The sequence below is a fragment of the Ideonella lacteola genome (genome assembly GCF_038066555.1).
Taxonomy (GTDB): Bacteria; Pseudomonadota; Gammaproteobacteria; order Burkholderiales; family Burkholderiaceae_C; genus Ideonella; species Ideonella lacteola.
In genome coordinates this window covers 57,672-286,078 of record NZ_JBBUTG010000003.1, presented here as the reverse complement: position 1 = coordinate 286,078, position 228,407 = coordinate 57,672, and the positions used below count along the sequence as shown (strand labels likewise).

The following is a 228,407-nucleotide window of genomic DNA, read 5'->3' as shown; positions in this document are numbered from 1 at the left end:
AAGTGCCCTGGTCGAGGGCGAGGATGTAGGTCATGGTTGCACGCACTCCAGCTGCACGCCGGCCTCGGCCAGCAGGGCGGGAAAAGGCGGTGGAGGGGTCTGGTCGGTGAAGAGCAGGTCGAGCTGGTCGACGCGAGCCAGCTCCACCATCGCCGGGCGGTTGAATTTGCTGTGGTCGGCGGCCAGCCACACCTCGCGTGATTGCTCGATGATGGCCCGCGACACCTTGACCTCGCGGTAGTCGAAATCGCGCAGTGACCCATCGGCCTCGATGCCCGAGATGCCGATGAGGCCGATGTCGACGCGGAACTGGCGGATGAAGTCCACCGCGGCCTCGCCGACGATGCCGCGGTCGCGGTTGCGCACCACGCCGCCGGCCACGATCACTTCGCAGTCGACGTTGTCGGCCAGGATGGCGGCAACGTTGAGGTTGTTGGTGATGACGCGCAGGCCCTTGTGGCGCAGCAGCTCGCGCGCCACGGCCTCGGTCGTCGTGCCCAGGTTGATGAGGATGGAGCAGCCGTTCGGCACACGCGCGGCCACCGCCTTGGCGATGCGCTGTTTCGCATCGGCATTCAGCGACTCGCGCTGCCGATGGGCGATGTTTTCGGTGGTCGAGCTGGGCAGCCGCACACCGCCATGAAAACGGGCGAGCAGGCCGGCTTCGGCCAGCAGCTTCACGTCACGCCGCACGGTCTGCAGCGTCACGCCGAATCGTTCGGCCAGAGCCTCGACGGTGGCGACACCGTCGGCGCGCACGGCATCCAGCAGCTCGGACTGGCGCGGATTGGGGGTCATGCCGCACATTGTCCCGGTCACGTGGGGAGGGCCAATAAGAGCAAACCCGAAAGGAAAACGACTAAAACGAACTTGCAAACGAACATTGAGTGCGGTAAAACGAAAAAAGAGGAACACGGGCTGAGCGCGTTTCATGCGCCTGGCCCGCTGCCCCCAGACGACTTCAGGAGACAACCCTGTTCAACGACGCACCCCACGGCGTGAGCTCGCACGCCGCCAACGCCTCCGGCTCCGGGCCGCTGGCGTGCGACGTGCTCGTCGTGGGCGGCGGCATCAACGGCTGCGGCATCGCCCGCGATCTCGCGGGCCGAGGTTGGCGCGTGCTGCTGGCCGAAGCCGACGATTTCGCCTCGCACACCTCGTCGTCGTCGACCAAGCTCATCCACGGCGGGCTGCGCTACCTCGAGTACTACGAGTTTTCTCTGGTGCGCAAGGCCCTGCAAGAGCGCGAGGTGCTGCTCAAGAGCGCGCCCCACATCATGTGGCCGCTGCGCTTCGTGATGCCGCACGACCCGACGATGCGACCGGCCTGGCTGATCCGCCTGGGCATCTTCCTGTACGACCACCTGGCGCGCCGCGAAGTGCTGCCCGGCTCGCGCGGCATCGATCTCACCACCCACGCCACCGGCGCGCCGCTGAAGCCCGAGTTCACCCGCGGCTTCGTCTATTCCGACGGCTGGGTGGACGACGCGCGGCTGGTGGTGCTGAATGCGGTCGATGCCCGTGCCAAGGGCGCCACGCTGCTGACCCGCACCCGGGTGACCCGCGCCGAGCGCCACGACAGCCACTGGCTGGCCACGCTGCAGCGAGAAGACGGCCATGAGCAGCAGGTCACCGCCAAGGCCCTGGTGAATGCCGCCGGCCCCTGGGCCGAATCGTTTTTGCGCGGCACCGCCTTGCCGGCTCGGGGCGAGGCGCTGGCCACCAAGAGCCTGCGGCTGGTGAAGGGCTCGCACATCGTCGTGCCGCGCTGCTTCGCCCACGACCACGCCTACATCTTCCAGAACCCGGACAAGCGGATCATCTTCGCCATCCCTTACGAGCGCGACTTCACACTGATCGGCACCACCGATGTCGAACTGCACGGCGACCCGGCCGGCGCGCGCATCAGCGGTGACGAGACGGCCTATCTGTGCGAGCAGGCCAGCCGCTACTTCCGCCGCCCGGTGCGGCCCGCCGATGTGGTGTGGAGCTACGCCGGCGTGCGCCCGTTGCTGGAAGACGATTCGGGCGACCCTTCGGCGGTGACCCGCGACTACCTGCTGGAAGCCAACGCCGGGGGCGGCCTGGGCGCCCCGCTGCTGAGCGTCTGGGGCGGCAAGATCACCACCTTCCGCAAGCTCGCCGAAGATGCCGCCGACGAGGTGGGCCAGATGCTCGGCGAGCGCCGCCCAGCCTGGACGCGCAGCGCCTTCCTGCCCGGCGGAGACCTCTCGGCCTGGATCGGCAAGGCCCAGAAGCCGGACACCGATTTCGAGCGCCTGGTGCATGCGGTCGGCGCCCGACATCCGTGGCTGCCCACCGTGCTGGTGCGCCGCCTCTCACGCGCCTACGGCGGCCGCCTCGGCGAGCTGTTGGGCCAGGCGCAGAGCCTGGAAGACCTGGGCGCGGAAGTGGCCCCCGGCCTGTACGAAGCGGAACTCGAGTTCCTGCGGCGCACCGAGTGGGCGCTCACGGGCGACGACGTGCTGTGGCGGCGCAGCAAGCTCGGCCTGCACTACACGCCCGCCGAGCGCGCCCGCGTGGGTGCCTGGATGGACCGCGCCGCCACGCAGGCGACCGCGGCCGAAACGCTGGCCCCCTGAAACGAACCAACCCATGAAAGACAACGCATCATGCAGCTGACGCTGGAGGGCATCAGCAAGAAGGTCGGCGCCGAGACATGGCTGCACGACATGAGCATCGCGCCGCACCCGGGCGCGGTCACCGTGCTGCTGGGCGCCACCCAGGCCGGCAAGACGAGCCTGATGCGCATCATGGCCGGGCTGGACACGCCGACCGCGGGGCGCGTCAGCGTGGACGGGCGCGACGTGACCGGCATGCCTGTGCGCGAGCGCAACGTCGCGATGGTCTACCAGCAGTTCATCAACTACCCGTCGATGACGGTGGCCGACAACATCGCTTCGCCGCTGAAGCTGCGGGGCGAAAAGAACGTGGCCGGCCGCGTGCGGGAGCTGGCCGCCAAGCTTCACATCGAGATGTTCCTCGATCGGCTGCCGGCCGCGCTGTCGGGCGGGCAGCAGCAACGGGTGGCGCTGGCGCGCGCGCTGGCCAAGGCCGCCCCGCTGATGCTGCTGGACGAGCCGCTGGTCAACCTCGACTACAAGCTGCGCGAAGAGCTGCGCGAAGAGCTGACCCAGCTGTTCGCGACCGGCGACTCGACGGTCGTCTATGCCACCACCGAGCCGGCCGAAGCGCTGCTGCTGGGGGGCTACACCGCGGTGCTGGATGCCGGCGAGCTGCTGCAGTACGGGCCGACCGCCGAGGTCTTCCATACCCCGTCGTCCATCCGCGTCGCGCGCGCTTTCAGCGACCCGCCGATGAACCTGATCGCGGGCGAAGCCGCTTCGATCGGGGTGAAGATGAATGCAGGCCCGGACCTGCAGATCCCGCTGCCTTCGGCCGCATCGCGCGCCTTGACGATCGGCGTACGCGCCAGCGCACTGCGCGTGCAGGCGCGGCCGGGTGATGTCGCCCTCGCCGGCAAGGTCGAGCTCGCCGAGATTTCAGGCTCGGACACCTTCGTCCACGTGGCCACCGCCGTGGGCGAGCTGGTCGCGCAGCTGACCGGCGTGCACGACTTCGGCCTGGGCGCGCCGATCACGCTGCACCTGAACCCGTCGCAGGTTTACGTCTTTGACCAGGGCGGCCGTCTGCTGGTGGCGCCGCAGCGAGGGAAGAACTGACATGGCCCGCATCGACCTCGATCTCGCGCACTCGTACAAGCCGAATCCGAAGGAGGATGGCGACTACGCGCTGCTGCCGCTGAAGATGAGCTTCGTGGACGGCGGCGCCTACGCGCTGCTCGGCCCCTCGGGCTGCGGCAAGACGACCATGCTCAACATCATGTCGGGCCTGCTGGTGCCGTCGCACGGCACCGTCAAGTTCGACGGGCAGGACATGACACGCGCCACCCCGCAGGCGCGCAACATCGCCCAGGTGTTCCAGTTCCCGGTCATCTACGACACGATGACCGTGGCCGAGAACCTCGCCTTTCCGCTGAAGAACCGCAAGGTGCCCGAGAACGTCATCCAGCAGCGCGTCGGCCAGATCGCCGAGATGCTGGAGATGAGCCACCAGCTGAACATGCGCGCCGCCGGTCTCGCCGCCGACCAGAAGCAGAAGATCTCGCTCGGCCGGGGCCTGGTGCGGCCCGATGTGTCGGCGGTGCTGTTCGACGAGCCGTTGACGGTGATCGACCCGCACCTGAAGTGGCAGCTGCGGCGCAAGCTCAAGCAGATCCACCACGAACTCAAGCTCACGCTGATCTACGTGACGCACGACCAGGTCGAGGCGCTCACCTTCGCCGACCAGGTCGTCGTGATGACGCGCGGCAAGGCGGTGCAGGTCGGCTCGGCCGATGCGCTGTTCGAACGGCCGGCCCACACCTTCGTCGGCCATTTCATCGGCTCGCCCGGGATGAACTTCCTGCCGGTCCAGGCACGTGCCGGCCAGCTCGTCGTCAACGGCCAGCCCCTGGGTGATGCCGGCCGGGTGCTGCCCGACGGCGAGCTCCAGCTGGGCATCCGACCCGAGTACCTCGCGATCGCGACGAACAACGACGCGCGCGGCCTGCCGGCCACCGTCGTGCAGGTGCAGGACATCGGCACCTACGTGCTGGTGACCTGCCGCGCAGGCAAGCAGACGCTGAAGGCACGGCTCGCGCCGGATGCCGTCATCCCGGCGACGGGTGCGAGCGTGCGGTTGAAGGTGCTGGGCGCCCACACCTGTTTCTATGCGAATGAGGAGTTGGTCGAATGATCGTCGCCCGGCCGCTCCGCAGTCGATGGCTCCCCCTCGGGGGGACGACACCTCGTGTCAAGGGGGCTCCATGAGTGTTCAGACCAAACCCGTCAACCAGAAAGCCTGGTTCCTGATCCTGCCGGTGTTCCTGTGCGTCGCCTTCTCGGCCATCGTGCCGCTGATGACGGTGGTGAACTACTCGGTGCAGGACATCATCTCGCCCGAGCGGCGCGTGTTCGTCGGCACCGAGTGGTTCGCCTCGGTGATGCGTGACGAAGACCTGCACGCCGCCTTGTGGAACCAGCTCAAGTTCTCTCTCGCGGTGCTGGCGGTCGAGATTCCGCTGGGCATCGGGCTGGCACTGTCGATGCCCGCCCAGGGCTGGAAGGCCTCTGCCACGCTGGTGATCGTGGCACTGTCGTTGCTGATTCCGTGGAACGTGGTGGGCACCATCTGGCAGATCTTCGGCCGTGCCGACATCGGCCTGATGGGCGCGGCGCTGCAAAAGCTGGGCATCGAGTACAGCTACACCGGTGATGCCACCCAAGCGTGGCTCACGGTGCTGCTGATGGACGTTTGGCACTGGACGCCGCTGGTGGCGCTGCTGTGCTACGCGGGCCTTCGCTCCATCCCGGATGCCTATTACCAGGCGGCGCGCATCGATGGGGCTTCGAAGTTTGCGGTCTTTCGCTACATTCAGTTGCCGAAGATGCGCGGTGTGTTGATGATCGCGGTGCTGCTGCGCTTCATGGACTCTTTCATGATCTACACCGAGCCGTTCGTCTTGACGGGCGGGGGCCCCGGCAATGCGACGACTTTCCTGTCGCAGTACCTCACGCAGAAGGCGGTCGGCCAGTTCGACCTCGGCCCGGCGGCAGCGTTCTCGCTGATCTACTTCCTGATCATCCTGCTGTTCTGCTTCGTGCTCTACAACTGGATGCAGCGCGTGGGCACCGCCGACAAGGAAGGGGGCGCCGAATGATCCGCTGGTCGCCTCGCCACGCCCAACGCGCAGGGGGTCGTCATGACTGAAGGCAAGTTCCAGAAGCGCAGCGTTCTGCTGGCGCTCTACATCCTGTTTGCGTTGTTGCCCATCTACTGGATGGTCAACATGAGCTTCAAGACCAACGAGGAGATCCTCTCCAGCTTCTCGTTGTGGCCGCAGGCCTTCACCTGGGACAACTACAAGACCATCTTCACCGACGAAAGCTGGTACTCGGGCTACATCAACAGCCTGATCTACGTGGCGATCAACACGGTGATCTCGATCACCGTCGCGTTGCCGGCCGCGTATGCCTTCAGCCGCTACTCGTTCCTGGGCGACAAGCACATCTTCTTCTGGCTGCTCACCAACCGGATGACGCCGCCGGCGGTGTTCCTGCTGCCGTTCTTCCAGCTCTACACCACCATCGGCCTGATGGACACCCACGTCGCCGTGGCGCTGGCGCACCTGCTGTTCAACGTGCCGCTGGCGGTGTGGATTCTCGAAGGCTTCATGAGCGGCATCCCACGCGAAATCGACGAGACCGCCTACATCGACGGCTACTCGTTCCCGCGCTTCTTCTTGACGATCTTCCTGCCGCTGATCAAGGCCGGCGTGGGCGTGGCGGCCTTCTTCTGCTTCATGTTCTCGTGGGTCGAGCTGCTGCTGGCCCGCACGCTGACCAGCGTGAACGCCAAGCCGATCGTCGCCACGATGACCCGCACCGTCAGCGCCTCCGGCATGGACTGGGCCGTGCTGGCCGCCGCCGGCACGTTGACGATCGTGCCCGGTGCGATCGTGATCTGGTTCGTGCGCCACTACATCGCGAAGGGCTTCGCGATGGGACGGGTGTAGCCCTTCGATCAAGGAAGCAATCTATGCAACGCATCAACCGAACCAAGCAGACGCCGCGGAACTGGCTCTGCCAGGCCGCTGGCGGCGCCCCCTTGAGGGGGAGCGCCGAAGGCGCTCCGGGGGTGGGCCATGTTTGACTGGATGGTCTGGACCACCCCGGTGGCGGTGTTCTTCACCTGCATCGTGCTGATGCTGATTGGCATGACCGTGTGGGAAATCAAGAGCCCCACGACGATGCGCAAGGGCTGGCTGCCGATCGCCACCACGCGGGGCGACCGGCTCTTCATCGGCCTGCTGACGGCCGCCTACATCAACCTGGCGTTTGTCGGCCTGGCCGGCAAGATCGCCGAGAAGTTCTCGCTCGACAGCGAGCCCAGCGTGTGGATCAGCTTCGCCCTCTCGATGGCGGTGCTGGCCTTGATCATGCGCAAGGGCTGACGCCGCTCCGGTTTTCGAGGGATCCGGCCCGGTGCTTCCCCGGGGCCGTGGTAACCCCGCCGCACACGGGGAAGCAGCAGTGAATGAGGAGACAGCAGATGAAGGTGCGCTACACCGCACTCGCCCTGGCCGCCGCCTGCGCCCTGACGGGTCAGGCTTGGGCCGACGAGGCCGCCGCGAAGAAGTGGGTCGACAGCGAGTTCCAGCCATCGACACTGAGCAAAGACCAGCAGCTGGCCGAGATGAAGTGGTTCATCGATGCCGCCGCCAAGCTCAAGGCCAAGGGGGTCAAGGAAATCTCGGTCGTCTCTGAAACGATCACCACCCACGAGTACGAATCCAAGACGCTGGCCAAGGCCTTCGCCGAAATCACCGGCATCACCGTCAAGCACGACCTGATCCAGGAAGGCGACGTGGTCGAGAAACTGCAGACCTCCATGCAGTCGGGCAAGTCGATCTATGACGGCTGGATCAGCGACTCCGACCTGATCGGCACGCACTGGCGCTACGGCAAGATCATGAACCTCACCGACTACATGGCCGGTGCGGGCAAGGAGTTCACCAACCCCGGGCTGGACCTGAAGGACTTCATCGGCAGCAGCTTCACCACCGCCCCGGACGGCAAGCTCTACCAGTTGCCCGACCAGCAGTTCGCCAACCTGTACTGGTTCCGCGCCGATCTGTTCGCCCGCAAGGACCTGCAGCGGCAGTTCCGCACCAAGTACGGCTACGACCTGGGCGTGCCGCTGAACTGGTCGGCCTATGAAGACATCGCCGACTTCTTCACCAACGAGGTCAAGCAGATCGACGGCAAGCCGATCTACGGCCACATGGACTACGGCAAGAAGGATCCATCGCTCGGCTGGCGCTTCACCGACGCCTGGCTGTCGATGGCCGGCACGGCCGACAAGGGCATCCCGAACGGCGTGCCCGTCGACGAATGGGGCATCCGTGTCGACGACAAGAAGTGCGCGCCTGTCGGTGCCTCGGTCGAGCGTGGCGGTGCCACCAACTCGCCAGCCGCCGTCTACGCGCTGACCAAGTACGTCGACTGGATGAAGAAGTACGCGCCGAAGGAAGCCACCGGCATGACCTTCGGCGAAGCCGGCCCGGTGCCGGCCCAGGGCCAGATCGCGCAGCAGATCTTCTGGTACACGGCCTTCACCGCCGACATGACCAAGCCGGGCCTGCCGGTGGTCAACGCCGACGGCACGCCGAAGTGGCGCATGGCGCCCGGCCCCAACGGCCCGTACTGGAAGCAGGGCATGCAGAACGGCTACCAGGACGTCGGCTCGTGGACCTTCTTCTCCGGCCACGACGCCAACCGCACGGCCGCGGCCTGGCTGTACGCCCAGTTCATCACCGCGAAGACGACCTCGCTGAAGAAGAGCATCGTCGGCCTGACCTTCATCCGCGACTCCGACATCCGCAGCGACTACTTCACGCAGAACGCGGCCAAGTACGGCGGCCTGATCGAGTTCTACCGCAGCCCGGCGCGCGTCGCCTGGACGCCGACCGGCACCAACGTGCCCGACTACCCCAAGCTGGCGCAGCTGTGGTGGAAGAACGTGGCGCAGGCGGTGACCGGCGAGAAGACCCCGCAGGGCGCGATGGACAACCTGGCCAAGGAAATGGACGACGTGCTGGCGCGCCTGGAGCGGGCCGGCATGGCGACCTGCGCACCGAAGCTCAACCCGAAGAGCTCGCCGGACAAGTGGCTGTCCGACACCAGCGCGCCATGGAAGAAGCTGGCCAACGAGAAGCCGCAGGGCGAGACGATCGACTACGTCCGCCTGCTGCAAGCCTGGAAGGAAGGCCGGGTGCGTTGATCCCCGCCTGATCGACCAGCCTGCCGGCGCGTGCGGCGGGCCGGCAACCGGCCGCGCCGGGATGGAATCACCCCATCCTGGCGCGGCCTTTTTCATGCGCCATTGCAGCTGGGGGGCGGCTCGGCGGCCACAGTCGGCGTGACCGCCGTCACGGTGGGGCGGATCAACGCGGCGGCGGCCCCTCAGTTCGATGGACCGCGGTCGATATGGCTGGGGACAATCCTCCTGATCGTGCACGGTCCGTCCGCGCACGCACGCCCCTGGCTGTTTCATGCATCTCAACGCCTTCGCCGCCATCGTGCGCCGCCGTCTCCCCTTGGCCCAGGCCGTGGCCCTGGCCGTCGGCATGGCCTTCGCCAGCCTGGCCCACGCCGCCGCGGGCGCCGAAGAGCTGACCGAACTGCCACTGGAAAGCCTGCTCGAAACCGAAGTGATCAGCGCCGCCCGGTTCGCCCGGCAGATCACGGATGCGGCCTCGGCCGTGTCGGTCCTCACCTCCGAAGACATCCGCGCGCTGGGCCTGCGCACCTTCGGCGAGGTGTTGGACCAGATGCGGGGGATGCACATCACCCACTCGCTCGAATACACCTTCCTCGGCGCGCGCGGCATCGGCGGCCCGATGAGCTTTGCCGGCAAGGTGCTGCTGCTCATCGACGGCATCCCCGCGGTCGACAACCTGTATGACCAGCCCTATCTCGGCCCGGACGCCTTGATCGACGTGGCCTTGATCGATCGCATCGAATACGCCCCGGGCGGGGGCACCGCGATGTACGGCAACAACGCCTTTCTCGGTGTCATCAACGTCGTCACCAAGCGTGGCCGCGACATCGCCGGGCTGCAGGTCAGCGGCCTGCTGGGCGATTGGAACGACCGCTACGTCCGCCTGACCGGCGGCCAACGCCTGCCCAACGGCGCCGAGTGGCTGCTCTCGGCCACGGTGCACGCCGACTCCGGCATCCCGTCGCCCGAAGTCGGCGACATCTTCGACATCTCGACCGGGCACGACCACCATCTGTTCTTCAAGGGCAGCTACGAGGGGCTGAGCATCCAGGCCATGGGCGCCCAGCGCCGCGTCTACACCGATGCCCGCCCGTACTGGTACTACAGCTACCTGGACCGCAACGAGCTGCTCTCGCTCGGCTACGACCGGGAGACCGGCGAACACTGGCGCACCTCGATCCGGTTGAATGGCGGCCGCTACGCCTATCGGACCAGCGACGAAGACACCCAATACGGGTACGCCCGCAATGCCAACGATGGCACCTGGTGGTCGCTCGACGGCCAGTTCAGCTTCGACGGCCTTCAAGATCACCGCATCGTGCTGGGGGCGCGCGTGCGCCGTGACCCGCTGCTGCGCGCGGACTATCTCGACTACGACGGCCGCAGCTACATCTACGACGACCGGCGCCGCAGCGTGGGCTTTTCGGGCGAAGACGAAGTCACGCTGAGCCCGCAGTGGCGCATCACCGGTGGCTTGCGGGTCGACAAGCGCACCTACTCCGATGTCGCCTGGAGCCCGCGCGCGGCCGTGGTGTGGTTGCCGGCGCCCGAATGGCAGGTGAAGCTGTCGCACGGCCGGGCCACCCGCTTCGCCTCCACGTCAGAGCGGGTGTTCGGCTTGGACAACGAGGTTTCGGACGAGCGTGTCACCAACAACGAAGTGGTCGCCGAGTACCGGCAGGACGGCCTGCGTCTGCTGGGCACGGTGTACCGCTACCGCATCAGCCACCTGTTCAATCCGGCCGAGGGCGTGACGCATGTCGACGGCCATGGCGTGGAGCTCGAGGCCGAGTGGCAATGGCACGGTTTCCGCGTGCGCGCCAGCCAGGCCTGGCAGCATGCCGCCGCCAACATCGGGCCCGAGCTGCCGTATTCGCCGCGCACGGTCAGCAAGCTGCAGGCCTCCGCCCCGCTGGTGGGCGAGACGCTGCGCCTGAGCCTGGCCTACCGGCGGACAGGCGCGTTCGACAACATCGGCGACGCGCGGATGCCCCCGCACGAACTGGTCGACCTCACCCTCGTGTCGCAGAAGCTGGTCGACCATCTGGACCTTCGCATCGGCTGGCGCAACATCACGAACCAGCGCGAGGAATCGACAGACCGCTACTTCCGCGACCCGCTGACGGATCGGCGCCGCCGCTCCGCGTGGATCGAACTCACGGGCAGTTTCTGACGTGGGGCGTCGCATGAACCCTCCGCTGCGCGTCGCCTGCCGTCTGCGACGGGCGTTCCGAGAGACGTTCGCCGTCTTCATGGCGCTGCTGCTGGCCGTTCCGGTGACCCCGGCCACCGCCCAGATCGATGAGCGCGCACTGAAGGCCGCGTACCTGTTCAACTTCATCCAGTTCACCCAATGGCCGGTGCCGCCGGACGAACCCTTTCGCCTGTGCGTGCTCGGCACCACGCCGCTCGATGCAGAGCTGAAGAAGCTCGAAGGCAAGCCGGTGCTCGGCGGCCTGCATATCGGCGTGCGCCACATCGGTGTGAAAGACAGCCTCACCGGCTGTCATGCGCTGTATGTGGACGACTCCCAGCGCTCACAGGTCGATGAAGTGCTCGTTCGCCTGGCCGGGGCGCCCGTGCTGACGGTGACCGATGGCGACGGCCTGGCCGACAAGGGCGTGATGATCGAGATCCACAAGCGCGATGCACGCTTGGGCTTTGAAGTGAACCTGAAGGTGGCGCGCCGCGCCAACCTGAACTTCAGCGCCCGCATGCTCAAGCTGGCCAGCTACGTGGCCGGCGCGCTCTGAACGGCCGCCCGCACCACGCGACATGCGCAGGCCACGCTTTTCCCAGCTTCGTCGACGATCGATCCAGCGTCAGATCACGCTGGTGGGACTGGCCCTCACGGCCCTGGTGCTGACCGCTTTCGCCGTCGGCATGGTGCTGCACGAAGCGGCGAACCGCCGCCAGTCGCTCGAAGCGAGCATGACCACCGAGGCCGAGATCATCGGCCGCAACAGCGCGGCGGCGGTCACCTTCGGCAACGATGAAGAGGCCAACGAGATCCTCGCCTCATTGGCCGCTTCGCCCGATGTGCAGCAGGCGCGCATCTTCCTGCCCGACGGCCGCACGCTGGGCAGCTACACCACCGAGCACGCCCGCGGCGAATGCCATGTGCTGCAACCCACCGACCTGCGCACCTGGGATCTCCAATGGTGCGGTGCCGCGGTGTACCGCCCGATCCTGCTGCACGGCAAGGTGGTGGGCACCGTGGCCATGGAAGTCGGGCTCGCCTCGACCTACCAGGCGCTGGCCGGCACCATCGTCGTCAGCCTGGCGCTGGCCGGGCTCGCATTCGGCTTGTCCGTGCCGCTGTGGCGGCGGGTGGCCGCCCGGGTGGCCGAGCCGCTGAACCGATTGGTCGAGCTGACGGAACGGGTGAGCCGCGAGCAGGACTTCGGGCTGCGCGCCTCGGCCAGCGGCAGCCGCGAAGTGGATGCGCTGGCCAGCGGCTTCAACCAGATGATGAGCCAGCTGCAACAGCGTGACGAGCGGCTGAACCACGAGTTGCACCAGCGCCGCCAGGCCGAGGTGAGGCTGAACGACCTGGCCTACTTCGACCCCGTCACCGGCCTGCACAACCGGCACTACTTCCTCGAGCGCATCGACGCCGCCGTCGAGCGGGCCGACCGCGAGCAGGGCCGCTGCGCGCTGATCTACATCGATCTCGATGGCTTCAAGCAGATCAACGACACCCTCGGCCACGACCGCGGCGACGAGCTGCTGAAGGAAGTCGGGCGCCGGCTGACCGAGACCCTGCGCCGCAGCGATGGCGTGTGCCGACTGGGCGGCGACGAGTTCGCTGTCATCATCGACGATGACAGCCGTATCGAACAGGTCGAGGCGGTCTGCGCCAAGCTCGTGGAAGAGCTGGCCCGCAGCTACCGCCTGGCCGAGCACCGCGATGCGCAGGTCTCCGCCAGCATCGGCGCGTGCCTCTTCCCCGAGTCGGCCGACGACCGCGACAGCATGATGCGGCATGCCGACAGCGCGATGTACCACGCCAAGGAACGCGGCAAGAACCGCTACTGGCTGTACCACGCGGGGGGCAGCGAGCCCCAGAGCCGACGACAGACGCTGGAGCTGGCCATCGACGGAGCGCACCAGCGCGGCGAGATGATCCTCGTCTACCAGCCGCAGGTGCTGCTGCCCGCCCAACAGACCACTGGCGCCTCGGCTCCGGTGGTCTTCGGCTTCGAGGCCCTGCTGCGCTGGCGGCATCCGACCCTGGGCCTCATCAGCCCGGTGGAGTTCATCCCCCTGGCCGAGGCCAGCGGGGCGATCGAGCCGATCGGCGAGTGGGTGCTGCGAGAAGCATGTACGCAGCTGCAGCAATGGCGCCGTCTGCATCCGCAGTTGCAGATGAGCGTGAACCTGTCGGCACGGCAATTGGCGAGCGAAGACGCCATCGCCCGGCTGATTCAAGCGCTGGACGACAGCGGCCTGCCCGCCGGCGCCGTGGAGTTGGAGCTGACCGAGTCGCTGCTGGTCGACCGCAGCGACTTGATGCTGGGCCGCCTGGGCCGGCTGCGCAACGCCGGCTTCGGCCTCGCCATCGATGACTTCGGCACCGGCTACTCCTCGCTCGCCTACCTCGACAGCTTCCCCATCACCACGCTGAAGATCGATCGGGCCTTCGTGCGCAAGCTGGGTGGCGGCACGACGCACGGCGACGCGATCGCCCGTGCCATCGTGGCGATCGGCGCGGCCATCGGCGCCGACGTGATCGCAGAAGGCATCGAGACCCCGATGCAGGCGAATGCCCTGCGCCAGCTCGGCTGCCGCCGTGGGCAAGGCTATCTCTTCGCGGCTCCGCTGGGTGACGCCGCTGCCAGCGAACTGCTGCGCGCCCTGCCGGCAGACGCTGAAATCACCGCCTGACGGGCTGCGGGCCGCACGGGTGGCCGCTTCACGGCGCCCCACCACCTCACCGCCCGGGCACGATTCGCGTGCATCGACGCGCGCCAGCACCGACACTCTGGCCATCGCACACGATGCGCAACGGCTGCAACACGTCTGCGCGATGGCGACAGGTTCCAAGGGGCCACGTCGCCGCGCAGGCTGACGGGCTGCCCCGGATGGAGACACGATGCACCACACCCTGCTGCAACGCCTGGACGCACCAGGCCCGAAGAAGATCCTGGCCTGTGACGGGGGCGGCATCCTCGGCCTGATCAGCGTCGAGATCCTCGCGGCGATGGAAGCCGAGCTGCGTGACGAGACCGGCCGGCCCGATCTGGTGTTGGCCGACTGGTTCGACTTCTGCTGCGGCACCTCGACGGGCGCGATCATCGCGGCCTGCATCTCGGCGGGCATGAGCGTCGATCAGATCCGACGTTTCTATGTCGACAGCGGGCCGGACATGTTCCACAAGGCCAGCATCCTGAGCCGCCTGAAATACAGCTACGAAGACGAGCCGCTGGCCGCCAAGCTCAAGGCTGAATTGAACCGGGCCCTCGGCCGTGCGACCGACGAGCCGCCGGCCACGCTGGGTGACACCGGCCTGCGCACGCTGCTGATGATGGTGCTGCGCAACCACACCACCGATTCGCCCTGGCCGGTGAGCAACCACCCGCGCGCCAAATACAACCAGCCCGACCGGCCCGACTGCAACCTGCACCTGCCGCTGTGGCAACTGGTGCGCGCCAGCACCGCCGCTCCCACCTTCTTCCCGCCCGAAGTCGTCACCATCGGCGCCGGGAGCGAGAAGGAGCACCAGTTCGTTTTCGTCGACGGCGGCGTCACCACCTACAACAACCCGGCCTTCCTCGCCTTCAAGATGGTCACGGCCCGGCCCTACCAGGTGAACTGGGCGACCGGGGCCGACCGATTGCTGATCGTCTCGGTCGGCACCGGCGGCGCCCCGAAGGCGCGGCCTGGGCTGGATCCCGACGACCTCTGGCTGCTGGACCATGCCAAGAACATCCCCGGGGCCTTGATGAATGCGGCCAGCGCCGGCTGGGACATGGCCTGCCGGGTGGTGGGCGACTGCCGCCATGGCGGCCCGCTGGACCATGAGCTGGGCGATCTCGTGGGCCGCGACGCCGAGGCGGTCACATCGACCTGCGCCAAGCAGTTCAGCTACCTGCGCTACGACCCCGACACCAGCCGCGCGGGGCTGGACGCCCTGGGGCTGGCCGATGTCGACGCGAAGGCGGTGCAGGTGATGGATTCGGTGCAGCACATTCCGGCGATCCAGCGGGTGGGCACGGCCTATGCGGCTCAATCGGTGCAACGCCATCACTGGCGCGGGTTCGTCAGATGAGCTGAGGGGCTGAGAGTGGGTTGGGCCGAGGCCCCGCCCCCGGGGCCGCCCTCGGATGAAACCGGCCCTGACCCGGGTCAGAATCGGCGACCTATCGCGACGCCTCCCACGCGCTTGAAGAACGCCACCGACAAACCCTTGTGCTTCGTCGTCCAGGGCTTCGGCTCGAAGACCGACTACACCGACGGCCGGGTGCTCGACCTCGACGCCTCGTACGACGTGATCAAAGCCGCCGTCGAACGCGCCGGGCTGCGCTGCCAGCGGGCGGACGAGATCGTCCACGCCGGCACGATCGACATCCCGATGTACGAGCAGTTGCTCAATGCCGACCTGGTCATAGCCGATCTGTCGACCAACAACCTGAACGCGGCTTTCGAGCTGGGCGTGCGCTACGCCCTGCGGCCGCGCGCCACGATCGTCGTGGCCGAGTCGAAGTTCAAGAGCCCCTTCGATGTGAACCACATCGTCATCCGGCGCTATGAGCACCTCGGGCCCGATGTGGGGGCGAAAGAGGCGCGGCGCTTCGAGCGCGACCTGGCCGCCTGCATCAAGGTGGTGATGGCCGACACCCGCACCGACAGCCCCGTCTACACGATGCTGCCGCTGCTGCAACCGCCTCGCGGCGTGAGCGCGCCGGTGGCGCCGACGCCGGTCGAGGCACCGGGGAACCCCACGTCGGTAGGCAGTGGCACCCGCCCCGCCCGGGCCCCGAAACCACCGCCCACTGCGCGCGACTGGCTCGATCGCGCCCAGCGGGCCATGGCGGTCGAAGACTACGGCGCGGCGGTCAAGGCCTGGGACGAGGTGCGACGCTTCAGCCCCAGCGACACGCATGCCACCCAGCAACTGGCGCTGGCCACCTACCGACACCGCCGGCCCAGCGTGGCGAAGTCTCTGGAGGCCGCCCGCGACCTGCTGGCGACCCTGTCACCGGCCACCACCAACGACGCCGCCACGCTGACGCTGTGGGCCGCGATCCACCAACGGCGTTGGGATCGCGCCCATGATCCGGCCGATCTGGCCGAAGCGCTGTCGGCCTTCGAGCGCAGCCACGTGCTGAAGGTGGACCACTACAACGCCGCGCACCTCGCCTACCTGCTGCAGGTGCGCGCCACGCAGCACCTGAAGAGCAAGCGCCACGACGATGCGCTGGCCGACTGGGTGAACGCACAGCGGCTGTGGCGCGACGCGCAGACCCTGGCCGAGCCCGCCGCGGCCCGTGCCGACGCCAGCATCAGCGCCCGCTACTGGGCCGCGGCGACGATGTGGCAGGCCTCGATTGCGCTGGCCGACGGCGCAGCCGAGCGGCGCTGGCAGCGCCGCACCCAGGCGATGACCGAGGTCAGCCCGCGCAAGCAGGCCGCTGCGAGCTCACAAGCCACCCGCCTGCGCGAGCTGACGAACGAACTGGTGGCACGGCTCGGGCCGGTCCATCCGGCCGCCGACACCGCCTGACCGAGGAGGGGCCCATGAAGCCGCATGCCTTCATCGCGATGCCCTTCGGCGCCAAGCCGGGGCCCCACGGCGGCCTGATCGATTTCAACCGGGTGCTGGACGATCTTTTGCGCCCCGCGCTCGAAGACGCCGGCTGCGAGGTGTTCCGCGCCGATGAAGAGATGCGCGCGGGCGACATCCGCGTCGACATGTTCCAGGAGTTGTTGGTCGCCGACCTGGTGATCGCCGACCTGACGCTGCCCAACGCGAACGTCTGGTACGAGCTGGGCGTGCGCCATGCGCTGCGCGCCCGTGGCGTGGTGCTGGTGTATGGCGCCGACGCCGCCTGGGGCCGCGAGGCCGACAGTGCCAAGGCCTTCGACACCTACACCGAGCGCAAGCTGCGCTACCACCTGGCCGGCGGCCTGCCGGACGCCACGCAGCTGGCCGCCGATCGCGACCGGCTGGTCGCGATGGTGCGCGAGACGCTGGCCACCTCGACGCGGCGCAAGGTCAGCCCGGTCTACGCCCTGCTGCCCCACCTGCAGCAGCCACAGTGGCGCCGGCTGCTGCTGGCCGATGCCAACGAATTCAGCGACGCCTACCGCGAGTGGTCGCAACGCATGGAGGTGGCACGGCAGCGCAACCGACCGGGCGACATCATGACCCTGGCGCAGGAGACCCCGACGCGTGCGCTGGCGCTCGAGGCCAAGTGCGAAGCCGGCGACTCGCTGCTGACCCTGCATCAAGCCGCTCTGGCGCTCGAGCAGTTCGATGCCGCGCTCGAGATCGACCCCGAAGACCTGCGGGCACGCCAGAAGCAGGCCATCTGCCTCGGGCGGCTCGGCCGCTTCGAAGAAGCCCGCGAGTGCACGCAGGCCCTGACGGCCGACCATCCCGGCGACGCCGAGTGCTGGGCCCTGGCCGGCCGGGTCGAGAAAGACAGCTGGATTGCGCGCTGGCGGCCCGCCCCGCACGGCACCGTGGCGGCCGGCGCGCTGAGAGAGGCGGCCGCGGCAGAAGACGCCAGCCTCGGCGACGCGATCGCGCCCTACCTCAGGGCCTTTGTGGCGAACCCGTCGCACCACTACTCGGGCCTCAACGCGTACATGCTCACCGTGCTGCGTGCCCACCTGGGGGGTGACGTTTCGGCGGCCGATACCGACACGCTGCAAGGCGGCGTGCGCTGGGCCGTGCGCAGCGCCTTGGCGCGCTCGCCGCGCGACTACTGGGCCCGCGCCTCACAGGCGATGCTGAGCCTGCTGCGCGCCGACGCTGCCGCCGTGCCGCGCGACTACCGCTCGGCGGCGGCCGCCGCCGACCGTGACGGGTTCGCCCTCGACTCGACACTGCAGTCGCTCATCTTGCTGCGCGACCTCGGGTTCCAGCCCGCCGAGACCTCGCAGGCCATCGACATCATCGAGCGCGAGCTGCGGCGCCTGGCCCCGCCCTTTGTGCCGCGGCAGGTGCTGCTGTTCTCGGGCCACATGGTCGATGCCCCGGGCCGGCCGCAAGCGCGCTTTCCCGCGGCGCACGAAGGCGAAGCGGCGCGGCGGATCGGCGCCGCGCTGGATGAGCTGGGCGCCGATGCCCGCGACCTGGCGCTGTGCCAGTGCGCGGCCGGTGGCGACCTGCTGTTTCTGGAGGCAGCCCAGGCGCGTGGCGTGCGGTGCCAGGTGATGCTGCCGCAGGCCGAACCGGACTACATCCAGCGGTCCATCCTGCCCAGCACCGACGGGGCACGCTGGCGCGACCGTTGGTTTGCGGTGCGAGCGGCCCTGGCCGATCCACCCCGGGTGCTGCCCGACGAACTCGGCCCTGGCCCGCGCGGCCAGAGTGCCTATGTGCGCTGCAACGACTGGCTGATGAACACGGCGCTCGCCTGGGGCCCCGACAAGACCCGGTTCGTGTGCCTGTGGAACGGCAGCGGCGGCGACGGCCCTGGGGGCACCCAGCACCTGATGGACGAAGTCCAACGCCGCACCGGGCGTGTCCAGTGGATCGACACCCGCACGCTGGGCTGACCAGCCCCGGGCTCAGAAAAACTCGATGCCTTCGGGCTCGATCGACTCGGAAGCGGGGCGCGCGGGCGCTGGCGCCGCCGGTGCCGGCTCGGAGCTGTTGGCCGCCGCCGTCTCGGGTGCGCCGGGGGCGGGCACGCTGAGGCCCGCCGCGTCCGACACCTCTTCGGCATGCAGCGCGGCCACGCGACCGCACAGCTCCTGCGCGCTGCCGCGCAGGCGTTCGGAGGCGGCCACCGAATCCACCACCAACCGGGTGTTGGCTTCGGTCAGGCTCGACAGCTGGGTCAGGCCCTGGCTGATCAACCCGATGGCGCCGCTTTGGATGAGGTTGCTCTGGCTCACATCGCGCATCTGGCGCGACACGTCGCGGAAGCCGTCGCCGATGCGGGAGATCGAGCTGCGCACCGAGCCGATCTCCTGCACGCCGAGGCTCACCTCGCTGTTGGAACGCTCGATGATGGCCTTGATCTCGGCCGCCGATTGCGCGGTTCGCGCCGCCAGCGCCCGCACCTCGCCGGCCACCACCACGAAGCCGCGGCCTGCCGGGCCCGCCCGCGCCGCCTCGATGGCGGCGTTCAGCGCGAGGATGTTGGTCTGGAAGGTCAGCTGATCGATCACGCCGAGTGCGGCCGACATCTGAGTCGAGCTCTCCCGGATCCGCTCGATCGCATTGACCGCACCTTGCACGATCTCGCGGCTGTGCTCGGCCTGCTGCACCAGCGACTGCGCCGTGCGGTCGACGTCAGAGGCCATGTCCGAGGTGTGGCGCACCGCCTGCAGCACGTCGTCGATGGCGACGGTGGTCTGGCTGATCACCGCCGTCTGCTCTTCGGTGCGGATGGCCAGCGTCTGGGCCGACATCGACATGTCGTCGCCGGCCTGCACCACGTTGTTCGAGGCCTTGGCAAGCAGGCCGATCTGGCCCCGTACCGCGGCGGTCATCCGATCGAATGCCGCCGAAACGACCGGCGAGGCGGCCGCCGCCATGCGCACGTCGTATTCACCGCGCTCCATGGCGACCAGGGCGTCGACCAGGGCCTGTTGCGTGTGGCGTTCGTGGTGCAGGTGAGCGCGGTACAAGCCCCCCCACACAAGAGCCAACGGGAGTTGGGCCCACCAGGGCGCACCGACAGCACCCAGGCCCACCATGGCCAGGGGCAGCAACCACATCGCCGGGCGGTGCCAGCGCTCGAGCCGGCGCGTGGCCACATCAACGGCGGCGGACAGCCGGCCCCAACGAGAGTCGACTCGCGAAGCGTGGTTCATGGCGTGGACTCATTCAAGGGCGCTTCCGGTGGGCCGGCCAGCTTGCGAACCGCATCGACCAGCACATCGGAATGGAAGGGCTTGGACAGCCACGCCCGGACACCGGCCTCACGGCAACGGTTCATCTTCCCGAGGTTGGCTTCGGTGGAAAACATCACGATGGGCACGAAACGCTGCCGGGCGTGCGTTTTCACGGTTTCGACGAAGGTGACGCCGTCCATGTGCGGCATGTTCACGTCTGAAATGATGCAGCGCAGCGCCGGCCCTTCCAGGTGGCGCAGTGCCGCAGCACCGTCGTTCGCCTCGATGACTCGGTAGCCGGCTCGCTCCAGCGCCATGCGCGCCACGGTGCGAAAGCTGGTCGAGTCGTCGACGATGAGGATCGGTGCTTGCATGAGGGCTTGGAGCGGGCGCCGCCGTCGGCAGCGCTCCGTGGCCTTGGTTTTCGGCCCAACCGGGTGTGATCTGTAGCCCGGATCGCGTGAAACGTGCCCGTTGCAATCGACTTCAGAGGGCCGCCCGCCGGCCGATATCCCATCCATCACATCGTTCTCGATCACCATGGATCGCCTGCCGATTGACATGTTCGAGCCCCCGGAGCAGCACGCGTGAACCCTCGCGACATCGCCGACGCCACGGTCTACATCGCCCCCTCGCAGTTGTGCATCGGGCTGCATGTCCACCTCGATCTCACCTGGACGGAACACCCGTTCGCCTTCTCGAACTTCAAGATCCGCACCCTGGACCAGATCGCCACCATCCAGGGGTTGGGGCTGAACCGCGTGCGCTATTCGCCTTCGCGCAGCGACACCGAACCCTTGCCGGCGGGAACCCTCACCGGCGACCCCGCCATCCCTTCCTCACCGGCGTCGCCCGCCAGCCGCCCGGATCTCAGCGCCGCCTACGAAGCCAAGCGGGGCCGCCAGCAACGGCTCGAGGCCTACCGGGCGCGCATCGCCGCCTGCCAGGATCAGTTGGCCGCCTTTGGCCGCACCGCCCGCGAGATGGAGCAGAACCTGCGGTCGCGCCCCGCCCAGGCGCGCGACCAGGCCGCGCAGATCGTCGGCTCGATGGTCGACTCGATGCTGGTGGACGCTGACATCGCCGTGCACCTGATGGCCGACCAGCACGCGGGCCAACGGCTGTACCACCACGCCCTGAACGTCACGGTGCTCGCGTTGATGCTGGGCCGCGACCTGCGGCTGCCGGCCGCGGCGATGCGCGATATGGGCGTGGGCACGATGTTCCACGACATCGGGATGCAGGATCTGCCCAGCCGCATCCTGCAGGCGCGCGACAAGCTGACCGCGCCGGAGCGTGCGCTTTACCAGCAGCACGTCGCCAAGGCGGCAGATGCCATCGCGAAGCTGGGGCTGACGCCGGACGCCCGTCGCGTGATCGCCGAGCACCACGAGCATGCCGACGGCACCGGCTACCCGAGCCGACTCAAGGGCCCGCAGATCTCGCGTCTCGCGCAGGTGGCCGCGATCGCCGACCAGTTCGACGAGCTCTGCAACCCGCCCGACCCGGCCCAAGCCCTGACGCCCCACGAAGCCCTGTCGACCCTGTACGGGCAACGGCGTGAGCGATTCGATGCCGCTGCCCTGATGACTTTCGTGCGCTGCATGGGGATCTACCCGCCCGGCACGATCGTCGAGATGTCCAATGGCGCGCTCGGCATGGTGCTGTCGGTCAACAGCTCGCGGCCACTGAAACCCACGGTCGTCGTGTGCGACCTGCTGGTGCCCAAGTCGCAGGCCATCGTCGTCGACCTGGAGCAGGAGCCCGAGACCTCGATCCTGCGCACGCTGCGCCCGCAGCAGCTGACCGCCGAGCAGCACGACTACCTCTCGCCGCGGCGCCGCGTGGCCTACTACTTCACGGCAGAAGCCGCCGCGGCCTGATCTAGATCTCGGCGGCGATGTCCGCGCGCGGGCTTGCCGCCCGCGCAGACGCGTCGCACACTCGTTGCCACGGCAATGGGACCGTGCTTTCGTGTCGACCGCCATGAGACCTTCCGACATCGCGCCGCAGTGGCCTCGCCTTCACCCCGGGGCGGGGCTCGGGTGGCCATCCGCCGCTCTGGCCTTGCTGGTGATGGGTGGGCCCCTCCCGGCGCATGCCGAGACCGGCTTTCGCCTGCAACCCGGGCTGTGGGAACAGTCCATGACGATGAAGACGGCCAGCGGCCAGATGGAAGCGCGCATGGCCCAGGTGCAGCAGCAGATGGCCAACATGCCGCCGGCTCAGCGCAAGATGGTCGAAGACATGATGGCCAAGCAGGGCGTCGGCATGGGTGGCGGCAACAACACCGTGCGGGTGTGCGTGAGCGCCGAGCAGGCCCAGCGCAGTGACCTGCCGCAGATGCAGCAAGGCCGTTGCACGCAGGAGGTGGTCGAGCGCAGTGGCGGGCGGGTGCGCTACCGCTTCAACTGCCCGGGCGACAGGCCCACCAGCGGCGAGGGTGAGTACACGATGACCAGCCCCACCGAGTACACCGGCCGCTCGACGGTGCTGACCCAGGTGAAGGGCCAGCCGGAGAAGGTCGACATGACCCACGCCGGCCGATGGCTGGGGGCCGACTGCGGCAACTTGAAACCCTTGGGGCAGGCGCGCTGAGCCGGCGTGCCGCGGCTCGCATCGCTGCCGTCAGGCCATTGCCGCCGCGGCGGTGGGCACCGCATACCAGAGCGCGGCGAAGAAATGGCACACGCTGCCGCCCAGCACGAACAGGTGCCAGACGAAATGCGCATAGCGCACCCGATGGTCGAGCAGGAACACCACCGCGCCGAGCGTGTAGCTCAGGCCACCGGCCACCAGCCACGCGATGCCGGTGGCGGGCATGCGCTCGATCAAGGGGCCGGCCGCCACCAACGCCACCCAACCCATCGCGACATACAGCGCCGTCGACCACAGCGGGTGCTTGAGCCGATCGAGCAGTTTGATCGTCACACCAAACGCCGCCGCCGCCCACACGATGCCGAACAAGGTCCAGCCCCAGCCCCCCTTGAGCACGCCGAGCGCAAAGGGGGTGTAGCTGCCGGCGATGAAGAGATAGATCGCGGCGTGGTCCAACCGGCCCAGCCAATGCTTGGCAGTGCCCGGCGGAATGGCGTGGTACAGCGCTGACACGAGGTACAGCAGGATGGCGGTGCCGGCGAACACGCTGGCCGCCACCACGTTCACGGCCGTGCCCTGCTGGGCGGCGTAGAAAACCAGGATGGGCAGCGAGGCAATCGCCAACAGGCAGCCCAGGCCGTGGCTGATCGCGTTGGCAATCTCTTCGCCCAGGGTCTGCGGGCGATCGGGGGTGATCATTCGGCGCTCGGTCTTCATGGCGTTTTCATGGTAGCGGCGCGCACCAGCCCAGCCATCCCTCGGTTGGATGACCGGGGCCGCAGCCGGGTCGCAGCAAATCGCGTGCCTTGGCAGGTGCAGCCTGTGCCAACGCGCCGAAGGCGCCCACGGTGGACAGGCAGGGCCGGTCAGCGACCACCAGACACATCCAGCAATGCTCCCGTCACATACGCGGCGGCATCGGACAACAGCCAGACCACGGCATGCGCCACCTCGTCGGCGGTGCCCAGCCGCGCCATCGGGATCAGCGGGGTGGCGGCCGCCAGCCGGCCGGCGTGACCACTGGTGGCGTGGATGTCGGTATCGATGATGCCGGGGCGCACCGCGTTGACGCGAAGGCCATCGGCCGCCACCTCGCGGGCCAGACCGGTGGTGAAGTGGTCGATCGCCGCTTTGCTCATCGAATAGTCGAGGTACAGGCCCGGCGAGCCCACCCGCGCCGCGGCCGACGAGAGGTTGACGATCGCGCCGCCCGGCCCACCGTGCGAGCGCCCCATGCGCCGGATGGCTTCGCGCGCGCACAGCACCGAACCGCTGAGGTTGATGGCCCACATGCGCGACAGCCGCTCGGCCGTCATCTCTTCGACACGGGCCGCCACATCGACCACGCCGGCGTTGTTCACCAGCCCATGCAGGCGCCCGAGGCCGGCGTCGACCGCCGCGAACATGGCCACGATCTGCGATTCATCGGCCACATCCGCCTGCACCACGATCGCCCGCCGACCGAGCGCGCGCACCGCGGCGGCCACCCGCTCGGCCGAATCGCGCTCGTGCCGGCAATGCACGGCCACATCCCAGCCGGCTTCGGCGGCGCGCACCGCGACTGCGGCACCGATGCCCCGGCTGGCGCCGGTGACCAACAGATTCCGTTCGGCCATCGATCCTCCCGACGCCCACACCGACTGGCTTGAAAGCGACACAGGCCACGACGATACCGTCGTGGCCTGGCAATCATTGTGACGGTGGCGCCGGCAAGCGGGCCTGGCAGGAGGTTATTCCTGCGAGAAGACCAGCTTCAGCTCGAACGATTGGGCCTTGCCGGTGGCTTCGAACTTCCACTGGTTCAGCGCGGCGGTGGCCGCATCGCTGAAGATCTTGGCCTTGGGCGGCGTGGCCTCGACGATGGCGACTTCCGTCACCGCGCCGTTGCCATCGATCGACAGCTTGGCCTTGAGCACGCCGTCGGTGATGCCCTTGCGGGTGGCCTCGCCGGGGAACTCCGGCGGCACTTTCTTGACGACCTTCGGCGTGCCGTCGGCACGGGCGACGTTCGGCGCGACGGCCAGCGCAGCGGCCAGCACCAGGCTGGAAGCGGCCAGCAGATGGGCCCACGGGGTGGTCGAGGTGGCGAACTTGTTCATGGTGATCGGCTTTCAGCTCAGGCGGCGGCGGGAATGCGGAAGAACTCGACGCTGGCAACCAGGCGCGAGGCGTTGGATTTGAGGGACTCGGTGGTTGCCGCCAGTTCTTCGACCAGGGCGGCGTTTTGTTGAGTGGCCTGATCGAGGTCGGCCACACTGGTGTTCACGGAGCCGATGCCCGCTTCTTGCTGCGAGCTGGCGACGCTGACCTCTTCGATGAGCTGGCGCACACCCACCACCTCGTCGACGATGCCCTTGATGCGTTGGCCGACATCGGCCACCGTCTGGGTGCCCAAGGCCACCTTCTCGGCCGAGTCGTCGATCAGCCCCTTGATTTCCTTGGCGGCCGACGAGGCCCGGGCGGCCAGCGAGCGCACCTCACCCGCCACCACCGCAAAACCGCGCCCCTGCTCGCCAGCGCGCGCAGCCTCCACGGCAGCATTCAGCGCCAGGATGTTGGTCTGGAAGGCGATGCCGTCGATCACCGCGATGATGTCCTTGATGCGGTTGCTCGATTCGGCGATGCGGTTCATCGTGCCCACCAGGCTGTCGACCGACTCGCCACCTTCGATCACCGCCGCGCGGGCGCGGTTGGCCACGTCGGTCGCCTCGCGCGACTTGGCGCTCGAGCCGGCGACGGTGGCAGAGATCTCTTCCATCGCCGAGGCGGTCTGCTGCAGGTTGGTCGAGGCGCGCTCGGTGCGGGCCGACAAGTCAGCGTTGCCGTGGGCGATCTCGTCCGAACTGGTGGCCACGTCGCGCGCGGCACGGGTCACGTCCTCGATCACATGCGTGAGGTGGCCTTGCATGTCGCGCATGGCGCGCAGCAAGGTCGCGATTTCGTCTTGCCCATCGGCATGGATGGTGCTGCGCAGATCGCCGGCCTTGATCGCCTGGGCGGCCGACACCGCCTCGCCCAGAGGGCCGGTGATCGAGCGCGCGATCGCCAAAGCGGCCCCCACGGCGAGCACCACGCCCACCGCACCCAGCACCATGGCGCCCAGGCTGGTCGCCTGGGCGGTCTTCTGGCCACCGGCCGCACGGTCTTCGGCCTGGTTGGCGATCACCGCCGTCAGGGCATCCACCGCCTTTTCATAGGCAGCCTGCACCGGGCGCAGCTCGATCAGCAGCGCCGTGCGCGCATCGTCGGGGTTTCCGGCGTCCAGCGTCTCCAGGAACTTGGCCACCGCCTTGCTGTATTGGTCGCGCGCCTCGCGCACCGCCTTCATCGACTCGCCATCGTCGCCCAGCTCGGCCAGCTTGGCGAAGGTGGTGTCGGCGTCGGTCAGGCTCTTCTTGATCAGCTCGCGTTGCTTCTTGATCTGGCCGGCGCCATCGACCAGCAGCAGCTCGCGGCTGGCGCGGGCGATCAGGCCCGCCTGCTGCTCCAGCTGGTAGGCCAGCTGAACGCGGGTGAGATCGATCGTCGCCGTCGCCTCCAGGTCGCGCGCCAGCGCACCGGCGCTGACCGCGCTGTAGCCGCAGATCGCGAGCAACAGCACGATCAACGCGCCAAAAGCGAAGGCCAGCCTGGCGCCGATCTTCAGGTTCCGAAGAAATGTCACAACAAACCCTCCTGGGGGACCACAACGATGACTCGGCCACGAAGCGGGCCGTCGTTGCAGTATCGGCAGGGGGCAACGCCGCTGAAGGGCGCAACTCCAGGGTGATTCGGGCCCTATTACCGACTGGTGACGATCACAATGTGAACCTTCCCACGCGCCGAGGCGGCGCGTGCGGCGTCATCAGCCGGGCGACACCCAGTGGCCCGACTTCCCGCCTTGCTTCTCCAGCAGCCGCACGTCGGTCATCACCATGCCCCGGTCGGCGGCCTTGCACATGTCATAGATGGTCAGCAGGCCGATCTGCACGGCCGTCAGCGCTTCCATCTCGACGCCGGTCTTGCCGACGGTCTCGGCCTGGACGATACAGTGCACCGCACTCGCCGCCTCGTCCAGCGTGAAGTCGGCGCTCACCCGCGTCAAGGGCAGCGGGTGGCACAGCGGAATCAACTCGGCCGTGCGCTTGGCAGCCTGGATGGCCGCGATGCGGGCGATGCCGATCACATCGCCTTTGCCGGCCTGGCCGCTGGCGATCAGCGCCAGCGTGGCGGGCAGCATCCGGATGCTGCCGGTGGCCCGGGCGATGCGGTGCGTCTCGGCCTTGGCGGCCACGTCCACCATATGGGCCTGGCCCTGCTGGTCGAAGTGGGTCAGGGGCGAAGTCGAATCGGGCATGGCGGGCGGGCAGAGATCGTCGGGCGGCGAGCCGCGGGCAGGGCGGTGGTGTATCGGCCATGTAAACCGGCGAGACACACGAGGCACCGTGGGGCGGTGTCATCATAGCGAGGGGAGGCCGGAACCTTCGGCCCCCAGCCCGGTCCACCGGGCTTGCCCTTCGCTTGAGGCCTTGCCGCTTTGATTGACACCCTTTCGCCACGGCGCGCCGAGCGCCCCCGGCCCGGCGCCCTGCGCTGGATGCCCCTCGCGATGGCCGCCGCTCTGGCCTGCAGTTGGCCGGCCACCGCCCCGCAGGCCCAGGTGAAATTGCCCGCGCTGGGTGATTCGGTATCGGAGGATTTCGACATCCTGGCCGAGCGCCGCCTGGGCGACCGCATCATGCGCGAGGTGCGCCGAGACCCTGCGTATCTGGACGACCCCGAGCTGCTCGAGTATCTGCACTCGATCTTCGACCCCTTGCTGGCCGCGGCGCGCTCTCGCGGCGAGATCGACCCCGACCTGGACAAGGCCTTTGCCTGGGAGCCCTTCCTCGTCGGCGAGCGGCCGGTGAATGCATTTGCGCTGCCGGGCGGTTACGTCGGTGTCTACCTCGGCCTCATCGCGTTGACCACCACCAGCGACGAGCTGGCCTCGGTGCTGGCGCACGAGATGTCGCACGTGACGCAGCGTCACATCGCTCGCAGTGCGATCAGCTCGCAGCGCCAAGGCCTGGCCACGATGGCCGGGATGATCCTGGGCATCTTGGCGGCGAGCCGCTCGACCAGCCCGGACGCCGCGCAGGCCGTGATCATGGGCACCCAGGCGGCGATGGTGCAAGGGCAATTGAACTTCTCGCGCGAGATGGAACGCGAGGCCGATCGCATTGGCATCGAGGTGTTGGGCAGTGCCGGCTTCGCGCCCGCCGGCATGGTGGGCATGTTCGAGAAGATGGACGGCGCGATGCGCCTGAACGACAGCAACCAGTACCCCTATCTGCGCACCCACCCACTGACCATCGAGCGGATCAGCGATGCGCGCTTGCGGGTGCGTGAGGCCGGCCTGCCGGCACCGGTCAAGTCGGCCGTACCTCACACCCTGATGCAAGCGCGCGCCAAGGCGCTGATGGATCGCACCGATCAAGCCTTGCTGCGTCTGCAGGGCCTGGCCGCCACCCCGTCCACGGCAACCGACCTGCCCCGCCTGGCCACCTTGTATGCCGGGGCGCAGGCGTCGATCCAGCTGAGAGACTTTGCACAGGCCGAGCAATCCATCAGCGCCGGCGAGGCGCTGGCCCGAGGCCCGTTCGCCAACGAGCCTGAGGCACGGCGGCAGTTCGCGCTGCTGCGGGTCTCGATGCTCGTCGAGCGTGGGGGCGCGGCCGCCGAGTGGGGGCCCGCCCTGACGAACGCCCTGGCGCCGCTGGCCAATGACCGGTCGCGCCCGGTGATGATCCTGCGCGCCCAGGCGGCCCTGGCGCGCCAGCGCATGGGCGACCGCGCCGCACCCGAAGCGCTGCGCCAGGCCACCGAAGCGCTGCAGACCTGGGTGGCCGAGCACAAGCGCGATGCGCTGGCCTGGCAGACACTCGCCCAGTGCGCCGAGCCGCTGGGCCTGCGCCTGCGTTCGCTGCGCGCGGGCGCCGAAGCCGCCTACGCCAACGGCGACCTGCTGGGCGCGGTGGACCGGCTGCGTGTCGCCCGCCAGATCGCGCAGGAGACCCGCTCAGACGACTACGTCGAGGTGTCGGTGATCCAGTCGCGCCTGCGCGAGCTGGAAGGCGATCGACGCCGCCTGCTGGCCGAGATGCGCGGCGAGCGTAACCCGGAAGACGTGCAGTAAGACCGCGCCAGCGCGCCGCGGGGCTTTCCCCGATGGTCGGCGGGCGGTGGGCTGGCCACAGTGCGGGCGGGCCCCGTGCCTGTGACCACACCACCTGACGTGCGGCGGCATCCCCGCCCGCCCCCTGTGCATGCCGCCTGAGACTTCGCCCTTCACCCGCGTGCTGCTGCCGGCCGCCTTCGTCGCGGCCTGCCTGGCCATGGCCGCCGAACCCCTGGCACAGCCGGCGCTGCTGTTCATCTGCAAGCCCCTGACCACGCTGCTGCTGATCGCCTGGGCCTGGCCGCGCGGGCGGCCCAGCCCGCCGGAAGGCGCCCGGCGCCACTGGCTGCGCATCGGCCTGATGCTCTCTCTGGTGGGCGATGTGGCGCTGTTGTGGCCGGAGCGCGGCTTTCTGCCCGGGCTGGTGTCGTTCCTGCTGGCCCACCTGGCCTACATCGTGGCCTTCACCCGGGGCCACCGGTTGGCGGCCCGGCCGCTGCCGTTCGCGGCGTACGCGCTGATCGCGGCGGCCGTGCTCTCTCAGCTGTGGCCGAGTGTTCCGGCGCCCCTGCGGCTGCCCGTGCTGGTCTATGTCGCGGCACTGGCCTGCATGGCGGCCCAGGCGGCATCGGTGTGGCTGGAGCAGCGCGGCACCCCCTCGGCGTTGTGGGCCGGCCGCGCGGCCGTGGGGGGCGCGCTGTTCATGCTGTCCGACGCCACGCTGGCCACCAACAAGTTCGCTCAACCGCTGCCGATGGCCGGCGTGTGGATCTTGAGCACCTATTGGTTGGCGCAGGCCTTCATCGCCGCGTCCCTCCGCCGGGCAGAGCAGGCCCCACCGCAGCCAGAGGCGCTGGAAGGCCCCCGGGCGGCCCCGGGGCCGCGGGCGTGATTGCCAAATAACGCACGCCTGCGTCCCTCGATCCACCGAAAAGCGCTCATTTCACCGGCCAATTGGTCGAAACGCTGAAGACCCGGGGCACCCGCTCCGGGTCTTTTGCTTTGCCCTGCCGGAGCCTCTTCGATGCGAGTCAGACCCGCCGCCCGTCCCGCCCCACGAGCCACCTCCCGCGCCTTGACGGCCCATCCGGCGTGGCCGCTGGCCGCCGGAGCGGTGCTGATCGCGGGCGCCCTGCTGGTGGCGCCGCGTGCCGAGGCCGGCAGTGTCAGCGGCTGGCAGCGGGTGGTGGCCGAGCCGGACGAGCCTGACACCTCGACCTGGGCCCCCCGGCAGACGACCGTACAGGACCAGACCGATCGGCTGATCGTGCACTACCGGGGTGACAGCGGACGCCGCAACGTGCTGAGCGCGGCGCCACGCGCCACCACGCAGGCGCTGCAACGGCTGCAGATGGCCGGCCTGCAGGCGCACAAAGTCCATCGCAACGGATTGGGCGCTCAGGTGCTGCACCTGAACAAATCGGTTCCGGTGCGCGAGTTGCAGGCCGTGGCACGGCAGATCATGGCCGACGATGCGAACGTGCTCTACGCCGAGCCAGACTACCGCGCGCGGGCCTTCGCCACGCCGACCGACCCGCTCTACAGCAGCCAATGGCATTACTACGAGACCGCGGGCGGCCTGAACCTGCCCAGTGCCTGGGACGTATCCACCGGGTCGGACGTGGTGGTGGCGGTGATCGACACCGGCGTGCGCGCCCACGTCGACCTGGCCGACAACCTGCTGTCGGGCTACGACTTCATCAGCAACAGCAGCACCGGCAACGACGGTGACGGGCGGGACAGCGATGCCAACGACCCGGGCGACGGCTGCAACGGCGGACACTCCAGCTGGCACGGCACCCACGTGGCTGGCACGATCGCGGCCGTCACCAACAACGGCGAAGGCGGCGCAGGTGTGGCCTACAACGCCAAGATTCTCCCGGTGCGGGTGCTCGGTTGCGGCGGTGGCTACTTCTCGGACATCGCGGACGGCGTGTTGTGGGCCTCGGGCAGCGCGGTCGGCGGCGTCTCCGCCCCGAGCCAGCCGGCCAAGGTGCTGAACTTGTCGCTGGGGGGCAAGACCGCCTGCCCGACGACGATGCAAAACGCGATCAACCAGGCCCGCTCGAACGGCGCGGTGGTGATCGTCGCGGCCGGCAATTCGAACGAAGACGCCTCGAAACACTCGCCTGCGAACTGCGCGAATGTCGTGACCGTCGCGGCAGTGGGTCGCACCGGCGCGCGGGCCTCGTACTCGAACTACGGCGCCAAGATCGATGTGGCGGCCCCTGGCGGCGACCAGAGCACGGGCACGGCCAACGGCGTGCTGTCCACGCTCAACGATGGCTACAGCACCGCCGGCAACGACAGCTACGTCTACTACCAGGGCACCTCGATGGCGACGCCCCATGTGGCGGGCGTCGCCGCGCTGATGCTGTCGCGCAATCCGTCGTTGACGCCCGACGAGATCGAGGTGCTGTTGAAGACGACCGCGCGCGCGTTCCCCAAGGCCTGTGCGGTGGGCTGCGGCAAGGGCATCGTCGACGCGAACGCGGCGGTGCGCGCCGTCTTTGTCGGCGCGACGGCCGCCGACGACACCGCAGAGACCGAGCCCAACAACACCCGACAGCAACCGCAAACGCTGGCGAGCTTCCCCGTCAAGGTCGAGGGCACGATTGGCAGCGGTACCGACATGGATGTGTTCAAGGTGAGCGTCGGCGTGGGCAAGACCCTCACCGCCCGCCTGATCAGCAACGTCAGCTCCGACTACAACCTGGAGATGCTGAGCAACACCGGCGCGGTGACCAAGACCAGCACCCGCGGGCTCGGCTTGGCCGACTCGGTGACCTGGACCAACGGCGGGGGCAGCACCGCAGAGCGCTACCTCCGCGTCAAACGGGCCTCTGGCCTGATCGGCGAGAACGGCACCTACACGCTCGAAGTGTCGTTGCCCTGATCATCGCTCGGGGCGCCCGCGAAGCGAGGCGCCCAGGCATCCCCTTACATGCCCTTGAACAGGTGCGTGTAGCTGCGGCTGACTTCGAGCTTCTGCGAGTGGCCTTTCACGGCCACGATCTGGCGACCACGAAAATCGCGGGTGACCGCGGCGATCGCGTTCACCGCCACCAGCGTCGAGCGGTGGATCTGCCAGAAGCGCTCGGGGTCGAGCTCGTCGACCAGCTCCTTGATCGGCTTGCGGATCAGGGCTTCCACCTGTGGCGTCTGCACGCGGGTGTACTTCTCGTCGCTGATGAAGAACAGCACCTCCTCGACCGGAATCATCTGGATCGATTGGCCGACCGTCGCCTGGATCCACTTCAGGTAAGCCGGCTTGGTGCCGCCTGACGCCGCCAGCCGGTGCAGCAACTGCTGAATCGGCAGCCCGCTGGCCGAGGCTGCCGAAGGGTCTTGGCCGGGTTCGTCGGCGGCGTCTCGCTTGGCAGCCAACCGCTTGGCGATGCGCTCGACGGTGAGTTTCAGCCGGTCGCGCTCGGCCGGCTTCAGGATGTAGTCGGCGGCGCCTTGCTCGAACGCCTCGACGGCATACTGGTCGTAGGCCGTGATGAACACGATCTCCGGCAACACGTCGTCCTCACCGACCTCCATCTGCGCGATCTGCCGCGCGGCCTCGACCCCGGTCATGCCGGGCATCCGGATGTCGAGGAACACCACATCCGGGCGGTGCTGCTCCACCAGCTCGACGGCTTCGGCGCCGTTCTTCGCCTCCGCCACGATCACCAGCTCGGGCCAGGCTTCGGCCAGGCGTGCGCGCAGCTGGTCGCGCATCAGTCGCTCATCGTCGGCCAGCACCGCCCGCGGCGCGCCGGTGGGAATGTCGGGGGTTTGTGCAGTCATCGGCTCTTCCTCTTCCGGGTGATCCGCGCGCCGGCGGGCCCGGAGGTGGGCCCACAGATCACGCGAACGGAGTCGAATTGTCGGTGTGTTGGCCGATCACCGGCACGGGCGGGGGGGCCATCGGCGGCGCCGGGGGGGCGGGCACCTTCTTCGGCCGCACAGCCCACCACAGCAACAGGCCCAGCAAGATGACGGGCGAGCCCAGCACGGCCACCGCCACCGCGGCGCAGAGCAAGGCGGCCAACACGCCCAGCGCCGCCAGCAGCAGCGGAACGCCCACACCGAACAGCAGCGCCAACGGCACGACGATCACCACCACGACGATCACCATCACCACCGCACCGAAGACCATCCAGACATGCCCGGCTTCCAGGCCGCCCAGCTCGATGCGCTCGCCATCGACGGTGATCAGCAGGTCCGGTGGCAGGTGGCTGAACATCGCGGTGAGCGAAATCGCGGTCGTCAGCGCGATCAACAACGTACCGATCAACAGCGCCCAACCGATCCAGCGCCAGGGGGAAGGTCTTGCTTGCATCGTTCGTCTCCTCGTCAAGTCGAAGTCAGGCGTTGCGGCTGCCGTTCTGGCCCTCGCCGCCCGGTGCGTTCACGGTGCGGTAGGGCACGGTGATCGTCACGACCGTGCCGCTGGGCTGGTTGGCCGAGACGGTCAGCGTGGCCTTGTCGCCGTGCAGCAGTTGCAGGCGTTCGCGGATGTTGGCCAGGCCCACGCCCGTGCCGCTGGTGCCGCCCATGCCGAAGCCCACGCCGGTGTCGGCCACCGTCACCTGCAGCTTGCCGTGCACGATCTCGGCCTTCACGCTCAGGCTGCCGCCTTCGGCCTTGGGCTCGAGGCCATGGCGGATGGCGTTCTCGACCAGCGTCTGGATCATCATCGCGGGGAACTCGGCCGAGAGCAGGCCCTCGGGCACGTCGATCGTTGCCGCCAGCCGTTCTTCCATCCGCACCTTCAGGATCTCGACGTAGGGGCGAACCACCGCGATCTCGCGGCCCAGATCGCGCGGGCCACCATCGGCGGTGTCACGCATCGTGGGCATGCTGGCGCGCAGCAGCGCGATCAGGTTTTTCTGCATCTGGCTGGCACGGGCCGGGTCGGTTTCGATCAGGTGGTCGATCGAGGCCAGGGTGTTGAACAGGAAGTGCGGCTCGACCTGGGCCTGCATCGCGGCCATGCGGGCCTCGACCACCTGACGGCGCAGTTGCTCGGCCTCGGCCGTCTCGGTGGCCACGGCCGCCTTCTGCTCGGCCTGGATGCGCGCCTTGTAGGTGGCCTTCAGGATGGCCGACAGGAAGATCCACAGAAAGGCCAGCTGCGGCAGGCTCTCGCCGTACTCGACGGTGCGGTGCGACACACGCGGGCCGATGTTGAGGGCCTCTTCGATGTCGTCGCGGGCTTGCTCGGCATCGTCACGGGCCTGCTTGGCCTCTTCGATCGCGTCGATCACCGCCTGCTTGGCTTCTTCGATCGCTTCGCGCACCTCGGCCGAGTCGGCGCCGGGCGGCACGGCGATGCGCACATCATGGTCGTCGGCATTGATCTCGACCACCGGCTCGCCGTTGATCTTCACGCTGAAGCCCGGGCTCGCCTTGGGCGCCGACGCCGCAGCGGAGGCAGCCTGGCCCAACGCGGACGCTGCGCGGGCCGTCCCTTCCGCAGCTGCTTTGGCGGCGACCTCTGCCGCGACCTTGGCGCCAACTTCGGCAGCCACCTGCGCTGCCGATTGCGCGGCTGATTGGGCCGCCACCTGCGCCGCCGCTTCGGCCGACGCCTCGGCGTCTTTGGACGACGCACTGCGCGGGCTGATGCGCACACCACGGTGATCGATCGAGATGTCGACGCCATCGCCGGAACCGGACGCGGGCTTCTCGATGTGGACGCCCGGCAGCTTGTGGCGCTTGGGGGCCGCGGGCGCTTCCGGCGGCTCGGGCGGCTCCGCCGTCTTGGGCAGCTTCGGCAGCGGGATGGACAAACCGCCCGGATGATCGACCACCGTCTCGGTGTACGTCCAGGTGAAGGGCGGCAGGCTTTGCAGGATGTTGGTGAGGATCAGCAGCAGGACCGACAGCAACCCGAAGCGCCACCAGCTGATGCTGGCGAGCCACGATCCATAGGCATGAAACGCGCGGACGGCTCCGGCGCTGAAGCGCTGCCAGCGCTGCGCCCAGAGGCCGTTGGGGGTGCGGAAGGAACTGCTCATGTGGCGGGCCGGAAAGGTCGGTCGGTGTCGCAGGATGCGTCGATGGAACGCACTCTACGCACACCAGCGCCCGGCACCAGTGCCGCGCGACACACGCGAGGGCGGTGCGGACAGGCTGCACCAAAGCGCGACAAGCCGCAGCGACCGATCGCAGCAGCCGGTCGCCGCAGCCGGTTGCCGCCGCTACGGGCGGCCGCTCAGCGCCGTTCGACGATCAGGGGGACCAGCGCCAGGGCAGCCCGGATCTTTTCAGCCGCCTCTCGCGCCTGGTCGCGCGTGGCGTAGGGCCCGGCCTGCAGGCGAAACAGCCCGCCTTCGGAGAACACCGTCAGCAAAGGGCTCAGCCAATCCAGCTCCTGGGTCAGGCGCTCCTGGAAGGTGTAAGCCCCCTTGCCCTGACCGAACGCGCCCAGTTGCAGCCAGAAGCCGCTGGCCGCCGCGGTGTGGGCCCGCTCGGTCTTGGTGGCCTCGCGCACCGGCAGCAGGGCGGCCGACGCGGTGGGCGGGGTCGAGGTAGCCGACGCGACCAACTCGGCGGGAGCCACGGCATCGCCCGCGGGCGCTGGGCGCGGTGCCGTCGCCCCTACGACCGGGGGCGCCCCGGAAGCGGTCGGCAGCGAAGGCGTCGCGGCAGCAGCCGGGCTCAGCTCCACCGCGGCCATCGGAAGCGGCGAAAGTGGCGGCGAAGATGGGGCGCTGGGTAAAGACGGGGTTGGCGGCGTCGGCGGCGGCGATGCGGGTGGCGACCCCGAGGGCGTGGGGGCCGCCGCCGCGGCGACCGTCGGGCCGCGGCCGGTGAGGCCGGCCCGGATCTCTTCGTAGGTGATGCGCTCGACCTCGACCGGGGCCACGCCGTTCTGCACCCCCAGCCGCACGGCCGCGGCATAGGACAGGTCGATAACCCGGTCGCGCGAAAACGGCCCCCGATCATTGACCCGCACGATCACTTCCCGGCCATTCGCCGGGTTGCGCACCCGGGCGTAGCTGGGGATCGGCATCGTCTTGTGGGCGGCCGTCATCGCGTACATGTTGTAGGTCTCGCCACTGGCCGTGCGGCGGCCATGGAAGCGGCGGCCGTACCACGACGCCAGGCCCTTCTGCACGAGGGGCTCGTCGCTCGTCATCGGCGTGTAGCTCTGGCCCAGCACCTCATACGGCTTGTTGGGCCCACCGGATCGGATGGGCTCCAGCTTGGGCTCGGCATCGGGCACGTCCCGCACGTCCGGCGCACCACTGCCGGGCAGCGGAGGCCCATCGGCGCCCGAGGGCGCCCTGCTGCCGCGCGAACCGGACGAGGTGGTGGAGCAACCCGCCATCAACATCGAGGCGACCACGATGGCGGCCGCCGCCAGGCGCGTCAACGAGACGCCGGTCGCGCAGAGCGCGACGGATGACGGGGGGAGGGAGAGGGGGCGATGGCGCGCCCGGCTGGGATCGAACCAGCGGCCCCTGGCTTCGGAGGCCAGTACTCTATCCACTGAGCTACGGGCGCCATGCATGGAAGAAGACGCGATTCTAGCAGTCGACTTTCGGTGTCTCGCGCAACAAGCGGCCGGCATGGGGGTGCTGGCTATAATTCGGCGGTTGTGCCGAGCGCTGCGTCAGCCTCGCATCGAACAACGATCTGCCCCTGCCCGCCCACCCGCCCACCGGATTCGAGCGATACCCTCGCCCACCGGTAACCGCGACCCTAAGCGACCGAGGAATACATGAGCGACGCTCAACGCCACGCAGAAGAACACGTTCACGACGGCCCGCACGAAGGACCGATCAAGACGCCGAAGCAACTGGTCTGGGCCGTGGTGGCCTCGTTCGTGGTGCCGATCGTCGTGATCATCATGCTGACCCAGTTCGTCGCCACCGGCGAGAAGCCGGCGGCCGGCACGAGCGCCCTGGATGCCGAGGCCGTGGCCCGCCGCATTCACCCCGTCAGCTCCGTCGAGGTGAAGGATGTCAATGACACCGCCACCTTGAAGACCGGCGAACAGGTCTTCCAGGCCCAATGCTCGGCCTGCCACAACACCGGCGCCGCCGGCGCACCGAAGTTCGGTGACGAAGCGGCCTGGGCCCCCCGCATCAAGAACGGCTTCGAAGCGCTGCTGAACTCGGCGCTGAAGGGCAAGGGCAACATGGGCCCGCAGGGCGGTGGCGACTTCTCCGACCTGGAAATCGCCCGCGCCGTGGTCTACATGGCCAACAAGGGTGGTGCCAAGTTCGACGAGCCCAAGGCTCCGGCCGCCGCCGCGAGTGCCGCGCAGTAAGCCCGCGCCGGGCCGATGAAACCAGCCGCCTGTGGGCGGCTTTTTCGTGGCCGGACGGGCTCAGTGCTTCGGCTGACGGGCCGCGCCCGGGCTCAGCACATAGCCGAAGCGGGCCGGCATCTGCGCGAACTGCAGCTCTTCGAGGGCCCACTGCCCGGCCTCGATGGCCTCGGCCGCGATGGCGGTGTCGAGCGTGTGCACCAGCCCGAAGCCCAGGTCGCATGCCAGGAACAACCGGCCGTTCTCGTCGAGCCAGGCCTGGCGGAAGGCCGCCGGCCGGCCGGTGTGGCTGGTGACGGCAGGCGCCGTCCCCGGCGGCCCCTGAAGCCGCCAGACCCACGGAGCGGCCTCCAGCTCGACATACACACGCTGCGGCCCGTTCTGGAAAAACCAGCAGCCCGACTCGTCCGCCTCGTAGTTGCGGCCGATGAATTCCTGCAGCTTGTCGTGCAGCACCCGGCTGCCCTTGGGGTGGGGAAACGGCCCGGCCGCCTGGATGCGGTCGTCTCGCATGTACCAGTCACCCCGCGCATCCAGCGCCAGCCAGTGGTAACAGTGCGGCACGTTGGGCCACTTCGCCAACGCCGCCTTCACGATCTCATCCATTCCACCCCTTCCCAAATCACACCAGCGCCCCCCAAAGGCGCGCGCAGCGCCGCCGCCCTCGCAGGGCGTGCGCGGATCCGGCTCAGCCGGTCCGCCGCGCGAGCCCCCCCGGGGGGCAGCCCCCGGCAGGGGGCGTGGGGGCACACCTTAACCAGTCGACCACCGCCTGCGGCATGGCTCGGACGTGGCCAGGGGGAAGCCGCCCCGCCGGGAAGCCCACATGCCCGCCGTGCGGTGGCTGCCACAGGGTCACGAACGGGCCCACCTCCCGCGCACCCGGCAGGCTGGCCGCCGGTACGAAGGGATCGTTGCGGGCATTCAGCACCAGCGCGGGCACCCGGATGCGGGCCAGGTGGGGTTTGGCAGACGCGCGAGCCCAATAGTCGTCGGTATTGCGAAACCCATGCAGCGGCGCGGTGAAGAGGTTGTCGAACTCATACAGGTCGCGCACCGCCAGCAGCTTGTCGCGGTCGAACAGGCCCGGATGCTGCGCCCATTTGGCCAGCGCCTTCGGCTTCATCGACCGCAGGAACATGCGGGTGTAGACCTGCCGGTTGAAACCCCGGCCGATGGCATGGCCGCCAGCGGCCAGGTCGATCGGCGAACAAACGGCCGCCACCGCGCGAACGGTCGCCGTCGCGGTGTCGCCCGCCTCTTCGGCCCAGCGCAGCAGCGCATTGCCGCCCAGCGACACGCCCACCGCATGCAGCGGGCGGCCGGCCCGCTCACGCAGGCGCCCGAGCATCCAGCCGATCTCTTCGTGGTCACCCGAGTGATAGGCGCGCGGCGCGAGGTTCAGCTCGCCAGAGCATCCGCGGAAATGGGGAACCGCGTAGTTCCAGCCCAGCGCATGCGCCACGTCGGCAAAGGCCTCGGCGTAGTGGCTGCGCGACGAGCCTTCGAGCCCGTGGAACAGCACCAGCCAGGGGGCGTCTGCCCGACGGGCGAGGCGGAAGTCGACATCGATGAAATCGCCGTCCGGCGTGTTCCAGCGTTCACGCTGGTAAATCGGGTGCGGGCCGACGACGCGGCGGCCATACAAGGCCGGCCAGATGGTCTGCAAATGCCCGCCAGGCAACCAGCGCGGCGCACGAAACTCACCCAACATCCCGACAGTGCCCCTCAGCCGCCCCAACCCCGCATCGCTGGCCCGGGGTCAATGCAGGACCGACGGGCTGTCGACGAGCTCCGGTGGCTCTTGGGCCGTGCCCGGGCTGGCATGGTGCGCCACCATGCGCCAGCCGTGCGCCGTCTTGATGTAGACGTTGGAGGCCATCACCCAACCGGTGCGGGTGCCCTCGGGCGTCGCCAGCGCCACCCGCTCGACAACGCTGTGCATCGCCGCGCTCAGGGTGTGCACGCGACGGACCTTCTCGGCCTGCACATGCACCGGCCCATTGGCGAACACCGCCTCGAAGGCCGCTCGCACCGCCACCGGCCCCACCAGCCGGGGCCCGCCCGGGTGGACGCAGATGACTTCCTCGTCATCGGCCCAGACGGCCATCAGCTTGTCGAGGTCGGCTTCGCGCAACGCCTCGTAGAACTGGTTCTCGACGTCGTCGGGCGAGGCCAGCAATGCGGCTTTGGGTACGTGGGGCATCAGCGGAAGACCACCGTCTTGTGGCCGTTCATCAGCACACGACGCTCGACGTGCCAGCGCACGGCCCGCGCCAGCACCACGCATTCGACATCCCGCCCGACCGCCGTCAAGTCTTCGGCAGACAGCGAGTGGTCGACCCGGGCCACGTCCTGCTCGATGATCGGGCCCTCGTCGAGGTCGGCGGTCACATAGTGGGCCGTGGCACCGATCAGCTTCACGCCGCGGGCATGCGCCTGGTAGTACGGCTTGGCCCCCTTGAAGCTGGGCAGAAAGCTGTGGTGAATGTTGATCGCCCGCCCAGACAACCGCTCGCAGAAGGGTGCGCTCAGGATCTGCATGTAGCGCGCCAGCACCACCAGATCCACCCGCTCGGCGTCGATCAGGGCCTCGATTTGTTGTTCCTGCGCGCGCTTGGCCGCGGCATCCGAGCCGGTCGCCAGCGGCAGGTGGTGGAAGGGCAGTCCGTAGCTCTCGACCAGGGCCTGGTGGGTGCGGTGGTTAGACACCACCGCGGGGATGTCGATCGCCAGTTGGCCATTCTTCCAACGGAACAGCAGGTCGTTCAGGCAGTGGCCGTGCTGGCTCACCATCAGCAGAACGCGCGGCCGCTGGTCCACGGCGTGGAAGGTGGCCGTCATGCCGAACTGTTGGCGCACATGGCCAAACAGCTTGTCCAGCGTGGCCACCTCGGCCAGGTGATCGGGTGCCTCGAAGTGCACCCGCATGAAGAAGAAGCCGGTGGCGTCTTCACCCTGCAGATCACCGAACTGCTGGGAATCGATGATGTTGCAGCCGGCCTGGTACAGCAGGCCCGACACGTTGTGGACGATGCCTTTGGTGTCTCGGCAAGCCAGGGTGAGGACGAATTCTTGCGGGCGGGGCATGGTGGCCGCGGATTGTACGGACCGGGTTATCCCGTGGCCGGTGGATGAATCCAAAACCGCGGCACCGGCGTATGGGCAAGGTTGGGGCAACGCTCCGCCGCTTGGAAAACCGTTCGATGGCCACTTCAGCCTCTTCCTCCGCCCAGCGCGCCGAAGCACTCGGTGCACTGCTGGCCCGCGTGTCGCTGGGCGACCGTGCGGCATTTGCCACGCTTTATGAGCATACCGCCGCGCATCTGCTGGGCGTCATCCTCCGTATCAATACCGACCGGGCCCAAGCCGAGGACCTGTTGCAGGAGATATTTGTGAAGATCTGGAGCGCCGCCGGCAGCTTCGATGCCCAGCGCGCACAAGCGATGACCTGGCTGACCTCCATCGCGCGCAACCGCGCCATCGACAGCCTCAGGCGGCGCCAGACCGAGCCGCAGTGGGTGACCGTTCGGCCCGGCCTGGAAGAGGGTGAGGACGACGACGTGCTCGACGGCCTGGCCAGTGAAGACGCCGGGCCGATGGAGCTGCTGGGGCAGGCGGTGCAGGCGCGCGCGGTAGGCGTGTGCATGCGGGGCCTGACCGGCGAGCAGCAGCAGACGCTGGCCCTGGCCTTCTACCAGGGGCTGTCGCACTCCGAGGTGGCCGAACAGCTGCGGCAGCCGCTGGGCACGGTCAAGAGCTGGGTTCGCCGCGGGCTGATCGCGTTGCGGTCTTGCCTGGAGCGGGCCGGCGCCATCGATCCGCTGGGGGCCTGAGATGGACTACATTCGCGCCCCCCGCGCCGACCGACTGGCGGCCGAGTACGTGCTGGGCACCCTGCGGGGGCCGGCCCGCCGCCGTTTCGAGAACCTGCTGCCGGCGCACCCCGCCTTGCGCGCCGCCGTGGCGCGCTGGCAGGGCGCCTTGATGCCGCTGGCCACCAGCGTGCGGCCGGTGGCCCCCTCGCCACGGGTGTGGCAAGGCATCGAAGCCCGCCTGTTCGCCGAACGGCAGGCCAGCCGGGCCGCGCCGGCGAAATCCGGCTGGTGGCATTCCGTCATGCCCTGGCGCGCCGCCACCGGCCTGGCCTCGGCGGCCGCGTTGGTGCTCGGCGTGGCGCTGACGATCCCGCCCGCGGCCCAGCCGCCGGTGCTGGTGGTGCTGGCGCCGTCAGACGCCGCCGCCAGCGCGGCGCTGCAGAACGCCCGCTTCGTCGCCAGCGTCTCGGCCGACGGCCGGGGGCTCGTGCTGCGGCCGCTGGACGCAGTCGCACCTGGGCCCCAGCGGGCGCTCGAGCTGTGGGCAGTGCCGCGGCAGGGGGCCCCCCGTTCGCTGGGCCTGGTGGCCGGCCAGGGTGCCACCCAGGTGATCCGCACCGAATTGCTGCGCGACACCGCCGCCTTCGCAGTCAGCGTCGAGCCGGCGGGCGGCTCACCGACCGGCGCTCCCACCGGCCCGATCATTTCGGTGGGCAAGCTGGAGACATGACACCCCATTAAAAGGGGGCGGAAAGGGGAGCGGTGGCAGCCATGGTGCACAACTTGCATCCGCTGCCGCCGTGAGTGCGCGCGACCTCCGCCTGGCCGTCATCACCTTGTCGGCCCATGTGCCCGACCTGGCCGACCAGGACGGCTGGGCCGAGGCCTTGCGCCTGCGTGATCTCGTGCACGGCCTGCGCGACGGCGGCTACGCCATCGCCGGCGTTCTGGGCGCCGACGCCTTGCTGCCGGACAAGCTCGCGGCGCTCGCGCCGGACGTGCTGATCGTCGACGCGGAAAGCGGCGCGCGCGACGCGATCGAGCACGTGGTGTGGGCCACCCGCGATGCGCCGCGCCCGATCGTGCTGTTCACCGAAGAACACGACCCGGCGCACATGCGCGAGGCGGTGGCCGCCGGGGTGGTGGCCTACGTGGTGGCTGGACTCGCGCCCGAACGGGTGCGGCCGGTGATCGATGTGGCCATCGCGCGCTTCGAGCACGAGCAGGGCCTGCGCCGCGAGTTGGCCAAGGCCAAAGGGCAGTTGGCCGAGCGCGTCGTCGTGGACCGCGCCAAGGCACTGCTGATGCAACGCCACGGGCTGGCCGAGCCGCAGGCCTACGCGCGCTTGCGCAAGACCGCCATGAACCAGGGCCTGACGATCCACGAGATCGCGCGTCGCCTGCTGGACGTGGCCGACCTGCTGGGCTGAGAGATCGAGCGTCTTTCCAGGGCGGCGCGTGCCTGCGTTTGGTGCAGCGCACCGAGCTGGAATCCCGACGCCCCCGCGGTTGGTGCGTGAGGCACGCGCCGCCCTGCCATGCGAGGCAAAAAGCCTGGCACGGCCATTGCGTAGCTGGGAGCGTGGCTCAACGAAGAGCCGCACGATCTGGTTGCACTGACTTCCTAGGTTTCTTTGGACAAAGGCGTCCGCCGGCTGGGCCTCAAGCCCATGTCGACGGGCGCCTCTTTTTTTGCCGTTTCGCTTTGACGCAAGGACCGCCGATGCACGCCGCTGCCCTTTCCTCCCCCTGCACCACCGATCTGGGACGCCGCCGCGTGCTGCAGGCGGCCTCCGTCGTCGCCGCCGGCGCGGCCGGGCTGCCTGCCACCCAGGCCTGGGCGCAAGGCTCGGACAAGCCGGAGAAGGAAGAAGTGCGCATCGGCTTCATCCCGCTGACCGACTGCGCCTCGGTGGTGATGGCGGCGGTGCTGGGCTTCGACAAGAAGTACGGCATCAAGATCGTGCCGACGAAGGAAGCCTCGTGGGCTGGCGTGCGCGACAAGCTCGTCAATGGTGAGCTGGACATGGCCCATGTGCTGTACGGCCTCATCTACGGCGTGCACCTGGGCGTCAGCGGCCCGAAGAAGGACATGGCCGTGCTGATGACCCTGAACAACAACGGCCAGGCCATCACGCTGTCGAAGAAGCTCGCCGACCAGGGCGCCACCGACGGTGGTTCTCTGGCCAAGCTGATGGCCAAGGACAAGCGCGACTACACCTTCGCACAGACCTTCCCGACGGGCACCCACGCGATGTGGCTTTACTACTGGCTGGCCAGCGTGGGCGTGAACCCGCTCAAGGATGCGAAGGTGATCACCGTGCCGCCGCCGCAGATGGTGGCCAACATGCGCGTGGGCAACATGGACGGCTACTGCGTCGGCGAGCCCTGGGGCCACCGCGCCATCATGGACGGTATCGGCATCACCGCCGTGACCACGCAAGACATCTGGCCCGACCACCCCGAGAAGGTGCTGGGCACCACCGGCGAATTCGTCAAGAAGTACCCCAACACGGCTCGCGCGGTGGTGATGGCGGTGCTCGAGGCCAGCCGCTGGATCGACGCGAGCCTGTCGAACAAGATGAAGATGGCCGAGACCGTGGCCGACAAGGCCTACGTGAACACCGGCGTCGATGCGATCAACCAGCGCATCCTGGGTCGCTACCAGAACGGCCTGGGCAAGACGTGGGACGACCCCAACCACATGAAGTTCTTCAACGACGGCGCGGTGAACTTCCCCTACCTGTCAGACGGCATGTGGTTCCTCACGCAACACAAGCGCTGGGGCCTGATCAAAGACCACCCCGACTACCTCGGTGTGGCCAGGCAGATCAACCAGATCGACCTCTACAAGCAGGCGGCGTCCGCACTCAAGATCAGCGTGCCGAAAGAGCCGATGCGCAGCTCCAAGTTGATCGACGGCGTGGTGTGGGACGGCAAAGACCCCGCCCGCTACGCCGACGGCTTCAAAGTGCGCGCCTGACGCGCCACACGCCAGGAGATCACCATGGTCAGCGCTGTCTTCCATACGCCCGTGGGCCTGGCCGCCGAGCCGGCCAGCGGAACCCTCGCCGGCACGCCCGCGAGCACGTCGACGATCAACGCCTCAGCACCGGCACCAAAGCCAACGCCAACGCCAACGCCAGCGCCAACGCCAGCGCCAGCGGCTTCGAAGGCGCTTCGCCCATCGATCGACTGGCGGGGCGTCTGGATGCGCGTGCTGCCGCCGGTCTTCGGGCTTGCACTGCTCGTGGGCATCTGGGCGTTGCTCACCCAAAAGGGTGGCGCCTTTCCGACGCCCCGGGCCACCTTCGATGCGGCCGTGGTGCTGTTCGCCGACCCGTTCTACCGCAACGGGCCGAACGACCAGGGCATCGGCTGGAACATCCTGAATTCGCTGCAGCGCGTGGGCCTGGGCTTCGGGCTGGCTGCGGTGGTCGGCATCCCGCTGGGCTTCATCATCGGGCGCTTCGAGTTCGCCAACCGGATGGTGAGCCCGCTGATCAGCCTGCTCAAGCCGGTGTCGCCGCTGGCCTGGCTGCCGATCGGGCTGCTGGTGTTCAAAAGCGCGAATCCCGCCGCGATCTGGACGATCTTCATCTGCTCGATCTGGCCCATGGTGGTGAACACCGCCGTCGGCGTGCAGCGCGTGCCGCAGGACTACCTCAACGTCGCCAAAGTGCTGAACCTGTCGGAGTGGAAGGTCATCACCCGCATCCTGCTGCCCTCGGTGCTGCCCTACATGCTCACCGGCGTTCGGCTCTCGGTGGGCACCGCGTGGTTGGTGATCGTCGCCGCCGAGATGCTCACCGGCGGTGTCGGCATCGGCTTCTGGGTCTGGGACGAATGGAACAACCTGAACGTGCAGCACATCATCATCGCCATCTTCGTGATCGGCATCGTCGGCCTGCTGCTCGAACAGGCGTTGATGCTGCTGGCCCGGCGCTTCAGCTTCGAGTGAGGAGACCCGCACCATGAGCTCGTCCTTCATCGACATCCACGCCGCCGAGATCACCTTCCAGACCCGCAAAGGTCCATTCCAGGCCCTGCGCGACGTGCACCTGAAGGTGGGCCGCGGCGAGTTCGTCACGCTGATCGGCCACTCCGGCTGCGGCAAATCGACGCTGCTGAACCTCATCGCCGGGTTGCTTCGCCCCACCAGCGGCGCGCTGCTGTGCGACAACCGCGAGATCGCAGCACCCGGCCCCGAGCGGGCGGTGGTCTTCCAGAACCACTCGCTGCTGCCGTGGCTCTCGTGCTTCGACAACGTCCACCTCGCCGTCGAGCGTGTCTTCGGCCGTGGCGAGCACAAGGCTCGGCTCAAGCTGCGCACCGAAGCCGCGCTGGAGCTGGTGGGCATGTCGCATGCGATGCACAAGCGGCCGCATGAAGTGTCCGGCGGCATGAAACAGCGGGTGGGCATCGCCCGCGCCTTGGCGATGGAGCCCAAGGTGCTGCTGATGGACGAGCCCTTCGGCGCACTGGATGCGCTCACCCGCGCCAAACTGCAGGACGAGCTGCTGAAGATCGTGGCCCGCACCCACAGCACGGTGGTGATGGTGACGCACGATGTGGACGAGGCCGTGCTGCTGAGCGACCGCATCGTGATGATGACCAACGGCCCTTCGGCCACCATCGGCGAGATCCTGAAGGTCGACCTGCCCCGACCGCGCGACCGCGTCGCACTGGCCGAAGACCCGGGCTACGTCCACGCGCGAAAGGCGGTGATCGACTTCCTCTACACGCGCCACGCGCATGTGGAGACATTGGCCGCCTGAGGTCGACCTTTTGCCGCCCTGATCTCGTTGTCCGGAGGCTGGGGCCGCCCCACGGGCGCTCGGCGCCGCCACCCATCGCCTCGTACCCTCTGCCGGCGCGTGCACGCACCGCCATCACGAGAGCCTACTACCGCAGTTCAGTCGCAGCTCGGCCTCGAGCCTCCTCGGAACGCCATCCCGCGTTGACGCATTTGCCTAACGCCCGATCACGACATCCCCACATTGACGCTATTGTTCTCCTCTACGCGGCCGGATCGACTCCAATCGCACGTCCAGCCAGACGAACTGATCCGTGCCAGTTCTTCGACTTTTCCCGCGCTAAGCCACTCGCAAACGACTGCGAAACGTGGCGCCAAACACGGCGCCTACCGTCAAGGCCATTGGCAGTCTCTTTGACCAAATGTTGACGACCGCCAACCAATCCCAAGGGACCATGTCCGTGTTCATCCAGGACAACGCCGCAATTGCGAGGAGATACCAAATAGCCATGCTCACCCCGCAAATCATCGTGCCGCCGTCATGACGCTGCGTCAGAAGCAATGCCGCGAGCAAAGTGCTGGGCAACAGTGCGAAGAGCCAGATCACGTCAAGCAGCCGCATCAACGTCGCGCTCAAATTTGCTCCTCTTTGAAACTCAAGAAAGTAGGGGTACGACAAGGCAGCAGCTGTCACCGCCCAGGCCAAAGCTCCAGCCAAGCAAGCAGCTGCGACGGCTGCAGCGGCAGCTTTCAGTCGGGAAGGCATTCGGTTCAAGGCTGGGTCAATACAAAATTGCCGGGCTGGCGATAGGGGCCGATCGGAACACGGGCCATGATTGATTGCTGGTGAAGTCACCTCCATGGGCGCAAACACAGGCTTGTTACTCGGCACACCGAGTACTCCACTTGCGCGACTTGCCAATTCCCGCGCGAACCCTGCGCTCCGCTCAGCTTTTTGTCCTTTGCTGCACGCTCACAAGCGATCAGCAATGTCCGCAAGTTTGGATCGTACTTCGGCGATTGCCTCACCAGTCGGCGCTGAAGAAGGGCGGAAACCCGCATGAATGCTGGCTTTGTGGCCGATTGCCGATGGTGGGGTTTGCCGGAATCGGGTCCAATCGATATCGATTCCGCTCAGCGACGAGGACATGGTCGAACGCTGGTGCGAAAGCCCGTACTGCACTTCGGCTCGAGCGGTACTTCCGCCACGAACTGCCGTGTAAGCCATCGAGCCTGGTGCGTTGGCGCCAGCGCATTGGTGAAGAAGGCTGGGAGTGGCCGTTGGCGCACAGCATCCAAGCGGCCAGCCGCGCCGGCGTGATCAAGTGCGGCAGACTGGACGAAGTGGTGCTGAACACCACAGCGCAGCCTAAGGCGATTGCCTCTCCGACGGATGGCCGGCTGCTCAACCGGGCACGAGTACACCGGGTGGCCGGGGCGCTGGACGCTGGCATCACACTGCGCTAGAGCTACTCCGGCTTGAGCAAGGTGACCGAAGCTTGCCGTTGGCTGCCACCGCAGCTCCCATACGTGTAGCCCACGTTCAAGGTTTGCTGACCCGTCACTTGCTTCTTGCTCGGCACACGACCATAGGCGTCGTTGCCGTATTTGGTGCTACCCGACTCGTCAGTGATCTGCGTCAGCCGCGCATGACTGAACGCCGCCGGTGTCTGCTGCTCAGATCCGTCACAAAAGTACTGGCTCGCCACGTCCAGCGCATACGTGGCCTTGGTCAAGCTGCCCAGGCCATCGTACGTTGTCGTCTTGCCCCCCACATCGGTCGCACCTTCGACTCCGCCATCGTCGTAGTACGCGTAGGCGGCGTACTTTGGCGTTCACTCGCAGCGGTTCGTCAGCTTGCCGTACAAGGTGTTCAAGTCCAGCTGAGACGGAAACCCGGCGGGGGCGTGACCGCTGTAGAAGCCCGCGTCGCGCAGCTTGGTGAGGTACGGGTGGTTCGGATAAACCGTGCTGAAGGGCGCGGTGTTGCCGAAGTAGTGGGCGAATAGGTGCGCCGGGTCGAGCGCGAACTCGCCGCGGTAGCTCGCACCGTCGTTGCCGTCGTCCCAGCCCCAGGGCGCGTTGGCCGAGTTGGTGCTGCATGATTTCAGGCCCGAGCCGCAATCACCGCTGGTGTCGCCACGGAAGCTGCCCCAGCTCGCGTAGGTGAGCGCCTGGGCGGGCGGCTGCAGGGCGTCGTTGATCGCCAGGTCGAACATGCCTCCAGGGGCGTGGATGTCCACCAGCCGGTAGTACACCCGCCGGTCGTTGCCGGAGGCCGGAGAGGTCGGCGCTCCCAAGGTGGGGTAGTAGACGATCCCGTCCTGATTCGGTGAGCCGTTGAAATCCGAGGTGTAGGGCCACGCCTTCAGCCCGTGGCCCTTGGCCTCTTGCACCGTCTTCATGCGGCTGATGCCGTTGTCCATCTCGAACGAGACCTTGCCGTCGATGGTCTCGTGCCCCTTGGTGTAGGGGCTGCCCGGAGGCGTGAACGAATAGAAATCGGTGTGGAAGACGGTGATCATGCCTTCAAGCCGGCCGTGCGGTGAACCGTCTTTGCGCACGGCGACGATCGCCCCTTCGAGGTCGTTCTCGTGCTCCTGATCGAAGATCGTGTCCGACCAGTCACGCGGGTGGTAGAAGGCGTAGGTGATGAAGTGGTGGCTGCAACTCTCGACCACCGAGTAGTACACCGTGGCCGGCCACTGGCCATTGCCCCGGTTGTCCCAGTTGTTGGTGGTGATGGGATCGTGGTCGTAGTCGAACGCGGTGATGTAGTCGGACGGGTAGTCGCTCGAGTCACTGTCCTGGTAGTGCACCGGGGCATGGTGAAAGGCCAGTTCGGCGGGGGTCAGGGCCCAGGCCGGAGCGCACGACACCAAGATGCCCGCCACGATGCCGGCGATCGCAGTTTTCCGCATGGATCCTCCTCGTTCAAGCCGTTGGAATGCCGGGAGGCTAGGAGGGCGCGGTGTCGACGAGATGACAGGGAGCAACAGCCGGGAATCGGCACCGGAAACCAGCCTGCACGACCCGCGCAGATGTTAAGAGCGCGCGGGGCGGCGGCGCCCTCGGGGAAATGCCCGACTGAAGGCCATCAGATCCAGCGGACGAACTCGTCGACCGCGGGTCTCGGCCGGGGCGGCTTCTCGCGCAACGCAGTGCCCAGCGTGATGAAGCAGACGGCGTGCTCTCCCTCGGCCAGCGCCAGCGCGTCTCGCAGCGCGCGGCTGCGCATGGCGCGCCCGCTGGACAGCCCGCTCGCGTAGCCTCGCGCGGTGGCCGCCAGCAGCAGGTTCTGGATGCCCGCCCCCAGCGAGACCAGCCGCTCGAATTCGGGAACGTCGGGCTCTTCGGCGCGGAGATCGGCGATCGCGACGATCAGCACCGGCCCGCGAAAGGCCTTGGCCCGCGCGTCGGCCTGCTGCTCGGCGGTGGCGGCCGGATCGCGTTCGATGAGCGCATCGGCAAAGGCCTGGGCCAGGCGTTCACGCGCGGCGGGCCCCAGCACGAGGAAGCGCCAGGGCCGCAGGCGGCCGTGGTCCGGCGCGGCTGCCGCCGCGGCGAACAGCTCGCGCAGCGTAGCCTCGTCGGGGGCTGGGTCGCCCAGGTGCTTCGGGCCCACGTGCTGACGCCGGTGCAGCACCCCGTCGACCGCCCTGACGCACGAGGCCGACTCGTCGGGCGGGATGGGGGACGACGATGGCGCGGAAGACATGGGCAGGGCCGGTGCGACGGTGGAGACGTAGCGGAAGCGTCGGATCTTCCATCAAATTGACGGGGCGCATTTGCGCCAGCGCAATATGGATAAGAATGGTTCGCATTAACATGCCGTCCCATGCGCGCTCCTCATCCGCTCTCCACCTCGCTGGACGATCTGCGCCCGGGCGACCGGGCCCAGGTGCTTGAAGTCTGCGTGCCGCCGGCGCTGGCCGACTGGGGCGACTGGCTGACCACCCTGGGCTTCGAGCCCGGCGAACCGCTGCAGCTGCTGTCTCGCGCCATGCCCGGGGGTGACCCGCTGTGCGTGCGGGTCGGCGCGTCGACTTACGCGCTGCGCCGCGCGGAAGCGGCCTGCATCCGGGTGCAGTGGGAGGCTTCGGCCGATCGCCTACCCGCTGGCGCCTCGACACCCACCGTCGCCGACCGGGCCACGCCCATCGCCAACGGCACCGCGGCGCAGGAAGCGGCATGAACACGGCCGTCGTCCACGTTCACCGCGGCGGGCCTTTGGTCGCCCTGGTGGGCAACCCGAATTGCGGCAAGACCGCCCTGTTCAACCGGCTGACGGGCAGCCGCCAGAAGGTGGCGAACTATGCCGGCGTCACCGTCGAGCGCAAGGAGGGCCGTCACACCACGGCCCATGGCAAATCTCTGAGGGTGCTCGACCTGCCGGGCACCTACAGCCTGCACCCGCGCTCGCCGGATGAGCGCGTCACCACCGAGGTGCTGCAAGGCCAGGCGCGGGGCGAAAAGCGGCCGGACCTGGTGGTGTGCGTGGTCGATGCCACCAACCTGCGGCGCACGCTGCGGTTGGTGCTGGGCGTCAAGCGCCTGGGCCTGCGCTGCGTGGTGGCCCTGAACATGACCGACCAGGCCACGCAGCGCGGCCTGCGCATCGACGCCGATGCCCTGGCGCGGGCCCTGGGCGTGCCCGTGGTGCCCACGGTGGCGGTGGCACCGCAGGGAGACGCCGCCCTGCGTGAGTTGCTGGCTCACCCCGAGACGTGGACCGCGCCGCCTGCGGGCGCGCCGGCCCCCACCCCCGACCCGGCGCAGCACCCCGAGGGCGACCACGCCGCGGTGCGCGAGATCCTGCAGCAGTTGAACCTGGACACGCTGCTGCCGCACACCGCCACGGACCGCATCGATGCGGTGGTGCTGCATCCCGTGGCCGGGCCGCTGCTGCTGGCGCTGGTGCTGTTCGCGATGTTCCAGGCGGTGTTCCTCGGCTCGGAGGCGCCCACCGCGTGGATCGAAGCTGGCACGGCGTGGGTGGGCGAACAGGTCACCGCCTGGCTGCCCGAAGGCGCGTGGCGCAGCCTGCTGGTCGACGGCGTGATCGCGGGCGCCGGTGGGGTGCTGGCCTTCCTGCCGCAGATCCTGGTGCTGTTCTTCTTCATCCTGAGCCTGGAAGAGTCGGGCTACCTGCCGCGGGCCGCCTTCCTGCTGGATCGAATGATGGGCCGCGTCGGCTTGAGCGGAAGGTCGTTCATCCCGCTGCTGTCGAGCTTCGCCTGCGCCATCCCCGGCATCATGGCCACGCGCAGCATCACGGACCTGCGCGACCGCCGCGTCACGATGCTGCTGGCGCCGTTGATGACCTGCTCGGCGCGGCTGCCGGTCTACGCCCTGCTGATCGGCGCATTCGTCCCCGAGCGCACGCTGGCCGGCGGCATCGGCCTGCGCGGGCTGGTGCTGTTCGGCTTGTACGTGGCCGGCATCGTCGGCGCTGGCGTGATCGCCTGGCTGCTCAAGCGCTTCACCCGCGCAGGGCGGCAGGTGCGGCCGCTGATGATGGAGCTGCCGACCTACCACTGGCCCTCGCCGCGCAACCTGGCGCTCGGGCTTTGGCAGCGCGCCACCATCTTCATCAAGCGGGTGGGCGGCATCATCCTGGTGCTCAGCATCGCGCTGTGGTTCCTGGCCAGCTTCCCTGCGCCACCGGACGGCGCCACGGGGGCCGCCATCCACCACAGCCTGGCCGGCCGCCTCGGCCACGCGATGGCACCGCTGTTCGAGCCGATCGGCTTCAACTGGCAGATCTGCATCGCCCTGGTACCGGGTTTGGCGGCACGCGAGGTGGCGGTGAGTGCGCTCGGCACCGTCTACGCCTTGTCGGCCACCGGCGACGACACCGCCCAGGCCCTGGCGCCGCTGATCGCCAGCCAGTGGAGCCTAGCCACCGCGCTGTCGCTGCTGGCCTGGTATGTCTTCGCACCGCAGTGCATCGCCACCCTGGCCGCGCTGAAACGCGAAACCGGCGGGTGGCGACTGCCCGTCGCCGCCACCGCCGGCCTCTTCGTGCTCGCCTGGTGCGCGTCTTTCGCCGTCTACCGGCTCGCGCTGTTCCTCGGCTGGGGCTGATCCCCTCGGGCTCGGCGCGCACGGGGCCGGCGGGGTGTCAGCGCCGGAGTCTCAGCGCCCCGTGCGCAACGCTCACTCGACGAACAGCGCCGCCGGGTGCTCCAGCATCTCGCGCAGCGCCTGCACGAACTCGGCCGCCTGCACGCCGTCGACCACCCGGTGGTCGAACGATGACGACAGGTTCATCAGCAGGCGCGGCACGATCGCGCCCTGGCGGATGACTGGCCGCTCGACGATGCGGTTCACACCGACGATGGCCACTTCGGGCATGTTGATGACCGGCGTGGTCACGATGCCGCCGATCTTGCCCAGGCTGGTGATCGTGATCGTCGAGCCGCTCAGCTCGTCGCGCACGATGCGGCCCGAGCGCGCGGCATCGGCCAGGCGCTGCACTTCGGCGGCAAACGACCACAGATCGTGCGCCTGCGCATCGCGCAGCACCGGCACCATCAGCCCGGCATCGGTCTGCGTGGCGATGCCGATGTGCACCGCCGAGTGACGGGTGAGCGTGCCGGTCTCGTCGTCGAAGTTGGCGTTGAGGTCGGGAAAATCGCGCAGCGCATTGACCATCGCGCGGGCCAGGAAAGGCAACACGGTCAACTTGCCGCGCGACTTGCCATGGCGCCCATTGAGGCTCTCGCGCAGTGACTCCAGCTCGGTCATGTCGATCTCCTCGACATAGCTGAAGTGCGGGATGCGTCGCTTGGCCTCCTGCATGCGCTGGGCGATCTTGCGGCGCAGGCCGACGAACTTCACCTGCTCGACCACGTCCTCACCGGCGGCCACCGGCGGGCGCACGACCAACGGTGCCGCCATCGGTGCGGGCGGCGGCGGCGCCTGTTTGACCGGGCCAGGGGCACCATGGCGGGCCACGTGCTCTTCCAGGTCGCGCTGCATGACGCGACCGCCCGGCCCCGTGGCCGCGACCTGGGACAGATCGACCCCCAGCGACCAGGCACGCTCGCGCAACGCGGGCGATGCGATCACGCGGCCGTGGGCCATGCCATGAAGAAGACCGGTCGCCACGCCAGACCCGTTCGGGCCGCTCATGCCGTTGGAGTAGCCCACCGGCGCACGCGCCGTAGCGGCCCTTGGCGCGGCCATAGGGGGCGCGGAACGCGCCGGCGTCGCCATGGTGGCCATCGCAGGCTCTGCGGGCACTGCGGACTCTGCGGGCTCTGGGGTGGGGGCGCGTGCCGGGGCCGGCGCGGCAGCCACCACCGCGGTGGGCGCGCTGCCGTCGCGCTCGATGCGGATGAGGTCGGCCCCCACCGCGAGCGACTCACCCACCTCGCCGCCCAGCGAGACGACGCGGCCGGCCACCGACGACGGGATCTCCACCGTCGCCTTGTCGGTCATCACGTCGGCCAAGACCTGGTCTTCCTTGACCAGGTCGCCCGGCTTCACATGCCAGGCCACCAGTTCGCACTCGGCGATTCCTTCGCCCAGATCGGGCATCTTGATCACGTGCACCGTCACTCGGACCTCCGCGGGTGCTGCAGTTTTTCAGGGCTCATCGTCATGCCTCCATCGCACGCTTGAAGGCGGCGCTCACCCGGCTCGGGCCGGCGAAGTAGTGCCATTCCTGCGCGTGCGGGTAGGGGGTGTCCCAGCCCGTGACACGTTCGATCGGCGTCTCCAGGTGGTAGAAGCAGTGTTCCTGCACCAGGGCCGCGAGCTCGGCACCGAAGCCGCTGGTGCGGGTGGCCTCGTGCACCACCACGCACCGGCCGGTCTTCTTGACCGAGGCGACGATGGTGTCCAGGTCGAGCGGCCAGAGCGTGCGCAGGTCGATGATCTCGGCATCGACACCACTTTCCTTCGCCGCAGCCTCGCTCACGAAGACCATGGTGCCGTAGGTGAGCACGGTCAGTTCGCTGCCCTCACGCACCACCGCGGCCTTGTCCAGCGGCACGGTGTAGTGGCCGTCCGGCACCTCGCTGGCCGGGTGGGCCGACCACGGCACCACCGGTCGATCGGGGTAGCCGTCGAACGGGCCGTTGTACAGGCGCTTGGGTTCCAGGAAGATCACCGGGTCGTCGTTCTCGATCGAGGCGATCAGCAAGCCCTTGGCGTCGTACGGCGTGCTCGGCATCACCGTGCGCAGACCGCAGACGTGGGTGAACAGCGCCTCGGGGCTTTGGCTGTGGGTCTGGCCGCCGTAGATGCCGCCGCCACAGGGCATGCGGATGGTGATCGGCGCGGTGAAGTCGCCGGCCGATCGGTAGCGCAGCCGCGCCGCCTCGGAAACGATCTGGTCGTAGGCCGGGTACATGTAGTCGGCGAACTGCACCTCGACGACCGGCCGCAGGCCGTAGGCCGCCATGCCGACGGCCGAGCCGACGATGCCGCCTTCGTTGATGGGCGCGTCGAACACGCGGTGGCGGCCGTGCTTGGCCTGCAGGCCCTCGGTGCAGCGAAACACGCCGCCGAAGTAACCCACGTCTTGCCCGTAGATGACGACATCGTCGTCACGGCCCAGCATCACGTCCATCGCGGAACGCAGGGCCTGGATCATGGTCATGGAAGGCATCAGTCTCCCCTCTCGGCCTGGCGCAGCTGGGCTTCCAGGTGCGGCGGCATGTCTTTGTAGACGTCTTCGAACATCGTGCGCAGCGGTGCGATGTGGCCGTCGTGCAGCGTGCCGAACTTCTCGGCCTCCTTCAGCGCGGCCAGCACCTGCGCCTCCATCTCGGCCTGGGTGGCCTCGTGTTCGGCGTCGCTCCAGGCGCCAAGGTGGATCAGGTGCTGCTTCAGGCGCGCGATCGGGTCTCCCAAGGGGAAGCATTGCCAGTCCCCCGCGGGGCGATAGCGCGACGGGTCATCCGAGGTCGAGTGCGCACCCGCCCGGTAGGTGATCCACTCGATCATCGTCGGGCCGAGGTTGTTGCGTGCCCGCTCGGCCGCCCAGCGCGAAGCCGCCAGCACGGCCAGGAAGTCGTTGCCATCGACCCGCAGCGACGCGATGCCGCAGCCCACGCCACGCGCGGCAAAGGTGCTGGCCTCACCACCGGCGATCGCCTGGAAGGTGGAAATCGCCCACTGGTTGTTGACCACGTTCAGGATCACCGGCGCACGGTAGACGTGGGCGAAGGTCAGGGCGGTGTGGAAGTCGCTCTCGGCGGTGGAGCCATCACCGATCCAGCCCGACGCGATCTTGGTGTCGCCCTTGATCGCCGAGGCCATGGCCCAGCCCACCGCCTGGATGAACTGCGTGGCGAGGTTGCCCGAGATCGAGAAGAAGCCGGCCCGCTTGTACGAATACATCACCGGCAGTTGGCGGCCCTTGATCGGGTCTTTCTCGTTCGACATCAGCTGGCACATCAGCTCGACCATGTCGATGTCGTCGCGCGCGAGCAGCAAGCCCTGCTGGCGGTACGTGGGGAAGCACATGTCGCCTTCATGCAGGGCCAGCGAGTGGGCGATCGCGATCGCCTCTTCGCCCAGGCACTGCATGTAGAACGAGATCTTTTTTTGCCGCTGCGCGATCAGCATGCGGGCATCGAAGGCCCGTGTCTTGATCATCGCGCGCAGGCCTCGGCGCAAGGCCTCGACTTCCACCTGCGGCGCCCACGGGCCGACCGCATGCCCCTGTTCGTTCAGCACACGCACGAGGGCGCTGGTCAGGGGCGCCGTATCGGCCGGCGACACATCCAGCGGGGGGCGCGGCACCTCGCCCGCGCCCGACAGGCGCAGGTAGGAGAAATCGGTCTGCTGGCCGGGACGCCCAGTGGGCTCGGGCACATGCAGGCGCAGAGGGCCGGGCTCATAGCGCGGCGCACTGGCGGTGGCAGAAGCCGGCGTGGGGGCGGTAGCGGCAGCGACCGAGGGCCGCAAGGCCGTCAAGGCAGCTGATTTGGGAGCGGCAGCCGCGTCGACCACGGGGGGTTGGGGGACCGAGGATTCGACAGCGCGTCTAGACACGGTGCGTCCTCTCGATGGCGGCGATCAGGACGATCGTCGGGGTGGGCATGTCGCCCGACAGGGCGAGCAGCCTCGCGCAGCCCTCGGGGCGCGAAGGAATCGACATGACAGCCTCCTGGGTCAGGAAGATTGATGTGGCCCGGCATCAGCGGGAAGGCGCGGTAACGCCCGGCTGCCGGTGGCCACAGTGTGCCGTCGACGGATAACCCTTGTCATTGCGAAAGACCCTGAGGCGATCTCCCGCTTGGCTGGAGAATTATTCGGCCGCGATCGCCTCCACCTGGATACGCAACGTGACATCCATCTTGAAGCCGTACGACTTTCCGGCGTCGAGGCCGAAGGCATCGCGCTGAAAAGTCGCGTGAGCGTCAGCACCGCACAGTTCGCGCTTGAACAGCGGATGCGGCATGCACTTGAACTGCCGGATCTCCAGCGTCAGCGGCCGGGTCACGCCGTGCAGCGTCAACTCGCCCACCACTTTGCCGGGCGCCCCGTCGGTGAAATCCACCAGGTTGCCCTTGAAGCGGGCATGGGGGAACTTGTCGACCTCGAACAGCTGAGGTCCGCGGGCCACCGCGTTCATCTGGTCGTGCCCGAAGTCCACACTGTCCATCTCGACGATGAGGTCGACGCCGCCCGTGCCAGCAGCCTTGTCCATCACGATTTGGCCCGCCGTCTTGTTGAACTTGCCCCGCCACACCGACAGGCCGCCCAGGTGATCGGCCTCGAAGCTGGGGTAGGTGTGGCCCGGCTCGATCTCGTAGGTCACCGGGGCCGCATGGGCAGCCGCCGGGCTGATCGCCATCGCGGCCCACGCGGCCGTCGCGCCGGCCGTCATCACCGACCGCACGGCACGCCGCGCCATCGCACGAAGTTGCATCATCGTTGTCGCTCCTGTTGCTGAGGGTGGGAGTGTCACTCGGTCGCGCTCAGCTCGCGCCAGGCATCGCCGCCAATCCATCGCGCCGATCGTGCAGATCGGGCCGGCTGGGCGCGCAGGCGCTCGGCGCAGGCCAGTGCGTGCAGGCGCAGCACCGCGTTGCGCTTGCCGATCTGCCGCAGCGCCCAACTCACGGCCTTCTTGACGAAGTTGCGTTCATCGCCAGCGTGCTCTTCGATCAAGGGCAGCAGCGCGATGAAGCGTTCGTCGATCGCCGCCTTGTCGTGCACCGCCAGAGCCGCGATCAGCGCGAACCCCGCGCGGCGCTCGAACTCTGCCGTGCGCGCCGCCCACACGGGCACGCGGCCCCAGGCCAGCGGCGATCGGGAGAAAGCATTGATGCAGGCCTGGTCGCAGGTGTCCCATGCGGCCAGCGCGGCCACCCAGGTGTCCATCTCGGCCACGGTGAGCCGTGCCGGCTCGACGACGAGCGACGCCAGGATCTGCGCATCCGGGATGCCGCTGGCCGCCAGCGCGATCGCCAGTTCATGCTGGCGGCCGATCTGCCGGCCCAACTGCCGCAGCGCGGGCACCGACCAACCCAAGCGCGCCTGCGTGGCCATGCCGAAGGCCGCCATGCCCGCCAAGGCCTCGGGCCGCGCCTGAGCACGAAGCTGCGCCAGCATTTCGTCGAGCGCCAAGGGACGCGCGTGAGGTGTCGATGTGCGGGCCATGTCGACGATTCTGATGCGGACGCATGCACCCGGGTTCAGGCCCTCGCGACGTTATCGATCTCGCGCCCCCACGCCGCGCTGGCCAGATGCTGACGGGCCGGGCCCAACCGCTTGAACACGGTGCGCTCATCGCGCATGCCGCCGGCCCGCCCCGCTGATCCCACGCCTCGCACGCTACCTCGGTAGAACCCGCGCCCCACCTGTCTCCAAGGCGACATCGTGAGCAAAACCTGTGGTGGGCTAACGACGAATTGGTGGACATCCTCCATGATTGGCTACATGAGAAACATCCGGTTGCCATCGGCTCGGGTCAACTCGCGTGTGACGCCGCGCAACGCGCGGGTAACGTCCAGCGCGGGTCTCATCGGGCCCGCGAATTCGCAGTACCGATCCGTCACGAGCAGAGAAGCAGAGGCAGTATGAAAAGACGAGAAGCATTGGCATGGGGGGTCCGCGGCGCATGCGCCGCAGCGTTGCCGATGACCACCAGCATGGCCCACGCCGAACCCGGCGTCACCGCATCGCAGTTGTTGATCGGCAGCAGCCTGGCCATGTCGGGCCCGCTGGCCGGCGCGGGTGTGGCGCACACCGCAGGCTTGAACGCCGCCTTCAAGGCGATCAACAGCAGCGGCGGCATCAGCGGCCGCCAGCTCAAGCTGGTGAGCCTGGACGATGGCTACGTCCCCGCGCGCACGGTGGAAAACACCCGCAAGCTGCTCGAAGAGCAGCAGGTGTTCGCGCTGGTCTCATCGATGGGCACCGGCAACACCGCGGCGATCCTGCCGATGGTGGAGAAGGCCGAGGTGCCCTTGGTCGGGCCGGTGACAGGTGCCGCCTCGTTGCGCAAGCCGGGCCTGAAGAACGTGTTCCACGTCCGCGCGAGCTACCGCGACGAGATCGAGCGCCTGATGCAGCAGCTGCTGTCGTGGGGCCTGCACAGCCTCGCCTTCGTTTACCTGGACAACCCGTTCGGCCAGGAAGTGTTGGCCGACGCAGAAGCCGCCACTGTCGCCAAGGGCGCCGAGCTGGCCGGCAAGTTCGCGCTGGCGGTTGACGGCAGCAACGGCGAAGAACTCGCGCGCAAGGTGCAGGCCATCAAGCCGAGCGCGGTGGTGCTCGGCACCACCGGCACCGCCAACACGGCCTTCTTGCAGCCGCTGCGTACGCTGTCTCCGAACACACCGGTGGCTGGTTTGTCAGTGTCGGTGCTGGCCTCAGAGTTGCCCAAGCTGGGCCGCGCCGCCAAGGGCGTCGCGCTCACCCAGGTGCTGCCCGATGCAAGCAGCGGCCGCCTGGCCGCCGTGCGCAACTACCAGGCCGCCATGCGCGCGGCAGGTGCCGAAGCCATGATCGGCAGCACCAGCTTCGAAGGCTGGGTGAACGGCCAGGTGCTGATCGAAGGCCTGCGCCGCACGAACGGCGAGTTCCGGCGTGACCGCCTGCGCGCCGCCTTGGCCAGCATGCGCCGTCTGGACCTCGGCGAATTCGTGCTCGGCTACGGCCCGCAAGCGCCGTACGTGGCCTCGCAGTTCATCGACCTGGCCATCCTCGGGCCCGACGGCAAACGCTCCGCCTGAGTTCGCCGCCATCTCGGGCACGGCCGCGCATCGTCACGATGCCCTGCCGGCCCGAGCCAGGCGCCGGGACGCCCTCAACCCCAACCGGTGATCATGGGGCGACGACGCCGATCTCGATGTTGTCGTACAGCACATCGAAATCATGGTCGCTGCCGTACAGGTAGCCGGGCTGGTAGGTGGTGATCGCGATCTCGTCGACGCCGGCCAGCACATCGGCGAACGTGCGGTCGGGCGGCAGGTAGGGCCGGCCCTTTTTGTCTTCGGCACCGTAGCCGCCCCAGCCTTCGGGCAAGGTGAGGGAAGCGGGATCGGCGATCGTCACCGACCACGTACGCCAGCCGGGCAGGGCCTTCGCATCGAGGTAGCCCACGATCGTCCACACCGAGGCGTACGGATGATCGACAGGCGGGTTGTCGTAATCACGCAGCTCGACCACCAGCTCACGCCGAGTAGGCGCCCCCAGGTAGTTGACCAGGCGCGCCTTCGTGTCGAGCTGGATGCGCACGGGCTGCCCCGACTTCAAGGGCTGCAGCCAGCTGGCGCGGCGCTGGAACATCATCGAGCCGGTGGCGAAACCCTGCACGTGGTGAATGGCGGGCGCATCCTGGCCGAGGAACTTGTCGACCCACATCACGCCAGGCACTTGCCGTTGGTACAGCCAGCCGGCACTCAGGCCGTTGTCGAAGCCGGTCCGCTGGTGCAGGGGGTCCGGCTCGCCCGCCACAGCGGGTGAAGCGCTCGCCAAGGCGGACACGGCGGCCACGGCGGCCATGCAGCTGAGGGCAAAGGTGCGAAGCATGTGAATCACTTTCGAAACGAACGGCCAAGAATCGAACTCGCGCACCGCCGCACATCCGCACGACAGGGGTGTCTGGCACCCGGGGCCCACGAGTGCTGTACATCGTAGGCAGTCGCCCCGAGACAAGCTTGATCAAACCTTGACGGCAGCGCCAGCTACCATCCCCGGCCCACTTTCGTCGAAATGAGCACCCCATGAGCAGCACGTCCGCTGTCCATCCTGACGGCTTGAACATCGGCATCGTCGGCGCGACTGGCCTGGTCGGCGAGATGATGCGGGCCTGCCTGGCCACCCAGCCCTTTCCGATCCGCACGTTGCGGCTTTTCGCGTCGGCCCGATCTGCCGGCCACACCATCGACTGGTGCGGCCACCGCCTGGTGGTCGAAGAAGCACAGACCGCCCGCTACGAAGGGCTGGACATCGTCTTCTTCTCAGCCGGCGGCGAGACCTCGCTGCAACTCGCGCCGCGGGTGGCGCAGGCCGGCGCGATCGTCATCGACAACTCGTCGGCCTGGCGCATGGACGACCAGGTGCCGTTGGTGGTGGCCGAGGTGAACCCGCACGACCTGAACCACATCCCCAAGGGCATCGTCGCCAACCCGAACTGCACCACCATGGCCGCGATGCCGGCCTTGAAGCCGCTGCACGATGCGGCGGGCCTGAAGCGCCTGGTGGTGAGCACCTACCAGGCCGTCTCCGGCGGCGGTGTGGCCGGCGTGCAAGAGCTGTTGTCGCAAGCCGCCGCCGTCACCGCCGAGGCCGAGGCCCTGGTGCTCGACGGCAATGGCGTAGCGTTTCCGGCACCGACGAAGTGGAAGGTGCCGATCGCCTTCAATGTGGTGCCCTACAACTACCGCATCGTCGAAGACGGCTACACCGAGGAAGAAATCAAGCTGCGGGACGAGAGCCGCAAGATCCTCGGCATCCCCGATCTGCCGGTGAGCGGCACCTGCGTGCGCGTGCCGGTGTTCACCGGCCACTCGGTCTCGATCAATGCGGAGTTCGAGAGGCCCCTCTCCCCCGAAGCCGCCACCGAGCTGTTGCAGCGGGCGCCCGGCGTCGTGCTGACCGACGTTCCCAACCCTCTGGCCGCCACCGGCCGCGACCCAGTGTTCGTGGGCCGTGTGCGACGCGACCCCACCGTGCCCCACGGCCTGGCGCTTTTCGTCAGCGCCGACAACCTGCGCAAGGGCGCCGCCCTCAATGCGGTGCAGGTGGCCGAGGTGCTGTGGGCGCGGGGCCTGCGACCACGGCAAAGTTGACGCGGCACTGCGCGGGGCGCGCGGACATCAGCGCAAGCCTCTCGCGCCCTCAGCTGAGCAGCGTGTCCAGCTCGGCCCACAACGCGTCGCACAGGCCTGACCGGTAGGCTGCCGACTTGAACGCCGCGTGCTCGCCGGCGTAGACGCGCAGCAAGCGCTCGTGTGCATCGGCCACGCAGGCCCGCACATTGGCCAGCCGATCGGCCACCTTCACCACCAAGGCCAGTTCGAGTTCGCCGTCGACCGCGGCGAGCTTCGCGTAGGTCATGGCTTTGCGGATCTGACGGGTCTCGCCCGGAACATCCGTCAGCAAAGCGACGCAACCCGCCACCAACTCGCCGAACTGTGCATGCACCTCATCGAGCGACACCGCCGTGTCTTCCACCGTGTCGTGCAGATAGGCCACCACCTGCGCGGTCTCGCCAAAAGGCGCGGCAATCGCCGCCACCGCCTCCAGATGAACCACATAAGGATGCGAGCCGTACCGCTGATCGCCATGGGCGGCCATGGCAAAGGCCCGGGCCGCGTCGATGGCGCGCCGTGGAGGAATCGTTGTCATCTCAGCTCCCGGATGCCCCTCATGGGCCGCGCGGCGGCGACACAGAACCGTCCGACACCCGCACCTGCACCGTGCCGTCGACAAAATCCAGCTCGATGAGAGCGCCATCGCGAACATCGCCCAACAGGGCGCGGCCTACAGCTGCCACCACATGGTGCTCGACCGCTCGCTGAAGCGGGCGGGCCCCGTATCTCGGGCTGAACCCGGCACGTGCCACAAAGCCCACCAACTCTGGCGAGAAACGCAGTGCCAATCGGCGTCGTTTGAGCCCTTCGCGTTCGGCCAACGCCTGCAGCTCGTGCTGCGCGATCGAGGCGATCGATTCAGCCCCGAGCGGCGCGAAATGCACCAGCCGGTCGATGCGGTTGAAGAACTCAGGCCGGAAGAACTGGCGAATCTCGTGAGTGGCATCACCCACTTCGGATTCAGGGGCAAATCCGGCCGCCGACCCCTGGCGCACACCCAGATTCGTGGTCATGACGATCAGCGAGCCGCGAAAGTCGGTGATGCGGCCTTGGCTGTCGCGCAGCCGGCCCTCGTCGAGCACGCCCAGCAGCATGTCGAACACCGAAGGGTCGGCCTTCTCAATCTCATCGAGCAGTACCACCGAGAACGGTCGCTGGCGGACATGCTCGACCAAGCGCCCCGGTCGCCGCCCCGTGCCGATCAGGCGCGCGATCTGGAACGCATGCTGGAACTCACTCATGTCGATGCGAAAGAGCGGATCCACGCCGCTCTGCGCACCGTAGAAGTAGCCGGCCAGCGCCTTGGCAGCCGCCGTTTTCCCCACACCGGTGGGGCCGGCGAACAGCAGGGTGGCGATCGGCTTGCCCGGATCGTTGAGCCCGGACTTGAACAGGTAGACCACCTCCTTCAGATGTCGAATGGCCTCATCCTGGCCGAACAGGCGACCGGCAAAGTACGCCTGCACTTCAGCATCGTCGAGCGGCTGATCGTCTCTCAGGAAATGCTCGGGCAAGCCTGTGAAACGCGCAAAGTGCCCCAGAACGCTGTCGGTGGTGATGGCCGACACGCGGTCGGCGATCGCCTCGCGGACGCATTCGCCGAAGAAGCGGACCGCCTTGCCCGGAAAACGCTCGTAGCGCACGTGACGCGACAGCAGGCGATAGCCCGCATCCAAGGCGTTCGGCTCGATATCGACGGACCACGCGCTCTTCGACTGGGCCGCCAACAAATCCAGGACCCGGCGCGCCCGCGCGCCATCCATCTCCGGCAACAGCAATGGCTCGAAGCAATCGACGAAGGCTGGCAGCTGACGCCGCGCCGCCTCCATTTCCTCAGGACGGGCCTCGCCGATCAGTCGGAGCGATCCTCGCCTCAAGGCGGGCAACAGGTAGGACGCCATCGATTCCTCAGGCCCCTCTCCCCCCACTTGCAGCAGGTTCAGGAAGTCCGTGACCCAAAGAACACCGTTGGAGGCCTCAAGCCATTGTTGGACCTGATCGCACAGCGCCTGCCACTCGCCGAGATACTTGGCCCGACCGATGAGGCGCTCGGAGTTGCTGCGCCAGAACGTAGGCGCCACTTCGCGCGACGACGTCTGGCGATGCGCTCTGCGGATCGCCTCGGCGATCACGACGCTCTTGCCGACGCCCACCTCACCGACCAGCAACAAGTTGCTGCCGGCTGCCAGACGGGTGGCGATGTCGTCGACCAGCGCGCCTTGCTCCCAGGCCGCTTCCGGCATGCCGTGGGCCGGCCGACGCGCCCCGGCCTCAGGCAGTCGATCAGCGACGATCGCCAACTGCTCGTGCGCCTCGCGAACATGGCGTGGCAGCCCTTGCCGTTTCACAATCCGATCGTCGCGGCGCGATTCGACGGTCTCCAGCCAGGGGGTGCCGCGCGTCACATAGCGCTGGGCTTCTTCGGGCGACATGCCATCCAGCCGATCGCGCGTGTAGTGCTGAATCAGCGCCGGCAGCTGGGCTTCTTCGTAGTAGTAGAAGCTTTCGTCCAACCAGGGCAGCCAGCACTTGAAGTAGCCCTCACTGGGCTTGGCACCATGGACCGCCGCCACAGCGATTTCGGTGGGCGATGGCAGTGGGAAGCTGCCCTTGTCGGTGCGGTGCGCCAAATGCACCTGCACCTTGACGATCCGCAGGTGAGCATCGTCGACTTCGGGGTCGGGCACGTAGCGATCCCGCTCGCGCTCACGGTGCAAGGTCTCTGCCATGGCGCTCTTCAGGCGCTTGGCATTGCGCTCCACCGCCTCCAGCCCGGTGCCGAGCAGCACACCGAACACCGAGTCATCGTCCAGCTGCCAGCAGAACAGGGGGTAGGAAACCAGCGCCATCTCAATGCCCCTCTGCCGGCCCGGTTGCCGGCCTAGCCAGCCACAGCAGCAGGCGCCAGTCGTCCGCTGACAAGGGCCCTGCAAACCGACGCACGTGCCCGGAGCGAAGGTCGGTCAGGCGGCGCAGGTCGGCGTCCCGGGTAGGCTCGTACCGGATGCGAATCACTTCCGACGGGGGGCCCACCCATTCCGCACCGCCAGCCGCACGCTGGCGAATCCGAATTGGTACCGGTCGATCATCGCCTCGATACCAGAAGTGCACCCCACACTCACCCGCCCAGGCCTCCGACAAACCCACGCCCTCGAAACGCCTGACGCCCGCCTGCGGCGACGGCAACTCGTGGACATCCAGCTCGGTGAGCAAGGCGGCGTAGTCCTCCCAGGCGGTGCTCACCAGCGCCTGGCCGTCGCCCGATTGCAATGGTGCGATGTCGACATCCACCCGCTCCACCCCCTTGCGCGAAAGCTGCGACGAGCGGCGCGCCAGCAAGTTCAACTCGATCTGCCAGCGGACCCATACTGAGTCGGCGCCGCGAGCGGGCAACGACTCCGCGTGAAGGCGATCGAAGAACTCATGAATGTCCAGCTTGGCTTCGAGCATGTCGTTGAGCGGTCGGCCATACCAGCGCCATTCGCGCGAGCGGGGAGGCACGACCGTCAAGCGCGCCCCGGGCACGGCGCGACGCTCCGCGAGATCCCAGGCGCGACGCTCAAGCTCCTCCCGAAGCGGGTCCAGGCGCACTTGCAGCGCCCGCAACGCCAGCACCGTCTCGGCGGGTGGCGCCTGGTCCAGGGCGGCGGCCCACGCCGAGGCCAAGGCGTTCGCCTGTTCGAGCAGGCGTTCACAGCCGGACAGCGAGCCATCGTCCATCGGCAGCGGCACATCCCGGGCCGTCGCGTATTGGAGCGTGGTCGCCTGCGTCACCAGATCGCCCGCAGCCCAACCGACATCCAGAAGCATCGGATCGCTCGGCTGCGACGATGCCAGCCGCTGCGCGATCGGGCCGGTGAGCGCCCGTTCGATCCCACGCTTGAGCGCCCGGGCACCTAGCGCCTCGTCGAGGCCGATGTCGGCGAAGTGATCCAGGGCCTCCGCCGAGACGTTGAGGAACGTCATGCGACGAACAAAGCCGTCGCGGGCGAGGATGCGATCGAGCTGCAATCGCGCAATGCCAGCCATGTCCTCACGCGCAAGCGGCTTGAAGCTCACGACCTGATCGATGCGGTTCAAGAGCTCCGGGCGGAAGAACCGCTCGACGGCCTCGCGGTAGGTGTGCACCGCATCCCGGGGTTGATGGGCAAAGCCGGTACGCCGCTCGGCCGCGGTTGCCCCCAGGTTGGACGTGAGGATCACGACACATTGAGAGAAATCGGTCGTGCGACCCAGTGCATCCGTCAGTCGGCCTTCGCCGAGCAACTGAAGCAGCAGGTCGTGCACCACCGGATGCGCCTTTTCGATCTCGTCCAACAACAACACGCCCGCCCGCCGTTGACGCACGGCCGCGGTGAGCTGGCCATCGGGCCGCGTGGCGTCGCCGATCAGGCGGTCCGGCGCATCCGGGTCGACATACTCGTTCATGTCGAAGCGGATCAGGCCACCGGCATCGGCGAACAGGTAGTCGGCCAGCAGCTTGGCCGCTTCACTCTTGCCCACGCCGGTAGGGCCGATGAAAAGCATGGACGACAACGGCCTGCCGGGCGCCGCCATCCCCGATTTGATCAAGGCCACCACATCCACCAGGCTCGCGCTCGCCTGTCGCTGCCCCACCAGGCGGGTGGCGAAATGGTGCGCCGTTTCGGCAAGCGGCAGCCCCACATGGCGAGAAAAGATCTGCTCGCGGAAATGGAAGTCCGTCAGGTAGGCCGCCATGACCTCGGCACGCCCTATGGTGCGCTTGGCATGCCGGACGGCCAGGCGATCGAGAACCCGCAGCGCGGAGCCTGGCAGTACCTCGTCGTTCGCGAACCGGCGTTCCAGCTTGAGCAGCTCAGCCACTGCGCTCGATTCGATGCGGCAACCGTGGCGCTGCTCCAGTTCTGCGCGACGCCACCCGACGATGCGAATCGCGTCCCCACGGGCCGGGGGATCGACTCGAACCACACGGAACAGATCGGCAAAGCGACGGTCACGCTGCTGGACTTTCTGCCAGGCCTCGGGCGTGGCCTCACCGACGAGTGTGAAGGCACGCCGCTCTAGGTGAGGCCGCAACACGTCAGCGAGAGTCAGAGAGTTCTGCGAACTCTTGCCCATGGTGAGCAGTGCCACCAGGTTGTCGCAGAACAGGTGATCCGGCTTGTCGATGGCATGCACCGTGCGCAGCCTGGATTGCAGGAACGCCAGCACCACGGCCATGCGTCGCTGCCATTGGCCGATGACGCTCATGCCGGAAATGACACGCATAGGATCGAGGTGCCAGAGCTTCTGCAATCGGCTCCTCTGACGGCCCGGCAGGCTGTCGATGTACTGGCGGACAGCGCCGTGAATCAGCGCCGTCTTGCCCGCACCTCGGGGCCCCACCAGCACGATGGCACCCGCGTCCGCGCGATACAGCATTCGCGCAAGATCGCTGACCAGTTCGTCGCGCAAGACGGCGCGCCCCAGCTCGTCCGGGTAGAGTTCGTTCAAGTCCGCAGCGACACGCGCCATCTCCGCCGGGCCATCGCCGATGTCATCGCCCCGCAGCGACGCCATCCGATCTGCGCTGGGCTCAAACGGAAACGTCCCCGGGGCCAGATGCAGTGACAGCTCGATCTCGCCCAACTCGTCGTGGGCCGCTGACAAGTACCGCTGTGGATCGAACTCTTCGCCTTGCTCTTTCCGTCGCTCCCGGAAGAAGCGCTGAATGCACGCCACCAACCTCTCGGTGCGACCGGCTGCAGAGACGCTGCCATCGCCCAGGTCGGCGACGGTGCCGTCGAGCTGAGGCAGGCAGGCATAGCGTCGCTCACCCACGCTGAAGTGCGCCGCGGCAAACAGCCCATCGACCCAGCGGCGGCCCGCATCGAACCCGAGCGGCACCAGTTCAAATCTCAGCGGAGCGCCGAACGAGAGCCAGAGCCGCTCGTCCAGCGTCGACCGATCGCAACGCACACCCTTGAAGTACTGAGCGATGGCTTGGCGCAGCTTGTTGAGGGCTGTTTCGTAGCGCTCGGCCGTGGCCTCGATCTCGGGCAGAAAGAGGCAGCGCAGGCGATAGCCCGCGCCCTTGCGGTGCGACACGAGAAGCGGAATGCGTAGTGCCTCCGTCATTCGTCGTCCCCGATCAACATGCGACCCATCAGCGCCTCGAACTGGACATCCAGCCACCGCTTCCAGGCATGAACATCCGGGAAGACGCAGCGCAGCCCCGTCTTCACGTCCACCAAGTGGCCATCTTTCAAGTGACGCCGCACGGGAAGGGCGTCGAAGAAGTGCTGCCGGTGCACCTGCCCGGGCGTCTGAAAGCTGTCGATGCCACCCGGCCGGATCGCCACATAGATGTCTGACTTTCGATCGCCCTCGAACTGGCGCCACACGCCGGCTTCCTGCCGAAGAAAGTCGAACACCGCCGGTCCGCGGCACTCGAATTCGTAGCCCACGATGGTCGTCTCCGCCTTCTCCACTTGCGGCCAGGCGAACTTGACGTAGGGCCCGCCGGGGGCCGCATCGGACGCAGCGTCTGCCGCGGCGGCCTGGTGACCTTGGCCCGGGTCCTGTCGCAGACGGACGACGCGACAACGGGTCTCAAGCCCGGCATGCCGTGTCAGCGCCATCCAGGCCTCGAGCAACATCGGCAGCAGCCGGGCCGCGGCATACACGCCCACCGTGCACAGGCCGCTCTCGGGCCGCATCGCATGAAATGTTCGCTGCTGGAAGGCCAGGAATCGCTGACGCCAATCTCCCATGTCCGGCAAACTCACGGGCTCACCCGCGAGGGCAGCCAGCGCTTGCCCTTCGAGATCCATGATGCGCTGCAGGAGCTGCCTCGCCTCCTGCTGGACGGCCAGCAGCTCCCGCTGCCTGGCGGCGGGCTCGGTGGTGTCCCAGTGCGGCATGTCGGGGCGTGAGCGGCGCTGCTTGTCGTGACGTTGCCGCTCACGACCCAGCCGGAACAGCTGATTGACGAGGTTGACGAAGATCGGGCCGTCAGTGACCGTTGTCCAAAGCCGGCGAGCGTCGGCCAGTAGATCGGCAGCGGTCAATGGGGCCGAATCGACAGGGCTCGACGACGGCACCACCTGCACCTGCAGCCCCGCGTCTTCTCGTGGTGTCACCTGAACGCCGAGCGGCGCCACGTAGGCGTGCGGCGCCAGCGCATGCGCCAGCGGAAGCACGAGCTCTCGCCGCAAGGTGCGTTGCACATCGCGCGCACCGTAGCGTGCATCGCCAGGGACCTGCGACAAGCGAGTCGCCACGGCATCGTCGAGTTTTAACTGCAGCGGGCGCTCCAGCAGGCCGTCGCGTCGACGCATCAGGCCCATCTCTCGCTCGAAGATCGGCACCCGCTGCGCAGCGGTGAGTGCCGCGAAGGGAATGATGTGGTCGATTCGATTGAACAACTCGGGACGCAGGGTGTCCTGGACGACCCGTTCGAAATGCTTTCTCGGATCGTCTTGCCCGCGGGTCAAGCCAATCGGTACGCGCATGGACGCTTCGGCACCCAGGTTGGACGTCATCACCACGAAGCAGCCGCAGAAATTGGCCGTCAGGCCATCGCCGCCGGTCAGGCGCCCTTCACCAAGCACCTGCAAGAGCAAGTCAAAGAAGCTCGGGTGAGCCTTCTCGAGTTCGTCGAGCAACAGCACCGAAAAGGGCTGGCGTCTGACGGCGCCAATCAGCACCCCCTCGCCTTGACCCAGGTCACCCAGAAGGCGAAGCACCGACGGGGGATCGGCGTATTCGCTCATGTCCAGGCGGATCATGCGGCGCGCGTCACCGAACATGAACTCGGCCAAGGCCTTGGCCATCTCCGTCTTGCCCACACCTGTCGGCCCGATCAACAACAGCGAGGCGATCGGCTGGCCACTTCGGCTCAGCCCTGCTTTCATCGTGGCCAGCAGGGAAGTCACCACCTCGATCGCCTCGGGCTGGCCGAACAGCCGTTGGCGGAAGAAGGCCGCCACGTCGTCCAGGTCGAGCGGCAGCCGGGAATCCACCATCCGCCGCGGCATGCCGGTCTCGGCGCAAAAGGCGTCTATCGCCTCATCACGGCCAAGGGCGGGAACCTGGTCACGCACGTGCAGGATCAGCTCCTCGAAGAAGCGTATGCCCTTTCCGGGAAACCCGGAGTAGGGGGAGAAGCGTCGCTGCAAGGCCAAGACTTCGGCCACCGCATCCGGCTGCACGGTCACGCGGTGTGTGTCCGCAATCGCCGCGACGGCAGCGGCCATCACACGCTCTTGCTCAAGCGGCGTGAACTCGGGCATGCGCAAGGTCTGGAACAGGGCAGCAAAACCGGCTGAGCGAGACTCGATGCTCGCCAATTCAGACGGTGTCGCCTCGGCCACGAGCATCAGGCGCCCACGCGCCAGCGGCTCACGCAACGCTTCGCCCAGGCTGACCGCATTGCCTTGGTACTGCCCGACTTCAAACAGCTCGGACAGGTGGCCCACATAGAGCACCAGCTCTCGCTTGTCCAGCTCTGTGCACAACACCGCGAGCGCATGCTGCCAACCGCCATCGCGGGTGAGGCCCTGGATCAGGCGCGCCGCATTGGTCTCCCATGGCGCCTCGAGGCCTCGCCGCAGACGGTCTTTCGCATAGTGATGCAGCAAGGCCGTCTTGCCACTGCCTTCCGCACCCAGCAGAAGCACACTGCGAGAAAACACCCCCTCGACCGAACGGCGCAGCATCGACAAAGGCTCGTCCAGGCCCACGACGGCGCGGTTGTCGCCGCGCAACTCGTTGGCCACTCCGTCAAGAAGGGGGTCGCTCCGCTGTTGCAGCCGCCGCAGCGCCTCAACGCCATGAAACTCCAGGTCCAGCGATGCCGGCTTGAACTCGATCTGCTCGAACCAGGCGGCGGCCACCTGCTTGCGCACATCGGTCAAACGTCCACTTCGACGGTGCTCCAGGATGATGGCCTGGATCACCGCCTCGCGAAGCCTTGTCGCGTCCGCCAATGCGACCACCCCGAGTACGGGCACGCAACCAATGGCGCGTGCAGAGTCACCGCCGGCGGACATGAAGACGGTGAAAGTCGCTCGACGAGGAGAATAGGCGACCCGATCGGCTCCGGCGGGTAGATCGACCGTCAGCTCGTGGCGCTCGAGATTCCACCCCAGCGTCGACTGAACGGCTTGCAGGTAGTGACCCCGGTCGATCAGATGGGCCTGAACGGCCTTGGCCATTCGCGCAGCCATAGAGACTGCCGAATGGCCCACCCAGGCCATGTCAGGAAACGCCAGGGGCGTGACAACGACCTCGCCGGAGGGGGTGGTGAGCTCGAAGAGCGCCACGGCGGCAGGTGGCGTCGAGCGATGGGCGTCGTCAGACACGGCGTGGTCGACGAGCCCAGGCCGCCGGCCGGCGATTGCAGACTTTTTGTGCGTTCATGTGCTGCGTATCCCTTTCCCTTCCCGTCCCTTTGGGTAAGGAATTCTCGCAGCACGGGTCACGCGCGGTCGGCACCACGCCGTCCGGCGCCCGCATGGGCGCAGGGCCGCACTACCTCGCGAAGCGAGGCACCTGCTTGGACACGACCACCTGGTACATCTTCTCTGGCACGCGGAACACCCAGGCCTGCAGGTGCTTCATGCACAGCTCGGGCGGCGGCGCGCCCTCCTCGGGCATGGGATGCCAGCGGTAGCGCATGGTGATCAGCTGGCCGTTGATGTCCCAGACAGGGTCGGCCGGTACGGTCGTGTCACCGCAGGGCGCGGCCTGGTCGATCAGCACCTGCAGGTCACCTCGCGACCATTTGGTGGCGACCACGCGCGGCTCCAGTCGTTCATTGCCAAGGGGTGTCTCCTCCTTGTAGATGCCGATCTGCAATCGGTCTTCCGCTGCCGCCGGCGCCAGGACGGCCAGTGCGACCGAAGTCGCCCACACGCCGGACAAGACTGCCTTTGCCGACATGGCTCTCTCCAACTTCATGCAGCCAGCATAGCGTTGCGCCGGGCGCTGACACTGAGGTCATCCCCTCAGTAGGCGGCCGGCTGGTGAAGCACCGCTTGCCCGTCAATAGAACGCCATCTCGCGTACGCCCAGATACTTCGGGAACGCGAAGCCGGCGGCCTGGTCGCGCCAGTATTGGCCATCGGCCAGCACGGGCGGGAAGATGGTCTTGCCGTCGAAGTCGGCTCGGTCCAGGAAGGCCGCCTCGACGATGTGTTCGCGGGTGGCTTCAATGGCGGTGGCATCCAGGGTGCCGCCGATCCATCGGGCTGTGAACCAGACCTTGCATTCACGCTGACCGGGCTGGCAGAACTCTTCGATGTAGGCGATCTGCAGCGGCTCGATCAACAACCCGCACTCTTCTCTCACCTCACGGCGCGCTGCGTCTCGCAAATCTTCCTGGCCTTCGGCCCCGCCACCCGGCGCCACCCAGAAGTCATAGGCACCCGCTTTGAGGTGGCGCACGAGCAGGATCTTGCCGTCGTGCTCCAGCAAGACACCGGCCGCGATGCGGTGCCTCATGCGCATGCTCCAGCCGCGCTGTTCAACAGCGCCCCATCGGCGGGGTGCACCGAGGACTGGCCTTCACGGCAAGCGATCCGCGGCCCGCGCCGCACGCCAAAGTCGAATGAGTTCATGGGGGTCTTCCGGTTGGGTGTCGTACCGTACCGCACCGGGCGGTATCAGCGTCCAAGGCAACGCGCTGCGAAGCCAGAGATGGGCCACGGGCTCAAACGCGCGCGGGTTCTCCAGGGTGCCCGGAAACAGCATCGCCAGTTCAGGCTGATTGGGCGGCTCAGCCCACAAACGGGTGTCGCACCGTGCGCAGGCCCGCGATCGGCGGGGGCGACCGCCCGCACCGTCAAACTCGAGCAGCACCGGCGTGCCCAGCGTCACCTGCACGGCCGAGCGATGCACCCACATGACCAGGCGCATCGCGCCACCGGTGCGCCGTTGACAGTCCGTGCAGTGGCAGGCGTAGCAGGTCAGTGGTGGCGCCGTCAGTTCATAGCGCACATGGCCGCACAGGCAATGCCCCGGCCATGCCGCCGCCGTGCCCCCCGGCTGGGCCGCGGATGCGGGATCTGGCGCGCTCACGGCGCGGCCTCACCGTCGGGCCGCGGTGGAAGACTGGGCAGCACGGTGGAGAGCACGCTCTGGACAAACGGGCCCTTGGCCACGGTGTAGGCCTCCCGGTCGGTCCGGAACTGGGCGGCGAGCTGCATCTTGAGCGCCGCGTACTGCTGAGCCAAATTCGGGTCGGCCCGCAGGGCATCGCGAAAGGCGAGGCGCTCGCGCCACAGGGGGCTGTCGCGAGGCACCAGGTGCAGATGATGCGTTCTGACGTGCGGGGATGGCTTGCAGAACCAATGCATCACGTCTGCGCGGTAAGGGTGGTGCAGATACCCTGCTTCGCTCGCGGCAACGATCGCAGGACGAGCGTCCTTCAGCGAGGCCACCGGCGCCATCATGTCGATGACGGGTTTGGCCGCAAGACCAGGCACCGAGGTGCTGCCGATGTGCTCGATGTCGCCCGTCAGCCATGGCGCCAGCAGTGGCTGAAGCCATTGCCGCTCAGACTCAAAGCGGGCCGGCCATTCGACGTCGTAAGGCACCACCACCACATGGTCAGCGGACTCATTGTCGTTCTTCATGCCTAGTCCAGTGAAACGGAGAAATCGGATGTTCGCCGGTGTCCGCTGCTGGTGGCTGGCGGCTATGAAGTCCTGCACCGCATCCGCGGATACAAGCCGCTGCAGTCCATCGGCGATGCATTCGAGAAGAGCAGTGCGGGCTTCTTCACCAGCCTCGACAAGTTGGTATTGGGCCACGTGCCATACGCGTTGTCGTTGAGCAGCGACGCGGTGTACAGGACGTTGTCGTTGTACCTCGGCACGGCACGCGGGCCGGGCATCCATGAAGCGCTCCTGAAGGTCGTGGCCTTGGCCAAGGACAAGGGGCAGCCGGTGATCTGTCTGGCCTGGCACCGAAACCCTGCAGACATGGACGTGCTGCTGCCGATCATGTTGGATGACAACAAGGCGGCATCCTTCCTGCCGTACCACTTCCGAGAGTCGTACGGGCGCGCCGCGATGCCCTACCTGCAGCGCGCCCTCCGCGAGGCGCGCGGGCGTTTCACGCGCGAGGCCGCGGCCAAGGAGATCGCGCAACTTCAGGCCGAGATGTCACGCGCCGAGTTGCCCCGCTGAACAGACCGCGCGACGGTCAGCCGAACATGCCCCGCACTACATCGGCGTTAGTCAGCCCCCCGGGGTTGCCGAGGGTCGAGGAGGACGCCACGTTCCAGCAAGCCAGGTGCGCCAGGGCGTTGACCATCATGGGGGTGAGGTAGAGCTGGGTGAAGGTGTCGTACAGCGGGAAGTCGTCCACGCTCTCGACATCCAGCCAAGCGCGGGTTTCGATGGGCAGATCGTTCCACCAACTGGTGACGTTGTCGTTGTAGACCCAGAGCACTTCGACCGACTCTTGCGCCGGCACATTGAACCAGGGGTTGCTCAGCACCTTGAGCGTCTGGCGTACCAGCAGGGCGCCGCCGGCCCGTTTGGCGGCGTGCAGGCGCTGCTTCAGTTCGGTGAACGCGCTGGTCTCGAACACCTGGTTGTGGCGGTAGAGCCGCGCGGCGCCGTGGCCGTGGTCGTAGGGGCCGTAGGGAACGTAGCCGTGCACCGGCGAGAAGGGCTGCAGGCCGAACAGCGGCGGCAAGTCGCCGGAGACCACCACTTCGTTGCGCGCGGGATCGCGCCTCACGCCTTCGTCGGTGTTGATGAAGACGATGAGACGGGGCACGCCGCGCGCCAGCAAGGCGCTGACACCCAGGTTCTCGAGGCTGCCTCCGTCGGCAAAGCGGTATTCGAGCGGCGGCTGCTCCGCGCGGTTTTTGATGGGCCAATACAGGTAGCGCGGCACCAAGCCGCGAAACTCGGTGTACTGCTCTTCGAACATCTGCGCAAAGGCCGCGCTGCTGCAGCCGACGATGTCGCTGAGCGAGAAGGCACGCTGGGGCCGGCTGGTGCGCACCTCGCCCGGGTCGGCCTCGCCGAGGTAGGCGCCGCGCATGGCAAATGAGTCGACGAGCCCACCGCCGATGTCGCCGCGCTGCTGCGCGCCTTTCGGGAAGGCCGCCCGCACACCGAGCATGAAGTTGGCCTCGAAGGGCACCAGGTCGGCGTCGTCACTGTCGTTGTTGAACAGGCTGGTGTTGAACACCGGATAGGGCCGCTTGCGCTGCACGGTGATGAAGTCATCCAGGTGCAGCAAGGGGTTCTGCGCCAGGATGCCGCGCGGCGTCTTCAGGTAGGCCTCGGTCCAGCTGAAGAAGCGCGGGTCGAAACCATCGGGGCCGGGTTGCCACAGCCCGTGGTCCCTCAGCACCAGTTCGCCGATGAACCCCTGCCACAGCTCGCAGTTGGCGTAGTGGTGCTCTTCCTTCAGGCGGTAGAGCGCCTCCAGCACACGTGCCGGGTCGAAGCGGGTGGGCACCCGGCCCAGGTTGCGCGCCGGCATCTGCTCCAGGCGGTCGAGCGTGAGCTGTTGCGGATCGAGCTCGACGGCACCGAGAAACTCATCGTCCGAGATGGTCTGGGGCAGGTAGCTGAACAGCGCATTGGCCCACGTGCCGCCGGAAACCGACGAGATCGCGAAAACGTCGTCCAGCAAGCCCAGGTGGCGCAGGCCGCGCAGTTGCCCCATCGCGCACGACAGGGCCCGGCTGCCACCGCCTGACAGGCACACCCCCACTGAACGGGAGCCCGCCTGCGGCGTGCGATCGGAATCAGGGGCCAGCCGGGCGGGACGCAGCGGCAGGATCCCGGCGGTCAACGAGGTGCTCATGGCGGCTCCCAGATCGATCGATGGAGGTCTTCTCACCCGTCCCAACAACGGGTGTCCTCATCGATCAATACGAGAAATCGCCAGCGAACCCGACATCACGGTGGCGCACGCCGTGTGATGTGGACGCTGCACCACCATCCGGCACGCGGGCCGCGCCTGCGCGGCTGCTACTTGACCAGCATCACCCGCATGCCGAGAGAGCGGCCGCCTTCGCGGTCGAGCACCTGCACCGTCGCCTGTTTGGGCCTGAAGCCTTCGGGCAACGGCACGGTGCCGCGAACGATCTCGTGGTGCCCGATCGAGACGGGCAGCGCCTTCGCCGTGACATTGCCGGCGCCCCCCTTGGCCGACTCGCCCGCCAAGGTGAGCTGCAACACCCCTTGGGTGGGGCGGGATGCGCCCCGCGGGCGGGTGAGGACGACGTCGTAGCTGAGCGCGTTCGCACCCGCCTCGAATCGGCCCGCGCGCACCTCGATGCCGTTGTCGCGCGGATCGGGTGGCAGCGCATCGACCAGCGAAGCGACGTCGGCGTGCAGGCTCTGCGCGGTGCTCTTGAGCGTGGCCAGCTCGGTGCCGAGGCTCTTGTTGTCGGCGAGCGCCGCACTCAGCTGCTTCTGCGCCTGCGCCAACTCACCTTGCAGGCGCTGGCGCTCGGCCTCCGCTTTGTCGAAGGCGCCGCGCAGCGCGGCCGATTCACTGGGCGACAGGCGCGGTGGAAGATGCTTTTCCTGGAGATAGATGACACCGCCCGCACCGGCCACGGTGCCGACGAGCAGCAGCACGAGCCAGCGTGGCATCCACGAACGGGAGCGCTGCCGGGCATAGGGATCGAAAACGATGGGCTTGTTGCGGCCGAACATTCACACAGTGGTTGGAGAGTACGGCCACAGGCTAGCGCCAGGCGCGCCGCACAGTGCAACGCGATGTTCTGGCGCGAGCCTCGACGAGCCCGGCCCGCAGGCCGAGCGCATCACCGCACATCAGTAGCGCGAGGCCTCGGGCAACTCGATCTTCACTTCGAGCACTTCCAGGTTGTCCTGGCGTTCGAGGTGGACCTTGATGTCGTTGGGGTTGATCGAAACGTACTTCGAGATCACGGCCACCAGTTCGCGCTGCAGCGCGGGCAGGTAGTCGGCCCCGGTGCGGCCGGCACGCTCGTGGGCCAGGATGATCTGCAGCCGCTCTTTGGCCACGCTGGCGGTCTGCTTTTTCTCCCCCAGCAGGAAAGACAGGAACGACATCGGCAGTTACCTCCCGCCGAACAGGCGCTTGAAGATGCCGGGCTTGACCGCCTCGGTGTAGCGCATGGGCTTGTCTTCACCGAGGAAGCGTGCGACCAGATCCTGGTAGGCGCCGGCCACGTCGCTGTCCTTCATGTGGATGGCGGGCAGGCCCTGGTTCGATGCCTGCAGCACCGTCTCCGACTCGGGCACCACACCCAACAGCGGAATGCGCAGGATCTCCTGGATGTCGCCCAGCGACAGCATGTGGCCGTCCTGCACCCGGTTGGGGTTGTAGCGGGTGATCAGCAGATGCTCTTTCACCGGCTCCTTGCCCTCGATGGCGCGCTGGGTCTTGCTGCTGAGCATGCCCAGGATGCGGTCGGAATCGCGCACCGATGAGACCTCTGGGTTGGTGACGACCAGCGCCTCGTCGGCGAAATGCATCGCCAGCAGCGCACCCGTCTCGATGCCGGCCGGCGAGTCGCAGACGATGTAGTCGAACTCCATCGCCGCCAGGTCTTTCAGCACCCGCTCGACGCCCTCTTTCGTCAGCGCGTCTTTGTCACGCGTCTGCGAGGCAGGCAGCACGTACAGCTTGTCGCACTGCTTGTCCTTGATCAATGCCTGGTTCAGGTTGGCCTCGCCATTGATCACGTTGATCAGGTCGTAAACCACCCGACGCTCGCAGCCCATGATCAGGTCGAGGTTGCGCAGGCCGACGTCGAAGTCGATCACCGCGGTCTTGTGCCCGCGCAGCGCGAGCCCGGTCGAAAAGCTGGCGCTGGTGGTGGTCTTGCCCACACCGCCCTTGCCGGAAGTGACGACGACGATTCTTGCCATCGGTAACGAGTCCTCGAAATTTGAAGCAGGGAAAACAGCCCACCCTGGCCTTCAGGTGCCGCGCGGCACGGGTGGGTCTCAAGCGATCTCGGCGCGGCCTCTGGGCTCTTTCAGGGGTTCTTTCAACGGCTCCATCACCAGCTTGTCGTCGACGAGCCTCACCTGGGCCGGCTTGCCATGCACCTCGGCAGGCAGCGCGGTCTCGGTGGTGCGGTAGACGCCGGCGATGGCGATCAATTCTGGTTCGAAGCAAGTGCTGAAGATACGAGCTTCGGTGTTGCCCTTGTTGCCGGCGATCGCCTTGCCACGCAACGGCGCGTAAACATGGATGTGACCATCGGCGATGACCTCGGCCCCGAAATTCACAGCCGCCAGCACCACCAGATCCCCCCCGCGAGCATAGACCTGTTGGCCCGAGCGCAGCGGCCGATCGACCACCAAGGTCGGCGCCACCGGCGCCGGCACCTCGACGATCACCTCGCGAACCACCTCCTTGACCACCTCGACCTCGCGGATTTCCACGGGCCGCGGCTTCGGAAGGGGCGTGGGGTCGGGCGCTTCGGAGAGACCCGCCGCGAGGGCGGCCTCCATCTGCGCGGGCGAGCCGCCCGCTGCGGCCACGGGCTGCAGCTTGTGGTCCCGCAGCGCGGCCAGCACCGCCTCGAAGTCGATCGCCACCTCGGCCTCGCGCAGCGCCGACAGATCGACCACGACGGGATCGTGGTTGAAGAGCTGGGGCGTTTCGCGAAGGCGGCTGGCGAGTGCATCCGCCAGCGCCGCCGCATCGGCGCTCTTCAACGCGATGGACAGCAGCGGCAGGGAGGTGTTCTTGAGATCGAAGGCAGCGTCGTCGCCACCGGCCGGAGCCACACTCATGTCAGCACAGGAAACAGCAGCAGAGGCCGCGGAGTGTAACGGGCCGCTCACGACATGATCACCTGCAGGCTGTGCTCATAGCTGGCTGTGAGCCGGTCGAACACGTCCAGCAGGGCGTCGCTCGCCCGCACCAGCAGGGCTCGGCTGTCTTGCGCCTGCGCCCCATCCAGCCCTCGCAGGCCGCGCAGCAGGCGCAACCATTCGTCGCGCGCCAGGGCCAAGGCCTCGCGGCTGTCGCTGCTGGCCAGCGGGGTGGCTTCGAGTTCATGCAGGGTCTGCTCCACCTCGTCGAGCAAGGCGGGCAATGCGGCGCGGCGATCCGCATCGTCGAGCAGCGAGGCCAGCAGTGCGTCCTTGGCGATACGTTGGACCCGCATCCGCTGCCGGCCGCACAGATTGACGACCTTCAGCGCCCGCCGCGCACCGCCGGCCTCGAGCGATTCCGTCAGCGCTTCCGCACTGGCCAACAGGCGCGTCGCGCGTTCGTCGATGTCCAACAGCGCCTGAGGCGACTGGCGTTGCTCCAGGATGGCGGACAGCGCCACCCAGGCCGCGTTCACCGCCGCCAGGGCCCCACGGGTGGCCGCCGAGGCACTCGCCATCGGCGGCGTGGCGGCCAGGTGGTCCAGGTTCTCTTGCACCCGTTGCGCCGCTTCGTCTTGCAGGGCGCGGGCGCGCCGCGCTTCGATGCCCGCCAGGCGCTGGGCCGCCAAGCGCACCAGACGCTGCGACAACATGCGCAGCTGCCCCGCCCGGTTGATCGCCTCGGCCCACTGGCTCGCCTCGATCACCGAGCGAGACACCTCGCCCACACGCAGGTTCGCATGCATGGCCGCCCCGCGCAGCAGGCGGAAGGCGTCGTCTTCGCCGATGCCGCGCGCACTCATCAACACGCCCTTCGCGCGATCGACCCATTTGCGCTCGTCCAGCTGGCCTCGTGCACGCGCCAATTCGGCACGTTGCTGGGTGTCGTGCCGCCAGCGTGCACGGTCGATCGCCAGCGCGTCGCCCAGGGCCGCGGATGGCAAGCCCGGCCAGGGCCACCAACCCGCGAGGCCGGCGGCGAGCAGCGCCTCGCGCTCGTCAGCAGAAGGCGGCGGGCCCAGCAGCGTCACTGGCCAGGCCGGCTCGCCCGGCAGCGCCTGCAGCGCGGCCAGCAGCGGCGACACCTCGCCCACCACGACGACCTGTTCCGGTGCCATCGCACCAGCCTGATCGCCCGAGGCACCAGGCTGATGCGCCAGGGCATCGCAGCCACCAACCCAGGTGACGCGGTGGCCCGCGACGTGGAGCGCCTGCGTCAGCTCGTGCGTCGCCGCGTCCCGCGTCGATCGGGAGGGGCTTTCCACCTCGGACGACGACAGCAGGATCAGGCAGTGGGGCATGCGCAGATTGTGAGGCCGACACCGCCCAATCTGGCGCCGCGGCCCATTCGGGCCAATCGGGCATGCCTCTTGCATTGACTTCGGCGCGGTGTAACGACGCACCGCCTGTCAACCGTCCATCAGGGTTCGGCCTGGCTCGTGCGCTTCGGCGCAGTGCTTTGCCGCTTCATGCAAGGCACACCGTGAACGCGGTGTGCCCGGGCCCGCCGACCCTGGCCATTCGAGTCTGGCGCCTGCACACGCAGGCCCGCCGAGAAACCGACGCGATCACGCGCCACCGCGCGCCGCGCTGGACGCCCCATCCGCTGGATCACTCCACCCCATGGCATGACGCGCGCCGCTGGCGCTGCGTGGCCTCAGGGGCCATCGCCATCGCGATCACCAGCGCATCGGGCCCCTTCGGCCTCTCTCGACACGCCGCGACCGCCTTCCCTCATCAGACCACCCCAGCCCCACGCCCTTTCACCGCCCGTTCCTCACCATGACCGCTCCACCCAGCCTCCAGCAGTTCGCCCGCGCCGGCCACCTCCCCACGTTGGTCGCGGCGTTCGTCTACTTCGCGTTCTCGTGCTGCATCTGGGTGCTCAACGGGGCGATGGCACCGTTCATCAGCGAGACCTACGGGCTGACCCCCACCCAGAAAGGCGTGATGCTGTCGGTGCCCATCATCGCGGGCGCGCTGATGCGGTTTCCGCTGGGCGTGCTGTCCCAGTACATCGGCCGCAAGAACGCCACGTTGGTAGAGATGGGCATGATCGCGGTGGCGATGCTGTACGGCTACTTCGCGGTGGACAGCTTCGAGGGCCTGCTGAAGATGGGCGTGCTGCTCGGCATCGCAGGCGCCAGCTTCGGGGTGGCGTTGAGCCTGGGCTCAGGCTGGTTCCCACCGCAGCACAAAGGCCTGGCGATGGGCTTGGTGGGAGCCGGCAACGTCGGCACGGCGGTGTCGGTGCTGGTGGCCCCACCGCTCGCGCAGTGGCTGGGCTGGCAGACGGTCTACGCTGTCGCGGCAGGCGCGATCCTGTTGCCGATGGCGGTGATGGTGCTGTTCGCGAAAGAGCCGCCCGACGTCGACGCCCACGCCAGCTTCCGTGCCCACATCGCCTGCCTGTTCGAGAAAGACGGCTGGGTCTTCAGCCTGATCTACGGCGTCACCTTTGGCGGTTTCATCGGGCTGACCACCTTCCTGCCGAGCTACTACCACGACCAGTTCGGCGTCAGCAAGGTGCAGGCAGGGCAGCTGACGATGCTCGCAGCCTTCATGGGGGCGGCGGTGCGGGTGGCCGGGGGCTGGATCAGCGATCGCTGGGGCGGGGTGAACACGCTCACCTGGGTGCTGGTGGTCGTGGCGCTGAGCCTGGGCCTGGTCGGCTTCGCCAGTGGCTCGTTGGCGGTGACCACCTTGCTGCTCATCGTCTGCTTTGCCGCGCTGGGCGCGGGCAACGGTGCGCTGTTCCAGCTGGTGCCGCTGCGCTGGCCCACCACCACGGCGGTGGCCGGGTCGATGATCGGCGAGATCGGTGCACTGGGCGGCGGCCTGGTGCCCAACGCCATGGGCCTGTCGAAACAGTACCTCGGCCAGTACACCTGGGGCTTCGTGCTGTTCGCGTTGCTCTCGCTGCTGATGCTGGCGGTGATGCGGGTGATGCAGATCCGCTGGACTCGGACGTGGGCAGAGAAGGGCGGCCGCGCTCGCGCGATCGCCCCGGCGGCACCGATGGACTTCGCTGAAACGCGCTTCACCCCGCAGAGCGGGCGGCCGTAGGCACAGGGGCAGCCGATGACACAACCCCCTCGCTGCGCGTCACCGTGGCAGGAACAGCAGCCACAGCATGAGCAGCGCATTCAACAGCAGCGACAAGCCCAGCGCCAGCTGCCAGGCAGCCAGCGGATCACGCTGGATCAGCGGCGTGCTGCCCGGCGCACGCAGCGGTCGCGAGGCGCCGCGCTCGAGGGCCAGCAGCAACTCGTCGGCGGTTTCGAACCGCTGCGCGGGCTCGCGGGCCACCAGCTTCAGCAGCACATGGTCGAGCCAGATCGGCACATCGGGCCGGATGCGCGACGGTGCCATCGGGTCTCGCCGGTAGCCGCCGGTCTGATAAGGCTCGATCTCACCGTACGGCAGTCGCCCGGTGAGCCACTGGTACAGCGTGACGCCGAGCGCAAACAAGTCGCTGCCGGCATCGGCCGCCGCGCCCTGCCATTGTTCGGGGTTCATGTAGCTGGGGGTGCCGGCGTGCAGTTCACGCTGCGCCGCGGGCTCGCGGCCGCTCAGCGCCACGCCCAGGTCGAGCAGGCGCCAGAGGCCATCGTCGCCGCGGTGCAGGTTGCCCGGCTTGATGTCACGGTGCACCACGCCGTGGCGATGCAGCCGGGCCAGCGCGCGCGTGAGCATGAGGGCCGCGGCGATCAGTTCATCGACGCCGGGGCGTTGCCGTGTGGCGAGATGCTGCTCCAGCGTGCGACCCTGGTGCCAGTCGAACACGATGTAGAAGGCCGAGGCATCGGGCGAGCGCTCGCGCACGCGCACCAGGCCGGTCGCGGCATCACCAGCCACCCGCTGCCCCAGCCAGGCCTCGTGGGCCAGCATGGCCCGCTCTTCGGGATCGTTCGCGCGGTGTGGATGCAGCATCTTCAGCGCGACGAGATCGCCTTGAGCGCCGCGTGCCTGGTAGAGGCGATGGACACCCGTGTCGGCCACCACCGCGGTGATGGTCATGCCGTCGAACACCTGGCCCACCTGCAACAAACCGGGCACCGGCAGACGCCGCCCCGCCGAGAGCTCATCGTCGAGTTGGCGGGCTTGCAGCCCCACCACGCGCAGCACGAGGGCCGTCGCGTTGTCGCGCCCACCGGCGGCGAGGGCAGCTTCGGTCAGCGCCTCGGCCACCGCCTGGGCGCCGCCAACCGCCGAGCCTGCCGCGTGCCGTGCCAGCACGGTGGCCTTCACGGCGCCGTGCACACCATCCGAGCACAGCAGGAACACATCACCCCATCGGACGTCGCCTTGCGCGTAGTCGACCCTCACAACGTCATCCAGGCCCACGGCCCGGGTGAGGCGGCTGCGCTGGTCGGGGTGGTCGAAGGCGTGGTCGTGCGTGAGCTGCAGCAGTTCACCATCACGCCACAACCAGGCACGGGTGTCGCCCACATGGGCGATGGTCCAGGTCTGTCCGCGCAGGGCCAGCGCGGTGAGCGTGGTCAAGGCCGCCGGCTGGCCGGGACGGCGCCGGTTGTGATCGGCCAGCCAGGCGTTCTGCGCACCGATCAGGCGGTCCAGTACCACCGTCGTCTCCCAGGTGGCGGGCACCGCAAAGTAGTCGGCCAGCAGACCCATCACCGTGGTCTGCGCCGCCTCAAGGCCTTGACCACCCGCCGACACACCATCGGCCACCGCGGCGATGACGCCCCGCTCGGCCTCATGGGGCTCGGCACGCACCGCCCCAGCGAAATCTTCGTTGCGCTCGCGCGGGCCGCGCTCGCTGCTGTAGCCGATGTCGACGTCAAAGCTCAAGGAACGGACCTCCCGTACCGCTGCCTTGCATCCGAACGGCCGCAGCGCCGCCCGCGATTCTCCACGTCGTGGCACCCGAATTGCTTTTTGAACTGAAGGAAAGGACGGCCCACCGTGAAGAAGATGAAGCTCGTGATGGTCGGCAACGGCATGGCCGGTGTGCGCACGCTCGAAGAGCTGCTCAAGATCGCGCCTGACCTCTATGACATCACCGTCTTCGGCGCCGAGCCGCATCCCAACTACAACCGCATCCTGCTGAGCCCCGTGCTGGCCGGCGAGCAGACGATTGACGAGATCATCCTCAACCCGGTGAGCTGGTACGAGGAGCACGGCATCACGCTGCACCTGGGCAAGAAGGTCGAGCGCATCGACCGGGTCAAGCGACAGGTGGTGGCGGAAGATGGAACGACGGCTGCCTACGATCGGCTGTTGATTGCCACCGGCTCGACGCCGTTCATCCTGCCGGTGCCCGGCAAGGACTTGAACGGTGTGATCGCGTACCGCGACATCGCCGACACCCAGACGATGATCGAGACCGCCAAGACACACCAGCACGCGGTGGTGATCGGCGGCGGCCTGTTGGGGCTGGAAGCGGCCAACGGCCTGATGCTGCGCGGCATGCAGGTCAGCGTGGTGCACCTGATGCCCTGGCTGATGGAGCGACAGCTCGACGATGTGGCCGGCAAGATGCTGCAGAAGTCACTCGAAGAGCGCGGGCTGCGCTTCGAACTCGGCGCGCAGACGGACTCACTGCACGGCGACGACAGCGGCCGGGTGCGTGCGGTTCGTTTCAAGGATGGCCGAGAGATCCCGGCCGATCTGGTGGTGATGGCCGCGGGCATCCGCCCCAACACCCAGCTGGCGGAGGCGGCGGGCCTGCACTGCCAGCGCGGCATCGTCGTGAGCGACACCATGCAGACGGTGACCGACCCACGCATCTACGCCGTCGGCGAATGCGCCGCGCACCGCGGCATCGCCTATGGGCTGGTGGCGCCGCTGTTCGAGCAGGGCAAGGTCTGCGCCACCCATCTGGCCGAGTTCGGCATCGGCCGCTACAGCGGCAGCCAGACCAGCACCAAACTGAAGGTGACCGGCATCGACCTGTTCTCGGCGGGCGACTTCATGGGCGGCGAAGGCACCGAAGAGATCGTGCTGTCCGACCCGATGGGCGGTGTCTACAAGAAGCTGGTGATCAAGGACGACAAGCTCGTCGGCGCCTGCCTGTACGGCGACACCGTCGACGGCGGCTGGTACTTCAAACTGCTGCGCGAAGGCCGCACCGTGGCCGACATCCGCGATCGGCTGATGTTCGGCGAATCGAACATCGGCGACGTGGGGCACGAGGGCCACAACAAGGCGGCCGCAATGGCCGACGCCGACGAGGTCTGCGGCTGCAACGGCGTGAGCAAGGGCGCCATCTGCAAGGCGATCAAGGACAAGGGCCTGTTCACGCTGGAAGACGTGCGCAAGCACACCAAAGCGAGTGCCTCATGCGGCTCGTGCACCGGCCTGGTCGAACAGCTGATCATGTTCACCGCCGGGGGCGACTACTCCGCCACGCCGAAGAAGAAGGCGATGTGCGGCTGCACCGATCACAGCCAACAGGACGTGCGCGACGCCATCTTCAACGAGCACCTGATCACCATCCCCGAGGTGATGCGGTTCATGAACTGGCGCACCCCCAACGGCTGTGCCAGTTGCCGGCCGGCCTTGAACTACTACCTGATCTCGTCGTGGCCGAAAGAGGCGAAGGACGATCCGCAGAGCCGCTTCATCAACGAGCGCGCTCACGCCAACATCCAGAAGGACGGCACCTACAGCGTCATCCCGCGCATGTGGGGCGGAGAGACCAGCGCCGATGAACTGCGCCGCATTGCGGACGCGGTGGACAAGTACAAGATCCCGACCGTCAAGGTGACCGGCGGCCAGCGCATCGACCTGCTCGGCGTGAAGAAGGAAGACCTGGTCAACGTGTGGCGCGACATCGGCATGCCCTCGGGCCATGCCTATGCCAAGGCGCTGCGCACGGTGAAGACCTGCGTGGGCAGCGAGTGGTGCCGCATGGGCACGCAAGACTCCACCCAGATGGGCAAGGATCTGGAGCGCGCGATGTGGCGCATGTACGCGCCGCACAAGGTCAAGTTCGCGGTCTCGGGCTGCCCGCGCAACTGCGCCGAGGCCGGCATCAAGGACGTGGGCATCATCGGCGTCGACTCGGGATGGGAGATGTACATCGCCGGCAACGGCGGCATCAAGACCGAGGTGGCGCACTTCTTCTGCAAGCTGAAGACCGCCGAGGAAGTGCTCGAGTACACCGGCGCCTTCATGCAGCTGTACCGCAAGGAGGGCTGGTATCTCGAACGCACGGTGCACTACGTCTCGCGCGTCGGCCTCGACCACGTGAAGAAGAAGATCCTCGACGACGCCGAGGGCCGCCGGGCCCTGTGGGCCGAGCTGCAGTTCGCGCTCGACGGCGAACCCGACCCCTGGTTCGAGTTTGACAAGGCGCGCGTGGATGTCCGGCAATTCAATGCATTGGGAGCTTGAGGCCATGAACCACTGGAAAGCCATCTGCCGAGTGGAAGACATCCCGGTGCTGGGCGCGCGTCGCGTCACGCGCGCCGAAGGGCCCGCGGTGGCGGTGTTCCGCAACGAGCAAGGCGAGGTCTTTGCGCTGCTGGACCGTTGCCCCCACAAGGGCGGCCCGTTGAGCCAGGGAATCGTCTTCGGACGCAGCGTGGCCTGCCCGCTGCACAACTGGACGATCGGCCTGTGCGACGGCGTGGCCGCGGCCCCCGACGAAGGCTGCACGCCGAAATTCGCGGTGGCGGTGCTCGACGGGGTGGTGCACCTGGACGAGCGCGAGCTGGCCACATTGGGCACCACCGTCGCGCTGCCTGTCGCCGGGCCGTCGCTGCGCAAGACGACCGCGGCCTGAGCCACCTGCGGCCATGCGCGAGACGACTTCGACCTGCTGCTACTGCGGCGTCGGCTGCGGGGTGATCATCGAGCACGACGGCGTGCAGATCACCGGCGTGCGGGGTGATCCGCAACACCCTGCCAACTTCGGCCGGCTGTGCAGCAAAGGGGCGACCCTTCACCTCACCGCCTCGGCCTCGGTGACGCGCCAGACACGGCTGCTGTCGCCGATGCGTCGGCTGCAGCGCGGTGGCCCGCCGCAGCCCGTCTCGTGGGACGACGCACTGACACACACGGCCGACGAGCTGGCCCGCCTGCACCGGGCCCACGGGCCGGAATCGATCGGCGTCTACATCTCCGGACAGTTGTTGACGGAGGACTACTACGTCTTCAACAAGCTGGTCAAAGGCCTGCTCGGCAGCAACCAGATCGACACCAATTCGCGCCTGTGCATGAGCAGCGCCGTGGCGGGCTACAAAGCCACGCTCGGGGCCGATGCGCCGCCCTGCGCGTACGACGACCTGCAGCACGCGCAAACGGTGTTCATCACCGGCAGCAACATGGCCTGGGCCCACCCGGTACTGATGCGCCGGCTTGAAGATGCGCGCCGCGCCAACCCCACGCAGAAATGGATCGTCGCCGACCCCCGGCGCACCGAGACCGCCGAATCGGCCGACCTGCACCTGCCCCTGATGCCGGGCAGCGATGTGGCGCTGTACCACGGCCTGCTGCACCTGCTGCTGTGGGAGGGCCTCGTCGACACCGGCTTCATCGCGCAGCACACTGAAGGCTTCGATGCGCTGCGCGATCGGGTGCGCGACCACACCCCGCGCGAAACCGCCCGGCTCACCGGCCTGGCCGAAGACGACATCGTCACCGCCGCGCGATGGTTCGGCAGCCACACGCCGACGCTGTCTCTCTACTGCCAGGGCCTCAACCAGAGCAGCTCGGGCACCGCCAAAAATGCGGCGCTGATCAACCTGCACCTGGCGACCGGTCAGATCGGCAAGCCCGGCGCCGGGCCCTTCTCGCTGACCGGCCAGCCCAATGCGATGGGTGGTCGCGAAGTGGGTGGCATGGCCAACCTGTTGAGCGGCCACCGCGATCTGGGCGACCCCACCCACCGTGCCGAGGTGGCTCGGCTGTGGGGTGTGCCCGAGGTGCCCGCCAAGCCGGGGCTCACCGCCGTCGAGATGTTCGAGGCCGCTGCCGACGGGCAGGTCAAGGCGCTGTGGATCGCCTGCACCAACCCTGCCCAATCGATGCCAGATCAAGCGACGGTGCGCCGCGCCCTCGAACGCGCGGAGCTGGTCATCGTGCAGGAGGCCTTCGCCACCACCGCCACCTGCGCCTTCGCCGATGTGCTGCTGCCGGCCACCACCTGGGGCGAGAAAGACGGCACCGTGACCAACAGCGAACGGCGCATCAGCCGCGTGCGTCCTGCTGTGCCGGCACCCGGCGAGGCAAGGCACGACTGGCTGATCGCGCGGGATGTGGCGCAGCAGCTGGCGGCACGCCTCATGCCGGAACGCGCCGCACTCTTCGACTACCCGACGGCCGAATCGATCTGGCTCGAACACAGGGAGTCGACCCGCGGGCGCGACCTGGACATCACCGGCCTGAGCTACGAGATGCTGGAGACCCGCGGCCCCCAACAGTGGCCACTGCCCGAGGGTGGCTCCGCCGGCCGGGTGCGTCTTTATGAAGACGGCCACTTCGCCACCGCCAACGGCCGGGCGCGTTTCGCCGACGTGGCGTTCACCCCGCTGGCCGAACCACGCGACGCACGCTACCCCTTCAGCCTGAACACCGGCCGGCTGCGCGACCAATGGCACGGCATGAGCCGCACCGGCACGCTGGGCCGGTTGTACGGACACGAGGGCTGGCCTGGGGTGGACATGCACCCGCAAGACCTGCAACGCCTGCGCCTGAACGAGGGCGATCTGGTGCGGGTGCGTTCTCGCCGCGGCGAGGTGCTGCTGCCGGTGCGCCGCAGCGACTCCGTGAAGCCCACCCAGGCGTTCATCGCGATGCACTGGGGAGAGGAGGTGCTCTCGGGTCGTGACAGCGCAGGCCGCGCACTGGCGGGGGTGAACGCCGTGACGCTGCCCAGCTTCTGCCCGCAGTCCCGTCAGCCTGAGTTGAAGCACGCCGCGGTCGCGATCGACAAAGTGCATTTGCCGTGGCGTCTCACCGCGATGGCCTGGCTGCCGGCCGAGCGGGCGCTGGCCGTGCGCGAGGAGCTCAAGTCCACGTTGTCGCGCTTCGATTTCGCCAGCCTGCTGCCTTTCGGGCGCGAGGGCGATGCCGCCGACGCCAGCGCCCGCCTGGGCCTGCTGCTGCGGGCAGCCGCGGCCGAGTCGCCAGGAGATGACGCGTTGGCACCGATCCGCGCGCATTTGGGGCTCGGCGAGCCCGGCGTGCTTGCCTACCAAGATGCGCGCCGGGGGCAGCAGCGGGCCCTGCGCATCGCACGCGACGAAAGCGGCGCGGAACGTCTGCAGGGTTTCTGGGTGGCAGGCGACGTGAGCGGTGAGGCCTGGCTGCGCTCACTGCTGGAGGCCGACCAGACCCTGCCAGGCCCCGGGCGGCAGCTGCTGGCACCCGGAGCCCTCGCACGCACACCCGCTCGAACCAGCGTTCAGGTCTGCACCTGCTTCAACGTGAGCGAGACCGCAATCCGCGCCGAACTGGGCCGTTGCCAAGGCACTGCCGACGAACGGCTGGTCGGCCTTCAGCGCGCGCTGAAGTGTGGCACCGAGTGCGGCTCGTGCCTGCCCAAGCTGCGGCTTCTGGTACAGCAAACGCCCATCGCCGAGGGCCTGGGCGTAACGACAATGCCGACATGAGCATTGCAGCCTACCTGCGGGAAATCGGTCGGGGCAAGGACGGCGCACGCGCGCTGTCGCGGGCCCAGGCCTTCGATCTGATGAGCCAACTGCTGGATGGGCAGCTGAGCGACCTGGAAAAAGGCGGCTTCGCGCTGGCCATGCGCATCAAGGGCGAAACCCCGGAAGAGCTGGCGGGCTTCATGGATGCGGTGGTGCCACGCACGCTGCCGCTGCAGGCGCCATCGTCCGCGATCGTGCTGCCGAGCTACAACGGCGCCCGCAAGCTGCCCAACCTGACGCCGCTGCTCGCCGGCCTGCTGGCCCGCGAAGGGGTGCCGGTGCTGGTGCACGGCCCTTTGACCGACGCCACCCGCACGACCAGCGCCCAGGTGTTCGACGCGCTCGGATGGGCTGTCGCGACCACACCCGCCGAGGCCGAGCGGCCATGGTCGCAACAACGGCCCGTGTTCATGCCCATCAGTGCCCTGCACCCATCGCTGGCCCAATTGCTGGCACTGCGCAGCGTGCTGGGCCTGCGCAACTCCGGCCACACGCTCGCCAAGCTGCTGCCGGCCGTGCCGGGGGCGCTGAGGGTGGTCAACCACACCCACCCCGAATACGCGATCAGCCTCGGCGACTTCCTGAACCAGACGGGCGCCACCGCGATGCTGCTGCGTGGTACCGAGGGCGAGCCGGTGGCCGATGCGCGCCGGCTGCCGACGCTGAAGTGCTTTGTCAACGGCGTGATGGAAGACGCCCTCACGCTCGAAGGCGAAGGCGGTTCGCTCGCGAAGCTGCCCGACCTGCCGACCGAGATCGATGCCGCCACCACCGCGCGCACGATCCAGGCCATGCTCGAAGGCCACCAACCGGTGCCCGAGCCCATCACCCGCCAGGTGCAGTCCCTGCTCGCACTGCGCCAGCGCTTGCACTGAGGAGCACCGCATGCCCGCCCTTCACCCTGTCACGCTGGTCGGCGCCGGCCCGGGCGACCCGGAACTGCTGACCTTGAAGGCCGTGCGGGTGATCCGCGAGGCCACGGTGATCCTCGTCGACGATCTCGTCGGCGAGCAGGTGCTGGCGAGCGTGCTGGCCGGTGTGGTGCCTCCGCCCCGGGTGGTGAATGTGGGCAAGCGCGGCGGCTGTGCCTCGACGCCGCAAGCGTTCATCGAACGCTTGCTGGTGCGGGAGGCTCAGGCCGGTGAAAAGGTGGTGCGGCTCAAGGGCGGCGATCCCCTCGTCTTCGGCCGAGCCGGAGAAGAAATGGCGGCGCTGCGGGAGGCGGGCATCGAGGTGCAGGTGGTCAACGGCATCACCTCCGGCCTGGCCGCAGCGCAGGCGCTGGGCACGGGGTGGACGGACCGCCGGTGGGCACAGGGGGTGATCCTCGTCACCGGCCACGCCCAGGCCGGGCACGACGGGCCGGATTGGGACTCGATCGGGGCCGCCGCAGCGCGTGGCCTGACACTGGTGGTGTACATGGGCCTGTCGCGCGTTGAACAGATCGTGCAGGCGCTTCGGCGCCACGTGCCGGGCGATTGGCCCGCGGCGGTGGTGCAGGGCGCCAGCACGGCGACGCAACGGCAGGCCCTGACCACGCTGGAGCGCCTGCCCGCGTTGATCGAGACCGAAGGCTTTCGAAGCCCCGCGGTGCTGGTGATGGGGCGGGTGCTGGAGGCCAGTGCGCTTGCGCAGGCCGAGTCGCTGCTCAGCCAAGGGCCGGCGCGAGCCGCAGGCTGACGCGAAACACCTGGCCCGCGCCGAGATGCGCGGCCCCGGCCCGCGTGCCACGACACGCCGCCGTGGCTTTCACCAGCGCCAGGGCGGGGTCAGCCGGCGTTGCGCGCCTGGGCTCTCGCCCGCTGACCGGGCCCGGTCAGTGCCCGCTGCCCAGCTTCTCTCCGGCCTTCAGACGGTAGACCGTGCCGCAGTACGGGCACTTGCCTTCGCCTTCGTGGGCCAGGTCGATGAACACGCGCGGGTGGTTGCTCCACAGCGCCATTTTCGGGTTGGGGCAGAAGACGACGCCGGGGCCTTGCAGGTCGCGGGCGGTGACTTCGACAACAGCGGCGGTCGAGGCGGTGGCACTCATGGTCTGGGGCAGGAAAGTGGGTTCGGGGAACGGGTCAGACGCGGGTCAGCCATTCGGCGTACTTCGCGTTGCGGCCGTTGACGATGTCGAAGAAGGCCGTCTGGATCTTCTCGGTGATCGGGCCGCGCATGCCCGCGCCAAGCTCGATGCGGTCGAGCTCACGAATCGGCGTGACTTCGGCGGCGGTGCCGGTGAAGAAAGCCTCGTCCGCGATGTAGACCTCGTCGCGGGTGATGCGCTTTTCCACGAGCTTGAGCCCCAGGTCCTGGCAGATCGCGAAGATGGTGTTGCGGGTGATGCCGTTGAGCGCACCGGCCGACAGATCCGGGGTGTAGACCACGCCGTTCTTGATGATGAACAAGTTCTCGCCAGCGCCTTCGGACACGAAGCCCGAGGCGTCCAGCAGCAGCGCCTCGTCGTAACCGTCGTCGGTGGCTTCCATGTTGGCCAGGATCGAGTTGGTGTAGTTGCTCACCGTCTTGGCCTGCGTCATCGTGATGTTGACGTGGTGCCGGGTGTAGCTCGAGGTCTTCACGCGGATGCCGCGCTTCATGCCCTCTTCACCCAGGTAGGCGCCCCACGGCCAGGCGGCGACCATCAGGTGCACGGTGTTGCCCTTGGGGCTCACCCCGAGCTTCTCTGAGCCGATCCAGATCAGCGGGCGCAGGTAGCCGCTCTTCAGCTGGTTCTCGCGCACCACGGCGCACTGCGCATCCATCACCTCCTGCTGCGAGAAAGGGATCTTCATGCGCAGGATCTTGGCCGAGTTGAACAGCCGTTCGGTGTGCTCGCGCAGGCGGAAGATGGCCGTGCCGCCGACGGCGTCGTAGGCCCGCACGCCTTCGAACGCGCCACAGCCGTAGTGCAGCGTGTGCGTCAGCACGTGGATCTTGGCGTCGCGCCACTCCACCATCTGTCCGTCCATCCAGATCTTGCCGTCGCGATCGTCCATGCCCATGGTGGTGGTCCTTCGTGCGAATGTGTGCCGCTTGCTGCGGGCGGAGCGCGGATTTTAGAGGCGGGGCCGGACGGGGCCCCAGCGACCTCGGCGAGAGGTCTCCAAGCGCTGTATTTGTAAGCAATCGTGGCAGCCCATCCACGCAACCGTGCAATCCTTCACACCTCGTGTCGCGGCATACGCCACACCCCCCGCGTTCCCCCTAACTCAAACCGCCCTTACACCTTCTAACAGTGCGTCCTTTCCGGGAAACTCTCAGTTAACGGCTGGAGTCAGCCGAGTTCCATCCGGCGTCGAGGGTCGCCGCGTAGCAGAAAACACGGAGTACGTGATGAGCTTTTCCATCTCCCGCATGCTGGCGGCGCTCGCCGCGGCCGCCGGCGCAGTGAGTGCCGTTCCGGCATCGGCGGAGACCTATGACTTTGGCGGCCTGATGGCGGGAGATGGAGCTCCACAAACCGCCAGCTTCGCGACCTTGACCACCTCGGTGGTGGGCGACGACGTGGTCTTCACGCTCGACGCCTACGGCCTGGACATGTTCAGTGGCGAGCAACCTTGGATCGGCGCCGTGTCGGTCGATGGTATGCGCACCGGCGAAATTGCCAACATCAGCGGCGACGCCAATGTCACGATGGGCAAGAGCAAGGGCCCGGACGGCACCTTCGAGTTCAAGTTCGACTTCAGCGACAGCTCCGGCAAGCTGGTCGACAACGAGTCCGTCTCCTGGACGTGGGTTGGCGGCGCTGGACACTTCAGCGACTTCGCGGCGCACGTGAAGGGCATCTCCTACGGCGACACCAACAACGCCTGGTACGAAGCGGCCCTGGCCGTTCCCGAGCCGAATTCCTATGCGCTGATGCTGGCCGGCTTGGGTGTCATCGCGGTGGTCGCCCGCCGTCGCCGCCCCCGCTGAGTTGTTTCCGTCGCGGCCCTGTCGCCGCCCTGTTGACGCCGAGCCTGCGATGCAGCGCTCGGCGTTTTTCATGGTGACGGCACGACCGGCCCAACGGCCCGTCGCGGTCGCCGACGATCAGTTCACCACGTCGCCAGTGGCGTCGCTCCTTTCCAGCACCTCGGGCTCGTCGGGCGAATCGGGCCGCCGCAGTTGCCACTGTGCCACCCGACCGTTGATCAACTCCGCACGCACCACCGCGCCTGAGGCATCCGCCCATTCGAAGGTCTCGGGCGTCGTGGCCACCTGCCGCCCCAGGCTGCCGGTCAGGCGCAGCAGCTCCATCAGGCGCATGCCGCGTCGCATCTTCGAGTGCAGCATCACCGCGCTGGGCACCGAGCCCACCGGCGCCGAGGCCGCGGCCCGCATGGCCCGCAACGCCCGGCTGAATTGCAACAGCATCCAGAAGACGACCATCGTGGTGGCCAGCACCACACCTCGCCAACCCCACTGCACATAGCCGACCGCGATCGCGGCAGCGCCCAGCACCCCATTCCAAACGGCATCCCGATTCACGACACCTCTCCCATCGGGGACAAGGCCGCCGACTCGGTTCTGCCCACGCGGCCCGTGCGAAGCGCGTCGGCCCAGTCCGGCCGGCCGTTCGTCTCCGCCCGCCGCGCCGCCGACTCGTGGTCGTAGGGCGTGACGCGCAGGTCAGCCCGCCAACCCCGTGACGTGCGCTCGATCACGGCCCAGCGTGCATGCGGCGAGCCGTTCTCCACCCAATGCGGGTGAACATGGTCATCATCGAAAGCCGGCAGCCCGACGCTCCCGGGGTTCACCACCAGGCTCGCGCCCGTCCACATGACGCGCGGCAGATGGGTGTGCCCACACAGCACCACCGGCGAGCGATGCGTGCCCAGGCGCTGGCGCAGTTCGTCCGCCGTCGCCGGGCGGATGCCGGCCGAGCCGTCCACGCCCCAGCCCGCGACCACCGTTTCCATGAAGTAGACAAGATCGCTGTCGGGCGTGCCGTGACAGCAGAAAACCTCGGGCGACAACCACCGCGTGGCCGGAAGCTGGCGCAGCCAGTCGCGATGGGCTTCGGTCAGCTGTGCCGAGGCGAATGCGTCGCTGGCACCTTGCCGCTCGGGCGCGATGGTGAGCACCTGCCGCTCATGGTTGCCGGCAATGCCGGGCCAGCCCAACGAAATCAGCCGCCCGGCGGTCTCGGCCGGCCACAGCGGTCCCGACAGGGCGTCACCCAGCTGGACAACCTCGGTGATGCCCTCGGTGCGGATCTCGTCGGTCACCGCTTCCAGCGCGGGCAGATTGCCATGGATGTCGGACAAGACAGCCCAACGCATCATCCACTCCTCAAGACAGTTCGCGCAGCATATCGATCGCCTGCTCGATGCGCTCGACCGGGTGGATCGTCAGCCCTTCGATCGGCTTCTTGGGCGCATTGGCCTTGGGCACCAGGGCGACCGAGAAGCCCAGTTTCGCCGCCTCTTTCAACCGCTCTTGACCACGTGGCGCAGGCCGGACTTCGCCGGCCAGCCCCACCTCGCCAAACGCCACGAAGCCGCGGGGCAAAGGCCGCCCGGCCAGGCTGCTGCGGATCGACAGCAGCACCGCCAGGTCGGCCGCCGGTTCACTGATGCGCACGCCGCCCACCGCGTTGACGAACACATCCTGGTCCAGGCAAGCCACACCGGCATGCCGGTGCAACACCGCCAGCAGCATCGCCAAACGGTCGCGCTCCAGGCCCACGGACAAGCGCCGCGGGCTGGGCCCACCGGAGTCGACCAGCGCCTGGATCTCCACCAGCATCGGCCGCGTGCCTTCGAGCGTCACCATCACGCATGAACCGGGGACTGGGTCGCCGTGGGTGGAGAGAAAGATCGCGCTCGGATTGCTGACGCCCTTGAGACCTTTCTCGGTCATGGCAAACACGCCGATCTCGTTGACCGCGCCGAAGCGGTTCTTGATCGCGCGCACCAGCCGGAAGCTCGAATGGGTGTCGCCTTCGAAATACAGCACCGTGTCAACGATGTGCTCGAGCACCCGCGGGCCGGCCAGTGCGCCTTCCTTGGTCACGTGGCCCACCAGCACCACCGTGCAACCAGCCGCCTTGGCGGTGCGGGTGAGCTGAGCCGCACATTCGCGCACCTGCGCCACCGAGCCGGGCGCGCTGGAGAGCTGTTCCGAGTACAGCGTCTGGATCGAATCGATCACGCAAAACGCAGGCTGCTCGGCCTCGATCGTCGCCTGGATGCGTTCCAGCTGGATTTCCGCCAGCACCCGCAGCGACTTGCCCGGCAGGCCCAGCCGGTGGGCGCGCAACGCCACTTGAGCGCCCGACTCTTCGCCGGTGACATACAGCACCTTCATCCGCGTGGACAAGGCATCGGCCGCCTGCAGCAGCAAGGTGCTCTTGCCAATGCCGGGGTCGCCACCGATCAGCACGACCCCGCCTTCCACGATGCCGCCCCCCAGCACGCGGTCGAGCTCCTCCAGGCCTGTGGGGGTGCGCGCCACCTCGGCCGCCTCGATCTCGCTGAGGGTGGCCACCGCCTGCGGCTTGGCCAGCGACTGGAAGCGGTTCTTGGCCGCGCCGGAGGGCGCCTCGGCCACCTGTTCTTCCAGCGTGTTCCAGGCCTTGCAGTGCGGACATTGGCCCAACCAGCGGGGATGGGTGCCGCCGCACTGGCTGCAGACGTAGATCGACTTGGTTTTGCTCATTCGGTTGCCGCCCTGGGCCATGCGCCGCGGGCTTCGTGAAAAACGGGCGAAATGCACCGGATCCGACCGGTGGTTCGCGCCTTCATTGTCGGCGCGAGAGGCCGATCATCCGTTGGCTGAGTTCATCCACTTCGCGGATTCACCTCCGACCTCACATGAGTACTGCCGTCGTTCTCGCTCCGTCCATCCTCGTGGTTGACGCCCGAGCGGCGTACCGGACCCACTCGGCCTGCCTGATCCGCAACCGCTGGCCGGACGCCCGGATCCATGAAGCGAGCGACGCCGCGGGTGCGCTGGTCGAAGCGGCTGAAGGAACGACCGATCTGGTGCTCATCGACCTGCCCCACGAGGCCGGGCTGGCGCTGGTGCAGCGTCTGCGCGAATCCCAGCCCAAGTGCCACATGGCCCTGTTGGCCGACGCGCCCACCGCTACCCAGACCCGCCAGGCCGCCGCCGCGCAGGTCAGCCTGTTCAACAAGCCGGTCACCGGCGATGTGATCGATCAGGTGCTGGCACTGGTCGGCTGGGACGACTGACCCACGGCGCTCGGCGCCCAGGGCGTGTTCACAAGACGCAGCCCCGTGCGAACGGGTTGTCCAGGGATGCAGGGCAAGGCGCCCGACGCCGCCCAGGCTGGCGCCTGGGCAAGTTGGGCAACGCCGCCATGCGCCCTGGACGGCCCGTTCCCGAAGGGTTGCCACCAGAATCAGCCGCCCGCGGCGTTGTAAAGCCTCGCCGGGGCCGCACCCCGGCTTCGTTTACGCCTTGCGCTCGACCGGTTCTGGTGGCAACGCATCGGGGCTTCGTCGTGTGAACACGCCCTTGTCCCCCCACGCCCACGGGATGAAGGGCTGCCCGTAGACTGGCGGCCCGGCCATGCATCGCCGGATGACGGAGTTGCGCTTGGATTGGTCGACCTGGATCCCGTTTTTCTTCGCCACGGTGGCGATCAGCCTGTCGCCCGGCCCGGGCGCCATCGCAGCCATGGGCGCGGGCCTGAACCACGGCTTCGACCGCGGTCAGCGCATCGCGTTCGGCTTGGCGCTGGGGGTCTGGACGCAACTGGCCGTCGTGGGCGTCGGCTTGGGTGCGCTGCTGGCCACGTCGAACACGGCCTTCTCGGTCGTCAAGTGGATCGGCGTGGCCTACCTCATCTGGCTGGGCATCCAGCAATGGCGCGCACCGGCCCAGCCCTTGGTCGCCCGCGACGAAGGCGCCGCGCCGATGAGCACCCGGTCGCTGATCCTGCGGGGATGGACGGTCAATGCCGTCAACCCTAAGGGCACCGTGTTCCTGATTGCCGTGCTGCCGCAGTTCGTGGACACCACCCAACCCTTGCTGGCGCAATACCTGGTGATCGGCGCCACCTTCGGCGTGGTCGAGTTCTGCGTGATGAGCGGCTACGCCGCGCTCGCATCGCGCGTGCTCGGCATGCTGCGCACCCAGCGCCAGATGCGCGCCACCAACCGCGTGTTCGGTGGCCTGTTCGTGGTGGCGGGTGCCCTGCTGGCCACCTTCAAACGCGCAGCCTGAGGCTCATTCGCCCCGCACCGGGCCACGCCCGGCTTTGACGGCGCCGCGCAGGGCCTTGCCGCTCAGGCGCCGTTGTTGAGAGCCGCGAGTCGGCCGGGTCGCACGACGTGTTTTGGGCACATGGGCGGCTGCATCGACCAGCGCCTGCAGACGAGACAGCGCCTCGGCCCGATTCAGCGGCAGACTGCGGTGGTCTTGCGCCTTGATCACGATGACGCCGTCACTGCTGACGCGCGCATCCGGCCAGGCCAGCAGGCGCGCTTTCAAGTCTGTCGGCAATGACGAGGCGTGGATGTCGAACCGCAGGTGAACCGCGTTGGAGACCTTGTTGACGTTCTGCCCACCCGCACCCTGTGCGCGGATGGCGGCCCACTGAACCTGGGATTCGTCGATGCGCGGCGCCTTCACGGCCGTTCTGCGCTGGCATTCGCCTGGCGCATGTCGCGCTGGCGTTGCTCCATCTCGGTTCGCAGCTGGCGCCGCACCTTGGCGTTGTCCCAGCGGCGCTTCTCGTCTTCACTGAACGGCCGCAATGGCGGAACGGGCACCGGCTTGCCGTCCTCGCCCACCGCCACCATCGTGAAGAAGCAGCTGTTGGCGTGGCGCCGGACTTGGCTGCGGATGTTCTCCGCCACCACCTTGATGCCGATCTCCATCGACGAGGTGCCGGTGTGGTTCACCGCCGCGAGAAACGTCACCAGTTCGCCCACATGGATCGGCTGCCGGAACATGACCTGATCGACGCTCAGCGTGACGACATAGCGCCCGGCATACCGGCTGGCGCACGCGTAGGCCACTTGATCCAGCAGTTTGAGAATCGTGCCGCCGTGGACATTGCCGCTGAAGTTGGCCATGTCCGGCGTCATCAGCACGGTCATGGAGAGTTGGTGCGAAGGCAGGTCCATGGATTCGGTCTTTCAGGAAGCGGCGCCGCCGTGGTCATCGTCACCGCCAAAGCAAGGTCAATACCCGCAATGCCTCGGGCAGGGTGTGCGCCTGGGGCACCCAGTGATTCAGGGCCCAGCCGACCGCCGCGGTGAGTACGCTCAAGCAGAGCATCGGCACAGCCGTGCGCCGCAACGCGTGCTGCAGCCAACCTTCTCGCTGCGCGCGCCAGGCCAGCGCGCCGCCCACCGACGCGAACGCGATCTCGACCGCGACGCCGAGCAACACCTCGACGCCGAACAGCCCGAAAACCAGCAAACCGAGCCCTGCCGCGATCGCCGCGGCGATTCCGAGGACCACCGCGATCGGTATGGCGATGACAGCCGCGTCGTCGAGGTCGATGCCATCACCCACCTGGCCCAGCGCGTTGCCGATGGCCTCGCCGACGCCATCACCGCCTGGCCCGTCGAAGTCACCGCTGGCGCCGCCGCCACCATAGTCGCCACCCCCACCGGAGCGGAACACGGAGCCCGGCACCTGCACCAGCGCATCGGCGGCGTCCAGCAAATCCGCCGGATCGATGTCGGCATCCGGTTCGTGCTGCGACAGCAGCCACCGCGCCCACAGGGCCAGCAGGCCGATGTAGATCGGATAGCTGACCCACAGCGCCAACAGTGGCCGCCAGGCCAATGAATCCACGCCCACCGCATCCAGCCCGCGCGAGACCGCCCAGCAGATGCCGAAACTGACGCCACCGAACAGCACCGCATGCAAGCGCATCCACCGCCGCTCTTGCAGATCGGCCACGGTGGCACGCTCGAAGTGCCACGCCTGGACGGCGCTGCGGCGGCTGGTCACACCACGCTCACGGGCACCCGCAGGGCCAACGCGCACATCAACTCGTAGCCGATCGTGCCGGCGGCGCGGGCCACCTCATCGATCGGCAGGCGGGTCCCGCGCGGCCCTTCGCCCCAGAGGGTGACCTCGCTGCCCACCTGGGCGGCAGGCACCGCGGTCAGGTCGACGGCCAGCATGTCCATCGACACCCGGCCGACGGTGGCCGTGCGCACGCCATTCACCAGAACCGGCGTGCCGCTGCCGGCATGGCGAGGATAGCCGTCGGCATAGCCGCAAGCCACGATGCCGATTCGCATGGCGCGCTCGGCCACGTAGGCACTGCCGTAGCCCACCGATTCGCCCGGCTGCAGCGACTGCATCGCCAGCAATTGCGAGCGCAGCGTCATCGCCGGCCGCAGATTCCAGTGGTGGCCGTCATGCTCGGGGAAGTCCGGCACGCCGCCGTAGCTCATGATCCCCGCTCGCACCCAGTCCGAGCGAACCCGCGGGTCTTGCATGTGACGCAACGTGGCTGCGCTGTTGGCGAGCGACCGTTCGCCGGGCAGGTCGTGCGTGGCCTCGGCAAAGGCCTTGACCTGGTGTTCGATGCCATTGACGCCGAAACGGTCGGCATCCGCGTCTGAAAAGTGGGTGACGAGCGTGATCTCGTCGACCTGCGGCAGGGCATTCAGCCGAGTCCAGGCCGAACGGAAGGCCGCCGGACGGAACCCGAGCCGATTCATGCCGCTGTTCATCTTGAGGAACACGCGGTGCGGCTGGTGCGTCTTGTGGGCAGCGAGCCAGTCGATCTGGTGCTCGGCATGCACCACGTGCCACAGGTTGAGCCGCGAGCAGATCTCCAGATCGCGCGGCTCGAACACACCTTCGAGCAGCAGGATGGGGCCACGCCAGTCCAACGCCCGCAGTCGCTCGGCCTCGTTCAGATCGAGCAACGCAAAGCCGTCGGCACCGCGCAGGCCTGGGTAGGCACGCTCAATGCCATGGCCGTAGGCGTTGGCCTTGACCACCGCCCATACCCGCGCGTCCGGCGCGCATTCGCGGGCTCTTGCGAGGTTGTGGGCCAGGGCATCGGTGTGGATCAGCGCTTCGATCGGGCGGGGCATGGTCAGGGTTTTCCTTCGGGAGGAATTCTGCCAGCCGGCCGCTCTCAACCCCATTTCCGCCGGAAGCGACAACACCGCATGCTATAAACCCCACGCTTTTTGCCCTGGAGACCGAGACCCCGCCCTGGCGCGCCCATCCGCAGGCGCACGGCGCACAGCCGCATGAAAAAAGGCTTCTACACCATCATGTCAGCGCAGTTCTTCAGCTCGCTGGCAGACAACGCATTGCTGGTCGGGGCGATCGAGCTGTTGAAAACCACCGGGGCTCCCGGCTGGCAGACGCCGGCGCTGATCCCGATGTTCGCGCTCTTCTACGTCGTGCTGGCCCCGATCGTCGGCGCGTTCGCCGATGCCGTGCCCAAAGGCCAGGTGATGTTCTATTCGAACAGCATCAAGGTCATCGGCTGCCTGATGATGCTGTTCGGCGGGCATCCCCTGCTGGCCTACGCCGTGGTCGGCCTGGGCGCGGCGGCGTACTCACCGGCCAAATACGGCATCCTCACCGAATTGCTGCCACCCTCGCAGCTGGTCAAGGCCAATGGGTGGATCGAGGGGCTGACGATCTCGTCGATCATCCTCGGCGTGCTGCTGGGCGGCCAGTTGGTCGGGCCACGCATGTCGGGCGTGTTGCTGGGCCTGGATCTCCCGGCGTTCGACACCGGCATCGACACCCCACCCGAGGCGGCCATCGCGGTGATGGTGGGGCTGTATGTGCTGGCCGCGGCGTTCAACTTGAAGATCCCTCGCACCGAGGCGCCGTTGCAGCCGCTGTCGATCAGCGTGGTCGAGCTGGTGCGCGACTTCGGTCAATGCAATGCGCGGTTGTGGAACGACCGGCTGGGCCAGATCTCGCTCGCGACCACCACCTTGTTCTGGGGCGTGTCGGGCAACTTGCGGGTGATCGTGTTCGCCTGGGCGGCCGCCGCGCTGGGCTACGACACGACCAAGGCATCGTCGCTGGTTGGCGTGGTGGCCATCGGCACCGCGGTGGGCGCGGTGGTGGCGTCTTTCGTGATGAAACTCGACCGTGCGACCAACGTGATCCCGCTGGGCATCGCGATGGGCGTGCTGGTGATCGGCCTGAACGTGATCGACAACGCCTGGGTCGCAGCGCCTTTCCTGATCATGTTAGGCGCCGTCGGTGGCTACCTGGTCGTCCCGATGAACGCCTTGCTGCAGCATCGCGGGCACAACCTGATGGGCGCCGGGCGCTCGATTGCGGTGCAGAACTTCAATGAGCAGGCCTGCATCCTGGGGCTGGGTGCCTTCTATACCGGCATGACGCGAGTGGGCCTGTCGGCCTTCACGACGATCGCGGTGTTCGGCGTTGGCGTGGCCGCGACGATGTGGTGGATACGCCGTTGGCACCAACGCAACCTCGTCGTTCACCGCGCCGAGGTCGAGCGCTTGCTGGCGATCGCCCGCTCCGATCGGCATTGATCGGTGGCCATGGGCGCAACGCGTTCCTGGCGTGGCGAGGATCGCCACTGATGCGCGCCGAATCGCGGCCCTGGCCCGCGTTGGCGCTGGTGCTCAATGCGTTCATCTGGGGCACCTCGTGGTGGGCGTTTCGGCAGCTCCATGAAAAGGCCGGGCTCCACCCGCTGTGGACGACCGCAGGCATCTACCTGATGGCGGTCGTCGTGATCGCGGGCAGCCGGCCCGCCGCCTTGACGCAGTTTCTGAGGACGCCGGCCCTGTGGCTGATCATGCTGGCGTCAGGCACCACCAACGCGACCTTCAACTGGGGCGTCACCGTGGGTGATGTGGTGCGGGTGGTGCTGCTGTTCTACCTGATGCCGCTGTGGACGGTGCTGCTGGCCCGGTTGATGCTGCACGAAAAGCCGAGCGCCGCCGCGTTGCTGCGGGTGGCCCTGGCCATTGGCGGTGCCGCCTTCGTGCTGTGGCCCGAGGACGGGCGCCCGATGGGCCCGCCGCAGCTCACCGACATGCTCGGGCTGATCGGCGGCTTCAGCTTCGCGCTGAACAACGTGATGCTGCGGCGCGAATCACGCCGCAGCGAATCGGCCCGGGCCTTGGCGATGTTCTTTGGCGGCACGGTGGTGTCGGCGGCGCTGGCCTGCGCGATCGGCCCGCCGCAGGTGCCGGCGCCGGGCACGCTGGCTCCGTCCTGGCTGGGCTTTGCGGCAGCCTTGGGCGGCCTGTTCCTGCTGAGCAACATGGCGCTGCAGTACGGGGCGGCGCGGCTGCCGGCCAATGCCACGGCGGTCATCATGTTGACGGAAGTGGTGTTCGCGTCGGCTTCCGCCCTGGCCCTGGGTGCTGGCGCGATCACCCCGGCGGTGGCGGTGGGTGGCGCCTTGATTCTCGGCGCGGCGGCACTGGCCGCCTGGCGGCCCTGAACGACGGCGTGGTATTGCAGCCGCGCTAGCATCGCGACCTGCCAAGGCCATCGCCCTTGGGTCATTCGTCCCTCGCCGCGGAGAATTTCATGAGCACCGTCTACGACTTCAGCGCCCAGACCATCGACGGCAAGCCCGTGTCGCTCGATCAGTTCAAAGGGCGTGTGCTGCTGATCGTCAACACCGCCAGCGCCTGCGGGTTCACGCCCCAGTTCAAGGGGCTGCAGGCTCTGTGGGAGCGTTACGGCGAGCAGGGGCTGACGGTGGTCGGCTTTCCCAGCAACGAGTTCGGCGCGCAAGACCCGGGCAGCAATGACGAGATCGCCTCGTTCTGCGAGATGAACTACGGGGTGAGCTTCCCGATGATGTCCAAGGTGGAGGTCAACGGCAGCGGCGCCCATCCCTTGTGGCAGTGGCTCAAGGGCGAGAAGCCGGGCTTTCTGGGCACCGAGGCCATCAAGTGGAACTTCACCAAGTTCCTCGTGGGTCGAGATGGCCAGGTGGTCAAGCGCTACGCGCCGCAGGACGATCCCGCCAAGATCGCGAAGGACATCGAGGCCGCTCTCGCGGGCTGAATTCGTGGTGGGCGGCTTGCAGCCGTCGGCTCATCAGGCGTCAGGCGGGGGCAACCACAGGCCGCCGTAGCCGGTTCGAAGCCGACCTTGCTGCGCGAGCTGCGCCACCACCTCGTTGACCGTCTGCCGCGACAAGCCGGCCAACGCGGCGAGCTCTGCCTGAGTGGCCCGCAGAAAACGCCAACCCGCGTCGTCCTCATCAGCCAGCCGCCCCTCGCGTTGCAGCTGTGACAGCCCAAGGCTGAAGCGTTCGATGGCACTCAGGTGCCTGGCGGCGGCCAGCCACTGCAGCGTGCCATCGTGCCGCAGCGCCAGTTCGCGCAACAACAGGCGCGCCACGCCCGGCACTTCATCGATCAGCGTCGCATAGGCCGATGGGCCGAAGAGGGCCAGTCGTGTGAGGCGTGTGGCCGCCGCTTCGTAGGTGGAGGGCAGGCCGCTGGCAAACGACGCCAGTCCGAAAAGCTTGCCGGGCGGCACGTGCTCCAGCACCGAAGCTTGACCGTCCGCCGACATGAAGCGGATCTCGATCTCACCCGCGATCACCCCGAAGAGCGCGGGCGAGCATTGCCCCTGCGCGAAGGCGAGTGCACCGCGCGGCAGGCGCCGCGTGACCACCTGCCGGGCCAGCGCCTGCGACGCCACAGAGGGCACGCGCACCCCGGGGAAGTTCGCGGCCAGTAATGCTGCCAGTTCGTCGTTCATCGAGCCGGGGACCGACGTTCCGCCCCCTGTTTGTCGGGTTCCCGACATTGTGGCGCGGGGCCTCACCCTAAGCTGTGGGTCATGTCATCCGTCACCCCGCTGGCCGCCCTGTTCGAAGCCTTCGCCCGCGAACACGCCTACGAAGCGTTGTACGCCCAGATGGCCCGCTGGGTGGCTGAGCGGCCCGATTGGATGGCGCTGCTCGATGGCGCACCGCCCACCCAACGCCGCCCCACGCTGTGGCTGGCCGCCGTGCAAGATCAGTTGCTGGCCTGTGACGCGGCGCTGCAGGCCGAGCGGCCCGCACTGGCCCACTACTTTGCGAGCGTGGGAGGCGCACGTCCTGCTGACGACGCGGGCCTGCAGCCGGCGCTGGAGTCGTTCATCCGTGATCACGAGAAGGCCCTGCGCGCCACGATGGCCACGCAGACGACACAGACCAACGAAGTGGGTCGTTCGGCCGTGCTGTGGCCCGCTCTGAGCGACATCGCGCAGCGCCACGGCGGGCGGCCGATCGCGTTGTTTGATTTCGGCTGCAGCGCCGGACTGAATCTCTCGGTTGACGCCTTCCACATCGACTACCTCCAGCGTGGCCGGCCCGACGCCGTGGCGACGGCGGGCCCCGCGAACCCAGAGGCCACTCGACTGAGTGGCTTGCTGCTGGGCAGCGTCCCCACGCTGCGCCCGTGGCGAATCGATCGCCGGATGGGCTGCGACCCGGCGCCGGTGCGACTGGACGATGCGCGCGCGCTGCGCTGGTTGCGGGCTTGCCTGTGGCCCGGCGAGCCCGCGCGGGCCCTCCGCTTCGACCAGGCGGTTCGTCAGGCCCGGTTGGCGCAGCATCCCGTGGTGCCCGCGGAGGATGGGCTGGCCGTGCTCGACGACTGGCTGCGTGACTTGCCGTCGGGCCTGACCCCGGTGCTGTTCAACAGCTGGGTGCTGTCCTACTTCACCGACGCCGAACTCGTTCGTCACACCGCGCGCGTGCACGAACTCATCCACCGCCACGGCCTGGTGTGGCTGAGTGCCGACGACGACCATCGACTTCGCGCCACCACCGGGCTCCAGCCGCCCACCCTGCTGGGCCCGATCGAGCCGGGCACGCCGACGTGGTGGAGCGTCACCGAGCGCATGGGCGGTGCTCACGGCCAGCCCGCCGTCTGCAGCCGGCTGCTGGCGCGCAGCCATCCGCACGGGAGCTGGCTCGACTGGCTGGCGTGATCGCACGGCCGCGGTGCCCAGCCCGGTGTGGACGCCGCGCGGGATAATCCGCAATTCGATCCACCCGACCCGAGCCACGCCATGTTTGCCCACATCGCGCCCTACGCCGGCGACCCGATCCTGTCGCTGAACGAAGACTTCCAGAAAGACCCGCGCGCGGGCAAGATCAACCTGTCGATCGGCATCTACTTCGACGACGCCGGCCGCATCCCGGTGATGGAATCGGTGCGCCGTGCCGAGGCCGTGCTGGCGACGCAAGTCGGGCCCAAGCCCTATTTGCCGATGGAAGGCGCTGCGAACTTCCGCCAGGTCATCCAGCCGCTGTTGTGGGGAGAAGGCCATCCCGCCGTCGCCGCCGGCCGCATCGCGACGATGCAGTCGGTCGGCTCCAGCGGCGGCCTCAAGGTCGGGGCCGACTTCATCAAGGCCTGGTTTCCGCAAAGCGGTATCTGGGTCAGCGACCCGACGTGGGACAACCACAAGGCGGTCTTCGAAGGCGCCGGTCTCACGGTGAAGACCTACCCGTACTACGACAGCGCCACCGGCGGTCTGCGATTCGACGCCATGCGCGACGCGCTGGCCGCGCTGCCGCCGCAAAGCGTGGTGCTGCTGCATGCGTGCTGCCACAACCCGACGGGCGTCGATTTGACCCAGGCCCAATGGGACGCGCTCATCCCGGTGCTCAAGGAGCGTCAGCTGCTGCCGTTCCTCGACATCGCCTACCAGGGCTTCGGCGACGGGCTGGATGACGACACCTATGCCATCCGCGCGATGACCGATGCGGGCCTCTCGTTCTTCGTGGCCAATTCGTTCTCGAAGAACATGAGCGTCTACGGCGAGCGCTGTGGTGCGCTGAGCGTCGTCTGCCCCGATGCGGCGCAGGCGGCGCTGGTGCTCGGCCAGTTGAAGTTCACCGTGCGGCGCAACTATTCGAACCCGCCGATCCATGGCGGCCAACTGGTGGCCACCATCCTCGGCACGCCCGAATTGAAGGCGCTGTGGGTCGACGAGGTCAACGCCATGCGCACCCGCATCCAGGCCATGCGCGAACGGCTGCATGCCGTCATCAGCGCCAAAGTGCCCGGCCGGGACTTCAGCTACTTCCTCACCCAGCGCGGCATGTTCAGCTACACCGGCCTGTCCACTGCCCAGGTCGATCGACTGCGCGAGGAGTTCGCCGTCTACCTGATCCGCACCGGCCGCATGTGCGTGGCAGGGCTCAACAACGGCAACGTGGAGCGCACGGCCGAGGCGATGGCAGCGGTGCTGCGCGCCTGAGTTCATCCAGGCGGGCGCCTCCGTCCGCCTTGCCCTGGCAGGCGACCTCAGCTCGCCTGCAGTGGCTTCGCCTGCACGTCGGCATCGCCACGCTGGATCAGTTGTCTCAGCCAGCGGTGCGCCGGATCAGCATCGCGCCGCAAGTGCCACAGCATTTCGATGTGCACCTGACCGATCGCAAACGGCAACTCACAGGTGACGAGCTGATCCTGAAACCCGGTCGACGGCACAAACGTCTGTGGCAAGACGGTCAGCAGGTCGGACTGCGTGACCACCAGCCCGGCGGTGAAGAACTGGTTCACCGTGAGCATGATGCGTCGTTGTCGGCCCAACCCGGCCAGCGCCTGATCGACAAAACCGTGTGGACGACCCGAAAAGCTCACCAGCAGGTGGGGCGCGGCGCAGTAGGCGTCCAAGGTCAGCGCGCCGGGCGCGGCCAGCGGGTGGTCGCGCCGCATCACGCACACATAGCGCGTCTGTGACAGGCGCAAGTGGTGCAGGTTGGCGTCGGCGCCCTGGGCGTCGATGTGGGCCACCGCTTCGGGAAAGTAGCCGACCGCGAGGTCGCACTCACCGTGTTCCAGCAGCCCTCGAGGGTCGCGGGTGGTCAAGGGCAAGACTCGCAAGTTTGCAAGTGCTCGCTGCCGCTCAATCGCTTTGACCAACGGCGGTAGCAGCCAGGCGGCCGTTGCATCGGCCATCGCCAGGCGCAGGTTCACGGCATCGCTCTGCGGATCGAACGCGGCCGGGGCGAGCGCCCGCTGCAGCCCGCCCAAGGCACCCCGAACCTGCGGCCACAGGGCCTGCGCACGCGCCGTCGGCCGCATGCCGTGCGCCGTGCGCTCGAACAGCGATTCGCCGACCGCATCGTGCAAGCGCTTGATGGCGTGGCTCACGGCTGGCTGGGTCATGGCCAGCGATTGGGCGGCCCGCGTCAGGCTGCCTTCGGCCATGACGGTGTCGAAAACGCGCAGCAGGTTGAGATCGAGTGTGCGGAAGTTCATGGCTCAGGTGATATTCACATCAAACATACCGCATCTGAACAATATTCAGTAGACGACGATAAGGGGAAACCCTAAAGTCTCGTCATCCGAATCGTTCAACGTGCCACAGCAAGCACTTCGCATCATGTCTTCCGCCGCTCAGCTTCACTCGATGACTTTTGGCCTGCCTCGCGGTCGCGCCGCTTCATTGAAGCAGGTGCTGCGCCACAAGGCGGCGACGTTCGGCCAGCGCCTGTGGACGGCGCTGGAAACCATGGGCCGCCTTCGTGCGGCGCCGATCCTGCTGCAACAGGCCGATCGCCTGCAGTCGACCCAACCCGAATTGGCCGACGCGCTGCGCCGAGTGGCGCGCCCGACCGCCCCGACATCCCCCGCCGCTGCCACCACCGTGGCGGCCGCCCGCTGAAGCGGCCATCCGCCGCCAGCGTCACTTCAGGAGTTTCATCATGACTGCCATCACTTCCAAGACCTTCACCTACAACCCGACCATCAACGTGCCGCGCGGTGCCCGCGCCGCCGCCGAGTTGTTCGTGTCGGCCGGCCGCCTGCTGGCCGCCCTGTTCACCTCGCAGCCGAAGCGCACCGAAGACATGTCGGCCGAAGACGTGCGCCACCTGGCCCTGTCGGTGCAGAACAGCGACCCCGGCTTTGCGGCCGACCTGCTGGCTGCGCTGGCCCGCCACGAAGGCCAACAAGACCGCTGAGCTCGGTTCGCACCTGATGAAGGTGCTTGAAAGGCGCCCGCCGGCGGGTGCTCGGCTTTCCTGCATGATGCGCGGAACGCCGTCACCCGCCCCGCCGCGCGCACCCGCATGGGTCTGTTCCTGCTCAAGCGACTGCTGACCCTGCTGGCCACCTTGGTCGCTGCCTCTGCGCTGATCTTCTCGGTGCTGGAGTTGCTGCCCGGCAACGTGGCCCAAGTGATCCTCGGCGATTCGGCCACGCCCGAATCCATCGCGGCCCTCGAAGCCAAGCTCGGGTTGCACCGCCCCGCCCTCGAACGCTACGCCTCCTGGATCGGCGGCTGGCTTCGGGGCGAGAGTGCCGTCTCCACCTCGTACGACACCCCCACGGCCACGCTCATCGCCGAGCGCCTGCAGGTCACTCTGCCGCTGGCGGTGCTGGCCATGATGCTGACCGTCGCCTGCGCATTCGCGATGGGCGTCTACGCCGCGGCCCATCACCGCCGCTGGCCCGATGTGGCGGTGATGACGCTCTCGCAGTTGGGTCTGGCAGTGCCCAGCTTCTGGCTGGCCATCCTGCTCATCCTGCTGTTCGCGGTGAAGCTGCAGTGGTTCAGCGCGGGCGGCTTTCCCGGCTGGACGGAAGCCGAAGGCGGCGGCTGGTGGCCCGGCATCAAGGCCTTGCTGCTGCCGGCGGTCGCTCTGGCAGCGGTGCAAGCCGCCGTTCTCGCCCGCTGGGTCCGCTCGTCGGTGCTGGAGGTGATGCGCGAGGACTTCGTACGCACGGCTCGGGCCAAAGGCCTCAGCCGCCGCGCCACGTTGTGGCGCCACGTGCTGCGCAATGCGATGGTGCCGGTGCTCACGGTGATCGGGCTGCAGTTCGCATTCCTCATCAGCGGCACGGTCGTCATCGAGCAAGTGTTCGTGCTTCCAGGCATCGGCCGGCTCGTCTTCCAGGCGGTGGCCAACCGCGATCTGGCCGTGGTGCGTGATGTGGTGATGCTGCTCGTCGCGATGGTGGTCGTGGTCAACTTCATCGTCGACCTGCTGTATGCCGTGATCGATCCACGGCTGAAAGTGGCGCGCACGTGACGGCGCCCCCGTTCTGGCGCCGGGCTCTGGCGCACCCGCACCTCGCGCTGGGTGCGGCGATGGCCTTGGCGCTGGTGGCGGCTGCGCTGGTGTCGCTCGTCTGGCAGCCGTGGCCTCCGGCCGAAATCGACGTCAACGCCAGGTTGCAGGGCCGGAGCGCCAGCCACTGGTTGGGCACCGACAGCCTGGGACGCGATGTCGCCTCGCAATTGCTGGTCGGCAGCCAGACCTCTCTGCTGGTGGGCGTGTTCGCCGTGGCGATCGGGCTGGGGGCGGGCGTGCTGTTGGGCCTGCTCGCCGCCGCCCGGGGCGGTTGGGTCGACGAGGTGGTGATGCGGCTGTCCGACTTTGGCTTCGCCTTCCCGGCCTTGCTCAGCGCCATCCTGCTCGGCGCCATCTACGGCCCGGGGCTGGCGACCGGGGTGGTGGCCATCGGCCTGTTCAACGTGCCGGTGTTCGCGCGCACCACGCGCGCCGCGGCATTGCAGGTTTGGTCGCGCGACTACGTGCTGGCTGCGCGGGCGGCGGGGTTCGGCCGCTGGGGCATCACCCGTGACCATGTCCTGCCCAACATCGCCAGCGTGTTGATCGTGCAGGCCACGGTGCAGTTCTCGACCGCGATCATCGGCGAGGCTGCTCTGGGCTTCCTGGGTCTCGGGGCGCAGCCGCCTCGGCCAAGCTGGGGCCGCATGCTGGCCGAAGCACAAACCCAAATGTTCCAGGCGCCCTCGCTGGCCGTATATCCTGGCGCCGCCATCGCGCTGGCCGTCCTCGGCCTGAACCTGCTGGGCGATGGCCTGCGCGATCTGCTGGACCCGCGACTGGCGCGCCAGCGCTGATCGACTGTTGATGTTGTTGCTGCCTTCCAAGGAGATCCATGCCCGTCTTCATCGTTGGCTTCGCCCGCTCTGGCACCACGCTGTGCCAGCGCCTGGTGTGCGAACACCTCGGCCTGCCCACCCTGCCGGAGACCCACTTCTTCGAGCGGCTGTACAAGTACCACCCGAGTGATCGCTTCATCTCGTCACAAGGCGCGCGCGGGCTGCTGCGCGAGCTGTCGGAATACCTGCCGCTCGATCTCGGCAACTTCCGCGACTTGCTGGCGATGGAGCCGGTGCGCATCCGGGAGCTGTTCCTGCGCATCGTCGCCGAGCAGTTGGGCAGCCGCAACCAGGCCCTGCGCGGCCGCTGGCTCGAGAAGACCCCGCTGCATGCGCTGCATGCCCCCCGCATCGCCAAGATGTTCTCGCGTGCCCAGTTCATCTGCATGGTGCGCAACCCCGAGATGGCCTTTGCGTCGCGACGCGAGCTCAATGAACCGGGCAAGGGCTGGGGCGAAGCCTGGCGGCCGATCGAGGCGTTGTGCACCGAATGGCGAGGGCTGATGAAGTCGATGCGCGAATTCGACGAGCGGCAACCCGGGCGGCTGTTGTACGTGCGCCTGGAAGACCTCTCGGCCCGCCCGGGCCGCGAACTGGGGCGCATCTCGCGGTTCCTGCAACTGCAATCCGACGACGCGCAAGGCGAGGTGGACGAGGAGATGCTGCTGCACCCCACCGAGATTTGGAAGGCCGACGCGCTGAAGCCGGCCGACAGCGACATCGCGAACCGCGCCGGCCGATCGCAGCTCGACCCGTACGACCGCTGGCGAGTGCAGACCCTGCTGGCGCCGGAGATGAAGACATTCAAGTACCTGGACCCTCAGGTCACCGCGCCCGAGATGGACCCGTTGCACCGCAAGCTGATCGAATCGCTCGATTGGTACATGAACCCTCGGTACTGATCACCGATCGCCGCCCGTGAGCGTGACCGTCGACGTGCCCACGCCCTTGCTCGAAGTGGACCAGCTGCGCATCAGCGTGGCGGGCCCCGCGGGGCCGCTCGAGGTGGTGCATGGCGTGTCCTTCTCGCTCGCCGCGGGCGACACACTCGGGCTGATCGGCGAGTCGGGCTGTGGCAAGTCGATCACCGCGCTCGCCTTGATGGGGTTGCTGCCCGAAGGGGCGCATCGGCAAGGGGAGATACGCTGGGCGGGGCAGGCGCTGACGGCCGGCGATGAAGTGGCGTGGACGCGCGTGCGCGGCGCCCAGATCGGCATGGTGTTCCAGGAGCCGATGACGGCCCTGAACCCGCTGCACCCGATCGGACAGCAAATCGGAGAAAGCCTGCGCTGGCACCGCGGGGTGGATGCAGCGACAGCGCGTGCGCAGGCCTTGCGGTGGCTCGAACGGGTGCGGCTGCCGCACGCCGCGAAGAGGCTGGACGCCTACCCTCACGAGCTGTCCGGTGGGCAGCGGCAACGGGTGATGCTGGCCATGGCGCTGGCCTGTGGCCCTCGGCTGCTGATCGCCGATGAACCCACCACGGCGCTCGACGCCACCGTTCGACGCGAGGTGCTCGACCTGATCGAAGAGCTCGTGGCCGAGCAGCAGATGGCCTTGATCCTGATCAGCCACGACCTCGCGCTGATGGCCCACCGGGTGAAGCGGCTGATGGTCATGTATGCCGGCCTCGCCGTGGAGCAGGGGCCCGCCGCGCAGCTCTTCGCCTCGCCACGGCACCCCTACACCCATGGGCTGTTCGCGGCCCGACCGCGCTGGGATCAACCGCGCGGCGAACCATTGGCCACCATCCCTGGCCGCGTGCCCGCCGCGGGAGAGCGCACGCCCGGCTGCGCCTTCGCCCCCCGCTGTGCGCGCGCCTCTGCCGACTGCCAGGCAACGCCGCCCACCGACGATGTGCTGCCCCATGGCCACGCTGTTCGGTGCCTGCATCCCTTGGCGGGGAGCGCACTCGCCCGATGAACGCCCCTTTGCTTCAGGTGAGCGGGCTGTCGCGACACTTCAGTCTGCCGCGAGACCATCTGCTCGGGCCCGCACCCGTGCTGCACGCACTCGACGATGTCAGCTTCACGATGACGGCCAGCCGCCATCTGGGCGTGGTGGGCGAATCGGGCTCCGGCAAATCAACATTGGCCCGGCTCGTCATGGCCTTGGACACGCCGTCGGCCGGCCAGGTGCGCTTCGAAGGGCAGGACCTGCGCCGCCTGACCCCGGCCGCGCTGCGCCAGGCACGGCTGGGCTTTCAGATGGTGTTCCAGGATCCGTTCAGCTCACTCGATCCTCGGCGCACCGTCGGGCGTTCGGTGGCCGAGCCGTTGGCACTGCTGCCGGCGCTGTCGGCGGCCGAGCGCAAACGGCGCGTGGCCGAGATGCTGGACGCCGTGGGCTTGTCACCCGCCAATGCGGCGCGGTTTCCGCATGAGCTGTCGGGCGGTCAACGGCAACGGGTGGCCATCGCCCGCGCACTGGTCACACACCCACGTCTCATCGTGGCCGACGAGCCGGTGAGTGCGCTCGACGTGTCGGTGCAGGCCCAGGTGCTGAACCTGATGCGTGACCTGCAGCAGCGCTTCGACCTGAGCTACCTGTTCATCAGCCACGACCTCGCGGTGGTGCGGTGGCTGTGCGACGACCTGATCGTGCTGCACCACGGACGCGTCGTCGAACAAGGCCCGACCGACACGGTACTGCAAAGCCCATCGCACGAGGTGACACGCGCGCTGGTTCGCGCGGCCTGTTCCTAGTCCGGTTCGACGCTGCTGCCTTCCTCGATTTCTTCCGCCCCAAGGAGACCACACCGATGCTTCGCCGCTGCCACCGCACCCCTGCGACCGTCTGCGCCTGGGCTGCTTTGCTGCTGCCGCCGTCGATGCCGCTGAGCGCGGCGGCGCAGGCCGGCAAGACCAGCGCCGTGATCGGCATGGTGCTGGAACCAACCGGGCTCGATCCGACGATGGCGCCCGCCGCGGCCATCGGCGAGATCGTCCACTACAACGTGCTGGAAGGCCTGACGAAGGTCAACGTCGATGGCAGCGTGACGCCGCTGCTCGCCGAACGCTGGACGATGGATCCGGACGGCAAGAGCTACACCTTCCACCTGCGCCGCGGCGTTCGGTTTCACGATGGCGAGGCCTTCGATGCCAGCGACGTGAAATTCAGCTTCGAGCGCGCCAAGGCCGAAGGCTCGACCAACAAGGCGAAGAAATCACTCTTCGACAACATCACTTCCATCGCCACGCCCGATCCGTACACGGTGATCCTCACGCTGGATCATCCCGATGGCACCGTGCTCTTCCGGCTCGGCGAAAACCCCGCCGTCATCCTGGACCCGAAGAGCGCGGCGGCGACTGCGTCGCGCCCGATCGGGACCGGGCCCTACCGCTTCGAAGACTGGAAGAAGGGGGTGTCCGTCACCCTGGTGAAAGACGCGGGCTACCGCCAGGCGACGGCGGTGAAGCTGAACAAGGTCACCTTCCGCATCATCAACGACCCCGCGGCGCAGGTGGCGGCGATGTTGGCCGGCGATGTCGACGCCTTCCCGCGCGGGCTGGCCACGCAGAGCCTGGCGCAGTTCAAGGCCGACCCGCGCTTCAGCGTGACGACCGGATCGACAGCCGGCAAGGGCATCATGGCCATCAACAACAAGCGCAAGCCCTTCGACGATGTGCGCGTGCGCCGCGCCTTGGCACATGCCATCGACCGTCAGGCCTTCATCAACGGCGTGCTCGATGGCTTCGGCCGACCCATCGGCAGCCACATGGCGCCCACGGACGCCGGCTATGTCGACTTGACCGCCGTCACCCCGTACGACCCGGACAAGGCCCGCGCGCTGCTCAAGGAGGCGGGCGTCAAGATCCCGCTCGAGGTGACGCTCACGCTGCCGCCGGCACCTTATGCGCGCCGCGGTGGTGAAGTGGTGGCCGCGCAATTGGCCAAGGTGGGCATCAACGCCAAGATCGAGAATGTCGAATGGGCACAGTGGCTGTCGGGCGCCTACAAGGGCAACTTCGACCTGACGATCATCAACCACGTCGAGCCGCTCGACTACCTGATCTACAGCGACCCCAAGTACTACTACGGCTATGACAGCCCCGCCTTCCGGGAGGTGGTGCGCCAATACGCCTCCAGCACCAACGCCAAAGAGCGCACCCGGTTGTTCGGTGATCTGCAGCGGCAGCTCGCCCAGGACGCGGTCAACGTCTACATCTTCAACCCCAGCCAGGTGGTGGTGGCCAAGAAGGGCCTGAAAGGGCTGTGGAGCCACTCGCCGATCTTCGCCAACGACCTGGCAGCGCTGCGCTGGGAGTAGGGTCTTCGGCTAGCCTGACGGCTGAACTTGCGAGAAACCCAAAGAAAAAGCCGCCGCGGGTGACCCCGAGGCGGCTTGGCAGATACGGCAGTGGCCCTGCGGGCCGCCGCACCTGAAGACCGTAAGCCTTACTTCGCGACGGACGGCTTGCCGCCGCGCGGGGCTGCGCCTTCAGCCACGGCAGACCAGGTGCCATGGTTGATGTAGGCGCCGTCATTGGCACGATAGACGGTCCAGGTGCCGTCCTTGTTCACCACCCAGGTGAACTCGGCGCCGTACACATTCGCGCCGTACGAGCCCATGATGAAGCCAACGGCGGATTCGCCCTTGCCCTTGCCCTGGGGGCCGCCGACAGCAGCGTTCGTGCCGGCGCAGTCCAGGTTAGACCACGTGCCGGTGGCGCCCGTGCCCACCTTGGCCAGGCCCGTCATTCCATCGCAGTAGCCATCGAACTGGATGTTCGAAGGAATAGCCGCTTGTGCGGCGCCGACTGCGCCCATCAGAGCCAGCAAAGAAACGATCCTGCTTTTCAACATAGTAGTGTGCTCCGTAAGATTGTCTGGACTAGCGTGTCCCGCCTCGACGCAAGTACCAAGTGACTCAATGCTTGCCGTTTGTTGAGTGGGTAAGCGATTGTGTGAGGGGCTTTGAAAACGGTTATATCCCTTGTTCAAGGGGGCTCGGGAAGACCCTTGGTTTGCCGTAACAAGTTGCCTGAAAACCGGACTGGCTAACGCGCAAATATGACAGCCTCGTCGCGCGTGAACTGAAGGCCTCCGGCTCACGCCGTGACCCTGCCGTGCGCGAAGATCGCGGCTTCGCAGGTTCAGGCGCGCGCCGCGCGCCCGGTCGTCATGTCTGAGTTGCACCAACTGTCCGCGGCGGAGCTGTCCGCCGCCTATGCCGCAGGAGACTTGTCGCCCAAACAAGCGACCCAGGCCCTGATCGATCACGTTTCGCAATGGGAGCCGCACATCGCGGCGCTGTGGTGGCACGAACCCGAGCAGGCGCTGGCCGAAGCCGCCGCCTCCGAACAACGCTGGCATGCCGGCCAGCCGCTGAGCGTGCTGGACGGCGTGCCGGTGACCCTCAAGGAAAACATCGCCACCCAGGGCGTGCCCGTGCCGCTCGGCTGCGCCGCCACCATGCTGTCGCCTGCCATGGCCGATGCCCCGCCCGCCGCGCGCCTGCGCGAGGCCGGCGCGGTGATGCTGGGCAAGACCACCATGCCGGACTGGGGCATGCTCTCGTCGGGCCTGTCGAGCTTTCATCGCTTGTCACGCAACCCCTGGAATGTCGCGCGCAATCCAGGGGGCTCCAGTTCCGGTGCCGGTGCCGCGGCCGCGGCCGGCTACGGCCCCATCCACCTCGGCACGGACATCGGCGGCTCGATCCGACTGCCGGCCCATTGGTGCGGCGTGGTCGGCCTCAAACCCAGCCTCGGGCGCATCCCCATCCACCCACCGTATGCGGGCCGGGTGGCGGGCCCGATGACGCGCAGCGTGACAGACGCCGCCCTCGCGATGAGCATTTTGAGCCAGCCCGACGCACGCGACGCGATGAGCCTTCCGGCCCAGCCGATCGACTGGCTCGCACTGCCCAGCGATGCGCGCGGCTTGCGCCTGGGCCTGTGGCTCGATGCGGGCTGGGGCGACCCGCTGCAGCCTGCCGTGCGGGCCGCCATCACGGCCGCCGCGCGGCGGTTCGAATCGGCCGGCGCCACGATCGTGCCGATCGGCCCGTTCACCACCCGAGCGATGATCGACGGCCTGGACCGCTTCTGGCGCATGCGCTCGTGGCTGGACTACAAGCAGCTTTCGCCCGAGCGGCAAGCGAAAGTCCTGCCCTACATCCGCGATTGGATCGCCAGCGGCCAGCACCTCAGCGGCGAAGAGGTGTTCACCGGCTACAGCCAGATGGCCGCGATGCGAGATGCCGCGGTGAACGTGATGCAGGGCCTGGACGCACTGCTGTCACCAGTCAGCCCTGACGTCGCGTTCGCCGCGGAGCAAGCCAGCCCGTGCAACGACCCGCAACGCCCCTTCGAGCACATCGCCTACACGGTGGCCTTCAATTTCAGCGAACAGCCGGCGATCTCGGTGCCCGCCGCCATGGACGCACACGGCCTGCCCATCGGGCTGCAAATCGTGGGTCATCGCCACGACGATCTGGGCGTGCTGCGCATCGCGCGGCTGTGGGAGCAACTTCGCGATCCGCTGCCCACCTTCCCCACGGCCCCGACGGCCGCGACCTTGCCGCCGGGATGAGGCGGCCGTCCGCATCCACTACAGTCGGCCCCATGACGCTGCCGACCGCTTCGCCAAGGCTCGTGGACCCGCGGGACAACCGCCTGGGAACCTCCTCGCACGAGGCGGCCGACCGCGTCGAGACGGCGTTGTGGCGAATGATGTCGTTCTTCGACACGCCGGTGGCCGACCTCGAAGCGGCCCACGTCGCCGACCCCGGCTGGGCCCTGCCGCTGGTGATGCATGCAGGCTTCCTGCTGAGCTTGACGGAGCCCGGTCAGCATCACGTCGCGGCCCACTTGCTCGACACCGCCGAGCCTTTGCTGGAAGGTGCGTTGCCGCGCGAGCAGGCGCACTTTGAAGCCCAGCGAGCCGTGGCCGAAGGCCGCTGGCAGCACGCGTGCCGCATCTGGGACGACCTGCTGCTGGAACACCCGCGTGACGCCTTGGCGTTGCAATGGTCGCAGCTGTGGGATTTCTACCGCGGTGACGTGCAAAGCCTGCGCTTGCGGCCTGCGCGCGCGCTGCCGGAGTGGAGCGAATCCGACCCGCTGTTCCCCTACGTGCTGGGCCTGTACGCCTTCGGCCTCGAAGAGTGCAACCTCTACCCTCAGGCCGAAGACGTCGGCCGCCACGCGGTGGCCGGTGACGCACGCGTGCCTTGGGCCGTGCACGCGGTCGCGCATGTGATGGAGATGCAGGGGCGCTTCGAAGATGGCACCGCGTGGCTGCGCCAGCACCAGCCCGGGTGGTCCGAAGGCAACGGGTTTGCCGGGCACCTGTGGTGGCACATGGGGCTCTTCCGCTTGGAGGCACTGGACGTGCCGGGTGTGCAACGGCTGATCGATGCCCACCTGAGCGGGCCGGCCCTGCAGATCACGCTGCAACGGCTCGATGCCGCCGCGCTGCTGTGGCGCATGCACCTGCTGGACATCGATGTCGGCGCGCGCTTTGTCGAGCTGCTGCGCGATTGGCAGCCTTCAGACAGCGACGCCGGGCATCATGCGTTCAATGATCTGCACGTCCTCGTGGCACTGCTCGGTGCCGACGAGCTGGTGCGGGCCGAGAGCTGGATCGCGCGATGCGCCGCCCGGGCCATGGCCCCCGAAGATGCGCGCCGCAGCAACCACACGGTGGCGCGCGAAGTGGGCCTGCCGTTGATGCGCGGCCTGCTGGCCTTTGCCCATGGAGACGCGGATCAAGCCGTCGCCCACCTGCAACCCGCGCGGCTGCACGCCCTGCGCATTGGTGGCAGCCATGCCCAGCGCGACCTGATCGACCAAACCCTGCTGGCCGCCTCGGCCCGCGCCAGCCATCGGCATGTGGGCCGGGCCTTGCTGAACGAGCGGCGCATGGCCAAGCCCATCACCCCCCTGACTCGCCATTGGGCTGAGCAACTGGGCCTCAGCGCCTGAACAGGGGCCAGTGGCCGCGGCAGGCCGGCTGCCCCCGCACCTCGCGCCACTCAAGCCAGGCGCGTGCCAGCGGCCCGTCCCAGCCACGCCGCCCCACGCACGCCGGACGAATCACCGTGCACCGCCGGCAGCAGGCGGGTTCGCAGGGCCTGCCCGGCCGCGCCAGCCGCAAAGACGTGACGCCCCCACAGGCGAGGAACCGCCTCGTAAAGGCTCGCCACCCGAGACAACCCGCCGCCCAGCACCACCACGTCGGGATCGAGCAGGTTGATGACGTGTGACAGCGCACGGGCCAGGCGCTCGGCATGACGCGCCATCGCGGCCTGCGCGATCGGGTCACCGGCTGCGGCCAACCCCGCAATCTCAGCGGCCGTCGGCCCGCCAAGGCCACCATGGTGATCGCGCGCCAGGCCCGGCCCGCTGACCAGCATCTCGATGCAGCCCGCCTGCCCGCAATAGCAAGCCCATCGCGGGTCAGCTTCGGTGGCCCAGGGCAGCGGGTTGTGGCCCCACTCGCCAGCCAAGCCATTGGGGCCGCCCAACACCCGGCCGTGCACCGCGATACCACCACCCACGCCGGTGCCCAGGATCACGGCGAAGACCACACCGGCACCGGCGCCCGCACCATCCGTGGCCTCTGACAGGGCCAGGCAGTTCGCATCGTTGGCCATCGCCACCGCTTGGCCCAGCGCCTCGGACAGGTCACGCTGCAACGGCCGCCCGTTCAGGCAGGTGGAGTTGGCGTTCTTGATCAGCCCTTGCGGCGTGAGGCTGCCCGGCGTGCCCGCGCCGATCGTCGCATCCGCCAACCGCAGCTCACGGCGGGCCTGGTTCACCAGCCCCACCACCGTGGCCACCGTGCCCGAGTAATCACCGCCGGGCGTGGGCAGCCGCCGCCGCCAGCGCTCGTGCCCATCGGCATCGAGCACGATCACCTCGGTCTTGGTGCCGCCCAGGTCGATGCCGATGGCGCTGGTGCGGGGCGAAGAGAGGTCAGGGGAAGAATTCATCTCGACCACATCGAATGCGAGACCCAAAGCAAAACGGCCCTTCGTGGGGTGCACGAAGAGCCGTCGACTTGTTTGGCGGCCTGGGGCTCTACGGCAAATCGCTTGCAAGACATTGAATTTGCTGGAGTTCGCATGCATGAGAAATTTGAGTTACTCCGCGAGTTACTCAATATTGGCGCAGTGACCCTGCTGGGTGCGGTGTGACGCAGTCTCGCGGTGGTCAGGACAGCCGGTGCCGTTGCGTCACGCCGAACCGAAGGGTGCCTCAAGCAAGCCTTCAACTGTCGTCAGTTCCCGCTGCCGGACGGGTTCGTGATCTGGCCCTTCCTCGGGACGCGGCCGGCGCCTCCGGCAGCGTCGTCGGTAGCGACAGGTTTAGTGATCGGGCGGGGCGGGGGTTCCGAGCGCGCGCCGCGGGATGCAGGCATCTCAGCCGAGCGAAGGCGGAGTACCGCGCTGGCGCTGGCCAGCGCCCCCAATCTTGGCATCGGTTCGTTGCGGGCCACTGCGCTATTTTTCCTCGCGGAGCGTCGGCGTCAAGGTCATTTCCCGTACCTCGCCACGTCTGAAGTACTTCAGCTTCAGCAAAGTGCCAGCTCGCCGCTCGCGAATGATGGTGAAGAGATCGGTCAACTGGCCCACAGGAACGCCATCGGCTTCCAACACGATGTCTCCCACGGCGAGGCCGCCAACTTGGCCTGCGCTGCCTTCCGCCACCGCAGTGACGAGCACGCCTCGCCCTCCAGGAACGCCGAGACCGCGTGCGTCTTCAGCTCTTAAGGTCGAGCCGGCCATGCCAATGGTGAAGCGCTGAACACGCCCTTGGGTGCGCAGATCACCTTCGATGCGCAAATAGGCGCTGACGGGAATGGCAAATGTCGACAACACCTGCCCTGTAGGCGACGCGTACTGGCTGCCGTTGATTCCGATCAGCTCACCGGTCCGCTGGCGAATCATCGGCCCGCCACCAAAGCCTGGCAGCAAGATCATCGAGGACTCGATCATCAGCTCCACGCCCCGGGCGCCGTATATGGTGCTGAGGAGGCCGTCGGTCACTGAGACACGAGACTCGTCACCGATCACTTTGCGGCCCAAGCCCAGAACGCGCTCACCAGGCGCCAACCCTTGCACAGGTCCAACTTTGACGAACGCGTGCCCCGTGACAGGAACCTTCACCAGTGCCAAGCATGTTTGCTTGTCCAATCCGACAATCGTTCCTTTGTGACTCTGGCCGCCATCGAGGTTCACTAGAACCTCGCCAGGTTGCTCGAACAGTGAGCAATCCGTCAGCACCACACCGTCCGCCGAAATCATGGTTCCGCTGCCGATCACGGTCCCTTTCGAATTGGCCGTGCGGCCTGGCTGAATGCCGGTGTCCGATGCAGCGGATGCAGCGGGCGCGGGCCGGGCCGGCGTAACAACGATGCTGACGATGGACGGCTCCAACCGCTTCACCAATTCGTCGGCCGCCAAGTCTACAGCATGAGCCGAACCCAAGGCCGCGGGGAGCAGCGCAAACAGGAGCCTTGAGGACCGGCTAGTGGACTGAGTGATACGCATGGCAAAGAACCTTATGTGATGGCCGATTTTCCGTGCGATCGGCTGGCGCCACTGCCGGCAGACAATTCCGACATCTCCCTGATGTGCTTGTGCGGTGCGCCGGTCTCCCCCGGCTGGCGCTGGGTGGGCCGTCATCGCGAGCATCACGGCGGGTGCGCCGGTGGTGGAGATGAACGACAACGCGAAGGACGCGCGCATGGAGCGGCCGCAAGCAACGCTGCGCCGCTTGAATCAAGTGCGGGGCCCTCATGACTGGCTTGCGTGAGAACGTTGCCGCCGTAGATCAGCTGACCGCACCGACACGAGTACGCCAGAAGTCGATCGGGGACTTGTTTTCCCTCGCGACAGCACGACGCCCCGACCGCACCGGTCAACCCGCTGCGGGCTTCTGTGTCACCTCATTCCGGCGAATGGCGAAACACGAAGGCAGCGTATTCATGGTTTCGATTCACAACCGCGGGACGGGTGGACTTCCGACGACTGCACCTCGTCGCACTCCTCGCGCAGCACCACAAACATCCGAGCGCTGTAGAACGCGTCGCGGGTCGCCCATCCGCAGGCTTCCAACGCGCGCATTCCCTTGGGCCAGGGTTCGTTGTCCTTCAGCGCCTCGAAGGTGAAATCGCCCTTCACGTGCCCGACGTAGAAGCGAAACCAGTGCAGATTGTGTTCGAGGGGCTCGCTCTGGATCGCCTCCCGCAGCAGGGTCAACATGCCCGCCGGTATCAGTGGCGCAGCGTCTGTTGAACTTCGCGTGCCTACGTTGCCAATGAAGGCGATGAACCGGCGGCCCGCGACCGTCCACGCTTCAGCCTCGACCTGGTCAGGATGGTGGTGACGCCAGAGCGCGGACAGGAGCACGTGGAACGAGTTGATGGTGAAGTTCTGCAGCCCATCGGCGAGCCCAAGGTCCCCGGCACCAATCCCTCCGAACGACTCTTCGATAACCACCCCATTTCGCACAAGTACCTGGATGTCCAGCCGTCCGTGCTTTTCACTGGGATGCCATACGCCGCGGACTCCCGGCAATTCGGCGTTGGGAAGCACCCAATCGTCTTGCGTCGTCGAAGTCACACCATGTCGCTTGAACAACTCGTTCAGCCAAGCCTGAGGCGTCAGCTGGGGCCGCGTTGTCGCGAGTTCGGATTGCTCTTTGGCGGGCTTGCTGACCATATTGCCAAGCAGATTTCTGATGAGTGACAAGTCTGCGTCAGGATCTCAGCGCTGGGACGCGCTGGCGTGGCCCTTCAGGGTGGAAAGGGCACAACGGGCCCCTTCGTCGCCGATTCGCTTTCGCGGTCGCTCTCACCCTGATCTTCTTGCGGAAGGCCCGCAGACGACAAATCTCACCACCAACAAAAAAGCCCAAGCTGTTCGACAGCTTGGGCTTCTTGAGCTTCCGGCGAAGGGTCGCCGAAAACAGTGAGTGGTGGCCTGGGGCGGAATCGAACCACCGACACGCGGATTTTCAATCCGCTGCTCTACCAACTGAGCTACCAGGCCAGGAAAGCCAAAGAGTATATCACGGCTTCAAGCCGCGCCACCACGGCGATTGCGCGACAGGTCGACACCGAGCTGCTTGAGCTTGCGGTACAGGTGGGTGCGCTCGAGGCCGGTCTTCTCAGCCACGCGGGTCATCGAGCCGTTTTCACGGGCCAGATGGAACTCGAAATAGCTCTTCTCGAAGGCGTCGCGCGCTTCGCGCAGCGGGCGGTCAAGATCGAAGCTCTGCTCGGATTGCGGCCCCAAATCGGCAGGCATCACGGGCAGGCCCATGCCGCCGGTCATGGCCGATTCGACCGTCATCAACACATCACCGTGGCCGGCACCCAGCATCGGTTGAGGCGCTGACATCAGCGACACCGGCGCTGCCGCCGGCGGCTTGGACGGCGTGCGCGCCAATGCCTGCTCGACCGCCCGCAGCAGCTTCTGCAGCGTGATGGGCTTTTCCAGGAAGGCGATCGCGCCGTACTTGGTGGCCTCGACAGCGGTGTCGATGGTGCCGTGCCCGCTCATCATGATGACGGGCATGTTCAGCTGGCCAGTCGCGCCCCACTCTTTGAGCAGCGTGATGCCATCGACATCAGGCATCCAGATGTCGAGCAGGACGAGATCGGGCCGCAGGCGTTCGCGCGTGGCGCGAGCCTGGGCGGCGTTCTCTGCCAGCTCGATGGTGTGACCTTCGTCGCTGAGGATTTCCGACAGGAGGGCACGAATGCCCATCTCGTCGTCCACTACAAGAATCGTTGCCATGCATGTCCGCAGACCCCGGCACCCTACCGGCGATACACAAGCCGGTCAGGCAGCTGCGGGCGGGTCCGCGCGTTGTCCCTGTTCGCTGAAGCTCGAAAATGATAACGAAACCTGCGCGCCGGCCGGCCCACCGTCACCCCCCACGTCTCGTGGGGGCAGGTTGACGATGCGCACGCTGGCACCATGCTCGTCGGCGATTTTCTTGACCACGGCAAGCCCCAGGCCCGTGCCTTTGCTCTTGGTGGTCACATAAGGTTCAAAGGCGCGCTTTTGCACCTTTTCGGCGAACCCTGGCCCATTGTCGGTCACTTTCAACCGCAATAGCCGCGCTCGGCCATCGGGATGGCGCTCGAGCTCGGTGCTCAGCACCACCCGGGCGTCGGCGCGGCCGCTGCAGGCATCGAGGGCGTTCTGCACCAGGTTGTGGATCACTTGGCGCAGCTGCGTGGGATCGCCCCGCAGCGGTGGAGCGTGCGCTTCGAGTTGCGCCACCAGCACGCCCTTGTCCTGTGCGTCGCCATACAGCGCCAGCACCTCGAACACCAGACTGTTGAGATCCACCGGCTGCAGCTGCGCCGCCGGCAGGCGTGCGTAGTCACGGAATTCGTTGACCAACTGCTTCATCGCTTGCACTTGCGAAACGATGGTGGTGACCGCGCGGTTCAGCATCGCCTGATCCTGCGGCTCGGCGAGCTTGGCTTCGAGCTTGTGTTGCAGCCGTTCGGCAGACAGCTGGATCGGCGTCAACGGGTTCTTGATTTCGTGCGCCAGACGACGCGCCACTTCGCCCCAGGCGGCCGTGCGCTGGGCCGACACCACCTCGGTGATGTCGTCGAACACCATCAGACGCGCCTTGCCAGGCAACGGCGCGCCGCGAACCAGCAGCGTGATGCTGTGGTCTTCCCGGCCGGTCAGGCGCAACTCGAAGGCGTCTTGCCAGTGATCGCGTTCACCGTCCTCGGGGCTGGTTTGGTGCAACTCGAATCGCTGCCAAACACCCTGGGCAAACTCGCCCAGGCCGGGCACTTCATTCAGGCTGCGTCCCACGTAGGCGGAAAGCGGTGCGCGAAGGATGCGCGTGGCGCCGGGGTTGACGGTGTCGATGTGGCGCTCGCGGTCGAACACGATCACACCGGCGGTGAGGTTGTCGAGGATGGTCTGCAGCCGGGTCCGATTGCTGTCGAGCTGGCGCAGGCTGGCCTCGGCCTGCGCCCTGGCGCTGCCAAGCTGCTCGGTCATGTCGGCAAAGCTGCGCGTGAGGCCGCCAATCTCGTCGCGCGAGGCGAACACGGGTTTGGCCCCCAGATCGCCGGCCGCGACCTGCTTGACCCCCTCGGCGAGCATCAGCAACGGTCGCGCAAGCTGATTGCCGAGCACCACCGCCAGCAGCACCGCGCCAAAAACCGACAGCACCAGCGACAACGTGAGGGTGCCGATGTACATGCGCCGCAGGCCTTCGCGGGCCAGGATGCGCTGCTGGTACTCGCGGTAGGCGGCCTGCACCACCAGGGCGTTGCCGGTGAGTGCGCGCGGCAAGGGCTGGACGACCATCAAGGTGCGCTCTTCGTCGGCAAGCGAAACACTCACCGACGGGACAGCGGCCAGCGCCCGCACCTTGGCGCCCGAGGTGCCGGACGTGACGCTGATCTCGTCCTCCAGGCCCTCGATCTGGCTCACCGATCGCTGCAACTTGGCCAGCCGCAAGAGCGACACCGCCGGCCGGTCCGTGCCGAGCGCCGCGCTGCTGCCCGCCGTCACCTTCACCTTGCCGTCGCCGCCGAGCAGCGTCACCTCTTCAGCGCCGAGCTGCTCACGCAGCCGCTCCAGCGCCAGCGTGTTGGCGACGACGCCGCGATCGGCCATGCGTTCGGCCGCCGTGCGTGTCTTCGACTCCAGGTCGGCAGCGAGCGCGGCGAGGGTGTCTTTGCCCAGCGCCAGGCCGGCATCGAGCGCCCGTTCGACGCGCGTGTCGAACCAGGCCTCGATGCTGCGCGACACGAACTGGTAGCTGACGGTGTAGATCAGTGCGCCAGGCAGCACACCGACGAGCGCAAAGATGCCGGCCAGCTTCAACAGCAGCCGGCTGCCGAACTTGCCCTGGCGAAAGCGGATCGCCAGGCGCACGCTCGCGCCGACGAGGAACAACAGCAAGAAGGTGGCGACCGCCGCATTGACCCAGAAGAGCCACACGAAGTGCCGCTCATACCGGCTCGGCCCTTGCGCGAGCAGCGACAGGACAAAGGCCAGCACCAGCCCCAGCCCGGCGGCGACCAGCAGGGCCACACCCCAGCCCCAGCGCTTCGAGACTTTCATGGCGCGATGCGTCGGCTAGGCCGAGCCCGGGGCCTGCGCAGGCCTTGTCAGGGTGCGCCACAACACACCGAGGACGCGGCGGATCATGGCTCGAGCTTGACCTTGCGCTCGGCCGACAACTGCCAGTCGGCTTGGGCGGCCAGATCGAGTTGCATGGGGCGAGGCAATTGGTTGTTGTCCAGCCGGTAGCTGAACTCGACGTAGTACTTTTCGCCCGGCTCCAGCTGGTCGGTTTCGGCCAGCTTCCAGCGCGATGCCCGCGCCGCCATGTCGAGCGCCTCCTCCGCCGTGGCATAGCTTTGGCTCAAGGTCCCGAAGCCGAGGCGCCAGTTGGAGGTGAGCGGCTGGTAAGACAGCCGCCAGGTGCGGGTCACCCGAGCCACCCGTTCATCGCGCCAATACCAGCGCGAACGGTACAGCGCCGCCTGAGCCACGAAGTAGACCGGCACGCCACGCTGCATCGCATCCTCGACTGCCTTGCTGAGCACCGGCTTGGCCACGAAATCGACCAGCACCAGCCCATCGGACCGGCTGACATCGAAGGTGGTGAGCTCGATGCTGCCGTCTGCCCGGGCGGGGCCGGCCAGCATCGCCGCCCACAGCCACAGCACGCCGACCACCGCGCGGATGACACGGTGTGCAGCGGGTGCGAAGGCCGTGGCAGCGCGGTTCACAACGACAGTCGGCTTGTTCTAGGGCTTGTGCAACAGGGCGTAGAAGAACCCGTCGGCCAAGGGCGCTTCGGGGTCTGTCGAAGCATTGTCTGCGAGCGGCAGCAGGTGGCCGGGAGAGTCCGCGGCTTGGTGGGCAGCTTCAGGCCTCAGGCGTTGCAAAAACGCGTCGATCTGCTCGGCGCCCTCGGCGGCGAAGATCGAGCACGTGGCGTAGAGCAGACGCCCGCCAGGCTTGAGCAGCGGCCACAAGGCCTGCAGCAGCTCCGCCTGGATGGCGGCGAGCGCGCGAACATCGTCCGGCCGTCGCAGCCAGCGGATGTCGGGGTGCCGCCGCACGATGCCCGAGGCCGTACACGGCGCATCGAGCAAGATCGCGTCAAAAGGCTCACCGTCCCACCAACTGGCCACATGTCGCGCGTCGGCAGCCCGTGTGCGAACCGTCGGCCCCGACAAGCCCAGGCGCCGCAAGGTGTCATCCACCCGGGCCAGCCGAGCGGGATCGGCGTCGAGCGCCACCAGGTTCAGCTCCGGCGCCAGTTCGAGCAGATGGGCGGTCTTGCCGCCGGGTGCTGCGCAAGCGTCGAGCACGCGAGCCCCTGGGGGCAGGCCCGAACCGATCAGCAGCGAGGCTGCCCGCTGCGCGGACAAGTCCTGCACCGACACGTCGCCCTGGGCGAAACCCGGCAATCGATCCACCGGGCAGGCCTGGTTCAGTATCAGCGCCTGCTCGTGCCCCGGGCCCGCGGCGGGCCGGGCCACGATGCCGGCGTCCGCCAGGCGCTGGTGGTATTCAGCCACCCCGAGGCGGCGCGTGTTGACACGCAACACCATCGGCGGATGGTGTTGGGCCTGCGCCAGCAGCGCTTGCCAGTGGGTTGGCCAATCGTGCCGCAGCCGCTCCACCCACCACGCCGGGTGGTTCCAGGCCCCGAGCACGCTGTGGCCCGCTTGCTCGACCACCGCCGCGCGCTCGCGAATGAATCGCCTCAGCACCGCGTTGATGAAACCGGCGGCCGCCGGCACTTTCCTGCGGGCGGCGGTCACCGCCTGGTCCACCAACGTGTGGTCGGGATACGGTGGCGCTTCGCTGGGCCACAACAGCGCCAGCGCCGTGGTAAGCAGCGCCTCCACCGCCGGCGGCGGCGTGCGCGGCGCCAGTTGTTGGCGCGCCGCGCTCGCGCTGCCCCAGCGCCTCAGCACGGCGAAGGCGAGCGCCTGCGTTCCGGGGCGCGCAGCCGATGGGCAGGCGGCCAGCACCTCGGTCAATGACCGTCCCGCCAACACCGCCTGCACCGCATCAGCGGCCAGTTCCAGCAGGCGGGACAAAGGCGGCGAGCCCGCGGGGGGGGCGGCAGAGGAGGCAACGGCGTTCACCGGGGGAGTCTAACCAGACAGACACGCCCGACCGTGCCTTCGCGGCGGCGCTAAGCACCCGGCCCGAGCAAGGTTGGACGGGCTGGCTGACAATCTTCGATTCAATACGCAGCCCGCAAGGCGTTCGCATGGACCCAGACACCCCCCCCGATTCGCCGCGCGTGCCGGCGCTCATCTTGCGTGAAGATGATCTGGCGCGCCTGCCTGCCTCCGAGCGGATTCGCTACCGGCTGATCGGTGCCGATCGGCGCTACCACGCCAACGACAACATCTCGGCCTTCGTGCGCGAAGGCGAGTTGGATGAGCTGAAGGCCGAGGTCGCGGCCAAGATGAGCGAGGTGCTGAAGGCTCTGGTGATTGACACCGACAGCGACCACAACACCCAGAACACGGCCAAACGGGTGGCCAAGATGTTCATCGACGAGGTGTTCCGCGGCCGCTACCAGCCGATGCCATCGGTCACCGAGTTCCCGAACATCTCACGGCTGAACGAGCTGATGATCGTGGGGCCGATCACCGTGCGCAGTGCGTGTTCGCACCACATGTGCCCGATCCTCGGGCGCGTCTGGATTGGCGTGCTGCCCAACGAGCATTCGAACCTGATCGGCTTGTCAAAGTACGCCCGCATCGCCGACTGGATCATGACCCGCCCCCAGATCCAGGAAGAAGCGGTGATCATGCTGGCCGACGCGCTGCAAGACCGCGTCAAGCCCGACGGCCTGGCCATCGTGATGGAAGCCGACCACTTCTGCATGCAGTGGCGCGGCGTCAAGGACAACGACTCGGCCATGACCAACAGCGTGATGCGCGGGGCCTTCCTGAAGGATGCGACCCTGCGCCGCGAGTTCCTGTCTTTGCTGTCGAAGAAGGAGTGAAGTGTTGATCCTGCGACTTCTTCGCCCCGTCGACCGCCGCGTCCCGGCCGGCTCGACTTGCTCGACTCTTGCCCAAGGAGGCCACACATGCTCGTGCGCCTGATGTACGCCAGCCGTGCGGCCAAGCCGCTCGACCCTGAAGAACTGACTCAGATCCTGCGGCATTCGCGGGTGGCCAATCCAAAGATCGGCATCACCGGCGTGCTGTGCAGCTCGGGCGACCTGTTCATCCAGGTGCTCGAAGGCGGCCGCACCGCCGTCAACCGGCTCTACAACCGCATCGTCACCGACGGTCGCCACACCGATGTGACGCTGCTCGCCTACGAAGAAATCAGCGAACGCCGCTTCGCCGGCTGGGCCATGGGCCAGGTCAACCTCGCCCGCCTCAACCCGGCGCTGATGCTGAAGTACTCCGAAACCGCTGCGCTCGACCCTTATGCTGTGCCCGGCAAAGCCGCCGTCGCCCTGTTCGACGAACTCGTCGCCACGGCGGCGGTGGTGTGCCAGGGCTAGTTCGCCGACCAGGGGAATCTGCATGAAAAAAGGCGCCCACGGGCGCCTTCTGCTTGCCGGGGCGGGCGTTTAAGGCGCCCGCCTTGAGGCTTACATGAACTTGTACTGCAGCGACAGCTTCAACATGCGGCCTTGGGCGTCTTCGTAGCTGGACGGGATGATCCCGCCAAAGCCGAAGTCGCGCAGGTCGACTGGCGGACGTTGATTGAACACGTTGCGAACATGCACACCGAGCACCAGATTCTTGATGCCGGTGTACGCCACCGAGTAGTCCCAGCGGCTGTACTCACTCACCTTGCACTGGCCAGGAGTCAAGCCGTTGTCAGCACAACCTTCCGGCGACCACGTCGAGTCGTCGAAGTCATACTGCAACGCAGTGCTGCTGTTCCAGGCGTAGCGCAGAGATTGTGAGAAGTCGCCAGTCTTCAGCCCGGTGGTGAAGTTCACCGTCCAACGCGGGAAGGTGTAGCGTCCAGCCAAGTTATCGCCCCATCCGTTGCGGGTTGTGCTCCAGGCGTAGTAGCTCAGCAGATACGTCGCATCGACGTCCATGGAGACAGGGCCGATGGGCGTCGCGACTTCGCCCTTGACCGACATGTCGACACCGGCAGTCTTGGTCTGCAGCAGGTTCTCGAATTGGCCATGAACAGACTGCAGGGCCCCAACGCTCACACCGTACGCGGCACGCTCAGCAGCCGTGAACGTAGGATCATTCGCCACGGTGTCCCGCGTGATCGTGTTGGCGGGCAGCGTGTCCTCGACCGTGAGCAGATCCTGGGTCGACTTCAGGCCAATCTCGTTCTTGCGGCGGATGTTCCAGTAGTCAACGGTGGCGCTCCAGTTGCGGATCGGCTGGAAGCCGATGCCCAGCGTGAACGAGCGTGAGGTTTCCGGTTTCAGATCCGGGTTGTTGGCGGTGACGATCGCCACGCTTGTTCCGCATTCGTTTTGACGTGCGTTGTCCGCCCGGGCCAACAGCAGCGCTTTGTTGGGATCCGTGTCCGGCAGCGCGTCAGCTTGAGCCACCAGATCGTCAGCCAACTCAAGCGCCTGCGGGCATCGCTTCGGGTCGTCGATACCCGGGTCGAACGCAAACTTGGTCGACTGAGCGCTTTCCGTCAGGTTCGGCGCGCGGAAGCCCCCTTCGTAGGTGCTGCGAACCAGGAACTCCGGGATGGGCTGGTACCGCAATCCGACCTTCGGCGAGAAGTGCGTTGGGAACCCTGGGAAGTGGTCCACCCGCCCGGCGACTTGGGCTTCCAGCGTCTTCAGGATTGGCAGGCTGAGCTCAGCAAAGACCGCACCGAAAGAGCGCGACGCATCGGATGCGCTGACGCCAAAGCCGACCATGTCACCCGTTCTCAGGTTCTCGGTCGGGGAGATCGTCATCTTCTCGTGCCGCAGGTCGAAGCCCGTGGCCAAGCCTACGTTTCCGGCGCTCCATTTGGCGATATCGCCGCTGATCTTGCCGTCGATGAACGTTTGCGTCGTGTCGCCGGTGTATCCAAACGTGGGGAACAACCGACTCAGGACAGCATCGCTGTTCTTCTGCCCGATTCGATAGCCATTGGGCTTGTTGAAGAAGTCGGGGGCCAGCACGTCGGCGTTGTAATCACCGATCACCTCCTTGAAGCCGCTGTCGGAGAACGCGCCGCGCTGCTTGTCTTTGGTCTGCCCCCCCATCACGCCCGCCGCAACTTCCCAGTCGTAGTCGGACCAAGCCCCTTGCAGGCCCGCCAGCACCCGGTACTGGTCGGTGGTCGCCACTTCTTGGGCAGGCGCATCGGCGAAGCGATAGCGGAACTCGATCTCTTCACCGGTCGGGTTCAACGGGTGACCGGCGGGCAAACCGCGCGGGTAGAAGATCTTGCTGCCGCTGGTCAGCGGATCACCCCAAGTCGTCGGTCCGATTCGGACCCCATAGGGCTGATAGGCCCTCTGATAGGTCGCTTGGATATGCGAGTACAGGACCTCCGCAAATCCGGTGAGATCTTCACCGAGACGCATCCGGCCCGACACCAGCAAGTTCGTACGATCCGTTTCTGGGACCACTTCGAATCGCTGATAGCGGTCGTACATGCACAGGCCGCTGACTTCGGTCGTGCAACCCGGCACCGGACCCACGCCAATCACCGTGCCTGGGTAACCGTAGCTGGAAGGCGTACCGAAGCCGCTGGAGAACTCCGCGTACTTCGGGTTCACATAACCGAGGATCTCGTTCCAGAAGAAGCTGGAGCGGTGGTAGTACTCCAGATTGGCCAGCACGTTGTAGCCATCGGCGCCCATGTCGCCGAAGCCACCTGTCACTGACGCGCTATGGCTCTGGAACTTGCCGTTCTCGATCGACTGCTGCGCATTGGCGTCAACTTGCAGACCCTGGTAGCTGGTGCGCGTGATGATGTTGATCACGCCGGCCACCGCATCGGAGCCATAAAGCGCAGAGCCACCGCTCTTGAGCACTTCGATGCGGTCGACTGCCTCAAGCGGCAAGGTGTCGAGGTTGCTGAAGACTTCGCTGAAGTCCGCCAGCGGGTAGGCAGCGACGCGACGCGAGTTCAACAGCACCAGCGTGCTTTGCTTGCCGAGATTGCGCAGAGACGCCGACGATGCGCCGGGCGAGAAGGAGTTGCTACCGCCGATGTCATCCAAGCTGCCAGTGGCGCTGGACAAAGTGGCCAACATCTCCCGGACGGTGGAAGCACCGGTCCTTTCGATGTCTTCGCGCTTGAGTACCTGAACCGGCGATGCGCCTTCAGCATCGATGCGCTTGATGCGGGAGCCGGTCACCTCGATTTTTTGGGCGGCAGGCTGATTGGTGGTGTCTTCCTGGCTCCAAGCGGCCGACGCGACGCTGGCGCAGGCAAGCGCCAAAACGGTGCGCCGGATCGCTGGGCGGGCGGCCTTGGGGCGATGTGGCATGGGAAAGCGTTCACGAAAGGTTGAAGAACCGTTCACGCTAAGCAACATTCCCCGCCGCGGAACTTCGGGTTAATACCTATTCAGCAAAACGGCTGATATTTGTTGACCGCACTGGATGTTTGACGCCGATTCTGCGGCGGCGGCGTCGTTTTTTACCTACAAGCGCGATGCCGACCGCATACCGAAAAGCCGGCCCACCGCCCGGGTAGGGATTTCTTCGAGCGCACCGTTATAGGCCTCGGCCGCATCGCTGAAGAGCTGGCGCGCGTACACAAGGCGCGGGCCGAGTTCGATCAATTGGCGCTGCAGCGGCAGTACCGGTTCGCTCATGGCGAGTTCCGAGCGCTGTTCGATCAGGGCCTGCAGTCGCGCCAGGGGCGAGGCCAATTCAGCCTCGGCCAGTACCCAGGCGACCAGGGCCGGCGCGTGCGAGGGACGCGATCGCACGACCTGCGCCGCCGTTCGCTGACGCTGGTCGGCCTGGATCAGGGCGGCCAGTGTCACGCCTTCGTCGGCCAGAGGCTCGCGGACGGCATCTGCCAGGGACTCCAGCAAGGCACTGCGGCGCTGCAGCAGTTCGTCAATCTGCGACCAAGCCGTGCCGATGGCACCGCGCAACCGAACCAGGCGGTTGTAAGCGCCGACGATCCAGAACAACAACACGCCCCCCCCACCGAGCTTGAGCAGCAGCGGCAGCCAGGCGGTGGATTCGAAAACGCCGGGCTCCACTATGCGGCCGCCCGCCAGGCCGCATGGCCAGCCGCTCGCAGCGAGCAGGCGGGGCATTCACCACAGCCATAACCCCACGCATGGCGTTGGCCGCGTTCTCCGAGGTAGCAGGTGTGCGTGTGCTCGACCACCAGGTCGGTCAATGCAGCTCCGCCGAGTTGCTGGCCGAACGCCCAGGTGTCGGCCTTGGTCAGGAACATCAACGGAGTTTCGAGTGTGAGCGGAGTGTCCAGGCCCAAAGACAACGCCACTTGCATCGCTTTGAGGGTGTTGTCTCGGCAATCGGGATAGCCCGAGTAGTCGGTTTCGCACATCCCGCCGACCAGCACACTCAAGCCGCGCCGATAGGCCAGCGCCGCGGCGAAGGTGAGGAACAGCAGGTTCCGCCCAGGTACGAAGGTGTTGGGCAGTCCATTGGCCTGCATCTCGATGGCACGCTCGCTCGTCAGCGCACTGTCGCCAATCTGACCCAGCAGAGCGAGGTCGAGCAGGTGGTCGTCAGCCAGGCGGGGTGCCCACGACGGAAACTGGGCCGCGATCTGCTGGCGCACCACCCCTCGGCACTCCAGCTCGATGCGGTGACGCTGCCCATAGTCGAAACCGATCGTCTCGACGCGCTCGAATCGGCTCAGGGCCCAGGCCAAGCAGACGGTGGAGTCCTGCCCCCCGGAAAACAGCACCAGGGCGTGTCGGCTCGGCATCACGCGCCCCCTCCCGCACCACCGATCGACCACTCGGTATCGGCCCAGAGCGGCGCCTGCACGGCCAGCACCGCCTTCACGTCCACCGGCTCGGAGGGATGCGCCTCCACCCGCGGTGCGCCGGGCTGCAGAGCGCGCTGGAACCAGGCCACGTCGTGCCAGCGACCCAGCTTGTGGCCGGCATCGCGGTAGACACCCACCGGCTCGTACCCCATGGCCTTGTGCAAGCCCACGCTGCCCTCGTTGGGCAAGGTGATGCCGGCAAAGGCGCTGCGAAACCCTTGCTGGGCGAGCAGGGTGAGCAGAGCCGAGTACAAGCGGCGGCCCACGCCTCCGCGCCAATGACCTTCGCGCACGTACACCGTCGTCGTCACCGACCACCGGTAGCAGACCCGCTGCGCAAACGCGCTGGCGTAGGCGTAGCCCGCGATCTGCCCATCGGCTTCGTACACGAGCCAGGGCCAGCGTGGAAGGGTCTGCACGATGCGCTCCGCGATCTCGGCCGGAGACGGCGGCACGGTCTCGAAACTGACGGGCGTGCCGCGCACGAACGGTGCATAGATCTCTGCGATGGCCGTCGCATCGGCCTCGGTGGCCAGACGAATCATTGACGCACCTCCCCTTGGCCCAGCACCACCCACTTCATCGACGTCAGCCCCTCCAAACCCACCGGGCCGCGCGCATGGAACTTGTCGGTGGAGATGCCGATTTCGGCGCCCAGGCCGTACTCAAATCCGTCGGCGAACCGCGTGCTCGCATTCACCATGACGCTGGCCGAATCCACCTCGCGCAAGAAGCGCATCGCGTTCGGATGGTGGTTCGTCAGGATGGCATCGGTATGGTGCGAGCCAAAACGATTGATGTGGTCAATGGCCTCATCCAGGCTCGCCACCACCTTCACGCTGATGACCGGCGCGAGGTACTCCTCGGCCCAGTCGGCGTCGGTCGCGTCGGCCAGCACCGCGCCCGGTACACCCGACAACAGCGCACGCGCTTGAGCGCAGCATCGCATCTCCACCCCCTTGGCGGCGAAGACGGCACCCATACGCGGCAGGAAGGCTGGCGCGCTGGCGGCGTGAACCAACAGCGATTCGGTCGCGTTGCAGGGGCTGTACTTCTGGGTCTTGGCGTTGTCCGTCACCGTGACAGCCAAATCCAGATCCACCTCGGCGTCCACGTAGGTATGGCAGTTCCCATCCAGGTGTTTGATCACCGGCACACGGGCTTCCGCCGCAATGCGCTCGATCAGCCCCTTGCCGCCGCGGGGAATGATGACGTCGACCGACTCGGGCATCGCGATCAAGCGGCCTACGGCGGCACGGTCGGTGGTCTCGACCAGTTGCACCGCTTCCGCGGGCAGACCGGCGGCCACGAGCGCCTGCTGAACCAGGCGCCACAACGCCATGTTGGAGTGAATGGCCTCTGAACCGCCGCGCAAGATACAGGCGTTGCCGCTCTTGATGGCCAATGACGCGGCCTCGATGGTGACGTTGGGCCGGCTCTCGTAGATCATGCCGAACACCCCCAGGGGCACCCGCATCTGGCCGACGCTGATGCCGCTCGGGCGCCGTTTGACGCCGGTGATCTCACCAATCGGATCGGGCATGGCGGCGAGTTGTTCGCAGCCTTCGGCCACTGTCTCGATCACTTGGCCGGTCAGGCGCAGCCGATCGACCATAGGGGCAGCCAGGCCCGCTTGCTCGGCAGCGGCGATGTCCCGGGCGTTCGCCTGCGCCAACGCGGGCCCGGCCGCGCGCAAGCGCTGAGCCAACTCGGACAAAGCGGTGTTCTTCTCGCGCGTGCCGGCACGCGCCATCCGCGTGCTCGCAGCGCGCGCCGCGGCGCCCAGGTGCGCCATGTAGGCAGGAATATCGTGCGCGGTCATCGCCCGATTTTGCACTGCAGCACGGCCGCGCGCATGTCACTCGACCGAGGCGCCGCGGCGTCCGCGCCCGCCGCCAGCGTCAGAGCAGGTACGCCGCGACCTTGCGCACCCGCGCCTCGGCGAGGCCGAACGCTCCGCTGCGCTGCTCGGCACGGGCCGCCGACAGTTCGCCACTGACCAGCAGCTGTGCGGTCAACGCCGCTTGCTCTGGCCGCGCGGCCTCCGGCGACTGGCGAAGCATGGCCTTCAACGCCTCGAAGCGCTCGGCCTCGCCCGCCTCGGCCTGCATCAGCGCCAGCTGCGTCAAGGCCCGGGCCCGGTCGGCGCCATGCAGCGCATCGGCCGCGGTGGCCAATTGGGCCGTGACCTGCAACAGAATCGGCTGGCCGATGCCTCCGGTGCGGCTGGCGAGTGCCCGCAGCTCTTCGGCTTGCCGGGCCGGGGTGCCGCGCTGTTGCCACACCTTCAGCGCCTCGGCCAACAGCTTCTCGGCCTTGGCCGGCTGCCCCATGAGCTCTTGGGCGCGTGCCCGCAAGGCCTGGAGCAGCAAGACCGCGTGGGGGCTGCGCGCCTGCCCCGCGAGCGTGTCGAGCTGCCCAGCCAACGATTGGGCGAGGGACCAACGGCCCAGGCGTGCGTGCCGTGCGAGCTGGGCCAGCAACAGGTCGCCCGTGTCGACCAGCCAATCGTCGATGGCCACCTGGCGCTGAGATCCGTCGGCGACGCTCTTGAGCGCCTCACCCGCGTCGGCCAGGAAGGCAAGTGCCAGCGCATCGGGCACGTTGTCGTGCCGGGCCAAGATCGTGGCGACGCTGCCCATCAGTGCAGCGCGGGCCGCCGGCGATTCGATGCCATACACCAGCGTGCGCAACGCGCCGATCTGGCGGTCGATCGTCGTGACGGCGGCATCGCGCAAACCCCAGGCGGCGAGCAGCACCTCGGCACGGCGAGCACTCGCACCGACCGCAGGGTCACCAGTGAGCCCGGCATCGGCATGCAATCGCGACAACACCTCCTTGGCCCGCCCCGTCTGGCCGAACGCGGCCAATTCGACGGCCATGTCCGCCATCAGAGTGGCACGCAGTGATGCCGGCAACGGCGACGCGCTGCCGTTGGGTTGGGCCGAGGGGCCGGCAGAGGTCGGCGACGCCGCAGCTTGCGCCAGTTTCGCGGGCAGTTGATCGCCCGGCAGCAGCAGGCCAGCGTTGACCTTCGCGCCCTGCATCTGGGCGACCGCCTGCTCCAAGGTCATGCCGCGCCCCTGGGCTCGCTCAGCCTTGGCAATCTGCGTCAGCGAATCGGGCGCCAAGCCCGACGCATCGGCGCCGCCTGCGGAATCGACGCTGGAGGCGCTCGACGCGGGCACCGGCGACATCGCCGGCGGCGCACCGACGGCCGTCAAGACCTTGTCGATCGACTGGGTCGTGTTGATCTGCGGTTCGGGGGGCGCCGTCCACGGCAGCGAAAGCCGCCCGAGGGTGAACCCGGCCGCCCCCAGCGCCACCAGTGCCGCGGCCCACAGCCACGGGGCCCAACGCGGGCGCGCGCGGCGAGCCGCGGGGCTCTTGGCCGCCGGCGGCGGCAACGACTCGTCCGGATCTGCCTGCGGCCGGGTGGTGTACGGCGCGATGATCGTGTCCTCTTCGGACGGATCGCGCAGGTTGAACTCGAAATCTTCCGGATCCTCGTCCAGCGGCTGCGCCCGGGCAGCCTGAGCACGGGGCGGTGTGGATGCCGACCGCTCCGCAACGGGCACGGCCGGCGGGGCCGGCGGCGCCGCGGCATGCCGTACCGGTGAGGATGCGGCCGCGGGCAGCGGCGCCGTGAACACCGACGAAAAACTGGGCGTCGATGCCGAGCGCGGGGCGGGCCCCGGCGCCGGTGCGACTGGAGCCGGCGCGGCCTGCGGCGTCACGGTCGCCGCGGCGACAGGCGTTGGCGCCAGCACCGCCGCGGGCGCGGCACCCGCCGGACGAGCCGGTGCCGCCGACGAGAGCTGCGAGACCGGCGACGCAAAGGCCCGCAAATCTGCCCCCTGCAGCGGTGCCGACACCGCAGGCGTGGGGGCCGCTGTCGCGGCAGGCGCCCTTGGCGGGGATGACGCGGCGGCGCCGGACGGTCGATCAGCCGCGTTGCGCGCCGGGGAGGCCGGTGCCACGCCCGTGACGGAGAACGACCACAGGTTGACGCCGGGCGAGCCATCGGACGGCTCTTCGGCAGACGCGTCGGGGATAGGCGGTGAAGGCGGCGCAGCGTGCGGCGCTGTCGGCACCCGGCGAACCTCCACCTTCAGGCCCGCCAGGCTCAGCTGATGTTCGGTCTTGCGGGCTCGCGACTCGTCGATCGACTTGCGCACCTGCACCACCGGCACCTGGCGCAGCGCCGCACAGATGTTGGCACCTTGCGCCGCCGTGAGGCCGGCCATTTCCACCCGGCGCTGGGCCTCTTCGGGGGTCATGCCCCGCGGCAGACGGATGAACACATCGAACCGCGGCTCGGCGACGGCGGTGGTTTCCGACGGGGTGGTTCGACTGTCCATGGAGGTTCTGTACGGCGCGCCGACGGCATCGCCAACGGCGAATGGCGCCGCTTTTCGGCCGGCGCCGACAAGGCGGCATTCTTTCACGCCGCAGCCATCGCGGGTACTGCGCAGCCTGGGGGACAACCCGCCGATGGATCGTCAGTGAATGTTACTGAACGCGTTCAGCAGCCCCAGCCAGATCGGGGCGGTCACTGCAAAAGCCAGGGTCGAGATCACGTTGACCGCCGTGGTTTCAGCCTCCTGTGCACGGTAGCGCTGGGAGAACATCAAAGCGTTGGTGCCGGAAGGCAAAGCCGCGAGCATCACGATCACCTGGAGCGGCAGACCGCCCAGGCGGAAGACGGACGCCGCCACCAGCCAGACCAACGCAGGCTGAATCACCAGCTTCAGCACGGTCAGCCCGATGGCCCCTCGCAACGACGTCGGAAAACCCATGTAGGCGAGCGACATGCCGATCAGCGTCAGGCACAGCGGGACCACGGCCGAACCCAGCAGTTGCAAGACCTCATCCACCGGCTCTGGCAAGGGCCAGCCCGTCAACTGCCAGGCCATGCCGGCCAGCACCGGCAGCACGACGGGATGCACCACCGTGTTGCGCAACGTCGTGACAAGAATGCCGAACAGGCCGCCGGCATCGGGCCCGTGGGAGTGCTCGCGAGCCAGATCCAGCTCCACCAGCGTGGTGGCCACCAACAGGAGGATCAGCGCATGGACGCTGATCAGCGCCAGATGCAGCCCGAGACCGGTTTCGCCGAACACCGCGGAAGCGATGGGAATGCCGATTTGCAGCGAATTGCCGAAGGCGACCGTCAGCGCGCGAACCGCTGGCGCGGCGGACGGCAGCCCACGTGCCTGCCGGCGCCATCGCTGGGCGCCGTAGTGCACCAGCATCATCGCGACAACAGGAACAAAGAACGCCGCCACCATGGGCCACGGCACGGCCGCCAGATCGAGGCGGGCGGTCGTGCGAAAGAACAATGCCGGAGCGAAGAGGAAAAACGCCGCGTTCGACAAGACGCGCGCCGGCTCCATCTGGGGCCCGCCCAGCCAGCGCATTCTTCCCGCCACATAGCCGAAGCCAACGATCAGCATGATCGCCAGCAGCTTGGAGACGATGACGGTCGACAACGTGTGAGGGCCCTCGGGACGATGAATCCGGCGCCGCCGAATGTGTCGGCAAACCCCAGCGCCCGGTCGGACAGGATCTGGGCGTGCCCGATGATGCCGGCAAACGTCGCTCGGCCCGTCGGTGGTCTCCACAGTCCGGTCGCCGGGAGAAAAGCGTTGGCGTGGTCACCGTGCCGCTGTTCGAGGGCGTCTTCGCGTTCAGGTATGGTGGCCCCATGAAAGTGGGCGTGATGGGTACGGGGGCGGTGGGTGGCTACTACGGCGCGATGCTGGCCCGAGCCGGCGTCGAGGTGCTTTTCGTCGGGCGCCCCGCCCAGGTCGAACGGCTGACGACCGAAGGCTTGCGTCTGCAGGCCCAAGCCTTCGATGAACGCCTTCGCATCGAAGCCACCGATGACGTCCAGCATCTGGCGGCTTGCGATCTGGTGCTGTGCTGCGTGAAGTCGGGCGACACCGAGGCGGCAGGTGAGCAGATGGCGCCCTTCTTGAGCCCGAATGCGGTGGTGCTCAGCCTGCAGAACGGGGTCGACAACGCACCCCGACTGGCCGCGACATTGCGACCTTCCCAGCTCGTGGCGCCCGCGGTGGTCTACGTGGCCAGCGAGATGGTCGCGCCGGACCATGTTCGCCACCATGGCCGCGGTGAATTGGTGATCGCGCGGTGGACCCCGCGCCCCGGCCAGCCAGCGCCCGACCAGGTGCAGGCCGTCTTCACCAGGGCCGCGGTGCCGGTGGAGCTGGCGGACGATGTGCAGGCTGCTCTGTGGAGCAAGCTGGTGTTGAACAGCGCCTACAACGCCCTGTCAGCACTGAGCCGCCTGCCCTATGGCCCACTGGTCCGGCACGAGGGCGTGCTGCCCCTGATGCGGGCGGTGGTGGCCGAATGCCTGGCCGTGGCCACCGCGGAAGGGGTTCGCGTACCCGATCCATGGCCGGCCGTGCTGCGCATCGCCGAGACCATGCCCGGACAGTTCTCTTCGACCGCTCAAGACCTGATGCGCGGCAAGCGGAGCGAAATCGACCACCTCAACGGCTTGGTCGTCCGCCGCGGCGAAGCGCTGGGCGTGGCGACGCCGGCCAACCGGGCGTTGCATGTTTTGGTGAGGCTCCACGAGGCACGCCTCGACACTTCTCATGAGCCAGCGCGTGGCTGATTTGCAACATCACGTAAACCCTCGATTCTGGCGAGTAGCATGCCGGCCGCGTGCCCAGATGTAAGGGGTGCGCATTCAGTGCCACGCGGCCATTGCGGCCGCCCCAACATCCCGGAGGGAGAACACATGCAAGTCAAGAACACCCTGGCCGCCGCCGCCCTGGCGCTGGCCGCCGCAGCCCCCACCTTCGCCGCCGAAGGCATCGCGCCGGTCATCGGCTTCACCCTGACCGGCGGCGGCAAGACGCTGGTCGAGGTCGAGTTCGAAGGCGACCGCTCCAACGAGAAGATCTCCAGCGGCGGCCTGTCGCACCTGTTCGGCGGCATCGAGTACCGCGATCCGAGCGGCGCCTACGCCATCCAAACGACCATCGGCTACCACTTCGACCGCGTGTCCGCCGACAACGGCTCTCTGAGTTTCTCGCGCGTGCCGCTGGAAGTGCTGGGATTCTGGAACGCCAACGAGAACATCCGCTTGGGCGGCGGCCTGCGCAAGGCCCTGAACTCGCGCTTCGAGACCTCGGGCGCAGGCAACTCGATCGCCCCGGACTTCAACATGCGTTCGAGCATCGGCTTCGTGCTGCAGGGTGAGTACCTCTTCGGCGAGCACGCCAGCATCTTCCTGCGCTACGTGAACGAAGAGTTCAAGAGCAACTACCTCGAAGGCGGCAAGGTCGACGGCAGCCACGGCGGCCTGGGCATCAGCTACCGCTTCTGAACGGCACGGGCCCTCGCGCGGCCCGCAGCGAGGTGGCGCCCCCCTAAAATCGACGGGTTATCCCGGAGAAACTTGTGGCCGCCACCATCCTGCAAAAGCTTCCCGCCGGCGAACGCGTCGGCATCGCCTTCTCTGGCGGCCTGGACACCAGCGCCGCCGTCCATTGGATGCGCTCCAAGGGCGCCATCCCGTGCGCCTATACCGCCAACCTCGGCCAGCCCGACGAGTCGGACTACGAGGAGATTCCCCGCAAGGCCAGGGCCTACGGCGCTGAAATCGCCCGCCTCGTCGACTGCCGCGCGCAGCTCGTTGCCGAAGGCATTGCCGCCATCCAGTGCGGCGCCTTCCACATCTCCACCGGCGGCGCGACCTACTTCAACACCACCCCGCTCGGCCGGGCCGTGACCGGCACCGCGCTGGTGGTCGCCATGCGCGAAGACGGCGTCAACATCTGGGGCGATGGCTCGACCTTCAAGGGCAACGACATCGAGCGCTTCTACCGCTACGGCCTGCTGGCCAATCCGTCGTTGCGCATCTACAAGCCCTGGCTCGACCAGCTGTTCATCGATGAACTCGGCGGCCGCAAGGAGATGAGCGAGTACCTCATCGCCAACGGCTTCGACTACAAGATGAGCGTCGAGAAAGCCTATTCGACCGACTCCAACATGCTCGGTGCCACGCACGAAGCGAAGGACTTGGAGTTCCTGAACAAAGGCATGCACATCGTCAATCCGATCATGGGCGTGGCCTTCTGGAAAGACGAGGTCGCCATCAAGGCCGAGACGGTCACGGTGCGTTTCGAAGAAGGCCTGCCCGTCGCGCTGAACGGACGCACTTTCAGCGATGCGGTGGCCCTGTTCGAGGAAGCCAACCGCATCGGCGGCCGGCACGGCCTCGGCATGAGTGACCAGATCGAGAACCGGATCATCGAGGCGAAGAGCCGCGGGGTGTACGAGGCGCCGGGCATGGCGCTGCTGCACATCGCCTACGAGCGGCTGGTGACCGGCATCCACAACGAAGACACCATCGAGCAGTACCGCATCAACGGCCGCCGCCTCGGCCGCCTGCTCTACCAGGGCCGCTGGTTCGACCCCCAGTGCCTGATGCTGCGCGAAACCGCGCAGCGCTGGGTCGCCCGCGCCGTCACCGGCGAAGTGACGCTGGAACTGCGCCGCGGCAACGACTACTCCATCATGGACACGTCGAGCCCGAACCTCACCTACGCGCCCGAGCGCCTGTCGATGGAAAAGGTTGAAGACGCCCCATTCACACCCGCCGATCGGATCGGCCAGCTCACGATGCGCAACCTCGACATCACCGACACGCGCGACAAGCTGGGCATCTACACCCGCACCGGCCTGCTGGGCGCGGCCTCGGGTGGCAGCATCCCGCTGCTGACCGGCGGGGATGGGCCGCTGGCCGACTGAAACGGCGGCCGTCTGCTGAGAAGGGACACCCGCGCGGTGTCCCTTCGGCTTTCTGAACGAAGTGGCCGTCTGGCCGCAGACACGGTTGGTTACCGGGAGGTGCGCCAGCGCTCACCAGCGGGCCGGTGCGCACCCAGGCCGCCTCTAGAATTCGTCGCCGCTTTGGCATCAACGACACAGGGATATCTCGTGCGCGCTTCGCTGACTTCCATCTCTTTCGCACTCGCCGCCGCCGTGCTGGCCGCAGGGTGCTCCTCGACCGGCTCCAAGGGCGCCGACACCTCTTCGACCAGCACCTCGCAAGCCGCTGCCCCCGCGGGCGCGAAGCGCATCGTGAAGTCGCGCGACGGACGGTTCGAAGGTGAAGTGATCGGCACCGCAGCGCCCGACAGCAAGTTCGCCAAGCTGGCCATCGGGATGAGCTCCGAAGAAGTGCAAGAGGTGATGTCGCGCGCCCCGGACCGCTTCCACACCTACGAATCCGGCAAGCGCTGGATCCCGTTCTACTTCGGCAACGACGCCCGCCGCATGCAAGCGCTCTACAAGGGCGAAGGTTGCCTGATCTTCACGGGCGGCAACATCTGGGGCGGCGGCGGTACCGAGCTGATCCAGATCGAAGTGGACACCAGCGGCGCCTGCTACCAGCCCTGATGGGCCCGCAGGGCCGCCCGCCAAGCGCGGCTCTGGATGATCACCTGAAGCCCAGGCGGCCTTCTCGGCCCCTGGGCTTCTTGCTTATGCGGCCGCCTTCTTGGCCGCTGCCTTCTTCGCCGGCACCTTCGCCGCACGAGGCTCGAACTCGAAGCCGACCTTGCCTTCCTTCTTGTCGTAGGCCAAGAAGGCCTTGAACTTGCGCTTGGTCTTGTTGGAGACGAAGTTCTCCAGCAGATCGGTCTTGCCCGCGGTCAGCAGCTTGCGAAGTTGCTCGTGAGACACGGGCTGAGTCAGGATGACCTTGCCGGTCTTGAAGTCGCAGGTCACATGGGCACCGACGGCGTGCTCGCACACGTAGTTGGTGCCGTGCTCGTAGACATGACCCTGGCATTTGGGGCAAGGGCCGAGGCTCGTTTGGCCTGAGAAATCGACTGGTTCGCCGTCGTCCTTCGCCTTGTCGTCTTCACCGAAATCGAACTCCAGCTTCCAGTTGCTGATCTCGTCGTCGAAGACCAGCTTCAGCTCGGCGGTGAAAGGCCACCCCGCCTTGGAGCGGAAACCCTCCAGCGGGCCGACCTTCTTGTCGACCAGGAAGCGCTCGACCTCGTGCAGCTCGAAGCTGCGGCCACCCGGTATCTTGGTGATCGAGAAGTCGCAGGCCTCGCAGGCAAAGCGCCGATAGTTCTCCTTGACGGTGCCGCCGCAATGAGGGCACGGCGCCTTCAAGGTGGCGTAGTCGCCAGGAATGGTGTCGCGGTCGTATTCCTTGGCCTTCTTCACGATGCGTTCGGCCATCTTGGCGATGTCCTTCATGAACGCCGTCCGTGACAGCTGGCCATGCTCGATCTGGGCCAACTGGTACTCCCAGTTGCCGGTGAGCTCCGGCTTGGTGAGGTCTTCCACCCCCAAGCCACGCAGCAGTGTCATCAGTTGGAAGGCCTTGGCGGTGGGCAGCATCTCGCGGCCCTCGCGCAGCATGTATTTTTCGAGGATCAGGCCTTCGATGATGGCCGCACGGGTGGCTGGCGTGCCCAGGCCCTTTTCAGCCATCGCTTCGCGCAACTCGTCGTCATCGATCAGCTTGCCCGCGCCTTCCATCGCCGACAGCAGCGTGGCTTCGGTGTAGCGCGCCGGCGGCCGTGTGGCGAGCGCCACGATGTTGACGCCCTCATTGAGCACCGCTTCATTCGGCTGAACCGGCACGAGATTGGCGTCTTCGTCCTGGGCTTCCTTGCCATAGACGGCGAGCCATCCCGGATTCACCAACACTTTGCCGTTGGTTTGGAAGTTGTGATCGCCCACCTTGGTGATGCGGGTTGTGACCATGTATTCGGCCGACGGATAGAACACCGCCAGAAACCGCTTGACCACCATGTCGTACAGCTTGGCCTCGGCTTCGCTGAGCGACTTCGGCGGCTGCAGCGTCGGGATGATGGCGAAGTGGTCGGAGACCTTGGCGTTGTCGAAGACGCGCTTGCTGGGTTTGATGTAGCCCTCTTTGAGCGCCTTGGCCGCGTGATCGTTCAGCACCGCCAGGGGCCCGGGAAGGTCTTCCTGGGCGAGCATGCCCACCGTCTGCTTGACCACGCCAAGGTAGTCCTCCGGCAGATGGCGCGAGTCCGTCCGCGGGTAGGTCAAGACCTTGTGCTTCTCATACAGCGCTTGAGCCAGCGACAGCGTCGTCTTGGCGGAGTAGCCAAAGCGGGAGTTCGCTTCACGCTGCAGGGTGGTCAGGTCATAAAGGCCCGGGCTCGCTTGAGTGCTGGGCTTGGCCTCTTCGGTCACGGTCCCCGGCTGCCCACGGACAGCGTCGGCGATCGCCCGGGCCTCGGCCTCGGTCCACAAGCGATCGGCGCGGCGGTCGGCATCGTCGTTCTTCTTGAACTTCGGGTCGAACCACTTGGCCTCGTACTCGCCCGCGGCAGCCCCGAAGGCTGCCTTGACTTCCCAGTAGTCGCGGGGGATGTGCTTGCGGATCTTTTCTTCACGTTCCACCACGATCGACAGCGTCGGCGTCTGCACCCGGCCGACGGTCGTGAGGAAGAAGCCGCCATCGCGCGAGTTGAAGGCGGTCATTGCGCGCGTGCCGTTGATGCCGACGAGCCAATCGGCCTCCGAGCGGCTGCGGGCGGCATCCGCCAGCCCCAGCATCTGTTCGTCGGTCCGCAAGGCATCGAAGCCGTCGCGTATGGCCTGGGGCGTCATGCTCTGCAGCCACAGGCGCTTCACCGGCTTGTCGATCTGGCCCTTCGCCCCACCGGCGTATTGCACGATCAGCCTGAAGATCAATTCGCCCTCTCGCCCCGCGTCACAGGCGTTGATCAGCTCAGTGACGTCCTTGCGCTTGACGAGCTTGACCACGGCCGAGAGTCGGCTCTTGGCCTTGTCGATCGGCGCCAGGTCGAAATGCGGCGGCACGACGGGCAGGTGGGCAAAGCTCCACTTGCCGCGCTTGACGTCGAATTCCTCGGGCGCCTTGATCTCGACGAGGTGGCCGACCGCCGAGGTCACGACGTAACGCTCGTTCTCGAAATGGTCCGCGGCCTTATCGAACTTGCCGGACACCGGCGCCAGCGCTCGGACAATGTCCTGCGCCACGCTGGGCTTTTCCGCGATGATCAGTGATTTGCTCATTTCTCTGCTGGTCGGGCTCCAGGCCTTGCGGCCGTGCCTACAATTTGCCGTCTCGCGCACGCACGCATGTACGTACACCCACACACGTGTGCGCACGCGCCCACAGATTCAATGTACCCAATGAAGCCGGTCAAGCAAGCCCGTACCGCCAAGACCCCCCGCGCCACCAGCAGCAGCCCGTCTGGCGGCCGGCGCATTCAGGTTCGCCGCAGCGGCGTGCACGGCAAGGGCGTGTTCGCCGTGCAGCCGATCGAGCCGGGCGAAACCCTCATCGAGTACACCGGCGAGATCATCGGCTGGGACGAGGCGCTGGATCGCCATCCCCATGATCCGAGTCAGCCCGATCACACGTTTTACTTCCAGCTGGACGACGGTGATCGGGTGATCGATGCGCTGTATGGCGGCAACGCCTCGCGCTGGATCAACCACGCCTGCGACCCGAACTGCGAGGCTGACGAGACCGACGGGCGTGTGTTCATCAAGGCCCTGCGTCCCATCGCGCCGGGTGAAGAGCTGTTCTACGACTACCGGCTGTCGATCGACGAGCGCCTCACGCCCGCTCTGAAAAAGCGCTTCGAATGCCGCTGTGGTTCGGACAACTGCCGCGGCACCCTGCTGTTGACCAAGCGTGCCGCTTCGGCCGGCTCGTCGCGCAAGGGCCAGAATCGCTGAATGGACACCCACGGCGTGACCCCCTTCACCGATCAACCTGGCGAGCATGTGGGCGGCCACCACGGCACCTGGGGCATCCAGGCGCTGTGGGAGCAACTCCAGCCGCTGCTGCCGGGCATCTCGATCGAAGTGGTCGACCGCGTGGCCTCGACCAACGGCACGCTGGTCGACCGCCTGCGCGAAGCCTCGCGCGGCGCGCGCGAGTCCCACGGCCGAGGCCTGCGCGCAGACGACCTTCGGCCCACGCTGCTCGTGGCCATCGACCAGACCCAAGGCCGGGGTCGCCTGGGCCGAAGCTGGCAGTCCAGCGCCGGCTCATCGCTGACCTTCTCGCTCAGCCTGGCGCTGGAGCGCGCCGATTGGTCGGGTCTGTCTCTCGCCGTGGGGGTGGCGCTGGCCGAAGCACTGGATCCCACCGGCGCCCACATCGGCTTGAAGTGGCCGAATGACCTGTGGCTGCGCTCTGCTGAAGGCCCCGGGCGAAAGCTGGGCGGCATCCTGATCGAGGCCATGGGTCTGGGTGACCACCGCATGTCGGTCATCGGCGTGGGCCTGAATGTCCAACCGGTCCATCTCGCCGAAGTCGCAGCCAGCCTGAGCGAATTCCATTCGATGATCACACCGGCACGCGCGCTGTCCATGGTGATGCCCCACCTCGCCAAGGCACTCAACCGTTTCGAGGAACAAGGCTTTGCCGGCTTCGAGGCCGACTACGCGAGCCGGGACCTGCTGCTCAACGGGCCTGTAGTCAGCAGCGACCCCGCCTGCCCACGCGGCGAAGCAGTGGGCGTCGATGCCGACGGAGCCCTTCGCGTGCGCGACGCGGATGGTGTCGTCCACCGCATCACCAGCGGCGAAGTCAGCGTTCGCCCGGCCCCTGCGGCCGGCGTGCGCGGCTGAGCAGGCATCCACAGACCGATGTTGCGCCTGCTGGTCGCCGCACTGTTGGTGGCCAACCTGGCATTCTGGGGTTGGCACTTCCCGCCGGTGGCCCAGGCACTGGGCCTGGGCAGCACCGAGCCCGGTCGCGAGCCGCAGCGCTTGCAGCGGCAGTACCGCCCGGAACTGATCCAGTTGCTGTCGACGAGTGGTGCGCCCGTTTCTGGCGCCAGTGCGTCGTCGGCCAGTGCATCACGCCCCCTTGGCAGCGCTGAAGTGGCCGCACCGACCTCGCCGGCCTCGGCCAGCACCGCCCCGACCGCCGCCGCGCCGCTGTGTCTCGAAGCCGGCCCCCTGGCGGATGGCGCCGCGGCAGCGGCCCTCAAAGAGCTCGCGCAGGCCGGCGTGCCCGCAGGCAGTTGGGTGGACAGCCGCCGCGAACTGCCGGGACGCTGGATCATCTACATGGGCCGCTACCCGGACCGTGAAACCCTTCAGCGCAAGATCGAAGAGGTTCAGCGCCTGAACCTCAACTTCACGGAGCTCAAGGCCCCGCCCGATCTCGCACCGGGTCTCGCCCTGGGCGAGTTTGGCAACCAGGCCGACGCCCAGGCTCGCCTGGACAAGCTGCGCGGCGTTCGCACCGCGCGCCTGGTGCAACTGCCGTCCCCGGGCGGCGAGCACCAGATCCGCATCGACCGCGTATCGGGCGACGCCGCCGACAAGCTGGCGTCCCTGGCGACCAGAGACGGAGCGACGCGCTGGCGGACGTGCGCGCCCTGACGGTCAGGCGGCAGCCGGAATACGTACAGGCGACGGCCAACCGCCCTCGCGCAGATGAGTGTGCGGACAGCGGCGCGGTCAGGCGCGTCCGCCCTTGACACACTCCGCCCCAGAACGTGGGCTCCGCGGGTTTCCGCCAGACTTACGCGGGGTTCGCTTCGCGCATCGCCCTGGCGCAGCCTTGGCGCAACTCAGTGGGCGCGGCGCCGCCGCCGCCCCAAGCCCCACGCTGCCAACAACAGCCCGAGCCCCCACCACGGAGCCATCGCGCCACCACCACCGCCACCACCTGACGAAGCGGCGCTGATGGTGAGGGTGCGGGTGGTGCTGGCCTGCAGGCCGGCGCTGTCGGTGATGGTCAGGCGCACGGTGACGGAGCCGGCGGCAGTGGTGGCCAGGGTGGCGGTGGCGGCGTTGGTGGCGCCGCTGAACGAGGCCAGGGTGCCGCCGGAGGTGATCTCCCACTGATAGGCGGTGACCGTTCGGCCGGCGTCGACTTTCGAGCTGCTGGCACTGAGGCTCACGCTGTCACCGACCTCGGGCGCCGTAGGTGTGGCCGTGATGGCCGCGGCCAGGGACGAAGCGGCGACCGTCAACCGCGTGCTGCTGCTGGCGTGGTGGCCACCGCTGTCGGTCAGCGTCAGTCGGACAGTCACCGTACCCGCCCCGCTGGTACGCAGGGTGGCCGTGGCGGCGTTGGTGCCACTGGTGAAGGAGGCCAAGCCGGCGCCCTCCGTGATGTCCCATTGATAGCCGGTGATCGTGCGTCCGCCGCCGACGCTGGAACCTGCCGCGTCCAGCGCAAGGCTGTCACCGGCGACGGGGTAGCCGGGGTTCGGTGAAATCTGCGCCACGAGGCCGTTCGCCGCAGTGGCCGCCGCGGCCACTGCGGCGCCGGCATCGAGCAGGCCCGCGCCACAAGTGGTGGTGGTGCAATAGCACTCGGCGTCCTGTGCAACATCGCTGGGCGCCAGGCAGTTGCTCACGCCGACGTCTGCACCGGCGGTCGGGAACGGCCGTGCCGTGCTCTTCAACAGGCTGCGCACCGTCGCCGGCGTGAGTGCCGGATCGGCCGAAAGCATCAGTCCGACCGTTCCCGCCACGATCGGCGTCGAGAAGCTGGTGCCGAGTGTGGCGAGGTAGCTGTCGCTGTAGGACGCTGCGGCGGGACCGGTGGTGCCGGTGTTGACTGTCGTCAGGATCGGGTAGAGGCAAGCGCCCGTCTCGTTGACACAGTTGCCCGCCGGGGCGCTGACCACCACCTCTGGCCCGAGGTTGGAGTAACCCACTTTGGTGCCGGTGTGGCGCACGCCGGCCACGGCCACCACGTTGGGGCAATTCGCCGGCACGCCGACGGCCAAACCGTCATTGCCCGCTGCTGCGATCACGCTCACGCCGGCGGACTCGAGCTCGGTCATCACGTTGACGTAGGCAGCCGTACAGCTGCCGTTGGAGCCCAGGCTCAGGTTGAGCACTTTCGCCGGGTGCGTGTTGGTGGCTACGCCACTGACGGCGAAGCCAGCAGCCCAGCGCATGCCGGCAATGATGTCCGAGTCATATCCGCCGCATTTGCCCAGCACGCGCACTGGCAGCACGGTCACGCCACGCCCGATCCCGGCCATGCCGGCACCGTTGCCAGTCGAGGCCCCGACCAAGCCTGAAACCTGGGTGCCGTGCCAACTCGAATCGGAGGCGCCGCAGTCCTTGAACTCGCCGCTGGCATCTTCGGCCGAAGTGATCCAGTCGCCCGGGTCGTGCGGGTCGGCGTCATCGAGGTCGCCGTCGTTGGCGGTCGCCACGCTGTCGCTGCTGTAGCCGACGAAGTCGTAGCCGGCGACGACCTTGTTGTTCAGGTCGGGGTGGTTCGTGATGCCGGTATCCAGCACCGCCACCACCACACTGCTGCTGCCAGTCGTGATCGCCCAGGCAGGCTCGACGTCGATCGAGGACTTCACCTCGCCGCTGTTGGGCCGAAGGTACCACTGCCCCACCTTTGGCGTGGCATTGGCCTGGTTGCCAGGGTAAAGCGGGTCGTTCGGCGCAGCCATCGCAAAGCGACGGTGGTCAACAACGGCCCAAGCCACCTCCGGGTCCGCCAAGAGTTTGTCAGCCAAGGCCTGGGAGTCGATACCCTGGGCCTGGATCACTTGGATGCGGGTACCCAGTGCGCGACCGTCGCGCAGCGCCAAGCCATGGCGCTGGGACAAGGTAGCCGCCGCTTGCGGCCAGGTCGAGGTCGCGCCCGCGCTTTGAACACTGGAACGCAACACGCTGGCGCCCCCTTTGAACTGGACGATGACCCGCGCGGCCTCACTCTGCTGGGCCCTGGCCGGGGAGTGACGCACCGGCGCGTACTCGGCGGCGCCCACCAACGAAGCCCACACCAGGCCCGCACCCAGGGCCACCTTGGTCAACTTGCCGATCCAAGCCTTCTTCATGCGTCGTCCCGGTGAACTGAAAGACAGGGGTTAGAAACAGAGGCCAGTCTAGGCCGACTGATGTTGCTGCCAGGTTGCTCAGCGCCCTGGCAGCGGCCGCATGTCACAACTTGCGGTGGGCCAGGGCAGGCAGTTGTTCACGCACCGCCTTGCGCCGTTCGATCGCCGCGTCGGCGATGGCCAGGCCTTCGCCTTCGGCTTGCACCGCCAGCACCTCGCCCCAGGGGTCGATCACCATGCTGTGGCCCCAGGTGCGGCGGGTGTTCTCGTGCAGGCCGCCCTGTGCACTGGCCAGCACATGGCACTGGTTTTCGACGGCGCGGGCGCGCAGCAGCAGTTCCCAGTGGGCCTTCCCGGTCGTGTAGGTGAAGGCCGCCGGCACGACGAGCAAATCGCAGGCCGGCCGCATCAGCGCACGGTACAGCTCGGGAAAGCGCAGGTCGTAGCACACCGACAAGCCCACGCGAAAGCCCGCCGCATCGAAGGCCACCGGTTCGCTGCCCGCTTCCAGCACGCGCCCTTCGTCATAGCGCTCGCGGCCATTGTCAAAGGCGAACAGATGGATCTTGTCGTAGCGCGCCACCCGTTCGCCGCCGGGGCCGTAGACGCAACACGCATTGCGTACCCGATCGGGGGTGGCGGCGCGGATCGGCAAGGTGCCGCCGATCAGCCAAATCTGGTGGCGGCGCGCGGCTTCGCTGAGGAAGGCCTGGATCGGGCCGTCACCGTCGGCCTCGGCGATGGCGAGCTTGTCGTCATCGCGCTGGCCCATGAGGCAGAAGTATTCGGGCAGTGCCACGAGGCGGGCGCCTGCGTCGGCCGCCTGGGCGACCAGCCGGCCCGCGGCGGCCAGGTTGCGATCCACCTCCGGGGTGGACACCATTTGAACGGCAGCGATTTTCATGCGCCGATTCTGCGCCGGCCTCCGGCCGTGTGGCTGCGTGCCGCCACTCGCCCGACGCGGCACGTCGCGCGCGGCCAACGGCTGCGGTTCGCGCCAGCGCGATCACGCACCGATCAGCGCGCGGGGTAGGGCGCGGAAGCGGCCGCGTCGAGCTCGCTGCCCGGGTAGTCGCTGAGCCGACGGCTGCCGACGCGCTCGTCCGCCGGATTGGCTGGGTCGGCCGGGCGCTCCATCGGCTGCACCTGAGGCTCGCTCCAGGTGCCGCCCACATGGAACTCACGCGTGCCGGCCTGCATCAGCGGCTTGCGCAGGAACAGCTGCGCGAGGAAGGTTCCCAGGCCGATCGCCGGGTTGATGGCCGCGTAGGCCAGCGAGGCCGTGCCCGCATTGATCTCGGGCACCACCACCATGTGCAGATCCTGCGTCTCACGCTTCAGATCGGTCTGCCCTTCGATGAGCACCGCCGCCTGCACGCCGCGGATGCGCAGGTTGTTGCTGCGCGCCACGCCCTGATCGAGGGTGATGTCGCCGGCCAGGTTGTCGAAGGCGAAACCCTGCTGGAATACATCGCGGAAGTCGAGCGTCAGCCGGCGGGGCAGCGCCTGCAGGCTGAGCACCCCCAAGAGCCGCGCCGCACCCGGCTCGGCTTTGAGGAATTGGCCGGCATCGAGGTTGACCTGCGCCGCGCCGCCGAGGCTGGGCCAGTCAGGCTGCAGCGCCGACCCCGTCCAGGTGAATTCGCCTTGCGCCCGGCCATGGCCGCTGCGCACCTGCTTGCCGAAACCGAGCCGCTCCAGCATGTCGCCCGCATCGCTGACATCGAGCTTGAGCTCCATCGTCATGCGTCGGCGCGCCGCGGCCCACTGCCCGTGGCCCGTCAAACGCGAATCGGCGCTGGCCACCGAGAGCTTGGCCAAGCGCCAGTCGCGCGGCATCGCACCGTCGACCGGCCGGCCCTCGACTTCGAGCTTGCCGAGCTTCTTGCCTCGCCACTCCAACTCATCGACCACCAGGTCCAACGCGGGTGGCGTGCTGGCGCTGGATGCCGCCTGCGCCGCCTCGGCGGCGGTGTCCGCGGGGCTGGGCTCGCCCTCGCGCGCGGGCACCGCCAGACGCGCGAGGCGCGCCTGCCAGCGGGGCCAGGCGGCGCCGGCACCGGCCGGCCGGAAGTCGACCTGTCCTTGCACGGCCTCGCCCTGCAATGTGGCGTGCCAGACCTCGTTGTCGGCCACGCCGCGGCGCTGCAGGTTCAGCGACAACCCGCCGAGACGCCGGCCAGCCAGTGTGAGCGCGCCACTGCGCAGCGACAGCTCTTGCGGCAGGTAACCCTGCCCCAGGGCTGATGCGCCGGCGTCGGCGCCATGGTCGGCTCCAGCCGATGCGGCGGCAGGGGGCGACGCGGTGCCCGGCAACGCCGTGCGAACGCGATCCCACCAGGCATCGGCATTCAGCTGCGCGACCTGCACAGCGGCAGCCACCCCGGTCGCAGGCGCAGGCGGCAACGCAGCGTCGCCCAGCGCAATGGCCCCGCGCTGCACCCGCGCGCCGTCCGGCGCCAGCAGGCGCTCATAGTCGGCTTGCAGCGCATTGCCCACCTCCACACGCAGCCGGTCGCGGGCCCACTCGCCCGCGGGGGGCAGCAGTTGCGTCTGGATGCGCAGCGGCCAGGTCGCTTCGGCGGTCTTGCGAAGTGGCGCGGGCAGGTCCACCGCCATCCCCGTCAACGGGCTGGTGATCTGCAGCTCCGTATGCCCCTTCGTGACGGCCAGTTGCAGCTTGTAGGGTGCCTGGCCGGCCAGGGCGGTGGCCACCCGAGGCGCCACCGGCAGTTCCTGGGCCTGGCGCAAACCTTCGGCGCTGGCCACGCCCTGGGCCGAGAAGCGCACGACGCCGTCGTTGCCCAGCCCCCCTTCGAAACTGAGGTCTCCACCCAACGCCCGGGCGGTTCCCGGCGCCACCGAGAAGCCACGCTGGCTGAAATCGATCCGGGTGCGGGCGTTGGCCAGCAACGGCACATCGGGCCGCACACGCACATCGTTGCCATTGAGCGCAAGACTGCCCTTCACCGTGGTGGCGTGGGTGTCGTGCAGAGGGATGTTGAGGGCCAGTTGCAGGTCTGCCTGCCCGGTGCCGGTGGCGTCGCGCAGCGCATGCGACAGCCAGCCATCGATCGGCGTCGCCCCGACGAAGCGCAATGCATCGCTCAACGGCCCGCGACCGCCGCCTTCGATGGTGAGCGTGGCATCGTGCAGCAGGTTGGCAATTTCGCCGTTCACGCCCTTCAGCTCGATGCCCCACAGGCGGGCCCGCGCATCGCGAATGCGCATCGAACCTCGATCGAACACCAGGTCGCCGTTCACCTGGGTGAACTCAGGCCAGCGAGAAACACCCTCGGTGAGCGACGGCGGCACGTAGGCGAAAGTGAGGTTCTCGGCCCGGGTGGTGACGAGGAACTCGCCGTCCTGGCTGTTGCCGGTGTGGGCGAACGGGAACTCGTGCAGATCGCCGCGCAGGCGCAGGCGTGCATGGCGCACCGTGCCATCGAGGATCGCACCAGCCAGGTACGCCCGGGTGTGGGCCAGGCCGACCGGCATGTAGCGCGGCACGCTGGTCGCGCGGCCCTGGTCGATCTGGCCGGTGAGGTCGATCACACCGGGGAACCGGCCGCCCTTGCCGCGGCCTTCGCCGGTGCCGGTGCGCCAGTGGAGCTGCAACTCGCCCCGCGCGTCGGCATTGGCAAATTGGCCTTCGAGCAGACGCAGGTCGATGGCCGGCGGCGGCGGTGCGCTCGCGCCTGGCGCGGGCCGCTGCGGCTCGATGCGCCAGACCAGCCGGCTGCTGAATTGATCGAGCGGCACGACCGGGTCTTCGAACACCCCCGGCAGCTCGATGGCGCCGCGGCGCACCTGCAGCTTGGCCTCACCGCCCGCCTCGTTCGCTTCGATCTCCAGGTCGGCACCGCGCCAACCCGGTCGGCCGACATGGGGCGGGCCGGAGGCCGCTTCGGGCGCCGGCAGCGCGGCGATCGACAGCCCCGCCACCCGGCCCTTGACGCGGTAGTGAGCCGGTTGAGCCGCGGGGCCGACCCAATTCAACTGCAGCCCCTGCACCAGCCCGCTCGGCGCCAACTCGCCCAAGGCGCGGCGCATCGGATCAGGCAGTGGCAGCCGCTCGGCCACGCCGGCCATCATGGCCAGGTCGATCCGGTCGGCGCTGAATTCGCCCGCCGTGACCGGCTCGGTGGACAGCGCCGGCTGGCTCATCGCCTGGCGCTGCGTGAGCAACAGGCTGAACCGGCTGGCCGGCCAGCGGCCGCCATCCGCCGTGACGAAACCCAGCCGCTGGCCGGACAGCCGCACCGATTGACTCTGGCGTTCGGCCTCCAGCCGGCCCTGCAGGCGCTGCAGCGCCAACGGCTCCAGCGCCGGCGCCAGGCGCAGCGCCACATCGTTCAGGGCCGCGTCGAGCGTGGCTCGGCGCCATTGACCCTTGGACACATCCAGCCACAGCCGGGCCGCGCCGACGCCGGCACGCAGATCGAACGGCAGGGTGACGTGGTCGCGCACGTGGGCCAGATCGGCGCCCGGCAGATCGGCGTAAACGGTGCCCGACCAGCGCGACCAGTCTCCGCTTCGGGCCAGCAAGGGTTGGCTGAAGCGCCCGATCACGGTGAAGCGCTCGCCGTAGCCGGCGTTCGGCGTCGCGTCGAGCCGCAGTTCGTGGCGGCGCAAGCCGTTGCGCAGCACGACGTCGGCATCGCGCAACTCCAAGGGAGGGGCACCCCGCTGTTCATCCACCCAGCGCACCGTGCCGTGGCGCAGCACGAATTCGGGCTGGCTGAGCAGCCAGTCCAGGCCCGGGCCCTGGCTGCTGTCGAGCCGGGCCGGGTTGTCCACATCCAGCCCCGCGACGTGGAGATGGCCTTGGGCATCGCGGCGAACCTCCAGCTCGGGCCCCTCGATGTACAGCTGGGCCAGCACCAGCTTCCAGGCAAACAGGGTCTTGGGCGAGAGCGCCGCGCTCACCCGCGGCAACCGCAGCGCCTGGCGGCCATCCCGGTCGGCCAGCGACACGTCGCGCAGCTCCAGGGCAGGCACCCAGCCGGAAGATTTCACACGGATTTCGCCGATGCGCACGGGCAACCCCACAGCCAGGCTGGCGCGCTGCTCGATCTCGGGGCGCCATTCGTCGATGTGCGGCAAAATCCCCCAGTGCAGTGTCAGCCACGCGATCAGTACGATGCTCCACAACATGAGCATCAAGATCAGCGCCCAGCGAAGGGCCCAGCGTGTCAAGCCGAGCAGCCAGCGCGAAGGGCGGTGCCAGGCCATGCTGGCGCGATCGGACAACAGGCTGCTGAAGAGGCGGCGAAACAAGGGCGCGCGCTCGGTGGAACGAGACGGAATCAAAGGCATGAACAAAACCGGGCGGCAGGCCCCGGCGCCAGCCTTGTGGATGGGCCCAGGCCTCATCGGCCATCGACCCTTTGCCGCGCCAGCGGGGCAATCTAGCACAGAGCCCTCGTGGACCTGATCGGTTCCTTGCCAGCGGCAGGCGAGAGCCGCCCAGCGGCACCCGAGCCGGTTGCCGAGGCGCCCGCGCACCCGGTGGCTGAGCACAGCCGCTTCGTCCAGCGCATCCGCCGTCGCTATGCGGCCGAGCTGCCCCTGCTGCCCCCGGGCGTGCCGCATGGGCAGGTCATCCACGCGCTGATCGCCACCCTCGAACAGGCCAGGCGGCCCCTGCCGGCCGCCTTGCGGGTGGCCCGCCAACTGGTGATCGAGCGCCTGGCGGTGCTCGATGTGGAGCAGGCCGCCAGCCTGTCGGACATCACCTCCGCGATGACGGCGCTGGCCGAATCGACGCTGGAGAGAGCGCTCAACCAGGCGCTGACCGACGCCGACGCGCGCCACGGGCCGCCCTTGGGCGCCACCGGCCAGCGTATCGACTTCTGGATCGTCGGCATGGGCAAGCTCGGCGCGCGCGAGCTGAACGTGTCGTCGGACATCGACCTGATCTACGTCTATGAAGAAGACGGCCAGACGGTCGGCGGCCCGGGCGGTTCGATCACCGCCCATGAATACTTCACGCAAGTCGCGCGACAGCTTTACACGCTGATCGGCGATGTGACCGACGACGGTTTCGTATTCCGTGTCGATTTGGCGCTGCGGCCCAATGGCAACTCGGGCCCGCCCGTGGTGAGCCTGTCGATGCTGGAGGAGTACTTCCTCGTGCAGGGCCGCGAGTGGGAGCGCTTCGCCTGGCTCAAGAGCCGGGTGGTGGCGCCACGCGCGGCTGTGGAGAGCGGGCGCGCGATCGCGCTTCGCTCGCTGGTGACGCCATTCGTCTACCGCAAGTACCTCGACTACGGCGTGTTCGAGGGGCTGCGTCAGCTGCACCGCAAGATCCGCGATGAGGCCCAGCGCCGCGCCGCCGGAAGGCCCGAGCGCGCCAACGACGTGAAATTGTCACGTGGCGGCATCCGCGAAATCGAGTTCATCGTTCAGTTGCTGCTCGTGGCGCGAGGTGGGCAGTTCCCCGAGATCCGCACCCGGTCGACACTGAAGGCGCTCGACAAGCTCGCAGCCGGCGGCCTGATGAAGGCCGACAACGCGCGCAAGCTGGCCGATGCCTACGTCTTCCTGCGGCAGGTCGAGCACCGTATCCAGTATCTGGATGACCAGCAGACGCATTTGTTACCCACCGTTGACGCTGACCTCGCCTGGATCGCGAGCAGCCTGGACCTGCCCGGGACCGCCGACGAGGCGGCACGCTTCGACGGTAGCTGCATGCCCCTGCCCGAGGCCTGCCGACAGCCCGGGGGCGGCCTGTCGCCCTCGTGCGCGCTGCTCGACCGGCTGTGCGGGGTGCGCGAGCTGGTCGCCACCGAATTCGACGCTCTGCTGCACGACGGCCAGGCCCCGGCGGCGGGCCGCTCGGGCGGCTGCCGCCAATGCGGCGATGGCCCGCTCGCGATCGACAACGAAACCCTGCTGGAACGCCTGCCGGCCGAGCTGGCCGATCGGGTGCGCGCTTTTGCCGCGCGGCCTCGGGTGCAGGCCCTGCGCGACGAGAGCAAGCTGCGCCTGGGCAAGCTGGTGCTGCGTGCAGCCGGCGCGGTGGCCAAGGACGAGTGCACGCTCGACGCCGCGACGCGGCTGATCGACTGGATCGAACCGCTGCTGCGCCGGGAAAGCTATCTGGCGCTGCTGGTCGAGCGGCCCGAGGTGCAGCGCCGGCTGCTGCGCCTGCTCGGGCTGGCGCGCTGGCCGATGCGCTACCTCATCCGCCACCCCGGCGTGATCGACGAACTGGCCGATGAACGCCAGCTGCGCGAGCGTTTCGACCGCGCCGGCTTCGTGGCCGACCTGGAAGAGCGGCACGCCGCGTGGGTGCGATCCGGCGAGGCCGACGAGGGCTCGCTGCTGGACACGCTGCGCCGCGCACACCACGCCGAAGTCTTCCGCACGCTGGTGCGCGATGTGGAGCAGCGCATCACCGTGGAAGAGGTGGCTGACGACCTGTCGGCCCTGGCCGATGCGGTGGTCGATTGCTGTCTGCGCTGGGCCTGGAGCCATCTGAAGCAGCGCCACCGCGAGGTGCCGCGCTTCGCGGTGATCGCCTACGGCAAGCTCGGCGGGCTGGAGTTGGGATACGGCAGCGACCTGGATCTTGTGTTCGTCTACGACGACGCCGACGAGGCCGACAAGGACCGCGCGCAAGAGGTGTACGGTGCCTTCGTGCGCAAGCTGATCAACTGGCTCACGCTGCGCACGGCCGCTGGCGAGTTGTTCGACATCGACACCGCGCTGCGGCCCAACGGCAACTCTGGCCTGCTGGTCACGTCGATCGATTCGTTCGAGCGTTACCAGCGCGGCCGCGGCAGCAACACCGCATGGACCTGGGAACACCAGGCCTTGTCGCGCGCCCGCTTCTGCGCCGGTGCGCAGGACCTGGGCGAGCGTTTCGAAGCGACACGGCGCGAGGTGCTGTCGATGCCGCGCGAGCCTGAGGCCCTGCGTCAGGAGGTGGCGGCGATGCGCGAGAAGGTGCGCACGTCCCGGCCCTCGTCCGGCGGCCGCTTCGACGTGAAGTACAGCGATGGCGGCATGATGGACGCGGAGTTCGCCGTGCAGTATCTGGTGCTGGCCGAAGGCGCGCATCACCCGGCCCTGCTCGACAACAAAGGCAACATCGCGCTGCTGTGCCGTGCCGAAGAGTGCGGCCTGCTGCCTGCCGGCGTGGGAGAGGCAGCGGCCGATGCCTACCGCGAGCTGCGCCGAGCGCAGCACCGGGCCCGGCTGGACGAGCAACCCACCCAGTTCGACCCAGCCCTGCTGGCCACCGAGCGCGCGGCGATCGAATCGCTGTGGCGAGCGGTGTTCGGGCACTGATCCCGTTGCACTCCATCGCGCCGCCAGGCGCCGTCTCCGCCACCCGCGGCGGCGCCACGGCGTGGCTGGCCGCCTGCACGGCGGCGGCACTCGGCGCCTTGGCCGCAACGCAAGCCCCCTCGGCCGCACTGGACTGGCAGCCCGCCCTCGCCGGCACCCAGCCCTGGCGCCTGATCACCAGCGCGTGGGTGCACTTGAGCACCCAGCACCTGCTGATGAACCTCGGTGGCTGCGCCCTGGTGGGGCTGCTGGGCTGGCGCGCCGAACTGCCCCCCCGAGCCACGCTGGCCTGGGCCCTCGCCTGGCCCTTGACCCATCTCGGCCTGCTGCTTCAGCCCGCGTTGCTCCACTACGGCGGTCTATCGGGCGTGCTGCACGCCGCCGTCGCCATCGTGGCCTGTCACCTGATGTGGGGCTCCGGCGTTCGGCAGCATCGGCTCATCGGTGCGCTGCTGGCCATCGGCTTGGTGGTGAAGGTCTTGCTGGAGGCGCCCTGGTCGGGCGCCGTGCGGGCCGTGCCCGGTTGGGACTTTGCGCTGGCCCCGGCCGCCCATGCCAGCGGCGTGGTGGCCGGTGTGATCGCTTGGCGTTTGATTGGCCGCGCGCCGAGGCCCAACTCGGCCGCGGGATCGCAGGCATGAGCGAAGGCCGCCGCGAGCACCTGGACGCCTCGGCCGTGGCCTGCCTCGTGCTCTGTGCGGCGCTGTGGGGCGTGAACCAGAGTGCGTCGAAAGTGGCCGTGGCCGAGATTCCCCCGTTGTTGCAGGCCACGCTGCGCTCGGTGGGCGCGGCGGTGCTGCTGGGCTTGTACGTGGCGGTGCGTCGCATCTCGCTGCGGCCCGGCGCCGACGTGGCGCGGACGCTGCGTGGCGGCCTGTGGGCCGGCGCATTGTTCGCCGTTGAATTCGGCTGCATCTTCGTCGGCCTGCAGCACACCACCGCATCGCGGATGGCGGTCTTCATCTACCTGGCACCGTTCTTCGTGGCGCTCGGCATGCCGTTCATCGCGCCAGGCGAGCGCCTGCGCCGCGGTCAGGTCGTCGGGCTGCTGCTGGCCTTCGCCGGCGTGGCCACCGCGTTCGGCGACAGCTTCAGCGGCCAAGCCACCGCCAGCCCGCACCAGTGGTGGGGAGACGCGCTGGGGGTCGTCGCGGCCGCACTCTGGGCGGGCACCACCTTGACGATCCGAGCCACGCCGCTGTCGGCGGCACCGGCGGAACAGACGCTGATGTTCCAGCTGGTGGTGTCGGCCGTGTTGCTCGGGGCGGGCACCTGGATCAGGGGCGAGGCCTGGCCGGTCCATGCCAGCAGCCTCGCCTGGGGCGCCTTGCTGTTCCAGACGGTCATCGTCACCTTCGCCAGCTACCTGTTGTGGTTCTGGCTGGTCCGGCACTACCCGGCCACGCAGATTTCATCGTTCACCCTGCTCACGCCCATCTTCGGCCTGGCCGCCGGCGTGGGCCTGTTGGGCGAACCGCTGACCTTGAGGCTGGTGCTGGCGCTGGCCGCGGTGGTGACGGGCATCGCCCTGGTGAGCCGACGCGCTCGCGGCGCCTGAGTGGCCGGGCGCTGTCGCTTCGGCGGCATGCGGTGCCTCGATGTTTTGTTAGTGTTCAGGCCCACGCCGGCCCCCGGCTTCAAGACTCACTCCGAGGAGACTGTCCCATGATCACGCTGTGCGGCTTCGCCGTGTCGAACTACTACAACAAGGTCAAGATGGTGCTGCTCGAGAAGGGCATCCCCTTCCACGAGGAGTACGTGGCGACCGGCCCCAAGGACGAAGCCACCCTCAACGCATCGCCGCTGGGCAAGGTGCCCTTCATCCGCACGCCGCAAGGCACCTTGTGCGAGAGCGAGGTCATCGTGGAGTACCTGGAAGCGGCGTATCCCTCGCCGGCGCTCGTACCGGCCGATCCATGGGGCGCTGCCAAAGTGCGCGAGCTGACGACCTTCATCGAGCTGCACCTGGAGTTGGTGGTACGCGAGCTGTACCCGCAGGCGTTTTTCGGCGGCACGGTGAGCGAGTCCAACCAGACGCGGGTGCGCAAGCTGCTGGAGAAGAACATCACCGCCTTCAAACGGCTGGCGCAGTTCAAGCCCTATGTGGCGGGCGACACCTTCACCAGCGCCGACTGCGCGGCCTTTGTGTCGCTGCCGCTGGTGTCGATGGCGAGCAAGACCATCTACGGCGTCGACTTGCTGAGCGAAGCCGGCGTCGACTGGAAGCCGTACATCAAGCTGGTGGGCGAGCGCCCGTCGGCGGCCCGGGTGTCGGCTGACCGCAAGGCCGCGCAGGAGGCGCAAATCGCGGCGATCAAGGCCAAGGCCGCCCAGGGCTGACGCCGCACGCGTCGGCTGGGCGCCCCCGGTCAGCGGCCTGCCGCGCCGGCAGCGTCGCTCGCGCCGGCCGAACCGCTGGGCGGCGGCAGTGCGGCAATGGCCGGCGCGATGGCACGCAGGTCGGTGATGCGCACAATCCCCGGCGCGCGCCGCAAGTCACCCGCCGAGCCCCCCAGCCACAGCAAGGTGCCGGCCGGCAGACGCTGGCGCAGCTGATCCAGGCCCTGCCGCAGCCAGCGCACCGGCAGGCAGCCCGTGGCACTGAGGCCCACCACCTGCGCCCGGTGCCAGCCCGCCGCCGCCACGATCTCGTCGATCGGCGTCTGCGGCCCCAGGTTCACGCACCACGCGCCCGACAACGCGCACATCGCCTCGGCCATCAACAGGCCCAGGCCATGCGGCTCGCCCGGCAGCGTGGTCAGCAGCACCCTCGGCGCCACGCCGGGAACCGGCTCCGGCAGCGACATCAAACCCTGCCGCAGGATGCCGTGCGCCACCTCGGTGAAGAGGTGCTCATCGGCCACGCCCAATTCCCCCCGCAACCAGGCTTGGCCGACAGCCGTCGTCAGCGGCGCCATCAGGTCGGTGACAAACACCGCCAGACCCAGCCGGGTGAGCGACTGTTGCAGCTGCCGCCGCAGCGCGAGCCCGTCGCGGTGGGTGACGGTGTCCAGCAGAGCCTGCACCGCCGCCGCTTCGCGGCCATGCCCGTTGGCATTCGGCGGTGCGTCAGTGCCTTCGCCGGGCGGGTACGGGTTCAACAGCGCCTGGCGCTGCGCATCGTCGAGCACCACCACCCGGCCCGGCCGGTGGCCGGCCCGCAGCAAGGCAGCGATCTGCCGCAACCGATCGACGTCGGCCTGCGTATACATCCGCTGCCCCTGGTCATCGCGCGCGGGCGTCGGAAAGCCGTAGCGGCGCTCCCAGACCCGCAAGGTGTCCTTGCCAAGGCCGGTGTCGCGCTCGACGTCGGCAATTGACAACAACGGGGGAGTCGGTGGGGAAGTGCTCATGGAGCTCCGATTGTCGTAGACAACGCTAGGCAAGGAATTGAATTTATGCATAAGATGCGCCCGTTGCGTCGTTTTGTCTAGGACAAACATGATGGAAGACCCCCTCATCGCCCCCCTGTCAGCCCCTTCCGATGCGGCAACGCACAAAAACCCTGACCTGGGACGGAACTTCAGACTTGATAGACACTCCGTTCCTTCAGGACGGGCTGCTTCGGCGTTCCGTCCGGGTTCGGGTGGGCGACGCCCGGGCTTGTCCTCTTTCGGCCGCGCAGCCTGCCAGCCCGTCTGGTTGTCCCCCGGGAGCGCCTCTCCTCCTCCCTCCCTCCCTCATTCGCTCCAGGGCGCTGCGCGGCTTTCTTCTCTTCCTGCCCGTGATGGGGGCGCCCGATGAGCGGCGCCTCCGTCGCGCGGCGTCGCGTCGCTGTCGTCGGTTCTGGCATTGCCGGCCTGTCGGCCGCCTGGCACCTGGCCACCGAGCAGGCTGATCAAGTCAGCGTGACGCTGTTCGAGGCCGATGGCCGCTTCGGGGGCCACGCCCACACGGTCGACGTGACGCTGGATGGCCAGACACACGGGGTCGACACTGGCTTTCTCGTCTTCAATGAGCGCACCTACCCGGGCCTGATCGGCCTGTTCGAGCAACTGGGTGTGCCCACCGCCGGCTCGGACATGTCGTTCTCGGTGCAGTCGGCCGACCGCAGGCTTGAGTGGTGCGGCCACGACTTGAACGGTGTGTTCGCCCAGCGCAGCAACCTGGCCTCGCCTCGCTTCTGGGGCATGCTGTCGGACATCCTGCGCTTCAACCGGCTGTCCACCGGGATGGCCGAGCGCGGCGACGACCGGGCCCTGCAGCAAAGCGTGGGCGACTTCCTCGATGAACACCGCTTCGGCGCGATGTTTCGCGATGCCTACTTCCTGCCAATGATCGGCAGCATCTGGTCGTGCCCCACGGCGCAGATGCAGGCCTTTCCCATCGGCACGCTGATCCGCTTCTGCCACAACCATGGCCTGCTGCAGGTGCAAGACCGGCCCCGCTGGTTCACCGTGACTGGCGGCTCGCGCGAGTACGTGCGCCGCGTGCTCGAACGGCTGCCCGATGCGCGCCTGAACTGCCCGGTGCGCGCCGTGCGACGCCAACCACCGGGCCCGCAAGGCGGACAAGCCGGGGTCTGGATCGACACCGATGCCGGCAGCGAGCGCTTCGACGCCGTGGTGCTGGCCGGCCATGCGCCGCAAAGCCTGGCGCTGCTGCCGGACGCCAGCGCCGACGAGCGCCAGGTGCTCGGTGCGATCCGCACGCAGCCCAACCGGGCCGTGCTGCACACGGACGCCCGGCTGCTGCCGCAGCGCCAGCGCGCCTGGGCCGCCTGGAACTACGAAGCCGCGGCCACGTCGTCGCCCGACCAGGTTTGCCTGCACTACCTGATCAACCGACTGCAGCCTCTGCCCTGGTCGCGTCCAGTCATCGTCTCGCTGAACCCGCTGCGCGAACCCGATCCGGCCCAGGTGCACGGCGAGTTCTCGTACGCGCATCCGGTGTTCGACCGCGCCGCCGTCGAAGCCCAACGCCGCCTGCCCTCACTGCAAGGCGCAGGCGGCGTGTGGTTCGCCGGCGCATGGACCCGCTATGGTTTCCATGAAGACGGCATGATCTCGGGTCAGAGCGCCGCCCGATCGATCGCCCGGCAATGGGCGGGCACCTCGTGGCGCGAGGCCGCTTGAGGCAGGAGACGCCGGCCATGCCGTCACCGCGCACGAACGACGCCAGCGCCGCCACCGCCCGGCCCCTCATCGGGGTGGGCGAAGTGCGGCATGCGCGGCTGCGGCCGCATCGCCATGCCTTCTCGTACCCGGCGTTCTACTGGATGCTGCCTCTGCGGGCCCTGCGCACCCGGCCCGAAGCGGTGGTGCGGCGAGGGCGCTTCGGCTGGGCCAGCTTCGACGACCGCGACCACGGCGACGGGCGGGCCGACTGCCTGGCGTGGTTCGACGAGCTGCTCGTTCGCGAAGGCGTGACCGACGCCGACGGTGAGGTCTGGCTGCACTGCCTGCCCCGCATGCTGGGGCATGTGTTCAAGCCGGTGAGCTTCTGGTTCGCCCACCGGGCCGATGGCTCGCTGGCCGCCATCCTGGCCGAGGTCAACAACACCTTCGGCGAGCGCCACTGCTATCTGCTGACCGGCCCGAAGCTCGGCTGGGGCCAGGAGCTGCAGGCCACCAAGGTCTTCCACGTCTCGCCGTTCTGTCGCACCGAGGGCCGCTACCGGTTCCGGTTCATGCGCACCGACCAGCGCCAGGTGGTGCGTGTCGACCTGGACGGCACCGACGGCCCGCTCATCACCACCAGCATCAGCGGCCACCTGCAGCCGCTGACCGCCGCGTCCCTGCGCACCACCTTGTGGCGCTTGCCGCTGCAGAGCCTCGCCGTCGTTGCCCGCATCCACTGGCATGCCTTGCAACTGTGGTGGCGTGGCGTGCCGTTCAACCGCAAGCCTGAGCCACCGGCACAGACCGTGTCCACCGGCTCACCAACCCGTCTGTCTGAACCTGCTGCTTGAGTCTGCCCATGAACACCGACACCCTCGTCCGCCCTGGTGCCCTGGCTCGGTTGCCCGCTTCCGCCCCGGCGGCCGCGCGCACCGCGTTGCGCCTGCTGCAGCGTCTGTCGATCGGCACCCTTCACCTGCAAGACCCCGATGGGCGGATGCTTGTCTTCGGTGGCGGCTCCGGCCCGCACGCCAGCATGCGCTTGCACGACTGGTCGGTGTGTACCGCCACGTTGCGCAGTGGTGATGTGGGCTTCGGTGAAGCCTACATCGATGGCGGCTGGAGCACCCCCGATCTCGCCGCCCTGTTGCGCCTGTTCCTGGCCAACCGCGAAGTGATCGACCAGGCCATCTACGGCCGCTGGTGGGGCGCCTTGTGGCACCGGGTGCGCCATGCGCTGAACCGCAACTCTCGGGCCGGAAGCCGGCGCAACATCGCGGCGCACTACGACCTGGGCAACCCGTTCTACCGCCTGTGGCTCGACGAGACGATGAACTACTCGAGCGCCTGGTTCGCCGGCGACAGCGCCCGGGCGCTGCCCGACGCCCAGCGCGCCAAGATGCGGCGTGCGCTGGACGAGTGCGGTCTCGAAGCCGGCCAACGCGTGCTCGAAATCGGCTGCGGATGGGGGGCTGTGGCCGAACTCGCGTCGGGTGAACGCGGGCTGAATCTCACTGGCGTGACGCTGTCGACCGAGCAACTGGCCCATGCGCGCGAGCGCCTGGCCCGCCAAGAGCTGAGTGCCGACCTGCGCCTGCAAGACTACCGCGACATCCCCGAAACCAGCTTCGACGCCGTTGTCTCGATCGAGATGTTCGAGGCCGTCGGGCGCGAATACTGGGACCAGTACTTCCGTTGCGTGCACGACAAGCTCAAGCCGGGCGGCAAGGCCTGCATCCAGTCGATCACCATCCGCGACGACCTGTTCGAGCGTTATGTGCGGGGCACCGATTTCATCCAGCAGTACATCTTCCCCGGTGGCCTGCTGCCCAGCCCTTCTGCCTTCCGCGCTGCGGCGCGCGACGCGGGGCTGGAAGTCGTCAATGAGCTGGACTTCGGCACCGACTACGCCACCACGCTGCGCCACTGGCGCCGGGCGTTCCTGGCGCAAGAGTCGCAGGTGCGGGCGCAAGGCTTCGATGACCGTTTCGTGCGGCTGTGGGAGTTCTACCTGGCTTACTGCGAAGCCGCCTTCGATGCCGGCAACACCAGCGTCATCCAGTTTACGCTGCGTCGCCCCTGAAAGGAAGCACCGTGCAACGCCGTACTGCGATGAGCCTGGCACTTGCCCCGCTGGTGCTGCCGCGCGCCGGATGGGCCGCAGGCGCCTCGACGCCGCCGGCCGAGCTGCGCGCCGAATGGCCCGAAGCGACCTCGCCCCACCGCCAGGGCGAGGCGCGGATGCGGTTCTTCGGCATGCACATCTACGACATCACCCTCTGGGCCCCCGAACCCCTCAAACCGGCTGAGGCCGCGCGCCGCCCCCTGGCGCTGGCCATCGACTACCGCCGCTCGCTGTCGGGCAGCCGCATCGCTGAACGCTCGCTGACAGAGATGCGGCGCGCCGGCCCCATCGACGACGCCACCGCCGCGCGCTGGCTCGCAGCGATGACGCAGGTGTTCCCCGACGTGAACGACGGCGACCGCATCACCGGCGTGCAGTGGCCCGGACAGGCCGCGCGCTTTCACACCAACGGCCGATTCAGTGGCGAGGTGCGCGACCCCCGCTTCGCCGAACTGTTCTTCGGCATCTGGCTGGCGCCGTGGACCTCCGAGCCGAGCCTGCGCCAGGCGCTGCTTGGGGCCACCGGATGAACGCCGACCAGGCCCTCTCCCGGCCCGCGCCCGCGCCCGCCAGCACGGCGATGCAGGGTGTGACGCCAGGGCTGAGCTATGGCCTGCTGGGGCTGCCGCTGGCCTTCGTGGCATTGCCGCTGTATGTGCAGCTGCCACCCCATTACGCCTCGACCTACGGCGTCCCGCTGGCGTCGCTGGGCCTGCTGCTGCTCGCGGTGCGGGTGCTGGACGCGTTGGTCGACCCCGGCATCGGTCGGCTCGTCGATCGGCTGCTCGATGCGCCTGCGGGCTGGCGGCTGGCTGCGGCGGGCGGCGCGGCGACGGCGCTGGCGCTGGCCTTCCATGCGCTGTTCTTTCCGCGGGTCGAGGGCACCGGGCCGCTGCTGGCCTGGGCCGGCATCACGCTGACGGCGGCCTGCCTGGGTTACAGCGGCTTGAGCGTGCTGCACCAGGCCTGGGGCGCCCGCCTGGGCGGCGACCCCACGGCACGGGCCCGCGTCGTGGCCTGGCGCGAAGGTGCCGGGCTGTTGGGGGTGGTGACCGCCAGCGTCCTGCCGGGCGTGCTGGGGCTGGGCGCGGCGGCGGCAGCCCTGGCGGCCACGCTGGCGCTGGGTGTGATGGCGCTGCGGTTCGCCCCCGCACCACAGCCGATGGAGACGCCGTCGGACGAGCCTTCGGTGTGGGTGCCCTGGCAGTGGCACGGTTTTCGTCGCTTGCTGGGCCTGTACCTTCTGAACGGCGTGGCCAGCGCGCTGCCGGCGACGCTGGTGCTGTTCTACATCCGCGATCGCCTGCAATGGCCGGGCGGAGAGCCCTGGCTGCTGGGCCTGTACTTCTGCGCCGCGGCCGTGTCGCTGCCGGTGTGGGTGCGCTTGATCGCCCGGCTCGGGCTGGCGCGTGCGTGGGCGGCGGGCATGGGGCTCTCGATCGTCAGCTTTGCGGGCGCCGCGGTGCTGGGCCCAGGCGACGGCGCGTGGTTCGCCGCCGTCTGCGCGGCCAGCGGACTGGCGCTCGGTGCCGACCTGTGTGTGCCCCCCGCCATGCTGGCTGGCGAGTTGCGTCAACCCGGGCGGCATGCCGATGGTGTGGCCTTTGGCTGGTGGCACGCCACCACCAAGCTCAATCTCGCTTTGGCCGCGGGCGTGGCACTGCCGCTGTTGCAGTGGCTGGGCTACCAACCCGGCCAGGCCGATCCGGCGGGCCAGCAGGCGCTGGCCCTGGTCTATGCCCTGCTGCCGTGTGCCCTGAAGCTCGCCGCGCTGGCGGCCCTGTGGCTGGGTTGGATCCGACATCGCGAATACCTGGAGACATCGACATGACCCCACTTCCTCGTCGCCCGCTGGTGGCGGCGCTGGCCGCTGCCACGCTCGCGCTGGCCGGCTGCGCCGGCCCCACGCCGGCAGACTACGCGCAGGAAAAGCCCACGCTCGACCTGCAGACGTACTTCAACGGGCCCCTCACCGCGCACGGGGTGTTCACCGACCGCAGTGGCAAGGTGGTGCGCCGCTTCACCGTCGATCTGGTGGGCCGCTGGGATGGCGCGCAGGGCACGCTGGAAGAAGACTTCCGCTACAGCGACGGCCAAACCCAGCGCCGCGTGTGGCACCTGACGCGCGGCCCGGATGGGCGCTACACCGGCCGTGCCGATGACGTGGTCGGCCAGGCCGAAGGCCAAGCGCGCGGCAATGCGCTGAACTGGCGCTACACCCTTGCGCTGCCGGTGGATGGCCGCGTCTGGCATGTGCAGTTCGACGACTGGATGTGGCTGGTCGATGACCGCGTGATGCTGAACAAGGCGAAGATGAGCAAGTTCGGCATCGACCTGGGTGAGGTCACGCTCGCCTTCCACAAGCCGTGAGCCGACCATGTCCTTGAACCCGCCGATCGTCGACTGGACAGGCCGCATCGTCTGGCTCGTGGGAGCCTCGAGCGGCATCGGTCTGGCGGTCGCCAAAGCCTTGCATGCACGTGGCGCCCAGGTGATCGTCTCTGCCCGCAGCGACACGGTCCTCGCCAACTTCGTCTCCACGCATGCCGGCGCCGAAGCCATCCCGCTCGATGTGGTCGACCGCGCCCAGGTGCAGGCCGCCGCCGACACGCTGCGCCAGCGCCACGGTCGGCTGGACATGGTGATGTTCGCCGCCGGCATCTACCAACCGATGCGCGCGACCGAATTCGACCTCGACGCCGCGCTGAACCACCATCAGGTCAATGTGATGGGTGCGCTGCACGTGCTGGGCGCCGTGCTGCCCACGCTGCGGGCACAAGCCGCTGCCCAGCAACCGGCGCACTTCAGCCTCGTGGCCAGCGTGGCCGGCTACCGGGCGCTGCCGAAGGCACTGGCCTACGGCCCGACCAAGGCCGCGTTGATTCACTTGGCGCAATCGCTGCACTTCGATCTGGCGCCAACGCGCGTTGGTGTGTCGGTGGTGAACCCGGGCTTCGTGCGCACCCCATTGACCGCCGGCAACGACTTCCGCATGCCGGCCCTGATCGAGCCGGACGAAGCAGCCCGCGCGATCATCGCCGGCTGGGCCCGCGGCGATTTCGAGATCCACTTCCCGCGTCGCTTCACCTGGCTGCTGAAAGCCCTGCGCTGGTTGCCGACCGGCCCCTACGAAGCCTTGGTGCACCGCGCCACCGGCCTGTGACCTCGCCCATGACCGCACGACATCCCGAAGCCCACATTGCCCGTGCCGTGGCCTATTTCGAGCAGATGGCGCCGGCCGACCTGGACAGGCTGGGCGACATCTACGCCGCTCAGGCCCGCTTCAAAGACCCGTTCAACGACGTGACCGGCCTCGATGCCGTGCGCCGCATCTACGCCCACATGTTCGAGGCGCTGGAATCGCCCCGCTTCGCGATCACCCAGGTGATCGGCGCGGCGGCGGATGCGGTGCTGATCTGGGACATGAATTTTTCGCTGCGGGGCCGGGCGCTGACGATCCACGGCGCGAGCCACCTGCATTTCGATGTCAGCGGCCGCATCGCGCTGCACCGCGATTACTGGGACACCGCGGAAGAGCTGTTCGCGAAACTGCCGCTGATCGGCGCATTGACACGAGCGCTGCAGCGCCGTCTGGCCACACCCCCGGGTCACTGAAGCTCGGCCGTTTCGGGCGCAGGCGCCCGCCGCTCACGCTCAGGGCCGCGCCGACCAGGGCGCATGCCAGATGCGCCCGCCCTGTTGCGGCCCTTCCACCAACCAGGCTTGGCCGTCATCGGCCAAGGTCAATGCAAAGGCCGCGCCGTCGGGGCCCTGGAAGCGCCAGGTGCGTCCGCCTTGCGCGGCAGGTGGCGGTGCGCCCGCCCCGGCCTGCCAGCGCCCCGCCGTGCCGGCCAGCATCGCGCGCCACCAGTCGCGCGAGGGCTCGGGCAGGTCGGCCGGCCCCTGCACCTTCCAGCCGGTCGGCCGGGCCGAAGCCTCCAGCGCCACCTGCCAGTTGGCCAGCGATGGCGGCCACTCGGGCGATCGAATGCCTCCCAGCGGCTTGGGCGCGGCCAGTTCTGCCACGCGCGGCGCAGGCGACATGCCGGGGGCAGGTGACGCGGGTGCGACGGCACGGGCCGCGGCCTTGGCAACGGGCTCGGCATTCACCCCGGCAGTCGCCGGTGTCGCCGCTTCAGGGGGAGATTGGGGCGAAGGTGACGGCGACGGCGGCGCGGCAGCCACGGAAACCGGCGCCACCACACGGTCATCACGGTTGGCCGTCAACTTCCCTTGGGCGCCTTGCGATGACACGGAAGCCTCCGCCGCCCGTGCCTGACGGACAGACTCCAGTTCGCGCCGGCGCGCCTCCACCAAGCCGTTGACCTTCGCGGCATCGGTGGCACCGACGGCGTGCGGTGGGGCGGGGGCCGCGGCGAGCGGCGCGGGTGCGGGTGCGGGGGAAGGTGCGGGCGCAGCGCCAGGCGGCTGCGGGCTCACCGGCGGCAGGGTCGACGCGGTGGCGGCGTCTCGCTTCTTTGTCAACGAAGCAGCGTCGGCGATCGTCGCCACCTCTTCGCGCTCCCGGGCCTGGGCCACCCGGTCGGCAGCCTGGTGGGTGGGGCCGCTTTCGCGGCTTTCCCCGGTGGGGACGTTGGGGCTGGCTTCAGCGGCGGCAGGCGGCGCCGCGGGTGCCGGCCGGGCCGATTCGCTCACCGCGGCCATGGGTTCGTATTCGGATGTGGGGGCCTCGTTGTTCATGTGCCAGGCCAGGCTGAGCGCGAGGCCGAAGGCACCGAGGCTGGCAGCCGCCGTCCAGGCCCGCGGCAGGCCGGGCCCTTCGCCCAACAAGCGCTTCCACCAGGGTGATCGAGCGGGCAGCGCCTCACGCGCCGCCTGCAGCACGGCCTGGCGCAACGCCGCGGGCGGGCGCACTTCAGCGTCGGGCGCGTGCTGCATGGCCGCGCGCAGGCGGGCGTCCGCGCCCTCGTCGTCGGCCGACGTGGCGGGGTCAGGCGGTCGCGCGCTCATGGCCGCCTCCTTTCATCTCGGCAGCCGGCAGGTAGGCCCCCATGCAGGTGCGCAGTTTCGCGAGTCCATAGCGCAGCCGGCTCTTGGCCGTCTCGAAACCAATGCCCAAGGCGGCCGCGAGCTCCGCCACGCTCAGCTCGTCTTCGTGATGCAGCAAGAAGGCCGCCTTCTGCGGCAGCGGCAGTTCTTCCAGGCAGCCCAGCAGGCGCTGCCCGGCGCGTTGCCAGAAGGCCAGTTCGTCAGGGGCGGCGGCAGAGGGGGCAGGCCAGTCCAACCAAGGCTCGCCGGGCGGCGCAAAGGGCTCGCCGTCGGTCTCGTCCTGCGACCCGCTCACTTCGCGGCCACTGCGCCGCAGCATGTCGATCGCACGATGGTGGGCCATGGTGAACAACCAGGTTCGAAAACGCGCGCCCTGGGGCGCCCAGCGGGGTGCCGCCTGGATCATGCGCAACCAGGTGTCCTGAAAGACTTCGTCGGCCTGCGAGGCCAGATCACGCCCCAGCAAGCGCCGAACGAAACGGTAGAGCGCCTGCTCGTGGCGGGCATAGAGCTCATCGAAAGCCAACGCCTCGCCGCCCGCGAATGCCCGAACCAGCGCGTCGTCGGACGCGTCGGTGAAGCGATCGATGCGGGCGGCGGCTTGTTTCACGGGCGCCGGCCAGTCTGCCACACAGCTCATGGCCTCTGATACGTGCGAGCCGCAGCCACGGGGTTACGCGGTGAATCCATCCCAGCCCCCCCAGCTCGGGTCGGGCACTTCAACCCCGTTTTCGCCGCTGGCCCGTATCAGCCTGGGTCACCCACTGATTCCAGGAGATTCCTGTGCCCCTGCTTTCCCCCCTGTGCCGCCGCGCTTCCGCCGGCGTGATGCGGCTGGTCGCCCCCCTCGTCGCGGGGGCCACCTTGCTGGCCGCCCCCACCGCGCACGCGTTTTGCGGCTTCTATGTCGGCCGGGCCGACGCCGGCCTGTTCAACCGGGCCAGCCAGGTCATCATGGCCCGCGACGGCGACCGCACCGTGATCTCAATGGCCAACGACTACAGCGGCCCGCTGGACGAATTCGCACTGGTGGTGCCGGTGCCCACGGTGCTCAAACGCGAGCAGGTGCATGTGGGCGATCCGGCCATCTTCACGCGCGTCGACGGCTGGTCGGCCCCCCGCCTGACCGAATACCACGACGACAACCCTTGCGCGCAGCGCGAGCTCGAGAGGCTGAAAGACCGGTCGGAGTCGTCCATGAAGGCCGCGCCTGCCGCCCCCGCACCGACCGCGGCGGCCTTGGGCGTCAAGGTCGAAGAGCAATTCAGCGTGGGTGAGTACGACATCGTCATCCTCTCGGCCACGGAGAGCGATGGGCTGGAGACCTGGCTCACCGGCAACGGCTACCGGTTGCCCGCAGGCGCGTCGAAGGCCCTGGCCCCCTACATCCGCCAGGGCCTCAAGTTCTTCGTGGCCAAGGTCAATCTGAAGAACCAGGCCCGCAGCGGCTCAACCAAGCTGAGGCCGCTGCAGTTCGCTTTCGAGAGCCGCCGATTCATGCTGCCGCTTCGCTTGGGCATGCTCAATGCCCAAGGGCCGCAGGACCTGGTCGTCTACATGTTGACGCGCCAGGGTCGTGTGGAGGCCAGCAACTACCGCACGGTGAAGCTGCCGGCGAACATGGACCTGCCGGTGGGCATCCGGGGCGATTTCGGCCGCTTCTACCAGGCGCTGTTCGATCGCCAATGGGCGCGCGAGGGCGGCCGGGTGGTCTTCACCGAGCACTTCTGGAACATGGGCTGGTGCGACCCCTGCGCCGCCGACCCCCTCACACCCGATGAGCTGCGCAGCGCCGGCGTCTTCTGGATCAACCCGCCAGGCAACACCGGCGTGGCCGGTGGCTTGGGCCGCAACGTGGGCCAGCAGGTGATGCTGACGCGGCTTCACCTGCGCTACACCCGCGACACCTTCCCCGAAGACCTGGCCTTCATCGAGACGGCGGACCAGCAGAACTTCCAGACACGCTATGTGCTGCGCCACCCGTACACCGGCGTGATGCAGTGTTCCGAGGCGGAGGCCTATCGACGGCAGGTGAAAGACCGGCAGCAGAAGGAAGCACTGGCGCTGCACGACCTGACGGGATGGCCCTTGGACAAGAGCCGCCAGCTCGCCGGTTTGCGGGCCGCCGGCTCGTCGGGCAGCGACCGTTGGTGGAGCACGCTGTGGGAATGAGCGCCGCACGGCTGGGCCGGCCGAACTGGCTCGAATGGCGGCGGCCGAGAGCCTTCAGCGCGGTGACACGGGGCATCGGGACACTGGACGCGCGCCTGTTCCAGGCGGTGTTCCAAGCCAGCTTGCTGCTGGCCGGCGCCCTGTGGTGCGACTTCGCGCTCGGCGCCTGGCAGGTGATGGCGTGCTTTGCCAGCGCGCTGATCAGCCAATGGCTCTGGCTGCGTGCCACCGGCCTGAAGGAACGCGGGGTGTTGTCGGCGGTGATCACCGGCTTCGGCCTGTCACTGCTGGTGCGCGCCGACAACCTGTGGGTGCACCCGCTGCTGGCAGCCGTGGCGATCTCGTCGAAGTTCATCTGGCGCTACCGCTTCGTGCCCGATCAGCCAGACGCCGGCAGCGCCCACCGGTTCAACCCGGCGAACCTCGGTGCGGTCATCGCCGGCTATGTCTTGCCCGGGGCCTGGCTCTCGCCCGGCCAATGGGGCCACAGTGCCGCGTTGGCGCTGGGCGTGATGCTGCTGGGCGCGGTCGTGTCGTCGAAGGCCCGTCGGGCCGATGCGAGCTGGGTGTTCCTGGGCACCTTTGCGGGGCTGGTCGCGGCCCGCGCGCTGTACCTGGGGCTCAACCCCTGGTCCATCTGGCACCAGCTGGACAACGGCGCGTTGCTGCTGTTCGCCTTCTTCATGATCAGCGACCCGATGACCACGCCGCGTCACACCCGCCACCGCATCGCGTTCGCCGTCGTGGTGGCGTTGGGCGCCTTCGGCTGGCAATACGCTCTGTTCAAGCCGAACGGCCCGATCGTGGCGCTGTTCATGGCCAGCCTCGCCGTGCCCTGGTTGAACCGGCGCGCGGCGCGCGCCGGGCAAGCGCTCGGCTACCGCTGGTGATGCAGCGGCCAGGCCCTAACGCCAAGCCCTCACGGCAGGGCCGGTGAGCACACCGCGCCTGCCGGGGCGGGGGCTGACGCCTTCTGCCCAGAGGCCGGGCCGACGAAGAACTCAGCCTGCAACGGGGGCTGGCCGCCGCCCTCCACACCGCGCACACCGCGCGGCGGTGGCACGCCGCACCAGGCGATGTCGTGGCCGCGCCAGGTTCGCACCGCGACCGCGTCGGTGGGGGCGCCCCAGGTCATCCGCTCGGCAGGCACGCCGGGCGCGCTGATCTCCGTCTCGACTTGCACATACCCGGCCACCCCGCAGGCCACGCCGGGTGGGCAGCGGTGGTCATCGATCGACAGAACGCGAAGGCGCGCACCCGCGCGCGGCAAGTCCGCCACCTGCCCTGCGCCCAGGCTCACCCGATCGGCCGGGGTGACGCGCAGGGACGCTGTCTGCGGGCGCCCAGCCGGGCCATCAGAGGGGAGCTCGCGACCTTCCGGCGTGATCGCCAGCAACTCGACCAGCCAATCGCCCATCCGGGCCGACGCAGGCGCCGAGCGGCTGGGCCGGCCTGGGGCCGCGCCGAGAGCCAGGGTGGCGGCATAGCGACGCCCCTCCGGCGACTGGACGGTGAGCTGCACCACCGCATCGCGGGAAGCTGCAGCGGCCCGGCCGCAACGCTCGGCGGCACGACAGCGACTGTCGTTGATGTCGTCGAGCTTCAGGATGCCGCCGCCTGGGCCCGCGCCGCTGCCTTGCAGCGGCAGTAACAGTGTCAAGGCCCCGGAAGCGGCGCCGTTGGAGGGCGGGGTGGAAGCCGATGGGGCTGCGAGGACCAGGGCGGCCCAGGCGGTCAGGGCCGGGCAGATCACCAGGGCCCGATAGGGTGTTGGCATGGGTTGCGCGTGGGGCTTTGCGCCATTCTGGCGGCCGTCCCGCGACGCGAGACGATCCAGCCGAAGGCTTCTACCGTCAGCAACGCGGCAGCTGCGGCCGCCGCCGACACCCGCACCTCCCGTCCATCAATTGCCGCTGCGTTGGCCCTCGGTGAGGGTGTCGACCTGGAACTTGCCGGTCTTGTCGACGAGCCAGATCTCGCGGTAGGTGACACGGTCCATGCGCAGCAGCGCCGGGAACTGCGTCTTGCGCAGCAAGGCCAGCACCCAGGGGCCCACCTCTTTCGCCGCGGCGGGTTCTCGCACCATGCGGACCTCGGTCACGCGCCCGGCGGCGTCGATGTCGGCCTCGGTGATGGCGATGGCGTACATCAGCGGCGGCAGCTTGCCGCGGTGGATGTGGGTGGGAAACGATTCGTACACCCGCTTCGCCGCATCGCGTCGGTAGTCCTGCGCTGACTGGGCCTCCGAAACGGTGCCGGCGCTGAGCGCGAGCGGCGAGGGCACCAGGTTGAACTGCGCCAGCGCCGGAGAGCTGGCAGTCGCAGCGAGGGCGACGAGACCGGCAGCGAGCAGGGTGTTCATGCCCCGCTCTTCGTTCGAGTGCAGCGCAGCATTGAGCCACGCGACCCGAATCAGTTGAAACCGGACGCGACGATCGTGACCGATTGGCGCCGGCCGACGCGGCCTGCTTGAAGGGGGTTACCGCATCCAGCCCTTGCTGCGGAAATACAGCAACGGCGCCGCGACGGACGCGATCATCAACGCGATGGCGAAGTAGTAGCCGTAGCTCCAGTTCAGCTCGGGCATGTGCTGGAAGTTCATGCCGTAGACGCTGGCGATCAGCGTGGGCGGCAGGAGCGCCACCGAGGCGACCGAGAAGATCTTGATGATCTTGTTCTGGTTGATGTTGATGAAACCGACCGTCGCATCCATCAGGAAGTTGATCTTGTCGAACAGGAAGGCCGTGTGCGAGTCCAGCGAATCGATGTCGCGCAGGATCTGTCGCGCCTCTTCGAATTGCTCGGCATTGAGCATGCGGCTGCGCATCATGAAGCTCACCGCGCGACGGGTGTCCATCACGTTGCGGCGGATGCGGCCGTTCAAATCTTCTTCCTTCGCGATGGCACCCAGCGCTTCACCGGCAGCACGGTCGTCGACCTCTTCTTTCAGCACCCGGGCGCTGACTTTCTCCAGGCTGAGATAGATGCTTTCCAACGCGTCCGCCGAATACTCGGCGTCGGCGTCATAGAGCTTGAGCAACACATCCTTCGCGTCTTCGATCAGCGCCGGGATGCGGCGGGCCCGCAGGCGCAACAGGCGGAACACCGGCAAGTCCTCGGCGTGGATCGAGAACAGCACGTTGTTGTAAAGAATGAAGGCCACCCGCACGTTGCGCGGCGTGACATCGTCGTCGATCAAGAAGTCGGAACGGATGTGCAGCTCACCGTTGTCTTCCTCGTAGAACCGCGCTGATTCCTCCAGGTCGTCATCGACGATGTTGTCGGGAATGCGCAGGCCGAAGCGACCGGCGATCCAGCCGATTTCCTCGGCGGTGGGCGCTTCCAGGTCGACCCAGACAGGCTGGACTTCCGCGAGTTCATCGGCGGAATCGATCTCTTCTTGCAGCAACCGGCCCGACAAGCGGCCTTTGTCCAGCGTGAAGACGTTGAGCATGGGGGCTCCAGCAGAGCGGGCTGCCTGCTGGGGGCAGCGCCGCGTAGTCACTCAAAGGGTGGGTTCGGGGCAACCGCCCACCCTGGCAACGTCCACGGGCATCAGGCCCGTTGGCGGCTGGAGCAGGCGGTCACCGAGGGTGGGAACTGTCCACGGTGGTGTTTCAGATGTAAGGAAGCGGCAGATTATGACGCCGCCAAGTACCGTGCATTTGCACGAAACGGCACAGTCTAACCGGCGTTGACACCGCCGCTTTTCCTTGTCAAAGCGTGGGCCCGGGGGCACACTGGATCGGACCGGTGGCGTCATCAGGACGTCATGAACCGGCTTGGCCTAAGCCGGTGCGGTGGTAACCCTTTCCTTGCCAGGAGGCCTCGATGAACTTGACGATCAGCGGACACCATCTGGAAGTGACACCTGCTCTGCGCGAGTACGTGCTCACCAAGCTCGAGCGCGTCACGCGCCACTTCGACCAGGTGGTGGATGTGAATGTGCTGCTGACGGTGGAAAAGCTGAAGGAAAAGGAACGCAGGCAGAAGGCCGAAGTGACCCTTCACGTCAAAGGTCGCGACATCTTCGTCGAGCAGTCGCATGAGGACCTGTATGCCGCCATCGATCAGCTGATGGACAAGCTCGACCGCCAGGTCTGCCGCCACAAGGACCGGCTGCAAGACCATCATCACGAGTCGGTCAAGCACATGGACGCTGCCACCTGACCTCCCCCTCGGGGCGCTGGCCTTCTGAAAGGGCCGTTCGCCCCGGTCTTCCCCTCGACAGGCGACCCCCGTGGTCGCCTTGCTATTTGTTGACAAAGAAAATCGCCCATCGGGGCGTCAACTCGCTAGACTGTTGCTGCAACGCAGCATCTAGACAGGTCAACCCCCCTGAGAAGACTGACGTTGACGTCTTGTGGGATGCGTCAGATTTCTATAATCCGCACCCTTAAAGCCGGAGGGATCACCGGCCGAAAGACACAGACGCCCATTGATCTTGTTGTCGAGAGAGCCGTTGATGAACCGCCTTGCCGCCATCCTGCCCGTGGACAACGTGCTGGTGGGTGTGGATGCCACCAGCAAGAAGCGCGCCTTTGAGCACGCGGGCCTGCTGTTCGAAAACCAGCACGCCATCGCCCGTGCCACCGTCACCGACAACCTGTTTGCGCGTGAGCGCCTGGGGTCGACCGGCTTGGGCCATGGGGTGGCCGTGCCGCATGGTCGGGTCAAGGGGCTGAAGAACCCGTTGGCCGCGGTGCTGCGGGTGCAGAACCCCATCCCCTTCGATGCGCCAGACGATGAGGCGGTCAGCCTGCTGATCTTCCTGCTCGTGCCCGAGGCGGCCACGCAGCGCCACCTCGAAATCCTGTCCGAGATCGCCGAACTGCTGTCGGACCGGGAACTGCGCGACAAACTGAAGTCGGCGCCGGACGCGGCGACGGTGCATCGGCTGATCGCCGACTGGGAACCGCTGAAGTCCGTCGCCTGACGACGACATGAAGCCTGCTCGCCCACTGGCGCCGGCCGCCCCCTCGCGGTGCACTGGCAGCCTGCGGGCGACGCGGGATCGGCTCCGGTGGCGCATCGGGTCGGCATCCGCTCGGCCACGGCACCGGGGTATGGGGGCTCTCCACTCGTGAAACCGATCTCCATCAGCGCCGAAGCGCTGTTCGAAGAGCACCAACCCTCCCTGCGCTGGGAGTGGATCGCCGGTCACGCCCACCCCGAGCGACGGTTTGACGAAGCCGCCGTGCGCGACGCGCGCTCGGCGGCCGATTTGGTGGGCTACCTCAACTACATCCACCCCTACCGCGTCCAGCTCGTGGGGCGGCGCGAGGTGGCCTACCTGAACGATGCACCGCCGGACGTGCTCGAGCGGCGCATCCAGCGCATCGTCACGCTCGAGCCGCCGGTGATCATCGTCGCCGACGATCAGCGCGCACCCGACCGGCTGGTCGCGATGTGTGACCGCGCCGAGATCCCGCTGTTCATCACCACCGCCTCGGCGGGCCACGTGATCGACGTGGTGCGCTCGTATCTCAGCCAGCTGTTTGCAGAGCGAACCACCCGCCATGGCGTGTTCATGGACATCCTCGGGCTGGGCGTGCTGCTGACGGGGGAATCCGGCCTGGGCAAGAGCGAACTCGGCCTGGAGCTGATCTCACGCGGTCATGGGCTCGTGGCCGATGATGCGGTGGATCTCTACCGCGTCTCACAGACGACGCTGGAGGGACGCTGCCCCGACCTGCTGATGAACCTGCTGGAGGTGCGGGGCATCGGCCTGCTGGACATCAAGGCCATCTTTGGCGAGACCGCGGTGCGCCGCAAGATGCGGCTCAAGCTCATCGTGCACCTGGTGCGCAAAGAGACGATGGAGCGCGAGTTCGAGCGCCTGCCTTATGAGCCGCTGTACGAGGAAATCCTCGAAATCCCGGTGCGCAAAGTGGTGATCGCGGTCGATGCCGGCCGCAACCTGGCGGTGCTGGTCGAAGCCGCAGTGCGCAACACCATCCTGCAGCTGCGAGGGATCGATACCTACCAGGAATTCATCGGCCGCCACCAGGCGGCGATGGACGCCCTCAGGGACCCTTGACGGCCGTCGAGCCGCCGCCCGCGGAGGGCCGGTGCTCGCATTCGGCCTTGGTGCACACGGCGTACAAGGCCAACGTGTGGTCGTGCAACTCGAACCCACGCGCCTGCGCCACTGCGCGCTGACGGGTTTCGATTTCGGGGTCGAAGAATTCCTCGACGCGTCCGCAGGTCAGGCAGACCAGGTGGTCATGGTGCTGGCCCTCGTTCAACTCGAAAACCGACTTGCCCGACTCGAAATGGCTGCGCGCGAGGATCCCCGCCTGCTCAAACTGCATCAGGACGCGGTAGACCGTGGCCAAGCCGATGTCCGAGCCCTCGACCAGCAGTGCCTTGAACACGTCTTCCGCCGTCATGTGCCGCACCGGCGATTTCTGGAAGATCTCGAGGATGCGCAATCGGGGCAGCGTGGCCTTCAGGCCGCTGCTCTTGAGTTCGTCGACGTGGGTGGGCATGGTGAGGCTTTCGCGTCCGGGGACGGCCAAGGCAGGCCGCTAGAATCGTCGCATCATAGCCAGCCCGGCCCACTGCCGGGGCCTGTGCGCCCCCACCACCGGGCGGCCCCCAGCGCCCTGGCCCGCCGGCACCTCGTGCCTACCTTCATGCCCCCGATCCGACTTCCCCGCATCGTTCCCTTGGCCGCTGCGCTGCTGGGCTTGGCCGCTCTCGGCGGCTGCACGCTGATCACCCGCACGATGAGCGATGGCATCACCAGCGTCGTCACGCCGTACCGCGTCGAGGTGGTGCAGGGCAACGTGGTCACGCGCGAGCAGATCGCGGCCATCAAGCCCGGCACCCCGCGCAATCGCGTGCGCGACGTGCTGGGCTCGCCGCTGCTGGCCGATGCCTTCCACGCCCAGCGCTGGGATTACGTCTTCGTGATCCGCCGCCAAGGCACTGAGCCGCAACAACGCTCGGTGGTGGTGGTGTTCGAGAACGACGTGGTGAAGGCGGTCCAGGCGCCCGATCTGCCGAGCGAGCTGGAGTTCGTCGCATCGATCAGCCGGCCCTCCCGCGGCTCCACGCCCAAGCTGGAATTGAGCGACGAAGAGCGCCAAGCCCTGCCGCCGCCGCCCAAGGTGGAAACAACCGCCGCGAACACCGCGCCGCAAGGGGCGATCCGCAGCTACCCGCCGCTGGGGAACTGATGCTGCGCGTCGCAATCGCCGGTTCCAGCGGCCGCATGGGCCGCATGCTGATCGAAGCCGTGCTCAACGCGCCCGATTGCACCCTCGCCGGTGCGCTGGCCCACGCGGGCAACCCGGTCATCGGCCAGGACGCGACGGCCTGGCTCGGACGCGCCAGCGGCGTGCAGGTGACGGACGACCTGTCTCGGGGCCTCGCCGATGCGCAGGTGCTGATCGACTTCACCCGCCCTGAAGGCACGCTGGCCCACTTGGCGGTGTGCCGCCAGCGCGGCATCCCGCTCGTGATCGGCACCACCGGCTTCACCGAAGCGCAAAAGGCGGAGATCTCCGCGGCAGCGCGCGACATCGGCATCGTGATGGCGCCCAACATGAGCGTGGGCGTCAATGTCGTGCTGAAGCTGCTGGACATGGCCGCCAAGGCGCTGAACGAAGGCTACGACATCGAGATCATCGAGGCGCACCACCGCCACAAGGTAGACGCCCCCAGCGGCACCGCCCTGGCGATGGGCGAAGCGGTGGCGCAGGCCCTGGGCCGCGACCTGAAGACCCACGCCGTCTATGGCCGCGAAGGGGTCACCGGCGAGCGCGACGCCCAGACCATCGGCTTTGCCACGGTGCGTGGCGGCGACATCGTCGGCGACCACACCGTGCTGTTTGCCGGCACCGGCGAGCGCGTCGAGATCAGCCACAAGGCGACCAGCCGTGTGGGCTTCGCCCAGGGCAGCCTGCGGGCGGCGCGATTCCTGAATGGCCGCGCGCCGGGCCTGTATTCGATGGCCGACGTGCTCGGTATCTGACGGAAGGCGGCAATGGAAGGTTTGCAAGGCTTCTGGTTCCAAAGCGATGCGATCGGCCGCTCGGTGGCGCTGCTGCTGTTGGCGATGTCGGTCGGCGCTTGGGTGCTGATTTTCTGGAAGACCTGGGTGCTGCACCGTACCCGGGTCGACCTGCGGCGCGCCATCGACGCCTTCTGGAACGCGCCGGATCGTCAGGCGGCCCGCGAGCGCCTGGCCGCCCTCGACCGTGAAGGCGTGATCGCGCCTCTGGCTGATGCAGCCTTCCGCCGGCCGGATGCCGGCACGTTGCAGTCGCAAGGGGCGGTCGAATCGCAGCTCACCCGGCGGCTTCGCGATGCGCTGCACGCCGGTCTGGCCCACCTGCAGATGGGCCAGGTGTTTCTGGCCTCGGTCGGAGCCACCGCGCCCTTCGTCGGCCTGTTTGGCACCGTCTGGGGCATCTACCATGCCCTCATCGGCATCGCCACGTCGGGCGGCATCTCGATCGAGAAGGTGTCCGGCCCGGTGGGCGAGGCGCTGGTCATGACGGCCGCCGGCCTGGCGGTGGCGATTCCAGCGGTGCTGGCCTACAACGTGTTCGGCAAGTGGCTGGGCGCCTGCGAAGCCGAGCTCGAAGGCTTCGCCCACGATCTGCGCGAGATCGCGCTTCAATGAGCCCGCTGCGCTCCCTGAAGGCCACTGCCCCGCGGGGCGGCGCCGGCTGCGGCCCGGCCCAACCGGAACCGCGCAAGACCCCGGAAGGGGCTGCGGCGTTGGGCGGCGTGCCGCGCGCGGCAGGTGGGGGGCGCTGAGATGGCATTCGGCCGCCTCGAACGCACCCGGGCCCCCAGCCCGATGAGCGACATCAACATGACACCGCTCATCGACGTGATGCTGGTGTTGCTGGTGATCTTCATCATCACAGCGCCGTTGATGAGCTCCAGCCTGCGGCTCGACCTTCCCAAGGTCGAAGGCGGTCGTTCTCCCGACACGCCGGTGGTGCTCGCGCTGGCGATCGACGCCAAGGGCCAGCTCTTCGTCGGTGAACAACCGGTGTCATCAGACGAGCTGAGACAGCAGGCCGAACGCGCGGCGGGCCGCGATCCTGCGACTGAAGTGCAACTGCGCGCCGACACCACGGTGCCTTACGGGCGCGTGGCCGAGCTGATCGGCCTGCTGCAGCAAGCCGGCTTGTCGCGCATCGGCTTCATCACTGCCGGCGGCCCCGCAGCCAGCGCGCCGAAGTAAGAGCCGAAGTAGCGGCCGAAGCGGCAGGATATCCGCCGCCCAGCAGCCCCGGGGCGATCGCCCTCAGCTCGCCATAACTCGGGGAGCCGACCTCTGGCCTGCGCCCGCAGGGGCAGCCTTCATAATCCGGGGATGAACGAGAAATACGTCCCCGCCGAGGTCGAAAGCGCCGCCCAGGCGCACTGGAACGCCCGTGACGCCTACCGCGTCACGGAAGACGCGAGCAAGCCCAAGTTCTACGCCTGCTCGATGCTGCCGTACCCCTCGGGCAAGCTGCACATGGGCCATGTGCGCAACTACACGATCAACGACATGCTCACCCGGCAGCTGCGGATGAAGGGCATGAACGTGCTGATGCCGATGGGCTGGGACGCCTTTGGTCTGCCGGCCGAAAACGCGGCAATGAAGAACAAGGTGCCGCCGGCCGCGTGGACCTACTCGAACATCGCCCACATGAAGGGCCAGATGCAGGCCATGGGCCTGGCGATCGACTGGTCGCGCGAGGTGGCCACCTGCTCGCCGGCGTACTACAAGTGGAACCAGTGGCTGTTCTTGAAGATGCTGGAAAAGGGCATCGCGGTGCGCCGCACCCAGGTCGTCAACTGGGACCCGGTCGACCAGACCGTGCTGGCCAACGAGCAGGTGATCGACGGGCGCGGCTGGCGCTCGGGCGCGCTGGTGGAAAAGCGCGAGATCCCAGGCTACTACCTGAACATCGTGCAGTACGCCGATGAGCTGCTCTCGGCCGTGGCCAACCCCGAGGACAAGAACTACCTCGCCGGCTGGCCCGAGCGGGTGCGCCTGATGCAGGAGAACTGGATCGGCAAGAGCGAAGGCGTGCGCTTTGCCTTCCCGCACCAGATCCACGGGGCCGATGGCGCGCTCATCCAGGAAGGCAAGCTCTACGTCTTCACGACGCGGGCCGACACCATCATGGGCGTCACCTTCTGCGCGGTCGCGCCGGAGCACCCGCTGGCCGCCCACGCCGCCTCGTCGAACCCGGCCGTGGCCGCCTTCATCGCCGAATGCGCGCAGGGCGGCACCACCGAAGCCGAGCTGGCCACGCAGGAGAAGAAGGGCGTGCCGACCGGTTTGAAGGTCACGCATCCGCTGACCGGCGAGCAGGTCGAGGTGTGGGTCGGCAACTACGTGCTGATGAGCTACGGCGACGGCGCGGTGATGGGCGTGCCGGCACACGACGAGCGCGACTTCGCGTTCGCGAAGAAGTACGGCCTGCCGATCCACCAGGTGGTGGCGATCGACGGCCACGCCTACTCCGCCAGCGCGTGGGAAGAGTGGTACGGCGACAAGCAGCGTGGCCATTGCATCCACTCGGGCGTGCTCGACGGCTTGGCCTACAAGCCGGCGGTCGACAAGGTGGCCGAGATGCTGGCCGCCAAGGGTCTGGGTGAGAAGAAGACCACCTGGCGCCTGCGCGACTGGGGCGTCAGCCGCCAGCGCTACTGGGGCACGCCGATCCCGATCATCCACTGCGAATCCTGCGGCCCGGTGCCGGTGCCCGAGAAGGACCTGCCGGTGGTGCTGCCCGAAGACCTCATCCCCGATGGTTCCGGCAACCCGCTGAACAAGTGCGAAGCCTTCCTGAAGGTCGACTGCCCCTGCTGCGGCAAGCCCGCTCGGCGCGAGACCGACACGATGGACACCTTCGTTGATTCGTCGTGGTACTTCATGCGCTACTGCGACCCGAAAAACGACCAGCAGATGGTGGGTGACGGCACGAAGTACTGGATGCCGATGGACCAGTACATCGGCGGCATCGAGCATGCCATCCTGCACCTGCTGTACGCGCGTTTCTGGACCAAGGTGATGCGCGACATCGGGTTGGTGCAGGTCGACGAGCCCTTCAAGCGCTTGTTGACCCAGGGCATGGTGCTCAACCACATCTACAGCCGGCGCACCGACAAGGGGGGCATCGAATACTTCTGGCCGCACGAGGTCGAGAACGTGTTCGACGAAGGCGGCAAGATCACCGGCGCCAAGCTCAAGAGCGATGGCTCGGCCATCGCCTATGAAGGCGTGGGCACGATGTCGAAGTCCAAGAACAACGGCGTCGATCCGCAAGAGCTGATCGACCGCTACGGCGCCGACACCGCGCGCCTGTTCGTGATGTTCGCGTCGCCACCCGAGCAGACACTGGAGTGGAACGACGCCGGCGTCGAGGGGGCTCACCGCTTCCTGAAGCGGGTGTGGGCCTTCGGCGCCAAGCACGCCGAGTTGCTCAAGAGCACCACCGACACCGCTGAGCTGTCGGGGGACGCAAAGGCCCTGCGGCGCGAGGTGCACCTCGTGCTCAAGCAGATCTCGTACGACTACGAGCGCATGCAGTACAACACCGTCGTCTCTGGGGCGATGAAGCTGCTGAATGCACTCGAAGGCTTCTCGCCCCGCGCCGGTGATGCCGGTGACGCCGCCGTGCTGCGCGAAGGGTTCTCGGTGCTGCTGCGGGGGCTGTATCCCGCCTGCCCGCACATCACCCACGCGCTGTGGGCAGACCTTGGCTACGCCACTCAGCTGGGCGACCTGCTCGATGCGCCGTGGCCGGTGGTCGACGAGGCCGCGCTGGTGCAAGACGAGATCGAGTTGATGCTGCAGGTCAACGGCAAGTTGCGCGGCGCCATCAAGGTGCCCGCCACCGCGGACAAGGCCGCGATCGAGGCCTCCGCGCTCGCCAGCCCGGACTTCATCAAGTTCGCCGAAGGCAAGGCGCCGAAGAAGGTCGTCATCGTGCCGGGTCGTCTGGTGAACGTGGTGGTCTGACCGTGACCTTGTCGCGCCGCACGCTCTGCCTGGCCGCGCTCGGCAGCCTGACGCTGTCGCTGAGTCTGTCGCTGGCGGGCTGCGGCTTCGCACTGCGACGCCCTGCCGAGATGCCGTTCTCGAAGCTGGCGATCAGCGGCTTCAAGCCGAATTCGCCGATGGCCGAGGCGCTGCGGCAGTCACTGCCGCGCAGCGTCAGCGTCGTGGCGCAGCCGAAAGATGCCGAGGTGGTGCTGCTGGCCATCGAAGAACGCTTCGATCGGACGGTGGCCGCCTCCACGGCCGCGGGCCAGGTCCGCGAGTTCCGCCTCCGGGTCATGCTTCGTTTCCGCCTCGATCGGCCGGATGGCACCAACCAGTTGCCGGAGACGCAGCTCGAGTTGACGCGCGACATGAGCTACAACGAGACGGCCGCGCTCGCCAAGCAGACCGAAGAGGCGGGGCTGGTGCGCGAGATGCGGATGGACCTCGCGCAGCAGTTGCTGCAGATGCTGTCCGCCGCCGGGCGCTCGGTCGGTCAGGCCGCCACCCGGCCTGCCGGCTGAGGGCAGATGCAGGTCCGCGCCGACCAACTCGCCACCGCGCTGTCGCGCGGTGGCCTGAAGCCGCTCTACACCATCCAGGGCGACGAGCCGCTGCTGGCGCAGGAGGCCGCCGATGCGCTGCGCGCTGCCGCACGCGCCGCAGGTTTTTCGGAACGCCAGGTGTTCACCGTGAGCGGTGCGCATTTCGACTGGAGCGGCGTGCTCGGCGCTGCCCAATCGATGGGGCTGTTCGCCGACAAGAAGATCATCGAGATCCGCATCCCCACCGGCAAACCGGGCAAGGAAGGCTCAGCGGCCCTGCAGGCCTACTGCGAGCAATTGAGCGAAGAGGTGCTGACCATCGTCCACCTGCCCAAACTCGATTGGCAGACGCAGAAGGGCGCCTGGGTAGCCGCACTCGACCGCGCGGGCGTGATGGTGAAGGTCGAGTCGATCGAGCGCCACGCCTTGCCCAGCTGGATCGCCCAGCGCTTGGCCAAGCAGGGGCAGCGTGTGGCCCCCGGCGAAGCTGGGCAGAGGGCGCTGGCGTTCTTCGCCGACCGGGTGGAAGGCAACCTGCTGGCCGCCCACCAGGAGCTGCAGAAGCTGGCACTGCTGCATCCAGAAGGCGAGCTGAGCTTCGAGCAGATCGAGTCCGCCGTGCTCGACGTGGCCCGTTTCGATGTGTTCCAGCTCGGCAGCGCGGTGCTCGCGGGCCAGGCGTCACGCGCGCTGCGCATGCTCGACGGCTTGAAGGCCGAAGGCGAAGCGCCGGTCCTGGTGCATTGGACGCTGGCCGAAGACATCCGATCGCTCAAGCGCGCCCGCGATGCGATGGCAGGCGGCAAGCCCTTGCCGATGGCGCTGCGCGAAGCCCGAGTCTGGGGCGACAAGGAGCGAGCCTTCGAGTCGGCCCTGCCCGGTGTCGACGACGCGGCGCTGGCAGCGCTGGTGGAGGCCGCCAGCACCTGCGACGGGCTCATCAAGGGCCTGCGCCATCCCGGTTGGCCCGATGAGCCCTGGGAGGCGCTGCGCCGGTTGATGCTGATAACGCTGGATCTGGTGACAAGCGCCCGGGGCACCGGCCGGCGCGGGCCCGCGCTGGCGCCCCTGGCGCTGCAGGGGCTGGCCACGGGCCACTGACCCCCCCAAGGCGGCCCTGCTCCACCGCAGATCGCATTCTCGCGTCAGGCGCCGCATGGGGGCGATCCGCCCCGGTCCGGGACTCCACCCCACTCAGCGGCGCTGGGCCTTCGTGGGCTTGAGCAGCAGCACGGTGTCGTGCACATCGCCTGCCTGGTAGCCGTTGGCCAACAACCAACCCTTGTCGTTGATGGACATCACCGAGCGAAGCGTCCATGTCTTCTTTTCGGTGGCGGGCAGGAGGTCGGCCACCGGGTAGACCGCTTCGCCGTCGTAGAGGAACGGCGTCGAGACGTCGCCAATCGTGTACGAGCCCAACACCCAACCATGCCGGTTGATCGCAGCGGCGGACGCGCTGGCCCCCTCCGGCGTGGGGATCTGCTTCATCTGGCCCTTTTCGTACAGGAACGCGCGAGACGTACCGTCCGCCAACTGAGCCTCGCCAACCACCTGACCCGCGTTGTTGATGTCGGCGGCCCATGAGGACGGGCCGCCGAAAGTGCCCAAGTCTTTCATGACGCCCTGGCGGTAGGTGAACGCGTGGTGGCTACCATCTGCCAGGTCTGCCGCACCGACCGCGACGCCATGGTTGTTGACGGCATAAGCATCGCTCTCGGGGCCGCCGAAGGTGCCGATCTCCAGCATGGAGTTGTCCGGCTGGCGCACATAGCCCCGGTGACGCTGGTCCACACTGCTGGTGGCCCAGCCCACCACATAGCCGTTGTCACTGAGACCATAGCCGTACGCGGCGGTGAAGTAGCCGCCGTACTCGTCATCCGGAAAGCCATGGACGGCGGCACCGAACCCCTGATCCTTGCTGACCACACCCTGCCAGATGCCCCAGTCGTGCGTGTTCGAGCCCACGACGTCGCCATAGCTGTTGATGCCCGAGAACCAGGCGTTGCCATACTTGGTCGGGCCGCCCAGACTGCGAAGGTACTTCCCATCCTTGTCGTAGACGGCGTAGCTGGGGTACGGGACGTAGGCTTGGTGCACGGTCGTGACGATCTTGCCCTCGTTGTTGAGTGACAAGCCGTCGTACCAGAACAACCATGTGTTGCCTACCCATTCAGGCGGCAGCACGGGCTTCACCCGGTAAGCAGGCGGCGCCGCCATGGCGACGTTCGCCGCCACACACAGCACTGCCACACACAAGCTGCGGGCACGCAGATTGACAAAATTCAGCATCTCGATGTCTCCCTGGATAAGGAATGAACGAGATGTCATCCTACTAACGCGTTATGAGAACATCTAACCCCTATGTTGTAGGCACGGACTGATCAAACGCCTCAACCGTGAAATGTTCCCAATCGCTGTGCTTCGAGCGGGCGGGCACACCCAGCATGGCCCGGTGGCGCGCACACGGCCACCATGCATCTGATTCTCAGTAGCCGCGCATCCGGTCGACCAGGTGGGCCAGCGGCCGCCCTTCGCGAAGGGCGCTCACATTGGCCGCCACCACCCGCGCTGCGCTGCGAGGGTCTGTCAAGGCTGCGGCGTGCGGCAGCACGGTCACGCGAGGGTGGTGCCAGAAGCGGTGGTCGGCCGGCAGCGGTTCTTGCACGAACACATCGAGCACCGCTCGCGCCACGTGGCCCGCGTCGAGCGCAGCGAGCAGATCGTCTTCCACCACCTGCGCGCCCCGCGCGAGGTTGACCAGCGAGGCGCCCGGCTTCATGCGCGCCAAAGTGGCCGCATCGAACAGGCGACGGGTATCGGGCGTCAGCGGCAGCAGGTTCACGACGATGTCGCCATCGGCCAGGCAAGCGGCAAGCGCCTCGTCGCCCTCGTGGACCGCCACGCCCGCCGGCCCAGCCCCGGGCCGCCCGCCTCGGCGCCAACCGTGCACCCGGTACCCCTGACCCACCAGGCGCTGGGCCACGGCATGCCCCAGCTCCCCCAGGCCCAGCACGGCCACGCTCACTTCATCGGCCCGGCGCTGCGGCAAGACCTGCCAACGCCGCTCGCGCTGCAGCGCGGCATAGTCGAAAAACCCTCGATGCAGCGAGAGCACCGCCCACAAGGCGGTTTCGGCCATGGCGGCGCACATCGAGCCATCGACCATGCGCGCCAGCGGCACCTCGGGCGGCAGGCTGGTGTCGGCCATCAGCCGGTCGACGCCGGCCCAGAGCGACTGGATCAGCTTCAGCCCACCCAGGGGCTTCAGCGACCCCGGTGGCGGGTTGGCCACGAGCGCCACGTCCACTGCCGCCGGGTCGACTCCGGCGAGGGACGCATCGATCTGCTCTGCGGGCATGGCGTCGCGCAGTGCGGCCAGCCACGCGGCGATCTCGGAAGAATCCAGGCTTCCACACAGGTAAATACTCATGCTGGCGAGCCTAACCGGTTCACAATCGGGCATCGGATGTCGCCGACGATGGCGGCATCACGGCCATGAAGCGAGTGGAGCGCACCGTGCCTTCGAGAACAAGAGGACCTTCCGGCCCTGCTGCAGCGAGCACCCAGCCCACCGCTGACGGGCGTACGGCGGCCACTGCGCCATGGGAAGAATCGCGGTCTTACCGGGAAGAAAAGCCCTTCAGCGTCACCCAGCAACCTCGATTGAGGGTGTCGCCGCCTTCCGATTCGCGCCCGTCGACCCCGCCGCGCCCTGGCGCTTCATCGCGCGGCCGCAGCGCCAAAGAACCGGGCGACAGTGCCCCCTCACGCCGATCGTCGTCATCCCGCCGCCCGGGCGGTTCCAGCAAAGCGCGGGTGCCGAGCGGGCCACAACTGTCCATCCGCATGACGGTGCTGGCCGTGGTCGCGGCCGGCGTGTTGTTGCCGGCGGCCGGGATGTGGTGGGCGAGCCCCTGGATTCGCGAGCACGCTGGCGCCTTGTTGGGGCTGGTGGCGGTGCAGCTGGCATTGGCCGCGGGCGGGCTGTCATGGGTACTGGACTGGCGGGTGCTTCAACCCCTGGCCCGGATCAAGCGGCACGCGAGCGCCATGGCGCAGCCGGATGCTCGCGGCGCGCCCCGCCTGAATGGCCTGCGGCCGGACGAGCTGGGGGAGCTGGGACGGCGCTTGAACCAGGCCCACGACCGGCTGGATGGTCTGCTGGCCGAGCTGGAAAACAGCAACGCCGAGCTGCACCGCATGGCCATGGTCGATCAGCTCACCGGGCTGCCGAACCGCCGCCTGTTCCTGGAGCTGTTCGACCACTCGCTCGCCGTGGCCAAGCGCTCGCAGCAGACGATGGCCCTGATGTTCATCGACCTGGATCGCTTCAAGCACATCAACGACACGCTCGGCCACCCTGCCGGTGACGAGTTGCTGCGCGCGCTCGGCCAGCGCCTGCGTCAAGCGATGCGCGGCTCCGATGTCGTCGGCAGGCTCTCGGGCGATGAGTTCGTTGCCCTGCTGCCCGATGTGAGTGGCGCCGAAGCCGTTGCGCAGGCCGCCTTGCGCATGATCCATGCGATCGAGCAGCCCGTGTCACTGGCGCACCCGCCGACGAAGATGCAGGTGTCGGCCAGCATCGGCATCGCCCAGTTCCCGGCGGATGGGGGCAGTTTCGACGAGCTGCTGCACCATGCCGACCAGGCGATGTACCGCGCCAAGGAAGCGGGCCGCGGCCGGCACGTGTTCTACCGGGAACCAGACCCCCAAGCCTCGGTGCCACCCGGCGGCGACGCCGAGCTGGCGCTGGCGCTGCAGCGTCATGAACTGCTGCTGCACTACCAGCCGGTATTCGACACACAGACGGGCAGGGCGATTGGCGCCGAAGCGCTGCTGCGCTGGCAACACCCCAGCCGCGGGCTGCTGGCGCCCGCGAGGTTCATTCACCGGGCCGAGGAATGCGGCCAGATCCATGCATTGGGTGAACACGCGCTGCGCAGTGCGTGCAAGCAGCTGGAAGCGTGGAAAGCGGCCGGCCTGCACGCGGGCAGCATCGCGGTGAACCTGAGCGCCGGCGAGTTCCGGCACGAGCGGTTGCCACGCGTGCTGGCACATGTGATGCAGGACCACCATCTGGCGGCCGGAGAGCTGGAGTTGGAGTTGTCCAGCCACACGATGATGAGCGACCCGGAGTTCACCCAGGCGCGCGTCGACGAGTTGCGCGAGCTGGGCATCTCGCTGGTGCTGGACGATGTCGGCTCCGCGATGGTGTCGCTGTCACGGCTGGGCCAGCTGCACCCGGCCAAGCTGAAGATTGATGCCGCGCTGGTCAGCCGGCTGCCGCAGGACAAGGACGCCTGCGCCACCGTGCACGCCATCGTCCAACTGGCGCGCAGCCTCGGCGTGGCGGTGGTGGCCTCCGGGGTGGAAACCGAGGCCCAGCGCGATGCGCTGACCCAAGCCGGCTGCCGGTGGCAGCAGGGCTTCTTTTTCGCGCGGCCGGCCCCGGCCAGCAACGAACCGCAGTGGACCACGTCCGCGGCGCCAGCGGCGTCAGCCAGCAGCGGCGATCAGCGAGCGCGCGCGGCAGCCAGCGCCAACAGCCGATCCAGGCCCCACTGAACCGTCGCCGAGCGCACGGCGGTCCGGTCGCCCGGCCACACGCGGTGCTCGGCATCCGTCAAGACACCCTGGCCGTCCACACGCCAGCCCCACCCCAGCCAGACGAGACCGACCGGCTTGCCAGGGGTGGCGCCGGTGGGGCCGGCGATGCCGGTGACAGACAGCGCCAGATCCGCCGCGCTGTGCTGCAACGCGCCCTGCGCCATCGCCCGGGCGGTCTCCTCGCTGACAGCGCCGTGGGCGGCGATCGTCGCAGGGGCCACGCCCAGCGCCTCGGATTTCGCGGCGTTGCTGTAGGTGACGAAACCCCGCTCGAACCAATCGCTGGAGCCGGGCAAGCTGGTGCATAAGGCCGCGATGAGGCCGCCTGTGCAGCTTTCCGCCGTCACGATCCGCAGCCCCTGCGCGCGAACGGCTTCGGCCAGCTTGGTCACCTGGCCCACCAGGGCGTCATCGTTCAAGAGCAAAGGCATGGCAACACCTCGGGTCAGCCGAACAGCACCCGCCAGAAGGCGAGCACGAGCAGGGTGCACAGCGCGGCCACCGCATCGTCGAGCAGGATGCCCAGCCCTTGCCGCCAGCCGGGCGGCTGGCCCGCAGCCGGCTTGAAGCATTGATCGGCCCACGCCACCGGCCCGGGCTTGACCGCGTCGAAAAACCGGAACACGCCAAACGCCACCAGCTGCGCCGTGAAGCTGGCCGGCGTCAGCAGCCACAAGATGGCCCAGAAGGCGAGCACCTCGTCCCAGACGACGGCGCTGGGATCGCTGGTCCCGAGCGCCTGCGCCGTGCGGGTGCAGGCCCACAGACCGACCAGGCTGCCCACGGCCAGCACCCCACCCCACGCCAGGGGTGGCACCCACAGGCTCAGCACCGTATAGGACAGCCACGCCCACAAGGTACCTGCCGTGCCCGGCGCCACCGGCGACAAGCCACTGCCGAAGCCCAGCGACAGGGCGTGCGCAGGGTGCGAGAACATCAGCCGCGCGCTGGCCCGGCGAGGTGGCGCGGCGCCGTTGTCGATGACCGGGCGCTCGCGGTCGCCCGCGGTGCGCTGAACGCTCACATGGGCGTCCTCGACGGGAAGGTTCTGCGGATCCATCACGACTTGAAATGGTCAAAGCCGGCGTAGGCCGACAGGTCGAGCGGTTCGCTGCCGTGCGTCTCGCAGAACACCCGCATGCCGATGGCGGCCGGCTCGATGCAGCCGATGCGGGTCACGGGCGTGCCACTGGCCAGCCCCGCCGCGCGCACCGCTTCGGCGGCCGACGGCGGCGCCGTGAACAGCAGTTCATAGTCGTCCCCCCCCGCGAGCAGGCATTCGCGCTGCAGCGCTTCGGGCATCGCGTCGAGCGCCGCACTGCGCGGCAAGGTCTCGAGCCACAAGGTGGCACCCACCCGCGAGCGGCGGCGGATGTGGGCCAGGTCTCCCAGCAGCCCATCGGAGAGATCGATCGCCGACGTGGCCACGCCGCGCAGGGCCTGGCCCAACGCGACCCGCGGTTGTGGTCGCTCCATCGCCTCGCGCACTGCCGTGAAGGCCTCGCCCGGCAACGCCGCGTGGCCGCGGAACACCTCCAGCGCGAGGCGCGCATCACCGAGGCAGCCGCTGACCCACACGTCATCACCGGGCATCGCACCGCTGCGCAACAGCGCCAGGCCTTCAGGCACCTCGCCGAAGACGGTGATCCCGATCGTCAGCGGCCCGGCGGTCGTATCGCCGCCCACCAACTCGATGTCGTGCTGCTCCGCCAGCGCCAACAAGCCGGCCGAGAAAGGCGCCAGGAAGGCGGCCTCGGCACGGGGCAGGCTCAGGCTGAGGGTGAATGCCAGGGGTTCGGCGCCGCAGGCCGCCAGATCGCTCAAATTGACCGCCAGGGCTTTGTGCCCCAACCGATCCGGCGCGACGGTGGACAGAAAGTGCCGGCCTTCGACCAGCAGATCGGTTGACACGGCCAGTTGCATGCCCGGGGTGGGCACCAGCAAAGCGCAGTCGTCTCCACCACCGAGTGCGGCGCGCCGCACCGGCGGTCGGAAATACTTGTCGATCAGGTCGAATTCACCAAGAGCCATCGCGCGATTGTCGGCGAGCGTGGGGCTCGGCAGGCAGCGTGGCCCAGGCCCCGCCCCGCGACTTTCAGCCCGCCGCGCCGCCCGGCTTGGCACCCGGCAGGGGATGCAGCAGATTGGCCAGCTCGACCGCCGACTTGACGTTCATCTTCTCAAACACCCGCGCCCGGTGGACTTCGACGGTTCGCACGCTGATATCGAGCGCATCGGCGATCAGCTTGTTCGGCCGCCCTTCGACCACCAGGTTCATCACCTCGCGCTCACGCTCGGTCAGCTCGGCCAGCGCTCGATCGATCTGGCGTTGGTCGGCCCGGCGGCCGAGGGCCGCCTCGCTGCGCACGAGCGCCTGCTCGATGCGATCGACCAGCGAGTTGTCGGAAAACGGCTTCTCGACGAAATCGAAGGCGCCGCGCTTGACCGCGGCCACCGCCGTGGGCACATCACCATGGCCCGTCAGGAAGATCACCGGCAGCACCTCGGTGAAGCCGCGCTCGACCAATTGATCGAACAGCGCCAGCCCCGACAGGCCGGGCATGCGCACATCGAGCAACAGGCACGACGGAGCGGTGGGCCAATCGGCCGGCGTCTTGCCCTGCAGAAAGGTCGCGAAGGCGTCGCCGCTCGGATGCCCTTCCGAGAGCAGCCGACGGGTTCGCAGCAGCCAGGCGAGCGCGTCGCGCACGACGTCCTCATCGTCGACGAGGTAGACCATCGGCAAGCCAAAACGGGAACTCAAGGAAGGGTTCATTCGGCGGACGGGTCGGCGGCCTGACGAGCGGGCTCGGGAACCGCAAGCGTAAACCGGAATTCGGTGCCGGAAGCACCGGGATGGCTGGCAGATGCCGTGACGAAATCCAGCGCGCCGCCATGCTGCTCGATCACCGTGCGGCACAGCGACAAGCCCAGGCCCATGCCCTCGGCCCGGGTGGTGAAGAAGGGCGTGAAGAGTTTGCCGGCCACGTCCGGCGGGATGCCGGGGCCCCGATCGATGACCGCGATGTGGACCCAGCGCGGATGCGGCTGGGTGACCCGCAGCGTGAGCACACGCTGCTCCAGCGGGGTGGCTTCGCCTTCCATCGCCTGGATCCCGTTGCGGGTGAGGTTGAGCAGCACCTGCTCGATCATGGTTCGGTCGGCCCACACGCGCGGCGCGGGCTTCGGACATTCCACCTCGATGCGGGTGCCGCTCTTGCGGGCTTGCAACCGCACCAGCGGGATGACCGCCTCGATCAGCAGATCGGCGCCGATCGCTTCGCGCGACCGCTCGCGCCGCCGTACGAAGGCGTGCACGCTCTTGATCACGCGACCGGCCCGTTCGGCCTGCTCGGCGATGCGCTCCAGGGCCTGTCGCAGCATCGTCACGTCAGGGTCCGCCGCGCTGGCCTGGGGAAGCGCATCACGCTGCGCATCGGCCAGCAGGTTCAGCGAGCCGGTGGCATAGCTGGCGATCGCCGCCAGCGGCTGGTTCAACTCATGGCTCAGCAGCGAAGCCATTTCGCCGACCGTGGCCAGGCGCGCCGTGGCCTGCAAGCGCTCTTGCTGCTGACGCGACAACTCTTCCATGCGTCGCGCGGCACTGACGTCCAGCACGGTGCTCATCCAGCCCGCATGGTGGCCGACACGGTCGAGCAAGGGCGCCTCGTAGATCATCACGGGGAAACGCTCGCCGTTGCGTCGCATGAACTGGGTTTCGAAGCCTTCCCGCTGGGCGGCCAGGTCGCGCCTCAGACTCAGGCGCTCGGCCTGCCGCCGGCGGTACTCGTCGATGTGCTCGGGCGGCCAGTAGGGCGGCGGGTCGCTGCCAATCAGCTCATGGGCCGCGAACCCGACCATGGCGCAGAAGGCCGGGTTGACATAGGTGATGCGGCCTCGAACGTCTCGCGCACGAAGGCCCGTCACCAGCGAGTCCTCCATCGCCCGGCGGAACGCCAACGCCTCGGCCAACGCGCTTTCTGCGACCGATCGGCGACGCACGTCACGCACCAGCAGCACCACCAGGCCGAATAGCAGCAGCGACAAGCCCACGACCAACGCCAGGGTGAGGTTCGGGATGAGACCGGGCCGCCCCTGCGCCGAGTCCGCCCGCAACTGCAGCGAGCTGCCGGGCAGGTCGACCAGACGTGTGGCCGTGAACACGCCCGCACCGCGATGCAGCCCGGCCCGGACCAGGCGGGTGCCATCGGCTTCGACCAGTGACAGCTCGTGGTCGCTCGCACCGGCGGCGTTGGCGGCATCTTCGAGCAGCTGGGCGAGCGTCAAGGTGACGACCATGTAGCCGCTGGGAAGGCCGTTGACGTCCAGCGGCAGGCACAGGTCGACCACCTCCAGGCCCAGCCCGCCACTTTGCGGCACGAAGTACGACCGAGAGAACTGCGGCGAGGCCACCCGGCGGGCGGTGGCGCAGGTCGACTGCATCTCGATTTCCAACTCGGCCCGCGGCATGGCGGCGAACACCGGCAGCCGGAATGGCGTCTCGACAGCGCCTTGCAGCTTCAGCTCGTTGTCGCGACGCTCCATGCGCAAGAACTCGCGCCGCTGGCGCATCATCTCGGTCGCGTCGTAGTGCCACTGCGCGATCGGCGGATCGTTCCAGGTGAGCGACTGGGCACTTTGCAGGCTGCGCTGGACCAGGCGCCGCATCTCACCGGCAGCAGCCACCGCCACCGCATCGACGTGGTCCTGCGCGCGGGACTCTTCATAGCTCAGCGTGAGTCCGACGAGCAGCGACTGGGCCACGAGCAGCAGCGCCACCAACGCCCCCCACAGCAACCAGCGCACGCCGCGCCGGGGGCGCGGCGGCTCGGTCGGCGGGCTGCGTTCGGCGGGCGGATTCATCGGCGCAGTATGGTGTTCGGGCCGGCGCGGCCCGTAAGCAGTTTCTCGCATGCCAGCGCCCCCGGGCTTGGCGACACTGCACCCGCGCAGCTGTCGAACCTGTCGAAGCACCCCGCCTACAATCCGCCCCCCCACGCAGCGCGAGGACCGTCCCCATGCCGACCTTTGAGGAAAAACGAGCCGAACTGCGCCGCGCCGCGCTGGAGTACCACGAGTTCCCGACCCCGGGCAAAGTGGCGATCAGCGCGACCAAGCAGTTGATCAACCAGCGCGATCTGGCGCTGGCTTACTCGCCTGGCGTGGCGGCGGCCTGCGAGGAGATCGTCGAAGATCCTGCCAACGCGTTCCGATTCACATCACGCGGCAACCTGGTGGCGGTCGTCACCAACGGCACCGCGGTGCTTGGGCTGGGCGACATCGGGCCTTTGGCCTCGAAGCCGGTGATGGAGGGCAAGGGTGTCCTGTTCAAGAAATTCGCCGGCATCGATGTGTTCGACATCGAGATCAACGAGAAAGACCCCGACAAGCTGGTCGAGGTGATCGCAGCGCTGGAGCCCACGTTCGGCGGCATCAACCTCGAAGACATCAAGGCGCCCGACTGCTTCTACGTCGAACGCAAGCTGCGCGAACGCCTGAAGATCCCCGTCTTCCATGACGATCAGCACGGCACCGCCATCGTCGTTGGCGCGGCCCTGCTCAATGGCCTGAAGGTGGTGGGCAAGTCCATCAAAGATGTCAAGCTGGTCGCCTCGGGCGCCGGCGCCGCGGCGCTGGCCTGCCTGAACCTGCTGGTCAAGCTGGGCCTGCCGAAGCAGAACATCTGGGTCACGGACCTGGCCGGCGTGGTGTACGAAGGCCGCACGGAGCTGATGGATCCCGACAAGGCCATCTTCGCCCAACCGACCGAGTTGCGAAAGCTGGGCGAAGTGATGGAAGGCGCCGATGTCTTCCTGGGCTTGTCGGCAGGCGGTGTGCTCAAGCCCGAGATGGTCAAGGCGATGGGCCCCAAGCCCTTGATTTTCGCGTTGGCCAACCCGACGCCGGAAATCATGCCGGAAGAGGTCAAGGCGGTGCGCGACGACGCGATCATGGCCACCGGCCGCACCGACTACCCGAACCAGGTCAACAACGTCCTGTGCTTCCCGTACATCTTCCGCGGCGCGCTCGATTGCAACGCGAAGACGATCAACGACGAGATGGAGATCGCCGCGGTCCACGCGATCGCCGAGCTGGCCCAGGCCGAGCAGAGCGATGTGGTGGCGACGGCCTACGCGGGCGCAACGCTGTCGTTCGGCCCCGAGTACCTGATCCCCAAGCCGTTCGACCCCCGGCTGATGATGCAGATTGCGCCGGCCGTGGCGGACGCGGCCCGGATGTCCGGCGTCGCGCAACGCCCCATCACGGACCTGCCGGCCTATCGCGACAAGCTGCAGAGCTTTGTCTACGCGTCCGGCACCCTCATGAAGCCGATCTTCGCGGTCGCGAAGAAGGCCCAGGCCAAGCGCGTGGCCTATGCCGAGGGTGAGGACCGCCGCGTTCTGTCGGCCGTGCAGGTGGTGGTCGACGAAGGCCTGGCCAAGCCCTGGCTGGTCGGCCGTCGCAGCGTGATCCAGGCTCGCATCGAGAAGATGGGCCTGCGCCTGAAGGAAGGGCGCGATTTCGAGCTCGTCAACATCGATGACGACCACCGCTACCGCGAGTACTGGCAGACCTACCACCAGATGATGGAGCGGCGCGGCGTCACCGAGCAGCTGGCCAAGATCGAGATGCGGCGGCGACTGACGCTGATCTCGAGCATGCTGCTGCACAAGGGCGAGGTCGACGGAATGATCTGCGGCACCTGGGGCACGACCGAACTGCACCTGCACCATGTCGGCGCGGTGATCGGCAAGCGCCCCGGGGTGAAGACATTCGCCTGCATGAACGGCCTGCTGCTGCCGGGCCGCCAGGTGTTCCTCGTCGACACGCATGTCAACTACGACCCGAGCGCCGAGCAGCTGTGCGAGATCACGGTGCTGGCGGCCGAAGAGATGCGCCGCTTCGGCATCCAGCCCAAGGCCGCTCTGCTGTCGCACTCGAATTTCGGCTCGAGCAACCACCCGTCGGCGGTGAAGATGCGCGAGACGCTGGCCATGGTGCAGCAAGCCGCTCCCTGGCTGGAAGTGGACGGCGAGATGCACGGCGACGCCGCCCTGGACGCCGCGTACCGCGCAGAGTTGATGCCGCGCAGCACGCTCAAGGGCGAGGCAAATCTGTTGGTGCTGCCGAACATCGACGCCGCCAACATCAGCTACAACCTGCTGAAGACGGCCTCCGGCGGCGGCATCGCCATTGGCCCGGTGCTGCTCGGCGCCGCCAAGCCGGTGCACATCCTGACGCCGTCAACCACCGTCCGCCGGATCGTCAACATGACCGCACTCACCGTGGCCGACGCCAACGCGGCACGCTGAAAGAGCTCATGACAAGCGCGTGAGACGCTTGATTTTTCTTAATTCTTCAAGAAGTTAGCGGACACTCACAGCCAAGGCCCCTGCCTCATTTTAGGGCAGTGGCCTTGTGGTTTTTTGGCCCATCGGGTACGATGCTTGTTTGAGTCTTCAGGGTAAACCCGTGGTGCGTCCTGGTTCACTGATGCTGGGCAGGTCCTTACGAGAGTGGGGTCTGGCCTTGGCAGCGGTGGCCGCCATAGGCAGCGTTGCGTGGATGGACCTCAGCGTTGCGGCGGGCAACAGCGACGGCGTTTCTCGCCCCGCTTCCCGTGCAGCGATCGGCACGGTGTCGCTTGCGGCCCTGCCGGCGGAGGCGCAGCAAACCGAGCGCTTGATCCGTGCCGGTGGCCCCTTCCCTCACGAGAAGGACGGCACCGTGTTCGGTAACCGAGAGCAACTGCTGCCGCGCGAGCCGCGAGGTTTTTACCGCGAATACACCGTGCGCACGCCAGGTTCGCGAGACCGAGGTGCCCGGCGCATTGTTTGCGGAGGTCGTCAACCTCGGGAACCTGAAGCCTGTTTTTATACCGAAGACCATTACGCGAGCTTCAAGCGGATCATGCCCTGACGGGAACGGCTGTTGAGCAAGCGGGTACGAACGACCGGATTTTTTGTTGAACAAGGAGGAACGAGACCATGCTCTTGCAGACCGTCCGTCCCAACATCGTGCAAGCGATACGCGCGTATCGGGTTGATGACCTGATGCGCTCGGCCCAGGAAGCGGGGCAGCATTTCTTGTATGCCAATTTGTCTGAGGCCCAGTCCAAGCAGGACGTCCTCGACGGCATCGCCACCTCCTTCCTGTTTCCGCAGCACTTCGGCAAGAACCTCGACGCGTTGTTCGACTGCATGACCGACCTGGTTCACAAGTCCGGCATCCAGCCGGGCTTCGTGGTGGTGCTGGAGCAGATCCCCGACAACACGCGCTTCGATCGCGAATCGCGCGAGCAGTTGCTCGACGTGTTCCGCGATGCCGCCGACTTCTGGGCGGAACGGAAAATACCCTTCAGGTGTTTCTATTCTTTTCAGTAGCCCGCTCCCAAGAAAACGGGTCATGGGAGCGGGCGGTGGAAACGGCCCCGAGCGAAACCAAGCCGGCTGCAAAGGTCAGCGCCAAGAACGGCATCAATCCCAACTTCGGGATGAACATGCCGATGATGTGCAGTGCGTTTGACACTGCCATGTGGCTGAATGCGGCTTGATGTTCAACGCAGCTTAGGCTGCGTCGCTTCACTCCACACAGCACAAAGGCCCGCCTCCCGGCGGGCCTTTGTGTTTTGGCGTCAGCCTTGCGCGTCGGTCAACGACGCCTCAGAAGCGCCCGACGCGATGATGACCTCAACCCAGCAGTGCGCGCGCCAGTGCCACGAACTCGGCCACCGGCACTTCCTCAGCCCGGCGTTGCAAGTCGAACTCGCCCTGGAAGCGTTGCTCTTCGAGCCACCGGCCCAGTGAATGGCGCAGCAGCTTGCGGCGCTGCGAGAAGGCCACGGCCATCATGGCCTCGAAGCGAGGCAGGTCGAGCGCCTCGAACTGCGGGCGCGGCGTCATCCGCACGATGGCGGAATCCACCTGCGGCGGCGGGTCGAACGATTCGGGCGGAACGTCGAACAGCGATTCGATGTCGTAGCGCCACTGGAGCATCACCGACAGGCGCCCGTAGGCCTTGCTGCCGGGCTCAGCCGCCATCCGATCGACCACTTCCTTTTGCAGCATGAAGTGTTGATCGACGACCCGGTGCGCCCAGGGCAGCAGATGAAACAGGATCGGCGTCGAGATGTTGTAGGGCAGGTTGCCCGCCACCTTCAGCACTGCACGCCCCGGGGCCTGCCCGCCCAATCGATCCGCCAGCGCGCCGAAATCAACCCGCAGCACGTCCGACTCGACCACGTCCAGTGCCGGGTTCTTGCGCAGCTTGGCGGCGAGATCCCGGTCCAGCTCCACCACCGTCAGTCGCTCGCAACGCGCGACGAGTGGCAGTGTCAGAGCGCCCAATCCTGGGCCGATCTCGACCACCGGCTCGCCTGGCCGCGGGTCAATGGCCCGCACGATGGCGTCGATGATCGCGCTGTCGGTCAGGAAATGCTGCCCGAAGCGCTTGCGCGCTTGATGCTTCACTGCTGCGGCGGCTCGCGCATTTCGATGTAGGCCCGCGAGCGCAGCTCCGAGACCCACTCGAGGTACGCGGGCTCGAACTTCTGCTCGCGCAACATGTTGCGGGCCTGCTCACGCAGTTCCTTCGGATCCACGGCCACCTGCCGACGCTCCATCACCTGGATCAGGTGCACGCCAAAGCGGGAGACGATGGGTGTCGAAATACCGCCCGGTGCGAGCTTGTTCATCGCCTCTTCGAACTCAGGCACGAAGTTGCCCGGCGCGGCCCAGCCCAGATCGCCACCACTGACCGAACTGCCGTCTTCCGAGTACTGGCGAGCCAGATCCTCGAAGCGCCGGCCGCCCGACAGGATCTGATCGCGGAACTCTGCCAGGCGGCGTTGAGCGGCGTCGGCCGACAACGCGGCCGACGGCCGCAACAGGATGTGGCGTGCGCGGGTCTGGGTCACCGAGGCCGCCGCCGGGTCGCTGCGTGACAGCAGCTTCAGCAGATGGAAACCCGCGCCGCTGCGCAGAGGCTCGCCCGTGACCGCACCCACTGCCAAGGGCTTGACCGCATCGACGAAAAGATCCGGCAGGCGGTCGGCCGGCTTGGCGCCGATCTCGCCACCCTTGTCCTTGTTCGCGTCTTCGGACACCGACTTGGCCACCAGCTCAAACGGTTCGCCGCCACGGATGCGGGCCAGCGCGGCCATGATCTTCTCGCGCCGCTGCGCCACCACCTCGGGCGCGGCCCCTTCGGGCACCGAGACCAGGATCTGCGCGATGTTCAGCTCGGCCGCACCGGCAGCCTGCGATTGACGCTGCGACAGCGCGTTGTCGATCTCGGCGTCGGTGATGCGGATGCGGTTGATCACCTCGCGCTCGCGCACGCGCTCGGCCATCATCTGATCGCGCAGATTCGACCGAAACCGCGTGTAGTCGATGCCTTCGGCCCTCAGGCGCTCTTGCAGCTTGTCAAGGCTCAATTTGTTGGCGGCCGCGACGTTGGCCACCGCGCGATCGAGCTCCGGGTCATCCACCTTCAATCCGCTGTCACGCGCGTAGGTGACGATCACCCGCTCTTCGATCAGCGCATTGAGCACCTGTTTGCGCAGTTCGTCTTCGGGCGGCAGCCGGGCGCCGGACCGCATCGCATCAACACGGATGCGGCTGACACGCTGCTCCACCTCGACCTGGGTGACCAACTCGTTGTTGACGATGGCGACGATGTAGTCAGCCGCCTTGGTCGCCGCCGCCGGCGCGGGCGACTGGGCCCAGGCGGCACCAGCGGCGAGCAAGCCGGCACAGAGAGTCAGGGCGGCGCGGATTCGAATCGATTCGGTCATGGGGAAGGCGTCTTGGGCGATGGCTCCGCGTCGTCGTCGCGCAGCAGCTGGTAACCGGGGATATTGTCCTTCAGGACTCTGAGGGGGTTGCTGCCCAGCCGGGACAGGCCGACCAGCTCCAGCTGCAGCATCCAGTGCGTGGTGGATGCGGCTTGGCCGGTCGAGGTTCGCTGGTAGACGAGGCGGCCGATCCAACACCCGGCGTCGTACTCGAAGCCGGCCAGTGCATCGGTCACACGGCTGTCTTGCATGCTGTAGTTGACCCGGCCGACACCGTACAGCGTGCCGCCGCAGGCGTTGCCTCCGGGTCGGCTTTCGCCCCGGTAGATGGGCCACTGCCAGCCCAGTTCAAACTGCTCGTTCAGACCGCGGGCGTAGCGGTATGTTCCCGACAGCGTATGAAACGGTTCAGGCTGGTAGCGCATCGCGACGATCGAGCGCATCGGCTTGTCGTTGGCCGCGCCGTACTGGACGCTGGCATCGAACAGCCAGCTTTGCCACAACGACCCGGAACCGAACAGCAGCAGATCGGACACGCGCCGATCACCGGGGACCGACTCTGGCGTCAGACGTTGGTCACGGAACAGGAAGCGCTGCGCCAGGCCCAGGCGCAGCCGCTCGACGCCGGTGTCGCGCTCTTGCCAGCGTGAGGTGGCTCCCACGGTGACCTGGTGCGAATCCACCACCCGGTCGATGCCAGAGAACGGGTTGTCGGCATAGATCGACACCGCGTTGAAATCGCTGACCGCCGTGTCGAACATCGGCAAGGTGGTCTGGTTCTTCCACGGCGTGTTGACGTAGTGGATGCGCGGCTCCAGCGTCTGGCGCAGGGCGCGACCGAACAGGTCGTCGTCACGGTCGAAGCGCAGGCCCGCATCGGCGCTCAAGGTCGGTATCGTGCGCGCCGCTTCCAATCGCCCGTCACTCATCGGTGTCTCGGTGCGGTAGCTGGCGGCGTTGAAGGACAGGCGCGGGTTGAACCAGCCCCAGCCCTCATCGACCGGCCGTGACAAGGCCCCGAGCGCATGCACCCGCGACCCATCCGGGCGCACGTCTCCGGCGGGCCGGTCGGCCAGCTCGAAGCGGTTGCCTTCCAGTTCCAGCTCCCAATGCAGGCCCAACCCGCCCTCGCTGATCGGCTCGCCGATCAAGCCGCGGGTGCGCACGCCAACCTGCGGTACGCGCTGGTAAGGCGGCAAGATGGCCTCGGTATCCTGCAACACCTGCCAGCCCTGCAGCCGGGTGTAGGTCTCCAGGCTCCAGCGATCGCCGAACTCGTAGCGCCCGGTGGCCTGGCCCGCCTGAGACAACAAACGACGGGTCTTGCTCGGCAACTGGTTGGCGAAATCCTTCCAGTAGTCATCGTCCGAGGCGCGCAGCACATCGGCGCCGTAGCGCCAATGCGTTCCGGCGCTGCCGTCGTGCTGCCATTCGTAGGCATGGCGTTCACGGTGCGCGAAGCGGTCGTAGGGCACGGTGTGCACCTCGGCGCGGCCACTGTCGGTCGCCTGCAGGTACCGGAACTCGGCATGCAGCCCCATCACGCCGCCGGTCGAGGCCCATGGCGCGGTGGTGAGGTCGTAGTTCGGCGCCAGGTTCCAGTAGTAAGGCACCACCATCGAGGCGCCAATGCGGCTGTCGATGTCGAATGTCGGCGGCAGCCAGCCAGACTTTCGGTCCTCGGTGGCCGGAAAACTCAGCACCGGCGCCGCGAGGATCGGCACCCCGAGGAACCGCAGCACCGCCCCGTAGGCGATGCCCTCGTTGTTCTCGAAATCAAGCTCGAGCTTGTCGGCGGACAGCAGCCAATCGGGCGTGCCGGTTCCATCGCGATTGCAGCTGCTGTAGTCGGCGCGGCGTGCCGACAAGCGCTTGTCGCCGACAAAATCGATGCGCCGCGCGCGCCCCCCCGCCCCGGTGCGCTCAAAGAAGTACTCGGGCTTCAGCACATAGCCTTCGCGGGTGCCAAGGTTCAATTCCGCCTCGGTGCCGTTGAAGCGATCGCCTTCGCGCCGCAGCTGAACATGCCCGGAGACGCGAGCCCACTGGGTCATTGCGTTGTAGCGCAACAGGTCGGCGCTCAGCGTCAGGTTGCCCTGGCGAAGCTCGACCTCACCTTCAGCCACCGTTTCCCGATCGAGCGTGCTGCTGACGGACCGGGCCGACAGCTCGGCAGGCAGACCTGGGTTCGACTGGGCCAACGCACCACCGCATGCGAGGGCGCAGGCGGACGCCACGGCGCTCCAGGCGACGGTACGGCAAGCAAGGATCGAGGCTCGGGAGCGATGAAGAGGCAGGCGCAACAAGCGGGGGCCACCAGGGAAGGGCGCTTCGGCGCAGCAACAGTCTGGCGGCGCGGGAGCAGGCGGGGGGCGTCTCTAGAATCGGGCCGGATTATCCATGGCCCGCTTGCACCGCTTGTGAACCGCTCGATTGAACCCACCGCTCCTGCCCCTTCCGCCCCAGTGCCCTGGGCCGATGCCGAGCGCCAATCCGCGTTTGACCGCTGGCTGGCGCCGTTGGCGTCGGCCCACGGTTGGCGGCCCGACACGCTGCGCATCGCGTCGGCCGACGCCAGCGCGCGACGCTACCTTCGTCTGGATGGCACCGGGCATCGAACCGCGATCGTGATGGATGCACCGCCCGCGCTGATCGACAGCCGGCCTTTCCTGGCCATGGCCGAACGCATCCGGGCCGCGGGCTTGCATGCTCCCGACATCCTGGCCGCGGATGCCACCCACGGCTTCGTGCTGATGACCGACCTGGGTGAGCGCCCATACCTGGACGCACTGCGCGAGGCCGATCCGCCTGAAGCGCAGCGGCTGATGCGCGACGCGGTGCGAGCCCTCGTGCATTGGCAAACCACGGTCGACGCCAGCACCCTGGCGCCTTACGACGAGGCCTTCCTGCGCAAGGAGCTGGCCCTGTTTCCTGAATGGTGCGTCGAGCGCGAACTCGGCATCACCTGGACGGAGGCCCAGCGCGCACGCTGGGAGAAAGTTTGCGACGCGCTGGTGGCCAGCGCCTTGGCGCAGCCGGTGGTGGCCGTCCACCGCGACTACATGCCCCGCAACCTGATGGTCGCCGACCCGAACCCCGGCATCCTGGACTTTCAGGATGCGTTGGCCGGCCCCATCAGCTACGACATCGCCTCGCTGCTGCGCGACGCCTTCATCTCATGGGACGAAGAGCGCGAGCTGGACTGGGCGGTTCGCTATTGGGAAACGGCGCGCAAAGCCGGCCTGCCGGTCGACGAGGACTTCGGCGAATTCTGGCGGCAGCTCGAATGGATGGGCCTGCAGCGGCACCTGAAGGTGATGGGCATCTTCTGCCGGCTGAAGCACCGGGATGGCAAGCCCCGATACCGGGACGATCTGCCGCGCTTTGTGGCCTATGCCACCAAGGTGGCGATGCGCTACCAGCCGCTGGCGCCGCTGTTGGCCCTGCTGGAGCCGATGCAAGAAGCGCAAAAACTCGCCACCGGCTACACCTTCTGAGCCGGCCGTTTCGGGTCAACACGCCGTTCGAACCGGGGTTCGGTCCTCAGCTGGCCCGCTCAGGTGGTCCGTTCAGGTGGACCGCTCACGTAGCCCGCTCAGGTGCGGGCGTCTCCTGCGCGGCCGCATCGGCCAGCGCCGCGGCCAGGCCCCCATCGGCGGCGGCGGCCACCGGGCAACTGCCGGACTGCGGCTCGCCAGTGCAATCGCCATTGGCCAGGCTGGTTTCGCAACCTGCGGCGGCGAGCCAGGGGTCGCGGTCTTCGCCGCCAAAGATCTCGATCAGAAAGTCCATCATCACCCGCGTGCGCGCAGGCACATGCTGGCGGGTGGGCATGCCGACCCACAAGGTCGCGCTGCGCAGGCGCCAGGCGGGCAGCACCCGCTCCAGGGCGTGCTCCATCAGCGCATCTTCCACGACGAATGACGGCAAGCCCGCGATACCGAGGCCTGCGAGCGCCGCGGCGTAGTTGGTGTCGGTGTTCAGCGTGCTGAGAACGCCGCGCTTGGGCATGGCGTGGAACGTTTCGCCACCAGCCCCCTCATCACCCAGGCGCCCGCGATGGAAGGTGACGCCCCGCTGCAGATCGGACAGCGGCGGGATCAGCACGTCGTGGTCGGCCAGTTCACGGGGGTGTTTCGGGCGACCGCGACGGTCCAAGTACTCGGGCGACGCCACCGTGACGACTTCCGACCGGGCGAGCCGCCGGGCGATGAAATTGCCATCCAACGGCCCGCGCAATGCCATCACCGTCAGATCGAAGCTCTCATCGACCGTCTCGACGGCCCCGGTGGCCACGATCTCGACCGACACCAGGGGATAGCGGGCATGGAAACGCGGCAGGTGCTTGGCCAGCTGGTGCACCGCCACCGCGGGGGGCATCAACAAGCGGACGGGCCCGCGCGGCTCGGCCACGGAGGCCTGGGCCAAGGCCTCGGCTTCGTCGACATCGGCGAGGATGCGCCGCACCCGTTCCAGGTAGTTTTCGCCGACCTCGGTCAGCGAGGTGCGTCGGGTGGTGCGGTTCATCAACCGTGCCCCGAGGTGCTCCTCGAGCTCAGCCACCAGGCGGGTGACCACCGCCGGGGCCAGATCCAGGGCGCGGGCGGCGCCCGCGAAGCTGCCTTCATCGACGACGCGGGCGAACACCCGCATGGCGCGCAGGGAATCCATGCCCCATTATTGCGCCACGAGAGATTTTTGTGGGGCGAAGCGGCCTTTTATTCCGCGAATGCGAAGCTGAGACCTCGCGGCGCGTCGCTCAGGCGCTGAGGCACTCCTTCATGAAGGCCTTTCGCTCGTCGCCCTTCTTGCCCTTGGCCTGCTCGTTGCAGGTCTTCATCTTGTCGGTCTGCGAAGCCTTCTTCGCGCTGAGGCACTCTTTCATGAAGGCCTTGCGCTCATCGCCGGTCTTGCCGGCGGCTTCGGCGTTGCACCGGCCCATCTTTTCTTGCTGCGCCGTCTTGGCCGGCGCCGAAGCGGCTTCGGGAGCCGACGCTGCCTGAGCCCAGCTGCCCGTCGAAACGGCCACCAGGGCCAAGCTGATGAGAATCTGTTTCATCGGTCTTCCTCTCTCGGACGAAGGCGTCCATTCACATGATCTTGCGTGGGTGGGCCAGCGCCTCGTGGGCGGCATGCAGCCGACGCACCAGCACCTTGATGAAGGCCGCGTCGAACCGATGCCGGGTATCGGGGCTCAGCTGCGCCAAACTCTCAGGATTGAACGACACGGTGGTGCAGGGCTCGGACACGATCACATCGGTGGCGTGCTTGCGCAGATCGGGGCTGGGCGCGAGATAGGCCATTTCGCCCACGGACGTGCCAGCGCCCAGGCGGGCCACGCGCTCGCCATCGCGGTGGACCTCGACCTCACCTTGGGCGATGCAGTAGAACTGCTTGCCCTCCTGGCCGCGTTTGAAAATCTTGTGCCCGAACGGGAACCGCTGCCAGCGCGCCCGGTGCACGACCTCCCACAGCTCGACATCGCCGAAGCCCGAGAAGAACTCCATGTCGCGCAGCAGGTTGAAGCGCTCGGAGTCCAGCACGCGCTGCAACTGCCCGCGTGGCACCTCATGGTTCGTGATCAGCGTGGACAAGGAATGCGCGAACTCGTCCCAGTCCTTGGGCCGATCGGCCGGCGACTTCGCCAACGCGCCGCGTATCGTCCGGTCCAGCGCCGCGCTGACGCCTTCACGCAGGCCGGTCAGCGGCTCGGCTTCGGCGTGGCAGATCATGTTGAGCAACGCGCCGTGGCTCTCGGCCTCGAAGGGCGGTCGGCCGGCGATCATGTGGTACAGCACGGCGGCAAGCGAGTAGATGTCGGCACGCCCATCGAGCGTGGTCGAGCCTTCGAGTTGCTCGGGCGACATGTAGGCCAGCGAGCCGACTCGGTGGATCTGCGTGCGATCGGCGCCGAGGTTCAGCACGCTGCCGAAATCGGTGAGCTTGATATCGAGCACCTCGGGCCCGTCGGTCACCGCCAGGATGTTCGCGGGCTTCACATCACGGTGGATCAGGCCCTGACGGTAGACGTAGCCCAGCGCCATGGCGCACTTGAAGCCGATTTCCACCACCTGCTCCAAGGGCAGCAACCGGTCTTGCTGGCAAAAGCTGCGCAGCGTCGCACCCGGCACGTACTCCATCACCAGGTAAGGCGACACGGGGTCGTCCACCGCATCGTGGATCTGCACGACGTTGGGGTGGTTCAACCGCCCGACGAGCGCCGCCTCGGCGGCAAAAAAGTGTGACGAGAAGTGCACGTCGGCTTCCGACCGGCCCGCCCCCGCCCGCACGCGCTTGATGGCGACCTGCCGCTCATGGAAATCGTCGTAGGCGAGATACACCTCGCTGGTGGCCCCCTCACCCAGCTTGCGCAGCACCCGGTACTTGCCGATGGTGGGCGGATCGTCGGGATCCAGCCGGGCCATGGCCACCGTGGCCTGCCCTCGCGATCGAGATCGCGACGAGGTCGCGCTCGTCGCTGAAGTGGACGTGGAAGTCGACGTTGATGTCGAGCGGGAAGATGACGCCACGTTGCTGGGGACTCACCTGGCCGGAAACGGCCCATTGCGCCAAGCGAAATCGCCCGGCATCGGCCAGGGTAACAGGCCAGACCGCCGACGCGCAACCGGCGCGGCCCGCCATCCCCCCCAAGGCGCAGCAGGCGCCACTTAGAATTCCCGCATCATGATCCAAGCCAAGGCAGAGCTGCAGCTCGCGCTGGCTCGCGCCGTGGCGCAGCTGGCCCCCGACCTTTCCATCACCCCGGCCTTCGAATCGCCGAAGCAGGCCGCTCACGGCGACCTCGCCATCACGGTGGCGATGCAACTGGCCAAGCCGCTGAAGTCGAACCCTCGCGCCGTCGCCGAGCAATTGGTGGCCGCGCTGAACGCGCAGCCCGAGGTTCAACGCTGGGTCGCAGCGCTCGAAATCGCCGGCCCGGGCTTCATCAACCTGCGTCTCGCGCCCGCCGCCAAGCAGGCGATCGTCAGTGAAGTGCGTGCCGCGGCTGAATCCTTCGGTCGCCAGCCCGCGCACGGCGGAAAGCTGATGGTCGAATTCGTGTCCGCCAACCCAACAGGGCCCCTGCACCTGGGCCACGCCCGTCAAGGCGCGCTGGGTGACAGCCTGTGTCACCTGTTCGAGTCGCAGGGTTACGACGTCACCCGCGAGTTTTATTACAACGACGCGGGCGTTCAGATCGCCACACTGGCCAACTCGGTGCAGTGCCGCATCCGCGGTCTGAAGCCCGGCGACGCCGGCTGGCCCGAGGCCGCCTACAACGGCGACTACATCGCCGACATCGCCGCCGACTTCATGACCAAGAAGACGGTGAAGGCGGACGACCGCGAGTTCACCGCCTCCGGCGATCCTGAAGACCTCGAAAGCATCCGCGGCTTTGCCGTGGCCTACCTGCGCCATGAGCAGGATCTGGATCTGCAGGCCTTCGGCGTCGAGTTCGACAACTACTTCCTCGAATCCAGCCTGTATTCAAGCGGCCGGGTCGACGACACGGTGGAGCGTCTGCGCCAGTCGGGCAAGGCCTACGAGCTAGAAGGTGCACTCTGGCTGCGCACCACCGATTACGGTGACGACAAGGACCGCGTGATGCGCAAGTCCGACGGCACCTACACCTATTTCCTGCCCGATGTGGCCTACCACCTGAACAAGTGGGAGCGCGGCTTCACCAAGGTGATCAATGTGCAGGGCACCGACCACCACGGCACGATCGCGCGGGTGCGCGGCGGCATCCAGGCGGCCGGTATGGGCGTGCCCCCGGGCTACCCCGACTACGTGCTGCACAAGATGGTCACGGTGATGAAGGGCGGCGAGGAGGTGAAGATCTCCAAGCGCGCCGGCAGCTACGTGACGCTGCGTGACCTGATCGACTGGACGAGCCGCGACGCGGTGCGCTTCTTCCTGATCAGCCGCAAGGCCGACACCGAGTTCACCTTCGATGTCGACCTGGCGCTGAAGCAGAACGACGAGAACCCGGTGTTCTATGTGCAGTACGCGCACGCGCGGATCTGCTCGGTGCTCACCAAGGCGGAAGAGCAGGGTCACGATGCAGCGTCGATCGCTGGCGCCGACCTGTCCTTGCTGACGGCGCCCACCGAATTCGCCCTGATGCTCAAGCTGGCCGACTACCCCGGCATGCTGGCGAGTGCGGCGCGCGACCTGGCGCCGCACGACGTGGCCTTCTACCTGCGCGACCTGGCATCGGCGTACCACAGCTACTATGCCGCCGAGCGCTTCCTGGTCGAAGATGCCGCCTTGGCGCGCGCGCGCCTGGCATTGCTGGATGCGACGCGACAAGTGCTCCGCAACGCGCTGGCGCTGCTGGGCGTCAGCGCACCGGCCCAGATGGGGCGCGACTCATCCGCTGTGGAGACTGAATGACTGTGCAATTCGCAGGCGCGGCCGCCCGTCGGCGCGCCGGACCCACGCCTCAGCGAGGCGGATTTGCGGTGGGCCTGATCGTCGGCCTGTTGATCGGCCTGGCTCTGGCACTTGGCGTGGCGTTGTACATCGCCAAGGTGCCGTCGCCGTTCCACGACAAGGTGCCGCATCGGACGCCCGAACAAGAGGCGGCCGAGGCGGAGAAGATGCGCAACTGGGATCCCAACGCGAGTCTCGCCGGGAAACCCAGCCCGATCCCGGCCAAGCCCAGCGCCACCCCCGCCTCCGCTCCGCCGGCCCCGGTGGCCCTGCCGGGCAGCGATGGCAAACCGGTGCGCCCGGCGCCAGCCACGGCGCCTCAGTCGCACCGCGACGCCGCCGCCATCCTGGCGGGCGAGCCGGTGCCGTCGTCGGCGCCCAAGATCCCGAAGCCGGGTGGCGAGCAGTTCGTCTACTTTGTGCAAGTCGGTGCCTACTCCAGCGGCGACGACGCCGAGCAGCAGCGCGCCAAGCTCGCACTGCAGGGCTTCGGCGCCAAGGTTTCCGAGCGCGAGCAAGGCGGCCGCACCATCCACCGCGTCCGCCTGGGGCCTTTCGACAGCCAGTCCGAAGCCGCTTCGACGCAAGAACGCTTGAAATCCACCGGTGTCGATTCGGCGCTCGTCCGCCAGGAGCGCAACTGAAACGTTGCTGGATGACGGAACTGAATCGCGGGAAGTGGCCTCCACGTCCCATCCCTTGTCCCGAACTGCCCTGACTGCTTGAGGATCTTCGTGAAGCAACCAACGATCAACCGGCGCCACTTCAATTCACTCGGCCTGCTCGGCCTGACCGCTGGCGTCGGCCTCGGCACATCGGCCCAGGCCCAAGGTGGCCCGGTGGAAGGCCAGCACTATCAAAAACTGGCTCAGCAGGTGCCGGTGGCGGCGAGCGGCAAGATCGACGTCGTCGAATTCTTCTGGTACGGCTGCCCGCACTGCTACGCGCTGGAGCCTTTTGTCGAGCAATGGAGCTCGAAGGTGGCGGGCGACATCAACTTCCGCCGCGTACCGGTGGGCTTCGGCCCGCAGCACGAGTTCCACCAAAAGGTCTTCTACACACTCGAAGCGCTGGGCCAACTGGGCGCGCTGCACCGCAAGTTCTTCGACAGCATCCACAAGGACCACAAGCGCATGAACACCGAAGGCGAAGTCGTCGCCTTCGCCACCGCGAACGGTCTGGACGGTGCCAAGTTCGCCGAGACGATGAAGTCGTTCACGGTGATCGGCAAAGTGCGCCAGGCCAAGCAACTGGCCGATGCCTACCATGTGGACGGCGTGCCCACCATCGGCGTGCAAGGGCGCTTCACCACCTCGGCCTCGATGGCCGGCGGTGCCGAACAGACCTTCCGGGTGGTGGATTTCCTGGTCGACAAGGCACGCAAGCCCGCTTGAGCCACCACCGCCGCATCGCCGCGCGCCCGTGAAGCCGCGGCGATGTTCTGCAGCCTGACCACACGCGCGGCAGGGCTCTTTTTCTTTACTTTGCCGCTGGCCTTTTCACCGCGGCATCCCGGGCGCAGGGGCTAGAATGACCTGCAAGTTTCATGCCGCACCCATGCGCCCGATGACCCCTCCTCGCAACCCCTGGCCCCACGCACTGGCCGTGGCCGTGTGCATGGCTGCGGCCTGGGGCACGCCTGCGCACGCCGAGAAGGCCGATCGCGGCAAGCCGCTGGAGGTGGAAAGCGATGGTTCGCAGCCGGCCACCGTCGACCTGAAAACCAAGATCACGACGATCAGCGGACACGTGGTGGTGAGCCAAGGCACGCTGCAGATCAAGGCCGGCCGCATTGAAGTGCGCGAGAGCGCGCCCGGCCGGTACGTGGCCAACGCCGCGGGCACCCCGGGTCAGCAGGCCAGCTTCAGGCAAAAGCGTGATCGGCTGGACGAGATCGTCGAGGCCGAGGCCGATCGGGTCGAATACGACGGGGCGGCGGAAAAGGTGCGGTTCGTCGGCAATGCCAAGCTGCGCGTCGTACGACCACAAGGCCCGCCTGACGAGGCCAACGCCGCCGTGATCTCCTACGACCAGCGCAGCGACACGATCGTGTTCGAAGGTGGCGCGACCTCGGCCCAGGGCGAGGGTACGGGCAAGGTTCGAATGGTGTTCACCCCCCGCAATGCCGACCCGGCGGCCTCGGAGCCCGGCAAGTGAGCCCTTCCGCCGCAGCGCAGCTGGCCGGCATGGCCGCCAGTACAGCGCCACAGAGCCGACTTGAAGCCACCGGGCTGCGCAAGAGCTATGGCGCGCGGACCGTTGTCAAGGAAGTGCATCTGGCGGTGGGCGCTGGCGAGGTGGTCGGGCTGCTGGGCCCCAACGGCGCCGGCAAGACGACCACCTTCTACATGGTGGTCGGATTGGTGCGGTGCGATGCCGGCTCGATCCGCATCGATGGCGTGGCCGTCGAGCGCAAGCCGATCCACCAGCGGTCGCGCCTGGGTCTGAGCTACCTGCCGCAGGAAGCGTCGATCTTTCGCAAGCTCACCGTCGAAGAGAACATTCGGGCCGTGCTGGAGCTGCAGCTGGACGGGCACGGCAAGCCGTTGGCCACCAGCGACATCAACCGGCTGCTGGACGGGTTGCTGCACGATCTGAGCCTGACCGGCTTGCGCGAATCACCCGCCCCGGCGCTGTCGGGGGGTGAACGCCGGCGCGTCGAGATTGCCCGGGCCCTGGCCACCCAGCCGCGCTTCATCCTGCTGGACGAGCCCTTCGCCGGCGTCGACCCGATTGCCGTGATCGAGATCCAGCGCATCATCGGCTTCCTGAAGGCGCGCGGCATCGGTGTGCTGATCACCGATCACAACGTCCGGGAAACGCTGGGCATCTGCGATCGCGCCTACATCATCAGCGAAGGCAGTGTGCTGGCCGAAGGCACCCCCGATCACATCATCGAGAACCCGGACGTGCGCCGGGTCTACCTCGGCGAACACTTCAAGATGTAGGGCCGGACGGCATGAAACCGACCCTGCAAGTTCGCCTCTCGCAGCATTTGGCGCTGACGCCCCAGCTGCAGCAATCGATCCGGTTGTTGCAGCTGTCGACGCTGGAGTTGCACCAGGAAGTCGAGCAGATGCTCGAACAGAACCCCTTCCTGGAGCCCGAAGAAGACGCCACGCCGTTCGACTACAACGCGGCCGACAAGGGCAGCAGCACCCAGCGCGAAGAGCAGGATGCGCCGGGCACCAGCGTCGGTGAAGGAGGCGATGAGCCCGCCGGCATGGACACGGCCGAGTTCGGCACCACCGAGCGCGACGACTGGGAGAACGGCACCGAGCGCGACGACTTCGATGGCATTCGCGAGCTGCCGTCGGCCAGTGCCGCAGGCAGCGGCATCGACGAAGACGGGCTGGACGCCCAGGACCGAAACACCTCCGCCCCCACGCTGCAAGACCACCTGCGCACTCAGCTCGCGGGCATGCGGCTGTCGGCCGCCGACGCCGCCGCCGTTCATGTGCTGATCGAGTCGCTGGACGATGACGGCTATCTGGACGGCACGCTGGAAGACATCGCCGAACGTTTGGCGGAAGCGCTGGGGCTGGTCGGTGCCGAAGAGCGCGAAGACCTGCTCGATCAATTGCGCTGCGGCCTGAAGTGGCTGCAAAGCATGGAGCCGGCCGGTGTCGGCGCCGCCAACCTGGGTGATTGCCTGGCCCTGCAACTGCGGGACACGCCGCCGTGCGCGGCGCGTGAGTGCGCGCTGGCCATCTGCCGCCAGCACCTCGAACTGCTCGCCAAGCGCGACCTGAAGAAGCTGGCCGCCGCGACCAGCAGCGACGAGGCCACCGTCAAAGCGGCCCAAGCCCTGATCGTCGCCTGCGAGCCCAAGCCCGCACGCCCGTTCGCGCGGGCCGAGAACCTGATCGTGGTGCCGGACGTGATCGTTCTGAAGTCCGGCCGCAACTGGAAGGCCACGCTGAACCCGGATGTGATGCCCAAGTTGCGGGTGTCTGACGTCTACGCCCAGGCGGTGCGCGGCCAGCGCGGCGGCACGGCCAACGGCCACGCCGGGCTGTCGGCGCGGCTGCAAGAGGCGCGTTGGTTCATTCGCAACATCCAGCAGCGCTTCGACACCATCCTGCGTGTCAGCCAAGCCATCGTCGAGCGACAGAAGAATTTCTTCACCCACGGCGAGATTGCGATGAAGCCGCTGGTGCTGCGAGAAATCGCCGACGAGCTGGGGCTTCACGAATCCACCATCTCACGCGTGACCACCGCCAAGTACATGGCCACGCCCTTCGGGACCTTCGAGCTGAAGTACTTCTTCGGTTCGTCGTTGAACACCGATGCCGGCGGCAATGCATCGTCCACGGCCGTGCGGGCGCTGATCAAACAGTTTGTGGCGGCTGAAAACACGTCCAAACCGCTGTCCGACAGCCAGATCGCCGACATGCTCGAAGAGCAGGGCATTCAGGTGGCTCGCCGCACGGTGGCCAAGTACCGCGAGGCGCTGAAGATCGCGCCCGCCAACCTTCGAAAGGCGCTGTGAGCGACGCAGCCCCCGCACCCCGGCGCGTGCTGAAAGCCGCCGCGCCGCGCTCGGCCGTTGAGCACGGCACCTTGTTTCTGCCCTGCGCGGCGGGCGTCGAACCTTACCTGGCGGAGGAGTGCGCGCGCCTGCTGAGCGGCGTGGACGGCACCGGCGCGCCGCGCATCGAGGCCGGCCGTGGCGGGGTGTATGTCGATGGCGACGTGCAGACGGCCATGCGCTTGAACCTCGGCAGCCGCCTGGCCCAGCGCGTGCTGTGGCCGGTGATCGACGGGCCTTACGGCGACGAGCACGACCTGTACGACATGGCCCGCCGGGTGCATTGGGCCGACTGGATCACGCCGCGCCAGACACTGCGGGTCGACGCCTCGGCCTGGCGCTCGCCGCTCAAGAGCCTGAACTTCGCCTCGCTGCGCATCAAGGACGCCGTGTGCGACGTGATGCGCGACGCCACCGGCGAGCGCCCCAGCGTCGACACCCGGCACCCCGACCTGTCGCTGGTGCTGCACCTCGGCCCCGAGCACGCCAGCCTGTCGGTCGATCTCTCCGGCGAGGCGCTCTTCAAGCGCGGCTGGCGCGACGCCCAAGGGTTGAAGGGCGAGGCGCCGCTCAAAGAGACACTCGCCGCCGCGATGCTGGCCGCGGCCGGCTGGCAAGGCCGGCCGGAAGACGGCGGCCTGCTCGACCCCTGCTGCGGTGCCGGCACGATCGCCATCGAGGCCGCACAGATCGCCTGCGGCATGGCACCGGGCCTGGCGCGGCGCTTCGCGTTCGAGAAGCTCCTGCCGTTCCGGGCCCACCTGGGCGCGTGGCAGCAGTTGCGGCAGCAAGCCCAGCAGGCCATCCACGAGCCGGCCGTGCCGATCTGGGCCGGCGATGTGTCGTTCCGCATGACCGACTTCGCCACCCGCAATGCCGAGCGCGCTGGTGTGCGGCACGCGATCGAGTTCAAGACGGCGGACGCCTTGCAGCGTCCCGCGCCGGCCGATCGCGGCCTGATCGTGATGAACCCGCCTTACGGTGAGCGCATCGCACCCAAGGGCCAGGGGCAAGGCCTGGGGGCGGCCCGCGGCCCGGCCAGCGGCGAAAAGTTCGAAGGGGCAGCCGACGCCGCCGACTTCTACGCCCGCCTGGCCGCCCACTGGAAGAAGCACTACGCCGGCTGGACCGCGCAGGTGCTCACCCCCGAGGCCAAGCTGCCAGGCCTGATGCGCCTGAAGGAGAGTCGACGGGTGCCGATGTGGAACGGCGCCATCGAATGCCGCCTGTTCCGCTTCGACATGGTCGCCGGCACGAATCGTTGACCGCCACGCCCCCTTGCGGGGGCTGCGGCCCGTAGGGGCCCGCGCGGCGGATCGGCCAAGCCGGATCCGCGCACGCCACTTGAACCGGCGGCTCCTGCCGGAGCGCCGGCACCCGGTCAGTACATGTACAGCTTGAGGACGAAGTCGGCGCCGATCGCCCCGCCACCGCCCACCGGGCCGCCCGCCCACCACACATCGACCCGGTAAGAGCCAGGCGCCACCAGCCCGGGGCCGGTGCCCACGCCCTGGTAGAAGTTGCCGGCGATCATGTCGACGTCGTACTCGGCCGACATGGCGATGGCCGGGCCGTAGATGCCGTAGGGCGTTTCATAGTGACCCGCCATGTGGATCGGTGCGCCGCCGGCCGACGGCGTCAACGTCACCTGGAACATCGTCAGCGCCGACACCCACGGGTAGGTCTGCTTGCTTCCCACCATCGCACTGAAGTGGGCGTTCAAGCAGCCGCCGGTCAGGTTGACCTTGGTGCTCAGCACCGGCGTCTTGTCGAAACGTGTGCTCTCGCCACCGCCGCCGACGGCGGAGAAGTTCCAGGACGTGGTTTTCACGCCCTCGAAGACGGTATCGACCACCTGACTGACCTTGCCGCGGCACGGCGGGTGCACCCCTGCCTGTGTCTTTGGGATGTCGTTGTCGGCAAAGAAGTTGTCGCTGGTCTGCGCCATCGCGGCGACGGGGCCGAACAGTGCTCCGGCAGCGAGCGCCAGTGGCGCCATCAAGGGGAGCAGGCGTGCTTGCAGAGAGGTCATGGTGGTCTCCATGAAAGAGTGGGGGGCGAGGGCCTCTCGGGCCCTCGGCCATCACGCCGGTGCGGTGCCGAACTGCAAGGCGAAGCAACAGGCCTGACATCGGAAAAGACGCCCCGGCCAGCCCGAAACCGGACATGCCAAGCCCCCCCAAGGTGAGGGGGGCTTGGCAATCTACTAATTCATTAGTACTATTTCGTTCGTACAAACCAAACGCGTGCTCTCGACACCTGAGCGAGACCAAGTTCACCGAAGGCCACCATGACCTCACCCCACCCGACCGAAGGCGAGCTCGCGATCCTGCAAGTGCTGTGGGACCGCGGCGGCCCCTGCACGGTGCGCGAGGTGCACGAAGCACTCTCGCAGCACAAGGAAACGGCCTACACCACAGTGCTGAAGATGATGACCATCATGGCGGACAAGGGCCTGCTGCAGCGCGACGAAAGCGAACGAAGCCACCGCTACGGTGCGATGCACCCCAAGCCCGAGGTGCAATCCGTGCTGGTCAAGGATCTGATGCAGCGCGCGTTCGCTGGGTCGGCGCTGCAGTTGGTGCAGCGGGCGCTCGCGGTGGATCCGCCGAGCCGCGCGGAGCTCGATGCCATCCAGCAATTGATCGCCGACGCCAAGGCCCGCCGCGGCCGCTGAACCCGGAGCGCACGATGACGCACTCGCTGTGGACGACGCTGCAAAGCGCGCTGGCTCAAACCCTGATGGCCGCCGCATGGCAAGGCCTGCTGCTGGGCGCGGTGGCCGCCTGCGTGCTGTCCGCGCTGCGACACGCCCGGGCCGCCACCCGGCACACCGTGGGCATGCTGTTTCTCGTCGCGATGCTGATCGTGCCGATGTGGCACCTGGCCGGCATGCTGGCGGCGAGCACCGATCCGGTGTCGGAGGCCGCCTCAGCCGCGGCCCTCGCGGCCAACGCACAGGCGTCGCACCCTCTGGCGTGGTGGCCCCTGCCGGGCCCGGCGACGGTGGCGTGGCGGGCCCCGGGCTGGCTGGCCTGGGTGTGGTGCGTCGGCGTGCTGGTGATGGCCGGGCGACTGGCCGGCGGTTGGTGGTGGCTGCAATCGCTCGAGCGGCAGGCCTTGCCGTCCAACCTGCTGCCCGTGTGGCAGCGCCGAGTGGATCACCTGCGCCACGCCCTCGGCATCGCCCGCCCGGTGGTGCTAAGACTGTGGTCGGCCCCGGCCTCGCCGTTCACCGCCCGTGCCTGGCGCCCGGTGATCTGGCTGCCGATCGCGCTGCTGACCCGCCTGACCCCCGAGCAGATCGACGCACTGATCGCCCACGAGCTCGCCCACATCCGCCGGCTCGACTGGCTGTGGAATGGCCTGCAATGCGCCGTCGAGACCCTGCTGTTCTTCCATCCCGCGGTTTGGTGGCTGAGCCGGCAGGTGCGCATCGAACGCGAGTGCGCCTGCGACCAACTGGCTGCCTCAGCCTGCGGGGACACGGTGGTCGTGGCCGAGGCGCTCGCTTCGCTGGGTCGCCTGGCGGCCTCGCCGCCGACCACGCTCGCACAGGCGGCGAGGCCGGCTCACCAAGGCCAGTTGCTGCAGCGGGTGACTCTGCTGCTGGCAGCGGCGCCGCAGCCCCACCCTCGCTGGGGGATGGCCGCGGGTCTGGTGGCGCTGGCATGTGCGGGGGCCGCGTGGGCCTCACAAGGTGTGGCGGTGGTGGAAGCGCCGGCTGCGGCGTCCACATCGGCCGATATGTCGACCCATCCTTCCGCCCGGGACGAAGACGATGCGCGAGCGTCAACCGACGACGCAGACCCGTGGTGGACGCAGGTGGGCGAGTCACGACGGATTCGTTTTCGCCAGAGTGGCCAGGTGCACGATTTCCATGTCTGGGTGAGCCCCGACGGCCAGCGCCATGAGACCTACCGCGTCGACGGCCGCCTGACCACCATCACCCCCCCGGTACGCGCCTGGCTCGATGCCCACCAACGGCCACCTCTCGCGCCCGCCACACCGGGCGCCCCTCAGTCTCCCGCCACACCGGACGCCCCTCAGTCTCCCGCCACGCCAGACGCGCCGACGTCACCGGACGATGCCGAGCGGTGGCTGCCGTTGCCGCCCGTTCCACCCGTGCCTCCCACGCCGGCTTTGCCACCGCTGCCGCCCCTGCCGCCTGAACCGCCTCGGATCAGCGAGTCGGCGGCCTATCAGGCGGTGAGCGCCGCCGCGCAAACCCACGAAGCACTCGTCCGGCGCTTGGGTTCGCCGATCCAACTGAAAGGCGACTGCGGCCCGTGCCGGATCGACGACCGGCATGCGTCCTTGAACCTCACGGCCAGTGGCCCTCGGGGCCAGGTCGGCGTGCACGCCGAGGGGCGGCTCATCGACGGCCAATGGCGCATCACCTCGATGGAGCTTCGGCCCAGCCTGGCTCAGCAACTGGGCCTCGCGCGGTGACGCGAACGCCCTGACGGCCTGGAGTCCCTCCACGGCTCCGCGAGGCCCCGCGCACCGAGTGCACGGCGGCGCGGGCTGCTCAGCTCCTGTCCTGGTCGCACCTCAACGCAGCCAAGCGGCGGCACACCCGCGCCTGAGCCGGCGCGGATGCGTCCTGGCGCCCCCTTCACTCGCGTCTTTCACCCACCTCTTTCAGTCACCTTCCACCCCCCCACCTCCCGGAGACCTGACCGTGCACCCTCCTTCCGCTCGCCTCCCATCAGCCCGCCTACACCATCGCCCAACGGTCCGGTTATGGGCGCTGTCGCTGTGCGCGTTGGCCCTCAGCGCGGCCACCCATGCGGCCCCACCTGATTCAGCGCCCCCGTCACCCCGGCAAACCATCGACGGAGCCCAACAGCGGGCCATCGTCGGTGAGCTGGCGCGACAGCTGCGCCGGCGCTATGTCTATCCAGACCGCATCGAGCCTGTGGCGCGCGAGCTCGAGTCACGCGCGGCGCGGGGCGCCTACGACAGCGCAACCACCGTCGAAGCGATGGGGCAGGCCTTGGACAAGGATCTGCGCACCTTGGGCAACGACCGGCACTTCCGCGTCGAATTCGATCCCGAGGTCGAGCCGGTGACGGACGGAGCCGAAGCACCGAAGCCGACGCGCGACGAGATCGAGCAAGGGCGCGAACAAGCCATCCGCATGGGCTACGGCGTCTCACGTGTGCAGCGCCTGCCCGGCAACATCGGCTACCTCGACCTGCGCGGCTTCGGCCCGGCCGAGTTCGTGTCACCCGGCTATGACGCGGCCATGCTGCTGCTGCGCGGCACCGATGCGCTGGTGCTGGACCTGCGCAACAACGGCGGCGGCTCACCGATGAGCGTGAGCTACCTGCTGAGCCACTTCTTTGCCGAAGGTGACGAGCGCCACCTCAACGACATCTACGATCGCCCGACCAACACCACGCGGGAATACTGGACGATGGCGATCGGCAGCCCGCGTTACACCAAGCCGATCGCGGTGCTGACCTCCAGCATCACCTTCTCCGGCGGCGAAGAGTGTGCCTATGACCTGCAGACGCAAAAGCGCGCCAAGCTCTACGGCGAGACCACGGGCGGTGCGGCCAACCCGGGTGAAATGATCGCGTTGGGCCATGGCCTCGCCGCCTTCGTGCCGACCGGCCGCGCCATCAACGCCGTGACCAAGAAGGATTGGGAAGGGGTCGGCGTGACCCCGGACGTGCAGACCCCAGCCGCCGAAGCACTGAAGGCGGCCTACCTCGCCTTGCTCGAACAGCGGGTTCAAGAACCGATGGCCCCGACGGAGCGCGACCAGTTGCAGGACGTGCTGGCCCGTGCACGCGCCGGCAAGATCGATCTGCCGGTCTACACACCGCGCCGCCGCTGAGGCGGGCGGGCCGACGTCACCCGGCGCGCAGGGCCTGCCCCTGCAGCCGACGGCGGCCACGCAGCCACCACAGCATCGCGGCCAGCAGTGCCAGCGGCAGCAGGGCGCCGAGGTTCATCGCCTGCCAGCCCCGGCTCGTCAACTCGCCACCGACGCTGACCGCCTCAGGACCACCGATCGTCACCAACGCACCGGAGCTGAACGAGGTCACCGTCATCGTGCCCAGCACCCAGCGGTCCATCAGCGCCTGGGCGCGAACACGGTGGCTGGGCGGGTAGCTTTCGGTGTAGAGCGCGGTGCCGCCGATGTACAGGAAGTTCCAGCCCACCCCGAGCACCAGCAAGGCGGCGGTGAAGTGCATGAGATCGACGCCGTGCAACGCCACCGCGATGCAGGCTGCGTTCAGCACGACGCCAGCTGCCAAGACGGGCAGAACGCCGACGCGCCGGATGAGCGGCCCGGTGAAGAAGCTGGGCACATACATGCCCAGCACATGCCACTCCAGCACCCACGCCACCGCAGAGAACGGGTGGCGGCAGACCTCCATCGCGATGGGCGTGGCCGCCATCAACAGGTTCATCACGCCATAGCCCAGCGCCGATGCCGCAATCGCCACGATGAAGGCCGGCTGCGTCGCCACGCCGGGCGGCAGGCGACCCGCGGGCCCCGAGGGTGCAGGCGGCAGCGCGGGAAAGCGGATGCGCGACAAGGCAAGCATCGACAAGCCTGCCACCACCACCAGCGCCACATACGCCCCAGCGAACGGTACGGCCAACGCATGGCGGGTCGTCTGGGCCAGCTGCGGCCCGACCACCCCGCCCAGGATGCCACCCGCCAACACCCAGGAGATAGCCTGCTCGCGCCGCTCCGGGCCCACCAGCTCGGCGGCCGCGAACCGGTACAGCGCGGCGTTGGCGTTGTAGTAGCCCGCCAGCACCGTCGCCGCAATCAACAGCCAGAAGCTGCCGATCAGCGCCGCCACCGCGCACAGTGCCGAGGAGACCATCGCCACCGCCAGCCCGAGCTGGAACGAGCGCTGGCGGCCCCAGCGCTGCTGGCTGCGAGCCACCAGGCCGGTGCACATCGCCCCGCCCAGCACATAGGCGGTCAGCGGCATGGTGGCCATCCAGTGGCTCGGTGCCAGGGCCAGACCGACCAGCCCGTTGATCGCCATGAAGGTCACGTTGTTGACCAGGAACAGGCCCTGGCACAGCGTGAGCCAGGCCAGAGGACGGTTCGAGCCGGCTGAGGCGGACAGTCCGCTCATGCCACGCCCTCGGCCGAAGCGGCATCGCCCGCCAGGCCGAGCACCGCCAGCGCGGCCAGCGGCGCCGTGTCGGCGCGCAGCACGCGGGTGCCGAGGCTCACGGGCGCAAAGCCGTGCTGGCGCGCCATGGCCTCTTCGGCGGCCTCCAAGCCACCCTCCGGACCACTGAGCAACAGCCAGTCGGTCGCTGGTGCCGTGGCCACGATGGCGAATGGCACGGTGTCGTCGGCGAGACTCAACACATGCCGTGCGGCTTCGTTCGAGCCGAGGCCACCCAGCCACTCGGACACGGTGCGCACGGGCTCGATGGTCGGCACCACGGTGCGGCCACTCTGTTCGGCCGCGGCCACCGCCACGGCCTGCCAATGCGCCTGCCGCCGTTGCGCACGCTCACCCGACAGCTTCAGCACCGACCGGGCGCACTGCAAGGGCTGTATCGACGCCACGCCGAGCTCGGTGGCCTTCTCCACGAGCGCGTCCATGCGCTCGTTGGCCGGCATGCCCACCGCCAGCGTGACGCGACGCGCCAGCTCGCGCGACACCGCTTGCCGGGGCCCGACGGTCACCGCCACCTGCTGTCGCCCCGCCATCTGGCGGACGGTGGCCGGCCATTCGCCACCTTGTCCGTTGAACAGCGTCACGGGGTCGCCAGGCTGCAGGCGCAACACCTGCACATGCCGGGCCACATCGGCCGGCAGATCAAGATCCACTCCTTCAACAAGGGGGACGCCAAGGTACAAACGAGGAGGCATGATGCGAGTGTGCCGCATCCCACCCTGCGGCCCTCCGGAGGAGCAACCATGGACCCGATGAGCAAGGCCACCGAGCTGCTGCAAGCCGCCGACCGTTGTCACGACGACGATCCAGCCCAGGGCGCCAGCCTGTTGCGCCAGATCGACCCGGACGCGCTGAACCCGGGCCAGCGGCCGCTGTACGCGTTCTTGGTCAACCATGTGCTCAGCGAGAAGCTGGGGCAGTTTGCCGAGGCGTGGCTGCGGCAGCAGGCCGTGCTCAGCGCCTGCCGCGACGAGGCCACCCTGCCCGTCTTGCGTCACGCCGGGGTGGCAGCGCGACTGGCTGGTGACCACACCGGCGAAGCGCACGTCGCCGCGCGACTGGGCGGCCTGGCCCATGTCGACCACGCGCGCGCCGCCGAGCTGATCGTGCTGGCAGCCGCCGGGTTCGAGATGCCGCGCGCCAATGGCGAGTCCGCCGCACGCATCGCGTTGGCCGCGATGGCACCACTGGCCCAAGACGCCGCGTGGCACGCCGCAGGGGGGTTGGACGCGGCGGCGGCTGTGGCCACCAACAATATCGCCTCGGACTTGGTCGAGCGGCCGGTCGACGACCTGCAACTGCCAAGCGTGCGCGAAGCGATGGCCCTGGCCGCCGAGTGGTCGCAGCGATTCTGGGGACGCGCGGGGCAATGGGTGAACCACGAGCGCGCCCACTACCTTCGCGCGATGGTGGCCAACGCGCTGGGTGACGCGGCCGCCGCCGAATCTCAGGCACGCGCCGGTCTGGTGCTGTTGGCCAATTTCGATGCCGCCAGCAACGAGAAGGTCGACATGGCCTTCCTGCGCTCTGAACTCGCTCACGCCCTGGGGCGGCTCGGGCGGGCCGCCGACGCCCAGGTCGAGCGGGCACAAGCAGACGCCACGATCGACGCGCTGGACGACGCTGGCATCACCCAGTGGTATCGCAATCGCGTCGCGCGGCAGCAGGCACTCGACGCAGCGGCAGCAGCTTGAAGCTGACCTAGGAAGGAAGGCGGGGTCGGAAAGACCAACGCCCAGCCGTCGGTCGACGCTGGGCGTTTGGCTCTGGCCCCGAACGGGCCGCGTGGGCCGTCAGGCCTTCACCGCGCCGATGGCATAGGTGAGTTCACCCACAGCGGCCATGCCGTATTCAGCCCGCAACTGCTCGGCAAACTTCAGTGCCAGTGCACGAAGCTCGTCCGGACCGCTGCACTTCTCGACCTCCAGCGCAAACCGGTAGCCGCGCATCAGACCGAGCTTGGCTTTGCCCACCGAGGTGAGTGCGTCGTACAGCGAGTTGTAGCCCGCCATGCGAATCACCTGCTGGGTGCGAACCCAGTCCGCGTCGTTGTCGGGCACCTCAGCGGCGGCCGGCTTGCCGGCGGCCTCGCGAAGGTCGGGCGTCTTGGCCGCTGCGCGCGGTGCGGCCACCGGTGCCACCGACGCCACAGGCGCCATGCCAGCTTCCGCAATCAAACCTTCGGAGCGCAGCAAAGCCACGTCATCCGGGGTGACGCCGTGCACCTGCACCAGCCAGTCTTCGATGGTGCGGGAATCGTTGATGACCAGCAGGAGGTTACGCACCGGCCTGCTGAGCTTGAGCGCGCGGGCCTGTATTTCGGCCTGGCCGGCGGCTGTCCTGATGTAGCGAGACGACATGCTCAATCCAAGGAAGGGTCCCAATCGCGACTTCACCACCCCCGGGCCGCCTCAGGGGAAAGGCAGAACCGGTGGCAATTCAGCCACCCTGTCAAGCCGCCTCCGTGAACGGGCCGGAGACGGCCCCCGGCGCCGCCGTGCGGCACCGGGCGCCCGCCGCTTTTGCAGCGGTCAGGCGTTCATTTCTTGTCGCGCAGTTCTCTGCGCAACACCTTTCCCACCGGTGTCTTCGGCAGTTCCGTACGGAACTCAACAATTTTCGGCCGTTTGTATCCGGTGAGATTGGCCTCGCACCAGCCGCGAATGTCGGCTTCGGTGATCCCCGGGTCTTTTTTCACGATGACGACCTTGACCGCCTCGCCGGCCTTGTCGTCCGGCACGCCCACGGCGGCGCATTCGAGCACACCGGGCATTTGAGTGATCACGTCTTCAACCTCGTTAGGGTACACGTTGAAACCCGAAACGAGAATCATGTCCTTCTTACGGTCGACGATGCGGAAGTAGCCGCGCTCGTCCACCACGCCGATGTCGCCGGTGCGGAAGTAGCCATCGGCCGTCATCACCTTGGCGGTCTCGTCCGGCCGCTGCCAGTAGCCCGCCATCACCTGCGGGCCGCGGATGGCGATCTCGCCGGGTTGGCCGACGGGGACCTCCGCGCCATCGTCGTCCAGCAACGCCAGCTCGGTGTTGCTCACCGGCAGCCCGATGGTGCCGGTGTAGGCCGTGTTGTCCACCGGGTTGCAAGCAGCGACCGGCGAGGTTTCGGACAGGCCGTAGCCCTCGCAGATCGGACAGCCGGTCTTCTCCAGCCACAGCCGGGCCGTGGCCTGCTGCACCGCCATGCCACCGCCGACCGAGATCACGAGGTGGCTCCAGTCCACCGTGTCGAAATCCGGGTGGTTGGCCAAGGCGTTGAACAGGGTGTTGACCGCCGGGAAGCTGTGAAAGCGCTCGCGCGCCAGGTCTTTCAGCACGCCCGGGATGTCGCGCGGGTTGGCGATCAGGATGTTGCAGCCGCCGATGCGCAGCCCCAGCATCATGTTCGTGTTGAATCCGAAGATGTGATACAGCGGCAGCGCGCAGATCGTCACCACCTGCTCGCCGGCGGGCACCTTCTTCAACGCCGGCTGGTACCAGGCTTCAGACTGCAGCACATTGGCCACGAGGTTGCGGTGCAAGAGCACGGCGCCCTTGCTCACGCCGGTGGTGCCGCCGGTGTACTGCAGCACGGCGATGTCGTCCGGGCCGACCTTCGGGGCGGTGAACGGCTTGCCGCGGCCGCGCGAAATGGCATCGTTGAAGCGCACCGCACTCGGCAGCGAGAACGCCGGCACAAGCTTCTTCACCTTGCGCACCACGTGATTGACGATGGCACCCTTGAAGAAACCCATCAGGTCGCCCATGGCGGCCATCACGATGTGCTTGGTCGGCACCGACTCGGCCACCTGCTGCAGCGTGCCGGCGAAGTTCTCCAGGATCACGATCGCCTTGGCGCCCGAATCCTTCAGCTGATGCTCCAGCTCGCGCGGGGTGTAGAGCGGATTGACGTTCACCACCACCAGACCCGCCCGCAGGATGCCGGCCACCGCAATCGGGTACTGCGGCACGTTCGGCAGCATGATGGCGACCCGATCGCCGCGCGCCAGCCCCAGGCTTTGCAGATACGCCGCGAAGGCGCGTGACAAATCGTCAATCAGCTCGAAGCTGAACGATTTGCCCATGAAACGGTAGGCCGGCGATGAAGCGTGCTTGCGAAAGCTCTCTTCCAGCAGTGCCACCAAGGAGGCATAGACATCGGTCTTGACCTCGGCCGGGACGCCAGCGGGGTACTGCTTCAGCCAGGTTTTTTCCATCCGTCACCACTTTCTTGTCGACCCGCGATTCTCTCCGCCACTGGCGAAATCCCCATCAGGGGATTCGATAGCGCTTTTGGACATGGGCCCCTAGACGACTGTCGCTTGCACCCGACGTTCATCGTCAAGTCATGCGGCCGCAGCGCTGGATAGACACGCCAACCCCACGGGCACTTCGACAGCTCAGCCCGAACGGGGAAGCGAGACCAAGGTGCGTGCAGCACCGCCGCCCATCAAGTGGCGTGCGCGGATCCGGCTCCGCCGGTCCGCTGCGCGAGCCCCCTCGGAGGGGCCGCGGGGGCCAAATTACTCCACAGCCTTGACCATCTCCTCGACGACCTTCTTCGCGTCGCCGAAGACCATCATGGTCTTGTCCATGTAGAACAGCTCGTTGTCCAGGCCCGCATAGCCGGCGGCCATGGAGCGCTTGTTCACGATCACTGTCTTGGCCTTGTAGGCCTCGAGGATCGGCATGCCGTAGATCGGCGATCCCTTCTGCAATGCGGCCGGGTTCACCACATCGTTGGCGCCCAGGATGATGGCGACATCCGCCTGGCCGAATTCGCCGTTGATGTCTTCCATTTCGAAGACCTGGTCGTAGGGCACTTCGGCCTCGGCGAGCAGCACGTTCATGTGGCCCGGCATGCGCCCAGCCACCGGGTGGATGGCGTATTTCACCGTGATGCCCTTGTGCGTGAGCTTCTCGGCCAACTCTTTCACCGCATGCTGGGCGCGTGCCACCGCCAGGCCATACCCCGGCACGATGACCACCGTCTCGGCATTGCCCAGGATGAAAGCTGCGTCATCGGCCGACCCGCTCTTGACGCTGCGCTGCTGGGCCGCGCCGGCCGCCTCGGCGCCCTCGCCGCCAAAGCCGCCGAGGATCACGTTGAAGAACGATCGGTTCATCGCCTTGCACATGATGTACGAGAGGATGGCGCCCGACGAGCCGACCAGCGAGCCCGCGATGATCAGCATCGAGTTGTTCAGCGAGAAGCCGATGCCGGCGGCGGCCCAACCCGAGTAGCTGTTCAGCATCGACACGACCACAGGCATGTCGGCGCCGCCGATCGGGATGATGAGCAGCACGCCCAGCGCGAAGCCGATCGCGGTGACCAGGCCGAAATCCAGCGGGCTTTGCGAATGCCAGAAGCCGAAGCAGAAGAACGCTGCGGCCAGGCCGAGCGCGGCATTGAGCTTGTGCTGCCCCGCGAAGACCACGGGCTTGCCCTGGAACAGGCGGAACTTGTAGGTGCCCGAGAGCTTGCCGAAGGCGATGACCGAACCCGAGAAGGTGACCGCGCCGATGAAGGCCCCGAGGGCCAGCTCGATGCGGTTGCCGCCCGGGATCGGCCCGCCCTTGTCGACGATGCCGAAGGCCCAGGGCTCGGCCACCGCCGCCACGGCAATGAACACCGCGGCCAGGCCGATCATGCTGTGGAAGAAGGCCACCAGCTCGGGCATCTTGGTCATCTCGACCGTCTTGGCGCGCCAGGCGCCATAGCCGCCGCCCACCACCAGGCCCAGCAGCACCCAGGCCAGACCGATGCCCAGCCCGCCGGCCAGCTTGACGATGAGCGCCGCGGTGGTGAGCACGGCGATCGTCATGCCGGCCATGCCGAAGACGTTGCCGCGGATCGAGGTGGTGGGATGGCTCAGCCCCTTGAGGGACTGGATGAAGCAGACGCTGGCGATCAGGTACAGCAGCGTGACGAGGTTCATGCTCATCGCTTCAGCCCTCCTTCTTCGAGGTGGTGTTCGACGGGGCGGCCTTCTTCTTGAACATCTCCAGCATTCGCCTTGTGACGAGGAAGCCGCCGAAGATGTTGACCGCCGCGAGCGCCACCGCCAGCACGCCCATGCTCTTGCCCAGCGTCGTCTCGGTCAGCGCAGCCGCGAGCATCGCACCAACCATGACGATCGCCGAGATCGCATTGGTGACCGCCATCAGCGGCGTGTGCAGGGCCGGGGTGACGGTCCAGACCACGTGGTAGCCGACGTAGATCGCCAGCACGAAGATGATCAGGTTGATCAAGGTGGGGGAGACGGTTTCCATGGCAGCTCAGCTCTTCATCAAAGGTCGAGACGGGCGATCCGCGCTTCGGCCGGCGCGGCGGGAATGAAATGGATCGGCGGGAAGTCCATCTGTCCGCGGATCGAGTACACACAGTCGCGCACCCGGTTCAGCAACTGCACGGCATAGGCCGCATGTCGGTCGTCAACATCGGAAGGCAATGCGGCATCGCCCACGCCGGAAAGCGGTTCCTGAGCGCCAGCGAAGTCGGCCGACGCCAGCACCTCCACCGACATCCATGAGCCCATGCGGCTGCCGACCACCGCCGAGGCCAGCACCATTTCGTCGGGCGCGCGCAACCCGCGCGAGCGCGCCTCGCGACCCCAATCGGTCGATTCGCTGAGGAAGTCATCCGGCGCAAAAGCGGCGCTGGCGTAGGCGCACTCCATGTCGCTCGGGTTCGCGCCCACAGGCCGGGCCGACCAGATGCCCGGCTCCGGCGGCTCGCACGATGAGGTCCAGTTCACCAGGCCCCCGGCGCCGCCGGCGGTCGCGGTGATCGTGACCAGCGCGTCGAGTTGCTGGTCGTGCACGAGCGCCAGCGTCAGCACTTCGGCCGGGATGCTGCGCTGGTCATTCACGCGCACCGCGTCCACCGTTGACCGGGCCAGGCTCAGCCATTCACCGGCCGGCAATCGCACCGTGGCACGGGCGACATCCACCACCGATTCGGCAGCCGCCACCGCAGCGCCTGCGCCGGCCGAGGCCCCCAAGCCGGCAGCCAGGCACAGGGCCCGACAGGCGGCTGTGATGCCCCTCATGCGCGCAGCACCTGCGCGTCACGGGTCATCAGGCAGGCGGCGACGATGTCGTCGTCCATCGGCACGTTCAGCGTGCCTTCCTTGGTGATGATCAGCTTGAGAAAATCGAGCACGTTGCGCGCATACAGCGCGCTGGCATCCGCGGCCACGAGTGCGGGCAGGTTGGTTTCGCCGACGATGGTGACGCCATGGCGCACCACGACGCGGCCCGCCTCGGTGAGCGGGCAGTTGCCGCCCGGCTGGCCATGCGGGCCGGCCGGGCCCTTGCCGGCGGCGATGTCGATGATCACCGAGCCCGGTTTCATCGCACGCACCATGTCCTCGGTGATCAGCACGGGGGCCGCCCGCCCCGGGATGAGTGCCGTCGAGATCACCACATCGGCCAGGGCCACCCGCTTGGCGACCTCGACCTTCTGGCGCTCCAGCCAGCTGGGCGGCATTGGGCGGGCGTACCCGCCCACGCCTTCTGCGGCCTCTTTCTCTTCAGCCGTCTCGTAGGGCACATCGATGAACTTGGCCCCAAGCGACTCGACCTGCTCTTTCACCGAGGGCCGCACATCCGAGGCCTCGATCACCGCGCCCAGTCGCTTGGCGGTGGCAATGGCCTGCAGCCCGGCCACGCCCACACCGAGGATCACGACCCGCGCGGCCTTGACCGTGCCGGCCGCCGTCATCAGCATCGGGAAGAACTTCTGGTACTTGTCGGCGGCCATGATCACCGCCTTGTAGCCCGCGATGTTGGCCTGGCTGCTGAGCACGTCCATGCTTTGCGCGCGCGTCGTGCGAGGGGCGGCTTCCAACGCGAAGCTGACGAGCCCGGCAGCGGCGA

204 protein-coding genes and 2 tRNA genes (2 of these 206 cut by a window edge) are annotated in these 228,407 nt (G+C 67.9%); 103 read left to right on the top strand and 103 right to left on the bottom strand.

Annotated features, from left to right (window positions below):
- Both glpK and AACH06_RS07040 read right to left on the bottom strand, forming a co-directional pair.
- Window positions 1-34 carry the start of a glycerol kinase GlpK gene (gene glpK, locus AACH06_RS07045; protein ID WP_341424941.1) on the bottom strand. 1,544 nt of this gene lie to the left of the window's left edge, so the window shows 34 of its 1,578 coding nt (coding positions 1-34); its start codon is at window positions 32-34; the stop codon falls past the left edge of the window.
- Complete coding sequence (locus tag AACH06_RS07040) at window positions 31-798, bottom strand: DeoR/GlpR family DNA-binding transcription regulator (RefSeq protein ID WP_341424940.1); 768 nt, start codon at window positions 796-798, stop codon at window positions 31-33. The genes glpK and AACH06_RS07040 overlap by 4 nt, the downstream gene beginning before the upstream one ends.
- Window positions 799-998: 200 nt before the next feature.
- On the opposite strand from AACH06_RS07040, the gene glpD reads away from it, so the two are divergent.
- From glpD to AACH06_RS06975, 13 genes are all read left to right on the top strand, one after another.
- Complete coding sequence (gene glpD, locus AACH06_RS07035; protein WP_341424939.1) at window positions 999-2,603, top strand: glycerol-3-phosphate dehydrogenase; 1,605 nt, start codon at window positions 999-1,001, stop codon at window positions 2,601-2,603.
- Window positions 2,604-2,633: 30 nt separating this feature from the next.
- Complete coding sequence (locus AACH06_RS07030) at window positions 2,634-3,704, top strand: ABC transporter ATP-binding protein (protein WP_341424938.1); 1,071 nt, start codon at window positions 2,634-2,636, stop codon at window positions 3,702-3,704.
- Window position 3,705: 1 nt separating this feature from the next.
- Window positions 3,706-4,779 carry an ABC transporter ATP-binding protein gene (locus AACH06_RS07025; protein ID WP_341424937.1) on the top strand — a complete coding sequence of 358 codons (1,074 nt, stop codon included), beginning with the start codon at window positions 3,706-3,708 and terminating at the stop codon, window positions 4,777-4,779.
- A gap of 70 nt (window positions 4,780-4,849) precedes the next feature.
- Window positions 4,850-5,743, top strand: coding sequence for a carbohydrate ABC transporter permease (locus AACH06_RS07020; protein ID WP_341424936.1), 894 nt, complete (start codon window positions 4,850-4,852; stop codon window positions 5,741-5,743).
- Between the two features lie 42 nt (window positions 5,744-5,785).
- On the top strand, window positions 5,786-6,598 hold the full coding sequence (locus tag AACH06_RS07015; protein WP_341424934.1) for a carbohydrate ABC transporter permease: 813 nt from the start codon (window positions 5,786-5,788) through the stop codon (window positions 6,596-6,598).
- A gap of 129 nt (window positions 6,599-6,727) precedes the next feature.
- On the top strand, window positions 6,728-7,036 hold the full coding sequence (locus AACH06_RS07010; RefSeq protein WP_341424933.1) for a DUF2160 domain-containing protein: 309 nt from the start codon (window positions 6,728-6,730) through the stop codon (window positions 7,034-7,036).
- Window positions 7,037-7,134: 98 nt separating this feature from the next.
- Window positions 7,135-8,865 (top strand): ABC transporter substrate-binding protein, encoded by a 1,731-nt coding sequence (locus tag AACH06_RS07005; RefSeq protein WP_341424932.1) that lies wholly within the window; start codon window positions 7,135-7,137, stop codon window positions 8,863-8,865.
- Between the two features lie 271 nt (window positions 8,866-9,136).
- Complete coding sequence (locus AACH06_RS07000; RefSeq protein WP_341424931.1) at window positions 9,137-11,038, top strand: TonB-dependent receptor plug domain-containing protein; 1,902 nt, start codon at window positions 9,137-9,139, stop codon at window positions 11,036-11,038.
- A gap of 13 nt (window positions 11,039-11,051) precedes the next feature.
- The gene (locus AACH06_RS06995) at window positions 11,052-11,618 is read left to right on the top strand and encodes a YfiR family protein (RefSeq protein ID WP_341424930.1); all 567 of its coding nucleotides are present in this window, start codon (window positions 11,052-11,054) and stop codon (window positions 11,616-11,618) included.
- A 22-nt stretch (window positions 11,619-11,640) separates the two neighbouring features.
- Window positions 11,641-13,752 (top strand): putative bifunctional diguanylate cyclase/phosphodiesterase, encoded by a 2,112-nt coding sequence (locus AACH06_RS06990; RefSeq protein WP_341424929.1) that lies wholly within the window; start codon window positions 11,641-11,643, stop codon window positions 13,750-13,752.
- Between the two features lie 208 nt (window positions 13,753-13,960).
- Window positions 13,961-15,136 carry a patatin-like phospholipase family protein gene (locus tag AACH06_RS06985; RefSeq protein ID WP_341424928.1) on the top strand — a complete coding sequence of 392 codons (1,176 nt, stop codon included), beginning with the start codon at window positions 13,961-13,963 and terminating at the stop codon, window positions 15,134-15,136.
- Between the two features lie 114 nt (window positions 15,137-15,250).
- Window positions 15,251-16,591, top strand: coding sequence for a tetratricopeptide repeat-containing protein (locus tag AACH06_RS06980; protein ID WP_341424927.1), 1,341 nt, complete (start codon window positions 15,251-15,253; stop codon window positions 16,589-16,591).
- Between the two features lie 14 nt (window positions 16,592-16,605).
- A complete protein-coding gene (locus tag AACH06_RS06975) occupies window positions 16,606-18,594 on the top strand; it encodes a tetratricopeptide repeat-containing protein (RefSeq protein WP_341424926.1) in 1,989 nt (662 codons plus the stop codon).
- Window positions 18,595-18,606: 12 nt separating this feature from the next.
- Here AACH06_RS06975 and AACH06_RS06970 read toward each other — a convergent pair whose 3' ends face one another.
- Complete coding sequence (locus tag AACH06_RS06970; RefSeq protein WP_341424925.1) at window positions 18,607-19,860, bottom strand: methyl-accepting chemotaxis protein; 1,254 nt, start codon at window positions 19,858-19,860, stop codon at window positions 18,607-18,609.
- Window positions 19,857-20,255: a response regulator gene (locus AACH06_RS06965; RefSeq protein ID WP_341424924.1), complete on the bottom strand. Its 399-nt coding sequence runs from the start codon at window positions 20,253-20,255 to the stop codon at window positions 19,857-19,859. Before AACH06_RS06965 ends, AACH06_RS06970 begins: the two co-directional genes overlap by 4 nt.
- Window positions 20,256-20,468: 213 nt before the next feature.
- Here AACH06_RS06965 and AACH06_RS06960 point away from each other — a divergent pair, with 213 nt between their 5' ends.
- Both AACH06_RS06960 and AACH06_RS06955 read left to right on the top strand, forming a co-directional pair.
- The gene (locus AACH06_RS06960; protein WP_341424923.1) at window positions 20,469-21,764 is read left to right on the top strand and encodes a cyclic di-GMP phosphodiesterase; all 1,296 of its coding nucleotides are present in this window, start codon (window positions 20,469-20,471) and stop codon (window positions 21,762-21,764) included.
- A 103-nt stretch (window positions 21,765-21,867) separates the two neighbouring features.
- Complete coding sequence (locus AACH06_RS06955; RefSeq protein WP_341424922.1) at window positions 21,868-22,479, top strand: DUF3617 domain-containing protein; 612 nt, start codon at window positions 21,868-21,870, stop codon at window positions 22,477-22,479.
- Between the two features lie 30 nt (window positions 22,480-22,509).
- Here AACH06_RS06955 and trhA read toward each other — a convergent pair whose 3' ends face one another.
- The 5 genes from trhA to moaC form a co-directional block, all read right to left on the bottom strand.
- Window positions 22,510-23,178: a PAQR family membrane homeostasis protein TrhA gene (trhA, locus tag AACH06_RS06950; RefSeq protein ID WP_341425121.1), complete on the bottom strand. Its 669-nt coding sequence runs from the start codon at window positions 23,176-23,178 to the stop codon at window positions 22,510-22,512.
- A 167-nt stretch (window positions 23,179-23,345) separates the two neighbouring features.
- Window positions 23,346-24,095, bottom strand: a complete 750-nt coding sequence (locus AACH06_RS06945) for an SDR family oxidoreductase (protein WP_341424921.1) — start codon at window positions 24,093-24,095, stop codon at window positions 23,346-23,348.
- 114 nt (window positions 24,096-24,209) lie between these two features.
- Window positions 24,210-24,578 carry an energy transducer TonB gene (locus tag AACH06_RS06940; RefSeq protein ID WP_341424920.1) on the bottom strand — a complete coding sequence of 123 codons (369 nt, stop codon included), beginning with the start codon at window positions 24,576-24,578 and terminating at the stop codon, window positions 24,210-24,212.
- A 17-nt stretch (window positions 24,579-24,595) separates the two neighbouring features.
- Window positions 24,596-26,143: a methyl-accepting chemotaxis protein gene (locus AACH06_RS06935; RefSeq protein WP_341424919.1), complete on the bottom strand. Its 1,548-nt coding sequence runs from the start codon at window positions 26,141-26,143 to the stop codon at window positions 24,596-24,598.
- A gap of 180 nt (window positions 26,144-26,323) precedes the next feature.
- Window positions 26,324-26,815, bottom strand: coding sequence for a cyclic pyranopterin monophosphate synthase MoaC (gene moaC, locus AACH06_RS06930; protein WP_341424918.1), 492 nt, complete (start codon window positions 26,813-26,815; stop codon window positions 26,324-26,326).
- Between the two features lie 180 nt (window positions 26,816-26,995).
- On the opposite strand from moaC, the gene AACH06_RS06925 reads away from it, so the two are divergent.
- The 3 genes from AACH06_RS06925 (at window position 26,996) to AACH06_RS06915 (ending at window position 31,514) form a co-directional block, all read left to right on the top strand.
- Window positions 26,996-28,636, top strand: a complete 1,641-nt coding sequence (locus AACH06_RS06925; protein WP_341424917.1) for a M48 family metalloprotease — start codon at window positions 26,996-26,998, stop codon at window positions 28,634-28,636.
- Window positions 28,637-28,766: 130 nt separating this feature from the next.
- Window positions 28,767-29,510: a lysoplasmalogenase gene (locus tag AACH06_RS06920; RefSeq protein ID WP_341424916.1), complete on the top strand. Its 744-nt coding sequence runs from the start codon at window positions 28,767-28,769 to the stop codon at window positions 29,508-29,510.
- 132 nt (window positions 29,511-29,642) lie between these two features.
- Window positions 29,643-31,514: a S8 family serine peptidase gene (locus AACH06_RS06915; protein WP_341424915.1), complete on the top strand. Its 1,872-nt coding sequence runs from the start codon at window positions 29,643-29,645 to the stop codon at window positions 31,512-31,514.
- 44 nt (window positions 31,515-31,558) lie between these two features.
- On the opposite strand, the gene AACH06_RS06910 is transcribed toward AACH06_RS06915, so the two are convergent.
- The 5 genes from AACH06_RS06910 to AACH06_RS06890 form a co-directional block, all read right to left on the bottom strand.
- Window positions 31,559-32,413: a LytR/AlgR family response regulator transcription factor gene (locus AACH06_RS06910; protein ID WP_341424914.1), complete on the bottom strand. Its 855-nt coding sequence runs from the start codon at window positions 32,411-32,413 to the stop codon at window positions 31,559-31,561.
- A 58-nt stretch (window positions 32,414-32,471) separates the two neighbouring features.
- On the bottom strand, window positions 32,472-32,948 hold the full coding sequence (locus AACH06_RS06905; protein ID WP_341424913.1) for a hypothetical protein: 477 nt from the start codon (window positions 32,946-32,948) through the stop codon (window positions 32,472-32,474).
- Between the two features lie 25 nt (window positions 32,949-32,973).
- Window positions 32,974-34,629 carry a histidine kinase gene (locus AACH06_RS06900; protein ID WP_341424912.1) on the bottom strand — a complete coding sequence of 552 codons (1,656 nt, stop codon included), beginning with the start codon at window positions 34,627-34,629 and terminating at the stop codon, window positions 32,974-32,976.
- Between the two features lie 197 nt (window positions 34,630-34,826).
- Complete coding sequence (locus tag AACH06_RS06895) at window positions 34,827-35,990, bottom strand: septal ring lytic transglycosylase RlpA family protein (protein WP_341424911.1); 1,164 nt, start codon at window positions 35,988-35,990, stop codon at window positions 34,827-34,829.
- 55 nt (window positions 35,991-36,045) lie between these two features.
- Window positions 36,046-36,121: transfer RNA gene (locus tag AACH06_RS06890), tRNA-Arg, on the bottom strand.
- A 217-nt stretch (window positions 36,122-36,338) separates the two neighbouring features.
- Between AACH06_RS06890 and AACH06_RS06885 the strand changes: the two genes are divergently transcribed.
- Window positions 36,339-36,890 (top strand): c-type cytochrome, encoded by a 552-nt coding sequence (locus tag AACH06_RS06885; protein WP_341424910.1) that lies wholly within the window; start codon window positions 36,339-36,341, stop codon window positions 36,888-36,890.
- A 60-nt stretch (window positions 36,891-36,950) separates the two neighbouring features.
- Here AACH06_RS06885 and AACH06_RS06880 read toward each other — a convergent pair whose 3' ends face one another.
- The 4 genes from AACH06_RS06880 to purU form a co-directional block, all read right to left on the bottom strand.
- Window positions 36,951-37,496, bottom strand: a complete 546-nt coding sequence (locus AACH06_RS06880) for a DUF2946 family protein (protein ID WP_341424909.1) — start codon at window positions 37,494-37,496, stop codon at window positions 36,951-36,953.
- Window positions 37,497-37,578: 82 nt separating this feature from the next.
- Entirely contained in the window at window positions 37,579-38,604 is a 1,026-nt protein-coding gene (locus tag AACH06_RS06875; protein WP_341424908.1) for a YheT family hydrolase, read from the bottom strand.
- Window positions 38,605-38,652: 48 nt separating this feature from the next.
- Window positions 38,653-39,096, bottom strand: a complete 444-nt coding sequence (locus tag AACH06_RS06870) for a YybH family protein (protein WP_341424907.1) — start codon at window positions 39,094-39,096, stop codon at window positions 38,653-38,655.
- Window positions 39,096-39,980: a formyltetrahydrofolate deformylase gene (purU, locus tag AACH06_RS06865; RefSeq protein ID WP_341424906.1), complete on the bottom strand. Its 885-nt coding sequence runs from the start codon at window positions 39,978-39,980 to the stop codon at window positions 39,096-39,098. Before purU ends, AACH06_RS06870 begins: the two co-directional genes overlap by 1 nt.
- 116 nt (window positions 39,981-40,096) lie before the next feature.
- On the opposite strand from purU, the gene AACH06_RS06860 reads away from it, so the two are divergent.
- The 6 genes from AACH06_RS06860 (at window position 40,097) to AACH06_RS06835 (ending at window position 45,486) form a co-directional block, all read left to right on the top strand.
- Window positions 40,097-40,726 carry a sigma-70 family RNA polymerase sigma factor gene (locus tag AACH06_RS06860; protein ID WP_341424905.1) on the top strand — a complete coding sequence of 210 codons (630 nt, stop codon included), beginning with the start codon at window positions 40,097-40,099 and terminating at the stop codon, window positions 40,724-40,726.
- Window position 40,727: 1 nt separating this feature from the next.
- Window positions 40,728-41,438 (top strand): anti-sigma factor, encoded by a 711-nt coding sequence (locus AACH06_RS06855; protein WP_341424904.1) that lies wholly within the window; start codon window positions 40,728-40,730, stop codon window positions 41,436-41,438.
- Window positions 41,439-41,508: 70 nt separating this feature from the next.
- Window positions 41,509-42,138 carry an ANTAR domain-containing response regulator gene (locus AACH06_RS06850; RefSeq protein ID WP_341424903.1) on the top strand — a complete coding sequence of 210 codons (630 nt, stop codon included), beginning with the start codon at window positions 41,509-41,511 and terminating at the stop codon, window positions 42,136-42,138.
- Between the two features lie 293 nt (window positions 42,139-42,431).
- Window positions 42,432-43,691, top strand: a complete 1,260-nt coding sequence (locus AACH06_RS06845; RefSeq protein ID WP_341424902.1) for a CmpA/NrtA family ABC transporter substrate-binding protein — start codon at window positions 42,432-42,434, stop codon at window positions 43,689-43,691.
- A 24-nt stretch (window positions 43,692-43,715) separates the two neighbouring features.
- On the top strand, window positions 43,716-44,669 hold the full coding sequence (gene ntrB / locus AACH06_RS06840) for a nitrate ABC transporter permease (protein ID WP_341424901.1): 954 nt from the start codon (window positions 43,716-43,718) through the stop codon (window positions 44,667-44,669).
- Window positions 44,670-44,682: 13 nt separating this feature from the next.
- Entirely contained in the window at window positions 44,683-45,486 is an 804-nt protein-coding gene (locus tag AACH06_RS06835; RefSeq protein WP_341424900.1) for an ABC transporter ATP-binding protein, read from the top strand.
- A gap of 318 nt (window positions 45,487-45,804) precedes the next feature.
- On the opposite strand, the gene AACH06_RS06830 is transcribed toward AACH06_RS06835, so the two are convergent.
- The 4 genes from AACH06_RS06830 to AACH06_RS06815 all read right to left on the bottom strand — a co-directional run bounded on the left by AACH06_RS06830 (window position 45,805) and on the right by AACH06_RS06815 (window position 49,182).
- Window positions 45,805-46,101, bottom strand: coding sequence for a hypothetical protein (locus tag AACH06_RS06830; protein WP_341424899.1), 297 nt, complete (start codon window positions 46,099-46,101; stop codon window positions 45,805-45,807).
- 832 nt (window positions 46,102-46,933) lie between these two features.
- Entirely contained in the window at window positions 46,934-47,200 is a 267-nt protein-coding gene (locus AACH06_RS06825; protein ID WP_341424898.1) for a hypothetical protein, read from the bottom strand.
- 99 nt (window positions 47,201-47,299) lie between these two features.
- Complete coding sequence (locus AACH06_RS06820) at window positions 47,300-48,385, bottom strand: hypothetical protein (protein ID WP_341424897.1); 1,086 nt, start codon at window positions 48,383-48,385, stop codon at window positions 47,300-47,302.
- Window positions 48,386-48,561: 176 nt separating this feature from the next.
- Window positions 48,562-49,182, bottom strand: a complete 621-nt coding sequence (locus AACH06_RS06815) for a nitroreductase family protein (protein WP_341424896.1) — start codon at window positions 49,180-49,182, stop codon at window positions 48,562-48,564.
- Between the two features lie 120 nt (window positions 49,183-49,302).
- Between AACH06_RS06815 and AACH06_RS06810 the strand changes: the two genes are divergently transcribed.
- A complete protein-coding gene (locus AACH06_RS06810) occupies window positions 49,303-49,659 on the top strand; it encodes a FeoA family protein (protein ID WP_341424895.1) in 357 nt (118 codons plus the stop codon).
- A complete protein-coding gene (gene feoB / locus AACH06_RS06805) occupies window positions 49,656-51,551 on the top strand; it encodes a ferrous iron transporter B (RefSeq protein ID WP_341424894.1) in 1,896 nt (631 codons plus the stop codon). Before AACH06_RS06810 ends, feoB begins: the two co-directional genes overlap by 4 nt.
- A 72-nt stretch (window positions 51,552-51,623) precedes the next feature.
- On the opposite strand, the gene AACH06_RS06800 is transcribed toward feoB, so the two are convergent.
- From AACH06_RS06800 to AACH06_RS06780, 5 genes are all read right to left on the bottom strand, one after another.
- Window positions 51,624-53,030: a dihydrolipoamide acetyltransferase family protein gene (locus AACH06_RS06800; protein WP_341424893.1), complete on the bottom strand. Its 1,407-nt coding sequence runs from the start codon at window positions 53,028-53,030 to the stop codon at window positions 51,624-51,626.
- Window positions 53,031-53,070: 40 nt separating this feature from the next.
- Window positions 53,071-54,075: an alpha-ketoacid dehydrogenase subunit beta gene (locus tag AACH06_RS06795; RefSeq protein ID WP_341425120.1), complete on the bottom strand. Its 1,005-nt coding sequence runs from the start codon at window positions 54,073-54,075 to the stop codon at window positions 53,071-53,073.
- Between the two features lie 8 nt (window positions 54,076-54,083).
- Window positions 54,084-55,307 carry a 3-methyl-2-oxobutanoate dehydrogenase (2-methylpropanoyl-transferring) subunit alpha gene (locus AACH06_RS06790; RefSeq protein ID WP_341425119.1) on the bottom strand — a complete coding sequence of 408 codons (1,224 nt, stop codon included), beginning with the start codon at window positions 55,305-55,307 and terminating at the stop codon, window positions 54,084-54,086.
- Window positions 55,308-55,731: 424 nt separating this feature from the next.
- Window positions 55,732-56,355, bottom strand: a complete 624-nt coding sequence (locus AACH06_RS06785) for a YceI family protein (protein ID WP_423221995.1) — start codon at window positions 56,353-56,355, stop codon at window positions 55,732-55,734.
- 35 nt (window positions 56,356-56,390) lie between these two features.
- Window positions 56,391-57,089, bottom strand: coding sequence for a DNA alkylation repair protein (locus AACH06_RS06780; protein WP_341424892.1), 699 nt, complete (start codon window positions 57,087-57,089; stop codon window positions 56,391-56,393).
- A 479-nt stretch (window positions 57,090-57,568) separates the two neighbouring features.
- Here AACH06_RS06780 and AACH06_RS06775 point away from each other — a divergent pair, with 479 nt between their 5' ends.
- On the top strand, window positions 57,569-58,666 hold the full coding sequence (locus tag AACH06_RS06775; RefSeq protein ID WP_341424891.1) for an ABC transporter substrate-binding protein: 1,098 nt from the start codon (window positions 57,569-57,571) through the stop codon (window positions 58,664-58,666).
- Window positions 58,667-58,757: 91 nt separating this feature from the next.
- Here AACH06_RS06775 and AACH06_RS06770 read toward each other — a convergent pair whose 3' ends face one another.
- Window positions 58,758-59,465: a PEP-CTERM sorting domain-containing protein gene (locus AACH06_RS06770; RefSeq protein WP_341424890.1), complete on the bottom strand. Its 708-nt coding sequence runs from the start codon at window positions 59,463-59,465 to the stop codon at window positions 58,758-58,760.
- Window positions 59,466-59,659: 194 nt separating this feature from the next.
- Between AACH06_RS06770 and AACH06_RS06765 the strand changes: the two genes are divergently transcribed.
- Entirely contained in the window at window positions 59,660-60,727 is a 1,068-nt protein-coding gene (locus tag AACH06_RS06765) for an aspartate-semialdehyde dehydrogenase (protein ID WP_341424889.1), read from the top strand.
- A 49-nt stretch (window positions 60,728-60,776) separates the two neighbouring features.
- On the opposite strand, the gene AACH06_RS06760 is transcribed toward AACH06_RS06765, so the two are convergent.
- The 8 genes from AACH06_RS06760 to AACH06_RS06725 form a co-directional block, all read right to left on the bottom strand.
- Window positions 60,777-61,286, bottom strand: coding sequence for an HD domain-containing protein (locus AACH06_RS06760; RefSeq protein WP_341424888.1), 510 nt, complete (start codon window positions 61,284-61,286; stop codon window positions 60,777-60,779).
- 19 nt (window positions 61,287-61,305) lie between these two features.
- Window positions 61,306-63,600, bottom strand: coding sequence for an AAA family ATPase (locus AACH06_RS06755; RefSeq protein ID WP_341424887.1), 2,295 nt, complete (start codon window positions 63,598-63,600; stop codon window positions 61,306-61,308).
- 1 nt (window position 63,601) lies between these two features.
- The gene (locus tag AACH06_RS06750; protein ID WP_341424886.1) at window positions 63,602-66,850 is read right to left on the bottom strand and encodes an AAA family ATPase; all 3,249 of its coding nucleotides are present in this window, start codon (window positions 66,848-66,850) and stop codon (window positions 63,602-63,604) included.
- Complete coding sequence (locus AACH06_RS06745) at window positions 66,847-70,077, bottom strand: AAA family ATPase (protein WP_341424885.1); 3,231 nt, start codon at window positions 70,075-70,077, stop codon at window positions 66,847-66,849. The genes AACH06_RS06750 and AACH06_RS06745 overlap by 4 nt, the downstream gene beginning before the upstream one ends.
- A 169-nt stretch (window positions 70,078-70,246) precedes the next feature.
- Window positions 70,247-70,657 carry a hypothetical protein gene (locus tag AACH06_RS06740; RefSeq protein WP_341424884.1) on the bottom strand — a complete coding sequence of 137 codons (411 nt, stop codon included), beginning with the start codon at window positions 70,655-70,657 and terminating at the stop codon, window positions 70,247-70,249.
- Between the two features lie 102 nt (window positions 70,658-70,759).
- Window positions 70,760-71,218 carry an NUDIX domain-containing protein gene (locus tag AACH06_RS06735; protein WP_341424883.1) on the bottom strand — a complete coding sequence of 153 codons (459 nt, stop codon included), beginning with the start codon at window positions 71,216-71,218 and terminating at the stop codon, window positions 70,760-70,762.
- Between the two features lie 63 nt (window positions 71,219-71,281).
- Window positions 71,282-71,794 carry a GFA family protein gene (locus tag AACH06_RS06730; RefSeq protein ID WP_341424882.1) on the bottom strand — a complete coding sequence of 171 codons (513 nt, stop codon included), beginning with the start codon at window positions 71,792-71,794 and terminating at the stop codon, window positions 71,282-71,284.
- Complete coding sequence (locus AACH06_RS06725; RefSeq protein ID WP_341424881.1) at window positions 71,791-72,351, bottom strand: GrpB family protein; 561 nt, start codon at window positions 72,349-72,351, stop codon at window positions 71,791-71,793. The genes AACH06_RS06730 and AACH06_RS06725 overlap by 4 nt, the downstream gene beginning before the upstream one ends.
- Before the next feature lie 51 nt (window positions 72,352-72,402).
- Here AACH06_RS06725 and AACH06_RS06720 point away from each other — a divergent pair, with 51 nt between their 5' ends.
- Entirely contained in the window at window positions 72,403-72,906 is a 504-nt protein-coding gene (locus tag AACH06_RS06720) for a hypothetical protein (RefSeq protein ID WP_341424880.1), read from the top strand.
- 16 nt (window positions 72,907-72,922) lie between these two features.
- Here the strand turns inward: AACH06_RS06720 and AACH06_RS06715 are convergent, their stop codons facing one another.
- The 6 genes from AACH06_RS06715 to AACH06_RS06690 all read right to left on the bottom strand — a co-directional run bounded on the left by AACH06_RS06715 (window position 72,923) and on the right by AACH06_RS06690 (window position 78,872).
- On the bottom strand, window positions 72,923-74,548 hold the full coding sequence (locus AACH06_RS06715; protein WP_341424879.1) for a hypothetical protein: 1,626 nt from the start codon (window positions 74,546-74,548) through the stop codon (window positions 72,923-72,925).
- 167 nt (window positions 74,549-74,715) lie between these two features.
- Complete coding sequence (locus AACH06_RS06710; protein WP_341424878.1) at window positions 74,716-75,408, bottom strand: DUF6776 family protein; 693 nt, start codon at window positions 75,406-75,408, stop codon at window positions 74,716-74,718.
- 120 nt (window positions 75,409-75,528) lie between these two features.
- Window positions 75,529-75,789 (bottom strand): cell division topological specificity factor MinE, encoded by a 261-nt coding sequence (gene minE / locus AACH06_RS06705; protein WP_341424877.1) that lies wholly within the window; start codon window positions 75,787-75,789, stop codon window positions 75,529-75,531.
- A gap of 6 nt (window positions 75,790-75,795) precedes the next feature.
- Window positions 75,796-76,611, bottom strand: coding sequence for a septum site-determining protein MinD (minD, locus tag AACH06_RS06700; protein ID WP_341424876.1), 816 nt, complete (start codon window positions 76,609-76,611; stop codon window positions 75,796-75,798).
- A 78-nt stretch (window positions 76,612-76,689) separates the two neighbouring features.
- Entirely contained in the window at window positions 76,690-77,487 is a 798-nt protein-coding gene (gene minC / locus AACH06_RS06695; protein ID WP_341424875.1) for a septum site-determining protein MinC, read from the bottom strand.
- A gap of 47 nt (window positions 77,488-77,534) precedes the next feature.
- Complete coding sequence (locus AACH06_RS06690) at window positions 77,535-78,872, bottom strand: ANTAR domain-containing protein (RefSeq protein ID WP_341424874.1); 1,338 nt, start codon at window positions 78,870-78,872, stop codon at window positions 77,535-77,537.
- Window positions 78,873-79,353: 481 nt separating this feature from the next.
- Between AACH06_RS06690 and AACH06_RS06685 the strand changes: the two genes are divergently transcribed.
- Window positions 79,354-80,637 carry an MFS transporter gene (locus AACH06_RS06685; RefSeq protein ID WP_341424873.1) on the top strand — a complete coding sequence of 428 codons (1,284 nt, stop codon included), beginning with the start codon at window positions 79,354-79,356 and terminating at the stop codon, window positions 80,635-80,637.
- A 39-nt stretch (window positions 80,638-80,676) separates the two neighbouring features.
- Here AACH06_RS06685 and AACH06_RS06680 read toward each other — a convergent pair whose 3' ends face one another.
- Window positions 80,677-82,386: a bifunctional protein-serine/threonine kinase/phosphatase gene (locus tag AACH06_RS06680; protein WP_341424872.1), complete on the bottom strand. Its 1,710-nt coding sequence runs from the start codon at window positions 82,384-82,386 to the stop codon at window positions 80,677-80,679.
- A gap of 114 nt (window positions 82,387-82,500) precedes the next feature.
- Here AACH06_RS06680 and nirB point away from each other — a divergent pair, with 114 nt between their 5' ends.
- Genes nirB through cobA form a run of 5 tightly spaced genes read left to right on the top strand, consistent with a single transcriptional unit; the run spans window position 82,501 to window position 89,876 of the window.
- Entirely contained in the window at window positions 82,501-84,933 is a 2,433-nt protein-coding gene (nirB, locus tag AACH06_RS06675) for a nitrite reductase large subunit NirB (RefSeq protein WP_341424871.1), read from the top strand.
- Window positions 84,934-84,937: 4 nt separating this feature from the next.
- Window positions 84,938-85,324, top strand: coding sequence for a nitrite reductase small subunit NirD (nirD, locus tag AACH06_RS06670; RefSeq protein WP_341424870.1), 387 nt, complete (start codon window positions 84,938-84,940; stop codon window positions 85,322-85,324).
- Window positions 85,325-85,337: 13 nt separating this feature from the next.
- Complete coding sequence (locus AACH06_RS06665; protein WP_341424868.1) at window positions 85,338-88,154, top strand: nitrate reductase; 2,817 nt, start codon at window positions 85,338-85,340, stop codon at window positions 88,152-88,154.
- Window positions 88,151-89,071 carry a DNA-binding protein YbiB gene (ybiB, locus tag AACH06_RS06660; protein WP_341424867.1) on the top strand — a complete coding sequence of 307 codons (921 nt, stop codon included), beginning with the start codon at window positions 88,151-88,153 and terminating at the stop codon, window positions 89,069-89,071. Before AACH06_RS06665 ends, ybiB begins: the two co-directional genes overlap by 4 nt.
- A gap of 10 nt (window positions 89,072-89,081) precedes the next feature.
- A complete protein-coding gene (gene cobA / locus AACH06_RS06655) occupies window positions 89,082-89,876 on the top strand; it encodes a uroporphyrinogen-III C-methyltransferase (protein WP_341424866.1) in 795 nt (264 codons plus the stop codon).
- Between the two features lie 136 nt (window positions 89,877-90,012).
- On the opposite strand, the gene AACH06_RS06650 is transcribed toward cobA, so the two are convergent.
- Together AACH06_RS06650 and AACH06_RS06645 are read right to left on the bottom strand one after the other, a co-directional pair.
- The gene (locus AACH06_RS06650) at window positions 90,013-90,228 is read right to left on the bottom strand and encodes a zinc-finger domain-containing protein (protein WP_341424865.1); all 216 of its coding nucleotides are present in this window, start codon (window positions 90,226-90,228) and stop codon (window positions 90,013-90,015) included.
- 34 nt (window positions 90,229-90,262) lie between these two features.
- On the bottom strand, window positions 90,263-91,186 hold the full coding sequence (locus AACH06_RS06645; protein ID WP_341424864.1) for a branched-chain amino acid transaminase: 924 nt from the start codon (window positions 91,184-91,186) through the stop codon (window positions 90,263-90,265).
- A gap of 331 nt (window positions 91,187-91,517) precedes the next feature.
- Between AACH06_RS06645 and AACH06_RS06640 the strand changes: the two genes are divergently transcribed.
- Window positions 91,518-92,099, top strand: a complete 582-nt coding sequence (locus tag AACH06_RS06640) for a PEP-CTERM sorting domain-containing protein (RefSeq protein WP_341424863.1) — start codon at window positions 91,518-91,520, stop codon at window positions 92,097-92,099.
- Window positions 92,100-92,216: 117 nt separating this feature from the next.
- Here AACH06_RS06640 and AACH06_RS06635 read toward each other — a convergent pair whose 3' ends face one another.
- Genes AACH06_RS06635 through radA form a run of 3 tightly spaced genes read right to left on the bottom strand, consistent with a single transcriptional unit; the run spans window position 92,217 to window position 94,826 of the window.
- The gene (locus tag AACH06_RS06635; RefSeq protein WP_341424862.1) at window positions 92,217-92,654 is read right to left on the bottom strand and encodes a hypothetical protein; all 438 of its coding nucleotides are present in this window, start codon (window positions 92,652-92,654) and stop codon (window positions 92,217-92,219) included.
- A complete protein-coding gene (locus AACH06_RS06630; protein ID WP_341424861.1) occupies window positions 92,651-93,448 on the bottom strand; it encodes a metallophosphoesterase family protein in 798 nt (265 codons plus the stop codon). The genes AACH06_RS06635 and AACH06_RS06630 overlap by 4 nt, the downstream gene beginning before the upstream one ends.
- A 10-nt stretch (window positions 93,449-93,458) precedes the next feature.
- Window positions 93,459-94,826, bottom strand: coding sequence for a DNA repair protein RadA (radA, locus tag AACH06_RS06625; RefSeq protein WP_341424860.1), 1,368 nt, complete (start codon window positions 94,824-94,826; stop codon window positions 93,459-93,461).
- A 155-nt stretch (window positions 94,827-94,981) separates the two neighbouring features.
- Here radA and AACH06_RS06620 point away from each other — a divergent pair, with 155 nt between their 5' ends.
- Together AACH06_RS06620 and rhtB are read left to right on the top strand one after the other, a co-directional pair.
- On the top strand, window positions 94,982-95,362 hold the full coding sequence (locus tag AACH06_RS06620) for a response regulator transcription factor (protein WP_341424859.1): 381 nt from the start codon (window positions 94,982-94,984) through the stop codon (window positions 95,360-95,362).
- Window positions 95,363-95,714: 352 nt separating this feature from the next.
- Window positions 95,715-96,359 (top strand): homoserine/homoserine lactone efflux protein, encoded by a 645-nt coding sequence (gene rhtB / locus AACH06_RS06615; RefSeq protein WP_423221990.1) that lies wholly within the window; start codon window positions 95,715-95,717, stop codon window positions 96,357-96,359.
- Window positions 96,360-96,362: 3 nt separating this feature from the next.
- On the opposite strand, the gene arfB is transcribed toward rhtB, so the two are convergent.
- The 4 genes from arfB to alr are packed head-to-tail and all read right to left on the bottom strand — an operon-like array spanning window position 96,363 to window position 99,205.
- Window positions 96,363-96,767, bottom strand: coding sequence for an alternative ribosome rescue aminoacyl-tRNA hydrolase ArfB (gene arfB, locus AACH06_RS06610; protein WP_341424858.1), 405 nt, complete (start codon window positions 96,765-96,767; stop codon window positions 96,363-96,365).
- Window positions 96,764-97,264 carry an acyl-CoA thioesterase gene (locus AACH06_RS06605; protein ID WP_341424857.1) on the bottom strand — a complete coding sequence of 167 codons (501 nt, stop codon included), beginning with the start codon at window positions 97,262-97,264 and terminating at the stop codon, window positions 96,764-96,766. The genes arfB and AACH06_RS06605 overlap by 4 nt, the downstream gene beginning before the upstream one ends.
- 40 nt (window positions 97,265-97,304) lie before the next feature.
- Window positions 97,305-98,102, bottom strand: a complete 798-nt coding sequence (locus tag AACH06_RS06600) for a hypothetical protein (RefSeq protein WP_341424856.1) — start codon at window positions 98,100-98,102, stop codon at window positions 97,305-97,307.
- A complete protein-coding gene (alr, locus tag AACH06_RS06595; RefSeq protein ID WP_341424855.1) occupies window positions 98,099-99,205 on the bottom strand; it encodes an alanine racemase in 1,107 nt (368 codons plus the stop codon). The genes AACH06_RS06600 and alr overlap by 4 nt, the downstream gene beginning before the upstream one ends.
- 162 nt (window positions 99,206-99,367) lie before the next feature.
- Between alr and lplT the strand changes: the two genes are divergently transcribed.
- The 3 genes from lplT (at window position 99,368) to AACH06_RS06580 (ending at window position 102,143) form a co-directional block, all read left to right on the top strand.
- Window positions 99,368-100,645 carry a lysophospholipid transporter LplT gene (gene lplT, locus AACH06_RS06590; protein WP_341424854.1) on the top strand — a complete coding sequence of 426 codons (1,278 nt, stop codon included), beginning with the start codon at window positions 99,368-99,370 and terminating at the stop codon, window positions 100,643-100,645.
- 50 nt (window positions 100,646-100,695) lie between these two features.
- On the top strand, window positions 100,696-101,568 hold the full coding sequence (locus AACH06_RS06585; RefSeq protein ID WP_341424853.1) for a DMT family transporter: 873 nt from the start codon (window positions 100,696-100,698) through the stop codon (window positions 101,566-101,568).
- An 89-nt stretch (window positions 101,569-101,657) separates the two neighbouring features.
- Window positions 101,658-102,143, top strand: a complete 486-nt coding sequence (locus AACH06_RS06580) for a glutathione peroxidase (protein WP_341424852.1) — start codon at window positions 101,658-101,660, stop codon at window positions 102,141-102,143.
- Between the two features lie 33 nt (window positions 102,144-102,176).
- On the opposite strand, the gene AACH06_RS06575 is transcribed toward AACH06_RS06580, so the two are convergent.
- Window positions 102,177-102,848: a Crp/Fnr family transcriptional regulator gene (locus tag AACH06_RS06575; protein ID WP_341424851.1), complete on the bottom strand. Its 672-nt coding sequence runs from the start codon at window positions 102,846-102,848 to the stop codon at window positions 102,177-102,179.
- Window positions 102,849-102,929: 81 nt separating this feature from the next.
- On the opposite strand from AACH06_RS06575, the gene AACH06_RS06570 reads away from it, so the two are divergent.
- Window positions 102,930-104,069 (top strand): DUF2332 family protein, encoded by a 1,140-nt coding sequence (locus AACH06_RS06570; RefSeq protein WP_341424850.1) that lies wholly within the window; start codon window positions 102,930-102,932, stop codon window positions 104,067-104,069.
- A gap of 81 nt (window positions 104,070-104,150) precedes the next feature.
- Window positions 104,151-105,347 (top strand): amino acid aminotransferase, encoded by a 1,197-nt coding sequence (locus tag AACH06_RS06565; protein ID WP_341424849.1) that lies wholly within the window; start codon window positions 104,151-104,153, stop codon window positions 105,345-105,347.
- A gap of 47 nt (window positions 105,348-105,394) precedes the next feature.
- Here AACH06_RS06565 and AACH06_RS06560 read toward each other — a convergent pair whose 3' ends face one another.
- Window positions 105,395-106,351 (bottom strand): LysR family transcriptional regulator, encoded by a 957-nt coding sequence (locus tag AACH06_RS06560; RefSeq protein ID WP_341424848.1) that lies wholly within the window; start codon window positions 106,349-106,351, stop codon window positions 105,395-105,397.
- 124 nt (window positions 106,352-106,475) lie between these two features.
- Between AACH06_RS06560 and AACH06_RS06555 the strand changes: the two genes are divergently transcribed.
- From AACH06_RS06555 to AACH06_RS06520, 8 genes are all read left to right on the top strand, one after another.
- Complete coding sequence (locus tag AACH06_RS06555) at window positions 106,476-106,757, top strand: hypothetical protein (protein WP_341424847.1); 282 nt, start codon at window positions 106,476-106,478, stop codon at window positions 106,755-106,757.
- Between the two features lie 40 nt (window positions 106,758-106,797).
- On the top strand, window positions 106,798-107,055 hold the full coding sequence (locus tag AACH06_RS06550; RefSeq protein WP_341424846.1) for a hypothetical protein: 258 nt from the start codon (window positions 106,798-106,800) through the stop codon (window positions 107,053-107,055).
- A 108-nt stretch (window positions 107,056-107,163) separates the two neighbouring features.
- On the top strand, window positions 107,164-108,126 hold the full coding sequence (locus tag AACH06_RS06545) for an ABC transporter permease (RefSeq protein WP_341424845.1): 963 nt from the start codon (window positions 107,164-107,166) through the stop codon (window positions 108,124-108,126).
- A gap of 59 nt (window positions 108,127-108,185) precedes the next feature.
- Complete coding sequence (locus AACH06_RS06540; protein ID WP_341425116.1) at window positions 108,186-108,965, top strand: ABC transporter permease; 780 nt, start codon at window positions 108,186-108,188, stop codon at window positions 108,963-108,965.
- 38 nt (window positions 108,966-109,003) lie between these two features.
- Window positions 109,004-109,909: a sulfotransferase family protein gene (locus AACH06_RS06535; protein WP_341424844.1), complete on the top strand. Its 906-nt coding sequence runs from the start codon at window positions 109,004-109,006 to the stop codon at window positions 109,907-109,909.
- Between the two features lie 16 nt (window positions 109,910-109,925).
- Window positions 109,926-110,930, top strand: a complete 1,005-nt coding sequence (locus AACH06_RS06530; RefSeq protein ID WP_341424843.1) for an ABC transporter ATP-binding protein — start codon at window positions 109,926-109,928, stop codon at window positions 110,928-110,930.
- Window positions 110,927-111,712 (top strand): ATP-binding cassette domain-containing protein, encoded by a 786-nt coding sequence (locus tag AACH06_RS06525; protein ID WP_341424842.1) that lies wholly within the window; start codon window positions 110,927-110,929, stop codon window positions 111,710-111,712. The genes AACH06_RS06530 and AACH06_RS06525 overlap by 4 nt, the downstream gene beginning before the upstream one ends.
- Window positions 111,713-111,768: 56 nt before the next feature.
- A complete protein-coding gene (locus tag AACH06_RS06520; protein WP_423221989.1) occupies window positions 111,769-113,277 on the top strand; it encodes an ABC transporter substrate-binding protein in 1,509 nt (502 codons plus the stop codon).
- Window positions 113,278-113,405: 128 nt separating this feature from the next.
- Here AACH06_RS06520 and AACH06_RS06515 read toward each other — a convergent pair whose 3' ends face one another.
- On the bottom strand, window positions 113,406-113,777 hold the full coding sequence (locus tag AACH06_RS06515; protein WP_341424841.1) for a hypothetical protein: 372 nt from the start codon (window positions 113,775-113,777) through the stop codon (window positions 113,406-113,408).
- Between the two features lie 354 nt (window positions 113,778-114,131).
- Between AACH06_RS06515 and AACH06_RS06510 the strand changes: the two genes are divergently transcribed.
- The gene (locus AACH06_RS06510) at window positions 114,132-115,544 is read left to right on the top strand and encodes an amidase (RefSeq protein ID WP_341424840.1); all 1,413 of its coding nucleotides are present in this window, start codon (window positions 114,132-114,134) and stop codon (window positions 115,542-115,544) included.
- A gap of 32 nt (window positions 115,545-115,576) precedes the next feature.
- Complete coding sequence (locus AACH06_RS06505; protein ID WP_341424839.1) at window positions 115,577-116,938, top strand: tetratricopeptide repeat protein; 1,362 nt, start codon at window positions 115,577-115,579, stop codon at window positions 116,936-116,938.
- A gap of 50 nt (window positions 116,939-116,988) precedes the next feature.
- On the opposite strand, the gene AACH06_RS06500 is transcribed toward AACH06_RS06505, so the two are convergent.
- From AACH06_RS06500 to rsmB, 8 genes are all read right to left on the bottom strand, one after another.
- Window positions 116,989-117,948 carry an ROK family protein gene (locus AACH06_RS06500; protein WP_341424838.1) on the bottom strand — a complete coding sequence of 320 codons (960 nt, stop codon included), beginning with the start codon at window positions 117,946-117,948 and terminating at the stop codon, window positions 116,989-116,991.
- 510 nt (window positions 117,949-118,458) lie between these two features.
- Window positions 118,459-119,706: a S1C family serine protease gene (locus tag AACH06_RS06495; protein WP_341424837.1), complete on the bottom strand. Its 1,248-nt coding sequence runs from the start codon at window positions 119,704-119,706 to the stop codon at window positions 118,459-118,461.
- Window positions 119,707-119,943: 237 nt separating this feature from the next.
- Window positions 119,944-120,711, bottom strand: a complete 768-nt coding sequence (locus tag AACH06_RS06490; protein ID WP_341424836.1) for a DUF6348 family protein — start codon at window positions 120,709-120,711, stop codon at window positions 119,944-119,946.
- 224 nt (window positions 120,712-120,935) lie between these two features.
- Window positions 120,936-121,011: transfer RNA gene (locus AACH06_RS06485), tRNA-Phe, on the bottom strand.
- Between the two features lie 27 nt (window positions 121,012-121,038).
- Window positions 121,039-121,761, bottom strand: a complete 723-nt coding sequence (locus tag AACH06_RS06480; RefSeq protein ID WP_341424835.1) for a response regulator — start codon at window positions 121,759-121,761, stop codon at window positions 121,039-121,041.
- A 45-nt stretch (window positions 121,762-121,806) separates the two neighbouring features.
- A complete protein-coding gene (locus AACH06_RS06475; protein ID WP_341424834.1) occupies window positions 121,807-124,074 on the bottom strand; it encodes a sensor histidine kinase in 2,268 nt (755 codons plus the stop codon).
- Window positions 124,075-124,157: 83 nt separating this feature from the next.
- Window positions 124,158-124,748 carry a DUF4390 domain-containing protein gene (locus tag AACH06_RS06470; protein ID WP_341424833.1) on the bottom strand — a complete coding sequence of 197 codons (591 nt, stop codon included), beginning with the start codon at window positions 124,746-124,748 and terminating at the stop codon, window positions 124,158-124,160.
- A gap of 18 nt (window positions 124,749-124,766) precedes the next feature.
- The gene (rsmB, locus tag AACH06_RS06465) at window positions 124,767-126,122 is read right to left on the bottom strand and encodes a 16S rRNA (cytosine(967)-C(5))-methyltransferase RsmB (RefSeq protein ID WP_341424832.1); all 1,356 of its coding nucleotides are present in this window, start codon (window positions 126,120-126,122) and stop codon (window positions 124,767-124,769) included.
- A 128-nt stretch (window positions 126,123-126,250) separates the two neighbouring features.
- Between rsmB and folE the strand changes: the two genes are divergently transcribed.
- Entirely contained in the window at window positions 126,251-126,997 is a 747-nt protein-coding gene (gene folE / locus AACH06_RS06460; protein ID WP_341424831.1) for a GTP cyclohydrolase I, read from the top strand.
- 87 nt (window positions 126,998-127,084) lie between these two features.
- Window positions 127,085-127,510 (top strand): BLUF domain-containing protein, encoded by a 426-nt coding sequence (locus AACH06_RS06455; RefSeq protein WP_341424830.1) that lies wholly within the window; start codon window positions 127,085-127,087, stop codon window positions 127,508-127,510.
- A 90-nt stretch (window positions 127,511-127,600) separates the two neighbouring features.
- On the opposite strand, the gene AACH06_RS06450 is transcribed toward AACH06_RS06455, so the two are convergent.
- The 7 genes from AACH06_RS06450 to AACH06_RS06420 all read right to left on the bottom strand — a co-directional run bounded on the left by AACH06_RS06450 (window position 127,601) and on the right by AACH06_RS06420 (window position 137,546).
- Window positions 127,601-130,465 carry a TonB-dependent receptor domain-containing protein gene (locus AACH06_RS06450; protein WP_341424829.1) on the bottom strand — a complete coding sequence of 955 codons (2,865 nt, stop codon included), beginning with the start codon at window positions 130,463-130,465 and terminating at the stop codon, window positions 127,601-127,603.
- A gap of 120 nt (window positions 130,466-130,585) precedes the next feature.
- On the bottom strand, window positions 130,586-131,158 hold the full coding sequence (locus AACH06_RS06445) for a LemA family protein (RefSeq protein WP_341424828.1): 573 nt from the start codon (window positions 131,156-131,158) through the stop codon (window positions 130,586-130,588).
- The gene (gene queC / locus AACH06_RS06440) at window positions 131,158-131,859 is read right to left on the bottom strand and encodes a 7-cyano-7-deazaguanine synthase QueC (RefSeq protein WP_341424827.1); all 702 of its coding nucleotides are present in this window, start codon (window positions 131,857-131,859) and stop codon (window positions 131,158-131,160) included. The genes AACH06_RS06445 and queC overlap by 1 nt, the downstream gene beginning before the upstream one ends.
- Window positions 131,859-132,467: an arsinothricin resistance N-acetyltransferase ArsN1 family B gene (locus AACH06_RS06435; RefSeq protein ID WP_341424826.1), complete on the bottom strand. Its 609-nt coding sequence runs from the start codon at window positions 132,465-132,467 to the stop codon at window positions 131,859-131,861. Before AACH06_RS06435 ends, queC begins: the two co-directional genes overlap by 1 nt.
- Window positions 132,464-133,744, bottom strand: coding sequence for a glutamate-5-semialdehyde dehydrogenase (locus AACH06_RS06430; RefSeq protein WP_341424825.1), 1,281 nt, complete (start codon window positions 133,742-133,744; stop codon window positions 132,464-132,466). The genes AACH06_RS06435 and AACH06_RS06430 overlap by 4 nt, the downstream gene beginning before the upstream one ends.
- 79 nt (window positions 133,745-133,823) lie before the next feature.
- Window positions 133,824-136,283, bottom strand: coding sequence for a hypothetical protein (locus AACH06_RS06425; protein ID WP_341424824.1), 2,460 nt, complete (start codon window positions 136,281-136,283; stop codon window positions 133,824-133,826).
- Window positions 136,284-136,424: 141 nt separating this feature from the next.
- Window positions 136,425-137,546 carry an AEC family transporter gene (locus tag AACH06_RS06420; protein ID WP_341424823.1) on the bottom strand — a complete coding sequence of 374 codons (1,122 nt, stop codon included), beginning with the start codon at window positions 137,544-137,546 and terminating at the stop codon, window positions 136,425-136,427.
- An 83-nt stretch (window positions 137,547-137,629) separates the two neighbouring features.
- On the opposite strand from AACH06_RS06420, the gene AACH06_RS06415 reads away from it, so the two are divergent.
- The 4 genes from AACH06_RS06415 to AACH06_RS06400 all read left to right on the top strand — a co-directional run bounded on the left by AACH06_RS06415 (window position 137,630) and on the right by AACH06_RS06400 (window position 141,363).
- Window positions 137,630-138,568 carry a ketopantoate reductase family protein gene (locus AACH06_RS06415; protein WP_341424822.1) on the top strand — a complete coding sequence of 313 codons (939 nt, stop codon included), beginning with the start codon at window positions 137,630-137,632 and terminating at the stop codon, window positions 138,566-138,568.
- Between the two features lie 126 nt (window positions 138,569-138,694).
- Window positions 138,695-139,285, top strand: coding sequence for a hypothetical protein (locus AACH06_RS06410; protein WP_341424821.1), 591 nt, complete (start codon window positions 138,695-138,697; stop codon window positions 139,283-139,285).
- A gap of 74 nt (window positions 139,286-139,359) precedes the next feature.
- Entirely contained in the window at window positions 139,360-140,712 is a 1,353-nt protein-coding gene (argG, locus tag AACH06_RS06405) for an argininosuccinate synthase (protein ID WP_341424820.1), read from the top strand.
- Window positions 140,713-140,901: 189 nt separating this feature from the next.
- Window positions 140,902-141,363 carry a hypothetical protein gene (locus tag AACH06_RS06400; protein ID WP_341424819.1) on the top strand — a complete coding sequence of 154 codons (462 nt, stop codon included), beginning with the start codon at window positions 140,902-140,904 and terminating at the stop codon, window positions 141,361-141,363.
- A gap of 84 nt (window positions 141,364-141,447) precedes the next feature.
- On the opposite strand, the gene AACH06_RS06395 is transcribed toward AACH06_RS06400, so the two are convergent.
- Entirely contained in the window at window positions 141,448-144,000 is a 2,553-nt protein-coding gene (locus tag AACH06_RS06395) for a DNA topoisomerase III (protein ID WP_341424818.1), read from the bottom strand.
- Window positions 144,001-144,120: 120 nt separating this feature from the next.
- Between AACH06_RS06395 and AACH06_RS06390 the strand changes: the two genes are divergently transcribed.
- Genes AACH06_RS06390 through AACH06_RS06380 form a run of 3 tightly spaced genes read left to right on the top strand, consistent with a single transcriptional unit; the run spans window position 144,121 to window position 146,334 of the window.
- Window positions 144,121-144,672 (top strand): SET domain-containing protein, encoded by a 552-nt coding sequence (locus AACH06_RS06390; protein WP_341424816.1) that lies wholly within the window; start codon window positions 144,121-144,123, stop codon window positions 144,670-144,672.
- Entirely contained in the window at window positions 144,673-145,572 is a 900-nt protein-coding gene (locus tag AACH06_RS06385; RefSeq protein WP_341424815.1) for a biotin--[acetyl-CoA-carboxylase] ligase, read from the top strand.
- 18 nt (window positions 145,573-145,590) lie between these two features.
- A complete protein-coding gene (locus AACH06_RS06380) occupies window positions 145,591-146,334 on the top strand; it encodes a hypothetical protein (protein ID WP_341424814.1) in 744 nt (247 codons plus the stop codon).
- 191 nt (window positions 146,335-146,525) lie between these two features.
- On the opposite strand, the gene AACH06_RS06375 is transcribed toward AACH06_RS06380, so the two are convergent.
- The 3 genes from AACH06_RS06375 to AACH06_RS06365 all read right to left on the bottom strand — a co-directional run bounded on the left by AACH06_RS06375 (window position 146,526) and on the right by AACH06_RS06365 (window position 154,091).
- Window positions 146,526-148,772: a S8 family serine peptidase gene (locus AACH06_RS06375; protein ID WP_341424813.1), complete on the bottom strand. Its 2,247-nt coding sequence runs from the start codon at window positions 148,770-148,772 to the stop codon at window positions 146,526-146,528.
- A gap of 103 nt (window positions 148,773-148,875) precedes the next feature.
- The gene (locus AACH06_RS06370) at window positions 148,876-149,676 is read right to left on the bottom strand and encodes a carbon-nitrogen hydrolase family protein (RefSeq protein WP_341424812.1); all 801 of its coding nucleotides are present in this window, start codon (window positions 149,674-149,676) and stop codon (window positions 148,876-148,878) included.
- 113 nt (window positions 149,677-149,789) lie between these two features.
- On the bottom strand, window positions 149,790-154,091 hold the full coding sequence (locus AACH06_RS06365; protein WP_341424811.1) for a YhdP family protein: 4,302 nt from the start codon (window positions 154,089-154,091) through the stop codon (window positions 149,790-149,792).
- A gap of 117 nt (window positions 154,092-154,208) precedes the next feature.
- Here AACH06_RS06365 and glnE point away from each other — a divergent pair, with 117 nt between their 5' ends.
- The 4 genes from glnE (at window position 154,209) to AACH06_RS06345 (ending at window position 159,410) form a co-directional block, all read left to right on the top strand.
- Window positions 154,209-157,070, top strand: a complete 2,862-nt coding sequence (glnE, locus tag AACH06_RS06360; protein ID WP_423221994.1) for a bifunctional [glutamate--ammonia ligase]-adenylyl-L-tyrosine phosphorylase/[glutamate--ammonia-ligase] adenylyltransferase — start codon at window positions 154,209-154,211, stop codon at window positions 157,068-157,070.
- 5 nt (window positions 157,071-157,075) lie between these two features.
- Window positions 157,076-157,711, top strand: a complete 636-nt coding sequence (gene rrtA / locus AACH06_RS06355; protein WP_341424810.1) for a rhombosortase — start codon at window positions 157,076-157,078, stop codon at window positions 157,709-157,711.
- The gene (locus AACH06_RS06350) at window positions 157,708-158,628 is read left to right on the top strand and encodes a DMT family transporter (RefSeq protein ID WP_341424809.1); all 921 of its coding nucleotides are present in this window, start codon (window positions 157,708-157,710) and stop codon (window positions 158,626-158,628) included. The genes rrtA and AACH06_RS06350 overlap by 4 nt, the downstream gene beginning before the upstream one ends.
- Before the next feature lie 107 nt (window positions 158,629-158,735).
- Window positions 158,736-159,410: a glutathione S-transferase gene (locus AACH06_RS06345; RefSeq protein WP_341424808.1), complete on the top strand. Its 675-nt coding sequence runs from the start codon at window positions 158,736-158,738 to the stop codon at window positions 159,408-159,410.
- A gap of 29 nt (window positions 159,411-159,439) precedes the next feature.
- On the opposite strand, the gene AACH06_RS06340 is transcribed toward AACH06_RS06345, so the two are convergent.
- Window positions 159,440-160,423 carry a MerR family transcriptional regulator gene (locus tag AACH06_RS06340; RefSeq protein ID WP_341424807.1) on the bottom strand — a complete coding sequence of 328 codons (984 nt, stop codon included), beginning with the start codon at window positions 160,421-160,423 and terminating at the stop codon, window positions 159,440-159,442.
- Window positions 160,424-160,810: 387 nt separating this feature from the next.
- Between AACH06_RS06340 and AACH06_RS06335 the strand changes: the two genes are divergently transcribed.
- The 8 genes from AACH06_RS06335 to AACH06_RS06300 are packed head-to-tail and all read left to right on the top strand — an operon-like array spanning window position 160,811 to window position 167,870.
- Window positions 160,811-162,145: an NAD(P)/FAD-dependent oxidoreductase gene (locus AACH06_RS06335; RefSeq protein WP_341424806.1), complete on the top strand. Its 1,335-nt coding sequence runs from the start codon at window positions 160,811-160,813 to the stop codon at window positions 162,143-162,145.
- Window positions 162,146-162,162: 17 nt separating this feature from the next.
- Complete coding sequence (locus tag AACH06_RS06330; RefSeq protein WP_341424805.1) at window positions 162,163-162,981, top strand: DUF1365 domain-containing protein; 819 nt, start codon at window positions 162,163-162,165, stop codon at window positions 162,979-162,981.
- Between the two features lie 8 nt (window positions 162,982-162,989).
- Complete coding sequence (locus AACH06_RS06325) at window positions 162,990-164,213, top strand: class I SAM-dependent methyltransferase (protein ID WP_341424804.1); 1,224 nt, start codon at window positions 162,990-162,992, stop codon at window positions 164,211-164,213.
- A gap of 11 nt (window positions 164,214-164,224) precedes the next feature.
- Window positions 164,225-164,785 carry a chalcone isomerase family protein gene (locus AACH06_RS06320; RefSeq protein ID WP_341424803.1) on the top strand — a complete coding sequence of 187 codons (561 nt, stop codon included), beginning with the start codon at window positions 164,225-164,227 and terminating at the stop codon, window positions 164,783-164,785.
- Window positions 164,782-166,086 carry an MFS transporter gene (locus AACH06_RS06315; RefSeq protein ID WP_341424802.1) on the top strand — a complete coding sequence of 435 codons (1,305 nt, stop codon included), beginning with the start codon at window positions 164,782-164,784 and terminating at the stop codon, window positions 166,084-166,086. The genes AACH06_RS06320 and AACH06_RS06315 overlap by 4 nt, the downstream gene beginning before the upstream one ends.
- Entirely contained in the window at window positions 166,083-166,625 is a 543-nt protein-coding gene (locus tag AACH06_RS06310) for a DUF3833 domain-containing protein (protein ID WP_341424801.1), read from the top strand. The genes AACH06_RS06315 and AACH06_RS06310 overlap by 4 nt, the downstream gene beginning before the upstream one ends.
- 7 nt (window positions 166,626-166,632) lie before the next feature.
- Complete coding sequence (locus AACH06_RS06305; protein ID WP_341424800.1) at window positions 166,633-167,418, top strand: SDR family NAD(P)-dependent oxidoreductase; 786 nt, start codon at window positions 166,633-166,635, stop codon at window positions 167,416-167,418.
- 8 nt (window positions 167,419-167,426) lie between these two features.
- The gene (locus AACH06_RS06300) at window positions 167,427-167,870 is read left to right on the top strand and encodes a nuclear transport factor 2 family protein (RefSeq protein ID WP_341424799.1); all 444 of its coding nucleotides are present in this window, start codon (window positions 167,427-167,429) and stop codon (window positions 167,868-167,870) included.
- A gap of 39 nt (window positions 167,871-167,909) precedes the next feature.
- Here AACH06_RS06300 and AACH06_RS06295 read toward each other — a convergent pair whose 3' ends face one another.
- Both AACH06_RS06295 and AACH06_RS06290 read right to left on the bottom strand, forming a co-directional pair.
- Window positions 167,910-169,226 carry a hypothetical protein gene (locus tag AACH06_RS06295; protein WP_341424798.1) on the bottom strand — a complete coding sequence of 439 codons (1,317 nt, stop codon included), beginning with the start codon at window positions 169,224-169,226 and terminating at the stop codon, window positions 167,910-167,912.
- The gene (locus AACH06_RS06290; protein ID WP_341424797.1) at window positions 169,207-169,875 is read right to left on the bottom strand and encodes a sigma-70 family RNA polymerase sigma factor; all 669 of its coding nucleotides are present in this window, start codon (window positions 169,873-169,875) and stop codon (window positions 169,207-169,209) included. The genes AACH06_RS06295 and AACH06_RS06290 overlap by 20 nt, the downstream gene beginning before the upstream one ends.
- A 173-nt stretch (window positions 169,876-170,048) precedes the next feature.
- Here AACH06_RS06290 and AACH06_RS06285 point away from each other — a divergent pair, with 173 nt between their 5' ends.
- Together AACH06_RS06285 and AACH06_RS06280 are read left to right on the top strand one after the other, a co-directional pair.
- On the top strand, window positions 170,049-171,437 hold the full coding sequence (locus tag AACH06_RS06285) for a DUF2330 domain-containing protein (RefSeq protein WP_341424796.1): 1,389 nt from the start codon (window positions 170,049-170,051) through the stop codon (window positions 171,435-171,437).
- Window positions 171,434-172,327: an RnfABCDGE type electron transport complex subunit D gene (locus AACH06_RS06280; RefSeq protein WP_341424795.1), complete on the top strand. Its 894-nt coding sequence runs from the start codon at window positions 171,434-171,436 to the stop codon at window positions 172,325-172,327. Before AACH06_RS06285 ends, AACH06_RS06280 begins: the two co-directional genes overlap by 4 nt.
- A 29-nt stretch (window positions 172,328-172,356) precedes the next feature.
- Here AACH06_RS06280 and AACH06_RS06275 read toward each other — a convergent pair whose 3' ends face one another.
- From AACH06_RS06275 to corA, 3 genes are all read right to left on the bottom strand, one after another.
- Window positions 172,357-173,214, bottom strand: a complete 858-nt coding sequence (locus AACH06_RS06275) for a hypothetical protein (protein WP_341424794.1) — start codon at window positions 173,212-173,214, stop codon at window positions 172,357-172,359.
- Window positions 173,215-173,340: 126 nt separating this feature from the next.
- The gene (locus AACH06_RS06270) at window positions 173,341-173,799 is read right to left on the bottom strand and encodes a hypothetical protein (protein WP_341424793.1); all 459 of its coding nucleotides are present in this window, start codon (window positions 173,797-173,799) and stop codon (window positions 173,341-173,343) included.
- Between the two features lie 117 nt (window positions 173,800-173,916).
- On the bottom strand, window positions 173,917-174,891 hold the full coding sequence (corA, locus tag AACH06_RS06265) for a magnesium/cobalt transporter CorA (RefSeq protein WP_341424792.1): 975 nt from the start codon (window positions 174,889-174,891) through the stop codon (window positions 173,917-173,919).
- Window positions 174,892-175,268: 377 nt separating this feature from the next.
- Here corA and hpf point away from each other — a divergent pair, with 377 nt between their 5' ends.
- The 3 genes from hpf (at window position 175,269) to hprK (ending at window position 177,477) form a co-directional block, all read left to right on the top strand.
- Window positions 175,269-175,607 carry a ribosome hibernation-promoting factor, HPF/YfiA family gene (hpf, locus tag AACH06_RS06260; protein WP_341424791.1) on the top strand — a complete coding sequence of 113 codons (339 nt, stop codon included), beginning with the start codon at window positions 175,269-175,271 and terminating at the stop codon, window positions 175,605-175,607.
- Window positions 175,608-175,902: 295 nt separating this feature from the next.
- Entirely contained in the window at window positions 175,903-176,373 is a 471-nt protein-coding gene (locus AACH06_RS06255; RefSeq protein ID WP_341424790.1) for a PTS sugar transporter subunit IIA, read from the top strand.
- Between the two features lie 147 nt (window positions 176,374-176,520).
- Window positions 176,521-177,477 carry an HPr(Ser) kinase/phosphatase gene (gene hprK, locus AACH06_RS06250; protein WP_341424789.1) on the top strand — a complete coding sequence of 319 codons (957 nt, stop codon included), beginning with the start codon at window positions 176,521-176,523 and terminating at the stop codon, window positions 177,475-177,477.
- Here hprK and fur read toward each other — a convergent pair.
- Window positions 177,464-177,928 (bottom strand): ferric iron uptake transcriptional regulator, encoded by a 465-nt coding sequence (fur, locus tag AACH06_RS06245; protein ID WP_341424788.1) that lies wholly within the window; start codon window positions 177,926-177,928, stop codon window positions 177,464-177,466. The genes hprK and fur overlap by 14 nt on opposite strands.
- A gap of 147 nt (window positions 177,929-178,075) precedes the next feature.
- On the opposite strand from fur, the gene AACH06_RS06240 reads away from it, so the two are divergent.
- The 7 genes from AACH06_RS06240 (at window position 178,076) to holA (ending at window position 185,090) form a co-directional block, all read left to right on the top strand.
- Window positions 178,076-178,621, top strand: a complete 546-nt coding sequence (locus AACH06_RS06240) for an outer membrane protein assembly factor BamE (RefSeq protein ID WP_341424787.1) — start codon at window positions 178,076-178,078, stop codon at window positions 178,619-178,621.
- On the top strand, window positions 178,621-179,418 hold the full coding sequence (dapB, locus tag AACH06_RS06235) for a 4-hydroxy-tetrahydrodipicolinate reductase (protein ID WP_341424786.1): 798 nt from the start codon (window positions 178,621-178,623) through the stop codon (window positions 179,416-179,418). The genes AACH06_RS06240 and dapB overlap by 1 nt, the downstream gene beginning before the upstream one ends.
- 12 nt (window positions 179,419-179,430) lie before the next feature.
- Window positions 179,431-180,072: a MotA/TolQ/ExbB proton channel family protein gene (locus AACH06_RS06230; protein ID WP_341424785.1), complete on the top strand. Its 642-nt coding sequence runs from the start codon at window positions 179,431-179,433 to the stop codon at window positions 180,070-180,072.
- A 180-nt stretch (window positions 180,073-180,252) separates the two neighbouring features.
- The gene (locus AACH06_RS06225; protein WP_341424784.1) at window positions 180,253-180,645 is read left to right on the top strand and encodes an ExbD/TolR family protein; all 393 of its coding nucleotides are present in this window, start codon (window positions 180,253-180,255) and stop codon (window positions 180,643-180,645) included.
- A 132-nt stretch (window positions 180,646-180,777) separates the two neighbouring features.
- On the top strand, window positions 180,778-183,423 hold the full coding sequence (leuS, locus tag AACH06_RS06220; RefSeq protein ID WP_341424783.1) for a leucine--tRNA ligase: 2,646 nt from the start codon (window positions 180,778-180,780) through the stop codon (window positions 183,421-183,423).
- A gap of 2 nt (window positions 183,424-183,425) precedes the next feature.
- The gene (locus AACH06_RS06215; RefSeq protein ID WP_341424782.1) at window positions 183,426-183,968 is read left to right on the top strand and encodes an LPS-assembly lipoprotein LptE; all 543 of its coding nucleotides are present in this window, start codon (window positions 183,426-183,428) and stop codon (window positions 183,966-183,968) included.
- Between the two features lie 6 nt (window positions 183,969-183,974).
- Window positions 183,975-185,090 (top strand): DNA polymerase III subunit delta, encoded by a 1,116-nt coding sequence (gene holA / locus AACH06_RS06210; protein ID WP_341424781.1) that lies wholly within the window; start codon window positions 183,975-183,977, stop codon window positions 185,088-185,090.
- Window positions 185,091-185,183: 93 nt separating this feature from the next.
- Here holA and AACH06_RS06205 read toward each other — a convergent pair whose 3' ends face one another.
- Window positions 185,184-186,278, bottom strand: a complete 1,095-nt coding sequence (locus AACH06_RS06205; RefSeq protein WP_341424780.1) for a hypothetical protein — start codon at window positions 186,276-186,278, stop codon at window positions 185,184-185,186.
- A 196-nt stretch (window positions 186,279-186,474) separates the two neighbouring features.
- Window positions 186,475-187,419 carry a 2-hydroxyacid dehydrogenase gene (locus AACH06_RS06200; protein WP_341424779.1) on the bottom strand — a complete coding sequence of 315 codons (945 nt, stop codon included), beginning with the start codon at window positions 187,417-187,419 and terminating at the stop codon, window positions 186,475-186,477.
- 416 nt (window positions 187,420-187,835) lie between these two features.
- Here AACH06_RS06200 and AACH06_RS06195 point away from each other — a divergent pair, with 416 nt between their 5' ends.
- Window positions 187,836-189,554, top strand: a complete 1,719-nt coding sequence (locus AACH06_RS06195) for a putative bifunctional diguanylate cyclase/phosphodiesterase (RefSeq protein ID WP_341424778.1) — start codon at window positions 187,836-187,838, stop codon at window positions 189,552-189,554.
- Here AACH06_RS06195 and AACH06_RS06190 read toward each other — a convergent pair.
- The 5 genes from AACH06_RS06190 to AACH06_RS06170 form a co-directional block, all read right to left on the bottom strand.
- Window positions 189,503-190,027, bottom strand: coding sequence for a CinA family protein (locus AACH06_RS06190; RefSeq protein WP_341424777.1), 525 nt, complete (start codon window positions 190,025-190,027; stop codon window positions 189,503-189,505). The genes AACH06_RS06195 and AACH06_RS06190 overlap by 52 nt on opposite strands.
- Window positions 190,028-190,041: 14 nt before the next feature.
- On the bottom strand, window positions 190,042-190,533 hold the full coding sequence (locus AACH06_RS06185) for a phosphatidylglycerophosphatase A family protein (RefSeq protein ID WP_341425113.1): 492 nt from the start codon (window positions 190,531-190,533) through the stop codon (window positions 190,042-190,044).
- A 122-nt stretch (window positions 190,534-190,655) separates the two neighbouring features.
- Window positions 190,656-191,627: a thiamine-phosphate kinase gene (thiL, locus tag AACH06_RS06180; protein ID WP_341424775.1), complete on the bottom strand. Its 972-nt coding sequence runs from the start codon at window positions 191,625-191,627 to the stop codon at window positions 190,656-190,658.
- A gap of 64 nt (window positions 191,628-191,691) precedes the next feature.
- Window positions 191,692-192,336 carry a response regulator transcription factor gene (locus AACH06_RS06175; protein WP_341425112.1) on the bottom strand — a complete coding sequence of 215 codons (645 nt, stop codon included), beginning with the start codon at window positions 192,334-192,336 and terminating at the stop codon, window positions 191,692-191,694.
- Window positions 192,337-192,368: 32 nt separating this feature from the next.
- Window positions 192,369-194,459, bottom strand: a complete 2,091-nt coding sequence (locus AACH06_RS06170; protein WP_341424773.1) for a two-component system sensor histidine kinase NtrB — start codon at window positions 194,457-194,459, stop codon at window positions 192,369-192,371.
- 155 nt (window positions 194,460-194,614) lie between these two features.
- On the opposite strand from AACH06_RS06170, the gene AACH06_RS06165 reads away from it, so the two are divergent.
- The 3 genes from AACH06_RS06165 (at window position 194,615) to AACH06_RS06155 (ending at window position 197,980) form a co-directional block, all read left to right on the top strand.
- Window positions 194,615-196,909 (top strand): NADP-dependent malic enzyme, encoded by a 2,295-nt coding sequence (locus tag AACH06_RS06165; RefSeq protein WP_341424772.1) that lies wholly within the window; start codon window positions 194,615-194,617, stop codon window positions 196,907-196,909.
- A 253-nt stretch (window positions 196,910-197,162) separates the two neighbouring features.
- Window positions 197,163-197,516, top strand: coding sequence for a guanyl-specific ribonuclease (locus tag AACH06_RS06160; RefSeq protein WP_341424771.1), 354 nt, complete (start codon window positions 197,163-197,165; stop codon window positions 197,514-197,516).
- Window positions 197,517-197,584: 68 nt separating this feature from the next.
- Complete coding sequence (locus AACH06_RS06155) at window positions 197,585-197,980, top strand: barstar family protein (RefSeq protein WP_341424770.1); 396 nt, start codon at window positions 197,585-197,587, stop codon at window positions 197,978-197,980.
- A gap of 306 nt (window positions 197,981-198,286) precedes the next feature.
- On the opposite strand, the gene rsmA is transcribed toward AACH06_RS06155, so the two are convergent.
- The 3 genes from rsmA to AACH06_RS06140 are packed head-to-tail and all read right to left on the bottom strand — an operon-like array spanning window position 198,287 to window position 202,592.
- A complete protein-coding gene (rsmA, locus tag AACH06_RS06150; RefSeq protein WP_341424769.1) occupies window positions 198,287-199,066 on the bottom strand; it encodes a 16S rRNA (adenine(1518)-N(6)/adenine(1519)-N(6))-dimethyltransferase RsmA in 780 nt (259 codons plus the stop codon).
- Window positions 199,063-200,391 carry a peptidylprolyl isomerase gene (locus tag AACH06_RS06145; RefSeq protein WP_341424768.1) on the bottom strand — a complete coding sequence of 443 codons (1,329 nt, stop codon included), beginning with the start codon at window positions 200,389-200,391 and terminating at the stop codon, window positions 199,063-199,065. Before AACH06_RS06145 ends, rsmA begins: the two co-directional genes overlap by 4 nt.
- Window positions 200,388-202,592 carry an LPS-assembly protein LptD gene (locus tag AACH06_RS06140; RefSeq protein ID WP_341424767.1) on the bottom strand — a complete coding sequence of 735 codons (2,205 nt, stop codon included), beginning with the start codon at window positions 202,590-202,592 and terminating at the stop codon, window positions 200,388-200,390. Before AACH06_RS06140 ends, AACH06_RS06145 begins: the two co-directional genes overlap by 4 nt.
- A gap of 264 nt (window positions 202,593-202,856) precedes the next feature.
- On the opposite strand from AACH06_RS06140, the gene AACH06_RS06135 reads away from it, so the two are divergent.
- Window positions 202,857-203,888 (top strand): aminoglycoside phosphotransferase family protein, encoded by a 1,032-nt coding sequence (locus AACH06_RS06135; RefSeq protein ID WP_341424766.1) that lies wholly within the window; start codon window positions 202,857-202,859, stop codon window positions 203,886-203,888.
- Window positions 203,889-203,973: 85 nt separating this feature from the next.
- Here the strand turns inward: AACH06_RS06135 and AACH06_RS06130 are convergent, their stop codons facing one another.
- The 3 genes from AACH06_RS06130 to AACH06_RS06120 all read right to left on the bottom strand — a co-directional run bounded on the left by AACH06_RS06130 (window position 203,974) and on the right by AACH06_RS06120 (window position 206,816).
- Window positions 203,974-205,062 carry a LysR family transcriptional regulator gene (locus tag AACH06_RS06130; RefSeq protein ID WP_341424765.1) on the bottom strand — a complete coding sequence of 363 codons (1,089 nt, stop codon included), beginning with the start codon at window positions 205,060-205,062 and terminating at the stop codon, window positions 203,974-203,976.
- An 88-nt stretch (window positions 205,063-205,150) separates the two neighbouring features.
- A complete protein-coding gene (locus AACH06_RS06125; protein ID WP_341424764.1) occupies window positions 205,151-205,450 on the bottom strand; it encodes a PsiF family protein in 300 nt (99 codons plus the stop codon).
- 31 nt (window positions 205,451-205,481) lie between these two features.
- Window positions 205,482-206,816, bottom strand: a complete 1,335-nt coding sequence (locus AACH06_RS06120) for a serine/threonine-protein kinase (RefSeq protein WP_341425111.1) — start codon at window positions 206,814-206,816, stop codon at window positions 205,482-205,484.
- 259 nt (window positions 206,817-207,075) lie between these two features.
- On the opposite strand from AACH06_RS06120, the gene argS reads away from it, so the two are divergent.
- The 7 genes from argS (at window position 207,076) to AACH06_RS06085 (ending at window position 214,623) form a co-directional block, all read left to right on the top strand.
- On the top strand, window positions 207,076-208,788 hold the full coding sequence (argS, locus tag AACH06_RS06115) for an arginine--tRNA ligase (RefSeq protein ID WP_341424763.1): 1,713 nt from the start codon (window positions 207,076-207,078) through the stop codon (window positions 208,786-208,788).
- Window positions 208,785-209,471, top strand: a complete 687-nt coding sequence (locus AACH06_RS06110; RefSeq protein ID WP_341424762.1) for an SPOR domain-containing protein — start codon at window positions 208,785-208,787, stop codon at window positions 209,469-209,471. Before argS ends, AACH06_RS06110 begins: the two co-directional genes overlap by 4 nt.
- A gap of 90 nt (window positions 209,472-209,561) precedes the next feature.
- The gene (locus AACH06_RS06105) at window positions 209,562-210,221 is read left to right on the top strand and encodes a thiol:disulfide interchange protein DsbA/DsbL (protein ID WP_341424761.1); all 660 of its coding nucleotides are present in this window, start codon (window positions 209,562-209,564) and stop codon (window positions 210,219-210,221) included.
- Between the two features lie 172 nt (window positions 210,222-210,393).
- Entirely contained in the window at window positions 210,394-210,984 is a 591-nt protein-coding gene (gene lptA, locus AACH06_RS06100) for a lipopolysaccharide transport periplasmic protein LptA (protein WP_341424759.1), read from the top strand.
- A gap of 29 nt (window positions 210,985-211,013) precedes the next feature.
- The gene (gene lptB, locus AACH06_RS06095) at window positions 211,014-211,775 is read left to right on the top strand and encodes an LPS export ABC transporter ATP-binding protein (RefSeq protein ID WP_341425110.1); all 762 of its coding nucleotides are present in this window, start codon (window positions 211,014-211,016) and stop codon (window positions 211,773-211,775) included.
- Between the two features lie 11 nt (window positions 211,776-211,786).
- Window positions 211,787-213,319 carry an RNA polymerase factor sigma-54 gene (locus tag AACH06_RS06090; RefSeq protein ID WP_341424758.1) on the top strand — a complete coding sequence of 511 codons (1,533 nt, stop codon included), beginning with the start codon at window positions 211,787-211,789 and terminating at the stop codon, window positions 213,317-213,319.
- Window positions 213,320-213,348: 29 nt separating this feature from the next.
- The gene (locus AACH06_RS06085; protein ID WP_341425109.1) at window positions 213,349-214,623 is read left to right on the top strand and encodes a THUMP domain-containing class I SAM-dependent RNA methyltransferase; all 1,275 of its coding nucleotides are present in this window, start codon (window positions 213,349-213,351) and stop codon (window positions 214,621-214,623) included.
- A gap of 116 nt (window positions 214,624-214,739) precedes the next feature.
- On the opposite strand, the gene AACH06_RS06080 is transcribed toward AACH06_RS06085, so the two are convergent.
- Entirely contained in the window at window positions 214,740-215,390 is a 651-nt protein-coding gene (locus tag AACH06_RS06080; RefSeq protein WP_341424757.1) for a hypothetical protein, read from the bottom strand.
- 258 nt (window positions 215,391-215,648) lie between these two features.
- Between AACH06_RS06080 and AACH06_RS06075 the strand changes: the two genes are divergently transcribed.
- The 3 genes from AACH06_RS06075 (at window position 215,649) to AACH06_RS06065 (ending at window position 219,206) form a co-directional block, all read left to right on the top strand.
- Window positions 215,649-216,035, top strand: coding sequence for a BlaI/MecI/CopY family transcriptional regulator (locus AACH06_RS06075; protein ID WP_341424756.1), 387 nt, complete (start codon window positions 215,649-215,651; stop codon window positions 216,033-216,035).
- 14 nt (window positions 216,036-216,049) lie between these two features.
- Window positions 216,050-217,810 (top strand): M56 family metallopeptidase, encoded by a 1,761-nt coding sequence (locus AACH06_RS06070; protein ID WP_341424755.1) that lies wholly within the window; start codon window positions 216,050-216,052, stop codon window positions 217,808-217,810.
- A gap of 316 nt (window positions 217,811-218,126) precedes the next feature.
- Entirely contained in the window at window positions 218,127-219,206 is a 1,080-nt protein-coding gene (locus AACH06_RS06065; RefSeq protein ID WP_341424754.1) for a S41 family peptidase, read from the top strand.
- A 16-nt stretch (window positions 219,207-219,222) separates the two neighbouring features.
- On the opposite strand, the gene AACH06_RS06060 is transcribed toward AACH06_RS06065, so the two are convergent.
- Both AACH06_RS06060 and AACH06_RS06055 read right to left on the bottom strand, forming a co-directional pair.
- Window positions 219,223-220,473 (bottom strand): MFS transporter, encoded by a 1,251-nt coding sequence (locus tag AACH06_RS06060; protein ID WP_341424753.1) that lies wholly within the window; start codon window positions 220,471-220,473, stop codon window positions 219,223-219,225.
- Window positions 220,470-221,225 carry a 16S rRNA (uracil(1498)-N(3))-methyltransferase gene (locus AACH06_RS06055; RefSeq protein ID WP_341424752.1) on the bottom strand — a complete coding sequence of 252 codons (756 nt, stop codon included), beginning with the start codon at window positions 221,223-221,225 and terminating at the stop codon, window positions 220,470-220,472. Before AACH06_RS06055 ends, AACH06_RS06060 begins: the two co-directional genes overlap by 4 nt.
- 48 nt (window positions 221,226-221,273) lie before the next feature.
- Between AACH06_RS06055 and AACH06_RS06050 the strand changes: the two genes are divergently transcribed.
- A complete protein-coding gene (locus tag AACH06_RS06050; protein ID WP_341424751.1) occupies window positions 221,274-222,224 on the top strand; it encodes a hypothetical protein in 951 nt (316 codons plus the stop codon).
- A gap of 99 nt (window positions 222,225-222,323) precedes the next feature.
- Here the strand turns inward: AACH06_RS06050 and AACH06_RS06045 are convergent, their stop codons facing one another.
- The 6 genes from AACH06_RS06045 to AACH06_RS06020 form a co-directional block, all read right to left on the bottom strand.
- Window positions 222,324-222,890 carry a hypothetical protein gene (locus AACH06_RS06045; RefSeq protein ID WP_341424750.1) on the bottom strand — a complete coding sequence of 189 codons (567 nt, stop codon included), beginning with the start codon at window positions 222,888-222,890 and terminating at the stop codon, window positions 222,324-222,326.
- A 179-nt stretch (window positions 222,891-223,069) separates the two neighbouring features.
- A complete protein-coding gene (locus AACH06_RS06040) occupies window positions 223,070-224,743 on the bottom strand; it encodes a long-chain-fatty-acid--CoA ligase (protein ID WP_341424749.1) in 1,674 nt (557 codons plus the stop codon).
- 306 nt (window positions 224,744-225,049) lie between these two features.
- Window positions 225,050-226,471: an NAD(P)(+) transhydrogenase (Re/Si-specific) subunit beta gene (locus tag AACH06_RS06035; RefSeq protein WP_341424748.1), complete on the bottom strand. Its 1,422-nt coding sequence runs from the start codon at window positions 226,469-226,471 to the stop codon at window positions 225,050-225,052.
- Window positions 226,472-226,475: 4 nt separating this feature from the next.
- A complete protein-coding gene (locus AACH06_RS06030) occupies window positions 226,476-226,799 on the bottom strand; it encodes an NAD(P) transhydrogenase subunit alpha part 2 (protein ID WP_341424747.1) in 324 nt (107 codons plus the stop codon).
- Window positions 226,800-226,816: 17 nt separating this feature from the next.
- Window positions 226,817-227,578 carry a hypothetical protein gene (locus AACH06_RS06025; RefSeq protein ID WP_341424746.1) on the bottom strand — a complete coding sequence of 254 codons (762 nt, stop codon included), beginning with the start codon at window positions 227,576-227,578 and terminating at the stop codon, window positions 226,817-226,819.
- A protein-coding gene (locus tag AACH06_RS06020) for a Re/Si-specific NAD(P)(+) transhydrogenase subunit alpha (RefSeq protein ID WP_341424745.1) crosses the window boundary here: on the bottom strand, window positions 227,575-228,407 show its 3' portion. The gene runs 310 nt beyond the window's last position; 833 of the gene's 1,143 nt are visible here — the last part of the coding sequence; its start codon lies beyond the right edge, outside the window — the gene reads right to left on this strand; the stop codon is at window positions 227,575-227,577. The genes AACH06_RS06025 and AACH06_RS06020 overlap by 4 nt, the downstream gene beginning before the upstream one ends.

Bases quoted from the DNA above. Each gene is read 5' to 3' on its own strand.
- AACH06_RS06765 (WP_341424889.1), top strand. From the start codon at position 59,660: ATGAGCAGCACGTCCGCTGTCCATCCTGACGGCTTGAACATCGGCATC.
- AACH06_RS06130 (WP_341424765.1), bottom strand. From the start codon at position 205,062: ATGGATTCCCTGCGCGCCATGCGGGTGTTCGCCCGCGTCGTCGATGAA.
- AACH06_RS06905 (WP_341424913.1), bottom strand. From the start codon at position 32,948: ATGCAAGCAAGACCTTCCCCCTGGCGCTGGATCGGTTGGGCGCTGTTG.
- AACH06_RS07010 (WP_341424933.1), top strand. From the start codon at position 6,728: ATGTTTGACTGGATGGTCTGGACCACCCCGGTGGCGGTGTTCTTCACC.
- AACH06_RS06820 (WP_341424897.1), bottom strand. From the start codon at position 48,385: ATGCGGAAAACTGCGATCGCCGGCATCGTGGCGGGCATCTTGGTGTCG.
- AACH06_RS06190 (WP_341424777.1), bottom strand. From the start codon at position 190,027: ATGCCTTTGCTCTTGAACGATGACGCCCTGGTGGGCCAGGTGACCAAG.
- AACH06_RS06155 (WP_341424770.1), top strand. From the start codon at position 197,585: ATGCTCTTGCAGACCGTCCGTCCCAACATCGTGCAAGCGATACGCGCG.
- dapB (WP_341424786.1), top strand. From the start codon at position 178,621: ATGCTGCGCGTCGCAATCGCCGGTTCCAGCGGCCGCATGGGCCGCATG.
- AACH06_RS06240 (WP_341424787.1), top strand. From the start codon at position 178,076: ATGCCCCCGATCCGACTTCCCCGCATCGTTCCCTTGGCCGCTGCGCTG.
- AACH06_RS06375 (WP_341424813.1), bottom strand. From the start codon at position 148,772: ATGAAGAAGGCTTGGATCGGCAAGTTGACCAAGGTGGCCCTGGGTGCG.
- AACH06_RS06380 (WP_341424814.1), top strand. From the start codon at position 145,591: ATGTTGCGCCTGCTGGTCGCCGCACTGTTGGTGGCCAACCTGGCATTC.
- AACH06_RS06200 (WP_341424779.1), bottom strand. From the start codon at position 187,419: ATGAGTATTTACCTGTGTGGAAGCCTGGATTCTTCCGAGATCGCCGCG.
- AACH06_RS06035 (WP_341424748.1), bottom strand. From the start codon at position 226,471: ATGAGCATGAACCTCGTCACGCTGCTGTACCTGATCGCCAGCGTCTGC.
- AACH06_RS06995 (WP_341424930.1), top strand. From the start codon at position 11,052: ATGAACCCTCCGCTGCGCGTCGCCTGCCGTCTGCGACGGGCGTTCCGA.
- AACH06_RS06685 (WP_341424873.1), top strand. From the start codon at position 79,354: ATGACCGCTCCACCCAGCCTCCAGCAGTTCGCCCGCGCCGGCCACCTC.
- AACH06_RS06735 (WP_341424883.1), bottom strand. From the start codon at position 71,218: ATGAGGCACCGCATCGCGGCCGGTGTCTTGCTGGAGCACGACGGCAAG.
- AACH06_RS06070 (WP_341424755.1), top strand. From the start codon at position 216,050: ATGACGCACTCGCTGTGGACGACGCTGCAAAGCGCGCTGGCTCAAACC.
- AACH06_RS06955 (WP_341424922.1), top strand. From the start codon at position 21,868: ATGAGACCTTCCGACATCGCGCCGCAGTGGCCTCGCCTTCACCCCGGG.
- AACH06_RS06030 (WP_341424747.1), bottom strand. From the start codon at position 226,799: ATGGAAACCGTCTCCCCCACCTTGATCAACCTGATCATCTTCGTGCTG.
- AACH06_RS06060 (WP_341424753.1), bottom strand. From the start codon at position 220,473: ATGAGCGGACTGTCCGCCTCAGCCGGCTCGAACCGTCCTCTGGCCTGG.
- AACH06_RS06665 (WP_341424868.1), top strand. From the start codon at position 85,338: ATGCGCGAGACGACTTCGACCTGCTGCTACTGCGGCGTCGGCTGCGGG.
- alr (WP_341424855.1), bottom strand. From the start codon at position 99,205: ATGCCCCGCCCGATCGAAGCGCTGATCCACACCGATGCCCTGGCCCAC.
- AACH06_RS06350 (WP_341424809.1), top strand. From the start codon at position 157,708: ATGAGCGAAGGCCGCCGCGAGCACCTGGACGCCTCGGCCGTGGCCTGC.
- AACH06_RS06255 (WP_341424790.1), top strand. From the start codon at position 175,903: ATGAACCGCCTTGCCGCCATCCTGCCCGTGGACAACGTGCTGGTGGGT.
- AACH06_RS06415 (WP_341424822.1), top strand. From the start codon at position 137,630: ATGAAAGTGGGCGTGATGGGTACGGGGGCGGTGGGTGGCTACTACGGC.
- trhA (WP_341425121.1), bottom strand. From the start codon at position 23,178: ATGATCACCCCCGATCGCCCGCAGACCCTGGGCGAAGAGATTGCCAAC.
- AACH06_RS06525 (WP_341424842.1), top strand. From the start codon at position 110,927: ATGAACGCCCCTTTGCTTCAGGTGAGCGGGCTGTCGCGACACTTCAGT.
- AACH06_RS06160 (WP_341424771.1), top strand. From the start codon at position 197,163: ATGGACCTCAGCGTTGCGGCGGGCAACAGCGACGGCGTTTCTCGCCCC.
- AACH06_RS06510 (WP_341424840.1), top strand. From the start codon at position 114,132: ATGTCTGAGTTGCACCAACTGTCCGCGGCGGAGCTGTCCGCCGCCTAT.
- AACH06_RS06740 (WP_341424884.1), bottom strand. From the start codon at position 70,657: ATGTCGGCAAAGGCAGTCTTGTCCGGCGTGTGGGCGACTTCGGTCGCA.
- AACH06_RS06540 (WP_341425116.1), top strand. From the start codon at position 108,186: ATGGCCTTGGCGCTGGTGGCGGCTGCGCTGGTGTCGCTCGTCTGGCAG.
- AACH06_RS06335 (WP_341424806.1), top strand. From the start codon at position 160,811: ATGAGCGGCGCCTCCGTCGCGCGGCGTCGCGTCGCTGTCGTCGGTTCT.
- AACH06_RS06175 (WP_341425112.1), bottom strand. From the start codon at position 192,336: ATGGTCTACCTCGTCGACGATGAGGACGTCGTGCGCGACGCGCTCGCC.
- AACH06_RS06310 (WP_341424801.1), top strand. From the start codon at position 166,083: ATGACCCCACTTCCTCGTCGCCCGCTGGTGGCGGCGCTGGCCGCTGCC.
- AACH06_RS06315 (WP_341424802.1), top strand. From the start codon at position 164,782: ATGAACGCCGACCAGGCCCTCTCCCGGCCCGCGCCCGCGCCCGCCAGC.
- AACH06_RS06810 (WP_341424895.1), top strand. From the start codon at position 49,303: ATGCGCGCTCCTCATCCGCTCTCCACCTCGCTGGACGATCTGCGCCCG.
- AACH06_RS06170 (WP_341424773.1), bottom strand. From the start codon at position 194,459: ATGAATCCGCCCGCCGAACGCAGCCCGCCGACCGAGCCGCCGCGCCCC.
- AACH06_RS06370 (WP_341424812.1), bottom strand. From the start codon at position 149,676: ATGAAAATCGCTGCCGTTCAAATGGTGTCCACCCCGGAGGTGGATCGC.
- AACH06_RS06545 (WP_341424845.1), top strand. From the start codon at position 107,164: ATGGGTCTGTTCCTGCTCAAGCGACTGCTGACCCTGCTGGCCACCTTG.
- AACH06_RS06365 (WP_341424811.1), bottom strand. From the start codon at position 154,091: ATGCCTTTGATTCCGTCTCGTTCCACCGAGCGCGCGCCCTTGTTTCGC.
- AACH06_RS06940 (WP_341424920.1), bottom strand. From the start codon at position 24,578: ATGAACAAGTTCGCCACCTCGACCACCCCGTGGGCCCATCTGCTGGCC.
- AACH06_RS06045 (WP_341424750.1), bottom strand. From the start codon at position 222,890: ATGTCGTCTCGCTACATCAGGACAGCCGCCGGCCAGGCCGAAATACAG.
- AACH06_RS06330 (WP_341424805.1), top strand. From the start codon at position 162,163: ATGCCGTCACCGCGCACGAACGACGCCAGCGCCGCCACCGCCCGGCCC.
- AACH06_RS06295 (WP_341424798.1), bottom strand. From the start codon at position 169,226: ATGAGCGCGCGACCGCCTGACCCCGCCACGTCGGCCGACGACGAGGGC.
- AACH06_RS06120 (WP_341425111.1), bottom strand. From the start codon at position 206,816: ATGGCCCGGCTGGATCCCGACGATCCGCCCACCATCGGCAAGTACCGG.
- AACH06_RS06775 (WP_341424891.1), top strand. From the start codon at position 57,569: ATGACCACCAGCATGGCCCACGCCGAACCCGGCGTCACCGCATCGCAG.
- AACH06_RS06410 (WP_341424821.1), top strand. From the start codon at position 138,695: ATGCAAGTCAAGAACACCCTGGCCGCCGCCGCCCTGGCGCTGGCCGCC.
- AACH06_RS06565 (WP_341424849.1), top strand. From the start codon at position 104,151: ATGTTTGCCCACATCGCGCCCTACGCCGGCGACCCGATCCTGTCGCTG.
- AACH06_RS07020 (WP_341424936.1), top strand. From the start codon at position 4,850: ATGAGTGTTCAGACCAAACCCGTCAACCAGAAAGCCTGGTTCCTGATC.
- minC (WP_341424875.1), bottom strand. From the start codon at position 77,487: ATGAGTGTGGCTCCGGCCGGTGGCGACGACGCTGCCTTCGATCTCAAG.
- AACH06_RS06860 (WP_341424905.1), top strand. From the start codon at position 40,097: ATGGCCACTTCAGCCTCTTCCTCCGCCCAGCGCGCCGAAGCACTCGGT.
- AACH06_RS06750 (WP_341424886.1), bottom strand. From the start codon at position 66,850: ATGACGGAGGCACTACGCATTCCGCTTCTCGTGTCGCACCGCAAGGGC.
- ntrB (WP_341424901.1), top strand. From the start codon at position 43,716: ATGGTCAGCGCTGTCTTCCATACGCCCGTGGGCCTGGCCGCCGAGCCG.
- AACH06_RS06185 (WP_341425113.1), bottom strand. From the start codon at position 190,533: ATGTTCTCGCACCCTGCGCACGCCCTGTCGCTGGGCTTCGGCAGTGGC.
- AACH06_RS06975 (WP_341424926.1), top strand. From the start codon at position 16,606: ATGAAGCCGCATGCCTTCATCGCGATGCCCTTCGGCGCCAAGCCGGGG.
- AACH06_RS06395 (WP_341424818.1), bottom strand. From the start codon at position 144,000: ATGAGCAAATCACTGATCATCGCGGAAAAGCCCAGCGTGGCGCAGGAC.
- AACH06_RS06900 (WP_341424912.1), bottom strand. From the start codon at position 34,629: ATGAGCAGTTCCTTCCGCACCCCCAACGGCCTCTGGGCGCAGCGCTGG.
- AACH06_RS06630 (WP_341424861.1), bottom strand. From the start codon at position 93,448: ATGCGTTGGGCTGTCTTGTCCGACATCCATGGCAATCTGCCCGCGCTG.
- AACH06_RS06640 (WP_341424863.1), top strand. From the start codon at position 91,518: ATGAGCTTTTCCATCTCCCGCATGCTGGCGGCGCTCGCCGCGGCCGCC.
- AACH06_RS06515 (WP_341424841.1), bottom strand. From the start codon at position 113,777: ATGGGCGCAGTCGGCGCCGCACAAGCGGCTATTCCTTCGAACATCCAG.
- moaC (WP_341424918.1), bottom strand. From the start codon at position 26,815: ATGCCCGATTCGACTTCGCCCCTGACCCACTTCGACCAGCAGGGCCAG.
- AACH06_RS06835 (WP_341424900.1), top strand. From the start codon at position 44,683: ATGAGCTCGTCCTTCATCGACATCCACGCCGCCGAGATCACCTTCCAG.
- AACH06_RS06505 (WP_341424839.1), top strand. From the start codon at position 115,577: ATGACGCTGCCGACCGCTTCGCCAAGGCTCGTGGACCCGCGGGACAAC.
- AACH06_RS06340 (WP_341424807.1), bottom strand. From the start codon at position 160,423: ATGAGCACTTCCCCACCGACTCCCCCGTTGTTGTCAATTGCCGACGTC.
- AACH06_RS06885 (WP_341424910.1), top strand. From the start codon at position 36,339: ATGAGCGACGCTCAACGCCACGCAGAAGAACACGTTCACGACGGCCCG.
- AACH06_RS06390 (WP_341424816.1), top strand. From the start codon at position 144,121: ATGAAGCCGGTCAAGCAAGCCCGTACCGCCAAGACCCCCCGCGCCACC.
- AACH06_RS06125 (WP_341424764.1), bottom strand. From the start codon at position 205,450: ATGAAACAGATTCTCATCAGCTTGGCCCTGGTGGCCGTTTCGACGGGC.
- hpf (WP_341424791.1), top strand. From the start codon at position 175,269: ATGAACTTGACGATCAGCGGACACCATCTGGAAGTGACACCTGCTCTG.
- AACH06_RS06230 (WP_341424785.1), top strand. From the start codon at position 179,431: ATGGAAGGTTTGCAAGGCTTCTGGTTCCAAAGCGATGCGATCGGCCGC.
- AACH06_RS06845 (WP_341424902.1), top strand. From the start codon at position 42,432: ATGCACGCCGCTGCCCTTTCCTCCCCCTGCACCACCGATCTGGGACGC.
- AACH06_RS06875 (WP_341424908.1), bottom strand. From the start codon at position 38,604: ATGTTGGGTGAGTTTCGTGCGCCGCGCTGGTTGCCTGGCGGGCATTTG.
- AACH06_RS06985 (WP_341424928.1), top strand. From the start codon at position 13,961: ATGCACCACACCCTGCTGCAACGCCTGGACGCACCAGGCCCGAAGAAG.
- AACH06_RS06970 (WP_341424925.1), bottom strand. From the start codon at position 19,860: ATGAACCACGCTTCGCGAGTCGACTCTCGTTGGGGCCGGCTGTCCGCC.
- AACH06_RS06475 (WP_341424834.1), bottom strand. From the start codon at position 124,074: ATGAAAGTCTCGAAGCGCTGGGGCTGGGGTGTGGCCCTGCTGGTCGCC.
- AACH06_RS06555 (WP_341424847.1), top strand. From the start codon at position 106,476: ATGTCTTCCGCCGCTCAGCTTCACTCGATGACTTTTGGCCTGCCTCGC.
- AACH06_RS06480 (WP_341424835.1), bottom strand. From the start codon at position 121,761: ATGGCAACGATTCTTGTAGTGGACGACGAGATGGGCATTCGTGCCCTC.
- queC (WP_341424827.1), bottom strand. From the start codon at position 131,859: ATGCCGAGCCGACACGCCCTGGTGCTGTTTTCCGGGGGGCAGGACTCC.
- AACH06_RS06755 (WP_341424887.1), bottom strand. From the start codon at position 63,600: ATGGCGCTGGTTTCCTACCCCCTGTTCTGCTGGCAGCTGGACGATGAC.
- rhtB (WP_423221990.1), top strand. From the start codon at position 95,715: ATGACGGAGTTGCGCTTGGATTGGTCGACCTGGATCCCGTTTTTCTTC.
- AACH06_RS06305 (WP_341424800.1), top strand. From the start codon at position 166,633: ATGTCCTTGAACCCGCCGATCGTCGACTGGACAGGCCGCATCGTCTGG.
- AACH06_RS06430 (WP_341424825.1), bottom strand. From the start codon at position 133,744: ATGACCGCGCACGATATTCCTGCCTACATGGCGCACCTGGGCGCCGCG.
- AACH06_RS06645 (WP_341424864.1), bottom strand. From the start codon at position 91,186: ATGGGCATGGACGATCGCGACGGCAAGATCTGGATGGACGGACAGATG.
- AACH06_RS06710 (WP_341424878.1), bottom strand. From the start codon at position 75,408: ATGTTCGGCCGCAACAAGCCCATCGTTTTCGATCCCTATGCCCGGCAG.
- AACH06_RS06780 (WP_341424892.1), bottom strand. From the start codon at position 57,089: ATGGCCCGCACATCGACACCTCACGCGCGTCCCTTGGCGCTCGACGAA.
- AACH06_RS06455 (WP_341424830.1), top strand. From the start codon at position 127,085: ATGCTCGTGCGCCTGATGTACGCCAGCCGTGCGGCCAAGCCGCTCGAC.
- AACH06_RS06225 (WP_341424784.1), top strand. From the start codon at position 180,253: ATGAGCGACATCAACATGACACCGCTCATCGACGTGATGCTGGTGTTG.
- AACH06_RS06495 (WP_341424837.1), bottom strand. From the start codon at position 119,706: ATGCGCGCGTCCTTCGCGTTGTCGTTCATCTCCACCACCGGCGCACCC.
- AACH06_RS06325 (WP_341424804.1), top strand. From the start codon at position 162,990: ATGAACACCGACACCCTCGTCCGCCCTGGTGCCCTGGCTCGGTTGCCC.
- AACH06_RS06040 (WP_341424749.1), bottom strand. From the start codon at position 224,743: ATGGAAAAAACCTGGCTGAAGCAGTACCCCGCTGGCGTCCCGGCCGAG.
- AACH06_RS07025 (WP_341424937.1), top strand. From the start codon at position 3,706: ATGGCCCGCATCGACCTCGATCTCGCGCACTCGTACAAGCCGAATCCG.
- leuS (WP_341424783.1), top strand. From the start codon at position 180,778: ATGAACGAGAAATACGTCCCCGCCGAGGTCGAAAGCGCCGCCCAGGCG.
- purU (WP_341424906.1), bottom strand. From the start codon at position 39,980: ATGCCCCGCCCGCAAGAATTCGTCCTCACCCTGGCTTGCCGAGACACC.
- AACH06_RS06435 (WP_341424826.1), bottom strand. From the start codon at position 132,467: ATGATTCGTCTGGCCACCGAGGCCGATGCGACGGCCATCGCAGAGATC.
- AACH06_RS06145 (WP_341424768.1), bottom strand. From the start codon at position 200,391: ATGACCGAATCGATTCGAATCCGCGCCGCCCTGACTCTCTGTGCCGGC.
- AACH06_RS06520 (WP_423221989.1), top strand. From the start codon at position 111,769: ATGCTTCGCCGCTGCCACCGCACCCCTGCGACCGTCTGCGCCTGGGCT.
- AACH06_RS06275 (WP_341424794.1), bottom strand. From the start codon at position 173,214: ATGCCAACACCCTATCGGGCCCTGGTGATCTGCCCGGCCCTGACCGCC.
- holA (WP_341424781.1), top strand. From the start codon at position 183,975: ATGCAGGTCCGCGCCGACCAACTCGCCACCGCGCTGTCGCGCGGTGGC.
- AACH06_RS06965 (WP_341424924.1), bottom strand. From the start codon at position 20,255: ATGCAAGCACCGATCCTCATCGTCGACGACTCGACCAGCTTTCGCACC.
- argS (WP_341424763.1), top strand. From the start codon at position 207,076: ATGATCCAAGCCAAGGCAGAGCTGCAGCTCGCGCTGGCTCGCGCCGTG.
- AACH06_RS06920 (WP_341424916.1), top strand. From the start codon at position 28,767: ATGCCGCCTGAGACTTCGCCCTTCACCCGCGTGCTGCTGCCGGCCGCC.
- AACH06_RS07040 (WP_341424940.1), bottom strand. From the start codon at position 798: ATGACCCCCAATCCGCGCCAGTCCGAGCTGCTGGATGCCGTGCGCGCC.
- AACH06_RS06725 (WP_341424881.1), bottom strand. From the start codon at position 72,351: ATGAAGAACGACAATGAGTCCGCTGACCATGTGGTGGTGGTGCCTTAC.
- AACH06_RS06770 (WP_341424890.1), bottom strand. From the start codon at position 59,465: ATGCTTCGCACCTTTGCCCTCAGCTGCATGGCCGCCGTGGCCGCCGTG.
- AACH06_RS06915 (WP_341424915.1), top strand. From the start codon at position 29,643: ATGCGAGTCAGACCCGCCGCCCGTCCCGCCCCACGAGCCACCTCCCGC.
- AACH06_RS06785 (WP_423221995.1), bottom strand. From the start codon at position 56,355: ATGCAACTTCGTGCGATGGCGCGGCGTGCCGTGCGGTCGGTGATGACG.
- AACH06_RS07000 (WP_341424931.1), top strand. From the start codon at position 9,137: ATGCATCTCAACGCCTTCGCCGCCATCGTGCGCCGCCGTCTCCCCTTG.
- AACH06_RS06025 (WP_341424746.1), bottom strand. From the start codon at position 227,578: ATGAGGGGCATCACAGCCGCCTGTCGGGCCCTGTGCCTGGCTGCCGGC.
- AACH06_RS07005 (WP_341424932.1), top strand. From the start codon at position 7,135: ATGAAGGTGCGCTACACCGCACTCGCCCTGGCCGCCGCCTGCGCCCTG.
- nirD (WP_341424870.1), top strand. From the start codon at position 84,938: ATGAACCACTGGAAAGCCATCTGCCGAGTGGAAGACATCCCGGTGCTG.
- AACH06_RS06090 (WP_341424758.1), top strand. From the start codon at position 211,787: ATGAAACCGACCCTGCAAGTTCGCCTCTCGCAGCATTTGGCGCTGACG.
- AACH06_RS06910 (WP_341424914.1), bottom strand. From the start codon at position 32,413: ATGACTGCACAAACCCCCGACATTCCCACCGGCGCGCCGCGGGCGGTG.
- feoB (WP_341424894.1), top strand. From the start codon at position 49,656: ATGAACACGGCCGTCGTCCACGTTCACCGCGGCGGGCCTTTGGTCGCC.
- corA (WP_341424792.1), bottom strand. From the start codon at position 174,891: ATGCTCAACGTCTTCACGCTGGACAAAGGCCGCTTGTCGGGCCGGTTG.
- fur (WP_341424788.1), bottom strand. From the start codon at position 177,928: ATGCCCACCCACGTCGACGAACTCAAGAGCAGCGGCCTGAAGGCCACG.
- lplT (WP_341424854.1), top strand. From the start codon at position 99,368: ATGAAAAAAGGCTTCTACACCATCATGTCAGCGCAGTTCTTCAGCTCG.
- AACH06_RS06880 (WP_341424909.1), bottom strand. From the start codon at position 37,496: ATGGATGAGATCGTGAAGGCGGCGTTGGCGAAGTGGCCCAACGTGCCG.
- lptB (WP_341425110.1), top strand. From the start codon at position 211,014: ATGGCCGCCAGTACAGCGCCACAGAGCCGACTTGAAGCCACCGGGCTG.
- AACH06_RS06605 (WP_341424857.1), bottom strand. From the start codon at position 97,264: ATGGACCTGCCTTCGCACCAACTCTCCATGACCGTGCTGATGACGCCG.
- AACH06_RS06425 (WP_341424824.1), bottom strand. From the start codon at position 136,283: ATGGACAGTCGAACCACCCCGTCGGAAACCACCGCCGTCGCCGAGCCG.
- AACH06_RS06110 (WP_341424762.1), top strand. From the start codon at position 208,785: ATGACTGTGCAATTCGCAGGCGCGGCCGCCCGTCGGCGCGCCGGACCC.
- lptA (WP_341424759.1), top strand. From the start codon at position 210,394: ATGACCCCTCCTCGCAACCCCTGGCCCCACGCACTGGCCGTGGCCGTG.
- AACH06_RS06690 (WP_341424874.1), bottom strand. From the start codon at position 78,872: ATGCCCCACTGCCTGATCCTGCTGTCGTCGTCCGAGGTGGAAAGCCCC.
- AACH06_RS06815 (WP_341424896.1), bottom strand. From the start codon at position 49,182: ATGTCTTCCGCGCCATCGTCGTCCCCCATCCCGCCCGACGAGTCGGCC.
- AACH06_RS06855 (WP_341424904.1), top strand. From the start codon at position 40,728: ATGGACTACATTCGCGCCCCCCGCGCCGACCGACTGGCGGCCGAGTAC.
- ybiB (WP_341424867.1), top strand. From the start codon at position 88,151: ATGAGCATTGCAGCCTACCTGCGGGAAATCGGTCGGGGCAAGGACGGC.
- AACH06_RS06385 (WP_341424815.1), top strand. From the start codon at position 144,673: ATGGACACCCACGGCGTGACCCCCTTCACCGATCAACCTGGCGAGCAT.
- AACH06_RS06080 (WP_341424757.1), bottom strand. From the start codon at position 215,390: ATGACCTCTCTGCAAGCACGCCTGCTCCCCTTGATGGCGCCACTGGCG.
- AACH06_RS06570 (WP_341424850.1), top strand. From the start codon at position 102,930: ATGTCATCCGTCACCCCGCTGGCCGCCCTGTTCGAAGCCTTCGCCCGC.
- AACH06_RS06165 (WP_341424772.1), top strand. From the start codon at position 194,615: ATGCCGACCTTTGAGGAAAAACGAGCCGAACTGCGCCGCGCCGCGCTG.
- AACH06_RS06345 (WP_341424808.1), top strand. From the start codon at position 158,736: ATGATCACGCTGTGCGGCTTCGCCGTGTCGAACTACTACAACAAGGTC.
- folE (WP_341424831.1), top strand. From the start codon at position 126,251: ATGGACCCAGACACCCCCCCCGATTCGCCGCGCGTGCCGGCGCTCATC.
- AACH06_RS07030 (WP_341424938.1), top strand. From the start codon at position 2,634: ATGCAGCTGACGCTGGAGGGCATCAGCAAGAAGGTCGGCGCCGAGACA.
- AACH06_RS06280 (WP_341424795.1), top strand. From the start codon at position 171,434: ATGAGCGCCGCACGGCTGGGCCGGCCGAACTGGCTCGAATGGCGGCGG.
- AACH06_RS06055 (WP_341424752.1), bottom strand. From the start codon at position 221,225: ATGCCTCCTCGTTTGTACCTTGGCGTCCCCCTTGTTGAAGGAGTGGAT.
- AACH06_RS06795 (WP_341425120.1), bottom strand. From the start codon at position 54,075: ATGACCATGATCCAGGCCCTGCGTTCCGCGATGGACGTGATGCTGGGC.
- AACH06_RS06945 (WP_341424921.1), bottom strand. From the start codon at position 24,095: ATGGCCGAACGGAATCTGTTGGTCACCGGCGCCAGCCGGGGCATCGGT.
- AACH06_RS06205 (WP_341424780.1), bottom strand. From the start codon at position 186,278: ATGCTGAATTTTGTCAATCTGCGTGCCCGCAGCTTGTGTGTGGCAGTG.
- AACH06_RS06580 (WP_341424852.1), top strand. From the start codon at position 101,658: ATGAGCACCGTCTACGACTTCAGCGCCCAGACCATCGACGGCAAGCCC.
- radA (WP_341424860.1), bottom strand. From the start codon at position 94,826: ATGAGCAAAACCAAGTCGATCTACGTCTGCAGCCAGTGCGGCGGCACC.
- AACH06_RS06760 (WP_341424888.1), bottom strand. From the start codon at position 61,286: ATGACAACGATTCCTCCACGGCGCGCCATCGACGCGGCCCGGGCCTTT.
- AACH06_RS06550 (WP_341424846.1), top strand. From the start codon at position 106,798: ATGACTGCCATCACTTCCAAGACCTTCACCTACAACCCGACCATCAAC.
- AACH06_RS06270 (WP_341424793.1), bottom strand. From the start codon at position 173,799: ATGAACACCCTGCTCGCTGCCGGTCTCGTCGCCCTCGCTGCGACTGCC.
- cobA (WP_341424866.1), top strand. From the start codon at position 89,082: ATGCCCGCCCTTCACCCTGTCACGCTGGTCGGCGCCGGCCCGGGCGAC.
- AACH06_RS06990 (WP_341424929.1), top strand. From the start codon at position 11,641: ATGCGCAGGCCACGCTTTTCCCAGCTTCGTCGACGATCGATCCAGCGT.
- minD (WP_341424876.1), bottom strand. From the start codon at position 76,611: ATGGCAAGAATCGTCGTCGTCACTTCCGGCAAGGGCGGTGTGGGCAAG.
- AACH06_RS06585 (WP_341424853.1), top strand. From the start codon at position 100,696: ATGCGCGCCGAATCGCGGCCCTGGCCCGCGTTGGCGCTGGTGCTCAAT.
- AACH06_RS06195 (WP_341424778.1), top strand. From the start codon at position 187,836: ATGACGGTGCTGGCCGTGGTCGCGGCCGGCGTGTTGTTGCCGGCGGCC.
- AACH06_RS06075 (WP_341424756.1), top strand. From the start codon at position 215,649: ATGACCTCACCCCACCCGACCGAAGGCGAGCTCGCGATCCTGCAAGTG.
- minE (WP_341424877.1), bottom strand. From the start codon at position 75,789: ATGTCGTTCCTGTCTTTCCTGCTGGGGGAGAAAAAGCAGACCGCCAGC.
- AACH06_RS06560 (WP_341424848.1), bottom strand. From the start codon at position 106,351: ATGAACTTCCGCACACTCGATCTCAACCTGCTGCGCGTTTTCGACACC.
- AACH06_RS07015 (WP_341424934.1), top strand. From the start codon at position 5,786: ATGACTGAAGGCAAGTTCCAGAAGCGCAGCGTTCTGCTGGCGCTCTAC.
- AACH06_RS06050 (WP_341424751.1), top strand. From the start codon at position 221,274: ATGGACCCGATGAGCAAGGCCACCGAGCTGCTGCAAGCCGCCGACCGT.
- AACH06_RS06300 (WP_341424799.1), top strand. From the start codon at position 167,427: ATGACCGCACGACATCCCGAAGCCCACATTGCCCGTGCCGTGGCCTAT.
- AACH06_RS06650 (WP_341424865.1), bottom strand. From the start codon at position 90,228: ATGAGTGCCACCGCCTCGACCGCCGCTGTTGTCGAAGTCACCGCCCGC.
- thiL (WP_341424775.1), bottom strand. From the start codon at position 191,627: ATGGCTCTTGGTGAATTCGACCTGATCGACAAGTATTTCCGACCGCCG.
- AACH06_RS06535 (WP_341424844.1), top strand. From the start codon at position 109,004: ATGCCCGTCTTCATCGTTGGCTTCGCCCGCTCTGGCACCACGCTGTGC.
- AACH06_RS06620 (WP_341424859.1), top strand. From the start codon at position 94,982: ATGAGTACTGCCGTCGTTCTCGCTCCGTCCATCCTCGTGGTTGACGCC.
- AACH06_RS06500 (WP_341424838.1), bottom strand. From the start codon at position 117,948: ATGAATTCTTCCCCTGACCTCTCTTCGCCCCGCACCAGCGCCATCGGC.
- AACH06_RS06575 (WP_341424851.1), bottom strand. From the start codon at position 102,848: ATGAACGACGAACTGGCAGCATTACTGGCCGCGAACTTCCCCGGGGTG.
- AACH06_RS06715 (WP_341424879.1), bottom strand. From the start codon at position 74,548: ATGAGCACCTCGTTGACCGCCGGGATCCTGCCGCTGCGTCCCGCCCGG.
- AACH06_RS06870 (WP_341424907.1), bottom strand. From the start codon at position 39,096: ATGCCCCACGTACCCAAAGCCGCATTGCTGGCCTCGCCCGACGACGTC.